The 230686-nt window shown below is 33.3% G+C and carries 190 protein-coding genes, 1 tRNA gene and 2 riboswitches (1 of these 193 cut by a window edge); of the genes, 100 read left to right on the top strand and 91 right to left on the bottom strand.

The window, feature by feature from the left end:
• The 6 genes from porU to B0A75_RS02055 form a co-directional block, all read left to right on the top strand.
• Window positions 1–2111: the 3' portion of a type IX secretion system sortase PorU gene (gene porU, locus B0A75_RS02080; RefSeq protein ID WP_089052632.1), read on the top strand. Its footprint begins 1726 nt before the window's first position; the window shows 2111 of its 3837 coding nt (coding positions 1727–3837); its start codon lies beyond the left edge, outside the window; its stop codon occupies window positions 2109–2111.
• Between the two features lie 41 nt (window positions 2112–2152).
• The gene (porV, locus tag B0A75_RS02075) at window positions 2153–3361 is read left to right on the top strand and encodes a type IX secretion system outer membrane channel protein PorV (RefSeq protein ID WP_089052631.1); all 1209 of its coding nucleotides are present in this window, start codon (window positions 2153–2155) and stop codon (window positions 3359–3361) included.
• Window positions 3362–3439: 78 nt separating this feature from the next.
• Entirely contained in the window at window positions 3440–3922 is a 483-nt protein-coding gene (gene cdd / locus B0A75_RS02070) for a cytidine deaminase (protein WP_089052630.1), read from the top strand.
• Window positions 3923–4080: 158 nt separating this feature from the next.
• On the top strand, window positions 4081–5079 hold the full coding sequence (gene pdhA / locus B0A75_RS02065; RefSeq protein WP_089052629.1) for a pyruvate dehydrogenase (acetyl-transferring) E1 component subunit alpha: 999 nt from the start codon (window positions 4081–4083) through the stop codon (window positions 5077–5079).
• Between the two features lie 4 nt (window positions 5080–5083).
• Entirely contained in the window at window positions 5084–6748 is a 1665-nt protein-coding gene (locus tag B0A75_RS02060; RefSeq protein WP_089052628.1) for a pyruvate dehydrogenase complex dihydrolipoamide acetyltransferase, read from the top strand.
• Window positions 6749–6863: 115 nt separating this feature from the next.
• The gene (locus tag B0A75_RS02055) at window positions 6864–8711 is read left to right on the top strand and encodes a hydrolase/aminopeptidase (RefSeq protein ID WP_089052627.1); all 1848 of its coding nucleotides are present in this window, start codon (window positions 6864–6866) and stop codon (window positions 8709–8711) included.
• A gap of 100 nt (window positions 8712–8811) precedes the next feature.
• On the opposite strand, the gene B0A75_RS02050 is transcribed toward B0A75_RS02055, so the two are convergent.
• On the bottom strand, window positions 8812–10056 hold the full coding sequence (locus B0A75_RS02050) for a glycosyltransferase (RefSeq protein ID WP_089052626.1): 1245 nt from the start codon (window positions 10054–10056) through the stop codon (window positions 8812–8814).
• Between the two features lie 114 nt (window positions 10057–10170).
• Between B0A75_RS02050 and miaE the strand changes: the two genes are divergently transcribed.
• On the top strand, window positions 10171–10752 hold the full coding sequence (gene miaE / locus B0A75_RS02045) for a tRNA-(ms[2]io[6]A)-hydroxylase (protein WP_089052625.1): 582 nt from the start codon (window positions 10171–10173) through the stop codon (window positions 10750–10752).
• 49 nt (window positions 10753–10801) lie between these two features.
• Window positions 10802–13564 (top strand): AsmA-like C-terminal region-containing protein, encoded by a 2763-nt coding sequence (locus tag B0A75_RS02040; protein ID WP_089052624.1) that lies wholly within the window; start codon window positions 10802–10804, stop codon window positions 13562–13564.
• 260 nt (window positions 13565–13824) lie between these two features.
• Here the strand turns inward: B0A75_RS02040 and rpmA are convergent, their stop codons facing one another.
• Together rpmA and rplU are read right to left on the bottom strand one after the other, a co-directional pair.
• Window positions 13825–14085 carry a 50S ribosomal protein L27 gene (gene rpmA / locus B0A75_RS02035; protein ID WP_017497241.1) on the bottom strand — a complete coding sequence of 87 codons (261 nt, stop codon included), beginning with the start codon at window positions 14083–14085 and terminating at the stop codon, window positions 13825–13827.
• A 24-nt stretch (window positions 14086–14109) separates the two neighbouring features.
• On the bottom strand, window positions 14110–14547 hold the full coding sequence (gene rplU, locus B0A75_RS02030; protein ID WP_068844917.1) for a 50S ribosomal protein L21: 438 nt from the start codon (window positions 14545–14547) through the stop codon (window positions 14110–14112).
• 272 nt (window positions 14548–14819) lie between these two features.
• On the opposite strand from rplU, the gene B0A75_RS02025 reads away from it, so the two are divergent.
• Together B0A75_RS02025 and B0A75_RS02020 are read left to right on the top strand one after the other, a co-directional pair.
• Window positions 14820–16142: a M16 family metallopeptidase gene (locus tag B0A75_RS02025; protein WP_089052623.1), complete on the top strand. Its 1323-nt coding sequence runs from the start codon at window positions 14820–14822 to the stop codon at window positions 16140–16142.
• A 12-nt stretch (window positions 16143–16154) separates the two neighbouring features.
• A complete protein-coding gene (locus B0A75_RS02020; protein WP_208861254.1) occupies window positions 16155–18203 on the top strand; it encodes a M16 family metallopeptidase in 2049 nt (682 codons plus the stop codon).
• Between the two features lie 184 nt (window positions 18204–18387).
• On the opposite strand, the gene B0A75_RS02015 is transcribed toward B0A75_RS02020, so the two are convergent.
• On the bottom strand, window positions 18388–19254 hold the full coding sequence (locus B0A75_RS02015) for a DMT family transporter (RefSeq protein ID WP_089052621.1): 867 nt from the start codon (window positions 19252–19254) through the stop codon (window positions 18388–18390).
• A gap of 101 nt (window positions 19255–19355) precedes the next feature.
• Between B0A75_RS02015 and B0A75_RS02010 the strand changes: the two genes are divergently transcribed.
• Window positions 19356–19739 carry a heavy-metal-associated domain-containing protein gene (locus B0A75_RS02010; RefSeq protein WP_089052620.1) on the top strand — a complete coding sequence of 128 codons (384 nt, stop codon included), beginning with the start codon at window positions 19356–19358 and terminating at the stop codon, window positions 19737–19739.
• 55 nt (window positions 19740–19794) lie between these two features.
• On the opposite strand, the gene gldD is transcribed toward B0A75_RS02010, so the two are convergent.
• Genes gldD through mutY form a run of 4 tightly spaced genes read right to left on the bottom strand, consistent with a single transcriptional unit; the run spans window position 19795 to window position 23197 of the window.
• Window positions 19795–20355 carry a gliding motility lipoprotein GldD gene (gene gldD, locus B0A75_RS02005; protein WP_089052619.1) on the bottom strand — a complete coding sequence of 187 codons (561 nt, stop codon included), beginning with the start codon at window positions 20353–20355 and terminating at the stop codon, window positions 19795–19797.
• Entirely contained in the window at window positions 20355–21650 is a 1296-nt protein-coding gene (locus B0A75_RS02000; protein ID WP_089052618.1) for a gliding motility-associated protein GldE, read from the bottom strand. Before B0A75_RS02000 ends, gldD begins: the two co-directional genes overlap by 1 nt.
• Before the next feature lie 23 nt (window positions 21651–21673).
• Window positions 21674–22114 (bottom strand): single-stranded DNA-binding protein, encoded by a 441-nt coding sequence (locus tag B0A75_RS01995; RefSeq protein WP_089052617.1) that lies wholly within the window; start codon window positions 22112–22114, stop codon window positions 21674–21676.
• A 36-nt stretch (window positions 22115–22150) separates the two neighbouring features.
• Window positions 22151–23197 (bottom strand): A/G-specific adenine glycosylase, encoded by a 1047-nt coding sequence (gene mutY / locus B0A75_RS01990; protein WP_089052616.1) that lies wholly within the window; start codon window positions 23195–23197, stop codon window positions 22151–22153.
• A 139-nt stretch (window positions 23198–23336) separates the two neighbouring features.
• Between mutY and B0A75_RS01985 the strand changes: the two genes are divergently transcribed.
• From B0A75_RS01985 to B0A75_RS01975, 3 genes are all read left to right on the top strand, one after another.
• Window positions 23337–23627: an HU family DNA-binding protein gene (locus tag B0A75_RS01985; protein WP_007805026.1), complete on the top strand. Its 291-nt coding sequence runs from the start codon at window positions 23337–23339 to the stop codon at window positions 23625–23627.
• A 378-nt stretch (window positions 23628–24005) separates the two neighbouring features.
• Window positions 24006–25550, top strand: coding sequence for an Rne/Rng family ribonuclease (locus tag B0A75_RS01980; RefSeq protein ID WP_089052725.1), 1545 nt, complete (start codon window positions 24006–24008; stop codon window positions 25548–25550).
• 341 nt (window positions 25551–25891) lie between these two features.
• Window positions 25892–26398 (top strand): hypothetical protein, encoded by a 507-nt coding sequence (locus tag B0A75_RS01975; RefSeq protein WP_089052615.1) that lies wholly within the window; start codon window positions 25892–25894, stop codon window positions 26396–26398.
• 2 nt (window positions 26399–26400) lie between these two features.
• Here B0A75_RS01975 and pbpC read toward each other — a convergent pair whose 3' ends face one another.
• The gene (gene pbpC, locus B0A75_RS01970) at window positions 26401–28776 is read right to left on the bottom strand and encodes a penicillin-binding protein 1C (RefSeq protein WP_089052614.1); all 2376 of its coding nucleotides are present in this window, start codon (window positions 28774–28776) and stop codon (window positions 26401–26403) included.
• 145 nt (window positions 28777–28921) lie between these two features.
• Window positions 28922–34609, bottom strand: a complete 5688-nt coding sequence (locus tag B0A75_RS01965; RefSeq protein WP_089052613.1) for an alpha-2-macroglobulin family protein — start codon at window positions 34607–34609, stop codon at window positions 28922–28924.
• Window positions 34610–34824: 215 nt separating this feature from the next.
• On the opposite strand from B0A75_RS01965, the gene B0A75_RS01960 reads away from it, so the two are divergent.
• Window positions 34825–35358, top strand: a complete 534-nt coding sequence (locus B0A75_RS01960) for a hypothetical protein (RefSeq protein WP_089052612.1) — start codon at window positions 34825–34827, stop codon at window positions 35356–35358.
• Here B0A75_RS01960 and B0A75_RS01955 read toward each other — a convergent pair whose 3' ends face one another.
• On the bottom strand, window positions 35359–35802 hold the full coding sequence (locus B0A75_RS01955) for a nucleoside deaminase (RefSeq protein WP_089052611.1): 444 nt from the start codon (window positions 35800–35802) through the stop codon (window positions 35359–35361).
• A 103-nt stretch (window positions 35803–35905) separates the two neighbouring features.
• Between B0A75_RS01955 and B0A75_RS01950 the strand changes: the two genes are divergently transcribed.
• Window positions 35906–37693, top strand: a complete 1788-nt coding sequence (locus B0A75_RS01950) for a 1-deoxy-D-xylulose-5-phosphate synthase (protein WP_089052610.1) — start codon at window positions 35906–35908, stop codon at window positions 37691–37693.
• Window positions 37694–37728: 35 nt separating this feature from the next.
• The gene (locus B0A75_RS01945) at window positions 37729–38730 is read left to right on the top strand and encodes a DUF3078 domain-containing protein (RefSeq protein ID WP_089052609.1); all 1002 of its coding nucleotides are present in this window, start codon (window positions 37729–37731) and stop codon (window positions 38728–38730) included.
• A 97-nt stretch (window positions 38731–38827) separates the two neighbouring features.
• On the opposite strand, the gene B0A75_RS01940 is transcribed toward B0A75_RS01945, so the two are convergent.
• The gene (locus B0A75_RS01940; RefSeq protein ID WP_089052608.1) at window positions 38828–40174 is read right to left on the bottom strand and encodes a deoxyguanosinetriphosphate triphosphohydrolase; all 1347 of its coding nucleotides are present in this window, start codon (window positions 40172–40174) and stop codon (window positions 38828–38830) included.
• Between the two features lie 227 nt (window positions 40175–40401).
• On the bottom strand, window positions 40402–40863 hold the full coding sequence (locus B0A75_RS01935) for an Lrp/AsnC family transcriptional regulator (RefSeq protein ID WP_029271860.1): 462 nt from the start codon (window positions 40861–40863) through the stop codon (window positions 40402–40404).
• Window positions 40864–41020: 157 nt separating this feature from the next.
• Here B0A75_RS01935 and metE point away from each other — a divergent pair, with 157 nt between their 5' ends.
• Window positions 41021–43342: a 5-methyltetrahydropteroyltriglutamate--homocysteine S-methyltransferase gene (gene metE / locus B0A75_RS01930; RefSeq protein ID WP_089052607.1), complete on the top strand. Its 2322-nt coding sequence runs from the start codon at window positions 41021–41023 to the stop codon at window positions 43340–43342.
• 158 nt (window positions 43343–43500) lie between these two features.
• Here metE and B0A75_RS01925 read toward each other — a convergent pair whose 3' ends face one another.
• Window positions 43501–44094, bottom strand: coding sequence for an outer membrane beta-barrel protein (locus B0A75_RS01925; protein WP_089052606.1), 594 nt, complete (start codon window positions 44092–44094; stop codon window positions 43501–43503).
• Window positions 44095–44240: 146 nt separating this feature from the next.
• Between B0A75_RS01925 and gldA the strand changes: the two genes are divergently transcribed.
• Window positions 44241–45137, top strand: coding sequence for a gliding motility-associated ABC transporter ATP-binding subunit GldA (gene gldA / locus B0A75_RS01920; protein ID WP_089052605.1), 897 nt, complete (start codon window positions 44241–44243; stop codon window positions 45135–45137).
• 426 nt (window positions 45138–45563) lie between these two features.
• Window positions 45564–47687 carry a TonB-dependent receptor domain-containing protein gene (locus B0A75_RS01915; RefSeq protein WP_089052604.1) on the top strand — a complete coding sequence of 708 codons (2124 nt, stop codon included), beginning with the start codon at window positions 45564–45566 and terminating at the stop codon, window positions 47685–47687.
• 338 nt (window positions 47688–48025) lie between these two features.
• Here the strand turns inward: B0A75_RS01915 and B0A75_RS01910 are convergent, their stop codons facing one another.
• From B0A75_RS01910 to B0A75_RS01825, 18 genes are all read right to left on the bottom strand, one after another.
• Window positions 48026–49186 (bottom strand): PepSY-associated TM helix domain-containing protein, encoded by a 1161-nt coding sequence (locus B0A75_RS01910; protein ID WP_089052603.1) that lies wholly within the window; start codon window positions 49184–49186, stop codon window positions 48026–48028.
• Between the two features lie 81 nt (window positions 49187–49267).
• Window positions 49268–50512, bottom strand: coding sequence for a DUF4374 domain-containing protein (locus B0A75_RS01905; RefSeq protein ID WP_089052602.1), 1245 nt, complete (start codon window positions 50510–50512; stop codon window positions 49268–49270).
• A 35-nt stretch (window positions 50513–50547) separates the two neighbouring features.
• Window positions 50548–52893 (bottom strand): TonB-dependent receptor, encoded by a 2346-nt coding sequence (locus B0A75_RS01900; RefSeq protein ID WP_089052601.1) that lies wholly within the window; start codon window positions 52891–52893, stop codon window positions 50548–50550.
• Window positions 52894–53185: 292 nt separating this feature from the next.
• Entirely contained in the window at window positions 53186–54595 is a 1410-nt protein-coding gene (locus B0A75_RS01895; protein ID WP_089052600.1) for a pyridoxal phosphate-dependent decarboxylase family protein, read from the bottom strand.
• A gap of 89 nt (window positions 54596–54684) precedes the next feature.
• The gene (locus B0A75_RS01890) at window positions 54685–55908 is read right to left on the bottom strand and encodes a dicarboxylate/amino acid:cation symporter (RefSeq protein ID WP_089052599.1); all 1224 of its coding nucleotides are present in this window, start codon (window positions 55906–55908) and stop codon (window positions 54685–54687) included.
• 147 nt (window positions 55909–56055) lie between these two features.
• Window positions 56056–56709, bottom strand: a complete 654-nt coding sequence (locus B0A75_RS01885; protein ID WP_089052724.1) for a class I SAM-dependent methyltransferase — start codon at window positions 56707–56709, stop codon at window positions 56056–56058.
• 167 nt (window positions 56710–56876) lie between these two features.
• Window positions 56877–57833 carry a methylenetetrahydrofolate reductase [NAD(P)H] gene (gene metF, locus B0A75_RS01880; RefSeq protein WP_089052598.1) on the bottom strand — a complete coding sequence of 319 codons (957 nt, stop codon included), beginning with the start codon at window positions 57831–57833 and terminating at the stop codon, window positions 56877–56879.
• 150 nt (window positions 57834–57983) lie between these two features.
• Window positions 57984–60659 carry a methionine synthase gene (gene metH, locus B0A75_RS01875; protein ID WP_089052597.1) on the bottom strand — a complete coding sequence of 892 codons (2676 nt, stop codon included), beginning with the start codon at window positions 60657–60659 and terminating at the stop codon, window positions 57984–57986.
• A gap of 265 nt (window positions 60660–60924) precedes the next feature.
• A complete protein-coding gene (locus B0A75_RS01870; protein ID WP_089052596.1) occupies window positions 60925–61245 on the bottom strand; it encodes an NTF2 fold immunity protein in 321 nt (106 codons plus the stop codon).
• A 25-nt stretch (window positions 61246–61270) separates the two neighbouring features.
• Window positions 61271–62275, bottom strand: coding sequence for a homocysteine S-methyltransferase family protein (locus tag B0A75_RS01865; protein ID WP_089052595.1), 1005 nt, complete (start codon window positions 62273–62275; stop codon window positions 61271–61273).
• A gap of 334 nt (window positions 62276–62609) precedes the next feature.
• A riboswitch (SAM riboswitch) is annotated at window positions 62610–62726 on the bottom strand.
• A gap of 348 nt (window positions 62727–63074) precedes the next feature.
• Window positions 63075–64127: an NAD(P)/FAD-dependent oxidoreductase gene (locus B0A75_RS01860; RefSeq protein ID WP_089052594.1), complete on the bottom strand. Its 1053-nt coding sequence runs from the start codon at window positions 64125–64127 to the stop codon at window positions 63075–63077.
• A gap of 96 nt (window positions 64128–64223) precedes the next feature.
• A complete protein-coding gene (locus B0A75_RS01855) occupies window positions 64224–64805 on the bottom strand; it encodes a precorrin-2 dehydrogenase/sirohydrochlorin ferrochelatase family protein (RefSeq protein WP_089052593.1) in 582 nt (193 codons plus the stop codon).
• A 101-nt stretch (window positions 64806–64906) separates the two neighbouring features.
• Window positions 64907–65680, bottom strand: a complete 774-nt coding sequence (gene cobA / locus B0A75_RS01850) for a uroporphyrinogen-III C-methyltransferase (RefSeq protein WP_089052592.1) — start codon at window positions 65678–65680, stop codon at window positions 64907–64909.
• On the bottom strand, window positions 65673–67763 hold the full coding sequence (locus B0A75_RS01845) for a HEPN domain-containing protein (RefSeq protein WP_089052723.1): 2091 nt from the start codon (window positions 67761–67763) through the stop codon (window positions 65673–65675). The genes cobA and B0A75_RS01845 overlap by 8 nt, the downstream gene beginning before the upstream one ends.
• A gap of 77 nt (window positions 67764–67840) precedes the next feature.
• Complete coding sequence (locus tag B0A75_RS01840) at window positions 67841–69085, bottom strand: sulfate adenylyltransferase subunit 1 (RefSeq protein ID WP_089052591.1); 1245 nt, start codon at window positions 69083–69085, stop codon at window positions 67841–67843.
• 146 nt (window positions 69086–69231) lie between these two features.
• Window positions 69232–70131, bottom strand: a complete 900-nt coding sequence (gene cysD, locus B0A75_RS01835; RefSeq protein ID WP_089052590.1) for a sulfate adenylyltransferase subunit CysD — start codon at window positions 70129–70131, stop codon at window positions 69232–69234.
• 129 nt (window positions 70132–70260) lie between these two features.
• Window positions 70261–70971 (bottom strand): phosphoadenylyl-sulfate reductase, encoded by a 711-nt coding sequence (locus B0A75_RS01830; RefSeq protein WP_089052589.1) that lies wholly within the window; start codon window positions 70969–70971, stop codon window positions 70261–70263.
• Window positions 70972–70998: 27 nt separating this feature from the next.
• Window positions 70999–71901 (bottom strand): sulfite exporter TauE/SafE family protein, encoded by a 903-nt coding sequence (locus B0A75_RS01825; RefSeq protein ID WP_089052588.1) that lies wholly within the window; start codon window positions 71899–71901, stop codon window positions 70999–71001.
• 303 nt (window positions 71902–72204) lie between these two features.
• On the opposite strand from B0A75_RS01825, the gene B0A75_RS01820 reads away from it, so the two are divergent.
• Window positions 72205–72987 carry a sulfite exporter TauE/SafE family protein gene (locus tag B0A75_RS01820; protein ID WP_089052587.1) on the top strand — a complete coding sequence of 261 codons (783 nt, stop codon included), beginning with the start codon at window positions 72205–72207 and terminating at the stop codon, window positions 72985–72987.
• A gap of 27 nt (window positions 72988–73014) precedes the next feature.
• Here B0A75_RS01820 and B0A75_RS01815 read toward each other — a convergent pair whose 3' ends face one another.
• The 13 genes from B0A75_RS01815 to B0A75_RS01755 all read right to left on the bottom strand — a co-directional run bounded on the left by B0A75_RS01815 (window position 73015) and on the right by B0A75_RS01755 (window position 87886).
• Window positions 73015–73425 carry an RrF2 family transcriptional regulator gene (locus B0A75_RS01815; RefSeq protein ID WP_089052586.1) on the bottom strand — a complete coding sequence of 137 codons (411 nt, stop codon included), beginning with the start codon at window positions 73423–73425 and terminating at the stop codon, window positions 73015–73017.
• A gap of 144 nt (window positions 73426–73569) precedes the next feature.
• A complete protein-coding gene (locus B0A75_RS01810) occupies window positions 73570–74076 on the bottom strand; it encodes an RDD family protein (protein ID WP_089052585.1) in 507 nt (168 codons plus the stop codon).
• Between the two features lie 140 nt (window positions 74077–74216).
• Complete coding sequence (locus B0A75_RS01805; protein WP_089052584.1) at window positions 74217–75389, bottom strand: trans-sulfuration enzyme family protein; 1173 nt, start codon at window positions 75387–75389, stop codon at window positions 74217–74219.
• A 145-nt stretch (window positions 75390–75534) separates the two neighbouring features.
• A complete protein-coding gene (locus tag B0A75_RS01800; protein ID WP_089052583.1) occupies window positions 75535–75960 on the bottom strand; it encodes an OsmC family protein in 426 nt (141 codons plus the stop codon).
• Between the two features lie 17 nt (window positions 75961–75977).
• Entirely contained in the window at window positions 75978–76553 is a 576-nt protein-coding gene (locus B0A75_RS01795) for a DUF3592 domain-containing protein (RefSeq protein ID WP_165765074.1), read from the bottom strand.
• A 114-nt stretch (window positions 76554–76667) separates the two neighbouring features.
• A complete protein-coding gene (locus B0A75_RS01790; protein ID WP_089052581.1) occupies window positions 76668–77225 on the bottom strand; it encodes a hypothetical protein in 558 nt (185 codons plus the stop codon).
• A 60-nt stretch (window positions 77226–77285) separates the two neighbouring features.
• Window positions 77286–79700, bottom strand: coding sequence for a bifunctional aspartate kinase/homoserine dehydrogenase I (gene thrA, locus B0A75_RS01785; protein ID WP_089052580.1), 2415 nt, complete (start codon window positions 79698–79700; stop codon window positions 77286–77288).
• Window position 79701: 1 nt separating this feature from the next.
• Window positions 79702–80685 (bottom strand): alpha/beta fold hydrolase, encoded by a 984-nt coding sequence (locus B0A75_RS01780; RefSeq protein WP_244284330.1) that lies wholly within the window; start codon window positions 80683–80685, stop codon window positions 79702–79704.
• A 76-nt stretch (window positions 80686–80761) separates the two neighbouring features.
• Window positions 80762–80870, bottom strand: a riboswitch (SAM riboswitch).
• Window positions 80871–81057: 187 nt separating this feature from the next.
• Window positions 81058–81252 (bottom strand): hypothetical protein, encoded by a 195-nt coding sequence (locus tag B0A75_RS01775; protein ID WP_089052578.1) that lies wholly within the window; start codon window positions 81250–81252, stop codon window positions 81058–81060.
• Between the two features lie 589 nt (window positions 81253–81841).
• Window positions 81842–82930 (bottom strand): homoserine dehydrogenase family protein, encoded by a 1089-nt coding sequence (locus tag B0A75_RS01770; protein WP_089052722.1) that lies wholly within the window; start codon window positions 82928–82930, stop codon window positions 81842–81844.
• Window positions 82931–83034: 104 nt separating this feature from the next.
• Window positions 83035–84339, bottom strand: a complete 1305-nt coding sequence (locus B0A75_RS01765; protein WP_089052577.1) for an O-acetylhomoserine aminocarboxypropyltransferase/cysteine synthase family protein — start codon at window positions 84337–84339, stop codon at window positions 83035–83037.
• Between the two features lie 66 nt (window positions 84340–84405).
• Window positions 84406–84588, bottom strand: coding sequence for a hypothetical protein (locus tag B0A75_RS01760; protein ID WP_089052576.1), 183 nt, complete (start codon window positions 84586–84588; stop codon window positions 84406–84408).
• A gap of 451 nt (window positions 84589–85039) precedes the next feature.
• Window positions 85040–87886, bottom strand: coding sequence for a TonB-dependent receptor plug domain-containing protein (locus tag B0A75_RS01755; RefSeq protein WP_089052575.1), 2847 nt, complete (start codon window positions 87884–87886; stop codon window positions 85040–85042).
• A gap of 531 nt (window positions 87887–88417) precedes the next feature.
• On the opposite strand from B0A75_RS01755, the gene metK reads away from it, so the two are divergent.
• Entirely contained in the window at window positions 88418–89668 is a 1251-nt protein-coding gene (gene metK, locus B0A75_RS01750) for a methionine adenosyltransferase (protein WP_089052574.1), read from the top strand.
• Between the two features lie 124 nt (window positions 89669–89792).
• Here the strand turns inward: metK and B0A75_RS01745 are convergent, their stop codons facing one another.
• From B0A75_RS01745 to B0A75_RS01730, 4 genes are all read right to left on the bottom strand, one after another.
• Entirely contained in the window at window positions 89793–91259 is a 1467-nt protein-coding gene (locus tag B0A75_RS01745) for a M28 family metallopeptidase (protein WP_089052573.1), read from the bottom strand.
• A 142-nt stretch (window positions 91260–91401) separates the two neighbouring features.
• Window positions 91402–93636: a hypothetical protein gene (locus B0A75_RS01740; RefSeq protein ID WP_089052572.1), complete on the bottom strand. Its 2235-nt coding sequence runs from the start codon at window positions 93634–93636 to the stop codon at window positions 91402–91404.
• Between the two features lie 92 nt (window positions 93637–93728).
• The gene (locus tag B0A75_RS01735) at window positions 93729–96416 is read right to left on the bottom strand and encodes a carboxypeptidase-like regulatory domain-containing protein (protein WP_089052571.1); all 2688 of its coding nucleotides are present in this window, start codon (window positions 96414–96416) and stop codon (window positions 93729–93731) included.
• Window positions 96417–96454: 38 nt separating this feature from the next.
• Window positions 96455–97357: a GLPGLI family protein gene (locus B0A75_RS01730; protein ID WP_089052570.1), complete on the bottom strand. Its 903-nt coding sequence runs from the start codon at window positions 97355–97357 to the stop codon at window positions 96455–96457.
• 232 nt (window positions 97358–97589) lie between these two features.
• On the opposite strand from B0A75_RS01730, the gene B0A75_RS01725 reads away from it, so the two are divergent.
• Both B0A75_RS01725 and B0A75_RS01720 read left to right on the top strand, forming a co-directional pair.
• Complete coding sequence (locus B0A75_RS01725) at window positions 97590–98405, top strand: hypothetical protein (protein ID WP_089052569.1); 816 nt, start codon at window positions 97590–97592, stop codon at window positions 98403–98405.
• A complete protein-coding gene (locus tag B0A75_RS01720) occupies window positions 98405–99019 on the top strand; it encodes a deoxynucleoside kinase (protein WP_089052568.1) in 615 nt (204 codons plus the stop codon). Before B0A75_RS01725 ends, B0A75_RS01720 begins: the two co-directional genes overlap by 1 nt.
• Window positions 99020–99120: 101 nt before the next feature.
• Here the strand turns inward: B0A75_RS01720 and B0A75_RS01715 are convergent, their stop codons facing one another.
• From B0A75_RS01715 to B0A75_RS01695, 5 genes are all read right to left on the bottom strand, one after another.
• Window positions 99121–101667 carry a sodium-translocating pyrophosphatase gene (locus B0A75_RS01715; RefSeq protein ID WP_089052567.1) on the bottom strand — a complete coding sequence of 849 codons (2547 nt, stop codon included), beginning with the start codon at window positions 101665–101667 and terminating at the stop codon, window positions 99121–99123.
• A gap of 114 nt (window positions 101668–101781) precedes the next feature.
• Window positions 101782–102312 (bottom strand): inorganic diphosphatase, encoded by a 531-nt coding sequence (locus B0A75_RS01710; RefSeq protein WP_089052566.1) that lies wholly within the window; start codon window positions 102310–102312, stop codon window positions 101782–101784.
• Between the two features lie 111 nt (window positions 102313–102423).
• Complete coding sequence (locus B0A75_RS01705; RefSeq protein WP_089052565.1) at window positions 102424–103023, bottom strand: DNA-3-methyladenine glycosylase family protein; 600 nt, start codon at window positions 103021–103023, stop codon at window positions 102424–102426.
• Between the two features lie 159 nt (window positions 103024–103182).
• On the bottom strand, window positions 103183–105684 hold the full coding sequence (locus tag B0A75_RS01700; protein WP_089052564.1) for a DUF5686 and carboxypeptidase-like regulatory domain-containing protein: 2502 nt from the start codon (window positions 105682–105684) through the stop codon (window positions 103183–103185).
• 84 nt (window positions 105685–105768) lie between these two features.
• Window positions 105769–106746 (bottom strand): pyruvate dehydrogenase complex E1 component subunit beta, encoded by a 978-nt coding sequence (locus tag B0A75_RS01695; RefSeq protein WP_089052563.1) that lies wholly within the window; start codon window positions 106744–106746, stop codon window positions 105769–105771.
• Window positions 106747–107111: 365 nt separating this feature from the next.
• Between B0A75_RS01695 and B0A75_RS01690 the strand changes: the two genes are divergently transcribed.
• From B0A75_RS01690 to B0A75_RS01670, 5 genes are all read left to right on the top strand, one after another.
• Window positions 107112–107789 carry a GLPGLI family protein gene (locus tag B0A75_RS01690; protein WP_089052562.1) on the top strand — a complete coding sequence of 226 codons (678 nt, stop codon included), beginning with the start codon at window positions 107112–107114 and terminating at the stop codon, window positions 107787–107789.
• 195 nt (window positions 107790–107984) lie between these two features.
• On the top strand, window positions 107985–108731 hold the full coding sequence (locus B0A75_RS01685; protein WP_089052561.1) for an electron transfer flavoprotein subunit beta/FixA family protein: 747 nt from the start codon (window positions 107985–107987) through the stop codon (window positions 108729–108731).
• 67 nt (window positions 108732–108798) lie between these two features.
• A complete protein-coding gene (locus B0A75_RS01680) occupies window positions 108799–109767 on the top strand; it encodes an electron transfer flavoprotein subunit alpha/FixB family protein (protein WP_089052560.1) in 969 nt (322 codons plus the stop codon).
• 165 nt (window positions 109768–109932) lie between these two features.
• The gene (locus tag B0A75_RS01675) at window positions 109933–110556 is read left to right on the top strand and encodes a bifunctional nuclease family protein (protein WP_059114911.1); all 624 of its coding nucleotides are present in this window, start codon (window positions 109933–109935) and stop codon (window positions 110554–110556) included.
• Between the two features lie 91 nt (window positions 110557–110647).
• A complete protein-coding gene (locus B0A75_RS01670; protein ID WP_089052559.1) occupies window positions 110648–111499 on the top strand; it encodes a thymidylate synthase in 852 nt (283 codons plus the stop codon).
• A gap of 40 nt (window positions 111500–111539) precedes the next feature.
• Here B0A75_RS01670 and B0A75_RS01665 read toward each other — a convergent pair whose 3' ends face one another.
• Complete coding sequence (locus B0A75_RS01665) at window positions 111540–111836, bottom strand: isoamylase early set domain-containing protein (protein WP_089052558.1); 297 nt, start codon at window positions 111834–111836, stop codon at window positions 111540–111542.
• Window positions 111837–112076: 240 nt separating this feature from the next.
• Here B0A75_RS01665 and B0A75_RS01660 point away from each other — a divergent pair, with 240 nt between their 5' ends.
• The 4 genes from B0A75_RS01660 to porT all read left to right on the top strand — a co-directional run bounded on the left by B0A75_RS01660 (window position 112077) and on the right by porT (window position 114930).
• Window positions 112077–112421, top strand: coding sequence for a 2TM domain-containing protein (locus tag B0A75_RS01660; protein WP_089052557.1), 345 nt, complete (start codon window positions 112077–112079; stop codon window positions 112419–112421).
• A gap of 12 nt (window positions 112422–112433) precedes the next feature.
• The gene (locus B0A75_RS01655; protein WP_089052556.1) at window positions 112434–112916 is read left to right on the top strand and encodes a dihydrofolate reductase; all 483 of its coding nucleotides are present in this window, start codon (window positions 112434–112436) and stop codon (window positions 112914–112916) included.
• Between the two features lie 573 nt (window positions 112917–113489).
• Window positions 113490–114221: a bifunctional demethylmenaquinone methyltransferase/2-methoxy-6-polyprenyl-1,4-benzoquinol methylase UbiE gene (gene ubiE / locus B0A75_RS01650; protein WP_089052555.1), complete on the top strand. Its 732-nt coding sequence runs from the start codon at window positions 113490–113492 to the stop codon at window positions 114219–114221.
• Between the two features lies 1 nt (window position 114222).
• Entirely contained in the window at window positions 114223–114930 is a 708-nt protein-coding gene (gene porT, locus B0A75_RS01645) for a type IX secretion/gliding motility protein PorT/SprT (protein WP_089052554.1), read from the top strand.
• Between the two features lie 9 nt (window positions 114931–114939).
• On the opposite strand, the gene B0A75_RS01640 is transcribed toward porT, so the two are convergent.
• Window positions 114940–115668, bottom strand: coding sequence for an RNA methyltransferase (locus B0A75_RS01640; protein WP_089052553.1), 729 nt, complete (start codon window positions 115666–115668; stop codon window positions 114940–114942).
• Window positions 115669–115705: 37 nt separating this feature from the next.
• On the opposite strand from B0A75_RS01640, the gene tamL reads away from it, so the two are divergent.
• The 3 genes from tamL to accD all read left to right on the top strand — a co-directional run bounded on the left by tamL (window position 115706) and on the right by accD (window position 120372).
• Window positions 115706–118279: a translocation and assembly module lipoprotein TamL gene (tamL, locus tag B0A75_RS01635; protein ID WP_089052552.1), complete on the top strand. Its 2574-nt coding sequence runs from the start codon at window positions 115706–115708 to the stop codon at window positions 118277–118279.
• Between the two features lie 60 nt (window positions 118280–118339).
• Complete coding sequence (gene fbaA / locus B0A75_RS01630; protein ID WP_089052551.1) at window positions 118340–119407, top strand: class II fructose-bisphosphate aldolase; 1068 nt, start codon at window positions 118340–118342, stop codon at window positions 119405–119407.
• A gap of 110 nt (window positions 119408–119517) precedes the next feature.
• Window positions 119518–120372, top strand: a complete 855-nt coding sequence (gene accD, locus B0A75_RS01625) for an acetyl-CoA carboxylase, carboxyltransferase subunit beta (RefSeq protein ID WP_089052550.1) — start codon at window positions 119518–119520, stop codon at window positions 120370–120372.
• 186 nt (window positions 120373–120558) lie between these two features.
• On the opposite strand, the gene B0A75_RS01620 is transcribed toward accD, so the two are convergent.
• Window positions 120559–121806 carry an ABC transporter permease gene (locus B0A75_RS01620; protein ID WP_089052549.1) on the bottom strand — a complete coding sequence of 416 codons (1248 nt, stop codon included), beginning with the start codon at window positions 121804–121806 and terminating at the stop codon, window positions 120559–120561.
• Between the two features lie 166 nt (window positions 121807–121972).
• Here B0A75_RS01620 and purH point away from each other — a divergent pair, with 166 nt between their 5' ends.
• From purH to rodA, 6 genes are all read left to right on the top strand, one after another.
• A complete protein-coding gene (purH, locus tag B0A75_RS01615) occupies window positions 121973–123499 on the top strand; it encodes a bifunctional phosphoribosylaminoimidazolecarboxamide formyltransferase/IMP cyclohydrolase (RefSeq protein WP_089052548.1) in 1527 nt (508 codons plus the stop codon).
• 56 nt (window positions 123500–123555) lie between these two features.
• Complete coding sequence (locus tag B0A75_RS01610; RefSeq protein WP_008466528.1) at window positions 123556–124584, top strand: rod shape-determining protein; 1029 nt, start codon at window positions 123556–123558, stop codon at window positions 124582–124584.
• A gap of 109 nt (window positions 124585–124693) precedes the next feature.
• Window positions 124694–125524: a rod shape-determining protein MreC gene (gene mreC / locus B0A75_RS01605; protein ID WP_089052547.1), complete on the top strand. Its 831-nt coding sequence runs from the start codon at window positions 124694–124696 to the stop codon at window positions 125522–125524.
• A complete protein-coding gene (locus B0A75_RS01600) occupies window positions 125517–126023 on the top strand; it encodes a rod shape-determining protein MreD (protein ID WP_089052546.1) in 507 nt (168 codons plus the stop codon). The genes mreC and B0A75_RS01600 overlap by 8 nt, the downstream gene beginning before the upstream one ends.
• Window positions 126020–127984: a penicillin-binding protein 2 gene (mrdA, locus tag B0A75_RS01595; RefSeq protein ID WP_089052545.1), complete on the top strand. Its 1965-nt coding sequence runs from the start codon at window positions 126020–126022 to the stop codon at window positions 127982–127984. The genes B0A75_RS01600 and mrdA overlap by 4 nt, the downstream gene beginning before the upstream one ends.
• Window positions 127985–127999: 15 nt before the next feature.
• Window positions 128000–129235: a rod shape-determining protein RodA gene (gene rodA / locus B0A75_RS01590; RefSeq protein ID WP_089052544.1), complete on the top strand. Its 1236-nt coding sequence runs from the start codon at window positions 128000–128002 to the stop codon at window positions 129233–129235.
• Window positions 129236–129509: 274 nt separating this feature from the next.
• Here rodA and B0A75_RS01585 read toward each other — a convergent pair whose 3' ends face one another.
• The 6 genes from B0A75_RS01585 to xrtF all read right to left on the bottom strand — a co-directional run bounded on the left by B0A75_RS01585 (window position 129510) and on the right by xrtF (window position 134221).
• A complete protein-coding gene (locus tag B0A75_RS01585) occupies window positions 129510–130190 on the bottom strand; it encodes a DedA family protein (RefSeq protein ID WP_089052543.1) in 681 nt (226 codons plus the stop codon).
• Between the two features lie 133 nt (window positions 130191–130323).
• Entirely contained in the window at window positions 130324–130665 is a 342-nt protein-coding gene (locus B0A75_RS01580) for a heavy-metal-associated domain-containing protein (RefSeq protein ID WP_089052542.1), read from the bottom strand.
• 26 nt (window positions 130666–130691) lie between these two features.
• Window positions 130692–132698, bottom strand: a complete 2007-nt coding sequence (locus tag B0A75_RS01575) for a TonB-dependent receptor plug domain-containing protein (protein ID WP_089052541.1) — start codon at window positions 132696–132698, stop codon at window positions 130692–130694.
• Window positions 132699–132802: 104 nt separating this feature from the next.
• On the bottom strand, window positions 132803–133201 hold the full coding sequence (locus B0A75_RS01570) for an HYC_CC_PP family protein (RefSeq protein ID WP_089052540.1): 399 nt from the start codon (window positions 133199–133201) through the stop codon (window positions 132803–132805).
• 56 nt (window positions 133202–133257) lie between these two features.
• Window positions 133258–133695 (bottom strand): exosortase F system-associated membrane protein, encoded by a 438-nt coding sequence (locus tag B0A75_RS01565; RefSeq protein WP_089052539.1) that lies wholly within the window; start codon window positions 133693–133695, stop codon window positions 133258–133260.
• Window positions 133685–134221 carry an exosortase family protein XrtF gene (gene xrtF, locus B0A75_RS01560; RefSeq protein WP_089052538.1) on the bottom strand — a complete coding sequence of 179 codons (537 nt, stop codon included), beginning with the start codon at window positions 134219–134221 and terminating at the stop codon, window positions 133685–133687. Before xrtF ends, B0A75_RS01565 begins: the two co-directional genes overlap by 11 nt.
• Before the next feature lie 71 nt (window positions 134222–134292).
• On the opposite strand from xrtF, the gene B0A75_RS01555 reads away from it, so the two are divergent.
• From B0A75_RS01555 to rpe, 14 genes are all read left to right on the top strand, one after another.
• Window positions 134293–134748 carry a GAF domain-containing protein gene (locus B0A75_RS01555; protein WP_089052537.1) on the top strand — a complete coding sequence of 152 codons (456 nt, stop codon included), beginning with the start codon at window positions 134293–134295 and terminating at the stop codon, window positions 134746–134748.
• A 38-nt stretch (window positions 134749–134786) separates the two neighbouring features.
• Window positions 134787–135734: an energy transducer TonB gene (locus B0A75_RS01550; RefSeq protein ID WP_089052536.1), complete on the top strand. Its 948-nt coding sequence runs from the start codon at window positions 134787–134789 to the stop codon at window positions 135732–135734.
• A gap of 98 nt (window positions 135735–135832) precedes the next feature.
• Window positions 135833–136099, top strand: a complete 267-nt coding sequence (rpsO, locus tag B0A75_RS01545; protein ID WP_007804772.1) for a 30S ribosomal protein S15 — start codon at window positions 135833–135835, stop codon at window positions 136097–136099.
• A 177-nt stretch (window positions 136100–136276) separates the two neighbouring features.
• Window positions 136277–138412, top strand: coding sequence for a polyribonucleotide nucleotidyltransferase (locus tag B0A75_RS01540; protein ID WP_089052535.1), 2136 nt, complete (start codon window positions 136277–136279; stop codon window positions 138410–138412).
• 254 nt (window positions 138413–138666) lie between these two features.
• Window positions 138667–139059, top strand: coding sequence for a hypothetical protein (locus tag B0A75_RS01535; RefSeq protein ID WP_089052534.1), 393 nt, complete (start codon window positions 138667–138669; stop codon window positions 139057–139059).
• Between the two features lie 383 nt (window positions 139060–139442).
• Window positions 139443–140870 (top strand): tetratricopeptide repeat-containing sensor histidine kinase, encoded by a 1428-nt coding sequence (locus tag B0A75_RS01530; RefSeq protein ID WP_244284329.1) that lies wholly within the window; start codon window positions 139443–139445, stop codon window positions 140868–140870.
• 1 nt (window position 140871) lies between these two features.
• A complete protein-coding gene (locus tag B0A75_RS01525) occupies window positions 140872–141618 on the top strand; it encodes a LytR/AlgR family response regulator transcription factor (RefSeq protein ID WP_089052532.1) in 747 nt (248 codons plus the stop codon).
• Window positions 141619–141815: 197 nt separating this feature from the next.
• Complete coding sequence (locus tag B0A75_RS20590) at window positions 141816–142067, top strand: hypothetical protein (RefSeq protein ID WP_089052531.1); 252 nt, start codon at window positions 141816–141818, stop codon at window positions 142065–142067.
• Window positions 142068–142302: 235 nt separating this feature from the next.
• Complete coding sequence (locus tag B0A75_RS01515) at window positions 142303–143049, top strand: hypothetical protein (RefSeq protein ID WP_123872299.1); 747 nt, start codon at window positions 142303–142305, stop codon at window positions 143047–143049.
• The gene (locus B0A75_RS01510; RefSeq protein WP_089052529.1) at window positions 143050–145833 is read left to right on the top strand and encodes a TonB-dependent receptor; all 2784 of its coding nucleotides are present in this window, start codon (window positions 143050–143052) and stop codon (window positions 145831–145833) included.
• A gap of 5 nt (window positions 145834–145838) precedes the next feature.
• Window positions 145839–147044 carry a DUF4249 domain-containing protein gene (locus B0A75_RS01505; protein WP_089052528.1) on the top strand — a complete coding sequence of 402 codons (1206 nt, stop codon included), beginning with the start codon at window positions 145839–145841 and terminating at the stop codon, window positions 147042–147044.
• A 16-nt stretch (window positions 147045–147060) separates the two neighbouring features.
• Window positions 147061–148848, top strand: coding sequence for a hypothetical protein (locus B0A75_RS01500; RefSeq protein ID WP_089052527.1), 1788 nt, complete (start codon window positions 147061–147063; stop codon window positions 148846–148848).
• Between the two features lie 147 nt (window positions 148849–148995).
• Window positions 148996–149859 (top strand): sigma-70 family RNA polymerase sigma factor, encoded by an 864-nt coding sequence (locus tag B0A75_RS01495; protein WP_007804760.1) that lies wholly within the window; start codon window positions 148996–148998, stop codon window positions 149857–149859.
• Between the two features lie 249 nt (window positions 149860–150108).
• Window positions 150109–150771, top strand: coding sequence for a ribulose-phosphate 3-epimerase (rpe, locus tag B0A75_RS01490; protein ID WP_089052526.1), 663 nt, complete (start codon window positions 150109–150111; stop codon window positions 150769–150771).
• A gap of 61 nt (window positions 150772–150832) precedes the next feature.
• Here the strand turns inward: rpe and glsA are convergent, their stop codons facing one another.
• The 3 genes from glsA to B0A75_RS01475 form a co-directional block, all read right to left on the bottom strand.
• A complete protein-coding gene (glsA, locus tag B0A75_RS01485; RefSeq protein WP_208861253.1) occupies window positions 150833–151843 on the bottom strand; it encodes a glutaminase A in 1011 nt (336 codons plus the stop codon).
• Between the two features lie 59 nt (window positions 151844–151902).
• Entirely contained in the window at window positions 151903–152682 is a 780-nt protein-coding gene (locus tag B0A75_RS01480) for a DNA/RNA non-specific endonuclease (RefSeq protein WP_089052524.1), read from the bottom strand.
• Between the two features lie 98 nt (window positions 152683–152780).
• Window positions 152781–154967: a carboxy terminal-processing peptidase gene (locus tag B0A75_RS01475; protein ID WP_089052523.1), complete on the bottom strand. Its 2187-nt coding sequence runs from the start codon at window positions 154965–154967 to the stop codon at window positions 152781–152783.
• A 212-nt stretch (window positions 154968–155179) separates the two neighbouring features.
• Between B0A75_RS01475 and surE the strand changes: the two genes are divergently transcribed.
• The 5 genes from surE to B0A75_RS01450 are packed head-to-tail and all read left to right on the top strand — an operon-like array spanning window position 155180 to window position 159962.
• Entirely contained in the window at window positions 155180–155959 is a 780-nt protein-coding gene (gene surE, locus B0A75_RS01470) for a 5'/3'-nucleotidase SurE (RefSeq protein ID WP_089052522.1), read from the top strand.
• Entirely contained in the window at window positions 155952–156224 is a 273-nt protein-coding gene (locus B0A75_RS01465; RefSeq protein ID WP_089052521.1) for a hypothetical protein, read from the top strand. Before surE ends, B0A75_RS01465 begins: the two co-directional genes overlap by 8 nt.
• Before the next feature lie 36 nt (window positions 156225–156260).
• Window positions 156261–157376: a lipid-A-disaccharide synthase gene (gene lpxB, locus B0A75_RS01460; RefSeq protein ID WP_089052520.1), complete on the top strand. Its 1116-nt coding sequence runs from the start codon at window positions 156261–156263 to the stop codon at window positions 157374–157376.
• A 10-nt stretch (window positions 157377–157386) separates the two neighbouring features.
• On the top strand, window positions 157387–157872 hold the full coding sequence (locus B0A75_RS01455) for a C40 family peptidase (RefSeq protein WP_089052519.1): 486 nt from the start codon (window positions 157387–157389) through the stop codon (window positions 157870–157872).
• A gap of 53 nt (window positions 157873–157925) precedes the next feature.
• The gene (locus B0A75_RS01450; protein WP_089052518.1) at window positions 157926–159962 is read left to right on the top strand and encodes a ComEC/Rec2 family competence protein; all 2037 of its coding nucleotides are present in this window, start codon (window positions 157926–157928) and stop codon (window positions 159960–159962) included.
• Window positions 159963–159981: 19 nt separating this feature from the next.
• Here B0A75_RS01450 and B0A75_RS01445 read toward each other — a convergent pair whose 3' ends face one another.
• The 6 genes from B0A75_RS01445 to B0A75_RS01420 form a co-directional block, all read right to left on the bottom strand.
• A complete protein-coding gene (locus tag B0A75_RS01445) occupies window positions 159982–160434 on the bottom strand; it encodes a thioredoxin domain-containing protein (RefSeq protein WP_089052517.1) in 453 nt (150 codons plus the stop codon).
• A gap of 218 nt (window positions 160435–160652) precedes the next feature.
• Window positions 160653–161120: a thioredoxin family protein gene (locus B0A75_RS01440; protein WP_089052516.1), complete on the bottom strand. Its 468-nt coding sequence runs from the start codon at window positions 161118–161120 to the stop codon at window positions 160653–160655.
• A gap of 48 nt (window positions 161121–161168) precedes the next feature.
• A complete protein-coding gene (locus tag B0A75_RS01435; protein WP_089052515.1) occupies window positions 161169–162653 on the bottom strand; it encodes a peptide MFS transporter in 1485 nt (494 codons plus the stop codon).
• Window positions 162654–162667: 14 nt separating this feature from the next.
• Window positions 162668–164326 carry a peptide MFS transporter gene (locus tag B0A75_RS01430; protein ID WP_089052514.1) on the bottom strand — a complete coding sequence of 553 codons (1659 nt, stop codon included), beginning with the start codon at window positions 164324–164326 and terminating at the stop codon, window positions 162668–162670.
• Between the two features lie 77 nt (window positions 164327–164403).
• The gene (locus tag B0A75_RS01425) at window positions 164404–166113 is read right to left on the bottom strand and encodes a peptide MFS transporter (protein WP_089052721.1); all 1710 of its coding nucleotides are present in this window, start codon (window positions 166111–166113) and stop codon (window positions 164404–164406) included.
• Between the two features lie 37 nt (window positions 166114–166150).
• Window positions 166151–168322, bottom strand: coding sequence for a S9 family peptidase (locus B0A75_RS01420; RefSeq protein ID WP_089052513.1), 2172 nt, complete (start codon window positions 168320–168322; stop codon window positions 166151–166153).
• 180 nt (window positions 168323–168502) lie between these two features.
• On the opposite strand from B0A75_RS01420, the gene B0A75_RS01415 reads away from it, so the two are divergent.
• Window positions 168503–169816 (top strand): hydroxymethylglutaryl-CoA reductase, degradative, encoded by a 1314-nt coding sequence (locus B0A75_RS01415; protein ID WP_089052512.1) that lies wholly within the window; start codon window positions 168503–168505, stop codon window positions 169814–169816.
• A 122-nt stretch (window positions 169817–169938) separates the two neighbouring features.
• Window positions 169939–170853, top strand: coding sequence for a GYDIA family GHMP kinase (locus B0A75_RS01410; RefSeq protein ID WP_089052511.1), 915 nt, complete (start codon window positions 169939–169941; stop codon window positions 170851–170853).
• Between the two features lie 27 nt (window positions 170854–170880).
• Here B0A75_RS01410 and B0A75_RS01405 read toward each other — a convergent pair whose 3' ends face one another.
• The 7 genes from B0A75_RS01405 to B0A75_RS01375 all read right to left on the bottom strand — a co-directional run bounded on the left by B0A75_RS01405 (window position 170881) and on the right by B0A75_RS01375 (window position 177954).
• Window positions 170881–171219, bottom strand: coding sequence for a hypothetical protein (locus B0A75_RS01405; RefSeq protein ID WP_244284328.1), 339 nt, complete (start codon window positions 171217–171219; stop codon window positions 170881–170883).
• A 502-nt stretch (window positions 171220–171721) separates the two neighbouring features.
• Window positions 171722–173821 carry a peptidylprolyl isomerase gene (locus tag B0A75_RS01400; RefSeq protein WP_089052509.1) on the bottom strand — a complete coding sequence of 700 codons (2100 nt, stop codon included), beginning with the start codon at window positions 173819–173821 and terminating at the stop codon, window positions 171722–171724.
• 109 nt (window positions 173822–173930) lie between these two features.
• Window positions 173931–175190, bottom strand: a complete 1260-nt coding sequence (locus B0A75_RS01395; RefSeq protein WP_089052508.1) for a hemolysin family protein — start codon at window positions 175188–175190, stop codon at window positions 173931–173933.
• Between the two features lie 2 nt (window positions 175191–175192).
• Complete coding sequence (locus tag B0A75_RS01390; protein ID WP_089052507.1) at window positions 175193–175387, bottom strand: hypothetical protein; 195 nt, start codon at window positions 175385–175387, stop codon at window positions 175193–175195.
• 8 nt (window positions 175388–175395) lie between these two features.
• On the bottom strand, window positions 175396–175947 hold the full coding sequence (lptC, locus tag B0A75_RS01385) for an LPS export ABC transporter periplasmic protein LptC (RefSeq protein ID WP_089052506.1): 552 nt from the start codon (window positions 175945–175947) through the stop codon (window positions 175396–175398).
• 50 nt (window positions 175948–175997) lie between these two features.
• Window positions 175998–177227, bottom strand: a complete 1230-nt coding sequence (locus B0A75_RS01380; RefSeq protein WP_089052505.1) for a hypothetical protein — start codon at window positions 177225–177227, stop codon at window positions 175998–176000.
• Window positions 177220–177954 carry a type III pantothenate kinase gene (locus tag B0A75_RS01375; RefSeq protein WP_089052504.1) on the bottom strand — a complete coding sequence of 245 codons (735 nt, stop codon included), beginning with the start codon at window positions 177952–177954 and terminating at the stop codon, window positions 177220–177222. The genes B0A75_RS01380 and B0A75_RS01375 overlap by 8 nt, the downstream gene beginning before the upstream one ends.
• Window positions 177955–178057: 103 nt before the next feature.
• On the opposite strand from B0A75_RS01375, the gene B0A75_RS01370 reads away from it, so the two are divergent.
• From B0A75_RS01370 to B0A75_RS01360, 3 genes are all read left to right on the top strand, one after another.
• Window positions 178058–178130 (top strand) — tRNA-Phe (locus tag B0A75_RS01370).
• A gap of 307 nt (window positions 178131–178437) precedes the next feature.
• Window positions 178438–179934: an MFS transporter gene (locus B0A75_RS01365; protein ID WP_089052503.1), complete on the top strand. Its 1497-nt coding sequence runs from the start codon at window positions 178438–178440 to the stop codon at window positions 179932–179934.
• 12 nt (window positions 179935–179946) lie between these two features.
• The gene (locus B0A75_RS01360) at window positions 179947–180174 is read left to right on the top strand and encodes a DUF6814 family protein (protein ID WP_089052502.1); all 228 of its coding nucleotides are present in this window, start codon (window positions 179947–179949) and stop codon (window positions 180172–180174) included.
• A 129-nt stretch (window positions 180175–180303) separates the two neighbouring features.
• Here the strand turns inward: B0A75_RS01360 and B0A75_RS01355 are convergent, their stop codons facing one another.
• The 4 genes from B0A75_RS01355 to B0A75_RS01340 all read right to left on the bottom strand — a co-directional run bounded on the left by B0A75_RS01355 (window position 180304) and on the right by B0A75_RS01340 (window position 188737).
• On the bottom strand, window positions 180304–183174 hold the full coding sequence (locus B0A75_RS01355) for an alpha-amylase family glycosyl hydrolase (protein WP_089052501.1): 2871 nt from the start codon (window positions 183172–183174) through the stop codon (window positions 180304–180306).
• A 75-nt stretch (window positions 183175–183249) separates the two neighbouring features.
• On the bottom strand, window positions 183250–184071 hold the full coding sequence (locus tag B0A75_RS01350) for a SusE domain-containing protein (protein ID WP_089052500.1): 822 nt from the start codon (window positions 184069–184071) through the stop codon (window positions 183250–183252).
• A gap of 24 nt (window positions 184072–184095) precedes the next feature.
• Window positions 184096–185718 (bottom strand): RagB/SusD family nutrient uptake outer membrane protein, encoded by a 1623-nt coding sequence (locus B0A75_RS01345; RefSeq protein ID WP_089052499.1) that lies wholly within the window; start codon window positions 185716–185718, stop codon window positions 184096–184098.
• Between the two features lie 37 nt (window positions 185719–185755).
• Entirely contained in the window at window positions 185756–188737 is a 2982-nt protein-coding gene (locus tag B0A75_RS01340; RefSeq protein WP_089052498.1) for a SusC/RagA family TonB-linked outer membrane protein, read from the bottom strand.
• 236 nt (window positions 188738–188973) lie between these two features.
• Between B0A75_RS01340 and B0A75_RS01335 the strand changes: the two genes are divergently transcribed.
• From B0A75_RS01335 to B0A75_RS01270, 14 genes are all read left to right on the top strand, one after another.
• Window positions 188974–190005 carry a LacI family DNA-binding transcriptional regulator gene (locus tag B0A75_RS01335; RefSeq protein WP_089052497.1) on the top strand — a complete coding sequence of 344 codons (1032 nt, stop codon included), beginning with the start codon at window positions 188974–188976 and terminating at the stop codon, window positions 190003–190005.
• A 180-nt stretch (window positions 190006–190185) separates the two neighbouring features.
• Entirely contained in the window at window positions 190186–191532 is a 1347-nt protein-coding gene (locus B0A75_RS01330) for an MFS transporter (RefSeq protein WP_089052496.1), read from the top strand.
• Between the two features lie 26 nt (window positions 191533–191558).
• Window positions 191559–192212, top strand: coding sequence for a beta-phosphoglucomutase (gene pgmB / locus B0A75_RS01325; RefSeq protein WP_089052495.1), 654 nt, complete (start codon window positions 191559–191561; stop codon window positions 192210–192212).
• Window positions 192213–192292: 80 nt separating this feature from the next.
• Window positions 192293–194596, top strand: a complete 2304-nt coding sequence (locus B0A75_RS01320; RefSeq protein WP_089052494.1) for a glycoside hydrolase family 65 protein — start codon at window positions 192293–192295, stop codon at window positions 194594–194596.
• 27 nt (window positions 194597–194623) lie between these two features.
• Entirely contained in the window at window positions 194624–196738 is a 2115-nt protein-coding gene (locus B0A75_RS01315) for a glycoside hydrolase family 97 protein (RefSeq protein WP_089052493.1), read from the top strand.
• A 142-nt stretch (window positions 196739–196880) separates the two neighbouring features.
• The gene (locus tag B0A75_RS01310; RefSeq protein ID WP_089052492.1) at window positions 196881–198743 is read left to right on the top strand and encodes a glycoside hydrolase family 13 protein; all 1863 of its coding nucleotides are present in this window, start codon (window positions 196881–196883) and stop codon (window positions 198741–198743) included.
• A gap of 197 nt (window positions 198744–198940) precedes the next feature.
• Window positions 198941–200602 carry an alpha-amylase family glycosyl hydrolase gene (locus B0A75_RS01305; protein WP_089052491.1) on the top strand — a complete coding sequence of 554 codons (1662 nt, stop codon included), beginning with the start codon at window positions 198941–198943 and terminating at the stop codon, window positions 200600–200602.
• 222 nt (window positions 200603–200824) lie between these two features.
• Complete coding sequence (locus B0A75_RS01300; RefSeq protein WP_089052490.1) at window positions 200825–201502, top strand: glycerophosphodiester phosphodiesterase; 678 nt, start codon at window positions 200825–200827, stop codon at window positions 201500–201502.
• Between the two features lie 194 nt (window positions 201503–201696).
• Window positions 201697–202905: a BaiN/RdsA family NAD(P)/FAD-dependent oxidoreductase gene (locus B0A75_RS01295; protein WP_089052720.1), complete on the top strand. Its 1209-nt coding sequence runs from the start codon at window positions 201697–201699 to the stop codon at window positions 202903–202905.
• Window positions 202906–202911: 6 nt separating this feature from the next.
• Window positions 202912–203559 carry an HAD family hydrolase gene (locus B0A75_RS01290; RefSeq protein WP_089052489.1) on the top strand — a complete coding sequence of 216 codons (648 nt, stop codon included), beginning with the start codon at window positions 202912–202914 and terminating at the stop codon, window positions 203557–203559.
• Between the two features lie 3 nt (window positions 203560–203562).
• Window positions 203563–204135 carry a Crp/Fnr family transcriptional regulator gene (locus B0A75_RS01285; RefSeq protein ID WP_089052488.1) on the top strand — a complete coding sequence of 191 codons (573 nt, stop codon included), beginning with the start codon at window positions 203563–203565 and terminating at the stop codon, window positions 204133–204135.
• A 60-nt stretch (window positions 204136–204195) separates the two neighbouring features.
• Window positions 204196–204873 carry an MBL fold metallo-hydrolase gene (locus B0A75_RS01280; RefSeq protein WP_089052487.1) on the top strand — a complete coding sequence of 226 codons (678 nt, stop codon included), beginning with the start codon at window positions 204196–204198 and terminating at the stop codon, window positions 204871–204873.
• A 73-nt stretch (window positions 204874–204946) separates the two neighbouring features.
• On the top strand, window positions 204947–205699 hold the full coding sequence (locus B0A75_RS01275) for a carboxypeptidase-like regulatory domain-containing protein (protein ID WP_089052486.1): 753 nt from the start codon (window positions 204947–204949) through the stop codon (window positions 205697–205699).
• Window positions 205700–205705: 6 nt separating this feature from the next.
• Complete coding sequence (locus B0A75_RS01270; RefSeq protein ID WP_089052485.1) at window positions 205706–206413, top strand: hypothetical protein; 708 nt, start codon at window positions 205706–205708, stop codon at window positions 206411–206413.
• A 56-nt stretch (window positions 206414–206469) separates the two neighbouring features.
• Here the strand turns inward: B0A75_RS01270 and B0A75_RS01265 are convergent, their stop codons facing one another.
• The gene (locus tag B0A75_RS01265) at window positions 206470–206946 is read right to left on the bottom strand and encodes a TspO/MBR family protein (RefSeq protein ID WP_089052484.1); all 477 of its coding nucleotides are present in this window, start codon (window positions 206944–206946) and stop codon (window positions 206470–206472) included.
• 152 nt (window positions 206947–207098) lie between these two features.
• Between B0A75_RS01265 and B0A75_RS01260 the strand changes: the two genes are divergently transcribed.
• The 7 genes from B0A75_RS01260 (at window position 207099) to B0A75_RS01230 (ending at window position 212494) form a co-directional block, all read left to right on the top strand.
• Window positions 207099–208199, top strand: a complete 1101-nt coding sequence (locus B0A75_RS01260; RefSeq protein ID WP_089052483.1) for a diphosphomevalonate/mevalonate 3,5-bisphosphate decarboxylase family protein — start codon at window positions 207099–207101, stop codon at window positions 208197–208199.
• A 30-nt stretch (window positions 208200–208229) separates the two neighbouring features.
• Window positions 208230–208448 (top strand): hypothetical protein, encoded by a 219-nt coding sequence (locus B0A75_RS01255; RefSeq protein WP_089052482.1) that lies wholly within the window; start codon window positions 208230–208232, stop codon window positions 208446–208448.
• Window positions 208448–208753: a type II toxin-antitoxin system RelE/ParE family toxin gene (locus B0A75_RS01250; protein WP_089052481.1), complete on the top strand. Its 306-nt coding sequence runs from the start codon at window positions 208448–208450 to the stop codon at window positions 208751–208753. Before B0A75_RS01255 ends, B0A75_RS01250 begins: the two co-directional genes overlap by 1 nt.
• Before the next feature lie 2 nt (window positions 208754–208755).
• Window positions 208756–209694: a mevalonate kinase family protein gene (locus tag B0A75_RS01245; protein WP_089052480.1), complete on the top strand. Its 939-nt coding sequence runs from the start codon at window positions 208756–208758 to the stop codon at window positions 209692–209694.
• A gap of 73 nt (window positions 209695–209767) precedes the next feature.
• Window positions 209768–210358: a DUF502 domain-containing protein gene (locus B0A75_RS01240; RefSeq protein WP_089052479.1), complete on the top strand. Its 591-nt coding sequence runs from the start codon at window positions 209768–209770 to the stop codon at window positions 210356–210358.
• A gap of 61 nt (window positions 210359–210419) precedes the next feature.
• Complete coding sequence (locus tag B0A75_RS01235) at window positions 210420–211376, top strand: geranylgeranylglycerol-phosphate geranylgeranyltransferase (RefSeq protein ID WP_089052478.1); 957 nt, start codon at window positions 210420–210422, stop codon at window positions 211374–211376.
• A 209-nt stretch (window positions 211377–211585) separates the two neighbouring features.
• Entirely contained in the window at window positions 211586–212494 is a 909-nt protein-coding gene (locus B0A75_RS01230) for a pseudouridine synthase (protein WP_089052477.1), read from the top strand.
• A gap of 67 nt (window positions 212495–212561) precedes the next feature.
• On the opposite strand, the gene B0A75_RS01225 is transcribed toward B0A75_RS01230, so the two are convergent.
• Together B0A75_RS01225 and B0A75_RS01220 are read right to left on the bottom strand one after the other, a co-directional pair.
• Window positions 212562–213164 (bottom strand): DUF937 domain-containing protein, encoded by a 603-nt coding sequence (locus B0A75_RS01225; RefSeq protein WP_089052476.1) that lies wholly within the window; start codon window positions 213162–213164, stop codon window positions 212562–212564.
• Window positions 213165–213438: 274 nt separating this feature from the next.
• Entirely contained in the window at window positions 213439–213939 is a 501-nt protein-coding gene (locus B0A75_RS01220) for a DUF456 domain-containing protein (RefSeq protein WP_089052475.1), read from the bottom strand.
• A 203-nt stretch (window positions 213940–214142) separates the two neighbouring features.
• Between B0A75_RS01220 and B0A75_RS20370 the strand changes: the two genes are divergently transcribed.
• Together B0A75_RS20370 and B0A75_RS01210 are read left to right on the top strand one after the other, a co-directional pair.
• A complete protein-coding gene (locus B0A75_RS20370) occupies window positions 214143–214373 on the top strand; it encodes a hypothetical protein (protein ID WP_123872297.1) in 231 nt (76 codons plus the stop codon).
• Between the two features lie 48 nt (window positions 214374–214421).
• Window positions 214422–214907: a hypothetical protein gene (locus B0A75_RS01210; RefSeq protein WP_089052473.1), complete on the top strand. Its 486-nt coding sequence runs from the start codon at window positions 214422–214424 to the stop codon at window positions 214905–214907.
• 17 nt (window positions 214908–214924) lie between these two features.
• On the opposite strand, the gene B0A75_RS01205 is transcribed toward B0A75_RS01210, so the two are convergent.
• Window positions 214925–216028, bottom strand: coding sequence for a glycosyltransferase family 2 protein (locus B0A75_RS01205; RefSeq protein ID WP_089052472.1), 1104 nt, complete (start codon window positions 216026–216028; stop codon window positions 214925–214927).
• Window positions 216025–216969, bottom strand: a complete 945-nt coding sequence (locus B0A75_RS01200; protein ID WP_089052471.1) for a lysylphosphatidylglycerol synthase transmembrane domain-containing protein — start codon at window positions 216967–216969, stop codon at window positions 216025–216027. The genes B0A75_RS01205 and B0A75_RS01200 overlap by 4 nt, the downstream gene beginning before the upstream one ends.
• A gap of 104 nt (window positions 216970–217073) precedes the next feature.
• Here B0A75_RS01200 and ruvC point away from each other — a divergent pair, with 104 nt between their 5' ends.
• The 9 genes from ruvC to B0A75_RS01155 all read left to right on the top strand — a co-directional run bounded on the left by ruvC (window position 217074) and on the right by B0A75_RS01155 (window position 222851).
• Window positions 217074–217628 (top strand): crossover junction endodeoxyribonuclease RuvC, encoded by a 555-nt coding sequence (gene ruvC, locus B0A75_RS01195; protein ID WP_089052719.1) that lies wholly within the window; start codon window positions 217074–217076, stop codon window positions 217626–217628.
• Between the two features lie 115 nt (window positions 217629–217743).
• A complete protein-coding gene (locus B0A75_RS01190; RefSeq protein ID WP_089052718.1) occupies window positions 217744–218115 on the top strand; it encodes a four helix bundle protein in 372 nt (123 codons plus the stop codon).
• Between the two features lie 146 nt (window positions 218116–218261).
• Entirely contained in the window at window positions 218262–219410 is a 1149-nt protein-coding gene (hemW, locus tag B0A75_RS01185; protein WP_089052470.1) for a radical SAM family heme chaperone HemW, read from the top strand.
• 116 nt (window positions 219411–219526) lie between these two features.
• Window positions 219527–219904 carry a GxxExxY protein gene (locus B0A75_RS01180; protein ID WP_089052469.1) on the top strand — a complete coding sequence of 126 codons (378 nt, stop codon included), beginning with the start codon at window positions 219527–219529 and terminating at the stop codon, window positions 219902–219904.
• Window positions 219905–219958: 54 nt separating this feature from the next.
• Window positions 219959–220741: a cyclase family protein gene (locus tag B0A75_RS01175; protein ID WP_089052468.1), complete on the top strand. Its 783-nt coding sequence runs from the start codon at window positions 219959–219961 to the stop codon at window positions 220739–220741.
• 158 nt (window positions 220742–220899) lie between these two features.
• Window positions 220900–221301, top strand: a complete 402-nt coding sequence (locus B0A75_RS01170) for a GNAT family N-acetyltransferase (protein WP_089052467.1) — start codon at window positions 220900–220902, stop codon at window positions 221299–221301.
• The gene (locus B0A75_RS01165; protein WP_089052466.1) at window positions 221298–221648 is read left to right on the top strand and encodes a DUF4260 domain-containing protein; all 351 of its coding nucleotides are present in this window, start codon (window positions 221298–221300) and stop codon (window positions 221646–221648) included. Before B0A75_RS01170 ends, B0A75_RS01165 begins: the two co-directional genes overlap by 4 nt.
• Before the next feature lie 6 nt (window positions 221649–221654).
• Window positions 221655–222023, top strand: a complete 369-nt coding sequence (locus tag B0A75_RS01160; protein WP_089052465.1) for an MmcQ/YjbR family DNA-binding protein — start codon at window positions 221655–221657, stop codon at window positions 222021–222023.
• A gap of 108 nt (window positions 222024–222131) precedes the next feature.
• On the top strand, window positions 222132–222851 hold the full coding sequence (locus tag B0A75_RS01155; RefSeq protein ID WP_089052464.1) for a PH domain-containing protein: 720 nt from the start codon (window positions 222132–222134) through the stop codon (window positions 222849–222851).
• Window positions 222852–222993: 142 nt separating this feature from the next.
• Here the strand turns inward: B0A75_RS01155 and B0A75_RS01150 are convergent, their stop codons facing one another.
• Window positions 222994–224094, bottom strand: coding sequence for a DUF4407 domain-containing protein (locus B0A75_RS01150; RefSeq protein ID WP_089052463.1), 1101 nt, complete (start codon window positions 224092–224094; stop codon window positions 222994–222996).
• Between the two features lie 233 nt (window positions 224095–224327).
• Here B0A75_RS01150 and B0A75_RS01145 point away from each other — a divergent pair, with 233 nt between their 5' ends.
• Window positions 224328–227138 (top strand): TonB-dependent receptor, encoded by a 2811-nt coding sequence (locus B0A75_RS01145; RefSeq protein ID WP_089052462.1) that lies wholly within the window; start codon window positions 224328–224330, stop codon window positions 227136–227138.
• Window positions 227139–227212: 74 nt separating this feature from the next.
• Window positions 227213–228271: a phytase gene (locus B0A75_RS01140; protein ID WP_089052461.1), complete on the top strand. Its 1059-nt coding sequence runs from the start codon at window positions 227213–227215 to the stop codon at window positions 228269–228271.
• Window positions 228272–228488: 217 nt separating this feature from the next.
• On the opposite strand, the gene pckA is transcribed toward B0A75_RS01140, so the two are convergent.
• Window positions 228489–230093, bottom strand: coding sequence for a phosphoenolpyruvate carboxykinase (ATP) (pckA, locus tag B0A75_RS01135; RefSeq protein WP_089052460.1), 1605 nt, complete (start codon window positions 230091–230093; stop codon window positions 228489–228491).
• Window positions 230094–230299: 206 nt separating this feature from the next.
• Window positions 230300–230686 (bottom strand): DUF423 domain-containing protein (locus B0A75_RS01130; RefSeq protein ID WP_089052459.1); only part of this gene is annotated, 387 nt, incomplete at its 5' end.

Genomic DNA, 230686 nt, shown 5'->3' with positions numbered 1-230686 from the left:
TTGAAAATATCTATCAGGAATTTTCATCAGGCAAACAAGACATTGCAGCGATTAGAAACTGCATTAAATACATCTACGACAACGCATCATCTCCAGAAAAAAGAATAAAATACGTAAACCTATTTGGCGATGCTTCTTATGATTACAAAAATAGAATTCCAAACAACACCAATATTGTACCTATTTATCAATCACCAATAAGCAACACAACTGGCGAAGCATCATTTGCTTCTGATGATTTTTATGGCTTAATGGATTCCAACGAAGGAATTGTCGGTTATCCTTTTGGAGGAATTGACATTGCCGTTGGCCGAATGTTAGTTTCCGACAATGTTCAAGCGCAAGAAATGGTCAACAAAGTACTTGAATATCACGACACAAAATCTTATGGAAACTGGAGAAACAACTTCGTTTTAATAAGCGATGATTCCGACCAAAGTTCTGACGCTTCTTTACAAAATCGCCAAAACAATTTAGCAGATGTAATTGCTGCAGAAAAACCTTTTTTCAATATCGACAAAATCATTTTAGACTCTTACACACAAGAAGCTTCTGCCGGCGGATCACGCTACCCAAAAGCTAGAACTGATTTTTTTAACGCTTTTGAAAAAGGAGCTTTAGTTTTTAATTATCTAGGACACGGAGGAGAAGACGGCTTAGCAAGTGAACGAATCTGGGAAAAGTCCGACGGACAAAACCTAAACAATCAATACAAATACCCGCTTTTTATCACAATAACCTGCGAATTTTCAAGATTTGACGACCCGACAAGACCAACTGCTGGCGAATATACTTTTTGGAACCCAAAAGGCGGAGCCATCTCAATGCTCACAACCACTAGAGCGATAGGTCAGTTTAATGCCGAAAATTTCAACGACAATTTAAGTAAAAACCTTCTTTCCTACAGCTCCAATCAATATAACAGCATTGCCGAATCACTGCGGATTTCAAAAAACGAAAACCCAAGTGCCTCCAGCAATATTATCGTATACATAGGCGATCCTGCATTAATGCTCGCTATCCCAAAACCTAAAATTAATTTAACCAAAGTAAATGATATTGCGATTTCGCAGCCAATTCCTGATTTTAAATCATTAGCAAAAATCAAAATCACCGGTGAAGTAACAGACGAAAACAATATTATTTTAAGTAATTACAATGGAGAACTTTCAACTGCCATTTTTGACAAAATGATTACAGCTTCAACATTAAACAATGACGGATACAGCCCTGCAATTTCATTCAAAACTCTTGGAGAAACAATATTTAGAGGAAATGCATCTGTAACTAACGGTCAATTTGAATTTAGTTTTGTTGTACCAAGAGACATTAGAATACCTGTTGACAATGGTCGAATTAGTTTTTATTCAAAGAAAAATCAAGCACTCGAAAACCAAACCGGCAGTACATCTATCATTAAAATTGGCGGTATAAACGAAAATGCACCGCAAGACAATATAAGTCCAAAAGTTAAGTTATATATGAACGATGAGACTTTTGTATCTGGCGGAATCACAAACGATTCTCCCTTTCTTTTAGCATTCTTAGAAGACGAAAACGGCATCAACACTGCCGGCGGAATTGGTCATGATATAATTGCCATTTTGGATGGAGATGTAAACAATCAATATATTTTGAACGATTACTACCAAACAAAATTAGACGACTATACAAACGGAAATCTACGTTTTCCTTTGCGAAATTTAGCTCCAGGTCTGCACACAATTAGTTTCACCGCGTGGGATGTTTACAACAATCCTGTAACAAGCGAAATACAATTTATAGTTGTTGGCGACGATGCATTAACACTAACACACGTTCTTAATTACCCCAATCCATTTTCAACTTATACTCAATTCTGGTTTTCTCACAACAGACCTTATGAGCCGTTGGATGTTCAGGTTCAGGTAATGACAATAACAGGAAAAGTAGTTTGGACAAAAAACCAAATTATTACCACAGAAGGCTTTTTATCCAGAGAAATAACATGGGATGGCAAAGATGATTTTGGCGATCGAATTGGAAAAGGAGTTTACATTTACAAACTTACCGTTCGATCTAATTTAACAAATAAAAAAGCAGAAAAATACGAAAAACTTGTAATTCTATAATAATATATATATTTGTAACATAAATACCTTTATCCCCACAAATGAAAAAAATATCGTTTTTAGTAATTTCTTTATTAATTATTTCATTCGCAAAAGCCCAAAATATTGAACGCCCCATTACAACAGGAGTACCCTTTTTATTAGTTGCTGCAGATGCGAGAGCTGCCGGTCTTGCCGATCAAGGTGTTGCTACTTCTGCCGATGTTTTTTCTCAACAATGGAATCCCGCCAAATATGCTTTTTCTGAAGACGCACAAGGTTTATCAATCAGCTACACACCTTATTTAACAGATCTAGCCAATGACATTTCACTTGGACAATTAACTTATTACAACAAAATAAACGAACGAAGTGCTTTTGCAGGAAGTCTTAGATATTTTGGTTTTGGAGGAATTGAACTAAGAGAAACTGGAGATCCAAGTGAACCTACCAGAGAAGTAAGCCCAAATGAACTTGCATTTGACGGTTCTTACTCATTAAAATTAAGCGAAAAATTCTCGATGGCAGTTGCCGCACGTTTTATCAGCTCAAACCTAAAAATTCCATCTGGAGAAGTCGATGCTTCTGCCGCTAGATCATTTGCTGTAGACGTAGCTGGTTTTTATCAATCAGAAGAAATTGCATACCGTGATTTTAACGGAAGATGGAGAGCAGGTTTCAATGTTCAAAATTTAGGCCAAAAAATAAGCTATGACAACGACGATTTAAGCTCAAACTTTTTGCCTGCAAATTTAAGAGTTGGTGGTGGATTTGATTTTATTTTTGATGATTACAACAAATTAGCAGTTTCTGTAGAGCTGACAAAACTTTTAGTCCCTACACCTCCTGGACCTGGAACACCTGTAGATACAAATAGCGATGGCGATTTTACAGATCCTGAAGACATCTCACAAGAAGAAGCAAATTCTATAAACTATAAAAACTACAAAGATACAGGCTGGGTATCAGGAATATTCAAATCATTTGGAGATGCACCGGGAGGCTTCAGTGAAGAGATAAAAGAAATAACCTACAGTGTTGCTGCAGAATATATGTATCAAGATGCCTTTGCTATGCGTTTAGGTTATTACCACGAAAGCCCAATGAAAGGAGCAAAACAGTTCTTTTCTTTAGGAGCAGGATTTAAATACAACATCATGAAAGTTGACGTGTCTTATTTATTCTCATCATCAAATGTTAAAAATCCTTTAGAAAACACACTTCGCTTTTCTTTAACCTTTAACTTTGGAGACAAATACGAAGTATATTAAAAAGATCAAATAAAAAACAATCACAAATCCAAATCTCTAAGTTTTTAGAAATTTGGATTTTTTTTCCCATAAAAAGAAATGAAAGAAATAAGCATTACATCATCATTTACAGTTTATGAATCGATAAAAGAAGTTTCAGAAGAAATTCAAGATTTAATGACACAGGCGGTAGAAATTCGTAAAAAAGCATATGCGCCCTATTCTCAATTTAGAGTTGGAGCCGCTTTACTTTTAGACAACGGAAAAATAGTTTTAGGCTCAAATCAAGAAAATGCTGCCTATCCATCAGGATTATGTGCTGAAAGGGTTGCTATTTTTCATGCAGGAAGTATTTATCCAGAAGCCAAAATTTTAAAAATAGCTATTACAGCAGCTTCAGACACCAATCAAACCAAAGCACCGATTCCGCCTTGTGGATCGTGTCGACAATCTATTGCAGAATACGAAATCAAACAAGACACCCCTATTGAAATCTATTTTATGGGCGAAATTGGCGAAGTTTATAAATCAGCATCCCTAAAAAATTTACTCCCTTTTATGTTTGATAAAAAGTTCTTGTAAAAAAAAGCCAAAAAGTGCCTTTTAAATTTTACTTCTTAATAGGAATGTCTTATTTTTGCATCCCGACCTTTCGGGCGCAAATTTGTGGGAGGAAACTATTTTGCGTTATAGGCAACAATTGATAACACAAACAAACTTTAGCAAAAGAAAGAATTCAGATGAAAGAAGTTACAAAAGAAGTATATTTAAAGTGGTACGAAGACATGCTGCTTTGGAGAAAGTTTGAAGACAAACTTGCAGCATTATACATTCAACAAAAAGTTAGAGGTTTTTTACACCTATATAATGGTCAAGAAGCTGTATTAGCAGGTGCATTGCACGCTATGGACTTGACTAAAGACAAAATGATTACTGCATACAGAAACCACGTTCAGCCAATTGGTATGGGAGTTGATCCTAGAAACGTAATGGCAGAACTTTTAGGAAAAGCAACAGGTACCTCTAAAGGCATGGGAGGTTCTATGCACATTTTCTCTAAAGAACACCGTTTTTACGGAGGGCACGGAATCGTAGGTGGACAAATTCCTGTGGGAGCTGGTTTAGCTTTTGCAGATAAATATTTCAATACCGGCGGTGTTACCATGACTTACTTTGGTGACGGAGCTGCTAGACAAGGTTCATTACACGAAGCTTTCAACATGGCTATGTTATGGAAATTACCAGTTGTATTTATCGTTGAAAACAACGGTTATGCAATGGGAACTTCTGTTGAAAGAACTGCAAATCATACCGACATCTGGAAACTTGGTTTAGGTTACGAAATGCCTTGCGGACCAGTTGACGGAATGAATCCTGTAAAAGTTGCCGAAGCAATGACCGAAGCAATTGACAGAGCTCGTCGTGGAGACGGACCAACTTTCCTTGAAATGAAAACGTACCGTTACAGAGGACACTCTATGTCTGATGCACAATTATACCGTTCTAAAGAAGAGGTTGAAGAGTACAAAAAAATCGACCCAATTACACAAGTTCTTGATGTAATCTTGGATCAAAAATACGCTACTGAAGAAGAAATTGAAGTAATTGACCAAAGAGTTAAAGACTTGGTTGAAGAGTGTCAGAAATTTGCTGAAGAATCTCCATATCCAGACTTACAACAATTATACGACGTAGTATACGCACAAGAAGACTATCCATTTACACCTCATAAACTATAACATCATGGCGATTAAAGTAACTATGCCTCGTTTGAGCGATACTATGACGGAAGGAACGGTAGCAACTTGGCTTAAAAAAGTAGGCGACAAAATCAGCGAAGGAGATATTCTTGCTGAAATTGAAACAGACAAAGCAACAATGGAGTTCGAATCTTTTAACGAAGGAACTCTTTTACATATTGGAATTCAAGCTGGAGAAACTGCTCCTGTTGATTCATTATTAGCAATCATTGGTAAAGAAGGAGAAGATATTTCTGCTCTTTTAGCTGGTGGTGACGCTCCTGCTGCCGAAGCTCCTAAAGCGGATGCTTCTGCTGCTGAAGCAAAAACAGAAACCGCTGCTCCTGCAAAAGCCGCAACTGAATTACCAAAAGGTGTTATCGTTGTAACTATGCCACGTTTGAGCGACACTATGACCGAAGGTACAGTAGCAACTTGGTTGAAAAAAGTTGGCGACACTGTAGCTGAAGGTGATATTTTAGCAGAAATTGAAACAGACAAAGCTACTATGGAGTTTGAGTCTTTCAATGCTGGAACATTATTATACATCGGAATTCAAGAAGGAAACACTGCACCAGTTGACAGCTTACTAGCAATCATTGGACCTGCAGGAACTGATATTTCTGGAATTGCCGACAATTATACCGCTGGAGGCGCTGCAACTGCAAGTGCTCCTGCTGCAGAAGAAACAAAAGCTGCTCCTGCTGCTGCTCAAGCAACTGAAACTGTTGCTGAAACTTCAAACGGAGGAAGAATTTTAGCTTCACCTTTAGCTAAGAAAATTGCTTCTGACAAAGGAATTCAATTAAGCCAAGTTAAAGGATCTGGAGAAAATGGACGTATCGTGAAAAGCGATATCGAAAACTTTACTCCATCTGCACAAGCACAACCTGCTGCTTCGACATCTGCTGCTAAACAAGAAGCATCTGCTGCTAAACAAGAAGCATCTGCTCCTGCTGCACCAAAAGTATTTGTTCCTGCTGGTGAAGTTTACACAGAAGAGATCAAAAACTCTCAAATGCGTAAAATTATTGCAAAACGTCTTGCAGAATCTTTATTTACAGCTCCTCACTACAACTTAGTGATCGAAGTAAGCATGGACGAAGCAATGGGCGCAAGAGCTACAATCAATACTGTTCCTGATACAAAAGTATCTTTCAACGATATGGTAATTAAAGCTTGTGCTTTAGCATTGAAAAAACACCCAAAAATCAACTCTCAGTGGAAAGAAGATGCAATCATCATCAACCACCACGTAAATATTGGTGTAGCTGTAGCTGTTGAAGACGGATTAGTAGTTCCTGTATTACGATTTACTGACGCCATGAGTTTATCTCAAATTGGTGCTTCAGTAAGAGATCTTGCAGGAAGAGCTAAAAACAAAAAATTGGGACCACAAGAAATGGAAGGAAGTACTTTTACAGTATCTAACCTTGGAATGTTTGGTATTACTGAATTCAATTCAATTATCAACCAGCCAAACTCTGCTATCCTTTCTGTAGGTGCAATTGTTGAGAAACCAGTAGTTAAAAACGGTCAAATCGTAGTTGGAAACACAATGATGTTATCATTAGCTTGTGACCACAGAACAATTGACGGTGCAACTGGCGCTCAGTTCTTACAAACATTAAAACAATACATCGAAAGCCCAGTTACAATGTTGGCATAATTTACATATGTCAGCCTGAGCGAAGTCTAAGGTTATATTTAATAAAATCCCGTTTTGTTTATTCAAAACGGGATTTTTTGTTTAATTTTCGCCCACAAATTCAATACTTGATAAAATGAAAAAACTAATCCTTGCAACTTTATTCCTAGCAGCAATCGCCTGTCAGAAAAAAGACCAAACAGAAAAACCAGCAGTCGTTACAGACGAACACAGCTATTCTAAACCAGAACTAGCTGTCGTTAAACATCTAGATCTTGACATAAAAGTTGATTTTGATACGCAGACTATTTCTGGAAAAGCATCTTGGCTAATTGACAACATCAGTAAAGGAAACGAGATTATTTTCGACGAAAACACTTTAAATATTACCAAAGTAACTTTAGGTGATGATGAAAAAGAAACTAAGTTTGAACTTGGAAAGGATACTGAATTTCACGGAAAACCACTTCATATCACAATAGAACCAAATACAACAAAAGTAAACATCTACTACAACACCACTAAAGACGCAGTAGCTTTACAATGGTTAAAACCAGAACAAACAGCAGACAAAAAGAAACCTTTTCTTTTCTCTCAAGGAGAAAGCGTTTGGTCACGTACTTGGATACCTTGTCAGGATTCACCAGGAATTCGTTTTACTTATAATGCAAAAGTTACAGTTCCTAAAGATTTACTAGCGATAATGAGCGCTGTAAATCCGCAGAAGAAAAATGACACTGGAGTTTACACATTTAAACAAGACAAAGCAATTCCATCTTATTTAATGGCAATTGCAGTTGGAGACATTGAATTTCAATCTATCGACAACAGAACCGGTGTTTACGCAGAACCATCAATGCTGAAAAAATCAGCTTGGGAATTTGCAGAGCTTGGAAAAATGGTTGTTGCTGCCGAAAAACTTTATGGCCCATATCGTTGGGGACGTTACGATGTTTTGGTTTTACCACCAAGTTTCCCTTATGGCGGAATGGAAAATCCTAACTTAACATTCTTAACTCCGGGGGTTATCGCAGGAGATCGTTCATTAACCAGCTTATTAGCTCATGAATTAGGTCACAGCTGGAGCGGAAATTTAGTTACAAATGCAACTTGGGATGATATTTGGTTAAACGAAGGTTTTACAACTTATGTTGAACATCGAATTGGCGAAGCAATCTTTGGTCAAAAAGAATTTGAAATGCAAAACGTTATCATTCGTAAAGAATTAGTTGATAATGTAGCTGAATATGGAGATACAAATCCTGATACGAGACTAAAAGTGAGCCTTACAGGAAGAAACCCTGATGATGGAATCAGCATGATTCCATATGTAAAAGGATACGCCTTTTTGAGAGTAATTGAAAACGCTGTAGGACGCGAAAAATTTGATGTTTTTATCAAAAACTATTTTGATGCTCACGCTTTCAAATCAATCACTACCGATGATTTTATCAAATATTTTAACGAGAACCTTATTAAAGGAGACAAAGCTCTTGCTGATAAAATAAAACTGGAAGATTGGATTTTCAAACCTGGAATTCCATCAAATATAACTCCTGTAAGCTCTCCCGATTTTGACGCTATTGATAAAATCCAAAAAAGCTGGCGAGAAACCGGCGTAAAAGGTTTAAGCGAAAAAATTAAAACAACTACAGAAAAACAACATTTTATAGATCATCTTCCAACAGATATTACACCAAAAGAAATGGAAGAACTTGATAAGGAATTCAACTTTACAAATGGCGGTAATTTTATCATCAAGCGCCAATGGTTTGTTCAGGCAATTCGCCATCAATACAAAGCTGCTAATCCTGCAATCGAACAATTTTTAATTGGAAGCAGCAGAACCGGATCTGTAATGATGCTTTATAAAGAAATGGTAAAAACACCTGAGGGAAAAGTTTGGGCAAACCAAATTTTCAACAAAGCAAAATCCGGCTATCATGCCACAACTATTCAAGATATAAAAGGCACTTTAAAATAGTTTTCAGTCTGCATTAAAACTCAAAACTCCCAATTACAATTGTAATTGGGAGTTTTTTTCTTTAAAACTAAACATTAGTTTTAAAGAAAAAAACTAATGTTTAGTTTTTATTCTTAGCCTCAATCCATTTCGACATGTACATTGTACTTCTGTATGCATGATGCTGCAATAAATTCCCCATAAAATTATGCAGACGATGCTCATCAGAATTCATCAATAGTGAATTTACCTTTATCATTAATTCATCGGCATAATTATCTTTCTGATAACATTCATTTATAATCACAATACCATTTTTTTGAGATTGTAACCAGAGATTTTCGTCTTGATAAAGTGCGATAGCTTTTTTTGCAAATTCCTGCGGATCGTTCTCTATAAATCCATTCCAATTTAATACTCCGCTCATTGCTTCTGCACCAATAGTTGTGGTTACACTCGGAGTTCCGCACTGCATAGCTTCCAACAACTTTCCTTTTAAACCAGCTCCAAAACGAATTGGCGCCAAAACTACTCTTGATTTTTTTACAACTTCATTAGCATTTACAGCCCTTCCCATAATAAAAAACCCATTCTTAGGCTGATGCAATTGCAATACTTTCTGTGACGGATAAGCACCGTAAACCTCTAAAACTGCCTCTGGAAAATCCTTTTTTAACAAAGGCCAAATAGATTCTTTTAAATATTGAACCGTATTCCAATTTGGTTCATGAAGAAAATTTCCAATAAAAACAAAATGCTTTCGATCTTCAAAAGAAGGTAATCTCAACAAACTTTCTTCAGTCATTTCATCAACTAAAAACGGCAGATAAAACAACAAACTTGGGCTGATTTTAAAAACATCTTTTAAAATATCCATTTCAAACTGAGAAATCATTAAAGAAAAATCACATCTTAAAATACTGGCGATCTCCCGTTTTGCGACTTCTTCAGACAACAAATCAGTAAGCTGAAAAACCCTATTTTCCTTAAATGCCTTTTGCCTTGCCGTCCTTAAACAATGTAAATCTTCTGTATCTAATAATCGAATTGTATTAGGGCAATTTTCCGTTACGCGCCAGCCAAACTGTTCCTCAATCATAAAACGATCAAACAAAACCACATCTGGATTTAATTCAATTATAAAATCATCAAAAGTTGAACTATTTAATTCGATACTCTTTTTTTCGACACCAAACTCAGACAAGTCAACCATATATTCGCTGTCTAAAGCCGGGCTTGCAAATGTAATTTGATATCCATTTGCGATAAAAACAGAAATCAACTGCATCATTCTCCCACCCGCAGCAGAAGAATTTGGCTCAGGCCAGACAAATCCAATTATTAAAAGTTTTTTTATCTGATTCATCATTTTTTTTTCAACTTACAAAATAATGCTTTTTTGAGCGTATTTGAACGATATTTGCTGACTTTTCGTCATAAAAAACACTAATTTTGCAAGAACTAAAAATGCAAGGAAATTATGTTGGGATTAAAATTAGCTACAGACCCGCGCTGGGTAAATATTGTGGAGTCGAATATTGAAGAAATTTTGACAGATCACGCCTGGTGCGAACAAAAAGCCGCTTCGAATGCAATAAGTATTGTTACTTATAATTCTGAATTAGAAGAATTGGTAACCGAAATGCTCATAATTGCACGCGAAGAGTTGGAACATTTACAAATGGTACATGATGTTATAAAAAAACGCGGACTTACTTTAGGACGTGAACGCAAAGACCACTATGTAAATGAGCTGTTTAAATTCATGAAAAAAGACGGAAGCAGACGTGATGCACTATGTGACCGTTTATTATTCTCAGCAATGATTGAAGCCCGAAGCTGTGAACGCTTTAAAGTTCTTTCGGAAAATATTAAAGATGAAGAATTAACCAAATTTTATCGTGATTTAATGATTTCTGAAGCGGGACATTATACTACTTTTTTAGGATTTGCAAGAAAATACCAAGACAATATTGACATCGATAAACGATGGAAAGAATGGATTGAATATGAAGGTTCTATTATTACCAATTATGGTAAAAAAGAAACTGTACACGGATAAATAAACTCTTTTTTTGACATTATTATTTTACTAAATACCACAAATTACTATGCAAAAAAGTAAATCCAAATCGATCGTATTTAAAATTGCCAAGTATTTAGGGATAACTTTCGCCGTTATTATAGGATTGTTATTTTTAACACCTATTGTTTTTGAAGATCAAATTAAAGATCAAATCAAAAAAATTGCCAACGAAAGACTAAGCGCCGAACTCAATTATTCTGATGTTTCGGTTTCTTTTTTTCGTCATTTCCCATCTCTTACATTAACCCTGGACAATTTAAGTCTTAACGGTTCAGCTCCATACACAAACGAAAAGTTTATTACTGCCAAAGAAGTTTCTTTTGGAATAAATGTTGCCAGTTTAATTTTTAGCAAATCTGTAAAAATTGATCAGATTTATCTATCGGATTCCTTTATAAATGTAAAAGTAAACCCAAGCGGAGAAGCAAATTACAATATTTACAAATCACAGGCCGCAGCCACAGAAGATAAAGACAGCACAGAAACTGCCTTGAAATTAGAACGAATTGAAATACTGAACAGTAAGATTATTTACGACGATCAATCAACAAAGATTCACTTCGACGCTTTTGGATTCAATTACTTAGGAAAAGGAGATTTAAATAAAGCTGTTTTTGATTTATACTCAAAAGCTAAAATTGAAAAACTAAATATCGTTTACGAAAATGAACCTTATTTAATGAATAAAAAAGTCAATGCTGATCTAATTACAAAAGTCAACATTAACTCCTTATCGTTTTTCTTTCAACAGAATAACTTAAAAATAAACCAGCTTTTAATTGATTTCAAAGGAAAATTTGATTTCTTAAAAGACGGCTACAATATGGATTTTGTAATAAAATCTGACAACAGCGATTTGCACGATGTTTTCACTGCTTTTCCTCCTAAATACATTACTTGGTTATCAAAAACCGAAATAAGAGGAAACACCAATTTACTTCTAACTTTAAAAGGAGATTATATTGCATCAAAAAATATAGCTCCTGACTTGAATCTTGACCTAAAAATAGACAGTGGATTTGTGAATTACAACAAAAGTCCTTTTCCTGTTTCAAATTTAAACTTAGATGTAAAAACTAAAGTTCCGTCTTTAAACCCTGATCTTTTAACGGTTGACGCAAAGAACTTATCGCTAAACATGAACAAAGATTATTTGAAATCTAAGTTTCATGTAAAAGGCATAAACACTCCTGAAATCAATGCTGATTTTAAATCTAAAATTGATCTTGAAAAGCTGACTAAAGCACTTGGAATTCCAAAAATCGAATTAAAAGGAGCTTTGACAAGTGATGTAAAAGCCAATGGAAAATTTGATTTAAAAAACAAACTTTTACCTGTTACTAACGGAACTATCGATTTAGAAAACGGATATTTAAAAACACCTTATTATCCAAATCCAATTACCAATATCACGATAAAATCTAAAATCGATAATCCAAAGGGAACTTTTGGCGACTTAAGTGTTAAACTAAAACCAGCTCAATTTACTTTTGAAGGAAAACCTGTTTTTGTTGAAGCAGATTTAAGCAATTTTGATGATTTAGCTTACGACATCAAAGCAAAGGGCGAACTTGATGTGAACAAAATATATAAGGTTTTCTCACAAAAAGGTCTTGACCTTGACGGTTTCGTAAAAGCTGACGTGGTGTTGAAAGGAAAACAAAGCGATGCCGAAAAAGGAAATTACAGCAAACTATACAACAAAGGAACGCTGGAACTTAGAAACATCGGAATTACATCTGAATACCTGCCTAAAAAATTCATTATTAAAGAAGGAATTTTCAAAATCAATCAGGACAAAATGTCTTTCAACAACTTTTTGGCAGCCTATGGCCAATCTGATTTTAAAATGAATGGATATTTACAGAATGTTTTTAACTATGTAACAACAAATACAGGTGTATTAAAAGGCAAATTCAAAGCCACTTCGCGATACATTAATGTTGATGAATTTATGTCGAACACAAGTGCAGAAACCTCTGTAACACAAAATTCATCGCCAAAAACAGAAACAAAACAAGCAGAAAATACACAAACAGGAGTTATTATAATTCCAACAAATTTGAATTTACAGTTTAACGCTGTCGCTCAAAAAGTAAGTTTTGACAAACTTAAACTTCAAAATGCAGTTGGTAATTTAAGCATGAACAAAGGAAAATTATCAATGCAGAATACCGGATTTAATTTAATTGGCTGTAATGTTTCTATGAATGCAAATTACCAAGCTGTGACGCCTCAAAAAGCCAATTTTGATTACGCGATAAAAGCAGCTGATTTTGACATTAAAAGAGCTTATAATGAAATTGAGGTTTTTAGAAAAATGGCAAGTGCTGCTGAGAAAGCTCAAGGTATTGTGTCTTTAGATTATCAACTAAAAGGGCGTTTAAATGGTAAAATGGAACCTGTTTATCCATCACTTTCTGGAGGTGGAATTCTTTCTGTTAAAGATGTAAAAGTAAGAGGTCTAAAAATGTTCACCGCCGTTAGCAAGGAAACAAGTACAGAAGCCATTAAAAATCCTGATCTTTCTAAAGTAGATATTAAGACTACGATTAAAAACAACATTATGACTGTTGAACGTTTTAAATTTAAATTTGCCGGTTTCCGACCAAGAATTGAAGGTACAACAAGTTTAGACGGAAAACTGAATTTAAAAATGCGTTTAGGCTTGCCTCCATTTGGAATATTTGGTATTCCACTTACAGTTACAGGAACTCAAGACAATCCAAAAATAAAAGTTGGAAGAAAATCTCAAGATTTAGAAGAAACTAAAGACACGGAAGAATAGAAGGATTAAATTCCAATCTCACCAATATTAGCCTTTGTCAAAATTTTAAACTTTGACAAAGGTTTTTTTATTTATCTAAAATCTAATCCAAATCTTGTCATTTCGACCGGAGGGNNCCCTCCGGTCGAAATGACAAAAAAATGAACCAAATAAAACAAAGTAAACGTAAATCCTCTTACACAACTTATATAGTAAAACTTATATAAAACAAAAAACCCGATCTTTTCAGAACGGGTTTTTTATAAATAGTAATCTAATGATTATGCTTCGAATGGAAGGATAGATACATAAGATTTATTATCTTTTTTCTTTTGGAACTTAACAACTCCTGCTACTCTTGCGTGTAGTGTGTGATCTTTACTGATGTAAACATTTTCACCTGGATTGTGTTTTGAACCTCTTTGTCTAACGATGATGTTCCCAGCAATAGCAGCTTGACCACCAAAAATCTTAACGCCTAAACGTTTTGATTCTGATTCTCTACCATTCTTCGAACTACCGACACCTTTCTTGTGAGCCATGACGTATGAGTTTAAATATTGTTATTATTCTTTAGTAGCTTCTTTTTTTGCTTTTGGAGCTGCTTTTTTAGCTTTAGGAGCTTCTACTTCTTCAGTAGCTGCATCTTCTGCTACAACTGCTTTTTTAGCCGCTGCTTTTTTAGTTCCTCCTGCTGCAGTAATACCTTCAATTACAATTTGTGTAAGATATTGTCTGTGACCATTTCTCTTTTTGTATCCTTTTCTTCTTTTCTTTTTGAAAACGATAACTTTATCACCTTTTAAGTGTTGTAACACTTTAGCTTCTACTGAAGCACCTTCTATAGCTGGGGCGCCTAAAGTTACATTTCCGTTATCATCTAATAAAAGAACTTTGTCAAAAGAAACTTTTGAACCTTCTTCATTAGCTAAACGGTGAACATAAACCTTTAAGTCTTTGCTTACTTTAAATTGTTGCCCTGCTATCTCTACGATTGCATACATACCAAATTGATTTATTGATTTTTAAGGTTGCAAATATACAACTATTAATTTACTGTGCAATTCCTAATTCTAAAAATATTTAATTTACCCTAAAGTCTCTTTTTCAAGCACTTCAACTGCTATTTAAAACCACAAACAGGTGTAAAATACTGTTAAATTAATCATGTATCGCTTAAAATTTAAAAAAAGTACGCAAAAAAAACTATTTTTGATGTAACTATAATTAATTCAGGACTACCTATTATTTAGGTAAATAAAAATTATTAATCTCTATGAAAAATTCAATAATGATGTTAAGTGCTGCACTAATGCTTGGCGGAGTTGCTCATGCTCAAAAAGTAGTTTTTGAAGAATACAATTTAGACAATGGCATGCATGTAATTTTACACAATGATCCCTCTGCTCCTGTTGTTATCACTTCTGTAATGTACCATGTTGGTTCAAAAGACGAACGCCCAGATCGTACTGGTTTTGCACATTTCTTTGAACATTTATTATTTGAAGGAACTCAAAATATCAAACGCGGAGAATGGATGAAAATCGTTACCGCAAATGGCGGTGTCAACAACGCCAACACTTCGGATGACAGAACTTATTATTACGAAGTATTCCCATCTAACAGTTTAGAACTAGGTTTATGGATGGAGTCAGAACGTTTAATGCATCCAATTATCAATAAAATTGGCGTTGAAACACAAAATGAAGTTGTTAAGGAAGAAAAAAGGATGCGTTATGACAACCAGCCGTACGGAAACATCTTACCTGAGGTTAAAAAGAACATGTTCAAAAACCATCCATACCGTTGGACTACAATTGGCTCTATGAAAGATTTAGATGCTGCAACTCTTGAAGAATTCCAAGCATTTAACAAAAAGTTCTATACTCCAAATAATGCTGTTTTAGTAGTAGCAGGAGATTTTGACAAAGCCAAAACTAAAGAATGGATTCAAAAATATTTTGCTCCAATTCCAAGAGGTGAAGAGGTAAAAAAACAAACTTTTATCGAAGAACCAATTACCAAAACAATAAAAGCAACTTACGAAGATCCAAACATTCAAATTCCAATGATTGTCGCTTCATACAGAACACCATCTATGAAAACGAGAGATGCTAGGGTTTTAGATCTAATTTCTTCGTATTTAAGCGACGGAAAAAGTTCTAAGCTATACAAAAAAATAGTTGACGACAAAAAAATGGCACTTCAAATTGGAGCAGTCGGCTTCAGCCAGGAAGATTACGGAACATATATTTTATATGGCCTACCAATGGCACCGCATACAACTGCAGATGTTTTAAAAGAAATGGACGAAGAGATTGTAAAAATTCAAACTGATCTGATTTCTGAGAAAGATTACGAAAAACTGCAAAACAAATTCGACAACAATTTTGTAAACGCAAATGCAACTGTTGAAGGAATTGCTGAAAATCTAGCTTCATATTACTTACTTTATGGCGATGTAAACCTGATTAATACTGAAATTGATCTTTACCACTCTATCACAAGAGAAGAAATTAGAGAAGTTGCCAAAAAGTATTTAAACCCAAATCAGCGTTTAATTTTAGATTACATCCCTTCAACTAAAGTTCAAAATTAAGAGCCTCGAATCATGAAAAAAATACATACAGTTTTAATCCTTTTATTCCTAACTGGAATTATGCAAGCACAAGATCGTCCACAACCAAAACCAGGAAATCCGCCTGTAGTCAACATCAAAAAACCGCAAACTTTTGTTTTGGCAAACGGAATGAAAGTTTTGATAGTTGAAAATCATAAATTACCTAGAGTAAGTTTCAATCTTACGCTGGACAACGCGCCTTTTGCCGAAGGAAATAAAAAAGGCGTTGATGAGCTAACCAGCAGTTTGATTGGCAACGGAACCAAAAAAACTACAAAAGAAAGTTTTAATGAAGAAATAGATTTTTATGGCGCCAACATTAATTTCTCTTCATCAGGAGCCTATGCCAGCTCACTTTCTAAATATTCAGGAAGAGTTCTTGAACTTTTAGCCGAAGGAGCTTTACAACCTAATTTTACTCAAGCTGAATTTGATAAGGAAAAAGCAAAGCTGCTAGAAGGTCTTAAAGCTGACGAGAAAAGTGTTCCCGCAATTGCTAATCGTGTAGTTGACGTTTTGGCTTTTGGAAAAAACCATCCTTCTGGAGAATATTTATCTGAACAAACGGTAAAAAATGTAACACTTGCTGATGTTCAAGCCAATTACAATACTTATTTTGTTCCTGAAAATGCTTATTTGGTAATTATTGGAGATATTAAATTTAAAGAAACAAAAGCTGCAGTCGAAAAACTTTTTAGTGGTTGGAAAAAACAAGCCGCTCCAAAAAACACTTATCCAAATCCAGAGAATGTTTCTAAACTTCAAATTGATTTTGTGGATGTGCCAAATGCCGTTCAATCTGAAATTTCATTGGTAAATACCGTAAATTTAAGAATGAGTGATCCTGATTTTTTCCCTGCCGCAATTGCAAATCAAATTCTGGGAGGTGATTTCAACAGTTATTTAAATATGAATTTACGTGAGAAGCACGCTTGGACCTATGGAGCGAGCTCAAGTATTGGAAGCGGAAAATATGTAACTAAATTCAAAGCTTCATCTGCAGTTAGAAACACCGTTACAGACAGCGCAGTTGTTCAATTTATAAAAGAAATAAAAAGAATCAGAACTGAAAAAGTTTCTGAAGATGTTCTTAAAAATGTAAAAGCTGGATACATTGGCCGTTTTGTAATGCAGGTCGAAAAACCGCAAGCCGTAGCGCGCTATGCTCTAAACATCGAAACAGAAAAGCTTCCTGCTGATTTCTACGAAAAATACATCCAAACGATTAACAATGTTACTGCAGATGATATTTACCGTGTAGCGAATAAATATTTCTTACTGGACAATATGAGAATTGTAATCGCTGGAAAAGGTTCTGATGTAATTACAGGCTTGGAAAAACTTCAAATTCCGATTTATTATTTTGACAAATACGGAAATCCGGTTGAGAAACCAGCAACAAAAAAAGAGGTTCCAACTGGGATCACTGCTAAAACTGTTTTCGAAAACTACATTAAAGCAATTGGTGGAGAAAAAGCAGTAACAGCTGTAAAAACCCTTTATATGAACGGAACTACAACAGTTCCGCAAGCTCCATCTCCACTTACTTTTACTTCAAAATTAGATTCAAAAGGAAAAATGATGGTGTCTCTTGCAATGGGACCAATGAATTTAATGAAACAAGTTGTAAACGACAAAGGTGCATATATCGAACAACAAGGAAAACGTAAAAACCTTGAAGGAAATGATCTTGCCGAAATGAAAGCCAATGCAGCTCCTTTTGAAGAATTACAGTTAGTTAAAAGAGCAGATTTGAAAGTTGAAGGTATTGAACCAATTAACGGAAGCGATGCTTATGCAATCAAAGATGGAAAAACAACTTACTTCTACGATGTAAAATCAGGATTAAAAACTGCAGAAGCTAAAACTCGTGAACAAGACGGAAAATCAAATACACAAATAACAAACTTTAACGACTACAAAGAGGTAAAAGGTGTAAAAGTTCCTTTTAACTTAATACAAAATGTAGGTTTTGAATTAGACATTAAAATGTCTGATATCAAGATCAATGAAGGTGTTTCGGATGCAGATTTTCTTTAGAAAGGTTCTGAGCCACTAAGTCGCTAAGGCTCTAAGATTTTTTCAAAGCTTTGTCAAAGTTTAAAACTTTGACAAAGCTTTTTTATTTCTCGTTTTGTCACCCTGAGCGAAGTCGAAGGGCGTAAAAGACTTCGACTTCGTTCAGCCTGACAATCGATATCATCTCACATCTACTACTAAAAGCCTACTTCTTAGCCGATAAATAAACACCAAGCAAAATAACAAATGCTCCAAAAAACTGAACTGGAGTCAACATTTCGTTATCTAACAATCCCCAGAAAAAAGCAACTATCGGAATTAGATATGTTACTGATGTTGCGAAGACAGGTGAAGAAATTTGAATCAGTTTAAAAAACAAAACATTAGCAATTCCAGTTCCTAATACCCCAAGAATCATTACAAAAAATATTGAATGCTGTGCGGTTTCAATATCTATTCTATGAGAAATATCGGTCGTGCTTAAAATGATTAATGCCGGTAAAAGCAAAACCATAAAATTTCCAGTTGTGATACTCACCGAATTTAGATCTGACAGATATTTTTTGATTAAATTGACATTTATCGCATAACAAATAGTTGCAATCACTACTAAAATAACATAATAGTAATTTTGTCCTGGATGCGATGAAGCTCCGCTTAAAACTAATAACAAACATCCGATTAATCCAACAAAAACACCTAGAACCTGACGTTTCTGGAATTGGATTCCGAAAATAACAATTCCCAAAACCAATGTATTTAAAGGCGTTAGAGAGTTTAAAATCGCTACTATAGAACTATCAACTTCAGTTTCGGCAATTGCAAAAAGATATGCTGGAGTAAAAGTTCCAAAAAAAGATGTTATTGCAACAAATTTCCACTGACGGCGTGAAATTTTCTTCAAGCTCTTAAACCCGATAATAAATAAAAATAAGGCTGCAAAAATTATTCGGAATGAACCAACCTGAACTGCCGTCAAACCAACTAAACCTCTTTTAATTAAGATAAAAGAACTTCCCCAGATCAACGAAAGCACCAGTAAATAACCCCACTTCAACTGTTTTGCATCCATAAATAGTATTTTACTGCAAATTTGTAATTATTTTACGAACTAACCTCTTGGTTTTTATTAATTTTGCAACAAACATATCAAATATCTTAAAATCATACATAATGAAATTCACAAAAACTATAGCTGTTATAGCAATTGCAAGTTTAGCATTTGTAAGCTGCAAAAAAGAAGAAGACAAAAGCTTAAGCTTAATTAAAGCTCAAGCCGAAAAAGAAGCTCCAAAAGAGCACAAAGCAATAGCGGCTGAGAATGTACAAACTGCAAGTTTTGAAATCGAAGGAATGACTTGCGCTATGGGATGTGCAAAAACAATCGAGAAAGAACTATCTAATTTAGAAGGAGTAGAAAAAGCTGCTGTTGATTTTGACAAAAAAACGGCAACTGTTACTTTTGACAAAACTGTTCAAAATCAAGAAAACTTAACAAAAGTTGTTCAAGAAACTGGTGACGGAAAAACATACAAAGTTTTAAATTTCAAATCTTAAGTTTAAAACTTACAAGTAAAAACGGCGTTCAATTGAACGCCGTTTTTATCTCTTCTTACTTCCATTTTAATGTTTCCATCAATCGCTGCATATCATTTTTGATATAGCTGGCAGCCGGCATAATCGAATCAAAGTTTGGTTTTGCATAAAAATAAACAGAACCTATTACAAAATGCTTTGTACTATCTGTTACATAAAATTGTGAGTTTGTAGCAGCATTTCCGTCAACCTGATAAAACATTCCATATACTTTTTTCTCAGGATTTAAATAGGGCTGTTCTAGAATATCATCAGCTTTTATAACATGCTCATAAGTAAGTTTCTGAGCATCTCTCAAAAGCTTGTCAATGTTTCCATTTACAGGCTTGTAGGTCAAATAAATTGTCGCTTTCATCTTTGGATACGTAATTGCAAATCCGCAGTCTTTTTCGCCTTTAATTACAGCGTCTTCATTCATTTGAAAAGCAAAAGGGCAATTGTTTTCAAAATTGACATATTTTGCCTCTGGGTAATCTAATCTAAGGAAACTTGCAGGTTTAGGCAAAACATCATCTTTACAGCTTACAACTGTTAATGCCAGCAAAATTGCAGTTACCAAAATTATTTTTTTAAACATTATTCTATTGTTACTTTTATTTGTTTAACACGTTTTTTATCAACTGTTTCAATTGTAAAAACACAGTTTTCGAAAATCACTTTTTGATCTTTCTTTGGGAAATTTCCTAAAATTTCTAAAATAAATCCCGCCAATGTTTCCGCCTCACCTTTGCGAGATTCAAAAACATCTTCGTCAACATCAACAATTCGATAGAAATCTTTTAGATTTATTTTTCCTTCAAAAAGAAAATTCTTTTCATCTATTTGAGAATAATTTAAGTTTTCATCATCAAATTCATCACTAATATCGCCTACAATTTCTTCTATAATATCTTCTAAAGAAACCAATCCAGAAGTCCCGCCGTACTCATCAACAACAATAGCCAAATGACTTTTTAAGCTCTGAAAATCTTTTAATAAATTATCTAGTTTCTTGTTCTCAGGAACAAAAAAAGCTTCTCTTATTAATGAAGTCCAATCAAAATCATCTTTATCAATATGCGGCAGCAAGTCTTTAACAAACAAAACACCTTCTATTTGATCTATATTGTCACGATATACAGGTATTCTAGAAAATCCTTTCTCGATAATCTTCGGACAGATAGCTTCAAATGACTCTGATATTTCCAAAGCAAAAATATCAATTCTCGGACTCATAACCTGCTTGGTATCTGTATTTCCAAAAGAAACAATTCCTTCTAAAATTTTCTGTTCTTCTGTTGAAGTTCCTTCCGAATCAGTTAATTCCAAAGCTTGAGAAAGCTGATTAATCGAAAAGTTATTTTTTTGTTTCCCTAATTTATTATGCAAATACAAAGTAAGACTGCGCATAGGAAGACTAATTGGTGTAAGCAATTTGTCTAAAACTGAAATGGGATAAACAAAACGATTAACAAACTTTATATTGTTTCTGCTTGCATACACTTTAGGCAAAACTTCTGCAAACAACAAGATTAAAAAAGTAACTAAAATGACTTCTAAAATAAACTTAAGAACTGGAGAACTAACACCATTAAATAAATTTCGGCCAACGAAAGAAAACAATATAACAACTCCAATATTCAAAAAATTATTGGCAACTAACAATGTTGCTAATAGTTTTTTGGGTTTATCTAAAAGATCAGAAATGATTTTTCCCTTTGAGAAATTTTCCTGCAGTGTTTGGTCGATATCTTTCTGAGACAAAGAGAAGAGTGCAACTTCGGCTCCTGAAACAATGGCCGATAGAAAAAGTAAAATAAATATTCCGACAAAACCAATAATTAAATTGATGTCTAAAGTTGAAGTAAAAAGTAAACTGGGCTCCGGGTCCAAATTAAAATAAATTAGTTAAACAATCAGAAGGGCAGATCATTTATTGGCAACCCTTCATTTGAAGCATCAAAGTTAGTATTTTTTGCGGATTCTGAATCTTGATTTGGTTTATGATTTGCAGTTTCTTTTTTTGTCGTAAGAAAAGTAAACTCAGTAACTTGAATTTCGGTCGTATATTTTGTAGTACCATCCTCAGCTTGCCATTGTCTGGATTTTATACGCCCTTCAACATATATCTTATCTCCTTTTGAAAGATATTTTTCACAAATTTCAGCTGCCTTATTACGTACAACTAGATTATGCCATTCTGTTGAAGTTATTTTTTCATTGGTTGTTTTATTAATATAAACTTCGTTTGTCGCCAATTGAAAACGCCCAATACAGTTTCCTCCATCAAAATAATGCATTTTTACATCATCGCCTAAGTGCCCAATAAGCATGACTTTGTTTAATGTTCCATTCATAATAATAGCGGTATTTCTACCAAAGATACATTTTATTTAGCAAATTAATTCCTGCTTTTCTAGAAAATTATAAATTACAATAGGAAAAGGAAATGCTTTTACATCTACCATATTAACACCCTTTTCTATTACCTCCTCAATCTTTATTTTCCAAAATTGAATATGCAAATGCTGATGCGAAAGCTTGTGCACCAAAGCCGCATTATGATATTCCTCTATACCTATAATAGTATAAGAACAAAAAAGATCATTTTTTACAGCTTCTGAAACAAAATCAAATCCTTCAATTTCCTTTGTTTCAAGAAGAGGAAACTCATACAAATTATGCCAGATTCCTTTTGCGGTTCTTTTTTGTATCTGCGTATTTCCTAAGGCATCTTCTAAAATTAAATAATTAAAGAAACGATTGGTAACTTTTACTTTTTTTGATTTTACAGGCAAATCCATAACCTTCTTTTTTTGAAGCGCTGCACAACTATCATTAAAATCACAAATCGTACAATTAGGACTTTTAGGCACACATTGCAAGGCGCCAAACTCCATTATCGCCTGATTAAAAATTGCCGGATTATCTTTTGGCATCAATTCGTATGCAAGTTCAGTAAACTCTTTTTTAGTAGCAGGAATCGCTATATCAGATTCAATATCAAAATAACGCGAAAGTACTCTAAACACATTTCCATCAACAACCGGAACCGCTTCATTATAGGAGAAAGAAGCTATAGCAGCCGCTGTATACTCGCCTACCCCTTTCAAACTTAAAAGCTCTTTATAAGCAGCAGGAAAACTTCCGCCTAAATCAAATGCCACATATTTTGCCGTTTTATGTAAATTTCGAGCACGTGAATAATAGCCAAGTCCCTGCCAAAGTTTCAAAACCTGCTCTTCAGAGGCATTTGCAAGATCAAAAACAGTAGGAAACTCCTTAGTAAAAGCAAAAAAGTAAGGCATTCCTTGCGCAACTCTTGTTTGCTGCAGCATAATTTCTGAGAGCCAAATTTGGTATGGATCGGTCGTATTTCGCCATGGAAGATCACGCTTGTTTTGTAAATACCATTTTATCAGTGTGTTATGAAAATCCATATTAAAATCCTTAAAAAGCAAAAGTAAATGTTTATGTAATTAAAATTTAACGAATTAGCTTGATTAATTATTTTTTTAATTCTTATATTTGCAACCTCAAAAAAATAGTACACCATTATAAAATAAAATAGGAAAGAAAATGACGAAAGCAGATATCGTAGCGAAAATTTCAGAAAAACTAGGTCTTGAAAAAGGAGATGTTCAAGCAACAGTAGAAACGTTCATGGAAGAAGTTAAGACTTCATTAGAAACTGGAGACAATGTTTACCTAAGAGGTTTTGGTAGTTTTATTGTAAAAACCAGAGCTGAAAAGACTGGTAGAAATATCTCTAAAAACACTACAATTAAAATTCCTGCACACAACATCCCTGCGTTTAAACCTGCAAAAGTTTTTGTAGAAGGAGTAAAAACGAACAACGAAGCAAAATAATATTAATTAACATAAATCTGACACAATATGCCAAGTGGTAAAAAAAGAAAGAGACATAAGGTAGCTACTCACAAACGTAAAAAAAGAGCGAGAGCTAACCGTCACAAAAAGAAAAAGTAGTTTTAAACTACTTTTTTCTTTTTAAACGTTCATTGAAATTGAAAATTAGTATCCAGTCATCAGTATTTAGTCTTCAGTCCACTGATTACTTAAAACTGCAAACTGCCAGCTAGTTTTCTCCGGGTTCAATACCTGTTAAAATATTGTTTAATCCATCCTTGTAGAAGTTGATGGTTCTTGGTTTTTGGTTTTTGGTTATTTTTACCAACAACTATCAACAAACAACCGACAACCAATTCACGGATAAAAATTTACAGTGTGAATAAAGAATTAATCATTAGATCGAGTTCTGAAGCCGTAGATTTTGCCTTATTAAAAGATGGAAAACTAATTGAATTACATAAAGAAGAAGAAAAAAGCAACTTTCAGGTTGGTGATATTTTTATTGCCAAAATTCGAAAACCAGTTGCTGGACTTAATGCTGCTTTTGTAAATGTAGGCTTCGAAAAAGATGCCTTTTTACATTATCACGATTTAGGTCCAAATTTAGCTTCTCAACTGAAATTCATAAAACTTGTAAGCGCAGGTAAATTAAAAGATTTCTCCCTAAAAACCTTTCAGTTTGAAAAAGAGATTGACAAAGATGGCATCATTACTGATATTTTAAGTGCCAATCAATCTGTTTTAGTTCAAGTAGTTAAAGAACCTATATCGACCAAAGGCCCAAGAATAAGTGCTGAGCTTTCTCTTGCCGGAAGATTTATCGTTCTAGTTCCTTTTTCTGATCGTGTTTCTATTTCTCAAAAAATAGAAGACAAAAAAGAAAAGGATCGTCTAAAAAAACTTGTTCTATCGATCAAACCTAAAGGATTTGGTGTTATTGTTCGCACAGTAGCCGAAGGCAAAAACGTAGCCGAATTAGAAAAAGATTTGCAGAACCTGCTTGGCAGATGGACTGCAATGTGTAAAAAATTACCAACTGCTCATCATCCATCAAAAGTATTAGGAGAGCTTAACAGAGCTTCTTCGATATTAAGAGATGTATTCAACGATACCTTCAGCGGTATTCAAATAGATGACGAAGAGTTGTACCATCAAACGAAGGAATATCTGCAAGAAATTGCACCTTCAAAACAATCGATTGTTAAGTTTTATCAATCAAATGACACTCCAATTTTTGAGAAATACAATATAGAGAGACAAATCAAAACTTCTTTTGGAAGAACAGTATCTATGAGCAAGGGCGCTTACCTTATCATCGAACATACCGAAGCTCTTCACGTTATTGACGTAAACAGCGGAAACCGTTCGAATAAAGCAACCAATCAAGAAGACACTGCTATGGAAGTAAACATGATTGCTGCAGCAGAAATCGCCAGACAACTTCGTCTGCGAGATATGGGCGGAATCATAGTAGTAGATTTTATCGATATGTCGAATCCTGAAAATAGGAAGGTTTTGTTCGACTTCTTGCGAGAAGAAATGAGCGACGATAAAGCAAAGCATAAAATATTACCGCCAAGTAAATTTGGTTTAGTCCAAATTACAAGACAGCGTGTAAGACCAGAAGTTAACATTAAGACCAGAGAAGAAGATCCTAACAAAGAAAATGGTGAAATTGAAGCACCTATTTTAATTATTGATAAGATCACCTCTGATTTAGAAAGACTTTTAAAAACCCACAATAAAGTTGTGCTTAACACACATCCGTTTGTGGCTGCATACCTCAGCAAAGGTTTTCCATCATTACGTTCAAAATGGTTTTTTGAACATAAGAAATGGGTGAAAATCATACCTCGTGACGCTTACACGTATTTAGAATATCATTTCTACGACAAAAAGGGAAATGTTATTACAGAATAAAATAAAAACCGCCCCGATGCATCGGGGCGGTTTTTTTTATGCCTTTTTTTTCGCCACGAATTACGCAAATGAGCACGAATTAATTTGTGATAATTTGTGTAATTCGTGGCGGATATTTTTAATCAAAAGCAATTTCCAGCTATCCGCTTGTATCTTTTCTTGGCTAAAGAAGCCAGAAAAAGGATGCCGCTTCTATCTGGGCTAGGTATTCGTTTTCATTAGAATATTTCTTTTCACTATTTCATATTAAAGCTCTTTATAACATAAAAAAAACTTAATAGAGCTACTGAATTATTTATATTTAAATATTTTTATGAAAATTTCAATTTTAATACTCTATTATGCCTTTTAGCAGTTTTCATAAATCATATTCAGGAAAATTAGGTATTTATTGTGTACTACTGGCCTTATTTTCTTTCAGTGTAAATGCTCAAAATACCAAATCTGATTTTACGTTTGAGCCTATTTTCTATATAAACTATTCAGTAGCAAACAAAAGCCTTCTCACTGGCGGACTAGAATTTTGTTTGGACTGCAAAAATGAAAACAAACTCTTTCTGGGCGCGGGATATGGTGTCACAAACAGTTACAACGGAAACTATTATGGACTTCCTGATGTACATTTATCCTACAGCAAGGAATTACTTTTTATAAAAACAGGAAGTTCTCATAAAAATGCCTATGCAATAGGCGGATTTACTTTTTTAAATAGATTTGATTTAGGTTTTGGATATTCCCTTCCCTATAATAATGAAAAAACATCTGTATATAAAGGCTTTACTACTTCGCTCACTTTACGTCTAACAAAAAATGAAAAAGCGTACCAAAAGTTTAATATTATACAATAAAATTATTCCCTCACAATTTCAATTTTTCGCCTAATTTCATTTCCTAAAGCATCTACAACTGTAATATAATGTATTCCTGTTGTCGGTGTAATTGGCAGTTCATGAAAGGTTTTTGTTGTGGCTTTGTAAACATCATCAACATACCAAAACAATTCTTTATCTCTTTCAGAATAAGCAACTTTTAAAATTACAGGTTGTACTTTGCTATTAAAATCTTTAGTCAAATATATTTTGCTGTTTGCCTTTGGATAAATAAAATCCATAACTGAGGTTTGAGTTCCCTCGCAGCCTTCTTTAAATGGTGGTAATGGTAAATATTCAATATGCTGGCTTTTATAGTACCAAGCCATAACTGGAGGCAGAACAAACCAATTTTTAGCAATAATATTTTCAACATTTTCACAGCTGCTGTTTACCTGAAACTGTTCTGTTTTATCTAAATGAATAGTTCTGTGATACGGACAAACTTTTGTTGATTTTCCTTTTTTAGAAACCCATTGTTTAATTTTCGGACAATTCTCTTTTGCCAAGTAACCACTTAAACGACAAACCTCAACTTCTGCTAAATCTTTATAAGGAGTATCAAACCATCTTTGCCTTGGTAGTAAATTAAAAACGTCGAATAAAATTGGAGCTGCACTCGTAACTCCTGTTAAGGTTGGCCTTCCTTCTCCAGTAGCATTTCCAACCCAAATTCCAACCACATATCTTGAATTAGTCCCAATGGCCCATGCATCTCTATTACCAAAACTTGTTCCTGTTTTCCATGCAATTTTCAAAGAACTGTCGTAGAACTTCCAAGCTTCGTCTCCTTCAGGTCTATTAACTTCTTCCATTGCATTATACGTTAACCAAATTGATCCTGCACCCAAAATATTCTTTTGATCTGTTTCAGATCCAAAATCGGGCTTAAAATCATTTTTATAATTTAATTCTGTAAACTCATTTGTTCTGTATTGATTTTTATTTTTAGTATAGAAATTCAATGTTGAAGACAGATTTGCATAAGTTCTGCATAAATCCCATAAATTGCTTTCGGCACCGCCTAAAATAAGCGACAAACCATAATGATCAGGAGTTTTATTAATGTTCTTCAGCTTAAATTTTTGAAGTTCTTCGTAAAATTTATTGACTGTAAATTCCTGAAGCATTAAAACTGCTGGAATGTTCAACGAACGCGACAGTGCACGATGCGCCGGAACAGCGCCATCAAATGTTAAATTGAAATTTTGGGGCGTATATCCTGAAATCTGCGTAGGAACATCGGCCACTAAAGTATTGGGTAACAATTCACCATCATCTAACATTGCACCGTACAAAAGTGGTTTTAAAATACTTCCTGTACTTCTAGGAGCATCAATAATATCAACATCTTTTTGATGATCTTTATCTGTTGGAGCATTTCCAACGTAACTCATTACATTTCTATTCTGAACGTCAATTACCAAAATAGCTAGATTGTGAACTTCATTTTGCTTGTACTGATTGTAATAATATCTCGCAATTTGATTTACACGATTTTGCAACGCATAATCAATTGTTGTTTTTACTCTTATTCCTTCTTCATTTTTTGCCACTCTCTGCAATAAATGTGGTGCAATTTGAGGGAGATCATATGGCTTTTGAGGTAAAGGTTCTTCTATAGAAAGTTCATAAGTTTGCTTGTCGATTATACCTTCCTGATGTAATTTTAGTAAAAGTCGGTTTCGTTTATTCAATAATTTTATCTGATTTTTTCCGGGATAAATTAAACTTGGTGCATTTGGTAAAACCGCTAAAACTGCATTTTCAGCCCACGATAATTGATTGGACTGTACTCCAAAATAACGCCAAGAGGCCATTTCTAACCCAACAACATTCCCTCCAAATGGTGCGTGAGCGGCATACATTTCGAGAATTTCATTTTTTGAATATCCTAATTCTAATCTTGTGGCGAGAATAATTTCAATTAATTTTTCAAAGTAAGTTCTGTTCTTCCCTTTTCGGGATAATCTTATAACTTGCTGTGTTAAGGTACTGCCGCCTCTAACGACTTTACCTGCTTTTCTATTTTGTTTAAAAGCATTTATCATCGCTCCAGGATTAAATCCTGGATGTTTGTAGAAATACTCGTCTTCAAAATAAACAATACACTTCTTGAATTTATCCGGAACGCTGTCTTGCGAAGGAAAACGCCATTGTCCGTCACGGGCAATTTTAGCTCCTAATAATTCGCCCTCTTTGCTTTCAATAACGGTTGAATAAGGTTCTTTGAATAAAGTTCGAGGTATCGAAAAATAGTAAATCAGCAAGAGCACAAATGCAATTGCTGATTTTATTTTGTTTCTTTTAATCCAGTTTATAATGCGTTGAAAAAACGCTGTAAGTTTATTTTTCAATACTTGTTTTTTAACTGCAAAGATGCTATCCCGACAGCAATCGGGACGCAAAGTTCGCTAAGTTTTTTTTTTAGCCACAGATTACACTAATTATCACAAATTTTTAAAAATCCTTTTAATCCATATAATCTGCGGCTAATAAATTTTATTTCACAACCTCAACCCAGAATCCTTTTGTTCTAGCTAAGAAAGTATTATCATACATGGCTTCGCATTGTAAACCAGGTAAATAATAATTACCTAAATAGGATGCATTTAATAGAATTCTAAAAACTTTAGTTTCTCTGGCTTTCATTCCAAAATAGAAATTCGTTCTATCGTCTCGTATATCAATATAATCAGCAATGTTGTTTACGGCGTCTCCGTAATCTGTAAAACGGGTGTTTACAATTTCAAATCCTGAAGGCAGAATTTGTGATAACGCTACATTTTGAATACTTTCTCCTCTTTGATTTTTAACCGTAACTTCGGCGATAAACTCAGTTCCTTGGTTGATTCTTGAAACATTGATTACACTTCCTTTTCTGTTTTTGAAAACAATACTTGCCGAAACATCGCTTTGAACAGCATTCTCTTGTCCGATTGGTAATATTCCTGTATTCAATACGCGAACATAAACTGTATTTGCTTTATTATTTTTCAACGTAATACTATTTGCTCCAGAAGTAGCAGAAATACTACGATCTGCAATTGATTTGCTTGTATTTATTGTCTCGCCTTTTCCGTTTTTACTAAACTGAATATTGATTCCTTTTGGACCATTGCTAATTGCAAATTTCGACATCGCGTACAAGCAATAAGCCGTTGTCTGCGTACTCATCCATTGATTGGCTGACATTTCTTTGGCTAATTTTGCCGCCATAGTAAATGCTTTTTGTGTTTGTCCTAGAAGTAACATTGTTTCTAGAGCCATTGCTCTGTTTCTTTCGCTTGAACCATAATAGTAATAACTATATCCATCTGAATCTCCGTCAATGCTTGTTTTCAGGAACAAACTTTGTCCCGCCGATTTTTGTCCTGCTAAAACATATGCTGCTGCTAGACGAAGTTTACTTTCGTTTGAAATGCCTTTAGTTTCTCTAAGTCTGTTCATTGCGGATAAATCAGCATTTCCTGCTAAAGCCAGCGTATACAATCTATAAGCCTGAGCCATATCGTTACCGTATTTCGGTTCAAAACGCCATTGCTTTGCTTCTTTTTGCTGATAAGACAGCCATTTTGATTTGAAATTAATTGGTAGAATATATCCTTTTTTCTCCGCTTCAATCAAGAAATGTCCTGCGTATGAAGTTCCCCAATCATCTGCAATTGTGCCTCCTTGCCAATAAGGTAATCCACCATTTGATAATTGGAAATTTCCTAATCTAGCAATTCCGGCTGCAATATTTTTTTGAATAATCTCTTTCCGTTTCGCGTCAATATCAGCCACATCGCTTAAATACAATTGAGGAAAAACCGAAGAAGTAGTCTGCTCTACACAACCATGTGGATACTGAATTAAAAATTGCATTCTTCCATTCAAATTCATTGATGGCATAGACGAGACTTCTAATCTTGCTTTATTACTTCCGGCAACACCAAATGTTTTCCATGAAATTGTTTTAGTACTATTTGGAGACAAAACAACATCTGTAAAAGTACTTGTAACAGGATTTGGATTCGTCATATCAATTTCAACATCGTAAACTGATTTCTCGCTTCCAGATGTTGCAATAACCTGAACTTTTGCAATTCCAGTTGCAGCACCTACAACTAAATTGAAATAAGCCATCTTTTCGTCTGGCTGAGCAAAACTCAGTTTTTGAACGGCACTTCCCATTACTTTCAATCCGTTGCTTGTTTTTACCTGAATCGAAACATTTTTGATTTTATTTTCAGTTGCAAAAACAGTTACTGGAAGTGTTACTTTTTCTGATGGCGAAATCTTTCTAGGCAGTGAAGCTAAAACCATCAACGGACTCTTAACTTGAGTTGCTTTTTCAACGCTTCCGTAAGCACTTGTATTTGCATCTCCTGCCACAACCATTGTTCTAACAGAACCAATATATTTTGGCAGCTTTAATTCGTGTGATTTTGTTTGTCCTTTTTCCAATTTAAACGGACCATAATACAATACTACTGGTTTAAAACGATTGGCTTTTTTAGCTTTTCCACCTCCTAAATCCTGATCTCCGCCTATACTGAAAATCTGATTTATTTTTCCTCCATATGCTCCAATTACATCATCGTAAATATCCCATGTTTTTACTCCAAGAGCTTCACGAACATAGAAACTATCCCATGCATTTGGTGTTTTAAAACGAGTTAAATCTAAAAGCCCTTCATCGACAACCGCAATGGTATACGTCATTTCTTTACCCGTTTTTTCACTCACTTTTACTGTAAATGGTTGTTCTGGTCTTAAAACATCTGGCATATTAATCGTTGGTGCCAAAATCGTGTTTTTATCCACAACTTCAACAGGAACAATTCCGTACATACGAATTGGCGAATCGTTCTTAGTTGTTGCGTGAGGCTGTAATAAAGTGATATTAAAATAAACATTTGGCGCCATTGCTCCCGTAATAGGAACATCAACTTTTGTTTCACCTTTTTGCGTTTTTGCCCAAATTGTCTGAATCACACGAGATCCGTTTTCAATAGAAATTAAAGCACGCCCGCCTTCACTTGAAGGGAAAGAAATTTGTGCTTTTTCTCCAACGGCATAATTCTTTTTATCAGTAGAAAAAACTAACATGTTGGCTGTTGAAGCATCTCTGTTTCTTGTTTTTCCGGACCATATTGGCCAATCAATATTTACTGTTAAGGCAGTTGCATGCCCGCCGTTTGTATCTTCAACACGAATCAAATAACGCCCCCATTCTTCATCGGTTAAAGCAAATTGAAAACTTCCTTTTCCGCTTGAATCCGTGTCAATTATAATAGATTTATAAGCTGTTGTTGAATTTGATGAATTATAATTCGACAAATTATCGCTTGATGAATCCCACCACCATCTCCAGTCAACTTTATAAATTCTTACTTCAAGATTTCTAACTGCTCTTGGTCTTCCGTTTTCATCAACTGTAACTACTTCAAAACGATTATTCGCTCTAGTTTCAAGCATATTATATCTGTTCAATTCAGGCGATTTTATTCCCACATAGGTTTTGTATGGCGAATAAGTTGTTGACATAACATCGGTACTAAAATCACCGCCTTCTTCATATACTTTTGTGATGAACGAAGCACGTAACATTCCAGGTGCTTGACCTTGTAATCTTGGTTCGATATTTACAGAAGCTTTTCCGCTTTCATTTAATTTTCCAGAGAAAACATTAATTTCTTCCGTACTAAATTGACGAACGATATCATCAAAACTAAATTTTTCATATCCTTTGAACGTGGTGGTTTGCTGCGAAAATTTAGCTTGCATTTCTACATTCAGATTTTTCGCAATTGCGCCGTGAAGCCAAGTCACTTCAAGATTATCTGTATTTGGATAAGATGCCGATAGCGTTTTTCTGCTAAAAGTATTCTTGATTTTTAAACGATTTGGCTTAATCGTTTCAATTTTAATGCTTTTATAAAATTTAGCACCTCCAACACTTACCATTGCTTCCCAATTTCCTGTTGGAGCATCTTGATTTGTCGGCACTATAAAGGCATAATGATTTAAATCGTTTATTTTTTGAACGGTCTGATAAACTGTTTTACCATTTGGATCATTTAATCTGAATTTTATTGGATGCGATTTCGGAAGTTTATTGGCTGCATCATTTAAAATAAAAGACAAATACAAATTATCTCCCGGACGCCACACGCCTCTTTCTCCATAAATAAATCCTTTTAAACCTTTTTGTAAAGTCTCGCCGGCAACATCAAAATTACTTACAGATAATGAAAGCCCGTCGTCAAGCTTTACATAAGTCGATTGATCGCCTAAAGTAACAATCGCAAAATATGCGAATTTATCTAATTGGAAAGATGCAATACCTTCACTGCTTGTTGCCTGTGTACCAATTTTTTGCTGTTGGAAATTATATAAATCAACTCTTGCATTTGAGACTGGCTCTGTTGTAACGATATTATTTACAGCAAATAAATACGACTTGTTTTCACCTCTTTTCGCAATAACTCCTAAATCTGAAGCTAAAATATTAGTCGCAATTCTTGCATTATAATAATACGATCCCGAACAAGGATCCTCACTTTCTCTCCAGTTATAATCATCATAGTAATAATAATCATCATACGAATTACCACTATAATTCACATCATTTTCATCTACTTCCTCCTCTTCTGCTTCATCATCATTTCCATTGGATGATTCGCACTTATAGAGAGAATATTTCTTTTTATATACAAACTCTACTCTATAAATTGCTCCTGGTTCCGGTTTTATTATTTTAGATAAATCTAAAGCATATGTATTCCATTTTGTCAAATTTACAAGTGTGCTTTCTCTTAAATTCAAAGTGGTTTTGGCAATTGGCTGTGCGACTTTTTTGAGGTTTTGCCCGCCGTTTAACTGGTTATATTGAAGAAACTGAAGTATATTGTTTTTGTAAATCTTATATACTTTTACATCAACAGCGCTTAAATTTACTGCTTCGAAATTCAATTTTAAATTATTTGAACTCGGCAAAATTGTTCCGTTTTTAACAAAACGAATACTTGGTTTTATCTGGTCGAAAGAGATTTTTTCAGAATAATTTGATTCTAATTTTTTACCATATTGACTCTCGATTCCTTCAAAAACTTCTAATAATAATTCACCAGTCACAACTTGTTCAGGTTCTTCGTCCGGCACATATTCAACCGCATTATCTGTAACTGCGACTGCTGAATCAACCGCAACAGCTGCTGAATCTACTACCACTGCAGCCGAATCTACTGCAATAACCGCTGATTCTTGTGCAACTACTGCAACCGGTTCTTCTTTTTTAGGTGCATTTTGATTCGTAAAATATACTTTTAATAAATTTCCTTGAGTAGAAAACTTAAGATTATTGGTATTTTGAATTGAAACCAATCCGGCAAAATCTTGACCTTTTTCCAAAGGCTCAGAAAAATTAATTAAAACCGATTGATTGTTCCCATCTGGAACTTCAACTTTTATAACTTTAAATTCATTTATGCTTGTAATAGGAAAATCAATTTGTCCTTTTTGGTCAATATCAAAATCATTTCCATCATATAAAATCTCAACATTAGAAACTTCAGAATGACGCTGAATACTGTCAATTATAAAACGAAATTCTTTCGCAGGACCTGCAGTTTTCTCAAACTTAATTTTAAGATTATTACCTTTTTGTTTCGCTTCAACCAATTTTTGAGCCGTTTCAAGATCAATATTATCTGCCGTTTTCAAAACGCAGTTTAAATACTGATATTCTTTGCTGTACGACTGAATGTCGCCAGTATTTATGGTAAAATCTTGTTTAACCGTTTTAACTGTAAAATTGAATTTGGATAGTTCCTTTTCCTTCTCTTTTGGAATGGCAGTAAGTTTATCTAAGTTTAAAGTAACCTGATATTCTGTTCCAGGTTTTAGTTTTTTCTCTGGAATAAAAGCTAATGTATTGGTCGAAAGTGCCACCACTTTTCCATGAACGTTTGGCGAAATATCAAACAAATCATCATCTAATTCCTGATTGGGTTTCCAATCATTCTTATCAAAAGCCAAAACCACACGAATATCAGAATCCGAAGAAACGATTCCTCCCGTAAAACTGGTTATATAATCTTTAAATAGTGAAAAATCTGAATTGAAATCTGCAGCTGATTTTCTACCGCAAGACTGAAAAATAAAAAACACAAAAAATACGAGACTTAATCCTTTTACTTTCACTTTTATTTAGAATTAATGGTTAGCAAATTAAAAACTAGTAGGATTTACTGTTATAAGCGATAACAGCAAATTACAAATTAAATTGCAATAAAAGTATAATATTTTTTGGTTTTATTAAGAAGAAAATTCTTTATTTTGTTTTTTTAACTTTTGCTGAAGTTTCACAAAAAGAAATCATTAAATTATTAAATTAACGTTTCTAAATTTAAAAAAGAATGCCCAAGAACTCAAACAGATATTCTTCTGAAAATGAATTTATTATTAAAAACAAAAACACAATTATACATCTGCTGCGTGTCATAACATTTTTTATTTTGATCGCTTTTGCAGATTATTATGTTTTACCCGCGTCAAAAGCTAATGATGTAATTACGCATTACACTATAAGAACTTCTGGAAAATCTAAACAAAAAGTTTCTTATCATTATTTTACGCAAAAAGGATTTACTTTCTCTACAGCAAAAGAATTTATTGATGAAAATAATATTACAATTGAAACTTCTTTATTATTTAAATCTGTAACAACCATTAAATCCAAAACAAAAAATTATACGAATCTACTTTCCAGCGGTCTAAGCAGCAATGGAATTCAATTTTATACTTGCCTAATCCTGCTTTTTTCAATCGGAATAAGTATAAAGATATTGCTTTCGAAAAAAGGTTTTTCTGAAAACACATTTTACAATATTGTCTGCTTTAATTCTTTTATGCTCTTTGTCTGTGTTTACACAGGAGGATATTTATTTTAACTACTTACGCCTTTCCAAGAAAAAACGTTTCATTAAATCAGCAGCTTCATTTGCCATTATACCTGAAACTACTGTAGTTTTTGGATGTAGTTTTGTTCCCATTGTTATAAAACCTCTTTGTTCGTCTCGTGCTCCAAAAACAATTTTCGAAATCTGACTCCAATATAAAGCTCCTGCACACATTTGGCAAGGTTCCAGCGTTACATAAAGTGTACAATCTTTTAGGTATTTACCGCCAAGAAAATTGGCAGCAGCGGTTATCGACTGCATTTCGGCATGAGCCGTAACATCATTTAATAATTCTGTTAAATTATGGCTTCTTGCTATTATTTTATCAGCCACAACAATTATTGCTCCAACAGGAATTTCGCCTTTTTCAAAAGCCATTTCAGCTTCCTGCAAAGCTTTTTTCATGAAATATTCGTCGGTAAAGGGATTTATCATAAATGCAAAAATAAGAAGATTCCATTAAAACTCCCCATTCTATATATAGATCTCAAAAAGTAAAATTTAAATTTAAAACCGTAAATTTGCTTTTTTCCATACAATGAAAAGCAATTTACTTTCGAACATATATAATCCTGCTGATTTACGCGCACTTTCTGAGGCACAACTTTTACAAGTTGCACAAGAATTACGTCAATTTATAATTGATGTCGTTTCTGTAAAAGAAGGTCATTTGGGAGCTAGTTTAGGTGTTGTCGAACTTACAATTGCACTTCATTATGTTTTTAATACGCCCGATGATTTGTTGGTTTGGGATGTTGGTCATCAGGCTTACGGACATAAAATCCTGACGGAAAGAAGGGAAATTTTCCATACTAACAGACAAATCGACGGAATATCAGGCTTTCCTAAACGAACAGAAAGTGTTTATGATACTTTTGGTGTTGGACATTCTTCGACTTCAATTTCTGCAGCATTGGGAATGGCGATTGCTTCAAAATTAAAAGGTGATTTCGATAAACAGCATATTGCAGTTATCGGCGATGCTTCTATTGCAAGCGGAATGGCTTTTGAAGGATTAAATCATGCAGGAGTTACTGATGCCAATTTGTTGGTTATTTTAAATGATAATGCAATAGGAATTGATCCAAGTGTTGGGGCTCTTAAAAATTATCTTACTGCTGTAAAAGAAGGAAAAAACCCGAAGAAGAATAACATGATCAAATCTCTAAATTTTGATTATTCAGGGCCAATCGACGGACATGATCTTCCGAATTTAATCAAAGAATTGAGTCGTTTAAAAAGCATAAAGGGGCCAAAATTTCTTCATATTGTAACCACAAAAGGAAAGGGTTTACAGCAAGCTGAAGAAAATCAGGTAAAATATCATGCACCCGGAAAATTTGATGCTTCGACAGGAGAAATCATTTTAAAATCTGAAGAAAATTTACCGCCTAAATTTCAGGACGTTTTTGGTTTAACGATTTTAGATTTAGCTAAAAAGAATGAAAAAATAATTGGAATCACACCTGCAATGCCTTCTGGTAGTTCATTAAAATTTATGATGGACGAATTACCAGAACGTGCTTTTGATGTGGGAATTGCCGAACAGCATGCTGTAACACTTGCAGCTGGGATGGCAACTCAAGGCATGATTGTATATTGCAATATTTATTCGACTTTTTTACAGCGTGCCTATGACCAAGTTATTCATGATGTGGCTTTACAAAATTTACCTGTTATTTTTTGTCTGGACAGAGCAGGTTTAGTTGGCGAAGATGGCGCAACGCATCATGGTGTTTTTGATATAGCGTATCTGCGTTCTATTCCAAACATGATTATTTACGCACCTATCAATGAGATTGCTTTGCAAAACATTTTATATACGGCTCAATTAGGTCTAGAACACCCAATAGCAATTCGATATCCAAGAGGTCGCGGCGTGCTGCCAAATTGGGAAGTAGAAAATTTCGGACATTATGAAAAAATTAAAATCGGGAAAGCAATTTGTTTAAAACAGGGAACAAAAACAGCTGTTTTATCAACTGGAACTATTGGAAATAATGTAATCGAAGCTCTACAACAAAGTACAAATTTAGAAACTATTGCGCATTACGATTTCCCTTTTATAAAACCCTTAGACAATGAGGCTTTACACTCGATATTATCTTCATTTGATAACATAATTACAATAGAAGACGGGGTAAAAAATAGTGGTTTTGGAAGCGCTATTTTAGAGTTTGCAGCCGCAAATAATTTTAAAAACAACATCAATATTTTAGGAATTCCTGATGAGTTTATTGAGCACGGAACAGTAAACCAGTTACAACAATTGTGTAAAATTGACGTTAAAAATTTAATAAATCTTTTTTCTAATGAGCCAAAATAATTATTTTGCGGCACCAAAATATTAAAATAAACCTAATGAAATTAATACGTTCCACTCTTTTTATTCTATTGTTTTTGTGTACAACTAAAAACTCTGCCCAACTAATACAAACAACAATAGATCCTAATAAAGCACCAAAACTGCCTTCAAATTGGGCCAAAAAAAATCAAGTAGGATTTGACATTTCAGAAATTGCATTTGTGAATTGGAGTGCGGGGGGAACAAGTTCTATCTCTGGTTTGTTTAAAGGAGAATTTGGAAGAATTTACCAAAAAGGAAATCATAAATGGGCGAATGAGCTTATTGTAAAATACGGATTAAACAAACAAGACGGAACTGAATTGCGTAAAACAGACGATGCTTTTCAACTAAACTCAACTTACGGATTTAGAAAAGATACTGTTTCAAATTGGTTTTACTCGGCAAAGTTTAATTTTAATACGCAGTTTACCGATGGTTATAACTATCCTAATCGTGATATTGCTATCTCGAAACCTTTTGCACCTGCTTATATATTTCTTGGAGCTGGAGCTGAAAACTCGAATAAGAAGAAAAACAGAACTTTTTACTTCTCTCCTATTACATTAAAAACTACTTTGGTATTAGATCAATATCTTGCAGATCAAGGTTCTTTTGGTGTTAAAAAAGCTGTTTATGCTACTGATCCTCTAGATCCAAATAATAAAATATTAATTGAAAACGGTCAGAAAGTAAAAGCCGAATTTGGTATTCTTATGACAGCCTATATGAAAAACGAAATCTATAAAAACGTTTTCTACGAAAACCGATTAAGTTTATATACCGATTATTTAAACCGATTTGGTAATGTCGATATTGATTATGATACTCGTTTAGACCTTGTTGTAAATGCTTATGTTAAAGCAAATATTGGTGTTCATTTAGTTTATGATGATGACATTAAAACCAAAAAAGATGTAATTGATCCTACTACAGGCGCAAAATCTCAGGTAAACGACGGACCTAGAATGCAATTACGCCAAGTTTTAGGAGTTGGCTTAGTTTATGCTTTTCAATAATAAAAAAACTTAATTCTCAATCATGAGAAAATGAAACACCCCATAAATGATCTTTATGGGGTGCTTTATTTTGAACAATAACATAAAATGCTTCTATTTAATTCTTCTTACGTCCTTGAATAGTTTCATATAATTCTAACGCATTTCCATCTGTTAGTAATGAAACGTAATGACAGATATGCAGTAAACGCTCATACAAATTACCTTTATCTAAATGATGTTTTTCTGGCAGCATTTTCAAGATCAATTTATCGTAGTTTGATGCTGTACCTTCAAATTTATTATTGAAAGCCGTTATAAATTTATCCAGCAAAGTTTGAATAATTTGATAACCCACGATTTCTTTCTCGATTACTTCGCGGCTCTGGTAAATTTTATCAACACTTAACTTGATAATATCATTCATCTGCGCTTTGTATTTACTTTTGTCTGTTAACGCAAAAGGAAAATTTCCTGCTAGAATAGCTTCTTCGTTTTCAACAAATACATCTACAGCATCATTAATCAAAGCTCCAATTGCTAAAGCTCTTAAATAACTAATTCTGTCTTCTTTTGTTTCCAGCAATTTATATTTAGAAACACCAATATTATCTTTTACCAATTTTATAAGATATTCTAAAGCATAATCTTCTGAAACTAAGCCAAGATTTATTCCGTCTTCAAAATCAATAATAGTGTAACAAATATCATCTGCAGCTTCAACTAAATACGCCAAAGGATGTCTTTCAAAACCAATATCACCCTCTTCTTTATTTGCGATCATTCCCATGTCATGGGCAACTTCTTCAAAGAATGACTTATCTGTTTGGAAGAAACCGTATTTTTTATCGGCAATATTACTAGTTGGCTTTTTCGGAAGACTTTCTTTAGGATATTTCATAAAAGCGCCCAAAGTAGCATACGAAATTCTAAGTCCGCCTTCAATTCCTGGACGACTTGCCGTTAATACTGAAAATCCGTTAGCATTTCCTTCAAAATCAATTAAATCCTGCCACTGTTTTGCTGTAAGTTTATCTTTGTACTTTAATCCCTTTCCGCTCGAGAAATACTCTCCAATTGCTTTTTCTCCCGAATGTCCAAAAGGCGGATTTCCAATATCATGAGCCAATGACGCTGCGGCAACAATTGCCCCAAAATCATTCATATGATAACCGTGAATTTCTTTTAAATAAGGATATTTTTCGATGATTTTTTTACCAACCAAACGTCCTAAAGAACGCCCAACAACAGAAACTTCTAAACTATGCGTAAGTCTTGTATGTACGAAATCTGTTTTAGAAAGCGGAATTACTTGTGTTTTATCTTGTAAACTTCTAAAAGCAGCCGAAAAGATAATTCGGTCATAATCGACCTCAAAACCCAATCGCGTGTCATCTTGTTCTACACGTAATCTTTTGCTTGTATCGCCTTGACGTTTTAATGATAAAAGTTGTTCCCAGTTCATTTTGATTTTAGATTGTAGATTAACGATTTTTGATTTTTGATCTAAATTGATGATTTAAGATTTCAAAAATACATTTTATTTTAGGATAATATTGAATAAAAATAGGCTGCCAATTATTTTGATTTAAAAGATTAAATCCTTTGTTTGCCACGAATTTCGCGAATTTCCACGAATTAATTTAAGCTCAATGATTTGTGTTAATTCGTGAAATTCGTGGCAGAAAAACTCTAAAACTCTAATGCAGTACTGTGTTTGATTTCTCCCATAACGAATATACTATTTGTGTTCCCGATGTTTTCAATGGTTGATAATTTATTCATTACAAAATCCTGATAACTAGCCATATCCTGAACTAGAATTTTAAGCATAAAATCATAATCGCCGGCAATGTTATAGCATTCTATAATTTCAGGAAGAGCAACAATATCTTTTACAAAATTGCTTCCCACGTTTTTTGCGTGTTCTTTTAGTCGAACATTACAAAAAACAGTCATGCCGCGATTCATTTTTTTTCTATCAAGCAATGCTACATATTTTGTTATAAATCCGTCTCTTTCCAGTCTTTTTATACGCTCATAAACTGGCGTAACAGTCAGAAATAATTTACTGGCAAGGTCTTTTGTGTTGATATTTGAGTTCTCCTGAAGGTGCTTTAAGATAAGCAAATCGGTTTTGTCTAGATTTTCCATAGTTTTTTTTACGGCTGAAAGTTCGTTTAAAAGATATTCACAGTAATAAAATCTTTAAAAATGTAATTTTAAAACACATTTTACTGAAATAATCATCAAATATAAGTTATAAAATCTAATACAATAAATTTGCTCAGTAAAAAATACTGAAATCAAAATGAAAACAAATAATTTAGGTTATCCAAGAATTGGGAGCAACAGAGAGCTCAAAAAAGCCAGCGAACTGTATTGGGCAGGAAAAATTTCGGCAGACGAACTTATTGATGCGGGAAAAGAAATTCGAATTCAAAACTGGCATTTACAAGCTGAATCCGGAGTTGATTTAATTCCGTCTAATGATTTTTCTTTTTACGATCAGGTTTTAGATTTAACCTTGACAGTTGGAGCAATTCCAGAACGTTACCATGAATTGGCCAAAACAAATTCTTCTTTAGATTTGTATTTTGCAATGGCAAGAGGCGCACAAAAAGACGGTCAGGATGTTGTTGCAATGGAAATGACAAAATGGTTTGACACAAACTATCATTATATTGTTCCTGAGTTTACAAAGAACCAAAAATTCGAATTGTTTTCAGAAAAAGTAATCAACGAATTTAAAGAAGCAAATGCTTTAGGAGTTGCTACAAAACCAGTTTTAATTGGACCTATTTCGTATTTACTTTTAGGAAAAGAAAAAGAAGAAGGTTTTCACCGAATTGATCTTATTGATAAATTACTTCCTGTTTATTTTGAAATTTTCGAAAAGCTTCAAGCAGAGAATGCGGCATATATTCAGCTTGACGAACCTTTCTTAGCTTTAAATTTAACTGATAAAGAAAGAAACACTTTCACAAAAGTGTATAACGAAATCAATACTCGTTTTCCAAAACTTAAAATCATTTTAGCGAATTATTTTGACTGTTTTGGCGAAAATTTAGAAACGGCTTTGGCTTTACCAGTTGATACTTTCCATTTAGATTTAGTTCGCTGTCCGCTGCAATTAGGGGATATTTTAGAATCTGGAAAATTAAATCCAAACGTAAATCTTTCCTTAGGAGTTGTTGACGGAAGAAATATTTGGAAAAACGACTTCAAAAAATCATTAGAATTAATCAAAAAAGCAACTGATGCCTTAGGCGAAAATAGAATTTTAGTAGCGCCGTCTTGTTCTTTAATTCACAGTCCGTGCGATTTAGATCTAGAAACAAACGATCAAACTCTTACGCCAGAAATTAAACAATGGCTGGCTTTTGCAAAACAAAAAATCAACGAAATTGTACTTTTAAAACAATTTGCTTCAAACGAAGTTGATACTAAAAATTCAATTGATTTTGGGCAAAATGTAATTGCAAACGAAAATCGTAAAACTTCAAAATTAATTCACAATACTGAAGTTAAAAACCGTGTTGCCGGAATTACAGCTTCAGATGATAAACGTAAAAGTATTTTTGCTGCAAGAAGAAAAAGTCAGATTGAAGCTTTAAATCTGCCATTATTTCCAACAACCACAATTGGATCTTTCCCTCAGACAGCTGAAGTAAGAAGCTGGAGAGCAAAATTCAAAAAAGGAGAATTAACGACTGAACAATACAACGATTTAATCGAAAAGGAAACTGAAGCTACAATTCGTTTTCAGGAAGAAACTGGAATTGATGTTCTGGTTCACGGAGAATTCGAGCGCAACGATATGGTGGAATATTTTGGAGAACAATTAGCTGGATTTACGTTTACCAAAAATGGCTGGGTTCAAAGTTACGGAAGCCGCTGCGTAAAACCGCCAGTTATTTATGGTGACGTTTCAAGACCAACTCCTATGACGGTAAAATGGTCGAAATATGCGCAGTCCTTAACTTCAAAATGGGTAAAAGGAATGCTTACAGGTCCTGTAACAATTTTACAATGGTCTTTTGTTCGTAACGATCAGCCTCGTTCTGAAACATGTACACAAATCGCATTAGCAATTCGTGATGAAGTTGTGGATTTAGAGAAAGCAGGAATCAAAATTATCCAAATCGATGAACCTGCAATTCGAGAAGGCTTGCCTTTAAGAAAAGAAGAATGGGCTAACTATTTAGATTGGGCTGTAAAAGCATTTAGAATTTCGGCAAGCGGTGTAAACGATGATACGCAAATTCACACACATATGTGTTACAGCGAATTCAACGACATTATTCAGAACATTGCTGATATGGATGCCGATGTTATTACAATTGAATGTTCTCGTTCGCAAATGGAACTTTTAGATGCTTTTGCCAACTTTAAATATCCAAACGAAATTGGACCTGGAGTTTACGATATTCATTCGCCTCGCGTTCCTTCAAGCACAGAAATGGTTCGTTTGTTAGAAAAAGCTTCAGCTGTAATTCCAGTAGATCAGCTTTGGGTAAATCCAGATTGCGGTTTAAAAACTCGTCATTGGGATGAAACTAAAAAAGCTTTGATCGAAATGGTTGCTGCTGCTCAGGAAATGAGAGCTGCTGTTGAAAATCCTGTTGTGTAATAGTTTTACCTAGAATATATTTTTGTTTTTTATGCCAGCAAGTGAGGCCGAATTTAGTTATGATTCGTTTCGGTTTCACTATTGCCGGCATTTATATTTAAACAAAAAAGCATCCGCCGCTGCGGATGCTTTTCTCGAAATTGAATATATATTTCAGATTAGAAATTCTTTGAAATTCCAACAGAAAATGCTTTTCCGAAAGTGAAATTGAAGTTTTTAACATTGTCTCCATTTCCATTATTTCCGTCATAATTTAAAGTATTGTACCCTAAACCTCCAATATTGAAGTTTAATCCAAATCCTTTATTAACATTAATGAAAATTGCCGGCGTAACTCCAACATAAAAACCGTCACCTTCATTTATTGTTGATAATGGTCCAACAGTGTTTGTTGTTTTTCTGCTTTGGTATCCAACTCCTAAATCAGCATAAGCAGAGAAAGTTTGGTTTAATGGTTTTGAGTAACGTAAAAAACCTCCTAAAGAGAAATTATTTAATTTGCTCTCTGTATTATTACTAAACTCTCTTTTAGCAGTACCAACGCCAGCTTCGATACCCGCTGTCCAGTTTTGGTGAAATTGATATCCTACTTTAGGCGAAAAAGTAAAAGAATTAGTTTTGTCTTCTGATCCAGAATTTGAAACGTTTTGAGAATTGTACTCAATACTTCCCATTACTAAAATGGATCCTTTTTTTTGTGCAGTTGCAAAAGTGCAGACAGCCAAAGCGGCTATCACTAAAAATTTTTTCATGATTTGGGTTTATTTTAATTTAGCATTGCTTTAACAACAACAATGCCGTGAATCTATTGGGTTTTATTTATTTTATGGTTTCTTTAAAAGACAAATTTTAGCAATCAAGATTATTTCTGTTTACTTTTGTAGCAAATAAAAAGTCTATGTCGATCGAAGTTAACAACATATCAAAAAGTTACGGAACTCAAAAAGCACTGAACGAAATTTCATTCTCTATTCAAAAAGGAGAAATCGTTGGTTTTCTTGGCCCAAATGGTGCAGGAAAATCTACTTTAATGAAAATTTTGACTACGTATTTACTTGCCGACGACGGCTCAGCCCTTGTAAACAGTCACGATGTCATGACGAATGCAAAAGCGGTTCAGCGTTCCATAGGATATTTACCAGAACACAATCCGTTGTATTTAGATTTGTATGTTCGTGAGTATTTGGCTTTTAATGCCGATGTTTATCAGGTTCCAAAATCAAGAATCGAAGAAGTAATTCAACTGACAGGACTGTCAACCGAAAGCCATAAAAAAATAGGACAATTATCAAAAGGATACCGCCAGCGTGTGGGACTTGCCAATGCTTTACTGCATAATCCTGATGTTTTAATTTTAGATGAACCAACTACTGGTCTAGATCCTAACCAGTTAATGGAAATACGAAATGTAATCAAAAATGTTGGTAAAGATAAAACTGTTTTTTTATCAACTCATATCATGCAGGAGGTTGAAGCTATTTGCGATCGTGTCATAATTATTGACAAAGGAAATATTGTTGCTGACAACAAATTAGATCATTTGGTTACTGCAAATAAAGAGCAAGTTATTGAGGTTGAGTTTGATTATCAGGTTGAAGAGCAGCTTTTAGCAAGACTTGAAAATATTGCTTCTTATAAAAATACGCATGACATGACGTGGGAACTTACTTTTGTTACTGAAAAAGATATGCGTCCTGCCATTTTTGATTTTGCCAATGAAAACGGCTTAAAAACACTGCAATTGAATCAAAAAAATAAAAATTTAGAAGCTGTATTTAGAGAAATTACCAAGTAGTTTTCAATCTCGGATTTCAGTTTCAGCTTATCCAACAAAACCAGTTTATTCTTTTACAGAATAAACTGGTTTTTTGTTTTATTAAATCTACAAAAAAACAATAAAGCTGCTCTAATTCCATTATTTACGTGTTCTGAAGTGCAAAAACAACATTGAAACCTAATTCATCTTCTCTCGTTATCAATGGTTTACAATTAAAAGCATCAAATTTGAATTATTTTTATTTAGACTTGATATAAATAGTGTTATATTTGCAGGATCAATCTCAATAATACTGCACAAATGCCACATTTATTTCACTTCATAATGTCTCTTTTTTATTCCTTTTATAATTATGTTGAACGCTTCACGAAGCTACTTTCAGATAAAATCGAACAAATCGTTTTACATTAAAAAAACAACTCATTTATAAAAGCACAAAACGACATGAAGAACATTTTAACCTCTATTATGCTCGCGTTTTCAGTATACTCCTATTCACAGACAGAAAAAGAAAAAGACAGTCTGGTTGAAACATCTATCAATGTTTTAGATGAAATTGTAATTACAAAAAAGAAAGTTTTATATACTCAAAAATCAGATCGTCTGGTTTTTAATGTTGAAAACAGCATTGTATCTGAAGGCGGTACAGCACTGGACGTTTTATCTCGCGCTCCTGGAGTAGTAGTTTCTCAGGACGGCGATTTATCTATTCGAGGACAACAGGGTGTTGCCGTTATGATTAATGGTAAACTAACACAGCTTTCTCAAAAAGAATTGGCTAATTATTTAAAATCAACCACTTCTTCAAATATTAAACAAATTGAAGTTATAACGAATCCTTCTTCTAAATATGATGCAGCCGGAAAAGCCGGAATTATAAATATTATTCTAAAAAAACCAAGTACTTCGGGGATAAAAGGAACTGCGTTTGCGAGCTATGGCCGTGGACGAAAAAACAGAACTAATTCTGGGGTTAACTTAAGTTATAATAAGAACAAATTTGGCGTTTATGGTAATTACAGTTACACTTTTAGAGGTGAAGAGGAACGCAAGGAATTTAATCAAACGCAATATACAGACATAACGCGTCAGCAAATTGATACTAAAAATCATCAAACCTCAACCACAGACGAACCGCTTACTTCAAATAACTTTAAAATTGGAACTACTTATGAAGTTTCTCCTAAAACGAATTTAGAGTTTTATGTTGATGCTAAATTGGGGCGTTATGAAAATATGGCCAACGGTCGAAACTCTTTGAGTAATGCCCAAAATCAACTGCTTTTTGATGCTTCAACATACAATGACAGTAAAGAAAAATGGAATGATTACACCTATGCGTTCTCTGGAGTTCATAAGTTTAATACGGAAGGAAAAAATATGTCTTTTGACTTTGAATATGAAACTTCAAAATTTAGATCAAATCAATTTCAGAGTGCACAAAATATAGATCCTTCAAACCCAGCCAATATTAACGATCGAAGAGGTTTTATTCCGTCACAATTAAAAGTTTTTACAGGAAAAGTAGATTTTACTAATCCATTAAAAGAGAAACAATCTATTGAATGGGGTTTTAAAGCGAGCTTAAAAAACAATGATAATCCATCGGTTTATGAATATAATGACAATAACCAATGGATAATTGATCTTAACTCAACCAATCATTTTGAGTACAAAGAACAAATTTATGCTGCGTACGCCAATTATAAACATCAAATTGGAGATTTAAATATTCAAGGCGGTTTACGTTCTGAATATACGGCAATCAATATTTTGCAAAGAACTTTAAACGAGGAGCACAAAGACGATTATTTAAAATGGTTTCCGAGTCTTTCTTTAAAATATGAACTTACAAGCAATCATTCTATTCATGCTTCTTATAGTAAAAGAATAAACAGGCCGAGCCAATTTGACTTGAATCCGTTTCGTTTTTATGATGATTCGTTCAACTATTCTCAAGGAAATCCAAATCTAGTTCCTGAAATTACACATGCCGCCGAAATTGGATATGCTTGGAAAAGCAATTTCATGTCTTCGTTGTATTTCAACAGCACTAAGGATGTTTTTACGGAAGTTTATACTTATGATCCGAGTACTAACACAACGGTTACTTCTCAGATAAATGTATCAAAATCTTACAATTATGGGGCAAACATTACTCATACAGCCGAACTTTACAAGTTTTGGTCTATAAACACTCTTTTTAATATTTTCGAAAATAGATTTATGGGCAACATTGTAAACTCTGATACGATTGATCCAATTGTTACGCTAAACTTAAGTGTACAGAATTCATTCAAAATAACTGAAAGTCTTAAAGCTGAAGCTAACGCTCAGTATCAATCAAAATCGAACCTTGGCGTTTATCAGCGTGATGGCTTTTTTGATTTCAGCATTGGGATTTCAAAGCAGGTTTTAGCAAACAAAGGCAGTATAAAACTAAATGTTACTGATATTTTTAATACTAACAATTTTTACATTAACTCAACAGTTGGACAAACTGCTATTAATAAACGATACGATCTAGATAACCGCATTGCGACATTATCTTTTACTTATAGAATTTAAGATCCCTTGAATTTGTTTTTGTTTTTTATTTTTTTTTGAATGAGAGGAGCCTGCTAAAAGCAGGCTCTTTTTGTTTTTAAGGATATTATGCAAAAGCAGTAAACAATCACACCTTTATAAAGCCGAACGAAGTCGAAGAGAGAGTTATGAGGCTGAGCGAAGTCGAAGCTCACGTATGCTAAATCACTTTGCGGGGCTTCTACTTCGCTCAGCCTCATAATATGATTGTTTATTTTCTTTATTTAAAAACAAAAAAAAGTCTCTTGCAGAATATTATTTCTTGCAAAAGACTTTCAACCAACTAACCAAACAAATAGAAACTTAAAAAGTATTCAATGTTATTTTTTTTGCTTTTTCTTTCTTCCCCACCAGATGTAAAAACCTGTAATAGGAAGACTTGCACATATTAAACTTGCTGTAAAATAAATAATCTTTGTAGTCAATCCGCCTATTGCGCCAATATGCAGACTGTAATTTGATCTCATTAACCAATCTGAGAAACGTTCGTCACTAATATATTTTTCAGATTTTGGAAGTAGTTCTAATGTTTTTGAATCAAAATATAAATCTCTCCAAATTCCTTTATACATATCTGTGCAAGCATAATAATCGTCTTTTGGTTCATCCGGAAAATGAATGATAACAGCTTCTTTATTTTCCTTAGCAATTTCCGTTCGTACCTTTTTCCAGATAAAATCGGCTCCAGCCAGTTTATCGATTTGCTGTTTAGAAATGGTATCATTTTTAACCGAAACAATTTGTTCTTTTTTGTCCTTTTCATCAGCCCAGCCGCCGCTTATCCAATAGGTGCTTTCGCGCAGCCAGTGAAAACTCATTAATAATCCTGTAAAAGAAATCAGTAAAGCTAAAATGATGACATAAAATCCCATAACGTTATGCAAATCATAATTTAGACGTTTGAGTTTGGCGCTCCATTTTATTTTAAAACTGTTGTTAACCGTTGTTTTATTCCATTTTTTTGGAAACCAAAGTATAAGTCCGCTTATCAATAAAAAGAAAAAAATGAAAGTTGCCCAAGCTGTTATCTGTGCTCCTATTTCACGCTCTAACCAAAGATTTCGATGCCCTTCGTCGATAATATGAAAAAAATCTTCGTGATCGACCATTCCGGTAATTTTACCGTTATACGGATTTACATAAATCAACGAATCTGATTCAATATCAACTTTAACTGATTTATCTAAACCATTATACCACACTCCATGAATTTCTTTATTTGGCAATACTTTTTGAACTGCGGCGTAAATTTTTGAAGGCGGCAGCAGTTTTTCCGGGCTTTGCGCTTCAACATTTAAGTATGGTGAAGTCAACTCTTTTATTTCGTGTTCAAAAACTAGAATGCAGCCTGTAATTGCCATTATGAACACAATTATTCCTGAAGCAAGACCCAGCCATAAATGCAGCCAGGCATTAATTTTACTAAAACGTGATTTTCCTTTATTGGGCGGTTTACCCGTTCGGCTTTTAATAGCAGTCATTGAAATTATAATTTAATAAAAAGAAAAAAATGGCTTGAGCATCTTTTAAGATACTTCAAGCCATCTATAATAGATTAGAATTTAGAAAGTAAGTTTACCAATTGTTGGTAAATAAAGACCTTCTTTAATAAGAGCTCCAGCTTTTGCATTACCTGTTGCAATATCAATTTGATAAACACGAGCTTCATTACCGGTTACGAAACTTTTGTAAGCTTTTCCGTTTTCAACAAATAAACTTCCAACTCCAAAAAATTCATCACCGCCATGATCAGGTAATCCTGTAACCGCTAAAACAGTTTTTGCTGATAAATCAAGAATTGCCGACTTGAATATGGTTTGTGTGCTTAAGAAACTGTAAACTGATTTTTCTGGATCAAGAGAAGCAGGAATATAAGAGATAAAAACTTTCTCTCCGCCTAATGGATATGCTGCTAAAACTTTTCCTTTAATAGTACTTGCTTCAAGATCAAAGAAATATCCTGGATCAAATTTAGCATCTCCTTTTTTAATACGTAAAACTCCTGAAGCTGCAGCTGTAACTGGATAACCTCCTGCACGAGCATTAGATGAAAAAGTATAAATATCTCCAGATTCCGTTTGTACAATTCCTGTATTAGTATAGTACATTCCAATTGCAGTTGTTCTAGTATCTTTTATTGTTGTAACATATTCTAAAGAAGGGTATTTGTAAACTCTCACAACTGCATCTGAAGATAATACTACATTTTTCTTCTCGCTTACATCTTTAGTATAAACAGGAACAAAAAGTTTGTCGCCAGAAACTGCAGCTCCAGTTGGCCAATATAAAATGTTTTTATTTCCAGGAGTTACACTAAAGTCATTAAACTTACGACCATCGATTGAAACCGTTGTCGGGTTGTAAATCATAAGTTCATAATCTGACGAACTTCCGTCCCAAGTAGCGCCAATATTGATCATTTTTTTATCATCAGTATAACCTACAGCGTAAGACGATTCGAAAGCTAATTTTCCGCCTGGAACTAGTTTTCCTGCGTTGTTAAGGTGAAATGAAACTGATCCTTCATCTCCTGTACTCAATGCAAAAAAAGTATTTTGTACTGGGAAACAACTTCCTTCTTGCTCAATTCCAACTCCTTTGGCGCTGATTTCGCCAGTCATTAATTGATCTGTAGAGTTAAAATCTAATATATATTGTGTGTAATCGTCTAACCAATATGATGCAACGTATTTTGCACCATTTACTGCTGACTCTTCTTTTGAAGATGAATCATCGCTGCTGCATGAAAAAATAGATAATGACAGAAAGCCCAATGCAAAGCATTTTGCGAATTTGTTTACTAACATGATTATAATTATTAAGGGTTATTATTAAAATTTAATTACTGAAGAAAATATCTGAACTTAACGGCAAAAGCACGTCCTGGCTTTTGAACTTTAAAGTAGTCGTAGACCTTAACATCAGTAATATTTCTACATTCGAATGCGAGATTGTATTTTCCTTTCAAAAATGAATAGGCAACCATTGCATTCTGGGTAAATTGTTCAGGAATAGCTTTTTTAGTTTCTAACTCACCTAAAACCGGCCAAGTCAGATAAAAAGCATCGATATAATTTGCGCTTACATTCAAAGAAAGTTTGTCTCCTTGATATTTGACATTTTTAAAATTAAAAGTCAAATCAGCATTTCCATAAAAAATGGGAACGTTTGGTAACTGTGCATCATACAACGCATCAGGACTTGTTGTTCCTGTTTTGTATTTGTTTTTGTTAAGGCTTTTTTGGTATGTTGCATTTACCTCGAACGTAAGTAAATCGGTGTAACCGTATCGAAGAACTCCATCAATACCTGACACTTGTACATTTTGCAAGTTTTCAAATACTGTTTTATCGCCATCTTGTCTTTCTCTAATAAAATCTTTTGCTTCTCTGTATATTAAACTGGTTTCAGCATTAAAGTGATTTTTTCCTTTTTGAAGAATAAAAGCAAGTCCTAAATTTGCATTGTCACTGCTCTCTGGTTTTAAGCCAATATTGCTGTTTACAGTTAAACCATCTCCAAGCATTTCGATTGCAGCCGGCAAACGATATGCATGCTCATAAGATCCTTTTATTTGTAATTTATCCGATAAATGATAAGCTGTAGTAGCGCCATAACCATAATTAGTCGATGTCGTTGATTGCGTTATTCCGCCAGAAAGCATTTTGGTTTCTAAATCAAACATTTTTCCAAAAGCAGAAATAGCCAATCGATTATCTATACCACTGAAGTTATACCCCAATCCTAAAATGTTTTTATTAATTGTAGGCTCGCCAAGCTCAATTACCGTTAAATATTCATCTGTTTCTTTACGTTTATAACCTAAATAAGAATAATTTACAGCCAGCGAATGCTGCTCACTCACTTGGTATTTTAAATTAGTTGTAAGCTGCGCATTTTCTTCATCATAAACATAAATACTCTTGTTTCCCAGTTCTCCTTTATCGCTGTTTCCTGCAAATTGTCTGTATACGTAATTCCCTGTCCAGTCATACACTCTTGACGATGTATCTACAGATCTGTTGTTTACCAAAGCGTACGTACTATTTACATTTAGTGATAATCCTTTAGTAAACAGATTATCTTTTTTATATTTTAAAGAAGTAATAAAACTTTCACTGTCTGTAAATGCCTGTCCAACCACTTTTTGCATTGATCTTCCCTGCTGAATTTCCTTTTTATTGCCAGACATTGCAAAACCAACAAGCAAATAATCCGCAAAACTTTTGTTCTTAAATCCTGCCTCAGCCATTATAGTTCCTGACTTGTAACCGTCGTGAAAGTGTTTGTATTTTTGTTCTGGTAAAAACTTCGAGGTGTTTTTATCAACTACACTTACATCTACTTTATAATCGTTATCTGAGTAATTTGCAAAAGCATTAATATTAGCAATAAACCCATCTTTACCAGAAAATCTAGTGTTTACAGCCGCTCTATGAGTATTAAAAGAACCATAACTGTAAGAAGCATCGATGTAGCGGTTTACGTTTTTATTTGTGATAATATTTACTGCGCCTCCCAAAGCGTCTGCGCCCAATTCTACAGGAACAACACCTTTGTAAACATCAATTCTTTCAGCCATATTTACGGGAATATTATTTAAGGTAAGCGACGAACCATAACTATCCATAGGCACTCCGTCAAGAAAAAACTTAACCTGATTTCCTGAAAAGCCATTTAATGAAAAGTTAAACGCAGATCCCAATCCTCCATATTCACGAATACGCACTCCCGTAGTTTTATTTAAAACCTGATTTAAATCGGCAGTTGTATTGTATGTTTTTTTAAGATCGACAGAAGTAATGTTGTATGCCTGCTCTCGGGCGCGCTGTACTTTCGACTTTCCTTTTACAGCAACTTCGTTTAAAGCTGCCATATCTTCCTCCATTGTTATATTCTGAGTTGGTTTGCCGCCTTGTTTAAGCGAAACTGCCGCTTCTGTAGTTTTAAAACCAACATGAGTAATCAATAAAATATAGTCTCCGCTTTCGGCATTAATTTTATATTCTCCTTTAGTATTAGTTAATGTTGCGTAAGTCGTTCCTTTTAGTGCTACTGAAACGCCTTCAGCTGGCTTGCCTTGATTTGTTAAAATAACTCCGGTTAAGTTTACTTTGTTTTTTTGTGAGTACCCTTGAAGTGAGGTGAAAATAATCGTGATCAAGAGTAATAATCTACTTATTTGCATCAGATAAATATGGTTTGAAAATTAAATTGACAACAAACTTAGCCTCTTTCAACAGCTTTTCCAAACTATTTTTAATTATTCTAAATAAGAATAATAATTAACTTTTAAACTTAAGAATCAATAAAAAAAACAGCATTCCTTAATCAATAATTAACTTTAGCTTAAGATTTGATTAAGATTTTCAATCATAAAAGTTAAATTACAGAACACTTTTTTAAGAAAAAACAGAATTTAGCGCATAAAAAAAGCCCGCTTAATACATAAACGGGCTTTAAAAATTCTATTTTAAGACTTATAAATCCAAATCTGAAATTATATTTTTCATTTCTTCTATTACAATTTTAATATCTTCTTCGGCGGTTCTCCAATTTACAAATGAAGCTCTAATGCCTTTTTTATTTTGATAAACAGTTGGTGTCATAAATACTTTTCCCGTATCATTTAGCCGCATTAAGAATTGAGCAACTTTATCTTGATTTTCATCTCCTTTTAAAGTAAAACAAACATTATTTAAACGAATTGGAGCAAGAAGTTCAAAGCGGCTGTCTTCAATAAGCTCATTTCCAAAATGCAGCGCAAGTAAAGCACTTTTTTCAATAATGTCGCAAAATCCTTCTTTTCCGTAAGCCACTAAAGAAAACCAAACTGGCAAAGCTCTTAAACGACGTGAGTTTTCTGGAAGAACATTTAAATAATTAAAATTTTCAAGCGGGTTTCCTAAATAAGGTGCATTCGAATTTTGAAACGTTTCAATTTGTAGATTAATATGCTCTTTTTTTACCAAATAAAATGCACTTTCATAAGGAACATTCAACCATTTATGGCAATCAACAGCAATACTGTCTGCACCCTGCCAGCCTTCTACATAATGCTTATATTTCTCTGAAACTGCAGCGAAACCGCCAAAAGCTGCATCAATATGCCACCAAAAATTGTATTTCGATTTAAGAGCTGAAATCTCCTTAAAATCATCAAAATCAGCTGTATTTACGGTTCCTGCACTAGAAATTAAGATAAAAGGTTTCCCATTTAATTCTTTTATTTTTGTTTCTAAATCATCAATATCAATTGCTTCACGGTTACCTTCACTTGTTTTTACAACTGTATAATTCTGACTTCCAATTCCTAACATTGATAATGTTTTTAAAGAAGACGAATGCGGCATTGCTGTCAATATATTGATCGTCTCCGAAATTCCATTCTTAGCAAAATCTTTACCCAATTGTTTTCCAAACCATTGTCTCGCTACTCCTAAACAAGTAAAATTTGACATGGTTGCTCCAGTAACAAAGCCGCCCATGAATGTATCAGGAAGTTCTAGTAATTGAAGTAATAAATGAATGGTTTCAAATTCTATTAAAGCTGAATTTCCGCCTTGTGCCGCGACTGCCTGTGTATTCTGATCGTAAATCGACGACAGCCAATCGCCTACAATTGAAGCAGGAGTTGATCCTCCAGTTACAAAACCCCAATAACGCGGGCCTGGCGAAGAGACTAATAAAGGAACCAATCTTTCATTAAATTCTATTAAAGCTTCTTCAGAGCCCAAACCTACTTCATTTAAAACACGGTTTGTATCTACTTTATTTTTGCTTGAAGTTGGAATATTTTCAAGATTATTCAAGAAATCAATTCCTTGTTGTTTTGCTTTTTCTAAGATAACTTCGAAATTTTTTAGATCATGCTGCAGTATTGAATTCATATTATATAGTATTGATTTTCATACTGATTTTTCAGTAGAAAACAGGTTAATTAATATTTAATGTGAAAATGTAAAACGTACTTAAAAAGCTACCATTTGGTCTTTTCTGAAAATCTGGAAACCATCATAGAACAAATTACGTCGCCGTTTGCATTTAGTAAAGTAGCAATTGGATCAACCAGAGTTCCCAGAATCATGGCAACTGGCAACGCCTGTTCCATTGGAAAACCATAAACGGTGATGGCTAAAACTTCTCCTATATAACCTCCGTTTGGAATTCCGCCTTCGACAATCGAAACAATAATTGTAATTCCAAGTGCCAAAAGTATGGTTGAAGGTTCTGTAAAATCTTTCCCAAACATGGCAAACAAAAAGGTTATTTTTAAAATAGATGACATACTCGAACCATCTTTATGTAAAGGTGCTCCAAGCGGAATCACCAAATTACGTACATGCGCAGGAATTCCCATTTTTTGCGCAGCATCGAGATTTGCTGGAATCGTTGCAATACTGCTGCAAGTTCCAACTGCCGTTAATGAAGCGGTTACATTATTGCTCCAAAAAACTTTGAAAGCTCTTTTTCCGCCGGCAACAATTGCATACAAACTAAAAAACACAAAGAAATAAAAGATGCATGCAGCATAATAAACAGCCATAGGTTTTGCATAAACTCCGAACAACTGCGGTCCAAAAATACCAACTTGATAAGCAAAATAAGCTCCTAAACCAATTGGAGCAAATTTCATTATAATATTCAAAAGCTGTTTCATTACCTCGTTTCCTGAATCAAGAAAACTTTTGAAAGTATTTCCTTTTTCACCAGATTGTAATGTGGCAAAGCCGATTAAAAAGGAGAATATAATAAGTGCCAGCATGCTTTTTCGTGACAATAACTCGAAGAAATCATTTGCTGTAAGCAGCTTTGCAATTTGATCTCCAGCTGATCCGGATTGAATGTTTTCAAACGGAACTTTGGTAATAGCAATATCCTGATGAATTGGAAAAAGATAAACGGCACAGATCATTACAATGCCAGAAATAAGAATTGTCGCGAGAAAAACCAATATCATTATAACAAACAGCTTTCCAAGTTTCTCTGTTCTTTCCAAATTGGCAATTGAAGAACCAATCGTAAAAAAGATAAGCGGGATAATTGCCGTAAAAAGTAAATTCAGAAATATATCGCCAATCGGTTTTATTATCAGAACTTTTTCTCCAAACACCAATCCTAAAATACTTCCTATAATAATACCGCCAAGAAGCAAAAGTATGCTGCTGTAACTCTGTAAAAAATTGATTTTCTTAACTTCCATAAATTTTAAGGATTATAATTCAAAAAGATTAAATAATAACGTAATGAAAGTACTCAAAAAACAGCGAAGATTTTTTTTTGCCACAGATTAAAGGATTAACACAGATTAAAAAATCCTTTCTAATCTTTTTAATCTGTGGCAAAAAATCTATTTCTCCAGAACAATCGTAGTAAAAGCTCTGTCGACTAATTCTCCTGTTTTGCTTTTTATTTTTTCGGTTTGGGTTTCTGTATAAACGATTTTAAAAGGCGTTTTCTTAATCAATTTCTGCGCTTTTTCTGTGCTGTAAAGCTCAAACTCAAATTGTGTAAATGGAAGCTGCTTCATAAAATCTTCCTCAGCAAAAGTCAAACAGAAATTTCCATTTGGCTTTAAAACTCTATAAATTTCTAAAAGTAATTCTTCAGGTTTCAGCCAAAAATAAATTGTATTTACTGTAAAAATTTTATCGAATAATTCAGCTTCAAACGGAATCGTATTTCCGTCATAAAGCGAAAAGAAAGCCTGTTTTTGAGAAACAAAATTTCGGTTAATCTGTCGTGCTTCCTGAAACATCAATTCCGACATTTCGAGTCCGTAATATTTTAAATTTTTGGCTTGTTCAAACAGAAATTCAACGTGTCCTGCATTTCCATGACCCAATTCCAGAATTCTGTTTTCGTTTAATATATTCAGATTTTGAATCGAATGTTTGGTCATATTGATGTTTGTTTCGTTCATCATATTTCCCATTTCGATTCCTTTTTCTCCTGTTGGAAGTTTTAACTGAGAGGCTATGGCTTGTAATTCTTCGTTTTTCATAATTTTTAAATTAAATTCCAATAAAAAAAATAACAAATTCCAAGCTTTTTGCCATTTCGACGAAGGAGAAATCACACTAGAAACTCCGCAAAGTATGGCATCCAACCTTTGTAGACATACTAGCGTGATTTCTCCTTCGTCGAAATAACAAGTTTGAGTAGAATTCCTTAAAAAACCTGACTTGCGATCTGACGAATATTCTCTGATTTACCCATTGAATAATAATGTAAAACAGGAACTCCGGCAGCTTTTAATTCAAGTGACTGCTGAATCGCCCATTCGATTCCGACTTGCTTGATTTCTGCGTTATTTTTGCATTTATAAACTGCATCGATTAAATCTTCAGGTAAATCAATTCTGAAAATTTGAGGTAGAATTTGCAAATGTCTTTGTACCGCAATTGGTTTAATTCCTGGAATAATTGGGATTGTAATACCGATTTCTCTTGCTTTTTCTACAAAAGCAAAATATTTCGAATTATCAAAAAACATTTGTGTTACCACATAATCTGCTCCTGCATCTACTTTTTCTTTTAATCTTTTTAAGTCAGATTGTAATGATGGTGATTCTAAATGTTTTTCAGGATAACCTGCAACACCAATACAGAAATCGGCCTTGTTATCAATATCCATCACTTCATGAAGATATTTTCCACAATTCAAATCATTAATTTGTTTAACCAAATCAATCGCAAAATGATTTCCGCCGGCTTTTGGCACAAAAGATTGTTCATCTTTCATAGCGTCGCCACGAAGCGCCATCACATTATTAATTCCTAAATACTGACAATCAACCAGCATATATTCTGTTTCCTCCTGTGTAAATCCGCCACAAAGTAAGTGCGGAACAGTATCAACATTGTATTTATGTTTTATAGAAGCGCAAATTCCAAGCGTTCCCGGACGCATACGAGTCAGTTTTTTATCTAAAAGTCCGTTGCCCTTGTCTATGTAAATATATTCTTCACGCGAAGTTGTTACGTCAATAAACGGCGGTTTAAACTCCATCAACGGATCAATATTATCGTATAATTCCTGAATACTTTTTCCTTTTTGAGGCGGAATAAGTTCAAATGAGAATAATGTATTTCCTTTGGCGTTTTCTATATGCTCTGTTACTTTCATTTCTTAAGTTATGAGTTATGATTATGTTTTTGAATCGTTTGTGTAAAAAATCTGAAATCAAAAACTTAAATCAATCTTTTTGTTTGTTTCAAGTTTCAGGTTTCAAGTTGCTGTAGAGAACCTGAAACCTGAAACAAAAATAACTTTTCGTTAATCTGCTATATTAGGGTTTAACCATTTCATGGCATAATCCGTTGGAACATTGCGTCGTTTGGCGTAATCTACTACCTGATCCTCTTTTATTTTTCCGAGTCCGAAATACCTGCTTTTTGGGTTTCCAAAATAGTATCCTGAAACAGATGAAGCCGGCCACATCGCCATGCTTTCTGTCAAAGTAACTCCAATTTCTTCGGCTACATTTAAAAGTTTCCAAATCGTTGGTTTTTCCAAGTGATCTGGACAAGCTGGATAACCTGGAGCAGGACGAATTCCTTTATAATTTTCTTTAATCAATTCTTCGTTGGTTAAAGATTCGTCACTATCATAACCCCAGAAATCTTTACGCACTTTTTCGTGAAGATATTCAGCGAAAGCCTCAGCAAAACGATCAGCTAATGCCTTAACCATAATCGAATTATAATCGTCTAAGTTCTTCTCATATTCTGCTGCCCATTCATCTACACCAAAACCAGTTGTTACGCAGAAAGCTCCCATATAATCTTCGATTCCGCTTTCTTTTGGCAGAATAAAATCGGCTAAAGCGATATTTGGAGCGCCTTTTGTTTTTTGTGACTGCTGACGAAGCGTTAAGAATTTCTCCAGAACTTTTCCGTTTTCATCACGCAATTCGATATCGTCGTCGTCAACCTGATTCGCAGGAAAAATTCCGTAAATGCCTTTTGCTTTTAGTTTTTTCTCTTCCAGAATTACTTTCAGCATTGCTTGAGCATCGTTAAAAACAGATGTCGCTTGTTCGCCCACAACCTCATCCGTTAAAATCGCTGGATATTTTCCATACAATTCCCACGTTTGAAAAAATGGTGTCCAGTCAATATAAGGAACCAAAACATCCAATTCTATTTCGATTGTTTGTGCGCCAATAACTTTTGGTTTTGTTGGTGTATATTCCGACCAATCCAATGGTAATTTATTTTTACGCGCATCTTCTATCGTAAGGAAGTTTTTATCTCTTGAACGATTTAAAAATGTTTCTCTAAAAGAATCATATTCTGCACGAATATCGCTTGCATATATTTTACGGTTATGATCTAATAGATTTCCTGCTACGGTAACGGCTCTCGAAGCATCATTTACGTGAATTACAGTTTCTCTATATTGTGGCGCAATTTTCACGGCTGTATGCGCACGCGAAGTCGTTGCCCCGCCAATCATAATCGGGATTTTAATATCTTGTTTGTCTAATTCTTTGGCTAAATAAACCATTTCGTCAAGCGAAGGCGTGATCAGTCCACTTAACCCAATAATGTCTACTTCATGTTCAATCGCGGCCGCGATAATTTTTTCAGGAGGCACCATAACACCAAGATCTACAATCTCGTAATTGTTACAAGCCAAAACTACCGAAACGATGTTTTTACCAATATCGTGAACATCTCCTTTTACAGTTGCCATAAGGATTTTTCCGTTTCCTTGTTTGTCTCCGGCTTGTTTGCTCGCTTCGATAAAAGGTAATAAATAAGCCACCGCTTTTTTCATTACACGTGCCGATTTTACAACCTGAGGCAAGAACATTTTTCCGCTTCCGAATAAATCTCCAACAACATTCATTCCCGTCATCAAATTGATTTCGATAACTTCAATTGGTTTTGTCGCAGCCAAACGAGCTTCTTCAACATCTTCTTCAATAAAAGCATCGATTCCTTTTACCAATGAATGTGTAATACGCTCCTGAACCGTTCCAAAACGCCATTCCTGAACTACTTTTTCATCGCTTTTTGCTTCGCCTTTTACATTTTCTGCAAAATCCAAAAGTCGTTCTGTGGCGTCGTCGCGTCTATCTAAAATTACGTCTTCAACGTGTTCTAATAAATCTTTCGGAATATCATCATAAATCGTCAGCATCTCCGGATTTACGATTCCCATCGTCATTCCGTTTTTAATCGCGTGGTATAAAAACACCGAGTGCATCGCTTCACGAACCGTATCATTTCCTCTGAAAGAGAATGAAACGTTACTCACTCCACCACTAATATGCGCGTGCGGAAGGTTTTCGCGAACCCATTTTGTTCCTCTAAAAAAGTCCAAAGCGTTCAAGCGATGCTCTTCCATTCCCGTTGCAACTGGGAAAATATTCAAATCGAAAATAATATCCTGCGGAGGAAACCCTACTTTGTTTACCAAAATATCATACGAACGCTGACAAATCTCCACTCTACGATCGTAATTATCCGCCTGACCAACTTCGTCAAAAGCCATAATAATTGCCGCTGCTCCGTAACGTTTGATTAATCTTGCGTGATGAATAAAGGCTTCTTCGCCTTCTTTTAACGAAATCGAGTTTACAACGCTTTTTCCTTGTACTACTTTAAGACCTGCTTCAATGATTTCCCATTTCGAGCTGTCGATCATAATCGGCACTCTCGAAATGTCTGGTTCTGCAGCGATTAAATTCAAAAATTTAGTCATTGCAGTAACGCCATCAAGCATTCCTTCATCCATATTAATATCGATGATTTGTGCTCCTCCTTCTACCTGTTGTCTTGCAATATCAAGTGCCTCGTCATATTTCTCTTCCTTGATTAATCTTAGGAATTTTCTTGAACCTGTTACATTCGTACGCTCGCCAACATTCACGAAAACACTTTCCGGCGTAATAATCAACGGTTCTAATCCTGATAATACAAGGTCTCTTCTTTTTTCTGTCATTTCTTTTTAAAGTTACTGAGATTCTAAGATGCTTAGATTCTGAGTTTTTTTATTCTATATTCTTTCCTGCGAGGTTTTTAAAACCTTGTAGGTATATTCGTTTTCAATATTTTAATTTGGGCGTGTCCTTCGGCCGGGCTGTCCGTTACAAGTCCTCGTCCAATTCCGTTTCACTGCATTGGTCTGCGGGCTTTTCACTTCTATCCCTCACGCAAACTCGGTTTCATAATAACCTTTATATTTCTTTTGCTTTTCAATTATCTTTCTACTTTCCATGCATCATATAAAGAACCTTCCCGTTTTTTGCTGAGATTTTAATATCAAAAACACCTCCAAAACCAATACTATTAAAAGTCCCTTCAATATGCCAAATAGAATCATTTTCTATTTTTACTGTATAAGGTCTTTGATCTTCTATTTGATCTTTACCATATGATTCAAATAAAATAGGTTCCGCTATTCCAACAGCCGTCTCTTCTTTTGTAACTAAACAATCTTCACATTTAATGCTTTTCTGAAAAACTGTATTTGTTGTATAATTACAGCTTACAAGTGTCAAACTAATTAGAAACAAAACTCTCTTCATATTTATTGAAAAATCATCAAAGAAGTTAAGCAATAACCGGCGCCACTCTAGGCTTATAATCCTTCGCAACCTCAGCCATTAATCGAATATGATCTGGCGTTGTTCCACAACAGCCACCAATTATATTGATTAAATTATCCTCTAAATATTCTTTAATGAAGGCTTGAGTTTGTTCTGGTGTTTCATCATATTGTCCAAATGCATTTGGTAATCCTGCATTTGGATGTGCCGAAACATTAAAGCTTGTATTGTGAGCTAATGTTTTTAAATATGGCTTCAACAAATCGGCTCCAAGGGCGCAATTGAATCCTACGCTTAATAACGGAATATGCGAAACGGAAATCAAAAACGCTTCGACTGTCTGTCCTGAAAGCGTTCTTCCTGAAGCATCTGTAATTGTCCCTGACACCATGATTGGAATATCAATATTGCGTTCTTCTTTTACTTCTTCGATTGCAAAAAGTGCTGCTTTTGCATTTAGCGTATCGAAAATCGTTTCTACTAAAAGCAAATCACAGCCACCGTCCATTAAAGCTTCTGCTTGTTGTTTGTACGCAATTCGTAAATCGTCAAACGTTACGGCTCTGTAACCTGGATCGTTTACGTCTGGAGACATACTTGCGGTTCTGTTTGTCGGCCCGATTGAACCGGCTACGAAACGTGGTTTGTCTGGATTTTTTGCAGTAAACTCGTCGGCTACTTGTCTTGCAATTTTAGCCGATTCGTAGTTTAATTCGTAAACCAAATCTTCCATGTGATAATCGGCCATACCGATTGTCGTTCCTGAGAAGGTATTGGTTTCTACAATGTCTGCGCCTGCTTCGTAATACGCAGCGTGTACATCGCGAATCGCTTGTGGTTGTGTTAGGGATAGTAAATCGTTGTTTCCTTTTAGTGGATGTGGGAAATCTTTGAAACGCTCTCCTCTGAAATCTTCTTCTGAGAAATTATAGCGTTGCAACATTGTTCCCATTGCTCCGTCAAGGATTAGGATATTTTTTTTTATTGCTTCTTGTATCGTAATTGCCATATTTTTTTGTTTTAGCTACTAAGACGCTAAGGTGCTAAGATGCTAAGTTTTTTTTATTATGATTGTGAAGTTTAACCTAACAGGTTTTAAAAACCTGTTAGGTTTGCTTCGGATATTTTTTTCACATTAATTCCAAAAGTGCACTATTGCCGGCTCATTAGCCCCGATGGAAGCAAATATCTTTTTATTCTGGGGTTCAGAATAAAAGATATTTGTGTACAGCGGGAACTTTTGAAAGCAAAAATGCGCCAATGATTCGCTCCTGATACAGAATCTGTTTCAGTAAATATTATATGTTATCGAGAAAAGTTTTGAGAAATACGAGTATGTATTTGTGTTATCTATCTTTAATACTGGAAAATGTCGTATAAAGTAGAATTTAGCACCTTCTTTATGATAAAGGGTTGCTAAGGTTTCATCGGGTCTATCCCTCCGCCTTTCGTGATAACTGACAATAATTTTAAGAACAGTGCAAAGGTATGAAATAGGGTTTCGATTTGCAAATGTTTTTTTTCTAAGGTTCTGAGGTTCTAAGGGACTAAGATGCTAAGGTTTTATCTTTTACGCGATTTAGCTCCAGAGGAGCATAATATTTATAGAAAAACAATCATCACAACATAAAAGCTCCAGCGGAGCGACATATTATTTCGCTCCACTGGAGCTCTTTTGCAAACGGATATTTTTTTTCTATAAATATTTCATCCCTCTGGGATTAATTAAAAAAGCCCAAACTAAAAGTTTGAGCTTTGTATATAAAAAACCTTAGCATCTTAGTCCCTTAGAACCTCAGCATCTCAGATTAAACAATCGCTTTAACAACTGCTTTTGGAGCTTCTTTACGAGTTCCGTCGAAACCGTCTACTCCAGAAACTGTTGTATATTTCAATACGTATTTTTTACCTGGATTGATGATTCCGTATGCGGCCTGGCACATTAAAGTTGCTTCGTGGAAACCACAAAGAATTAACTTTAATTTTCCTGGATATGTGTTAACGTCTCCAATAGCAAAGATTCCCGGAATGTTAGTTTGGTAATCTAATGCATTATTTACTTTGATGGCATTTTTCTCGATTTCTAATCCCCAGTCTCCAATTGGACCTAATTTTGGTGTTAATCCGAAAAGTGGGATGAAATAGTCACATTCGATTTTACGGTGTGCTCCGTTTTCTTCTATATCTAATGATTCAACATGCTCAGCACCGTTGATTCCGATAACTTCTGCTGGCGTAATTAATTTAATTTTTCCAGCTGTTTTTAATTCCTGTACTTTTTCTACAGAATCTAAAGCTCCTCTGAATTCGTTTCTTCTGTGAATTAAAGTTACTTCTGAAGCTACGTTTGCCAAGAAGATACTCCAGTCTAAAGCTGAATCTCCTCCTCCTGCAATAACAACTCTTTTGTCTCTGAATTTCTCTGGATTTTTGATGAAGTATTTTACTCCTTTATTTTCATAAAACTCAATATCTTCAATAAGTGGTTTACGCGGCTCAAAACTTCCTAAACCTCCAGCAATTGCGATAACTGGCGCATGAAATTTAGTTCCTTTATTTGAAGTTACGATAAAAGAACCGTCTTCTTGCTTTTCGATTGTTTCCGCACGTTCTCCTAAAGTAAAGCCTGGCTCAAATTGTTTGATTTGCTCTTGCAAACCATCAATTAAATCTCCAGCTAATACTTCTGGGAATCCCGGAATATCGTAAATTGGTTTCTTTGGATATAACTCTGACAGCTGTCCTCCTGCTTGTGGAAGTGCATCTAAAATGTGGCATTTTAATTTTAACAATCCTGCCTCGAACACGGCAAATAAACCTGTTGGTCCTGCTCCAATTATAAGTATATCTGTTTTAATCATTATGGTTGTTGTTTATAATCATTCTTAATAATACAAAGAAACGAATAATTTATTCTACTAACAATGATTTTTATCATTATTCATTTCTCTTATATGTTACTCTTTATTTTTTAATGAAGATGTGATCTCGTTCATTCTTTTAACCTTTTCTTCAAAATTACCTTTTAAGGTTTTTCTGTATTCATTTAGGTTTTCAACCATTTGGTTAATATCCTCAGGAATTACTTCTTCGAAAAACTCCCGAAGCCTTTTGGCTGTTGTTGGCGATTTTCCATTTGTTGAAATCGCGATTTTCACATTTCCTTTTGTCACGATTCCGCCTAGATAATAATCGCATAAATCTGGTGTATCGGCTATATTGCAAATCAAATAACGTTTTCTGGCTAAATCGTAAACCCTTTTATTCACTTTTAAATTGTCAGTACAGGCAATTACCATGTGACGTTTTTTGAGCATTTTCTTTTTGAACTTCGCTTCTGTCAATTTGATTGAAGGATGATTTTCGGCTAAAACTTTAATTTCTAAATGAAAATCCGGTGCTACAACCTCAACATTTGCATTTGGACTTGACTTTAGCAAGAAAGAAAGCTTTTCCAAACCTACATTTCCTCCGCCCACAATTAAAACATTCAGATTGTGAAGTTTTAAGAATATGGGATATAATTCGTTCTGTTCCATTTTAATTTATTTTCATCTAATCAAAATTAGATGATTTTTTGATGCGTATTGAATTAAATATCCATTCGTTCTCAAGGTTGAAACCGCGAGCTATGTTTTAATTATCTTGCGATTTCTTTCGTCAAAAATTCTTCGTAGAATCCTTTTAATTTATTGCTTTCTCTCACAACTTCTCCAAGAACAATAATCGCAGGAGAACCTAATTCTTTTTCTTTTACAATATTTAGAATCGAATCGACTGTTCCAACACCAACTTTTTCGTCTGCTGTTGTTCCGTTTTGGATGATTGCAACGGGTAAATTTCCTTTATCTTCTTTTTGAAACAAATCGATGATTTGAGGCAATTTGTGCATTCCCATCAAGATCACAACTGTTGCAGAAGATTTGGCTGATAACGCAATATCCGAAGATAATTTTCTATCAGAAGTTGTTCCGGTAATGGCCCAAAAGCTTTCCGAAACTCCTCTTTTTGTTATTGAAATTCCCTGACTTGCAGGAACCGCAACTACAGATGAAATTCCTGGAACTACGATGGTTTCAATTCCGAAACTTTCTGCAAATTCCACTTCTTCGCTTCCTCTTCCAAAAATAAACGGATCTCCGCCTTTTAACCGAACTACGTTTCCGTACGTTAAAGCATTATCGACAATCAATTGATTGATTTGATCCTGAGTATAAGCATGATTTCCGATTCTTTTTCCAACAAAAATTCTAATAGCAGTTTTGGGTGCGTAATCCAGAATTTCTTCATTGGCTAAAGCGTCGTATAAAACCACATTAGCTTCAGCCAATGCCTTTACAGCTTTCAGCGTCAGTAAATCGGGATCGCCCGGACCTGCACCGACTAAAGTTATTTTGGGTTTTATATTAAGCATTTTCTAATTCCTGAGCTCTGAAAGTTTCGATTTTATCAAAGAAAACAGTTGCTTGTGCAATGTAACCTTTAGCGAAAGCTTCAGATGGTTCATTTTTATTGATTTGGTAAACCAAGTCTTTAAAAGTTGAGTTTAATTCTATTTTATTTGTGTCGATGAAAACAGTATCAAACAAATCTACAATTCCTGCGTGGTGATTTGTTTTTTGGTTTTCTGACAATAACAATGCTTTTGCTCCATTTACAAATCCAGCGTAAGCGTGGTAAATAGCATCTGACCATTTTTTCTCGTCGAAAGATTCCTGAGCCAAGATCAATTTCTCTTTAGCTTCAAACAATAATGTTGCTACTAAATCGATTACCACTCCGGCACATTCTCCAACTCCAACTGCTTTTACGTAATTGTCTGCGTTACCCCAATCCACAAAATCAGCTTCTGTTAAATTGGTTACATCTGCAAAAGGTTTTAAGATTTCGTAGAAATATTTTTCTCCTTTTGTATCATAATAATCAAGGAATTTTTGTCCGCTTCCGTTATTATCAAAATCATTTAAAATGGTACGCAATGCATCGGGACCTCTACGACTCGGTACTTTGATTACTTTATCAGCAAAACGTCCTGCCCCGTTTCCTAATCTTCCTCCACCTAACAAAACTTGCAAAGCTGGAGCAACCAATTTTCCTGAGTTAATAGACATTCCTTGGAATCCAATTGCAGACATATTGTGCTGTCCGCAGGCATTCATACAGCCTGAAATTTTAATTTCGATTTCACGGTTGTTTAAATATTGAGGATATTCAGCAGTTAAAACTCTTTCTAATTCTTCTGCAATACCGGTACTACTTGCAATCCCCAAGTTGCAAGTATCTGTACCCGGACATGCCGTAATATCTCCAACTGAATTATATCCCAGCTGAACAAAATCCAACTTCGCTAATTCTTGATAAAAGAATGGTAAATTCTCTTCTTTTATGTTTCGTATTACAATATTTTGACGCAATGAAAAACGTAATTCATTTGCTCCGTAATTCTTAATTAAATCGGCTAATAATCTTGCTTTATCCGTATAAAAATCTCCTAATAAAACTTTGATTCCGATAGCATAATAACCGTCTTGTTTCTGTTTGATTACATTCGAATTTTTCCACGCTTCATACGCTTTTTTATCTTCGATTGTAACTTGCGGAACTTCTAATAACGGTTCCGTAATTGGACCATCAAAAGCGGTTGTATCAATTTCGTAAGTTTCAAAAGCGATGGCTTTTTTCTCTTGTTCAACCAAATCAAGGAAAACATCTCTTCCCATTTCTTTGATTAAGAATTTCATACGGGCTTTCATTCTTTTAGCACGTTCTCCGTATCTGTCGAAAATACGAATGATTCCTTCTGCAGTTGGAATGATTTCGTTTACCGGAACAAACTCCGAAAGTAATTCGGCATGCGCTGGCTGAGATCCTAAACCTCCTCCGAACATGATTTTGAAACCTTTTTGACCGTCTTTAATTTTCGGAATAAATCCTAAATCGTGTAAATAACTCAAAGCGGTATCTTCATCTGAAGATGAGAACGAAATTTTGAATTTACGTCCCATTTCCTGACAGATTGGGTTTCTTAACAAATATTGAAAAAGTCCGTGCGCATAAGGCGAAACATCAAATGGTTCGTTTACGTCAACTCCAGCTAATTCGCTTCCTGTAATATTTCTAACCGTATTTCCACAAGCTTCACGAAGCGTGATATCGTCTTTAGCCAAATCTGCCCAAAGTTCAGGAGTTCTGTCTAAACTCACATAGTGAATCTGAATGTCCTGACGTGTTGTAATGTGCAAACGTCCTGTAGAATATTCATCAGAAACTTGTGTGATACGCACCAATTGCTCGCTGGTCACTTTACCGTAAGGCAATTTGATACGAATCATCTGAACGCCTTCCTGACGCTGACCGTAGATTCCGCGCGCTAAACGAAGACTACGAAAACGCTCATCATCAATTTTTCCTCCACGGAATAAATGAATCTTTCTTTCTAATTCGATAATCTCCTTCTGAACTACCGGATTTTCTATTTCTGTTCTAAAACTTTCCATTTCTCTTAGTTTGTAGTTAGTTGTTGATTGTTTATAATTAGTTGTTGACAGCAGAACTATCAACTAAAAACTACAAACTATCTAATGAAACCTACTCCTGCTGTTGTGTTTGTTGCTGTATCAATTAAGATGAAAGCTCCGTTTGATTTGTTTTCGTTGTATGAATCAAAATATAACGGTTTGCTTAATTTGATCGTTACTTCTCCAATTTCGTTGATTGCTAATTGTGAAGCTTCTGTCGTTCCTGAGTAATCTGTAGCAATTGTATTTTTGATACTTTCTACTTTTGCTAAAACTCTGTTTGTATTATGTTGTACCAAATATTTAGTTCCCGGAACCAGTTTTTTACTGTCCATCCAGCAAACTGTTGTGGTAATATCTTTTTCAATTTTTGGAAGTTCATCTGATTTTACAATCATATCACCTCTAGTTACATTGATGTCATTTTCTAATTCGATTGTAATTGAAGATCCTGCAACAGCTTCATCAAATGTTTTATCGAAAAAGTGAATTTTAGATACTTTAGATTCTGTTAAAGAAGGAAGAACTGTTACAGCATCTCCAACTTTAATTGAGTTTCCGTATAACTTTCCTGCGTAACCTCTAAAATCGTGGTATTCTTCTGTTTTTGGACGAATTACGGTTTGAACCGGAAAACGTGCTTTTCCTGCTTCAAAAACATCATGAGCATGTAATCCTTCTAAATGTTCTAAAACAGTTTGTCCATCATACCAAGGCATATCTTTTGATTGATCAACCACATTTCCGCCGTTGATTGCACTTAACGGAATATAACTTACGTTTTGTTCCTTGAAAGTACTTTTTGCATTTAATGCCTGAAAATCAGCTTTGATTTTATTGAAAACTTCTTCAGAATAATCAACTAAATCCATTTTGTTAATCGCAACGATTACTTCTTTTACTCGCAATAAATTATTGATGAAAAAGTGACGGTAAGTTTGTTCAATAACGCCTTTTCTTGCATCAATCAAAATGATAGAAACCTGAGAAGTCGAAGCTCCTGTAACCATGTTTCTAGTATATTCTACGTGTCCCGGAGTATCGGCGATAATGTAACTTTTCTTTGCAGTCGAAAAATAAATGTGCGCAACATCAATCGTGATTCCTTGTTCTCTTTCTGCTACCAAACCATCTGTAGCCAAAGAAAAATCAAGATAATCGTATCCTTTTTGTTTACTGCTTTTTTCGATTGCTTCTATTTTGTCAGTCGTCAATGATTTTGTATCGTACAATAATCTTCCGATCAAAGTACTTTTTCCGTCATCTACACTTCCTGCTGTTGCTATTTTTAAAACGTCCATTCTATTTTATGTTGTTTCAGGTTTAAAGTTTCAGGTTTCATGTTCTCTCGAAACTTATAAATCTGTATGTTTTTGTTTTCTTGATTTCTGTTGTTGATATCTTCCAATCAACTTCTAACATCTAACTTTTAACTTCTTACCAAAAATTAAAAATAACCTTGTTGTTTTCTTTTTTCCATTGCAGCTTCAGAACGTTTATCATCAATTCTGGCTCCTCTTTCAGAAATTGTTGATTCTCTGATTTCACCTACAACTTCTTCGATTGTTGCTGCGTAAGATTCAACAGCTGCTGTACAACTCATATCTCCAACGGTTCTGAAGCGAACAATTCTTTCTTCGATTTGTTCGTCTTCTTCTTGGTACACAAAAGGAGAATGCGACCAGATTAAACCGTCTCTCAAAAAAACTTTTCTTTTATGTGAAAAATAGATTGACGGAATCTCGATATTTTCTTTTTCGATATAACTCCAAACATCTAATTCTGTCCAGTTTGAAATTGGGAAAACACGCACGTTTTGACCATTTTCAATTTTTCCATTCAAAATATCAAACAATTCTGGTCTCTGATTTTTCTCGTCCCATTGTCCGAAATCATCACGTACAGAGAAAATACGTTCTTTAGCTCTTGCTTTTTCTTCATCACGACGTGCACCGCCGATACAAGCATCAAACTTAAATTCTTCAATTGCATCTAAAAGTGTTGTAGTCTGTAAACTGTTTCTACTAGAATATTTCCCAGTTTCTTCAACCACTTTTCCTTCATCAATAGCATCCTGAACATTTCGAACGATCAACTCTAAACCTAATTCTTCTACTAATTTATCTCTGAAAGCGATTGTCTCAGGGAAATTGTGTCCCGTATCAACATGCAATAGAGGAAACGGAATCTTAGCAGGGAAAAATGCTTTTTGCGCCAAACGCACTAATGTGATAGAATCTTTTCCTCCTGAGAAAAGTAAAACCGGTTTGTCAAACTGTGAAATTACTTCTCTGAAAATGTATATCGCTTCACTCTCTAAAGCGTTTGTTTTTAATACTGAACTCATTGTTTTTTTGTTTGATATTTTTTAGTTTCAAGTCTTAGGTTTTAAGTTGTGAGTTACTCTAAAACTTTACACTATTTATTCTATTTTCTATTCTCTTGCCTCTAACTTCTTGCTTCTAGAAATCTCGACTTACTCTTTCTTAGCACTATGCAAACCACACTCTTTATGGCTCGATTCCCAATACCATCTTCCTGCTCTAATATCTTCTCCTGGAAAAATTGCTCTGGTACAAGGAGCGCATCCAATACTTACGAAACCTTGTTTGTGCAATGCATTTTGCGGAACATTGTTTTCAGACAAATACGTTTCAACTTCTTCTAACGTCCATTTTAGCAACGGATTGAATTTGATTATTTCGAAGTTTCCATCGTATTCAAACAAATGCAAATCCTGTCTATTTTCTGATTGTTCGGCTCTTAATCCCGTAATCCAAACTGAGTTTCCTGCCAAAGCTTTTCTTAACGGAACAACTTTTCGAATAAAACAGCATTCTTTTCTGTTTTCAACTGAATCGTAAAAGCTGTTTGGTCCTTTTTCTTTTAGTAAATTTTCCACCGCTGTTGCTTCTGGAAAATAAACCTCAATAGGTCTTTTATACTTTTTTAATGTTTTGTGAAAAACGTCGTAAGTTTCCTGAAACAGTCTTCCTGTGTCTAAAGTAAAAACAGTGATATCAGTATTGCTTTTTGCAATGAAGTCTGTAATCACTTGATCTTCCTGACCAAAAGAGGTCGAAAAAATTACTTTCCCCGGAAACTCTTTTGCTAAAAAAACTAAGGTTTCATCAAGCGAAAAATCTTTAGTTTTCTCTAATAATTCTTGTACAATAATCGCACTCATAATCTCTCTTCCTTTCTAAAATTATTTTTACAATAATTTAGATAATGTTTTTAAACTCAATACTATAATTAGAACTCCAACCGCAACCATCATTGGTTTTCTTTTGATTTTATTTACCAAATATGCGGCTAATGGCGCTGAAATAACTCCTCCTAAAATCAATCCGATTATAACCTGCCAGCCGTGGATTCCTCCAAAAAGCATAAACGTAATACCACTTGCAAATGAAATCGCAAACTCAGCTGCATTTACTGAACCAATTGTATATCTTGGATTTCTTCCTCTTCCTAATAAGGTTGAAGTTACAATTGGTCCCCAGCCTCCGCCGCCAACTGAATCCATAAAACCTCCAAAAACAGCTAAATAACCCAGTTTTTTAGTTTTCTTTTTTACAATACTTTTCTTCAAGGCTTTTTTAATAATAATGACAGCCAAAACAATCATGTATACTGCAATAAATGGTTTAATAATATCTCCATTAATAACATCTGCCAATAAATAAGCTCCCGTTATTGAACCTAAAACCCCTGGAATCAATAAATGTTTAACTAGCTTTTTATTGATATTTCCAAATCTGTGATGCGAAAGAGCAGAAGCTCCCGTTGTAAACATTTCAGATACGTGAACCGCAGTACTGCTCACAACCGGCGGAACTCCATAGGCTAATAAAAACGACGTTGAAGTCGCTCCATATCCCATTCCTAAAGTACCGTCAACCAATTGAGCAAAAACACCAATCGCAAAAAACACTAAAAATTCCTGATTGAATCCTGCTATAAAAGCATCTACAGAAAAATCAGCATAATGATTATAAATCAATGTTGATAATAAACCTACTAATAAAACTACTGGAATTACAATCCAAAGCTTTTCTTTTAATGAAGCTTCAGACTTCACATCAATACTATTTATTTTCAGTTCTTTCTCCATATTAATACTATTTGATTTATTATCAAACCTATTACCCTATCGGGTTAATAGATTACTTTGCAAAAGTACTACTTATTTCTAAAAATCAAAGCAATATTTTATTTTTTTTAAAGCTCTAATTATCTACAAATTACTGCTATAACCTTTCAATAAATTAATTTAACAAATGAAATCAAAACGCATCGTATTTAAACAACATCTCACTTGAAATGATTTGTTTTTTAAATACATTTTTTAATCTCTACAATATCTATAGGATAATTATAAAATTGTTGTTACTTTAGCGCCAAATTTTTTTTAGTTATGGATTTTCAAATAGGCCTTGTAATTGCAGGTTTAGTCGTTGGTTTTATTGTAGGACTAACCGGCGTTGGGGGCGGCTCTTTAATGACTCCAATTTTATTATACTTTGGCATTCCGCCAACTAAGGCCGTTGGAACCGATTTGCTTTACGCTGCTTTTACAAAAGCCGGCGGTATATTTGTTCACAACAAAAAAGGCAATATCAACTGGAAAATTACGGGCTGGCTTACTTTAGGAAGTGTACCCGCTGCTTTAGTGACTTTATGGATATTAAACAGTATTAAAACAGATATAGAAACTATCAATCGTGTAATTAAGTATAGTTTAGGCTGGGCATTATTGTTTACTTCAATAGCTATTATATTCAAAAAGAAACTTTTAAATTTCTCTCAAAAACATGCGGGAGATAAATTTCACAGCGAAAGTACTACTCAAAACATGCTTACGATTGGCATCGGAATATTATTAGGCGCGACCGTAACTTTAACTTCTATTGGAGCTGGTGCGTTAGGAACTGTAACTTTGTTTTTCCTTTATCCGCTCTTACCAACACCTCGTTTGGTAGGAACCGAAATTGCGCATGCTGTACCTTTAACACTTGTTGCGGGTCTTGGTCATGCTTCGATGGGAAATTTAGATTTAGCTTTATTAGGTCAATTATTATTAGGATCGCTTCCAGGTATATATTTAGGAAGCAGTCTAAGCGGAAAAGTTCCTGATGCATTTCTTAGGAATTCGATTGCTGTAATGCTTTTCCTTGCTGGATATAAACTTATTTTTTAGAGATCATAGTATTACAATAAAAAATCATTAAAATGCAATATCGGCTAAAGAATTACTTTCTAATATTTTGAGTGTATTATCTCTAACCTCGGTCATTAAACGTCGTGCAGCACAAGAATCTTCATCGTCACAATCGTCACATTTTTCATAAAAATTATGGCTCGCACATGGCAGCAACGCAATTGGACCTTCAAGAATACGGTATACTTTTGCCATGCTGATATCTTTCGGGTCTTTGATTAAATAATAGCCCCCGCCTTTTCCTTTTTTTGCGCCCAAGAAACCTGAATTTCTAAGAAGCAATAAAATACTTTCTAGAAATTTAATCGAAATATGTTCGCTTTTCGCAATTTCAGCGATTTGTACAGGTTCGTTGTTCTCGCGTCTGGCCAAATAAGTTAAAGCTTTAATTCCGTATTTTGTTTTCTTTGAAAGCATTTTTATATTTTAGATTGTAGACTGCTGTTTTTTAGATTCTCACTAAAACAAACAATCTTCATAGTTTTTCTGCAACAAAAATAGACTTTTTGAACGAGATTACTAACAGAATAAAAAACTATATTCTACCAAAACAGTATAGTTTTATTGATTTACTTCTTGAACTCCTATTAAATTGAATTCATGGAATGATTTCACTTCTTCATCTAGTGCTTTTTTACTTACAACATAGGTTCCTGATATTGAATCATGCCATCCTCTAGAGCCTCCTAAAAAAGTAAGCGCATCAAAAGGTATTAAACGGCAAAAACTTCTTTTTACAATAGTTCCAAAATCAGGTTTCTGACCATTTTCATCCACAACAATACTTCCTGTAATAAATTTTCCTATTGTTCTGCCTAATAAACCTTCCATAGCGATATAGTAAATTAAAGAGACAATAATGGCAATAAGATTCCATCCTAAATCACCTAAACCATTCATCCAATCTGACAATGCAGTAACATCAAGTAAGGCCGAAAGAACACCTATTACCGCTCCAATAAGGATTAAAATGATAAAAAAAGCTAAAAGGTCAATTATATAATGTAAAAAACGTGCTCCAGCTGACACCAATAATTTATCATCTAAAACGTAAGTAGAATTGCTCATGTGTAATGTGGTTTAGTAGTTGATTATTAATAACTTTTGATTTTGTAATTAACAAAAATATACTTTTTACCGACATCACAAAAAAAAAGAAAGACCATTTTNNAAAATGGTCTTTCTTTTTTTATTCTAAAATCTAGATTTTAGTCAAGCGCTTGCTTTAAATCGGCAATTACATCTTCTACGGTTTCTAAACCTACAGAAACACGTACTAAACCTTGCGTAATTCCAACTGCTAATTGATCTGCTTCAGATAATTTGCTGTGCGTTGTTGATGCTGGATGTGTTACAATTGATCTAGTATCTCCAATATTAGCTGATAATGAACAAAGTTTTATTGAATTCAGGAATTTTCTTCCTGCCTCAATTCCGCCTTTAATTTCAAATGCAATAATATTCCCGCCAGCTTTCATTTGCTTTTTGGCAATTTCGTACTGCGGATGCGATTTCAAGAAGGGATATTTTACACTATTTACATTCGGATGACTTTGTAAAAACTCTGCTACTTTTAATGCATTTTCGCAGTGCCTGTCTACACGAACTGCCAATGTTTCTAAACTTTTTGAAAGAACCCATGCATTAAACGGTGATAAAGCCGGCCCTGTATTTCTTGAAAACAAATAAATCTGTCTGATTAAATCTTCATTTCCAACCGTAATTCCGCCTAAAACACGTCCTTGTCCGTCAATTAATTTTGTAGCAGAATGTATAACCAAATGTGCTCCAAATTTAATTGGCTGCTGTAAATATGGTGTTGCAAAACAGTTGTCAATAATTAAAATCAGATTGTGTTTTTTGGCAATATCACCCAACAATTGTAAATCGATTACATCAACTCCAGGATTTGTTGGCGACTCTGCGTATAATATTTTTGTATTTGGTTTGATGAAACTTTCTATTGTTTCCGGCTTGTTGATTTCAAAATATGAAGTTTCGATATTCCATTTTGGAAAATAAGTCATAAACAAAGCGTGAGTAGATCCAAAAACGCTGCTTGCAGAAACGATATGATCGCCTGAATTTAACAATGCTGCGAATGTAGAATATACTGCTGCCATTCCAGTTGCGAATGCATAGCCAGATTCAGCACCTTCCATTTTGCAAATTTTCTCTACAAACTCTGTAGTATTCGGGTTGCTGAAACGGCTGTAAATATTTCTTTCTTTTTCTTCTGTAAAAGAAGCTCTCATATCTTCGGCATCTTCAAATACAAAGCTTGACGATAAGTATAATGGCACCGAATGCTCTAGATACTGAGATCTTTCTAATTGTGTTCTTATGGCTTGTGTTTCAAAACCAAATTCTTCTGTATTCATTGTGTGTTGTTTTTTGTTTTTTTCGTTTCAAGTTTCAGGTTTCAGGTTTTAAGTTTTAAAAACTAAAATCTAAACTAAAAACAAGTCAACTATTTATGCGCAATCTGAGCATTTTCTAATTATCTAATTGACTAATTATCTAATTTTATAAAGCCTCGTTGTTTAAAACGACTTTGTATTTGATTGTTGCTGTTGGCTCAACTGTTTTAGCAACCGAACAGTATTTCTCGAAAGAAAGCTGTGCCGCTTTTTTAGCTTTTTCAGGATTGATATCGCCTTCTAAATAAAAAACCACATCAATTTCTTTAAAAGGCTTTGCTTCGCCAATTTGCACACGCTCACCTTCAACCTCAGCATTAAAAGATGTAATTTCCTGACGCTGCTTCTTTAAAATCGAAATCATATCAATCGCACTGCATCCGGCAACGCCCATTAAAACTAATTCCATTGGACTAGCTCCTAAATCGCTTCCGCCAAATTCGGCTCTGCTGTCAACATCAACTACATGACCTCTTTCATTTTTTAATTTAAAATGAAACGCGTCGTTTACTCTGTTTAACGTTACTTTCATGGTATTTTTCTTTTTTTTTATTCTATATCAAAATCAATATTTCTTGATTCTAAAACATTGATTTTACTTTCTATATCTATATGAAAACAATTGCTAAATAAAATCGCAAAACCTACTATCCATATTATAAAAATAATCCAAGTAGCTTCTTTCGCCGTAAATCTAGGTTCATTATTTTCATCAACACCTTTTATTACAAAAGGAAGTATGCCTAAAACTACAATAAATGAATTCCATAATATCGTAAAAATTAATAAACCAGTAATCGAATCATTCATTCCTGGAACGATCACGCTTTCTTCGTTATTTGAAGGATTCACGTAAACCAAGACTTTTTTACTGTTTTCTAATTTAGAATACAATCCGTCATGATCGTCAATATTGTTCATACCATAACCAAATGCAATTCTATTTCCTGAATACTTTTTCCCTTCAATAACATAAAAGTACCTAACAATAACTTCATGCGATACTGTACCTTTATTCGAATGAGAAGTAATATCTGTTTTTTCAATATTGGCAGAAACTGGAATCCATCCTTTAGCTTGTACAGCTTTAAAAATATTATACGAACTAAACAATAAAGTTCCCAATCCTATCAATAGAAAAGGAATAATGAATATTAATCCACAACCCCAATTTTTTAAAAACTTTTTAATATTTATTAAATTTAATATTTACGCCTAAAAACAAATAGAGATCTTAAATCACTTGTCTCTTTTATCTAATTTACTCCAATATTCTAATACCTGTTTTTTAGAATCTGCATCTAATGATTTAAAATTATCCGAGAATTTATCCGTCTTAAAATCATCCGAAATATTGGATTCAATGGTATAGAATTGATCTTTTTGCGAAAAAATCAAATGAACCGACTGTTGTTTAAAAGCGGCATCATACAATCCGTAAATAAAAAGAGCATCAACACTTTTATCTTTATTATAATCACCAAAGGCTTTTCGGCTTCCCCAAGCTGAAATGATTCCGCTGTGATTAACTTCAAGAATAGCTTTTACAATCCATTTATCATTGACTTTTGTAAATCTTTGAAAATACATTTTGTCAGGATTGGCATTTTTTTCAATTTTTGAAAAAATAAAGACATTGTCTTCCTTTCCCACAGCACTAACTTCATCTATTTGAATTGCCCGAACTCCTTTGTAAGGAAAAATTTCTTGTGTATAACTGTCTTTATTTCTGATAACATTAGAAATCTGAGCGGTCAAAATATTTGAAAAAAGCAGTAAAATCAGTAATTTTTTCATTCAATAAATGTACATTAATTGGCTTTTAATAAATCTAAAATCTGCAACTCTAAAATCAAATTATCCTTTATCTGACAATCTCAAAATATCTCCAAAAACTCCTCTTGCTGTTACTGCAGAACCTGCACCGGCTCCTTGAATAACAATTGGACGATCTCCGTATGATTCTGTATAAATTTCGAAGAAAGAATCTGAACCTTTCAATCCGCCTAAAGCTGTATCTGAAGGTACTGAAACTAATTTTACTTCTAGATTTCCTTTGTCATTTTGCAAATCTCCAGACAATTCACCAATGTATCTTAATACATGATTTGGCTTCTGATCGGCTTTTATTTTGTCGTAAATTGGGTCGAATTCTTTTAGTTTCGTTAAGAAATCAGCAACATTTCCTTCGCGTAAATGTTCTGGTATTAAATTTTGAATTGCGATTTCTTCGAACTCATTTTGTAAATCTAACTCTCTTGCCAAGATCAATAATTTTCTTCCTACGTCATTTCCGCATAAATCTTCACGCGGATCTGGTTCTGTATATCCGTTATCAATTGCTTCTTTCAGAATTTCGCTGAACGGAACATCTTTAGCAGAGAAATTATTAAATAAATAGCTCAATGTTCCTGAAAAAACTCCTTTTATTTTTGTGATATTTTCTCCAGAAAGGTGCAATAATTTGATCGTGTCAATTAATGGTAATCCTGCACCAACATTGGTTTCATACAAATAATTCTTTTGATTTTCAGTTAGCGCTTTTCTTAGTTCTTTATAAAAACCATAGCTCAATGTATTAGCCACTTTATTAGACGAAATTAAATCGAAACTGTTTTCTACAAGCGGAATATAATTTTCGACAAAACTTGCACTTGCAGTATTATCAATTGCAATTAGATTCTCTAAATGATGCTCATTTGCATAAGTGATAATGTCGTTTATGGTGTAGTTTTCTCCTTTTGTCTGAATTTCATTTTTCCAGTCTGAATTTACGCCATTTTTATTTAAAAGTACTTTTTTAGAATTTGCAATTGCAAAAACGTTCAATTTAACATCTTTGCGTTTTTCGATTGCTGATGCCGATTCTAAAATCTGATTGATTAAAGTTCCGCCAACTAAACCGTGACCGATAATTGCAATATTGATTTTTTTAGAAACTCCAAAAATCTCACCATGAATTACGTTCAACGCTTTATTAAGTTCTGATTTTTTGACAACCAAACTTACGTTTTTACCTGTAACGGTATTGTTGAACAATATTGGAACTATTTTGTTTTTTATTAAAGCTGTGTACGGTTTGTGAAAAGTACTTAAGTCCTGCCCAATAATCGAAATTACCGAAACATTATCTGTTACTGTAATCTGATTTACATCTTTTGAATAAAAGTCGTTTTCGAATTCTTTTTCTAATTCAACTACAGCAGTTGTAGCTTTATCAGTAGCAACAACAAGTCCAATTCCTCTTTCTGAAGATCCTTGCGAAATAATGCTGACGCTGATATTATGATCGCCCATTACTTTAAAAATTCTGGCATCAACTCCAGATTTCCCAAGCAATCCGCGTCCTTCAAGATTTACTAACGAAACGTTTTCTAAAACTGAAAGTGTTTTAATTCCTTCTTTGGCAGAATCTGAAGTAATTAATGTTCCGCGATTTTCATGATTGAAGGTATTTAAAATACGAAGCGGAATATTTTTTTCTAATAATGGAATAATCGTTTTGGCATGCAGAATAGTGGCTCCAAAATTTGCCAGCTCATTTGCTTCGTTAAACGATAAATATTCTATTTTCTTAGCATCGGCAACTAAATCTGGATTTGCTGTGTAAATACCGTCTACGTGCGTGAAATTTTGAAGTTCTTCGGCATTTAGGTAGTTTGCAATTAATGAAGCCGTGTAATTGCTACCGTTTCTTCCTAAAGTTGTTGTGTCGTTATTGTTGTTTGAACCTATGAATCCTGTTACAATATTAACAGTTGAACCATTGTGTTCTTTAAAATAATTAATTACGTTTTTCTTTGAAAGCTGTTCTAAAGGCTGCGCATCTCCAAATTTTGAATCGGTTTTAAGCAAATCTCTTGTATCAACGAAGTTGGCAGGAATTCCTTTTTCAAGCAAAATAGCCGTCAATAATTTAGCCGAAAGCAATTCTCCTTTGGACAAAATTTGATCTTTAATTTTTTTGCTGTAATCTCCAATTAAGCTTACGCCTTCAAAAAGCTTATCTAAAACATTAAACTCTTCAGATAAATCTACTTGCGGATAATCTGAGATTTGATATTTTTTAAAATTCTCTAATAATTCTTTATAGCTTCCATTTTTAGCAGCGATGCTTAAAATAAATTCCAACTCGTCTGTTGCGTTTCCACGAGCCGATACCACTACAGCAATATTTTCGCCTTGACTTACTTTATCCGAAATGATTGAAACAACTTTATTAAGTCCTTCTCCGTTTGATAATGATTTACCTCCAAATTTTAATACTTTCATTTTATTTTGCTATTGTTTCTGCCTTAAAAATATCGGCAAGTAAATGATCTAATTGTTTGTACTCTATTAAAAAAGCGTCATGTCCGTGAACAGAATCTATTTCGCTGTAGGTGACATTTTCTTTAAACTTTTTTAATTCATTATAAGTTTCCAGATTTTCTTTTGGTGTAAAAAACAAATCTGAATTGATGGCTACGATATGAATCGCTGCTTTAGTTTTAGACATTAAAGTTTCGAAATCTTCGCTGTCTCTTGTAATATCGATGGTTTTAAGCAGCTGATTCATCAATTTATAAGATGCCAATTGAAAACGCTGCTGTAGTTTTTTACCATGATGTGCCAGCCAGCTTTCTATATTAAAAATCAAGAGATCTTGATTGATGGTGCGTTGAAACTTTTCTTTGAATGATTCTGGAGAGCGGTAACACAACATTGCATGAATTCTGGCATCTTCTATTGGTTTTGAAGAATTGTTCAGGATTTGCTCTTGCAGATAGCAATTGGCGATCATCCAGTCTGTCGATTTCCAATCAGTTGCTATCGGAATTAAATGTTCTGTGATATTTGGTTCTAAAGCCAAAATTTCCCAAGCAATTCCTCCTCCAACAGAGCCGCCTATTATTGTAAATACCTGTTCAATATTTAGAGCTTCAAGTCCTTTTATAAAAATGCGGGCAATATCTCTAGTAGTAAAGTCTTGATAATTTTCGATTATAAACGAATCATTTCCGTTTCCTGGAACATTAAAGGCCAGAACGGTGTACTTGTTGGTGTCGATTGTTTTTTCTTCACCCACTAAATCATTCCACCATCCATTTTTTCCTGTAACCTGTGCATTTCCTGTTAAGGCATGATTTACCAAAACTATAGGAGCAGTATGCAAAGGTCTTCCAGAAAGCGTAAAGCTTAATGGTAAGGATGAATAAAGTGCACCACTTTCTGTGATGAAATCTTGAATTATAATGGGATTGGGTCTATTTTCCAATTTCAAATCTTTTTATTTTGATTTGTATGTGGAAATATTAGAAAGAAAGTCTAGAGTGAAACTAGAAAAATTCTTGTTGTTATCTTTCCACGTTTGGGCGTGGTAGAATGCAGCACCTTCTTCGATTTAACGAAGGGTTGCTAAGGATTCATCGGGTCTAATCCCTCGTCCTTTCTTTATAACATTTTCAATACGTTTTTGAACTTAAAGGTGCAAATTAACTACTAATTTCTTAAACAAGCAAATTTTATCGAAATTGATTCTGCAATTTCTTAAACATAATTCAACAAAACTATTGTACGCAAAAAATTACCGAACAAACTGCCCAGTAAGTTTATGCAGGTTTTACCCTATTTTATAACACTTTTTGATTTAGATAAAAAGCGTTTCATTTTCTTTTGAATACATCAAAAACAATAATGAGTTCGGATCTTTTTTCTCCGTTTTTTTATCTGTCTCGTTTATACCGAATCTTGGATGTACCAATTCATTTGTCGGCGGCGGCAAATTGTTTCTTTTTGTTCTTATGCTTTTCAACGTTCTTGTTAAGTAGTTTAATGTGCTCATGATATTTAAGTTTAAGTTAGTTTGCGTTTTATAATCTTTACTTTTTCTTTAATTCTTTGTTATGGTAACCAAATGGAATAAAAAAACCCTTTTGGGTTTTTAATACCAAAAGGGTTTAAGTTTTATTAGAACTTATATATACTTTTAGTATCAACAGACGCATACACAAATACGTGCGACATTAAACATCTTGTTCATCTGTAGTGACTTATTCATTTGCGATTTGACTGTTATTTTAAAAAATTCTTGCATTTGTTTGTTTTTATAAGCTTCTCGAAACTGCTGAAAATACTTCTATTGATTTTAAAATTTATTCAGCGGTTTTAACCGATGTGCATAACTATTAATTAGATTGCTAACTTATTGTATTTGATAGTATTTAGGGTCTTACAAATGTGCGAATATTTTTTCAATATCACAAGCATTTCAAAAGAAAAAAGTCTTAAAAAACGTTAAAAAACAACCTTTTATCGTTAAAAAACACCCTACAAAATTGCGTTTCCATTATTTACAGGTTTAATCTTACAAAAATTTAACTAACTTTTCTGTTTCAATCTATCAAAGAACTATTTTCTAACATTAACTTCACTTACAGCCAAACGGCTTCTTTATTTTTAATTTTCTCAGATACTTTCAAAATATCTGTAATTATACCTCTGGAAATTGCCTGTCTGCATGGCGCTGCACTTTGTATTACAATTGGGGTATTTGAATAGGATTCTGTATAAATTTCGAAAATAGTATCAGATCCTTTTAACTGTCCTATTGCAGATGTTATTGGTTCTGAAATTAATTTTACTTCTAATATATTTTTCTCAACATCATATTCGCCAACATATCGTAAAACATGATTTTCTGCCTGCGCAATTTTTTCTATTCTAAAGGATTTGTCGATTGCTTCTCTATTAAGAACTCCATTTTTCTCTAAATGTTCTTCTTTTATAAGTGGGTCAATCTTTATATCTGAGAGTTCAAATTCTTTTCCTATTTCTCTAGTTAAAATCAGCAGTTTTCCTGCCGTATCATTTCCTGATAGATTTTCTTTAAAAGTAGAACGCATTAATCCTAATAAACCTGCATCTTTTAAAATAGAAGAGAATGAATTGTCTTCTGTCGAAAATCTATTAAATACGTAACTGAGGTTATCTGAAAATACGCCTCGAATTTTGGTGATTTTTTCTCCTGAATAATAAAGATCTCTTAAGGTCTGCAAAACTGGAAAACCAGTATCAACAGAGGTTTCGTATAAAAATTCTTTATCGTATTTTTTAAGATTTTCTCTAATTTGTTTGTAAAGGTCTATCGAGAGTGTATTTGCTTTTTTATTTACCGCAACAATATTAAATCCGTTTTCGATCAATGTATTGTAATGACCAATAAGTTCATCGCTTGCTGTTGCATCTACTGCAATTAAATTCTCAAATTCATTTTCCTTGGCAAATTCGACAATATCCTCAACTCTAAAAGGAACTGCCAATTCTCTAAAATTGGTTTCCCAAGCATATCCAACGCCTTCTTTCTCGAAAAAGGCAACTGTAGAATTGGTAATAATTGGAAAATGAAAATCAATATTTTTACTCTGAAGGAAAAACTCCTGACTTTCGATAATCTGATTGATTAAAGTGCTTCCTATATTTCCTATTCCAAATAGAATAATATTTATTTTAAGCTTTGACATAATTTTTAGTGTTTTAAAACTATAAAGAGATTTCATTATAAAAAATCACCTCTAGCAGAACTCACGCTGCTAAAGGCAATTTTTCAAACAAAAAACAAAAAAACCTAATTTTTACTGATATTGTACTGCGTTTTAGCTACGTTTTCAAAAACCGATTTTAAATCGGCAATCAAATCCTCAATATCTTCTATTCCAACAGAAAGTCGGATTAAATCTTTTGAAACTCCAGTCGATAATTGATCTTCTTCAGACAATTGCTGGTGTGTTGTGCTTGCAGGATGAATAATCAATGATTTTGTGTCACCAATATTTGCCAAAAGCGAGAACAGTTTCGTTTCGTCAACTACTTTTTTGGCCGCTTCAAAACCTCCTTTTAATCCAAAAGTAACAACACCGCTTTGTCCTTGCGGCAAATACTGCTGTGATAAATCATAATATTTACTTGATTTTAAACCTGGATAATTTACCCACACAACCTCATCTTGTTTTTCTAACCATTCGGCTAGAGCCAAAGCATTTTCGCTGTGTTTTTTAATTCGAATTGGCAGCGTTTCTAATCCTTGAATAATTTGAAAGGCATTGAACGGACTCAAAGCTGCTCCAAAATCACGCAATCCTTCGATTCTTGCTTTTGCTATAAAAGCTGCATTTCCTAAGGCTTCGTGATATACAAGTCCGTGGTATCCTGCAGAAGGCTCTGTAAATTCAGGAAATTTTCCGTTAGACCAATCAAAAGTTCCAGCATCAATAATAGCACCGCCTAATGAAGTTCCGTTTCCGGCAATATATTTTGTCAGGGAATGAATCACAATGTTTGCTCCATGCGCAATTGGATTCAATAAATAAGGTGTAGCAACTGTATTGTCTACGATAAATGGAACTTTGAAGTTTTTGGCTTCGACCGAAATTCCTTTTAAATCTAAAACATCTAATTTTGGATTTCCAAGAGATTCTACAAAAAATGCTCTTGTATTTTCTTTAGCTGCTTTTGTAAAGTTTTCTGGTTTTGAAGGATCTACAAAAGTTGTTGTAATTCCTAAACGCGGTAATGTTACACTTAATAAATTATAAGTTCCGCCATACAAACTATTTGAAGCTACAATATGATCGCCGGCTTTTAGCAATGTTAACAAGGCTGTAGAAATTGCTGATGCTCCCGAAGCTGTTACTACAGCTCCAATTCCGCCTTCAAGTGTTGCTAAACGCTGCTCTAAAACATCGTTTGTTGGGTTGTTTAATCTTGTATAGATAAATCCTGCTTCGGCAAGACCAAATAAATTGGCCGCATGATCTGAATTATTAAATACATATGATGATGTTTGATAAATAGGCACTGCTCTTGTTCCTGCGTTTTTAGTAACATCGTGTCCTGCGTGTAATGCGTTTGTTGCAAATTTTTGTGTACTCATGATTTCTTAGTTTTTTAGGTATTGTTAATACTATTATATATTGTTATTTGATTTTGAAATTGTAATTTAAATAAAAAGATCTTCATCTTCTAGATCATACATTTGAAACAGCAGCGATTTTTGATTTTTTATATTCTGCTCTGTATTTATTCTTACAACTTCTTTTGTTAGCTCTTCTGATATACTATTGTTATTTTGAGAATCGTTTCTCAGTAAATATTCTATTGCGATTGAATTTAGTGTTTTCATAATTTTAATTTTAAATGCGTGAATTAAAAAAAAGCCCTTTCGGATGGCGACCAAAAGGGCTTATAGTTCTAACTATAACAAAGATTTTATCTTTCACTTTTGGCAACAGCAAGTTGGGATGCACATTTGCATCATTCTACAACACATCATATTTTTTCTTGCTATTGTTTTCATTTTAATTAAAATTTAAGTCTTATTTTAAATTCTACTAATTCGATAGGGTAAATGTAATAAGTATTTATTTAACTACCAAATTAAAAATTGATATTTTATATTTTTTTTCTTTTTGCGCTGAAAATCAAATAATCAGTATTAAAAATCAAGATTAAAAAGTTTAGCCGCTCGCGATAGCTATCGGGATAACAGATTACAAAGATTCAAAAAAATCAATGCTAATTCGGTTAATCCGTATATCCCGATAGCTATCGAGAGCAGCCGACTCTTTCAACTTTTAAAATTTAAAGCTCAAACGAGCAAAACCAAACCTGCCGTTTAATCCAAATTGAGATACTGCTCTTGAGTATGCGAATTGATTTGCGTTGCTCAAATCTGTGCTTGGCGCAGGCGACAATGTTGGAGTTGTATTTGTAAATGCAGGAGTTGCAGGATTATTTCTATCTGGATAAACATCTCCTATATTATTAAAGCCAATTGTTGCTCTAAAATGTTCATTGATTTGATATCCTAAAGATAAGTCTGTAACAAGTTTTGCACTATATTCTGGATGTTCGTATACTGATGAAAATCCGTCTAAGTTTACATCTGTCGCGCCTGGATCTGTAACTTTTCCAAAATAGCTGTTTCTTAAATAAATATCTAATTTCTTAATACTGAATGTTGTCATTAAATTTGCTTTCAACTTCGGAATTGCTTCTTCTAAATAAATTCGGCTTGACTCAGGAAAAAATGAATAAATATAAGGATCTCCACCTGCATCAATTATAGATTTTGGAATATGTAAATCGCCTACTCTCTTGGTTTCATTATAACTTAATGCTAAATCGTTTCGAATGATGAAATCCTGAATTACATCGTATTTTTGAGAAATTACTAAATCAATTCCTTTCGTTTCAGAATCAATTCCGTTTGTCCAAAACGAAGCTCTTTCTACACCTTTAAGGTCAAACGCTTGTTGAAACAATGTCAAGGCGTCTTTTTGACTTTGTGAAGTTGCCGCATTTATCTGTGCATCTGTTGGTCTTGCATATTGTCCTGACAATACAACTCGGTCATTAATTCTGGTAAAGTAAGCATCTGTTGCAATTGTAATATTGGCTGCAGGAATTTTAAATGTAAATCCTGTACTGATACTTTTTGATTTTTCTGGTTTCAAATTTTCTACTCCAATGCTTTTTGCAGCCTGCGAATCATTTGTAAAATAACCTACTTGATAAGGTGAGCCATTAATAAATTGTGTTGAACTTGATTCAAAATATTTTTGTTGTAATGAAGGCGCTCTAAAACCAGTTTGTCCAGAAATTCTCCAATTTATGTTTTCATTTAATTTTAAAAGAGAAGCTAATTTAAAAGTAACTGTACTTCCAAAATCTGAATAGTTCTCATAACGTGCTGCTCCGTTTACAAGCCATTTTTCTGTAGCATTCAATTCTAAATCTATGTAAGCTGCTCCACTTTTTCTATCTCTTTCTTTAGCATCTGAAGGTTGAAATCCAGAAAATCCTTGTGCTCCAGCACCGCGTTTGTTGCCAAAAAAGTCAGTAACGATTAAAGGTGAATTACTTGGAAGAATTCCAGAAACTACATTTCCGTTTACATCATACAATCCGTATGAAGCTTCTTCTCCTTGTTTAATTTGGTAATTTTCATATCTAAATTCTCCGCCAAAAGCTACATTCAAACCTGCTAGAACATCATACTTTCTACTAAAATCTAAATTTGTTGTACTTTGTAAAAATGAAACTTTACCAGCATCAAAACTAAATGGTGAATTGGTTCCTAAAGTTGCATTAATAGTATTGTTTACATCATACTTAAAAGAGTTTGTTCCAAGGTTTGAACTCAAATCTGTATCAAAACCAAATAATTCTGTAGTAACACCTACTGCAGCCGAAGCATCTAGAATGTCTGATTCGATCTCAGGCAAGAATCCATTTTGGTATACTTGTGTAAATGTTCCTGAACCATTTGGAAGTCTGTTAAAAGCATACGATTTACCATTTCTATATGAGATACCACCAAATGAATATAAAGATGTGATTTCACTTAAAGGATATTTTGCATTATAATATGCTTGTCCTGACGCTAATTCTGACTGACCAACACTCATATTATAGTCACTTCTTTGCTGACCTCTGTATGCCAATTCATTATTAGTTACATCAAAATTAAGCGCCGTCTGCATTTGCGTAAGCGTTGATGCTGAAGCAATAGCGCTTTGCTGTGCCGGCGTAAAGTAACTTACTTGCGGCGCATATTGTTTTAATGATGTTAAGATTTGCGCTGAATTTGGAGTTGTATTTATATTACTAAACAGCGAGTTAATTTCAACACCGTTTTGTGCAGCTCTGTTCTCGACAGCATTATAAGCATTAAAAATAGCGTTACTTCTAATTCCTGCTCGGCTTGTTGCTTGTCTAGTCACAGCTGTTCCAGTAATATTTAAGAAACTGCCAGGTTTTCCTAAAGAAGTTCCATAATTTAGATCAATCTGTGCAGTTTGTCCGTCAGCACCTCCTTTAAAGTTGTTAGATCCTGAAGATAAATTTGCACCGTACTGAATACCTCCTGATAGATAATTGGCATTCTTTTTAAGTACTATATTAATTACTCCGGCAATAGCATCTGAACCGTATTGAGCTGCCGCACCATCTCTTAAAACTTCGATTCTTTCGATTGCAAAAGACGGAATTGCATTTAAATCGGTTCCTACTGAACCTCTTCCTGGTGATCCGTTTATATTTACTAAAGCACTTGTATGTCTTCGTTTTCCGTTTACCAAGATTAAAACCTGATCTGGTCCTAAACCTCTTAATTGAGCAGGATCAACGTGATCTGTTGCATCTGCTGTAGATGTTGCATTACTAGTAAACGATGGTGCAACATAATTTAATATTTGAGTTACGCTGGTTTGCGGCGCACCTTTTGTTATTTCTGATATGTTAAAAACATCAACCGGAACCGGCACATCTGTTTTAACTCTATTTTTACTTCTTGAACCTATTATAGTAACTTCTGACAATTCATTGTTTTTCAAGCTATCCTGCTCTTTTTTATTTTCCTGAGCATGAATGCCTGAAAAAGTCAGCAGACCTAAAGCGATTAATACATTTTTTTTCATTGTTTTTCTGATTAATTAGTGTTTTGTTTGGTTTTAAAAAAGAATTACAGTCGTTCTTGTGCAAAAAAAAACCTCTGCAATCTGCAGAGGTTCTATGTATATATTTTTGAAAAAAAACTACAATAGTATCTCTGCGGATAACTCCGGCATCTTACAAGAAATCATATTGCAAACTGTTGTTTTCATTTTTTTGTTATTTTGATGGGGCAAATGTGCGAACTATTTTTTAATCAGCCAAACAAAAACTAAAATATTTTCCATTACCCTATCAAATTAGTATATTAGTGTTAAATTTATGCTATAAAAAATAAAAAAAGTTGAACTTTAATTTGCAAATCAAAATGGTTTTATACCTTTGCACCCGAATACAGAGGAAAAATTTGAACTGATTGCAACCTCTTCATAATGAAACGGTTCGTTATGGATGCTGAAACAAATATTTCAGTAGTAAAAAATGCTAAAGCAGAAACTCTTCTTTAGCCCTTTTTAGCAATTATTTTTCTCGCTTAATTTTAAATTTAATACATTATTATGGCTTATTTATTTACGTCAGAATCTGTTAGTGAAGGGCATCCAGACAAAGTTGCAGATCAAATTTCGGATGCATTAATTGATAACTTTTTGGCATTTGATGCTGACTCAAAAGTAGCTTGTGAAACTCTTGTTACTACAGGTCAGGTAATTTTAGCTGGTGAAGTAAAATCGAATACTTATCTTGATGTACAGCAAATTGCACGCGACGTAATCCGTAAAATTGGATATACTAAAAGCGAGTACATGTTTGAAGCAAATTCTTGTGGAATTCTTTCTGCAATTCATGAGCAGTCTGCAGACATTAATCAAGGTGTTGACAGAGCTAAGCCTGAAGAGCAAGGTGCTGGTGACCAAGGAATGATGTTTGGTTACGCTACAAACGAAACTGAAAACTTCATGCCATTAGCGCTTGATTTATCGCATAAATTATTACAAGAATTAGCGATCTTAAGACGCGAAAATAACGAAATCACTTATTTACGTCCAGATGCTAAATCTCAGGTAACTTTAGAATACAGCGACGATAACAAACCAACTCGTATTGATGCGATTGTTATCTCGACTCAACATGATGATTTTGATGAAGAAGCTGCAATGCTTGCTAAAATCAAAAAAGATATTGTTGAAATTTTAATTCCAAGAATCATTGCTAAAAATCCAGCTCACGCACATTTATTCAATGATAAAATCAACTACCATATTAACCCAACAGGAAAATTCGTTATTGGAGGTCCTCACGGAGATACTGGTTTAACTGGAAGAAAAATTATCGTTGATACTTACGGTGGAAAAGGTGCTCACGGTGGTGGTGCATTCTCTGGAAAAGATCCAAGTAAAGTAGATAGAAGTGCTGCTTACGCAACTCGTCATATCGCTAAAAACTTAGTTGCTGCTGGTGTTGCTGACGAAATCTTAGTACAAGTTTCTTACGCAATTGGAGTTGCTGAACCAATGGGTATTTTCATTGAAACTTACGGAACTTCTAAAGTAAACTTAACTAACGGTGAAATTGCTAAAAAAGTAGAAGCTATCTTTGATATGCGTCCTTACTTTATCGAGCAAAGATTAAAATTAAGAAATCCTATTTACAGTGAAACTGCTGCTTACGGACACATGGGACGTAAACCAGAAACGGTTACTAAAACTTTCTCTGCCCCTGGAGGAAACACAAAAACAGTTACTGTTGATTTGTTTACATGGGAAAAACTTGATTTTGTTGACCAAGTAAAAGCTGCATTTGGATTGTAATTTTAAACTACTTAGACTAACTTAGATTGTTAGAGTTTTAGACAACTACTTTATTCTTAAACATAAAAAATCCCGATTTCTAAAATTAGAAATCGGGATTTTTATTTTAATACAATCTCAACTTTTATCTTTCTAATTGCACATTTGGTAACGTTTTAGGACGATTGGCATCATTTGATAAAATCCAACCTGTACGATACATCCATTCTGTCATTTTGCGCAGTTTTACGTAATCAATGTTTTCTGACTCATCCATTGGAGTATGATATTGACTGTGCAGCACACTTGTAAAGAAAACTGCAGGAATTCCTCTTTTAGCATAAGGCAAATGATCTGAACGGAAATAAAAATACTCTGGATGTTCTGGTCTGTCCCAAAGTTTATCCAAATCAAATTTTGGTCCTTCGTCATTTGCTTTTTTTGCAATTGCCACCAAATCAGATGAATTTTCATGAGGAGAACTAGAACCAAGTAATGCCGCTTGATTTACATTGTTTCTTCCAATCATATCACCGTTTAAAACTGCTACAATGTCCTTTTCGGGAACTGTAGGATGTGCTGCATACCATCTCGATCCTAGCAATCCGCGCTCTTCAGAACCATGAAATACAAACAAAGCTGTTCTTTTTCCCGGCTGTTTTTTATACGCTCTTGCAATTGCCAGCATTGCTACACAAGTACTTGCATTATCATCTGCTCCATTATAAATAGAATCTTGACCGTATTTTTGACGTACTCCGTCATGATCTTGATGGCCGCTGAAAAGTACATATTCATTTTTCAATTTAGGATCTGTTCCAGCAATTGTACCCACAACATTTACTGAAGGATATTTATAGGTTTCAGAAACTACTTCAGTAGACAAAATATCTTTTGTCGTTTTTAAATATTCTAATTGATCTCCGTGTACCCAAAAAACTGGCATTGTTGCACCTATTTTGTCACGGAAACCTTCAATTCCGTAAATTCCTCTTGTCATTTGTGGTTCAACTTGAGACCAGCTTTGTTCTGCTAATTCGTCAGCAACCATAATAAGCGCTACGGCACCTTTTTTCACAACAAGATCATAATATTTATTTCGTACTAAACCTGGATACCTTCTGTCGAAAAGCGAAATATCATCAGCAATTCCTTCTTTTGAAGCCAGTAAAACAACTGCTTTTCCTTTAATGTCGGCTTTTTCGATTTCTTCTTTTGTTGCTGCACCTAAATATAGTAAAGAACCTTCAACTTTTACATTAGTTGTTTCTGCAACTAGAACGTCTTGCCATAATTTATATTCTTTCTTGCCAATTTTAAATTTTGTATTTGGCGTAACCTGATGTCTGTACAAATCAAAAAACTGAAAATAAGTTCCATCGTCTCCAGCTGGAGCCATTCCGGCTTCTTTGGCTTTATTAGCAAGCCACATCGATACTTTTAACTCATCAAGTGTTCCGGCTTCACGACCATTAAAATGATCTCCAGCCATTTGATACATATCGGTTCTAAGATCTTTATCTGTTATTGCCGAAACTAACGGTTTTTTAATTGCCTGTGCAAAAGTCAGTGCGCCAGAGGCAAGTAAAACAAGGAGCATTTTGTTTTTCATACATTTTAATTTAGTATCCCAAACTTAAGCATTTCGAGGCAATTTTTTGATTTTTTACAGCAAAAACAGCAAATAGCAACGATTAATAAACAAAAATGGCTGTCTATATTGACAGCCATTTTTGTTTTCTCAACTATTGATTTTAATACGTTCCGTTTTGCATTTTAGTTAATGTCTCTTTAATTTCTGCAGCAGTTTCTGCTTCAACCTGAGCATTCAAATATTTCACAGCCAATTTTTGCGTTTCAATTGCTTTTTGTTTCTGACCATCTTTATAATATAGTTGCGCCAAAGTGTCTAAATAGTAGGGATTGTTTTTGGTTACAATCAAACTATATTCTGACCAATTGATTGCTGATTTAATATAGTCCGCATTCTCAGGCTTTAAAACAACTGCCCATGCTGCCGAATTGCAAAGGTTTGAATTATATTCTTTGAATGAATTCCATCCGTTATACGAATAATCAGAATTATAATCGATTGTTGCAAATAAATCGTCTAATCGCTGAATTGCATTTCCTTTATCTGTCGACAAATAAGTGTCAAAATAAGCGCTGAATTCTTTTAAAAGAGCAGCATCATTACCATTCTTTTCAGCCTCTTGACTTAGATAGTTTAAATAATTTTTATAGCAGTCAAAACCACCTTTTCCTGCTGCAATCAACTTTTTATATACGGCAATAGCTTTATCTTGACTTGTCTTCCCTTCGGTTTCATCTTGTGCCGCATAAGTATCTTGCTGTAAAGCAAATGAAATTTCGGCGCTTAGGTTTCCTATTTTCACTCCGTCAGCCGATTCGACTGTACTGTTGTCAACCTCTTTGTTTATTTTTTCAATAGCATCATAGTGTTTTATCAAATAATCTATTGCTAAGAAATCGGTGTCGTTAAGGATCTTTTCTTCCTTAAAAAGCTGTTTAGTAAATCCTTGATCTTTGATTTCTTTTAAAATCGCTTCTACCAAAAGCATATTTGGTTTGGCATCTTTTTGATGTGTTTCAATAAGCTTTTTCCAAATCTTTTCAATTCCTTTTTTATCTTGGACTGCTTTCGTTACTACAAAATCTGTTGAATTAGGATCTGTTACATCATTAGTATCATAATCGTATGAAATTTCTAAAGCTGAAACTTTATTAAAAGCATTTATCAAATCTGCATCTGTTGCTTTTTTATTTTTTATTGCTTTATCAAAAACTAAAAAAGCATCTGCACGTTTTAACTGACGGTAAAAATCACTGTAATACCCAAATTGATATTCCTTGCCTGCTAAATCTGATTTTGCTTGTGCTAATACTTCTCCATCACCATTCAAAACTATTACAGCAGGATCGTTTCCAATTTTATTGTTTTTCAGCCATTTTTTATCTTCGGCTCCTGCCAAATAAAAATTGTACACATCATATTGAGGATTGTATTCGGTATACATATTATATCCAATCTGTGTTTCCTGACCTTTTATAAAGAAATCAAAATCAGTTTTTGCAGAATCTTTGCCATTCACTACAACTACTAAAAATTTATCTTTGACTTGTTTGGTTGCAGCAAGTGCATTTTTTAGATTATTTTCTATCTTTAACTTAAAATCTACTTGGCTTACCGCTGCAATACTATCAAGGGAAAAAGGTGCTGCAACGCTGTCTACTGCAGCTGATGCTGCTAAAGCTTCTTCTTTTCCTGGATAAGTCCAGTTTGAAACAGTTTTACTTTCGAGTGGAATAACTTTTTGAGATTTCTCTGGCTGAGCATTTTTTTCATTAAAAAATGTCAATGGATTTTTTCCTCCTTTTTCAGAAATTTTTAATCCGTTTGTGCTTTTATCAAAAAAACCAGACAGCCTTAAATCACCTAAAACTGGTAATTCATACTTGATTGTTATTTCTGAAACTTCTTTTGGTAAAGCATATTTATAAACACTAGAATTTCCTTCATATCCTTCATACACTAAATACAAAAAATCGGCTTTATCAATTTCAAACTCTAAATCGGCTTTGATCCAATTAGGATCCATTTTAGTTTTAATATCTATCAAACTTTGATATTCAACTAAATCTGATCCCTTTTGAGTTCCGATATAAAAAGGATAATAGGCAGGATCTATAAATTTTACTTTGATCTTTTTTGCTTTATTATTGTTTACAAAAGAAAGATCAAAAATGTTTTTGTCTTTTCCATTTTGTATAAAAAGTAATGAATCTCCCTTGATTTCATAATCGCCAGAATATAAAATCAACTCATATTTATTATTATCTAATAAGTTAAGTTTGATTTTTTGACCTTTATCTGTAGACAGATACGATCCTTTTTCAATTGTTTTTGTCTGGGAGAATGCAGACATTCCGATAAACAAGAGCATTAAACTCCAAATAAGATTGCGCATGACTAAAATTTTGTGGTTAATTTTGTTGCGCAAAGGTATCTCTTTCTTGTCTGAATCGGAACACTTAAATCTAAAATAATGTAACTAAAATACTATAAATTGTATTTCATTGAGAATATGATATATCGCGGCTGAACGGCATATTGAGAAACCCTTGTAGAGAACTGCGAGAAGCTGTCGTCGTTAAGATATTTTGTATTTAATAAGTTTGTTGCAGAAACTTTGTACTCCCATTTACTATTCCTTTTTTGATAAATTAAACTCGCGCTTAAAAAGTCATATTCGTTATCTACCGTTTTATTTCCGTTATAATAATGATAGAATTCATATTCTGAAACAAACGAAAAACTTTTTAAAAAGTAGTAATCTAATCGAGCAAAAGGTTTGTCTGTATAATAAGTAGAACCGCTGTATTTATTGATTAAGGCATTATAACCAAATTCAATATTGGGAAAGTTTTTATAATTTGTTGATGCTTTTACGGTATAGCTCTGAACAAAACTTTCGGTCGCTGCCAATTTATCATTTTGAATATTGTTGAATTTCGACCAATTTAAACTTGCACTTGCCGATGCTTTATAATTTTTCAAAAATGAACGTCCGTAAGTTCCCATTCCGCTAAAAGTTTCATCGGCTAAATTTGAATTGTATGGCGACGATGATTGATTAATTCCTTCAAAATTGGCTTTGGTTTTTATGGCATCTACTTTTTTTGTGTAGGATGCATTGGCAAAAATATTCTCAAAATTAAACATGTTGTATTTAAAGTAGCGAAGCGAATGCACTTGAGAAGTCGCATTTTCCAGAAATCTATTACCGCGGAATAAACTGCTGTAATCAGACAAAACATAACCCGCCGCTAACTGATTAATATCTGTAAAATCATTGGTTAAAGAGAAATTATAGGTCAGTGTTTCTGATTTTTTGATTTGATATAAAGCGAAGAAATCAGGCAGTACTTTTACAAAATTTTGCGAGTAGTTTGTACCTAACTGCGTATTTGTCATTTGGTATGAATGTACGCTTACTCCGGGAGTCAAAGTAAATTTTCCTGTTAGAATTTTATAATGGAAACCTAGAAAGACATCATTAAAATTATAATTTACATCATTATTATTGGCCGCATCATTCAAATCATTTTTATCTCCGTTATCCAACATCTGAAAAATATGAGAATTAAAATCTTGATACGAATAGGTATTTCCTAAAGTAATATTGATGTTGCTTTTTGGCGTTACCATATAATAATAATCCAATTTAGCATCCAGTTTATTAGTCTTTACAAATCGGTTTTGATTGAGATCATTCCTTTTTTGACCCGAAATATAGCCTGACAAATCAAATGGCTGCGTGCGCAAATTGGCGTTGTAAAATGGGTTTTCATCTTGATATAAATGCTGCATTTCAAAAGCAAATATATTCTTGGCGCTTTGTGTATAATACAAACTCAAATTTTGGTTTATTGAGGTCGGATCTTGTTTTTTGCCAGTCAAAATAGTTTCAACTGTTGAGGCATTATTTACAATTGATTCGCGCAGCAAATCAGTATCTTCATTTTGTTTTGACAATTTGGTTAAAATATCATAATCAAACTGAAATTTATCATTTGGTTTATAGGTTGAACTTAATTTAAAAAGTCCCAAATTATTCTTTTGATGCGTTAATTCATCACGTTTTTGCTGATCTCCAGAATCAAGAATTGTAGTCTGTGATTTGGTTTCAAGATCTGTTTTTGAAGTCGAAAGTATTCCAAAACCGCTAATATTCCATGCTTTTGAAACGGAATAAGCGAAGTTTGTTGCTCCAAATTTGGTTTCAATTTCTTTGGCGCGATTATTTCTTAAAATAGAAATTCCTAAATCATTTGAAGAAACATTAAAAGAACTCCCTCCCTTTTTCATCATATTTTTAAAACCGCCGGTAAACTTAAAATAATCTTGTGCGGTAAGCGGCAGCTCTCCAATATTATTAAAATTGGTGATTAAATTAATGCTGTATTTTGGACTGTAATAAAACAATTTTGGGTTAATAATATATCGGCTGTCTAGTTCTGCAACTCCAATTCCTGCGGTAACATCTCCAAACCAAAAGTTTTTCTTTCCTTCTTTTAGTTTGATATTCATTGCAACATTATCTTGATCGTTTTCTAAGCCTTTTAAAGCACTTACTTCGTTATAATTTCTAAGAACCTGCACTTTATCAATGGCATCTGCGGGAATATTTTTAACGCCTAATTTCGTATCACCATCAAAAAAGTCTTTGCCTTCAACCATCAATTTGCTTACTTTTTTTCCCTCAACTTCAATTTCTCCATCGGCATTTACTTCAACTCCCGGCAGTTTTTTCAAAACGTCTTCGAGTTTTTTTTCTGTACCCGATTTAAACGAATCGGCATTATAAACAATGGTATCACCTTTTATAGAAACGGGCATTTCACGCACAATTTCTACTCCTTCCAATTCAATTCCTGCGCCGTCTAGAACAATATTCTGACTGATGTTTTCAGTTTTGGTCAAAACAGCAATTTCCTTAGATTTCATTCCAAGATAACTTACTTTGATTGTATAAGAGGTATTCGATTTTAGAGTAAGCTGAAACTTCCCTTTATCATTCGTAATCCCATAAGAATCCATTGCTTTTGTGCCACTGTTAACCGCCATAATATTGGCCATTTCCAACGGATTTTTTTGTTCATCCTGAATAACCCCATCAAAACGAATACTCTGCGAAAAGGATATAGAAGTAAAAAATAAGGCGAATAAAAAAAGCGTCTTGTTCATCAAGAAAATAATTAGGATAAATATTTAGAGTTAGCGTTTTATCGCCTGATCATTATTGTATTTCCTCCACCTGGACCACCTTCGCGTCCGCGATTCATTTCTCTAAATTCTTCCATTTTTTTAATCACTGTTGCGTCGTACTCTTTTTGGGAAATAACTTTTCCTTTTTTTGAGGGTTTTATCTCCACTTTATCTTTGGAATTCAAAACTATTTTGGAACATAAAATGGTAGTTTTGCCATCATTTACTTCTAGAATTAAACCCGGAAGTCCCCAATAATTTTCTGGTCCTTGATTAACTGGAATTTCTGGTGTATACCAAGCGGTAACAACGATTTGTTTAGGAATTTCAAAATTGTCTTCAAAATTTGTTTTAGTTTCTCCTGACGTCTTTTTCACCTCTTCCTTTTTATCATCATTGTTTTTAGCTCTGAAGTTTCTAAAATCAGTTTTACTGGCTTCTTTAACCGCTGTTGCTTTAAAACAGTTGTAACCTCCAATTTGTTTGGTTTCTTGTTCTAGTTTCCATTCTAATTTTGGCAGGGAATCTACAACTAGAAATTCTTTTCCCATAAATTCCTTATCAACCGTGTACGATTTTGTTTTAACATCTTTATAAAAAGTGCCACCGCCGCCCATAAACGAATTCATCATAACTCGCATTCCGCCGCCTTGCTGTCCGGGAGTTTCGAGTTTTTCTTCTTCTTTATAAATGGATGCCGCTTTGTCAAAATTTAAAATAAATGTTTTCTCGAGCATTTTTTTCAGACGCTCTTCCATACTTTTTTGCATCTCTGGCGTAATATCGCGATTTCCGGTTCTCACACCTTCAAATTTAGGCGCTTGAGTTTTAGATTCATAAACCGCTAATCCTTGAAAATCTTTTTGTGCTTGTACTTGACTAAAAACAAGAATCAAAAGCAAGTAAAATCCTTTTTTCATTTCTTTCTTTTTGTAATTCAGTAAACTCTTTAAAACTTACACTCAAATGTATTATTAATTTTAAAATACTGAAAATTAAATATATTAATCTTAAAATGTCATCGACAAAATTAAGTTTTTGTAAGACTATTGGAATTTAGAAAGGTTTAAACTCTAAAATAACTAAAACTCTACTTTTAAGAGATTCTTTTACACAGTTTTTGTACTTTGGCATTTCGAAACCAAATCTTTTATGAGCAAAATTCATCGTCATATTTTTTTACTGCTGTTTATTTCGTGCTCGTTTTCGACTTTTTTTGGACAAAACCAAAAAATAAAACCTGATCTTGTTTCTAAATTTGAGGCTGATGTTGATGACTTTATTGGCTTTGATTCTTTTGGGTATGGTTATGATATAAAGAACAATGTTTTTAGAAAAGTAAAAGGCAGTGAAATCTTTGAATATAAAAATGTGTCTTTGGGAAACATCACCAAAGTTGACATTCAAAATCCGCTTAAAATTGTATTATACTATGAAGACTTTAATAGCGTTGTTTTATTAGACAATCAATTAAATAAAATGACCGAAATTAATTTTTCTCAAAATTCAATTCCAATAATAGCTGGTGCAATGGGAATGTCTACCCAAAATCAGCTTTGGATTTTCAATACTTTAAATCAGCAGATAGGTCTTTTTGATTATTTGAAAAATGAATACAAAACAGTTTCAATTCCGCTGACTGAAAGCATAAAGTATTACCAAACTGATTTTAATACTTTTTACTGGATTGATAAAAAAAACAATTGGTTTTCGTGTGATATTTTCGGAAAAATTTCAAGTTTAGGAAATGTGCCAGACTTTGATAAAATTGAAATAATAAGCTCTAAAAAATACATTTACAGCAAAGCTAATTTGTTGTTTTTTAAAGACATTAGCAAAGTAAATACAGGTCAAGATTTTGAAATTGAAATTTTAGAAAAAACGTTTAACAAATTCTATTACAAAGACCAAATTTTATCTATTTTTACAGCTAAAGAAATTGCAAATTATAAAATCGTAACACCGTAATGCACATAGCAATAGCAGGAAATATAGGCGCAGGAAAAACTACTTTGACTAAATTATTAGCAAAGCACTTTAAATGGGAACCCCATTATGAAGATGTTGTTGATAATCCGTATTTAGATGATTTTTACCATCAAATGGAACGTTGGTCGTTTAATTTACAAATATATTTCTTGAACAGTCGTTTCCGTCAGGTACAGCAAATTAGAGAAAGCGGAAAAAAAATCATTCAAGACAGAACGATTTATGAGGATGCTTACATTTTTGCTCCCAATTTATATTCGATGGGATTAATGACAAGTCGTGATTTTGAAAACTACACGTCTTTGTTTGAATTAATGGAATCTTTGGTAAAAGCACCAGATTTATTAATTTATTTAAGAAGTTCTATTCCTAATTTAGTTGGACAGATTCACAAACGCGGACGCGAATACGAAAACTCAATTTCTATTGATTATTTAAGCCGTTTGAACGAAAGATATGAAGCGTGGATTCAGACTTATACTAAAGGAAAATTATTAATTATTGATGTTGATAATATCAATTTCGTTGATAATCCAGAAGATTTAGGAAACATTATCAATAGAATTGACGCTGAATTGAACGGATTGTTTTAGAACAAGAATTACACAGATTTACATGAAATAAAAAAAATGCCTCTAATATTATTAGAGGCATTTTTGTTTTTAAGAAACTTTGTCAAAGTTGTTAATATACTTTATTTTGCAGCATCAATTTTTGCCTGAACTTCTTCTTCGGTTCCTTCATAAACTTCTGTGGTTGTTTTACCATTTTCGGTTTTTGTTACAGTTCCTTTCGTTTTTCCGTTTACGTTTGTAATTTCAACTCGAACAGATTTTTTCTCATATTTACTAGTATCAAAACAATCTGTTTTTTGATACTTTCCTTTTTGATCAAAATGAGCCAAACATTTTGCAGTTTCTTCTTCAGAACATCCTTTTTCTTTGCACATTGCAATGCATTCTTCTTTTGTCATTCCAGACATATCGCCGCATTTAGAATTTGCTCCTGCATGCATTTCTGTTTTAGCGCAGCAAGAGCCTTTTCCTGCTATTCCAGCATCAGTATGTCCTGCTCCTAAAATTGGCGCAATTACCAAACCAATTAAACAAGTTAACTTAATCAGGATGTTCATTGACGGTCCAGATGTATCTTTAAACGGATCTCCAACTGTATCTCCAGTTACAGCTGCTTTGTGAGCATCAGAACCTTTATAAGTCATTTCGCCGTTAATCATAACTCCAGCTTCAAAAGATTTTTTAGCATTATCCCAAGCTCCTCCGGCATTGTTTTGAAAAACAGCCCAAAGAACTCCAGACACGGTAACTCCTGCCATATATCCTCCTAACATTTCAGCTATTAACTGATTATTGTCTGCATAAACTAATTTTCCTAAAAGTACAATTGCGATTGGAAAACCTATTGTCAAAATTCCTGGCAGCATCATTTCACGTAAAGCTGCTTTTGTAGAAATCTCAACGCATTTTCCGTATTCAGGTTTTCCAGTTCCTTCCATAATTCCCGGAATTTCTTTAAACTGACGACGCACTTCGTATACCATATCCATCGCTGCTTTTCCAACAGAATTCATCGCTAATGCTGAGAAAACTACTGGAATCATTCCGCCTACAAATAACATCGCTAAAACTGGTGCTTTAAAAATATTAATTCCGTCAATTCCTGTAAAAGTAACATAGGCTGCAAATAAAGCTAATGAAGTTAATGCTGCGGAAGCAATTGCAAAACCTTTTCCTGTTGCTGCAGTTGTATTACCTACAGAATCTAGAATATCTGTTCTTGTACGCACTTCTTTAGGCAATTCGCTCATTTCTGCAATTCCTCCAGCGTTGTCTGAAATTGGTCCAAAAGCATCAATTGCCAATTGCATTGCTGTTGTTGCCATCATTGCCGAAGCCGCTAAAGCAACACCATAAAATCCTGCTAAAGCATATGAAATCCAAATTGCTCCACCAAATAAAAGTACTGTTGGAAAAGTAGAAATCATTCCAGTTGCCAAACCAGCAATTACATTTGTTCCTGCTCCTGTTGAAGATTTTTGAACAATTGCCAAAACTGGTTTTGTTCCTAATCCTGTATAATATTCAGTTACGGATGAAATAGCTCCTCCCACAACTAATCCCACTAAAGTAGCATAGAAAACACGCATTGAAGATATCTGCTGCGCTCCTTCTCCGAAAAATTCCATTGTCATTACTTCTGGAAGCATATGTTGTACTAAAAAGAAACAAGCAACAGCTGTTAAAGCAATAGAAATCCAGTTTCCTATATTCAATGCTTTTTGCACTTGAGCTTCTTTAGCATTATCATCCGAAATTTTTACAAGCATTGTTCCAATAATCGAAAATAAGATTCCGAAACCAGCAATTGCCATTGGAAGTAAAATTGGTCCAATTCCGCCAAAAGCATCATTGATACTTCCACCCATATCTTTTATTACATAATTACCAAGAACCATTGCTGCTAAAACGGTTGCTACATAAGATCCAAATAAATCAGCTCCCATACCCGCAACGTCTCCAACATTATCTCCAACATTATCTGCAATTGTAGCAGGATTACGAGGATCATCTTCTGGAATTCCGGCTTCAACTTTACCTACTAAATCAGCTCCAACATCGGCAGCTTTAGTGTAAATTCCACCTCCAACTCTCGCAAATAAAGCAATCGATTCAGCACCAAGTGAAAATCCAGCTAAAGTTTCTAAAACAACAGTCATCGTTTCAGTATCTTTCCAAACTCCATCAGAAAAAAGATTAAAGAATAATATAAAAAAAGTCGTTAAACCTAAAACCGCTAAACCTGCAACTCCTAATCCCATTACAGTTCCACCTCCAAAAGAAACTTTTAATGCTTGCGGCAAACTTGTACGAGCAGCCTGCGTGGTTCTAACGTTTGTTTTAGTCGCTATTTTCATTCCAATATTTCCAGCATAAGCAGAAAATAAAGCTCCAAAAATAAATGCAATTACGATTAATAAATGAGTTTGTACTCCTGGAATAAAAGTAATTCCTGCCAAAGCAATACTGGCAATAATTACAAAAATGGTTAATAATTTATATTCGGCTTTTAAAAAGGCTAATGCTCCTTCATAAATGTAATCTGAAATCTCTTTCATCTTACCGTCGCCCGCATCTTGTTTTAAAACCCAAGCCCTTTTTATTCCCATGAAAAGTAATCCTAAAATTGCCATAACAATTGGCAGGTAAATCATAAATGAATTCATAATATAGTAATGGTTTTTGGTTAATAGTCAACAATCTAACTAAAACGAATTTAAACAAAAAAGCAATACTCCTGACGGTAGTATTGCTTTTTTTATATTAGAAAAGGGTTAAAATTATTTAATGCTAAATAATCCCTCTGGTTTATTTTCAATATCATCGAAACGTTTTGTACACTCAGCAATAATTGCATAAGCTTCGTTTACGTCTCCCCAACCTTCAACATCTACTTTTTTGTTTTCAAGATCTTTGTACACTTGGAAGAAATGCTCGATTTCTTTTACTAAGTGAGGATTAATATCTGAAAGATCTGTCAAAGAATTCCAAATTGGATCTGAAACTGGTACACAGATAATTTTTTCGTCTGGTCCTTTATCGTCTGCCATGTGGAAAACACCAATTGGTTTTACTTCCATAACACATCCAGGAAAAGTTGGTTCGTTTACCAAAACCAATACATCAAGAGGGTCACCGTCAAGAGCTAAAGTTTCAGGAATAAATCCGTAATCAGCAGGGTACATCATTGAAGAGAATAACATTCTGTCGAAACGCATTCTTTTGATTTCAAAATCGTACTCATATTTATTTCTGCTTCCTCTTGGTATTTCGATTAATACATCGAAAGTTGTTAGTTTGTCTGCGGTCATTTTCGTTTTTTATTGTTTCTATAAATTCGGTTGCAAAAGTAACTAAAGAATCCTTTTTTCACAATAAAAAACTGCATTAATCTGCCTAGTTTTGTTTTAAAAAACAGGCAGTTAATAGGTAATCTTACGATTTCGTTTATTTAAGTAATAATGCCACAGTAAATATGTTGCATATGACCTGTACGGACTCCATTGCTGCGCGTGAATTTCCATTTCTTGTTTGTCATGAATATCAAGTAATTCTTTAATAGTATTAACTACTGCAATATCACCAAGCGGTATTAAATCGGGCTCTTGCAAACAAAACATTAAATAAATATCAATAGTCCAATTTCCAATTCCTTTTAGTTTAATAAGTTCTTCTCTAACTTGAACTGCAGTTTTTAGAGCTAAACTTTCAATATCTAATTCTTTGTTTAAAACGGCTTCTGCTAAAATTTTAATGTATTTGGTTTTCTGACGGCTCACACCAAGATTCCGAAATTCTTCATCTGATAAAACCGACATCATTTCTGGATTACACGTTGTATAGGCTTTAATTTTTAAGAATGTGGCTTTCGCCGAATCTATCGAAACCTGCTGCTCGAGAATCAACAAAACTAAGGTCTCAAAACCTTGCGGACGTTTTGGAATTGGAGGCAATCCGTATTTTTCAATAATTTGAAGAAATACTGGATTTTTAGCAGATAGAAAATCAATGGCTTCTTGCATAAAATGGTTTTAAGTCCATTTCAAAATTAAACAAAAAGAATCTCGCAAAGACGCAGAGACGCAAAGTTTAAGTTCACGCAGATTTAAGCAAAAAAAAAGCCGCAAAGAATTTAAACCTTTGAGACTTTGTAACTTTGATGCTTTGCACCTTAATATTATTTAGAAATAGAATCCGAAAGATCCTTTTACAGCAAATTTATTAGCATCTGGAGTGTTTAAGTAACTTCCTCTCCAAGAGAAATCAATTCTAAATACTTTAAAAATATTACCAATTCCTGCATTATATTCCCAATACACATTTTCTGGCGCATTATAAGGCTGTCCCGAAGCGTTTATGGCGCGATTCGCATCTGAAATGGTTCCGTGAACTGCTTTTATACCAACAAATTCTCTCCAATTCAATTTTCTCATAAAAGGAACTCTGGCAAACAACCTTCCTCCAAAATCATGATTCCATTGTAAAGTCGTGTATTGGTCGGTAATGAATTCATAGAAATTCAAGTTACTAAACGTATTTTCAATAGTGAAATAAGTCTGATTTCCAGGAATTACACTCATTAATCCTAACGGAATCGTTCCCCATGTTTTTCCAGTTTCAAGAATAATATTTGATCTGCCTAATGGTCCGATAATAATAGGCTGTTTATAAAATAATTGAATTTTTTCGTAAGCAAAATCACTGTCAAAAACGCCTTTAATACCATAACTAAAGTTAACAAAGAAATGACTAAAAGGGCTGTCAACTAAGCTGCGTTCAACTCCGTATCCAATTGTTTTACGATTTGGCATATATTCAAACTGAATATTTGCTTCTGACTGTTTTACCATACTTTCGACCACACCAGCAGGATTTGCTGTACTTGGTAATGTCGTATAATAATCTAAACTAAAAGTCTTTGAAGCTGATTCTAATGTTCGATACGAAAACCCTGCTTGAACAATAAAATTCTTTTTAGGTTCCATTTCAAAGGAAACATTACTCAGATTAATATTGGTTAATTTTCCGTTGCTTCCTGTTGTAAATAATGCTGATGATGCAAAACTTCGTCCTAAAATATCATTTGTTGTGGTTAAACTCGCTCCAATTTGTTCAATATCACGCCTGTTTCCTCCAGAAATAATGATCCTGTTTTTTTTGTCGATCATCCATTTTCCTGAAACACCATATTTGAATTTATTATCGTCAAAACCGTAAGCTGTATATGCCTGCAGACGCCAAGGGTCATTTGGTCCAAAATAAGTTCTTCCTCCCGCTCTTATTCGTATACCTTCGACTTCATTATAGCCAAACGTAGAAAAAATAGGTCCAAAATCGAAATTTTTAAATTCAACATAACCACTTCCTAAAATCGAGACGAGACTATACAACTGCTTAAATCGCTTAACGGTTTGCAGTGTATCAAGCATTTTATAAATACCTGCTTCATCTTTATTTAGTTTCTCAAATCGATTTTCTTCCCAGAACTCAGGTGGTCGTTCATAAACAGCATTGTCTATAAAGTTAACTTCTTCTTTGTAAAATTTCTCCGGTTTCTGAATATTGAATTTATGGTTTCGATATAAAGTGGTTCGTTTTCCGTAAACTCCTTTTGATTTTTCTTTTTTGTTTAAAGCAAAATCAGACATCATATAATCACGAGTTAAAAGAAAAACCGAATCGTTTTCTACTTCAAACTCCTGCTCAATATAAATATCTTTTACCCAGTTAATATTGGCGCTTTTAGTAACACCCATATTAATTTTCTTTATTGCAAAAGTAGAATCGTTTACCCAAAAATCTCCTTTAAAAGTTAATTCGTTTTTACGTCTTGGGTAAAAGACAATATTATAACACCACTTTTTGTCGATATAAGCACTGTCTTTTAGGACATAATTATATACATCAATTCCAGTTCTTGAAAGCGGACTCGTAAAACTTTTATCAAAAAACTTAAGGTGATTATCGTAAATATTATAATCTGAATAAAGATCTTTTACAAATGATAAAATCTGCTGATTACCATTAAAACCAGACATTTTATTTCCGGTAAGATTTTCTTTTACTTTCTTTATTTTATTATCGCCGTAAACATCATAAACTGATTCGTTGATAAAAATTGGCAGATAAGTTTTTCCTGTAACATCTGATGTATCAATATGATTAAAAACAAACTCCATTCCTTTAAAGAGTTTATTTTTCATAAAAGCACTATCGATTGTGTTCATGTCGAACTCAACTTTCTCGTACTTCTGCATCTGATATTGATTGAACTGGTAAAGTCCGTTTTTACGCTTTCTTTCCCATATTTTTCGAAGAATATCTAAGGCCGGATTATTCTTTTTAGATGTTTTTCCGGTATAAATTACAACTTCGTTAAGCACTTCGGCTTCACTCAAAACTATTTTAAAATCGTAATTTACCGCTTTTTCCAAAGGCACTTCACGATCTGAAAATCCTGCAGAAGAAACCAATAAAGCCGTATAAGTATTGGGAGATTCTAGATAAAAACGGCCGTCTTCATTAGAAACTATTCCTGTATTTGACCCTTTAAAAACAACATTTGCAAACGGAACCGGCTGATTAGATTTATCTAAAACAATTCCACTCACTTTTGTCTGTGCAGCAGCAATATTTACAAAAGCAAATACAAAAAACAGGCTGAGTAAAATTATTCTTTTCATAATCTGGTAAAAAAAGCTTCATCAATAAAAAAGCTTCATCAATAAATATGACTGATGAAGCTTTATGTGTATTTTATATGTGTATTATTTGTACAATACTTTTTTAACTGCTTTTACTACATCACCTGCATTTGGCAACCAATCTTTTAATAAAACTGGAGAGTAAGGTGCTGGAGTATCTGCTGTCGTAATACGCTGAATTGGCGCATCAAGGAAGTCGAAAGCCTGCTCTTGAACGATATAAGTAATCTCTGAAGAGATACTAGCAAAAGGCCAAGCTTCTTCAAGAACTACTAAACGGTTTGTTTTTTTAACTGATTTAAGAATTGCATCTTTATCCATAGGACGAACTGTTCTTAAGTCGATAATCTCACAAGAGATTCCTTCTTTAGCTAATTCATCAGCAGCGATAAAAGCTTCTTTGATGATTTTACCAAAAGAAACGATAGTTACATCTGTTCCTTCACGTTTAATATCAGCAACTCCTAATGGAATAGTGTATTCTCCGTCTGGCACTTCACCTTTGTCACCATACATTTGCTCAGATTCCATGAAAATTACTGGATCATTATCGCGAATTGCAGATTTTAAAAGTCCTTTTGCATCATAAGGAGTTGACGGTACAACAACTTTAAGACCTGGAGTATTTGCAAACCAGTTTTCTAAAGCTTGAGAGTGTGTTGCTCCTAATTGACCTGCAGAAGCTGTTGGTCCGCGGAAAACGATAGGCACATTAAATTGTCCACCTGTCATTTGACGCATCTTAGCAGCGTTGTTTATAATTTGATCAATACCTACTAAACAGAAGTTGAAAGTCATATACTCTACAATCGGACGACAGCCGTTCATTGCTGAACCTACTGCAATTCCTGTAAAACCAAGCTCAGCAATTGGAGTATCGATTACTCTTTTTTCGCCAAACTCAGCAAGCATTCCTTTTGAAGCTTTGTATGCTCCATTGTATTCTGCAACTTCTTCGCCCATTAAATATATGGATTCATCGTGACGCATCTCTTCGCTCATCGCTTCGCAAATGGCCTCTCTAAATTGTATTGTTCTCATATTTATATTGTATGTTGAATTTTCTGAAGAGCAAAAATAAATATTTTAAATCACTTAAAAGCATAAATTAAGTTTAAAATCGCATGAACTTCTTTCTCTCTATAGGTTTTAACTTTTTTAGCTTTATTGTGATATTTACGAAATCGATATAATACACGTAAAACTCACACTTAATCTTTGTAAAACTTTTTTAGACAAACTTTAAGTTTTTTGTTAATTTCTCCTAATCAAATTCTTTCATCAAAACGGTTTAAATCTAAAATTATTTCAATAAGTAATAACCTTTTATTAAAATTGAGTTTTTTCACTTGGGTTATTCTTTAAATATACTTTACTTCGTAAGTATAATCTTAAGACTAAAAATCATGAAAATAAACCTATTAGTATTTTTTATTCTATTTTTTTCAATCGAAGCAAAATCTCAGAGCCTGGTTGGCACCTACACTAGACAACAGCTAAAAACAAAGGACGGGAGACTTCTAGAAAAAGCTAAAACTCCTGAAGTATTCAGCTATACTTATTCTAAAAACAAGTCGATACAAAGACTAACTACTATTCAAAAAACAACAACAGATAACACTGTCATTGAAAATACAGGAGGCAAAATTTTTGCAAGCCGGACTATTCGTCGATCATCAGAAGTAATTAATTACAAAGATTTTGACTCCAAAACATACAAAGTTCTTATGACAAATGACGGGATTGATTCAAATGTAAAAACAAAACTTCCAACATATACATGGGAGCTTTTACCAGAAACCAAAATTATAAATGGCTTTTCTTGTAAAAAAGCGACAACAAAAAATACTGCATTTATTGCGAAACAAGATATTACAGCTTGGTATACCGAAGAAATTCCTATAAAAGATGGACCAATGTTCTACAGTGGATTGCCAGGTTTTATTATTCAACTGGAAATTGACGACAATTCTATTTTAGTATTTCAAGAACTAGCTTTTAAGAATGAGAATACCGAAATTGAAATACCAAATAACAGCGCAAAGGAATTAAGCTTTGAAGAATACCAAGCAAGTTTAAAATAAATTAACGAATTCTAATTTTTCAAAAAAACAATTGAAGCAACTCATTTTCTCTATTAAAAACAAGAAATCATTAATAGATTTTGACAATCTTCGAAATCGTAATAGTTTTTAAAAATATTATGCATGCATAGTATAATTATTCCAAATTAAATTCTAAATTTGTAAAAGCATATTATAAATTCAAAATATATACTTATGAAAATACTAGTTTGCATCAGCCATGTGCCTGATACTACTTCAAAAATTAACTTCTCCAATGGTGACTCTGAATTTGATACCAATGGTGTACAATATGTAATTAACCCTAATGACGAATTTGGATTGACTCGTGCAATCTGGTTTCAAGAGCAGCAAGGTGCAAATGTAACAGTGGTAAATGTTGGAGGTCCTGACACTGAACCAACTTTACGTAAAGCTCTAGCAATTGGTGCAAACGAAGCAATTCGTGTAAACGCAAACCCAACTGATGGCTTTTTTGTTGCAAAACAATTGGCTGAAGTAATTAAAAATGGTGGTTACGATCTTGTAATTGCAGGAAAAGAATCTTTAGATTATAATGGCGGAATGGTTCCAGGAATGATCGCTGGTATTTTGGGTTACAACTTCTTAAACTCTTGTACTGCAGTAACTGTTGACGGAAATAATGTAAAAGCGGTTCGCGAAATCGACGGTGGAAAAGAAACTGTAGGCACTACTCTTCCTTTAATCATTGGTGGTCAAAAAGGACTTGTTGAAGAAAAAGATTTACGTATTCCTAACATGAGAGGAATTATGACAGCAAGAACTAAAGCTTTAACTATTCTTGAACCAGTTGACGCTCCTGTAAATACAAAAGCAGTAAAATTTGAAAAACCAGCTCCAAAATCAGCAGTAAAATTAGTTTCTGCAGATAATTTAGATGAGTTAATCAATTTATTACACAACGAGGCGAAAGTAATCTAGTATTCAGTAATCAGTTTTAAGTATTCAGTTTCAATCTGAATTCTAAAATCTAAAATCTAAAATTATTATGTCAATATTAATATACGCAGAATCTGCAGAAGGAAAATTTAAAAAAGTAGCTTTCGAATTAGCTTCTTATGCAAAAAAAGTAGCCGAAAGTCTAGGAACAACCGTTACAGCTTTAACTGTAAACATCAGTGATGTAAGCGAATTAGCAAAATACGGAGTTGATAAAGTTTTAAAAGTAAACAACGATAAATTAGCTGGTTTTACTGCTAAGGCTTACGCCGATGTAATCAAACAAGCTGCTGAAAAAGAAGGGACAAAAGTAGTTTTACTTTCTTCTACAACAGACAGTATTTATCTTTCATCATTAGTTGCAGTAGCGTTAAATGCTGGTTTCGCTTCAAATGTTGTGGGATTACCAGTAAGTACCTCGCCTTTTCAAGTAAAAAGAAATGCTTTTTCAAACAAAGCTTTCAATATTACACAAATCGATACAGATGTAAAAGTTCTTGGTTTAGCTAAAAACTCTTACGGAATTTTTGAAAGCGCAGGAGCTGCAGCTGCCGAAGATTTTAATCCATCAATTGGAGACAACGATTTTGGTGTAAAAGTAGAATCTGTAGAAAAAGTAAGTGGAAAAGTTTCTATCGCTGATGCTGATATTGTAGTTTCTGGCGGACGCGGATTGAAAGGTCCAGAAAACTGGGGATTAGTTGAAAATCTAGCTGAAGTTTTAGGCGCCGCAACAGCATGTTCTAAACCAGTTTCTGACTTAGGATGGAGACCTCACAGCGAGCACGTTGGACAAACAGGAAAGCCAGTTGCAACAAATTTATATATTGCAATAGGAATTTCTGGAGCAATTCAGCACATTGCAGGTATCAACTCATCAAAAGTAAAAGTAGTTATCAATAACGATCCAGAAGCTCCTTTCTTTAAAGTTGCTGATTATGGTATTGTTGGCGACGCATTTGAAATCGTACCTCAATTAACAGAGAAATTAAAAGCTTTCAAAGCGCAACATTCTTAATTCAAGAATTCTCTTTAAAAATATAGCTGCCTAAAAACAAGATAATCGTATCTTTGTTTTAAGGCAGCTTTTTTGTTCCATATTTTTTGATTAAAATTGCACCTTTATTTTTCAATCAAAAAAAGTATTAAAATGCGGTGCTAAGTGCCCGTTTTACAAACATATATGAGTCTAGTAAAATTATCCATAAAAGGAATTTCATACAGTCAAACTCAAAATGGCGCGTATGCCTTGATTTTGAATGAAGTTGACGGCGAACGAAAATTACCTATTGTTATTGGCGCTTTTGAAGCCCAGTCAATTGCTATTGCCTTAGAAAAAGAGATAAAACCTCCTCGCCCATTAACTCACGATTTATTCAAAAACTTTGCTGAAAGATTTGACATTGTTGTAAAACAAGTCATTATTCACAAATTAGTAGACGGCGTTTTTTACTCAAGCTTAATCTGCGAAAGAGACAAAATTGAGGAAATCATCGATGCTAGAACATCAGATGCTATTGCTTTAGCATTACGTTTTAATGCTCCAATTTTTACTTATAAAAACATTCTGGACAAAGCTGGAATTTATTTAAAATCAAATACAGCCGAAACAGATCAAGGCTCTCAGGAAATTGACGACGTACTTTCTAACCCAGAAACTTTTGGACATGAAGAAGAAACTAATCAATCTGGAGATGTTTATGCAAAACACAGCCTGCAAGAACTAAATGAACTTTTAGATCAGGCCGTTTCTCAGGAAGATTATGAAAAAGCTGCAAAAATTAGAGACGAAATCTCGAAAAGATAGAAATATTGTTTAATCGTTGATTTGTTTATTCGTTAAATCGATCAAACAAATTCACAATTAAACAAATCCACGATTAAACGATTAAACAACAATGAAACAATACTTAGATTTAGTAAAACACGTTTTAGAAAACGGATGCCAAAAAGGAGACCGAACTGGAACTGGAACCAAAAGCGTTTTTGGATACCAAATGCGTTTTGATTTAAGTGAAGGTTTCCCAATGGTTACAACAAAAAAATTACACTTAAAATCGATCATCTATGAACTGCTTTGGTTTTTAAAAGGCGATACGAATATTAAGTATTTACAAGAAAACGGAGTAAAAATATGGGATGCTTGGGCAGACTCTAACGGAGATTTAGGACCTGTTTACGGACATCAATGGCGTAATTGGAACAGCGAAGAAATTGATCAGATTTCGGAATTAATTACGGAATTAAAGACTAATCCAAACAGCCGTAGAATGTTGGTATCAGCATGGAATCCATCTGTTTTGCCAGACACAAAAAAATCTTTTGAAGAAAATGTAGCCAACAATAAGGCAGCATTACCGCCTTGCCATGCTTTTTTTCAATTTTATGTAGCAACACCAGATTTAGAAAAAGGAGAGACAAAAGGAAAACTATCTTGTCAATTGTATCAACGAAGCGCTGATATATTTTTAGGCGTTCCTTTCAACATTGCATCCTATGCACTATTAACTATGATGATTGCACAGGTTTGCGATTTAGAACCAGGTGATTTTATTCATACTTTTGGTGATGCACACATTTACAACAATCATTTTGAACAACTGGAATTGCAATTAACTCGTGAGCCAAAACCGCTTCCAAAAATGATTCTAAACCCAGCTGTTAAAAACATTTTTGATTTTGATTATAATGACTTCACACTTGTGGACTATGAACCGCATGCGGGCATAAAAGGAAGTGTTGCTGTATAAAAACAAAAAAAAATCCGCTTAAAATTTTAAGCGGATTTTTTTATACTACTAAAACACTGTTTTCACTGCCAGCGAAATCATTCCATTTATACGAATCTGCTTCAGGATCATTAATGTAAATACCGTCGATTACATATTTAAATTCATAAATGGCATCTTTTACTAAGTCATACGTAGCTTTAAATGTTCCATTCTTTAGTTTACTCAAAGTTCCTTCTTCAGGATTCCAGTTATTAAAATCTCCAACAACCGCTGCCGAATCAGCATCTTTGGCATCTATAGAAAAAGTAACTTTTACAACTGGTTTTGTTTTGATAAATTGTTTCTTTAAAGACATAACTGTTTAGTTTTTAGATTTATAGAAACTAAAATTACATAAATTCAACTAAACTTTTCACTATCCAATTCCGATTTGTGATAATAGCAAAAACAGTCCGTTTTTTTAATTGCATCAACAATTTAAAGAGTATATTTTTTTTGTATATTTATTTACAACTCATTTTCAAACAAATATTCTGCAGTCAAAATACGGTGTTTTAAAAATAAATTCTAACTTTATAATCTCATTTATATCGGTATGGAAAAAGAAGTGCACGAACAATACGAGTATGCAAGAAGACGTATAAGACAAAAAAAAATCCTTTATTTTCATTTTGTACTTTTTCTACTAGGAAGTTTATTTATTTTCATTGCAAATAGATTTTTTGGTTTTGGAGCTTCAACAGAGCAAAACTGGTGCTTATGGGGCATTACCTTATGGTTCTTCATTTTTATACTGCACTTTATAAAAGTTTACATTACAGATCGATTCATGAACAAAAAATGGGAAAGGGAACAAATTGACAGATTAGTTGCTTTACAGCAAAAAAGAATCAGTCAATTAGAATCTAGGATCAATGAGGATACCGAAAATAAAATTTAGTTTTAGCACATTATGATTATAATGATCGCGGCTGTTGCCGAAAACAATGCTCTTGGAAAAAATAATGATTTAGTATGGCACCTGCCAAATGATTTTAAAAGATTCAAAACACTAACAACAAATCATCATATTATAATGGGAAGAAAAACATTTGAAAGTTTTCCCAAACCATTACCTAACAGAGTACATATTGTTATTACCAGACAAAAAGATTATGCCCCTGAAGGCTGCATAGTTGTAGACAGCATAGAAAAAGCTATCGCATTATGCCCCGAAAATGAAGATTCATATATTATTGGAGGCGGCGAAATTTACAATTTAGCTTTACCTTATACTGATATAATCGAAATAACTAAAGTGCATCACACATTTGATGCTGATACATTTTTTCCTAAAATCAATAAAAGTGAATGGTTATTAGTAGAATCTGAAGAAAATTTTAAAGATGAAAAACATCTTTACGATTATACCTATGAAACTTACATTAGAAAATAAATAAAAAAACATCCTCTTTTGAAGGATGTTTTTTAAAAATGACTGATTGTTAGCCTTGACTAATTCAAGAAATAGTTTTTGTAAAAATCACAAATGCAAAGGGCATCTGAAATAACTGAATAACATTTACTGTTAATTGAGAACGAATCTCAATATAAGCCTTTAATAACAAATACCACTAAGATATTAAAGGCAGAAAATTAAAATTTCCAAAAACAAATTTAATCCTAAGAACGTATTTCGCACTTTAAAAATAGTATCCCCCCAAGAACAATACTTTTAAAACTACTTACTTGAACAAATTAACTGCCGTGCAAAAAACAGTGTTTGATTAAGTCAATATGATAAATCAATCATTAAATTTTTATCATTTTTACTTTAACAAAGTTGTACATAAAATACACATCATACAATACCCACTTTTAGTGATTTTTTAAAAATACCCACTTTTGGTGATGGTAAAAACTTTTACTAAAAGTGATTTTTATCCTCCATTTCAAAACATTTAATTTACACTTTAAAAAACTCAACTACAGTTAAAGCAGATTGTTTATATTTGCGTAAATAAAAATAATGTCTGAAAAAATAACCCCATATAAAGATTCTTCTTTAGGTAAAAAAGAACAAGTAGCCCAAATGTTTGACAACATTTCTGGGAACTACGACAATTTAAATCGTGTAATTTCATTTGGCATAGATGTCAAATGGCGAAAAAAAGTATTAAAAATAGTTTCAGATACTAAACCAAAAGTCATTCTTGACATTGCTACAGGAACTGGCGACTTAGCCATTTTAATGGCTCAAACTAAAGCAGAGAAAATTATTGGTCTGGATATTTCTGCAGGAATGCTTGAAGTTGGAAAGAAAAAAGTAGAAGAAAAAAACCTATCTTCTGTTATAGATTTAGTATTAGGAGATTCTGAAAACATCCCTTTTGAAGATAATTATTTTGATGCCATAACAGTAGGTTTTGGAGTTCGAAACTTTGAAAACTTAGAAAAAGGTTTTGCTGAAATCTTAAGAGTTTTAAAACCAGACGGTCTTTTTGTGATCTTAGAAACTTCCAATCCAGATAAATTCCCTTACAAACAAGGTTATAATTTTTATAATAAAAATATATTACCGCTTATTGGAAAATTATTTTCTAAAGATAATCACGCTTATGGTTATTTATCTGAATCTGCTGCCGTTTTCCCATATGGAGAAGCATTAAACAATATTTTAAGAAAAACTGGGTTTATAGATGTTGTAGCAATGCCTCAGACTTTTGGTGTCGCAACCATTTATTCAGCATCTAAAAAGTAGTATGAAAAAAATTGTAATCTTATTTTTATTAGTCTTATCGACAAAAGGATATTCTCAATTTGCTAAAAGCATGTTTAGCAAAGATCCTATTATAAACCTTGAAAACTGGCAAAAACAGCGTGTTTACTTTGGCTATTACTTAGGTTTCAACAGCTTTGACTTTAAGTTTGATTACAAAAACGTCGTAAATCAGGATATTCAAGTTAAAAAAACAACTGGTTTTAATGTAGGTGTAGTCGCTGATTTAAGATTACAAGAGTATATTAATTTGCGTTTTGAACCAGGTTTATATTACACAAAACGAGATTTATACTATCCTAATTTTACTTCTAAAACTGATTATTTGAGAGAAGTAAACAGCACCTATATCCATTTTCCATTGTTATTGAAGTTTTCATCATTACGTACCGGAAATGTTCGTCCTTATTTAGTTGGCGGAATGTCTACAACATTAAACCTATCGAGCAACTCTAAATCTACGGATGACAATGCTGAAGGAAAATTCAGAGTAAAACCATGGACTGCTGCTTATGAGCTTGGCTTTGGAATAGATTTCTTTACGGAGTATTTTATTTTCTCTCCTTCTATCAGAGGTATGTTTGGTATTACAAACGAATTAGTACAAGACAAAGATCCATTAAGCCCTTGGACAAGCAACATCGATTCTATGAAATCAAGGGCTCTTTTAATAAATTTCACCTTTCACTAAAACAAAATCTTAACTATTTCGTTTAAACTCACTAAGAATAATCGCGGTTGCTGTTGCTACATTTAAACTTTCTGTTTTTTGCAGCTCTCCAAACCTAGGAATTGTTAATCGTGTGGTAACCGTTTTTTCAATTTCTGCCGAAATACCATTGGCTTCATTACCCATAATAATGATTCCGTTTTCAGGCAGATTTTTTTTATAAATAGTTTCGCCATCCATAAAAGTTCCAAAAACAGGAAGTTTTGTTTGACTTAAATACGTTTTGAGATCAACATAATTTACATTTACTCTGGTAATAGACCCCATTGTGGCCTGGACAACTTTTGGATTGTAAATATCGACTGTTTCTTTAGAACAAACAATTTGTTTAATTCCAAACCAGTCGCAAAGACGCAGAATAGTTCCTAAATTTCCTGGATCACGAATATCATCTAAAGCGAGGATTAAACCGTTATTATTAATTTCGTTTTCGACAGGCATTTTAAAAACTGCTAAACAAGAATTTGGAGTTGTCAGCGCGCTTATTTTTTTTAGTTCTTGATCATTAATAAGAGTTCGCTTTGAAGTTTGAACTTCTTGAAAATCATTTAATGTGGTGTATAAATGCTCTAATTCAAAATTGGATTGCAGTAATTCTTGAATTACCTTTACCCCCTCGGCAAAAAACAATTGATTTACAAAACGCTGCTTTTTTTGATGCAAACCTGAGATAAGCTTTATTTGGTTTTTAGTAACCATAAAATAATGTACTTTTGAATTAAATTTTTAAAAACACTTGAAAAAGAATTCTACAAAAATAACAGCATTTATTCTAATAGCAATACTTATTTGCGCTTGTAATGCTGTAAAAAGAGTTCCTGACGGAAAAAACCTTCTTGTAAAAAATAATATTCTTGTAAACGGGAAATCTACAAATGATGAAACGGCTTTAAATCAAATGTATCAAAAACCTAATGGTAAACTGTTAGGATACAAACTTCGTCTGAATTTATACAACTTAGCAAACTTAAATCCAGACTCAACTTATAAGGCTCAATTTATAAAACACCCACACAGATATGAACGCTGGTCTAAAGTATTATCTGCAAAGCAAGTTGATCGACTTGGACAATCTTTTTTAAACAAAGGACTTAATGAGTTTTTAAAAAATACTGGTGAAGCACCAGTAATAATTGATACCGCAAAAGCAAAAAAGTCATTGTTACGCTTAAAATATTACTATTTCAACAATGGTTATTTTAATGTTTCTACAGATTATTCTATTGACAGTATTGCTCGAAAAAAGGCTCAGATAAATTATAAAATAACTACCGGCCCTGGTTATACCATAGACACTATTCGAACTAAAATAATGACCCCTGCCCTTGATTCATTATACAAAAACAATCCAGAGGCTTCGGTTTTAAAATCTGGAAATCAGTATAAAACTTCTGATTTCGAAGAAGAAAAAAATCGTATCACAACTTATTTTAGAAATCACGGTGCTTATTTTTTTCAGCCTACTTACATCACTTTTGACATTGATACAATTGGCAAAAAAAACAAAGCTAATGTAACTCTTATTATCAACAACAATAATATACAGGAAAAAGACTCCAGCAGAACAGAACCTTTTAAACTATATACAATCAGCGATGTAAATATTTTTACCGATTACTCTGCTGCAAATGCTAAAAGTAAAATCAGTGACAGTACTACTTATAACAACTTCAATTTATACAGTTATAAAAAACTAAAATATAAGCCTCGCGCCATTACCGATGCCGTTTTTATAAATAAAGGAAGTACTTTTTCTGACACTAGAACAACTCTTTCATCACGATATTTAAATAATCTTAAAATTTTTAATTACCCATCAATACAATATGAGGTAGATAAACGCGACTCAACCGCACAGTCTTTAATTGCAAAAGTTTATTTAACTCCTAGAAAAAAATATAGTTTTGGTACAACTTTAGACGTAACGCACTCCAATATTCAAGACTTTGGTATTGGGGCCAGTATATCCGAAACTATACGAAATGTATTCAACAGAGCTGAAACTTTAGAAATATCGACCCGTTTAAACATTGGATCTTCTAAAGACATGGCTAATCCAAACGATAACTTTTTTAACGTTTCTGAATATGGGGTTGATTTAAAACTTAACTTCCCAAGAATTCTAATGCCTTTTGGTACTGAAAAAATTATTCCAAAAAGAATGATTCCATCTACCAGTATTTCGGCAGGTTTTTCAAAACAGCGCAATATTGGTTTAGACAAAGAAAACTTTACAGGAGGAATATCTTACAACTGGTCACCAAAGCGACATAATTCTGTAAAATTTGATCTGCTTAATGCCCAATTCGTTAGAAACTTAAATCCTAACAATTATTTCAACGTTTATACTTCATCTTATGACGAATTGAACGGAATTGGTAAAGATTATAATATAAATCCAAACTTCTGGGGAGAAACACCAGAAGAACAAATTAGAAAAGATCTGACTATTCCAAATGGAACGACAGGTTTTACCAGTGATGTATTGAACAACAAAACGGCATTACTTCCTGGCGACCCACAATATAAAGATGTAGAAAGTATAGAAGAAAGAAGGGTTCGTTTAACTGAAAACGATTTCATTTTAGCAACCAGCTACACTTTTACTAAAACAACTAAAAAGGATTTAGCAGACAATACTTTTTATCAATTTAAAACTAAAATAGAATCAGCTGGAACTTTATTATCAGCCATTTCAAGTATAGGAAACCTGCCAAAAAATGGAAATGGTAATTACGAAATTTTCAACTTAGAATACTCCGAGTATATAAAAACTGAGTTTGACTATATCAAACACTGGGATTTTGGAAAAGAGAAAGTATTAGCTGTTCGAAGCTTTTTTGGAATAGCAGTTCCTTTTGGAAATTCAAATTACATTCCTTTCTCACGAAGTTATTACGCAGGGGGATCAAATGACAATCGTGCTTGGCAGCCTTACTCTCTTGGACCTGGAAGCACGAATGCTGTAAATGATTTCAATGAGGCAAATATGAAAATTGCTTTTAGTGCAGAATACAGATTTAAAGTCTTTGGAGATGTTAAAGGAGCCATCTTTGCAGATGCCGGAAATATCTGGAATGTGCTCGATAATGTCATCGATGAGAAGGCAAAATTTTCTGGCGTAAACGATTTAGCTGAAATTGCTTTGGGTTCAGGATTTGGTTTACGATACGATTTAAGCTTTTTTGTTATTCGTTTAGATTTAGGCTTTAAGACCTATAATCCGGCACATGAGAAGGGTGACCGTTGGTTTAAAGAGTACAATTTTGGGCACTCGGTTTTAAATTTTGGAATAAATTATCCGTTCTAATGCTAATTAATTCTTATTTTTGCAACCTAAAAACTAAAAACAACTATAAAAAAAATTACAATGGCACACAATATTAAACCCGGAGTAGCTACAGGAGATCAAGTACAGGAGATTTTTAATTATGCGAAAGAAAAAGGATTTGCTTTACCTGCTGTAAATGTTACAGGATCTAGTACTATCAATGGAGTTCTAGAAACTGCAGCAAAATTAAATGCACCGGTTATCATTCAATTTTCTAACGGAGGAGCACAATTTAACGCTGGAAAAGGTTTATCTAACGCAGGCGAAAAAGCAGCAATCGCTGGTGGAATCGCTGGAGCGAAACACATTCACACTTTAGCTGAGGCTTATGGTGCAACTGTAATTTTACATACTGACCACTGTGCAAAAAAATTATTGCCATGGATCGATGGTTTATTAGATGCTTCTGAAAAACATTTTGCAGAAACAGGAAAACCATTATTCAGTTCTCATATGATCGATTTGTCTGAGGAGCCAATCGAAGAGAACATCGAAATCTGCAAAGAATATTTAGCTAGAATGAGCAAAATGGGAATGACATTAGAAATCGAACTTGGTATTACAGGTGGAGAAGAAGATGGCGTTGACAACTCAGACGTAGACAGCTCAAAATTATATACACAGCCAGAAGAGGTAGCTTATGCTTACGAAGAATTATCTAAAGTAAGTCCTAAATTTACAATTGCTGCTGCTTTTGGAAACGTTCACGGTGTATACAAACCAGGAAACGTAAAATTAACTCCAAAAATCTTAAAAAACTCTCAAGATTTCGTTCAAGACAAATTCAAAACTGGTCACAATCCAGTAGATTTCGTTTTCCACGGAGGTTCAGGTTCTACACTTGAAGAAATTAGAGAAGCTATTGGATACGGAGTTATCAAAATGAACATCGATACTGATTTACAGTTTGCTTATACTGAAGGAATCCGTGATTATATGGTAAACAATATTGAATATTTAAAAACTCAAATTGGTAACCCAGAGGGAGCTGATGTTCCTAACAAAAAATACTATGACCCAAGAAAATGGGTTCGTGAGAGCGAAGTAACATTCAACGCAAGACTTGAACAAGCTTTTGCTGACTTGAATAACGTAAATACACTTTAATTTTTAGATTTCTGATTTTAGATTTCAGACTTCTAAAAAAGCCTGAAATCTAAATTTTGAATCAGATTGAAAAATCTAAACTTTAAAATCTACATTCTAAAATTAAAAAAATGGCTTGGTTTAAAAGACAAGAAAAAGGAATTACGACCGCGACAGAAGATAAAATGGACGTTCCGAAAGGATTGTGGTACAAATCTCCTACTGGAAAAATTATTGATGCTGACGAATTAGCAAGAAACTTATTCGTAAGCCCTGAAGATGATTTTCATGTTCGAATTGGAAGCGCAATCTATTTTGAAATTTTATTCGACAACAATGAATTTGTTGAGTTAGACAAAAACATGACATCAAAAGATCCTTTGCATTTTGTGGACACAAAAAAATATGCAGAAAGATTAAAAGATGTAATGGAAAAAACTCACCTTAAAGACGCTGTACGTACGGGAGTAGGAAAATCTAAAGGAAAAGAACTTGTAATTTGCTGTATGGATTTCGCTTTTATTGGTGGATCTATGGGAGCTGTTGTAGGTGAAAAAATCGCAAGAGGTATTGATCACGCAATCAAAAACAAACTGCCTTTTGTAATGATTTCTAAATCTGGCGGGGCTCGTATGATGGAAGCCGCTTATTCTTTAATGCAATTAGCAAAAACTTCTGTAAAACTAGCTCAATTAGCAGAAGCAAAATTACCTTATATCTCACTTTGTACAGACCCAACAACGGGAGGAACAACTGCATCTTATGCAATGTTAGGAGACATTAACATCTCTGAGCCAGGCGCTTTGATTGGTTTTGCTGGACCGCGTGTTGTACGTGACACTACTGGAAAAGATTTACCAGAAGGTTTCCAAACTGCTGAGTTCTTATTAGAGCATGGTTTCTTAGATTTTATCACGCCTAGAAAAGAATTGAAGGATAAGATTAACTTATATATCGATTTGATTCAAAACAATACTATTAGATAGTTTTTAACTCTCTAAAACAAAAATCCCAAGAATTACTTCTTGGGATTTTTTTATATCCAAAAGTGAATATGTATTATTGTTATGGAATTTAAAAAAGAAAAAACTTGTAAAATTCCAGAATTATATAAAGATCTAAAATTAAAACTTAGTCCCTTTACCTCTCTGAACCTTTGACCCTCAAAAAAACTACATTCCAGTTCGGATTGCTTCAACTGGATCTAAATTTGCTGCAGAAATTGCTGGAAGAATTCCTGAAATTAATCCAATAAGCGCCGCTAAAGTTGTTCCTAATACAATATTCCCAAAACTTAAAACAAATTCAAAATCGAGTGCTTTTGTCAAAATAAGAGCAATTCCCCAAACCATCAACAAACCAATAATTCCACCAATTACTGAAAGAATTATTGCTTCAAATAAAAATTGAAATAATATAAACCTGTTTTTAGCTCCCAATGATTTTTGAATCCCAATTAAGTTCGTTCTTTCTTTTACCGAAACAAACATAATATTTGCAATTCCGAAGCCTCCCACCAAAAGAGAAAATCCGCTGATAATCCAGCCTACAACATTCATCTGCCCAAGAATTCCGTCGATAAAATCCGTAAAACCGGAAAGAACATTTACAAAAAAATTATCAATCTCTCCTGCTTTCATTCCTCTAGTCGCTCGAAGTTTTTGTGCAACTTCAGCTTTATAAGCATCCATATCAATGCCTTTCTCTGGTTTCAAAACAATTACCGGGGTCATCGCATCGCTGTCACCATACATTTTACGTAAAAAATTAGCTGGCAAATACACCGACGTATCGTTGCTATCTCCAAAAAAACCTGCTCCTTGTTTTTCAATTACACCAATTACAGTAAAACGCTGACCATAAAGCCGTATGTTTTTGCCAATAGGATCGCTACTGCCAAAAAGCCCTTCGGCAATATCATATCCTAGAACTATTACTGCAGTTCCTGAATTCGATTCAGATTCATTATAAAATCTTCCTTTGTCAAAACTCAATCCGTCAATATCGACCATTTCGCTTGACGACGGCACAATATTCACATCACTGACGGTTTTTGAATCGTATTTTAAACTTTCATGATTAACAAAAAGCTGATACGCAACCTGATCTGTATTATTAAGAGAATTTTTTAAAGCGATATATTCATCATACTTCACATTTGGAAACTGTTCCCTCTTCCATTGCGGAATTTCGGAGGGTCCAAAACAGTATTTCATTAAATAAATCGTATTTTTATCTAAACTGCTCAAATCTTTTGAAATTTTTCTATCTAAAGAATCAACGGCAGCTAAAACAGCAATAATTGAAAAAATACCAATAGTAACACCTAAAAGCGACAATAAAGTTCGCAGTTTATTATTTCGCAAGGCGCTTATAGCAAAGCTTAAACTTTCTTTTAATAATCTTAGATAAAGAAGCATATAGTAGTATTTTTCAACAAAGTAAAATTCAATAATTTAAAAACAAAAACCTAATAAAAGTTAACTTACTCATCAGTAGATTTTTTTAGCATAATGTTACATTAATTTTCTTTAAAATAATATATAAAAAAACTACTTTTGCAGTCTCAAAAATCATAACTACACAATGAGCACAACTAAAAAAATACAATCGGCATTAATTTCTGTTTTTTCTAAAGATGGATTAGAACCAATCGTTAGAAAATTACACGAACAAAATGTTACACTTTACTCTACTGGAGGAACTGAAGATTTCATTAAAAACCTTGGTATTCCTGTAGTTCCTGTTGAAGACATTACCTCTTTCCCTGAAATTCTTGGAGGAAGAGTAAAAACTTTACACCCAAAAATTTTTGGAGGAATCTTGAATCGTCAAGATAACGAAAGTGATGTTCAACAAATGAAGGAATTTGATATTCCGCAGATTGATTTAGTAATTGTTGATTTGTATCCTTTTGAAAAAACAGTTGCTTCTGGTGCAAGCGAGCAAGATATTATCGAGAAAATTGACATTGGCGGAATTTCATTGATTCGCGCTGGAGCAAAAAACTTCAAGGACACAGTCATTGTTGCTTCTGTTAATGAATACAGTTTGCTTTTAGATATGATTACAGAACAAAATGGTTCTACAACTCTTGAAAACAGAAGATTGTTAGCTACTAAAGCTTTCCACGTATCTTCTCATTACGATGGAGCTATTTTTAATTATTTTAATACAGACGAAACGATCTACAAAGAAAGCATTGACAATGGTCAGGTTTTAAGATATGGCGAAAACCCGCATCAAAAAGGCTTCTTCTTTGGAGATTTTGATGCGATGTTCAATAAAGTTCACGGAAAAGAATTATCATACAACAACTTGCTTGATGTTGATGCTGCAGTAAATTTAATTGCTGAATTCAAAACTGACGGACCAACATTTGCGATTCTAAAACATAATAATGCTTGTGGTTTAGCTTCAAGAAAAACAATCAGCGAAGCTTATTTAGCGGCTTTAGCTTGTGATCCTACTTCTGCTTTTGGAGGAGTTTTGATTTCAAACACTAAGATTGATTTGGAAACTGCACAAGAAATCAACAAATTATTCTGCGAAGTAGTTATTGCTCCAGCTTATGATGATGAAGCAATTACAGTTTTACAAGAAAAGAAAAACAGAATCATATTAGTTCAAAATGAAGTTGAATTACCTTCAAGACAAGTAAGAACATGTCTTAATGGTTTGTTAATTCAGGACAGAAATAATATTACAGATAATAAAGAGCATTTAAAAACCGTTACAATTACAGAACCTACTGCTCAAGAGATAGAAGATTTGATTTTTGCATCAAAAATTTGCAAGAACACAAAATCAAATACAATTGTCTTTGCAAAAAACGGAACTTTAATTTCATCTGGTACAGGTCAGACTTCAAGAGTTGATGCTTTAATGCAAGCTGTTGACAAAGCAAAAGCTTTTGGATTTGATTTAACCGGCGCTTCTATGGCAAGCGATGCATTTTTTCCATTTCCGGATTGTGTAGAATTAGCCAAAAAAGCAGGAATAACTGCTGTAATTCAGCCAGGAGGCTCAATAAAAGACGAATTAAGTATAAATTATTGCAATGAAAATAATGTTGCAATGGTATTTACAGGAACTCGTCATTTTAAACATTAATTTGTTTAACTTTGTTCGATAAATAATTTATAACATTTTAAACCCCTAAAAAACTTATGGGATTTTTTGATTTCATGACCGAGGATATCGCGATAGACCTTGGTACCGCAAACACTTTAATCATACATAATGATAAAGTTGTTATTGATAGTCCATCTATAGTTGCACGTGATAGAGTATCAGGCAAAATCATTGCTGTTGGTAAAGAAGCCAACATGATGCAAGGTAAAACGCATGAAAACATCAAGACCATAAGGCCTTTAAAAGATGGTGTAATTGCTGATTTTGATGCTTCGGAAAAGATGATCAATATGTTCATTAAAAGCATTCCTGCATTGAAAAAAAGAATGTTTACTCCAGCTTTACGTATGGTGGTTTGTATTCCTTCTGGTATTACTGAGGTTGAAATGAGAGCGGTAAAAGAATCTTGTGAAAGAGTAAACGGAAAAGAAGTTTACTTAATTCACGAGCCTATGGCTGCTGCAATTGGTATCGGCATTGATATTATGCAGCCAAAAGGAAACATGATTGTCGATATTGGAGGTGGTACAACAGAAATTGCTGTTATCGCTTTAGGCGGAATTGTTTGCGATAAATCTGTAAAAATTGCAGGTGATGTATTTACAAATGACATCGTTTATTATATGCGTACTCAACACAATTTATTTGTTGGAGAAAGCACTGCTGAAAAAATAAAAATTCAAATTGGAGCGGCTATCGAAGATTTAGACGGTCCGCCAGAAGATATGTCTGTTCAAGGTAGAGATTTGCTTACAGGGAAACCAAAACAAGTAGATGTTTCTTACCGCGAAATCGCAAAAGCATTAGACAAGTCGATTCAACGTATTGAAGATGCTGTAATGGAAACATTATCTCAAACACCTCCTGAATTAGCTGCCGATATTTACAATACAGGTATTTATTTAGCTGGCGGGGGATCTATGTTAAGAGGTCTTGACAAACGTATTTCTCAAAAAACAGATTTACCTGTTTATATTGCCGAAGATCCTTTAAGAGCTGTTGTTCGTGGAACTGGAATGGCACTTAAAAACATTGCAAAATTTAAAAGTATCTTAATCAAATAAGATTCAAAATAGTAATCAATTTACTTTTATTAGAGTCAAATTTCACTATTTGACTCTAATAAAATTTGAAACCAAAAGCATATCCTGAAACAAAATAACCAAACAAGAAATGCAGCAAATTTTTAATTTCCTTATAAGAAACAGTAATCGATTGCTGTTTTTGCTGCTTTTAGGTATTTCGTTGACGCTCACGATTCAGTCACACTCCTATCACAAAAGCAGAGTAATCAGTTCCGCTAATTTTTTAAGCGGCGGAGTTTACGAAAGAATTAATCACATCAACGAATATTTGAATTTAAGATCTGAAAATGACGAACTTGTACTTGAAAACGCAAGATTAAAAAGTCTTTTATTCAACAAAGAGGATACTACCAAAATACCTTTGGCCGATAGTATAAAAGGAGTAAAACCTGCAGATATTATTGTATCTAAAGTAATTCACAACTCTTATAATACTCACGAAAACTATATCACTTTAAACTCTGGAGCAAACGACGGAGTTAAACAAGATATGGGAGTAATTAACAGTTTAGGGATTATTGGAGTTGTAGATAATACATCACCAAGATATTCGACTGTTGTGAGTATTTTGAACATGAAATCTCAGATTAATGCCAAAATCAAAAAATCAAATCATTTTGGTTCTTTAACATGGAATGGAAAAAGCACAGGATTTGCGCAACTGGAAGATGTACCTAGACTTGCCACTATTAGAAAAGGAGACACAATTGTTACCGGAGGACAATCTGTAATTTTCCCAGAAGGAATAAACATTGGTACAGTTGAGAAAATATACATTAAAAAAGGCACCAGTTATTATGTTATAGATGTTAAACTTTTTAACGATATGACAAATCTAGGGCATGTTTATATTATCAAAAGTAAAGACAGAGAAGAACTTATTAATTTAGAAAACAAAAACAAGGAAAAAGATGAATAGCGCTTTATTAGTCAATATTCTTCGTTTTATTATGTTACTAGCAATTCAGGTTGTTATTTTCAATAATATGAATTTTTTAGGGTATATAAGTCCCTTCCCATATATCTTGTATATTATATTATATCCTGTAAACAGCAATAGAGCAGGATTAATTATCTCTAGTTTTTTGCTAGGATTGATAATGGATATGTTTTGTAACTCTGGCGGAATTCATGCAACTGCTTGTGTAATTCTTGCCTATTACAGACCTTACATCTTTAAATTTTCATTTGGTTTAAGTTATGAATATCAGACCATTAAACTAAATGAATCTTTAACACCTGAAAGGTTTTCATTTATTCTAGTATCTGTTTTATTGCATCACATTATACTATTTACATTAGAAGCTTTTCAATTTAAATTTATACTAGACATTTTACTGCGAACCTTGTTCAGCACCATTTTTACAATAATCACTTCAATTATAATAATTTATCTTATTAAGCCCAATAAACGATGAGAAAAGTTCTGCTGCCCTCTTTAATTATTATTGCAGCATCTTTGCTAGTAATGCGGATATTTTATCTGCAGATCATTGATGATTCGTTTAAATTGAAATCAGAAAATAATGCCATTAAAAAAGTCTACGATTATCCAGAACGAGGATATATCTATGACAGAAATGGCAAATTACTGGTTGCCAATCAGGCTTCTTACGATATCATGGTAATTCCTAGAGATATTAAAGAAAATCTTAATATCCCAGAGTTTTGCGCATTACTAAATATTACTCCCGAAGATTACGAGAAAAGAGTTGCTAAAGCAAAAGTTTACAGTCCACGATTACCATCTGTATTTTTATCTCAGTTAAATAAAAATGAATTTGCTGCTTTTCAGGAAAAAATCAGAAAATTTGAAGGTTTTTATTTTCAGAAACGTTCACTTCGTGACTACGAAGTAGATTATGGCGCTAATATTTTTGGTTTCATTACACAGGTAAATGAGCGCCAAATTGCAAAAAATCCATATTACAACAGCGGTGATTTAATTGGAAAACAAGGAGTTGAAGAAAGTTACGAAGAGATTTTACGTGGTATAAAAGGAGTAAAATACATTCAGAAAGACAAATACAATCGTGAAATTGGCTCTTATAAAGAAGGTAAATATGACACGATCGCTGTTGCTGGTGAAGATATCAATTTAACAATCGACGCTGAACTTCAAAAGTATGGCGAAGAGTTAATGATTAATAAAAGAGGTGGAATTGTTGCTATAGAACCAAAATCTGGTGAAATTTTAGCATTAGTAACCGCTCCATCATATGACCCGGGAATTCTAGTTGGAAGACAACGTTCTAAAAACTATACTCTTTTGTATCATGATTCGATTGCAAAACCACTGTATGACAGAGGTCTCTTGGCTGAGTATCCTCCTGGTTCTCCTTTTAAAATCTTAACAGGTTTAGTGGCTCTGCAAGAAGGCGTTATCAACGAGCAAACTACTTTTATGTGTCATCATGGATTTAGTTATGGACGCGGTCGCTTTATGAAATGTCACGGATTTGGACCTCATCAATTACACAATGGTATTTACAACTCTTGCAACACTTACTTTGCACAAGCATATATGTTAACAATCAACAAATATGCAAATCCAGGTAAAGCAGTAGATGTTTGGAGTGATCATATGAGAAGTTTTGGTTTAGGTCAATTTATGGGGTATGATTTACCAACAGGAAAAAGAGGTAATATTCCAAATTCTAAAACCTATAAAAGAATTTATCCTAACGGAGGCTGGAGAAGCACAACAATTGTATCGAATGCAATTGGTCAGGGAGAGGTTTTAATGACACCTATTCAGCTTGCTAATATGATGGCAACTGTTGCAAATCAAGGATACTATTACACGCCTCATATCATTAAAAAAATTGAGGGTGAAAAAATTGATTCAAAATTTACAACTAAACACACCACCTCAATTGATCAGAAATATTTCCCGCCAGTTATAAGCGGTTTATTCGATGTATACAATAAAGGAACTGCACACGCTTTAAGAGTTGAAGGAATTGACATTTGTGGAAAAACGGGTACAGCTGAAAACTTTGCAAAAATTAACGGCAAGAGAACACAACTAAAGGATCACTCCATTTTTGTGGCATTTGCACCGAAAGACAATCCAAAAATTGCGATTGCGATTATGATTGAAAATGGAGGTTTTGGAGCTACCGTGGCAGGTCCAATTGCGAGTTTAATGATAGAAAAATATTTAAGAAAAAAAATAACGAGAACTGATTTAGAGATTCGTGTTTTAAATAAAAGTTTAGCGAGCGAATATGCTAAACTTGGAGGAATGAACGAAGCCAGCGCAATCGAATCTACACCAAAAGATTCCCTTTTAAAAGCTAAAATCATTGCCCCAAAAACAACAGCTCCAAAAACAGAGGCTAAAAAAACAACAATAGACACTACTAAAAAGAACTAAGAAAGATTATTTCAAATGAAAAATCAAAGTGTAAAAAATAACATTGACTGGATAAGTGTCTTTATCTATATTGCATTGGTAATACTAGGGTGGCTGAATATTTATTCTTCATCACTATTATCAACTGATGGAACATATCAAAAACAATTAATCTTTATTGGATGTACCATTCCTTTAATTTTTGTTGTGCTTTTTGTTGATGGAAAATTTTACGAAAAATACGCCAGCATAATATTTGGCGTATCCTTATTATCATTAGCCGGATTGTTTCTGTTTGGAAAAACCATTGCAGGACAAAGATGCTGGTATGCAATCGGAAGCTTTACTTTACAGCCATCTGAGTTCGCAAAAGCAGCTACATCATTAGCATTAGCTAAATATTTAAGTGACACCCAAATTAACCTTAAAGAAACCAATAGACAGCTGCAGGCACTAGCAATAGTTTTTTTACCTGTAATGTTAATCCTGCCTCAACCCGATCCAGGAAGTGCCTTAATATACAGTGTTTTTATCCTTGTTTTGTTTAGAGAAGGATTGCCTTCTTGGTACGTTTGGACAGGTTTTATTACTATCCTTTTATTTGTATTAACGCTCGTTTTAGAACCTTATGCTGTTATTTTAATAGCTTTAGGAGTGCTAATTATTATACATTTTAAAGGACGGGCGGTAGATCGAAATATTATTTTGAGTGCTATTTTATTAGTTGTTATTTCGGGCTTTGTACTCTCTGTTGATTATGTTTTTGACAACGTATTTAAACAACACCATAGGGACCGTTTCAATATTCTTTTAGGAAAAACTGTAGACATGAAAGGTATTGGCTATAACACTAACCAATCCGAAATTGCAATTGGATCTGGAGGATGGATTGGAAAAGGCTTTTTAGAAGGAACTCAAACTAAAGGAGGATTCGTTCCTGAACAGCATACCGATTATATTTTTACAACTGTAGGTGAAGAATGGGGATTTGCAGGTTCTTTAGTCGTTATTTTGCTTTTTGTGGGCTTATTTTTAAGAGTAATATATCTGGCTGAAAGGCAAAAAACCAAATTCAGCCGCGTTTACGGTTATTGTGTTGCAGGAATTTTGTTTACCCATTTCTTTGTAAACATTGCTATGGTTATTGGTATATTTCCAACCATAGGAGTCCCATTACCCTTCTTCTCTTATGGAGGTTCTGGTTTATGGGGATTCACTATCTTATTATTTATTTTCTTAAAGATGGATGCTAATAAGGTAAATGAATGGTAGATTAAAAATACCAAAAGCCAAATAAAAATACCAAATTCCAATCGTAGAAATACCTACAGCATAACAATAAAGATTTAATCTAAAGCTACAACTCTTGTTTTTCAAAACTGAGTTACAGCTTTTTTTATCTCTCTTATCATTTCAGTACATAATCATTTCCAGCGGTTTCACTCGTTGTAATCTATTAAATAATAGTTTTCATGCCTTAATAACAGACATAAAAAAAGCCCGAAGTTTAATGCTTCGGGCTTTTTTTGGTGTTTATAGATTTTCTTTAGATTTTCTCAGCTGGCCTTTTCTTTAAAAGCTTAACCAAAACTGGGAAAGTAGAAATGATAACGATAATAATGATAATGTATTCAATATGGTGTTTTAAGTCAATTCCTTGCTTCAAGAAGATACCGTATAAATAATGTCCTGCAAAAATCAAGATAAACGACCACAAGAAAGAACTTAAAATATTGTAAAACATAAATTTCTTTTTATCCATAGAAACTATCCCCGCAACAATTGGCGCGAAAGTTCTAAAAATTGGCAGGAAACGAGCATAAATAATTGCTTTACCACCATATTTTTCAAAGAAATCTTTTGACTGTAACAAGTATTTCTTTTTAAACCAAAATGAATCTTCTTTTTTAAATAAATAATAACCGCTTTTGGCACCAAACCAATAACCTGTCATATTACCCAAAACTCCCATTACAGCAACCCCCAATGCAAGCAAAAATACATTTAAGAAATCACCTGGAATATATGCCACATTTTGAATTAAATCACGGCTGTAAATACCTGCTAAAAAAAGTAAACTATCTCCCGGCAGAAAAAAGCCTGCAAAAAGTCCTGTTTCAGCATAAACTATAAACAGAACTATAAATAACCCAATCTCAAAACCACCAATATTTAACGTTATATAAAATTCAGGGTTTATTAACTGCGTCCAATCAAAATTATTCATAAAAAGAATTTGGTTATACTTATAAGTTCGTGAAATTAACAATAAATTGTTTTAACCACAATTAAATGCCATATTTTAAAGATAAATTAACTATTAAAAGTCCAAGATTCACTTGGGCTCTTAAAAGATTCTGCTATTCTCTTACATACTTGCAGCAAGAATGTAAAGCCTCATAATCTGCATCAGTTGCTTTAACCTCTTTCGTGTCATGCCCAACCTTTGCAATAGCTGCATTTAAATCTGCTGTTGATGATTTCTCTTCGTTTAAAATCACTGCAAGCTCATGCGAACCAATATCCCATGTAGCCATTTTTACACCTGGAACATTATAAGCCGCTTTTTCAATACGTTTTTTACAAAGTTCACAACTGCCGTTTACCTCCGTTTTGTATTTTAAATTTTTATTCTTTTTAGATTGCGCTTGAGCTGAAAAACCTAAAAAAACCATCATTACAATTAATACGATATTTCTCATTTTTATTTATTATTTATATTGAAATTTTATTTTATTCTAAAACGTAAACCTGCGTAATACATTTGTCCAAAAATTGGCGCATATGCAATAGAAGCATCAAAATTTGGTCCAAAAGGATCATTGGCTCCAAGAATAGCTTTTTCCTGTTTGTAATTACCAATGTTTTCTCCACCTACATACACTTCAAATACAGGAGAAAAAACTCTTGTTACCTGAACATTCATTACTGCATAAGAAGGCGAGTAATTAGGAAACTGGTCCGCAGTTGGATTTGATGCGGTATAAGGTAATTGCTGTTTACCCGACCAATTGAAAGTGTAATCAAATTTCCATTGCTTATTATTATTTAAATTAGTTTCGTATTCAAGATTTCCTAAGAAACGATGTTTGGCTTGAAGCGGACGCTGAAATGTACCTCTCAAATAATCTGTTTGGATATCATAATATTTATATGCCGTTCTTAAATTCAAATTATGAATCAACTCATAATTAAACTCAACCTGAAGACTGTTTGCAAATGAACTTCCTTTTAAATCATAAAATAAAACTTCTTGCGGGCTCTGCATTAAGTCAACAACTGCCTGATTCTTAAAATCGGTACGATAGATATCAAATCCTGCCTCTGCATTTTTATTGAAAAGACGGAATTTTTGTGAGAAACTAACACCGTAATTCCAAGCAATTTCAGGATTTAAACCGTAAATTTTCCCACCGTTGTCTAAAATCGAAAATGTTCTTGAACTTGCAAAAAGCTGCTGATTTTCGGCAAAAATATTAGCCGAACGTTTTCCTCTACCAGCAGAAAAACGAACTACTCCATTTTTCCAAGGATTATACCTCATATGTAATCTTGGCGTTACGAAAAAACCAAGTCGGTTATGATTATCAACTCTTCCTCCTAAAACCAAACTAAAATTATCTGTATTATCATAAGTATATTCAAAGAACGCTCCAACAGAATTATCGATACGACTGTAATCATTTACATTTACAAACTCCTGATATTGATCGTATGTAAAGTTTAAACCCGTTGCAAATTTATGCATCGTATTACTGATAATCGAGTTGAAAATTAAATTAGAATAAAAACTATTCTGCTTAATATTGTATTGATTTAAGCCAAAGTAAGAGTTTTGATTATGAGTATTAAAGGCATTTTGAAAACCAATACTTTGATAAGGCATATCTTTAAAAACATATCCAACCTTTGTAGAAACATCAAAACGTTCAGTATTGATTTCTGATCCCCAATGATTTTTTGTGCCACGATCTGTGTCTTTATCAAAATCCAATTCGCCGGTCTGTTTTTTATCATTCATATATCTGAAATTGATAAAACTAACAAAGCCGCTTTCTGGATTAAAATACTGGTAACGATTCAAAACATTGATTTGTTTTCCTAACGGATTATCTAAAAATCCATCGTTATTCATATCATTTTTAGCTACACGGGCATTTCCATGAACAAATAAACTTGTTGCCCATTTATCAGATATTTTTTTATTAAAATGAGTATTTAATTCAAAACGCGCATCTGTAGAACCATAAAAATTTAAAAAGAAAGGATCGTCATTTAAAGGTTTTAAAAGCTCTGTATTTATTTGCCCTGAAATACTTTCAAAACCATTTACAACGCTTCCTGCTCCTTTTGTAATTTGAACACTTTCAATCCATGTTCCTGGGGTAAAAGACAATCCGTAAGCTTGAGAAGCACCTCGAACTGACGGAACATTTTCCTCAGTAATCAACAAGTAAGGACTTGTTAAGCCCAACATTTTTATCTGTTTAGTTCCAGTTAAAGCATCAGAGAAATTAACATCAATTGATGGGTTAGTTTCAAAACTTTCAGCCAGATTACAACAAGCGGCTTTTAAAAGTTCTTTACTTGTTATTAATGATGTATTTGCGGTAAGAGTATAAGACTTTTTAAGTCCTTTTTGCTTTTTTGTAATTTTCACTTCCTCAAGGTTTTCCTGCGCAAATGCAGAAATCGAAAGCAACAACATCACAAAAAGCGTGATATTTTTTTGCATAAAAAAAGATTTTAATATTATTTAGAAATTTCTGTTTTAGTTTCAATGAGAAACAACAAAACAGCACATAACAAGCCACATGAGCTTGATTCTAAATATTAAAATCAGGAATAAAAAATATATTGATTGTATAATTTAAATAAAGGGGGCGCATTCGCATCAGAATAATAAGTAGTTATCTGATTGCTTTTGAAATTTGGAATAGACAAAAATACGACTGGATCATACTCTTGAATTACAGCTGGAGCTATAAGTTGAAAAAAGAAGACTTTGAAAGTTGCGTTGTCAGATTTTTTCTCAAAATGAACAACTTTATCTTTACAACAAGATGATTTTTCTTCTTTCGTTTCACAACATTTCTTTTGCGGTGCTGCAGAAGCAGTAGTATTTAAAGATACTGAAGCTACCTCTCCTCCACAATAATGCACATCAAAAGCAAAACCTGCGTTGGAAACCAACAACAAGAACGCTAAAAATAATACTGTGCACTTTTTTAAATTCATACTGCAAAAGTATCCAAAAAGTCTCGGATTAAAAACTTAATAAAATGTTATTTTTTTTAATCTTGAAGCTGATAGTAAAATGCAGGAATAAATAACAACACTAACAATGGCTGAATAATAAATCTTCGCACATAAAATAAAACCCAACTGCTGTCTTGAAAATACTGGATAGCTATAAAGAACATCGAGAAAAGAATCAAGAAAAAAAACAAATACAAATAAGTCGTAAATTTTAGAATTTCTAAATCTTTAAACAGTACATAAATAAGCACTAGAGATAAAACTGTATTTAAAGCAAAACGAAACAAAAGATTGTAAAAAAGCTTAAAAACATCAACATTAGGTAATTGAGCATTACTAAAATCAGACTCGAAATATTGCAAAAAAGGATCATAAAACAACGATGTTTCAAAAGCTCTTATCAGCACAAAGCACAGCACTATAACAATAGAAACCAATATTTTAGATCGATGTTCTTTAAATCTATTTAGCATACTTAGAAAATTTGTTGACCCAAATAAACCATAAGATAAAAACAGAACTATATATAATCAATGGAAAGAGAACTCCGTGTAAAAAATGAGCGTATTGAGAAAAATAAAACAGCAAAACCGTCAATACTGCAATTCGCAAAACATTCAAAATGTAAATTAATGCAACTCCAAACAAGGTATAAAGTACTGTAAACTTGAATTTTCCAGAAAATGCAATTATAAAGGAAACAAAAAGAATCATAATACTTACGGCATTACAACCTTCAATAATACGAACTACATCTTCATTATTTAAAAAAACTTCTAACCAAGAACCTGAAGAGTTTTTCAAAACTTTGGCATCATAATTAAACGCTCGTAATACTTGTTCAACATTGCTACCAACAAAACTGGTAATCCCGTCAACTTCATAAGTTTTAAACTCATTCAAATATACTTTGTACAATAATGTCAATAGAATATAAACCGAGAAAAAAGTGCTCAAAAAAACTAAAAAAGGCTTGAACTGAATTAAATATTTTTTCAACAGATTTTTTTTTCAAATTTATATCTTTTTTGAGTTCAGCTTTAAATACTTTTGTATAAAATTTTCAAATTATGACTTTTCAAGAATTACAACCAAAAATAAGCGCTATAGTATCTGACAACAAACTTGTTAGAGATGAAAAATTACTAGCAATCTGTCAATTATTAAATGAAAATGTAGAATACTATAACTGGGTAGGTTTTTATTTTGCAAACCACGAAAACAAAACGCTGCATTTAGGTCCATATGTTGGAGCTGAAACTGACCACACTGTAATTCCTTTTGGAAAAGGAATCTGTGGACAAGTAGCCGAAAGTAATGCCAATTTTGTTGTACCTGATGTAAAAGCACAAGATAATTATATTGCTTGTAGTTTTACAGTAAAATCTGAAATTGTTGTTCCGTTGTTTGTAAATGGAATTAATATAGGACAAATAGATATTGACAGTCACGTGATTGATCCATTTACTGAGGCTGATGAAAGATTTTTAGAATTTGTAAATAAAGAAGTCGCTTATTTATTCTAAGAAAAACATTTTAAATCAAACATTTGCCTTAAACTTTTATGAAACGATTTCTACATTTCTTACTGTTTCTTTTTACTGCAGCAAATATGTTTGCTCAAAACTCGATTTCGGCTAACAAGTTAATTTATCTCGACTCTTTATGGACGCCAAGTACTTCTGAAAATTACAAATACACTCGTCTTGTTGTAGATTATTATTCTGAGAAAAAAACTTATGTCTACAAAGACCATTATAAATCTGGTGCGATAAAATACATTGCAAATACTACAGATAAAGATGTTATGATAAACGAAGGACAATCTGTTTCTTATTATGAAAATGGAAATAAAAAAACCACTGTATCCTATGTCAATGCTAAAAAATCTGGAAAAGAATTTAATTGGTATGAAAATGGAGATCTAAAATCTGAAATTGAATACACTGAAGGAAAAAAGGGAAAAGTAGAACGTAAAATCAATAACTTTTGGAATCCGCAAAAAGAACGAATTGTTATAGACGGAAATGGAGACTATGCAGATAAAACCGAAAACTACGAAGAAGAGGGCAAAATGAAAAATGGTCAGCCTGATGCTGTTTGGAAAGGAAAAGACTTCAATAAAAAATTAAGTTTTGTCGAGAAATATGAAAATGGAAATCTGATTTCGGGAGTAACAACCGATTCTTTAAACGTAGAACATTTTTACACCACAAAACAACAGCAGCCCGCCCCTAAAAAGGGAATCAATTCTTTTTATAGCTACGTTGCAAAATCAATGCATATCCCTGCATTAGCAAGAAATAAAATTTCTGGAAAAATATATATGACTTTTATTGTAGATGAAGAAGGAAATTTAGTAGATCCAAAAATAATAAAAGGTGTTGGTTACGGATTAGATGAAAATGCAATTAAACTCATTAACGAAGCGCAAAAATGGAATCCAGGTGTATATCGAGGCATTCCCGTAAGAGTACTTTATAAGCTGCCAATAACAATAATTACAAAATAAGATTCAATACTATTTATTTTTCAAAAAAAAGTTGTATTTTTGCACCCGTCTTACAAAAGTTGTATTGACATACATAAAAATCATTAAATAATATTGGAATGTATTTAACTAAAGAAAAGAAAGAAGAGATTTTCGCACAACACGGTGGTGCAACAAACACTGGAAGCGCAGAAGGTCAAATTGCATTGTTCACTTACAGAATTTCACACTTAACTGAACACTTGAAAAAAAATCGTCACGATTACAACACTGAGCGTTCTCTTGTACTATTAGTAGGTAAAAGAAGAGCGTTACTTGATTACTTGAAAAAGAAAGAGATCAACAGATATCGTGAGATTATCAAAGTATTGAATATCAGAAAATAATCAATATAGAAAAGAGGTGCGAGAGTGCCTCTTTTTGTTTTTTACAGAATTGTATTTAATTACAAGCATTTATAAGAAAAAAAGTTTGGTTTTTCATTGGGTTTTAGAAACAACAACTACACACAACAACAACTACAACACAACTAAAACCCATTGTATAACCAATAAGGAAAAATTATGATTCCACAATTATTTGTAGAAAAGATCGATTTAGGTGATGGCAGAAGCATCACAATCGAGACGGGTCGTTTAGCAAAACAAGCTGACGGTTCGGTAGTAGTAAGAATGGGCGACACTATGATTCTTGCAACAGCAGTTTCAGCTCGCACATCAAACCCTGGCGTTGATTTTTTACCATTAACGGTAGATTACCGCGAAAAATTTGCAGCAGCAGGTCGTTTCCCAGGAGGTTTCTTTAAAAGAGAAGCACGTCCAAGCGACAGCGAAGTATTGACAATGAGATTAGTTGACCGTGTTTTACGTCCGCTTTTCCCAGACGATTACCATGCTGAAACACAAGTTATGATTCAGTTAATGTCTCATGACGAAACTGTTATGCCTGATGCTTTAGCTGGTTTAGCTGCATCTGCAGCATTAGCTGTTTCTGACATTCCTTTTTATAACTTAATTTCTGAAGTACGTGTTGCACGTATCGACGGAAAATTAGTAATCAACCCAAGCAGAGAAGAGTTAGAAAAATCTGACATCGACATGATGATTGGTGCTTCTATGGATTCTGTTGCAATGGTTGAAGGTGAGATGAAAGAAATTTCAGAAGCTGAAATGATCGAAGCGATTAAATTTGCTCACGAAGCTATCAAAGTTCAAATTCAAGCTCAATACCGTTTACAAGCTGCTTTTGGTAAAAAAGAAATTCGTACTTACGAAGGTGAGAAAGAAAACGAAGAAATTTACAAAAAAGTAAAAGCTGCAGCATACGATAAAATCTATGCTATTGCAAAAGTTGGATCAGCTAAACACGAAAGAGGCGCTGCATTTGCTGAAGTAAAAGAAGAAGTAAAAGCTTTATTTACTGAAGAAGAATTAGCTGCTGACGGTGATTTAGTTTCTAAATATTTCTACAAAACAAACAAAGAAGCTGTTCGTAATGTAGTATTAGAATTAGGTGTTCGTTTAGATGGTAGAAAAACTACAGATATCAGACCAATCTGGTGTGAGACTGATTATTTACCAAGAGTTCATGGTTCTTCTTTATTTACACGTGGAGAAACTCAAGCTTTGGCTACAGTAACTTTAGGAACATCTAGAGAAGCAAACCAAATCGATTCTCCATCTGAACAAGGTGAAGAGAAATTCTACTTACACTATAACTTCCCTCCTTTCTCTACTGGTGAAGCAAAACCATTAAGAGGAACTTCAAGAAGAGAAGTTGGTCACGGTAACTTAGCTCAAAGAGCGTTGAAAAATATGATTCCTGCTGATTGTCCTTATACAATTCGTGTTGTTTCTGAGGTTTTAGAATCTAACGGTTCTTCTTCTATGGCAACAGTTTGTGCTGGAACAATGGCTTTGATGGATGCTGGAGTTCAAATGGTAAAACCAGTTTCTGGAATTGCTATGGGATTAATTACTGACGGAGAGAAATTTGCTGTATTGTCAGATATTTTAGGCGATGAAGATCACTTAGGAGATATGGACTTTAAAGTAACTGGAACTGCTGACGGTATTACAGCTTGTCAAATGGACATCAAAATTGATGGTTTACGTTATGACATTATGGAGCAAGCTTTAGCTCAAGCTCGTGATGGACGTTTGCACATTTTAGGAAAATTAACTGAGACAATCGCTGCTCCAAGAGCTGACGTTAAAGCTCATGCACCAAAAATCATCACCAGAACTATTCCTGGAAACTTTATTGGAGCTTTAATTGGACCTGGTGGAAAAGTAATTCAAGAATTACAAAAAGCTACAGGAACAACTATTGTAATCAACGAAGTTGACGAACAAGGTGTTATCGAAATTTTAGGTACAGATCCAGCTGGAATTGAAGCGGTATTGGCAAAAATTCAATCTATCACTTTCAAACCTCAAATGGGAGAAGCTTACGAAGTTAAAGTAATCAAAATGCTTGATTTTGGAGCTGTAGTAGAATATACTGCTGCGCCTGGAAATGAAGTATTACTTCACGTATCTGAACTAGCTTGGGAACGTACTGAAAACGTTGCTGACGTAGTTAAAATGGGAGATGTTTTCCAAGTGAAATACTTAGGAGTTGACCCTAAAACTAAAAAAGAAAAAGTGTCTAAAAAAGCACTTGTTCCAAGACCTCCACGTGAGGAGAAAAAAGAGTAATCAGATCTTAGTTTACTAAAGGTTTATTCATAGAAAACCCCGATTCATTTAGTTGAATTGGGGTTTTTCGTTTTTTATCTCAAAACCAATCAAACTTCATTATTGTCTTTTCAATAAAAAAGTCATGCTCATAACTATTTTAATGAGCAAAAAACAAAAACAAACTAAAAAACACCTCTTTTTCCTCACTTTATTAAAAGAAAAAAAATATCTTTAACTACCAATAACAAATAATTAATCCTAAAACCATAATTATGGCCTATAATGTAATACAAAACACCAGAATTAATTCTCAAGATTTTATTTTTTTAGATCCAAAAAATGTTACTTATCCGGTTCCTCCTTTAGTTTCAGTAAAATTATATGAACCAAATGGAGTACCAACCTTAAAAATTAGAGCTACATTATACATCAATTCTCTAGACCCAAACAATCCAACTGTAGAAGAACCAACTGAAATTGAAGATGCTCTACAAGTTTATTTTGATTATGATTTCTCTGAAGAAACACCAGAAAGCTGCGACGTTTGGTACGTTGAATTAGATTATACCTCAGATACTGTAACCAATATTACAGAGGTAGTTTCATACTTAAAAGACATTGATCCTGAAACTTCGCGAGGAACAAAAACAGGTGTTGGCAGTTAAAACCATAAATAAAACAATATGGCGCAGCAATTTATTTGCTCGCCATATTTTAATAATATCAACTAAAATATTGTAAAATGCACAAACTTAAAACTATTACCCTTTCAGTTCTGTGTTTATTTTTCATCTCATACTTTGCCAAAGCACAAACCAATATCTCCTCGTTTAACGAAACGCTTAAAAAACACACTATTCATTTTAAAGAAGATATAAACTTCTATAAAGCGCAACATTTTTTTTCTAGCAAAAAATGGGATTCTACTTTAGTCTATTCCATGAAACAACTCAGCTCTGGAAAAAATCGAGAACTCGCTGATTACTGTCATTTTTTAAGAGGGTGTTCCTTTAGAGAATTAAAACTGTTTAAGGAATCAAAAACAGAAATGAGTTTAGTTTCAAAAAAATTCTCATTTTATCCGTTAGTAAATAAAACTTTAGGTGAAGTCGCATTAGAACTCAAAGAATTTAAAAAAGCAATTGGCTATTTTACAGAAGTCGAAAAAAACTCAACCAACAACAACAATCAAGATTACAAAATAAGTGTTGTTTATGAAAATATTGGAGTTTGCTATTTGCATCTTAATGAATTCACAAAAAGCGAAAATTATTTACTAAAAAGTAAAGAAATAAAAGAGAAAGAAAACGACACAATCTCACTCATACTATTGTATCAAAATATTGCTAATTTATATTATTCCCAATACAAAGACAAAGAGGCTATTCCGTATTTTGAAAAAGCATATTTACTTTCTAAAAAAACAAAAGACTTTGACAAAAAGGAAAACGCCGCATTCAATATGGCAACTGTAGAAGAAAACAGAGGCAATTTTAAAAAAGCTTTAGAGTACAGAAAAGAATCTGAACGATGGAAAGATTCCCTAAACAATCAGAGTAAAATTTGGGCAATAGCTGATTTTGAAAAAAAATTCGCCGTTGCTGAAAAACAAAAACAAATAAAAGTACTCGAGATAGAAAACAAACTAAAAAACTCACAACGTAATGGTTTGTTTTTCTCTGCAATTGGACTACTGTTAATTATAACCGGAGGAGTTTATCTCTATGCCCAAAAAGTAAAAAACAGTAAAATCATTCTACAGCAAAAAAACAAACTTGATGAATTAAATGCAGCTAAGGATCAACTATTTTCAATCGTGAGTCACGACTTGCGTTCATCTGTAAATGCATTAAAAACAAGCAATTCTAAATTATCTGCCACATTAGAGACTAAAAATTACGACGAGTTAAATCAATTAATTATCCAGAACAGTAACATCGCAAACGGCACTTACAGCTTATTAGATAATTTATTGCACTGGGCCTTGTTACAAACAAAACAATTGTACTTTCATAAAGAATCTGTTCATTTATACTCTATAATTCAACAAATCGAATACAACTACAAACCTTTACTTTTAGACAAAGCAATAACATTTGAAAATTTGGTCTCGAAAAGCATTTTTTTGTTTGTAGATCTTGATTCATTAAAAATTGTATTCAGAAATTTATTAGACAATGCCATTAAGTTTAGCCATCAAAATGGTCAAATTAAATTTTACACTAAAGAAATAGATTCCGAATTTTGCGAGATTATAATTGAGGACACTGGAATTGGAATGAGTCAAAACAGCATTGATGAATTACTTCAAGATACCGACTTATTATCTAAAAAAGAGAACTCCGAAATTATTGGAACTGGATTAGGTTTACAATTATGTAAACAAATGATCAAAAAAAATGACGGTACATTTTTTATTGAAAGCGAAGTCAACAAAGGAACTAAAATGATAATGAGATTACCTAAAACAAAATAGTATGGATAATATTAATGTTTTAATTATAGAAGATACTCCAGAACAAAGTGATGCTTTAATAAAAGTACTGCTTGAAAACAATTATACAATTGCGGGAGTGGCAAGAAATTTTACAGATGCTTTACAGCTCTTTTACGAGAAAGCGGTCGACATTATTGTAATTGATGTTTTTCTAGATGGAAAACCAGACGGAATTACTTTTGCAGAATCAATTAATATAATTCCAAATGCATCGAAGCCATTTGTGTTTTTAACAAGTTCTCAAGACCGACAGATTTTTGAAAGAGCAAAACTCACAAAACCTTTTAGTTTTTTAATGAAACCTTTTAACGAGCTGGAAATTCTATATGCTATAGAAATGGCAGTTGAAAAGTTTTACGAACAAACGAATGTTTTTTTGAGCGAAGAACAAGATACTGTAATCAGTAACGACTTTTTGTTTATCAAAAAAAAGAACACTCTGAAAAAAGTTGCTCTAACTGATATTCTCTATATAGAAGTTGAAGAACGTTACTGCAATATTATAACTGAAAAGGAGAAATTTGTAATCTTGATTTCGCTTACCAAAATCAGTGATTTATTAGATAAAAACAAATTCATAAAAACGCATCGCAACACAATTGTAAATTCAGAAAAAATAGAAGAAATCATTCTTGCCGATAATTTGATTATTTTAAAAGGAAACCATAAAATAACCTTGAGTGACACCTATAAAGATTTCATAAAAAAGATGAATGTTTTATCATAATTAAAACTTTTAAAATAAAATATACCTCTCCAAAATCCTCTTTATTTCAAGAGGATTTTTTCGTTTTTACTGCCTATTATTCCTTCGAAAGCACATACTGCACTTTTCATGACAAGAAAAACGGCTTTCATGACATTTTTAAGATAAGAGCTTAGAATCGAAAGTACTTTTACATCAAGAAACTAATAAAAAAGTAGATGAGAATCACATTAAATCAGAAAACCGAAATGAAACTTTTACCAACCATAAAAAAGATAATAAATAATCCTTGGATTGGGGTCGCAGTTTCTTTAGTCATTATTATTCCATGCTTATATCGAATACTAGACGACATAACTGTTTTAAGAATAGAATATGTATTACTAGCACTTTCATTCCCTCTTTATTTAAAATCATTAAAAAAGATATTTGATGAAATCCTAGACAGTACGGATGATTCTTACGAATAAATTCCTTTAAACGATAATATTTGCCCTCAATTCATTAATGCCAAAAACCCTATTCATTAGCTTGATTAGGGTTTTTATTTATATTGTATGTCTTAAAAAAATTGTTATAATATTCTGCAAAATCACAAAAAGTAAATAAATTATCACAATTTAACAGAAATTCTAAAAGGTTAACATATTTTTTTTGATATATTTGGCTCCAATCAAAAACAAATCATCAAAACCACAAAATCCTTTGAAAAATCATCAAAAAAAGGCTTTTTATCTACTGATATTAAGCACATTACTCACGACCTCTTATTCCTATTGTCAGTCCAATGACCAATCATCATTGTATGATTATTTTGACAATGCCGTTGGAAAAGACAACTTAAACATTAATAATGGAGTTTTGCACAGCGAGCCGCTTCGTCCAATTGCAAACAAGCACAGATATTATCTGGACGAATTCACCATTGGCGATATAAGCTTTGAAAAAGAAATTTATTCCAACTCTTATCTTAAATACGATATCCTTAAAGACGAGGTAATTTTCAAGCATAAAGAACAAACAGATAACTTAGCTATGAATATTGTTAAGGACAAAGTTGATTTTTTTTACATCAATAATAAAAAATTTGTCAATCTAAGATCTGAAAGCATTGAATTTCCAAATATTGTAAAAGGTATTTACGAAGAAAAATATGTTGGCAATGATGTTTCACTCTTCATTAAATATCATAAAGAAAAAATAGAAGTTTTTCAGACAGATGGAGTCTATTACAATTTTATTGAGAAAATAAATTATCTCCTAAAATACAATGGATTTTTCTACAAAGCTGACTCACAAAAAGATGTAAAAAGAATCTTTCCTTCTATTAAAAAAGAAATTAATAATTACTACAACGCAAATAGAAAGTTAGCACGATTAGATAAAACTCAATACATGGAAAATCTAACGAAACAAATCAATAATTTTTTTTTAAAAAAAAGTTCTAACTAAATGAAAAAAATTACTCTACTATTCTTTTTATTAGCCTTTCAATACAATATACAATCACAAGTCATTAGTGATAAAGTTTCTGTTGAACTTAAAAACGCTAACATTAAAACTGCAATTCAAAATATTGAACAAACCTCATATTTTAAATTTTACTACGACGAAAAATGGTTAGAATCTGACAGTACTTCTATTACAAAACAGTATAAAGAAGTTCGCATAGCTGAAATACTCGAAGATGTTTTTCAAAACACTAACATTAACTTTTTTGTTTCCGAAAATAAAGTCATATTAACCAATAACAGCATCATATATAATGAGCTGGCAGACGATTACTTTGGAATTCCGCTAGAAAGAGATGAAAATGGATTAGCTCTTGCTCCTGTTTTTTATCAGCAATTTGACTCGGTAAAAAAAACAAATTCTCGTAATCCTAACAAGAATATTAAGGATATTATACTTATTGGTAAAGAAGTAAAAAACCAAAAAAAGAAAAGTTATATTCTTTCAGGATACGTTAGAGGCGGTAAAAATAAAGGCGGAATTGCAAACATTGTAGTAAAAATTCCAAATACCGAATTTTCAACTATTACGGATAACGAGGGACATTATAAACTGCAAGTTCCGCCAGGAATCAGCACCGTTGAAACAGAAACTTTTGCTTACGATAAAGTGTCTAAAAAAATAATGGTTTACAATGACGGTACCCTTAATTTTATGGTTGTTGACAACGTAAATCAGCTCGACGAAGTTTTAATTAATACTAATAAAAGTAAGAATGCAAAAGCTGCAATTACAGGAGTTACAACTATTGATGCTGAAGGAATTAAAAATGTTCCATTAGTTCTTGGCGAACGTGACATTCTAAAAGTAGCATTGACACTTCCGGGAATCAAAACATCTGGAGAGGGTTCTTCTGGATATAATGTAAGGGGAGGAAAAGAAGATCAAAATCTATTTTTGTTAGACAATGCCGTTTTATATAATCCATCGCACTTTTTTGGCTTCTTTACAGCATTAAATCCTTACACAACAAAAAAAGTAGATATTTATAAAGGAAGTATTCCTGCTGAATTTGGAGGCAGATTATCATCTGTTTTTGACATAACTTCAAAAACTGGAAATTTCAATAAATTTGAAGGTGAAGCTGGAATTGGTCCTGCAACAAGCAATGTAATGATTTCAACACCAATTGTAAAAGGCAAATCAAGCCTTGTTGCTGGAGGAAGAGCCAGTTATTCTAATTGGATTCTAAAAAGTCTAGATGATGAGAAATTAAAAAATAGTCAGGCATCATTCTATGACTTCATTTTGAAATATAATCATAAAATAAACGCTAATAATGACATAGAGGCTACAGCTTATTACAGCCACGATAAATTTAGCGTTTCATCTGACTCTCTGTACAAATACAGCAATCGACTAGCAACTTTAAAATGGAATCACACATTTAATGAGAAAAATAAAGGTTCACTTCTCTTTACCAATAGTGAGTATCGCTTTAATATAGATTATCAGCCTGACGGTGTAAATGCTTTTGATTTTGGTTATAAAATCAATGATACGCAGGCCGCTTTAAAAATGATTTACTTATACAGCGAAAAGCATAAAATTAGCTACGGAATTTCAACTAAATTATACGGCATTAATCCTGGATATTTAAACCCTAAAAATCCTGAATCTATTCTAGTTCCTATTGAAATAGATAAAGAAAGAGGCTTAGAATCTGCAATTTATGTTGGAGATAATTTTAAAGTTACGGATAAATTCTTAGTCGATTTTGGTTTAAGATACTCGTCATTTGCAGCATTAGGAAAATCTACTCAAAGGGTTTATGAAGAAAATCTTCCTATAAGTGATGCTACTGTAGTAGAAACTAAAACATTTGGCAATAACGAAGTAATTAAAAGATATGGCGGATTTGAACCTAGAGTAGCTGCACGCTATTTTATAACAGACGATTTTTCTGTTAGAGCCAGTTATGACAAAACGTATCAATACATCCATCTTTTATCAAACAATACTACTCAATCTCCAACAGATATTTGGAAGCTTTCAGATTTAAATGTAAAACCCGAAAGTGCTCAGCAATTTTCGCTAGGTCTTTATAAGAATCTAAAAAATGATGAGTTAGAATTAAGTGTAGAAGGTTACTTTAAGAAATCAAGAAACATCTTAGACTACAAAGTAGGTGCTGATTTGTTATTAAATCATAATATAGAAACCGAACTTCTTCAAGGAGATGGTAAAGCTTATGGAATCGAAGTATTATTAAAAAAACAAGTAGGAAGACTTAACGGATGGCTTGGATATACGTATTCTAGATCATTAATTAGACTAAACTCTCAATTTAATGAAGAGAAAGTAAATGGCGGTAAGTTCTTCGCGTCTAATTTTGACAAACCTCATGATTTTAGTGCGGTTTTAAACTATAGAATCACAAAACGTTATAGCTTTTCTAGTAACTTCATCTATCAAACCGGAAGACCAATAACGTATCCTGTTGGAAAGTATGATTACGGAAATGCACAATATACCGTTTACAGTGATCGTAATAAATTTAGAATTCCTGATTACTATAGATTAGATGTAGGTTTAAACATTGAAGGAAATCATAAAATAAAAAAATTAACTCATAGCTTCTGGAACATCTCAGTTTATAATGTTTTAGGCAGAAACAACCCTTATTCCGTGTTTTTCGTAACAGATAAAGGACAAATTAAAGCCTATAAAACTTCAATATTCTCTGTTCCAATTCCTAGTATTACTTATAATTTCAAGTTTTAATAATTATGAAATATTTTAAAATAAAAATCTCCGTTTTTCTTCTTCTATCGCTTGCCATAACAAGCTGTACAGAACAATATGCTTTTAAAACTACTGATTTTGAAAGCGCTCTAGTTGTTGAAGGAACAATCACAAACGAACTTAAAAATCAAACTATAAAAGTTTCTCAAGTTTATCAATTAGAAGAAACCGGTCCTCGATTTGAAAAAGGAGCTAATGTTTTTATCACAGATGATAAAGGCAATGAGTATCAGTTCAAAGAAAACGATAGTCTTTATGTTTCGCTTACACCGTTTAAAGCAATGCCTGGAACAAAGTACAAACTAAACATTAAAACAAAGGAAGGGAAAAATTATACTTCTGACGAACAGCTTCTAACTACAGAAACTAAAATTGACAATATGACTGCAACTGTCGAAACTGTTGATGGACAGCGTGGAGTTCAAATAAATGTAAATAGTTACGATCCTGCCAATACTTCAAAATACTATAGATATGAATATACTGAAACGTACAAAATCATAGCGCCTATGTGGTATTATCAAGAAGCAAATATAAATGTAATACCAGGAACTCCTACTACTCCAGAAAGAGAAGTCATTGTAGTAACTAATAGAGTCAAAGAAGTTAAAACATGTTATTCTTCTAAAACTTCTGATGCTATTCTTCTTAATAACACCAGCACCTCAAGCGAAGATCGTGTACACTATCCTGTTCGTTTCATCAGCGATCAAAATTATATCATCTCACATCGTTATACTATTATGGTAAAACAGTATGTTCAAAATTTAGCTGCTTATACTTTTTATAAAACATTGAGAGAATTATCTACATCTGAAAGTATTCTTTCGCCAAAACAGCCAGGATTCTTTTATGGTAATATGAAATCTGTAGAAAATCCTAATGAGAAAGTAATTGGCTTTTTTGAAGTTTCGGCCGTTTCTTCGGATCGAATTTACTTCAACTATAAAGATTTATTTCCGAATGATAACTTACCTCCTTACTATATAGAAGATTGTGATCTAAAAGAATACATCGATTGTCCAGGAGACCTTCCTTGTACAGGCCAAATATTACGTTCCTCCCTTCGAAGCAAAGGCAGAACTCTGTTTTCATGGGATCATGAAAGTAAATACTTTTTGGTAAAAGCACCTTGTGGTGACTGCACTACTTTTTCATCTAACTTGGTTCCAACTTTTTGGATAGAATAATTCTTTTTTATCATCTATGAAACAACTATTAATCTATAACCAGACATACATTTTGGAAAGAATTAAACAATTATTGGTTTTAACACTTTTGATTGCAAACAGCTTATTTGTCTCTGCGCAGCAAAATAAAAATAGCACATTAACCAAATCATCACAAGAAACTATTTTTCTTCATTCGAACACAACAACTTTTTTAACCGGAGAAACTTTGTTCTACAAATTATATTGTTTGAACCCTATCAATAACAAACCAAGTTTAATAAGCAAAATAGCTTATATTGAACTTGTTGATAATGAGAAACAATCATTTCAAAAAAACAAAGTTTATCTTGACAAAGGAATTGGAACAGGGGATTATTTTATACCAACAACATTAAAAACAGGAAATTACAAGTTAATTGCCTATACAAAATGGATGTTAAACAATCCGAAATCTCAAACATATGAAATAGATTTATTCATCATAAATCCATTTCAAACTCAAGAGCCTAATGCTAATGTGACTTTTGATAATACATTAAAGAACAGTGTATCATCAACTAATATTTCAACAGATTCAAATCTCGATAATGAAAAAAGAATCGATTTTGAATTAGATAAAAACAGTTATTACACAAGAGATAAAGCGAGCATTAAAGTAAAATCACTTACAGAAATAACCCAAAAAGGTAATTATTCTATTTCTGTTCGAAAGAAAGATCAAATTCCTGCTTTAAAACAAACAACTCCACAAGAGTTTGCAAAAAAAACAGCTCGAAATTACAGCGATTATTCTCCTAGTTCGTTTTTATTTATTCCAGAACTTCGAGCAGAATTAATTACTGGTTCAATTGTATCAAAAACCAATCAAGATTTAAATAATAAATCGCTGTCAATTTCTTTACCCGGAAAAGAGTATGTTTTAAAAATAGTTAAAACAAACTCTCAGGGGAAATTCACGTTTTTATTAGATCAATTTCCAAATTTCTCAAATGCGATTATTCAGGTTCTCGATGAAAACCCGTCAGATTTCACTGTTATTTTAGATCCATTACCAAAACTTGATACTTCAGGACTGCAATTTTCATCAAAACTCAATCTAACAGAAGATCTTAAAAAAGATATTGAAGAGCGCTCTACTGCAAGTCAGATTCAAAATGCTTATTATCAAACGAAAAAAGACAGCTTGATACAAGAAGCAGTTATCAGTCCGTTTTTCAACAGCATCGAAAAAACATATGTTCTTGACGACTATACGCGCTTCCCAACCCTAAAGGAGAATGTTGTAGAAATCATATTAGAACTTTATTATAGACGTGTTAACGATAAGAATCAATTGTTTGTACGAAATGGTCATAAAGATCTAACTGCTTACGGACCGCCTTTAATAATTGTCGACGGTCTTCTTATACAAGATTCAAGTGATTTATTTGATTATAATATGGGAAATGTAGACAAAGTAAGCCTTATTAATGAACCTTATGCTTATGGTCCAAAATTATACGGAGGCTTAATAAGTTTTGAAACCAAAAACAGTGACTTTGCTATAAATTTTGTCAAAAAATACATGAAGCCAACTGAAGTTCAAAGACCAAATCCTGCAAAAATTTATTACAATCCTGATTATAGTGCAGGAAATAATTTAAAACGAATTCCAGATTATAGGTACCAATTGCTTTGGGAGCCAACTTTATCTTTAGACAAAAAAGAAGAAACTCTATCTTTCTACACTTCAGATCTTAAAGGCGACTTTGAAGTTGTTTTAGAAGGTTTTACAGACGAGGGAAAGCCCGTATATATTACAAAAAACATTACAGTAAAATAAATATCAAAATCGGTTCAATTCTTGAACCGATTTTTTTTTTGACCTAATTTCTAAAAAAAATAAAATTATTTTTCATTTAATTGTAACCTTTTTGCATCTTCAAACGTATAACCATTTGTACACTTAAAAATTGAGGACACAAATAACATGAGACAACTTAAAATCACCAAGCAGGTAACCAATCGTGAAACTGCATCGTTAGATAAATATCTACAAGAAATCGGAAAAGTTGACCTAATTACCGCTGATGAAGAGGTAGAATTAGCACAAAGAATTAAAGCAGGTGATCAAAGAGCATTAGAAAAATTAACAAAAGCCAACCTGCGTTTCGTTGTATCGGTTGCTAAACAATATCAAAATCAAGGATTAACTCTTCCTGATTTAATTAATGAAGGAAACTTAGGTCTTATTAAAGCGGCTCAACGTTTTGATGAAACTCGTGGTTTTAAATTTATATCTTACGCTGTATGGTGGATTCGTCAATCGATTCTTCAAGCATTGGCAGAACAATCTCGTATCGTTCGTTTACCATTAAACAAAATTGGTTCTATCAATAAAATCAACAAAATGTATGCGTTATTAGAGCAATCTAACGAACGTCCGCCTTCTGCTGAAGAAATTGCAAAAGAACTTGACATGACAGTAAATGACGTAAAAGAGTCTATGAAAAACTCTGGTCGTCACTTATCAATGGATGCACCTCTTGTTGAAGGAGAAGATTCTAACCTTTACGACGTTTTACGTTCTGGAGAATCTCCAAACCCTGACAGAGAATTAATTCACGAATCATTACGTACTGAAATTGAACGTTCATTAGAAACATTAACTCCAAGAGAAGCTGATGTTGTTCGTTTGTATTTTGGTCTTGGCGATCAACATCCAATGACTTTAGAAGAAATTGGAGAAACTTTCGACCTAACTCGTGAGCGTGTTCGTCAGATTAAAGAAAAAGCAATCCGTAGATTAAAACATACTTCAAGAAGTAAAATTCTTAAAACTTATCTTGGGTAATCACCCAAAACTCCAATATATAAATAATTCCAAATTCCAAAAAATTATTGGAGTTTGGAATTTGTTTCAAAATTTCGTATATTGGTATTAAAGCAAACAACAGTTTGATTGACTGTTCGTTTTTTGATTGATGATTGAAACTCCGGCTGATTACCGGAGTTTTTTATTTTATTTTGCGAACTTAGCGTAATTCTTTGCGCACTTTGCGGTTAAAATCTACCTTTGTATAAAACAACACACATCTACAAAATGAAAAATACACTTATTGCCCCTTCTGTTCTTGCAGCGGATTTTGCTAATCTACAATGTGATATCGAAATGATCAACAACAGCCAGGCAGACTGGTTTCACATCGATATAATGGATGGCGTTTTTGTTCCAAATATTTCTTTTGGAATGCCTGTTTTAGAAGCCATTTCAAAACACGCAAAAAAAACAATCGATGTGCATTTAATGATTATTGATCCAGATCGTTACATTAAAACTTTTGCTGATTTAGGAGCTAATATTCTAAGCGTGCATTATGAAGCCTGCACACATTTACACAGAACACTTCAAGCAATTAAAGCAGAAGGAATGAAAGCAGGAGTTGCCATCAATCCGCATACTAATATTGATTTACTAGAAGATGTAATCAATGACATTGATTTAGTTTGCATCATGAGTGTAAATCCTGGTTTTGGAGGTCAAACGTTTATCGAAAACACGTATGATAAAGTTAGAAAGCTTAAAGCTTTAATTACACGCAAAAATGCTTCGACAATTATCGAAATTGACGGCGGTGTAACGAATAAAAATGCAAAACAACTAGTAGAAGCTGGAGCAGATGTTTTAGTGGCGGGAAGCTTTGTTTTTAAGGCCGAAAATCCAACTCAGACAATTGCCGATTTAAAAACCCTTACTGCTTTTTAAATATCAAAAACAAAAAAAGTCCAAAAAAATTATTTTGGACTTTTCTTTTTTTACTCAAAAGCTACTTAGGATCAATCCAATAAGGATTCGCTTTAAGTTTCTCTATAACATATTGAATAACTTTCTGAGCTTTCAAACTATTTCCAGCGTTATCTAATGGCGGCGAAATAACAGCAATTCCAAATTTACCAGGACACACTGCTAGTATCCCTCCTCCAACACCACTCTTTGCAGGAAGCCCAGAATTAAAGAGCCAAATTCCAGAATTATCATACAGACCCGCAGTTGCCATTACAGGTAAGGTATACATCACAGTCGTTTGACTAACCACCTTATTCTTTGTAATAGGATTAACACCTCCATTTGCCAATGTGGCCGCCATTGTAGCAAGATCCTTTACATTTACATTCAAAGCGCATTGTTTTGTATAAATATCTGTTGCTTCTACCGGATCAAAATACATCCTATTATAAGCCAATAACAAATGTGCAATGGCTTGATTACGCAAATTATCGCCAGCCTCACTTATATAAACAGCACGATTTATAGAGAGTTGCCTTCCCGCAAAATCACTCTGAATTTTCTGGATTTCTTTCCATTTTGCAATAGAATCATTACCTCTTATAAGACTTGTGGCCGCAATAGCTCCAGGATTTACAAGAGGATTAATTTTATCCCCTTTATTCATTTCTACCGCAACAATAGAATTAAATGGCAGCCCAGTCGCATTCACACCTATTTTGTCTTCCAAAAACTGAGGCCCTTCTTGTTCAATTACTTTTGCCATAGTAAACACTTTCGATATACTTTGAATTGAAACCATTGAGTTTATATCACCTCTTGTATATACCGCTCCGTCTGTAGTAACAAGTGCAATGCCAAAAATATTGGGATCTACATTGGCCAGCTCTTTAATATAGTCTGCATTTTTTCCTTCTTTTAAATCTTTAAATTTATTAAAGGCCTCATTAAGCGTATTTTCTATATTTTTTTTATTCAGTAATGTTTGACTATAGCCTTGGTTTATGATAAAAACGATCATTAAACCAACAAAAATCATTTGCTTCTTCATTCTAAAAAATTGCATTCTTATTTGTATTCTATATTAATTTATAACAGGACATTATTTAATTAAAAATCCTTACTGCTTTTTAAGTTTTTCAAATTCGGAAAGAAGTCAATTCCGGTCATTTTCTCTAAAGTTTCAATAGAAACTTCAAAATCATAAATTGACTTGTCGCTGTCTTCGTTAGGAACCAGAAAAGCAATTGCTTTGTGTCCTTTCCCTGATTTAGCTAAGACAATTTTATAAAAATATTTAGGAACAGAAACTTTCTCTGTTCCTATTTTTTTATCCGAATCTTTCAAAATTCCGCCAGTGACAACATAAATATCATTGTACTTCCCTGCCCAATAACGTGTTTTTTGCTCTAATCTATTCCAAATTCCACTATTGAAATCATGTTTTTGAGGAGAGATATTCGATGTATAAAAAGTATCATTATAAGCTTCTTCACTAAATTCCATGTCTCCTGCTGGGCAAAGATGACCTTTATCGTAACCCGATTTTTTATAATTTCTCCAATCTGCAGAACCAGTAGTAACTTTGGGATCTTCTATAAAATAAGGGCGTTTATAGTCGCCATTTTTCAAATAATCTTTCTTTAATTCATACGCGACCCATTCAGCCTGTTCAAACTTTTCATTGTAAGATAATGTATAATATTTGTGTTTTACAATTTGATTGGTTGTCGATGTTGGCAAATAAACTGCCGAATACAAAGAATCTGTCACATTTTGAACTGGAGCAAAAGAAGTTTGTTTCAGAACCACTTCCTTTTCATCGATATTTTCTTTTTTACAAGCAAATAATGTAATCCCCAATAAACCTAAAATAATATAATTCTTCATGCAGTACAGTCGTTATTTTTAAAATAAACTTACAAAAAACGCTCCATAAATTTTAAACCTATGGAGCGTTTTTAATAACAAATTAATTCTATCGCGAACTAAGATTTCACCAATTTATCCTTTTTCATTTTTGGAGAAACTGTATTTTTCACATAACCTTTTGGTGATTGTAAATCATCTAAAACATTCAAAGCTTCTTCAACATAAACATCTTTAGACAAAGCTTGATGCCAAACATCTCTTTTCTCTTTCAAAGCTGCATCGCTGCTCATTTCAGCTTCTTCATAAGGCAGTGATTTAAAAACTAAATTGTTTTTATAATCAGAAATTGGTTTGTATTTTTTTCCTTCATTTTCAACTTGCTCTTGAGTTTCTTTAAAACTCTTAATATTCAAGCTGTATGTGTTTTCTTTGTTTTTAACATCAATCCATTTCGCATTATCTTCAATTAATTTAAATTGAGGACTTTGCGCAATTCTGTTTTTACTATTTTGAATTGCTTTAGTAAAGTTCTCGTTAGAAGTCCAAGTGCTGTAATCTGCTGGATCAATTTTATCCCACGGCATAGCATTGTCAATATCACGTTCTCCCATTTTCAGGTAAGCATAACGATCTGGCATAACAACATCACTGTGAACACCTTCTAACTGTGTAGAACCTCCGTTAATTCTGTAGAATTTTTGCCCCGTGATTTTCAATGCTCCTAAGTCTCCGTAATTTGCGTTACGAACAAACTGATTCAAATCAAGTACATTTTGAACTGTTCCTTTACCATAAGTTTGTTTGCTGCCAATGATAACTCCACGTTTGTAATCTTGAATTGCCGCAGCCAAAATTTCAGAAGCCGATGCAGAGAAGCTGTTTACCATAATTACTAATGGTCCATCCCACTCTATTTTTTTATCTTTATCGTATAAAACTTCTTTCTTTTTACCTGCAGATTTTACCTGAACAATTGGTCCTTCTTCAATAAATAAACCAGCAATATCAACAACTGTCGAAAGGGATCCACCGCCATCATCACGAACGTCAAGAACGATTCCGTTTATGTTCTCTTTTTTCAATCTTTCTACTTCAAGAGCGATATCTTTTCCTGCATCACGGCCGTCTTTGTTTTCAAAATCGATATAAAATTTAGGCAGGTAAATAACCCCGTATTTTAGTCCGTCTTTTTCAACAATACTTGATTTTGCATAAGTTTCTTCGATTTCAACAACATCTCTGATAATCGAAATAACCTTAATACTTCCGTCTACTTTTTTAACCGTTAGTTTTACTTCGGTTCCTTTGTGTCCTTTAATTTTTTTCACAACATCATCAAGACGCATTCCAACTACATCTACAGGCTCTTCATTTCCTTGAGCGACTTTCAAGATCAAATCTCCTGCTTCAAGTTGTTTTCCTTTCCAAGCAGGTCCGCCAGAAATTAATTCATCGATTTGCGTGAAATCATTTTTCTTAGTTAATCTTGCTCCAATTCCCTCTAATTTTCCACTAATATTTACATCAAAACGATCTTTTTCTTCTGGTGCAAAATAACTTGTATGCGGATCAAAACGAGCCATAATTGAATTCAAATACACTGAAAACCAATAATCTTTATTCAAATCTTTAATAACACTAAAATTATCATCTAAAGATTTTAATGAGCTGTCACGAGTTTCTTTCTCTAAAGCTTCAAAAGTTTTTTCTTTGTAAGCTGGATCTTTTTTCTTTTTCTCTTCTTCAATTTTCTGCTTTGTAACCAGCGATGAAAGCGTAGATAACTTAATTTGTTTTCTCCATCTTTCATTAATCTCTGTTAAGTTTTTCGCATAAGGAAGATGCTCATAATCTGAATTAAAAGTCTCATCCGTGTTATAATTAAATGGCTGTGCTAAAATCGTTTTGTAACGTTTTTTGCTCTCTTCCATTCTTTTCATCAACCTCGTGTACGTCAAATTAAAAAACGTCAAATCTTTATTCAAAAACTGATCGTCAAGCATTAATTCATATTGCTTAAACTCATCAATATCTGATTGAAGAAAAAACCTTTTAGAAGGATCTAAAGCTTCGATATAATCTTTGAAAATACCTTTGGAGAATTCGTCATTAATTTCAGCCGGGCTGTAATGTCCTTTTTCAATAACAAACGCTAGTAATTCCAGAAGTGTTTTATCTCTATTTGGATCCGGATCGCCAGATTTGTCTGCATTTATTTTAAAAGCAAACAAGGTAAGAGACAAGCATAATACGGCTATAAGGATTTTATAATTTCTTTTCATAAACTTAATAATAGCATTCATCAAATTTTTTAATCTAAGTTACGGTAAAAACTATGCCAACATGCCAAGTTCACTATAATTTTTTGTTAAAGATATAAAAATGTTTGATGCGCAAAAGTCTTCCCGAATTTAGTTTACAATTTTTATTTATTTGTTAGTATTCTACCAAAATCTGTTACTACATTTGTTTTAAGAAGCTTTAATTTTGATAAATTAAAAATACAAATCACAGCATGAGTACTCAAAAACCTTTAATATTAGTAACAAACGACGACGGAATTCTTGCTCCAGGAATAAGGGCTTTGATAAGTGTAATGGAAACAATTGGCGATGTTGTTGTTGTTGCTCCAGACAAACCACAGAGCGCCATGGGACACGCGATTACCATAAATAACACTTTGTTTTTAGACAAAATCTCTAAAGATGAAGATACAATTACAGAATACAGCTGCTCTGGAACGCCTGTTGACTGTGTAAAACTGGCAGTAAATGAAATTTTAAAAAGAAAGCCAGATTTATGCGTTTCAGGAATCAATCACGGATCTAATTCGTCTATTAATGTGATTTATTCTGGAACTATGAGCGCTGCTGTTGAAGCAGGAATTGAAGGGATTCAAGCAATTGGTTTTTCTCTTTTGGATTTTGACTGGAATGCCGATTTCGAGCCTATTAAAGCTTTTGTGAAGAAAATAACTTTAGAAACTCTGGCTAACAAACTGCCAGAAGGTGTGGTTTTAAATGTAAATTTTCCAAAACTAAGTCAAAAAGAGATTAAAGGAATAAAAATCTGCCGTCAGGCAAAAGCTTTTTATTCTCAAAAATTTGACAAAAGACAAACTCCATTTGGAAAGGATTATTACTGGCTTACGGGTAAATTTGTAAATGAAGATAAGGGGGAAGATACAGATGAATGGGCTTTAGAGAACGGATACATTTCAGTTGTTCCGGTACAATTTGACTTAACCGCTCATCATTCGATGCAGCAACTTAATACTTGGAATTTAAATGAATAAAAAAGATTTTATAATTGGATTTATTATCGGGATCTTGACTTCTATTCTTGGCAGTCTTTTATTCATTAAAACCTTTACATCACTTGATCTTTCAACAGGAATTCAAACTATAAAAAAGCAAGGTTATTTAGGAAAGGTAATTACGATCGGTACCACTTTAGATCTCGCAGTTTTTCTAATTCTTTTAAACAGAAACAAAGAAATGATGGCAAGAGGCGTAATTTTGGCGGTGATTGTTTTAGCAATTTCAACTCTAATTATTTAAAAACCTATCTTTGCGCAGCAATAAAAATTGGTCAACATGAAATACTACATAATAGCTGGTGAAGCTTCTGGAGATTTACACGGTTCAAATTTAATGAAAGCATTGTATGAGGAAGATCCTCAAGCCGACATTAGATTTTGGGGCGGTGACTTAATGCAAAAAGCCGGCGGAACATTAGTAAAACATTACCGCGAATTAGCTTTTATGGGATTTGTTGAAGTTATTTTTAACCTAAAAACCATATTAAATAATATTAAAATCTGTAAAAAAGACATTACTGAATTTCAGCCTGATGTTTTAATTTTTATTGATTATCCGGGTTTTAATATGCGTATTGCAAAATGGGCCAAAGCACTTAATTACAAAACACATTATTATATTTCGCCGCAAATTTGGGCTTGGAAAGAAAACCGAATCAATGCCATAAAACATGATATTGATAAGATGTTTGTGATTTTACCTTTTGAAAAAAGTTTTTACGAGGACAAACATCATTTTCCTGTTGATTTTGTCGGACATCCTTTGATTGATGCCATTCAGAATCAACCTTCTTTTAATGAAATTGCGTTTAGAACAGAAAATAATTTGGGCGAAAAACCAATTATTGCCGTTTTACCAGGAAGCCGTAAACAGGAGATAACAAAAATGCTGAGTGTAATGCTGAGCGTTGTTGACGATTTTCAAGATTATGAATTTGTTATTGCTGGTGCACCGAGTCAAGATTTTGAGTTTTACCAACAGTTTATAAAAAATAAAAACATAGCATTTGTTTCGAACAAAACATATGATTTACTCCGTTCCTCTACAGCTGCTTTAGTAACTTCGGGAACTGCAACTTTGGAAACGGCTCTTTTTAAAGTTCCTGAAGTTGTTTGTTACAAAGGAAGTTCTATCTCTTACCAAATTGCAAAACGTATCATTACTTTAAAATACATTTCGCTGGTTAATTTAATTATGGATCAGGAAGTTGTAACTGAATTAATTCAAAGCGAATGCAATACAAAACGCATAAAAGAAGAATTAAACAAATTACTTGAACCTTCTTATCGTACCAAACTGCTTAAAAACTATGATATTTTAGAAGAAAAACTTGGCGGAGTTGGTGCCAGTAAAAAAACAGCTAAACTTATTGTTGCCGATTTAAAAGCTTAAATTTTTTATTTTGAAAAAACTACTCATTTTCCTTCTTTTAACCGTGCTGTTTGCTTCTTGTAAATCTGCCTCTACTGCTGTGAGCAAAAAAGAATCGAAACGAGAAAATAGATATGTTGTAAGTAATTTGATTGAAACAGCAACCGACAATATTGGTGTTAAATACAAGGCTGGCGGAACAACAAAAAGCGGTTTTGACTGTTCTGGACTAGTTTTTACTACATTCGAATCTGAACATATAAAGCTTCCAAGAAGTTCTTTTGAGCAGGCTAAAATTGGAACAATAATAAAATTTAATGATGCTCAAAAAGGGGATTTAATATTTTTTAAAACCAACAGAAGCAGGCAAATTAATCATGTAGGACTAATTGTTGAAGTCAGCTCAAATGAAATAAAATTTGTACATTCTTCTACTTCAAAAGGTGTCATAATTTCCTCTACCAAAGAATCTTATTATCAAAATTCCTTTGCCCAAATCAATCGAGTAATAGAATAACATTTTAATTTATTTATATTCTTTTTCTTACATAAATTTAATACTTTTAAACCATGAAAGTATTAGATTTTCCTTTAATTAAAATTACGTTATGCTTCATTTCGGGTATAATAATCTCGTATTACTGTCAGCCTTCTATCTCAACTGCTTGTACATTTCTTCTTTCTAACGCGATTTTATTTTGTCTACTTTATTTTGCATCAAAAAACAACAAAAAAGCAAGCATTTATTTTGGATTAGGTACTTATCTGATTTCATTATCTACAGGAATATGCGTGTTGATTTTTCACACTGATTCTTTTGACAAGTCTAATTATACGCACTCAAAAACGGCTTTCGAAAAACCACACTTTATAACTTTTATACTTCGCGAAAAACTCAAAAGCAACAATTACAGCGATCGTTACATTGGCCTCATCAAAGAAATTGACAGCAAAGTTTATTCTGGTAAAATAATAGTAAACATTCAAAAAGACAGTTTGCACAATCCTTTGATTATAGGAAATACAATTAGAGTAAAAACTACTTTACGTCGAACTCCATCTAACAAAAATCCGAATCAATTCGATTATTCTAAATACTTATCAGACAAACAAATATACGCGCAATTGTATTGCGAAAAATCAGAAATTACAACAAGTAAAACCATCCAAAAAGACATTTGGTATTATTGTGGACGCTTACATTCGACTATTCTAAAAAATCTTGAAAGTGCTCATTTTAATAAAGACGAAATGAATGTTGCGCTTGCATTAATACTAGGTCAGCAGCAAGAAATTTCATCAGACATAATTAAAGATTATCAATATTCTGGAGCGACACATGTTCTTTCGGTTTCTGGCTTACACGTTGGGTTTATAATGCTGTTTATTGCTTTTATTTTAAAACCTATTCCTAATACTCGCAAAGGTTCAGCCATTAAATTAATTTCAATTTTAATATCATTAGCCGGTTTTGCAATAATTTCTGGTTTATCGCCTTCGGTACTGCGCTCGGTTGTCATGTTTTCTTTTGTCGCAATAGGCAATCATTTGCGTCGAAGCGGAAATATTTATCATACTCTCCTAGTTTCAATTTTACTTATATTACTATTTGAACCTTATTTTTTATTTGATGTTGGTTTTCAATTGAGCTATTTAGCGTTGGTATTTATTGTTTGGCTTCAACCGGAACTAAAAAAAATATGGACTCCTAAAAACAAAATATCAATTTATATTTGGGATGCATTAACCGTTTCTTTTGCTGCTCAAATTGGTACTCTGCCTTTATGTCTTTATTATTTTCATCAATTTCCGGGTTTATTTTTTGTAACCAATATTGTTATTCTTCCTATTTTGTCTTTTATAATGATTGCTGGAATAATCGTTATGATAATTGCCATTTTTATAAGTCCGCCAATGTTTCTTGTTGAAATTTTTGAAAAAAGCATTTATCTTTTAAACCAAACAATTCATTATGTTGCATCGTTTGAATCATTTATTTTTCAAAATATAAGCTTTAACTCGTATTATCTATTTTCTCTTTATTTTCTAATTATCAGCGGTATTATTTGGTCAAAAAACAGAACTTTTACTCATTTTACCGCGTTTGCACTATCCATAATTTTACTGCAGTTGTCTTTAATTTATACTAAAAAAGAAATCGCAGGTCAACATGAATTAATTGTTTACAACGTAAAGAAAAGTACGTTGATAACCACGAGGGCAGGAAAAAATATTACATTTTATGCTGCAGATACTATTTTAAAACCTAATACAAGCAACTTTATACTTAATTCTTATTTAGTGGGAAATTTTGGAATATTGAGCAAACCAAAAAAAATCAAAAACACTTTGTTTTTTAATAGCAAAAAAATTCTCATTATAGACAGCACAGGAGTTTACGTTGATAAATTACAACCCGATATACTAATTCTAACACAATCTCCAAAAATAAATCTTGATCGAGTTTTAGTACATCTTCATCCCAAAGTCATTGTGGCTGACGCTTCTAATTCATACAAAATTCAAAAAATTTGGGAGGCAAGCTGCGCTAAAAAAAATATCCCTTTTCATGCTACTGCCGAAAAGGGATTCTACAAATTAAACTAAGAAAACTTAATTAAATTCACTATTCACTTGGGTGCAAAATATTATTAGATTCAGCGATCCATGCTTTTGCACCGCCGGGCTTGTAAGCAATCTTGCCTAAAGCACTAAAAGTTGTTTTATTTTTTCTTATTGAGGCTATTGCATAGCAAACTTCAGGAAGATCTTCAACGCCAAAAGCATTTTTCAGTTTAATATTTTGCTCTTTATCAGTAGCTGAAGCTGAAGAATCTGATAGGTCTAGTTTTACCAAAACGACATTATCTCGAGACCAAACAGCAAAATCTGGGGTTTTAAAAATTTCATTTTGTAAATTTTCTGGTACACCTGCACCAGTGAATAAAATTAACATTGGTTTTTTTTGTTCATTGCTGATTGCAATGGCATCTGTCATGTTTGTCCGCCAAGCGAGATTTTGCGCCTGCATAAAAAATGAACCTAAAAAAAATAGTAGGATAAGTAATTTTTTAGTCATAGTAGATTGGTTTTTGGTTAGTATAGCGTGACGAAATTAACATAATATTTTAATTATCCAAATTTAATAAACACAAAAAATACATTATATGTTTTTTAATCGATGTTTAAACATCAAACCACTAATTACTCCTAAAATGAAGATCTTTTTCTTACGTATAAAAAAACTCCTTACAGTACTGTAAGGAGTTTATATTTATAGAAATCGATTTTCTCTTTTTATGACTTTTTAGGATGAACAATCTCTTCCGCCACAGTTAACCAAGCCGAAGGCCCGCCTGCCACATAACCTGTTTTTCCAAGACCTTTAAAATTAACTTTCCCGTCTTTAGATTCTGCGCTGGTAAAAAATACGGTAGGAAATCCTTGAATTCCAAAAGCCTGCTGTAATTCATTGTTCTGATTTTTTAACTCAGGTGTTTGAGGAACGCTTCTTGGGTAATCAAGTTCCACCAAAACAACGTTATCAACTGCCCATTTTTTAAACTCTGCAGTTTTCAACACTTCGTTTTGTAAACGAATACACCATCCGCACCAATCACTGCCGGTAAAGAACATCAACATTGGTTTCTTTTCTTTATTACTTATAGTAATTGCCTCTTTAACATCTGTATACCATTTTAGCTCTTGGGCTTGAGTTGTAAATGCACCAATTAAAAACAATGTTATTAAGAATATCTTTTTCATGTTCTTTTATTTTTTGACAAATTTAATCAAAAAGTCAATAATAATTAACTATTTAACTTCTTGCATTAATTTTCTAATTATTGGAGAAATAGCAATCAAAATAACACCTGCAATTAGCGAATAAATTGCCAATTGATAGTAACCCTCAGTGTAAGACTGTAATTTAGAAACTAAAGTATCTCCTGTATTTGATCTTGAAATCTCGGCTCCTAATTTTCCTGCCGCCAGCTGTCCAAAAGCACTAGCCAAAAACCACAATCCCATCATCATCCCAAACAATCTTTTTGGAGACAATTTTGTAATAATCGACATTCCAATAGGCCCTAAACAAAGCTCTCCGATTGTTGTCACTAAATAAGCTAACGTAAACACGTTTAGTGACGCTATACCTTTTGAATCAGCAAAAAATCTAGTAAGATAGAAGATATAGAAAGAGGCTGCCAGAAACAAAAATCCGATTCCAAATTTAATTAATGTATTTGGCTCTATTTTTCGTTTTCCCAACCAAATCCACAACAATCCAATAATAGGACTTAGAACAACTACAAAAAAGGTATTCGAACTATTATTGACAACATTTGGGTCAATATTAAAAAACAACAATTTATTATTCAAGTTATCTTTCGCAAAAAGAGATAATGAACCACCGCTTTGTTCATAAATTGAGTTAAACAAGAAATAGAAAAACACAAATAAGAAAGCTGCGAAGAGTTTCTTTTGCATTTTCACATCTCCAAGTTTAAACAATTCATATACAAAATACAAAACCGCAACGATACCAATTGTATACATGAAATAATCTGTATAGTCAGTATTTTTTACCATTATAAAAATAAATGGTAAACTTAAAATTGATAAAGCATATACTGCTATTTCGCGAATTCGTCTTTTACCAGGCTCTAAATTCAACAATGGAGAATCTCCAATCGGCCCTAAATATTTCTTAGTAAACAAAAATGTAATTAAACCTAAAAACATTACTATTGCGGCTGACAAAAAGCATAACTGCCAAGAATAATATTTACCTAAATAAACACATAAAGCACCTCCAAAAAGGCCTCCTACATTGATTCCGGCATAAAACATTCCGTAACCAGCATCTCTACGTCCGTCACTTTCGTGATACAATTCTCCAACCATTGATGAAACATTTGGTTTAAAAAAACCTGTTCCAATAATAGAAAATGCAATACCATAGTAAAAGAAATCGTGAGGCGAAACAGCAATCAAAAGATTTCCAAGAATCATAACAATTCCTCCAAAAAATAATGATTTTTTAAATCCTAAAACTTTATCAGCGAAGATACCTCCAATAAAAGTAAATGCATATACAAAAGCTTGAATTGCACCGTATTGTAAACTAGCGTGATCTTCTTTCAAAAAAAGCTGATCTACCATAAAAATAACAAGAACCCCCCGCATTCCGTAAAAGCAAAAACGCTCCCACATTTCGACAAAAAACAAGTACCACAATTGCTTTGGATAATTGCCTTTAAAATTTTGAATTTCCTCTAAAGTAATCTTCTGTTCCATTTATTTATTTATAATTAATTGATTCCTCTTTCTTTCATCACCTTGTTAAGCTGTTTTACTAAAGCAAACATCAGCACAGTCGCAAACATCAGCAACGCAAAATTAACCCAAAAAAAGTTTACTTTATTATCATAGGTATCCCACATACTTGCCAAAACACCGCTCAACTTATTTCCTATTGAAGTTGATAAAAACCAACCTCCCATCATTAATGAAGTAATATTAACTGGACTTAATTTAGAAACTACAGATAATCCCATAGGGCTTAAAAACAGTTCACCAATTGTGATGATACCGTAATTTGCCACTAACCACCAAACGCTGACTTTCTCTGTTCCGTTGCCGCCAATTTTTACAGCAGCTATCATAACCAAAACAGACAAGGCCGAAATTAACAATCCAAAAGCAATTTTTGTAGGTGTTGAAGGTTCTTTTTTTCTCGCTCTTAAAAAAGAAAAGAATGCAACAACCAAAGGTGTCAATATAATTACCCAGCCCGGATTGATAGACTGGCTTAAGTTTGTAGCCCAAAGATGCACTTTACTACCTTCGGCAGGTAATTTTTCTGGAGCGACATTTCTAAAATACAAAGGATAATTCTCTTCTTTTTGAACAACTCCATTTACCTTTTGTAAACGAAACTGGTCATCATAAAGCTCTGTTGATTCTTTTTTATACTCTACTTCTTTTGCTAATTTGATTTTACCAACAACCTGACCAGCTGTTCCAGTTACTTCTCGATCTGTATAACGATCTGCCCAAGTAGTAAGTGCTGAACCATTAAGTTTAAAAACACCCCAAAATAAAATCACTACTCCAAAAATAGCCAATAAAGCTCCTATTGAACGTTTGTCTTCTGCTTTGGCTCTAACATAAAGCGATCCATAAAACAAAACGATTGGAATACAAGCAAAAATAAAGGCATCTGTACTGTCCGAACCAAAGATTGCACTATCTAAATTAGTCTCTGATGCAACTCCTTTTATCAACCAACCGATTGCACCAAAAACAAATGACGGCAATAAAATAAAAAGTATAATTTTATAAAATGGCATGTCACCTTCCTGCACGCCTTTTTTCTGATCGTGTCCTACGTAATGTTTGGTTCCTAATAAAAACACAATTACACCTATAAACATACCAACACCTGCAGCCATAAAAGCCCAATGCCAGCCTAAAAGAATCTGCAAAGCGGCACCAAAGAAATTACAAATAAAAGCCCCAACATTAATTCCCATATAGAAAATATTGTAGCCTTCGTCCTTTTTATCCTTATATTCTTCATTGGTATAAAAACTTCCTAACAACGTAGAAATATTGGGTTTGAAAAAACCATTCCCAATAATTACCAAAGTCATCGCTATATAAAGTACCGTAATATCATGCACTCCCATTAAGAAGTAACCAATACCCATTAAAATTCCGCCAAAAACAATAGACTTTTTATATCCTAAATATCGATCAGCAACTAAGCCGCCAATAAAAGGAGTAAGAAAAACTAATGCAATAAAGGTTCCGTACAAATCAGAAGCCTCTTTTTCGGTCATAGCAAAACCACTCTCTACATCTTTAAGATATAAAGTAAAAATTCCAATCATTAAATAATAACCGAAACGTTCCCACATTTCAGATAAAAACAAATAAGGCAATGCTTTTGGGTGCTTATTCCACATACTTAAAAACTCTTTAAAATTAAAAATACCTACAAGCCTAAACCTGTAGGTAATTTTTTATATATTATTTTGATTAATTATCTAACACCGTGCATCATTTTCTTCAAAAATGGAGTCAATGCAAATAATATGATTGCTGCAATTCCAGTAAGAACAACAAACACCATAAAAAACTCATATAAATTATGGATTTCGAATCCTGCAAAAACAGGATTATGATTCATAATTTGATTTTTGTCCAATAATTGTAATTGTTCTGCTGTAGGCACAACTGTTTTATCTAAAACAGCCTGTAAATCTATCCCCAATTCTTTTGCTTTATTGAACTTATCTCCAGTTGCAGGAATCAATGCCCCCAATGTACCCGCTAACGCATAACCTGCCGCATTTGAAATAAAGAAAACCCCATATAATAATGACGCAAATCGTCTAGGAGCAAGTTTACCAACCAACGAAAGTCCGATAGGCGATAGACATAACTCTGCACATGATTGAATAAAATACAACAAAATCAACCACTTAATAGCTAGTAATCCCGTGTTTCCAATATCTTTTACGTTATGCGCAATAATAAAATAACTTAATGAAATAATTGCTAAACCTAAAGCTTGCTTCATAGGTGAAATAGGCTCTCTATTAGAAGCTCTCAATTTATCCCATAGAATACTAAATGGCACTGCTAATAAAACAATACAAATACCATTAAATATTTGAACCATAGAAGCTGGCATTTCCCAACCAAACATTATGTTTCTATCAGTTTGATTTGAAGCAATAAATGTTAACGAAGAACCAGCTTGTTCAAATGCTGCCCAAAAGAAAATAATAAAAAATGAAATAATATAAATCACTAAAATTCTTTGCGTTTCAACTTTAGTAAGAGTCGAGTCTAACAAAATTAAAACAGCCAATGAAATTCCTGCACCATATATAATTGGATATATTATTCCTTTTACAAGAGTCCCAATCTCAAAATTGGTAAATCCAAATTCACCAACTAATAGGTATCTAAAAATAAAAAACAAAACAAAAAATAAAGCAGTAACAAATGCAATAGATTTACCTGCGAATTTAGCTTGATCTAACACCTCTCCTGTAGTGTTATTTCTATTTGGCTTTGTACCTATTGGACTTCCGTCTGGAGAAATTACATGTTTATCTTTAAGAAAAATAAAAATTATAGTTCCTAAAACCATTGCTATACCAGCCATCAAATAACCCCATTTAAAAACGTTAGGATCTTGAACTCCATTTACTTTAACATCTGCAATCAATGGAACAAAATATTGACTTAATAATGCCCCAATATTAATTCCCATGTAAAAAATAGTAAATGCTGAATCTAATTTTGTTTTTTCTTGTGGTGGATACAAACTTCCAACCATAGAAGATATATTAGGTTTAAAAAAACCATTCCCAAATATAATAACAAACAAGCCCAACCAAAAAATCGTTTTTGAAAAACCTAAAGTAGTATCATAAATTGTAGCACTATAAAACAAACAAAACTGCCCTACAGCCATTAATGTACCTCCTAATATAATACATGCTCGGTTTCCTAAATATTTATCAGCAATAAATCCACCTAAAAGCGGAGTTAAATAACATAGTGCTAAAAAGCCGCCATAAATAATTGAGGCATTTGACTCCCCTAGCATTAAAGCGTTTACCATGAATAACGTTAAAATAGCTCGCATTCCATAAAAATTGAATCGCTCCCACATCTCTGTTCCAAATAATACCCAAAGACCTTTTGGATGCGCAGTTTTTACTTGAGTTTCTCCCATATTATTCATTATTATTTTAGGTTAATATATTTTTAGATTATAAATTTTCTTTGATAAAGTTAGTCATTTTATTATAAAGCTGAATTCTGGTTTTCCCGCCATAAATACCATGGTTTTTGTCAGGATAAATCTGAGAATCAAACTGTTTGTTTGCTTGAATCAACGCTTCCATCATTTGCATAGAGTTTTGAACATGAACGTTGTCATCAGCAGATCCGTGAATCAATAAAAACTTACCTTTTAATTTATCAACATGGTTTATTGGAGAGTTTTGATCGTATCCACTCGCATTTTCCTGTGGAGTCTGCATGTATCTTTCTGTATAAACGCTGTCATAAAATCTCCAGTTTGTAACCGGCGCAACAGCGATTGCCATTTTAAACACATCATTTCCTTGAAAAATACAGTTCGAAGCCATAAATCCACCATAGCTCCACCCAAAGATTCCAATTCTTGAAGCATCAACATAAGGATAAGCTCCAATTACTTTTGCAGCATCAATTTGATCTTCAACTTCGTATTTTCCTAATTCCTTTTGAGTCACTTTTTTGAAATCGGCACCTTTAAAACCAGTTCCTCTACCATCAACACAAGCTACAATGTATCCTTGTTGTGTTAAAGAAGCAAACCAATAATCATCAGAATTGTTCCAATCATTATTTACTTGCTGCGATCCTGGACCAGAATATTGGTACATGAAAACTGGATATTTTTTTGAAGCATCAAAATCTTTCGGCTTCATAATCCATGCGTTCAATTCATTTCCTTTAGCTGTTTTTAAAACAAAAAATTCTTTTGCAGGAAGATTATATGCTTTCAATTTATCTGCAAGTGCTTGATTGTTTTCTATTACTTGAATTTCTTTTCCAGCTTTAGCCTCATTTAAAGTATAAGTTGTTGGTTGAGAAGCGCTAGAATAAGTATTAATAAAAAATTGGAAGTTAGGACTAAATGTCGCTGCACTTGTTCCAACTTTAGAAGTTAAACGAGTTTTGCTTTTTCCGTCTAAACCAATTCTGTAAACATCTCTATTGATAGAACCATTTTCTGTAGATTGGTAGAAAATAGTTTTTGTTTTTTCGTCGAAACCGTAGTATGAAACCACTTCCCAGTTTCCTTTTGTAACCTGATTTTTAAGTTTCCCTGTTTTATCATAAAGATAAATATGATTGAAACCATCTTTTTCGCTTGTCCAGATAAAACTATTATCTTTTAAGAATGTTAAGTTATCTGTAACATCAACGTAAGCTTTGTCTTTTTCATTTAAAACCACTTTTGCAGCAGCAGTTGTTCCGTCAACAAATAACAAATCAAGATTACTTTGGTGACGGTTTAAAACCTGAGCTGATAATGTATTATTATCATTTGTCCATTGTAATCTTGCAATATAAAAGTCATTGTAATTTCCTAAATCAACTTTTTTAGAAGTATTTCCTGCAGCATCATAAATATGTAATGAAACTACTGAATTTTTTTCTCCAGCTTTAGGGTATTTAAACGTTTCAACCGTTGGATACAAATCTTTTTGAAAAATAGACATCGAAAACTCAGGAACCTGACTTTCGTCAAAACGAATATAAGCTATTTTTTTACTGTCTTTACTCCAGTCAAATGCGCGTACAAAAGAGAACTCCTCTTCATAAACCCAGTCAGTGATACCGTTTATAATTGCATTTTTCTTTCCATCAGTAGTTATCGCTGTAGATTTTTTTGATGCTAAGTCGTAAACGTATAAATTGTTTTCTTTCGCATAAGCAATCTTAGTTCCATCAGGAGAAAAAGTTGGCTCTTGAATTTGAAAATCGACAAGTTTTGTCAGTGATTTAGAAGCAATATCATATAAAAAATAATCTGCTGTAAAAGAGTGACGGAAGATTTTTTTAGAATTGCAGGCAATTAAAATCTTTTTTTCTGAAGCATCGAAGGTATAGCTGTCAATCCCGTCTGAAAGTGCTGCGTAGCTTTTAGTATCTATTAAGTTTGATACTTTTTTTAGAGTTGCAAAGTCATATAAATCGATCTGCATACTCCTGCTGGCTTGGTCAACATTTAAAACCGTATATTGGTTTGTGTTTTTTAAAGATTGCAATGCATCCATTCCTTTTGCCCGAAATGCCCCGCCGTAGATGTTTTCAACCGTTATCTTTTGCTGCCCAAAAACTGTCGCAACTATTAACAAAAGCACAACAGTAATTTTACTTGTATTCATCAGAATTATTTTAAATATAAAAAGAGCCCAATTTTAGTAAAAAAAATAAACATAATACACATTTTAAGTGTTAAATGTTAAAAAAAATAACGATTGCGTATTTTCATGTTTGAAATACATTGCAAACAAAACTCTTAAAATAGTATCTTTGCCGCAACAATATTATTTAATATACTGAGAATGAACAACGCTGTTGCCGGATTTTCTAAATTATCCAAAAAGGAAAAAATAAACTGGATTGCCAAAGAGTATTTTTCAACGCCAGAAGAGGCACTAAATATTATAAGAAATTACTGGAATTCAGACGAAAAGCTCCAACAATTGCATGACGAATTTATCGAAAACACGATTTCAAATTTATATATTCCACTTGGAGTTGCTCCGAATTTTTTGATAAACGGAAAATACAAAACCATCCCAATGGCAATTGAAGAAAGTTCAGTTGTTGCCGCGGCATCAAAAGCTGCGAAATTCTGGTCGACGCGCGGAGGTTTTAAAACAACAATTATTGATACTGAAAAAATAGGTCAAGTTCATTTTACTTACAGCGGAGATGTTGAAAAACTTCAATCTTTCTTTCAAGAAATAAAACCAAAATTTTTCTTTGATACACAAAGCATTACAAAAAACATGCAGCAGCGTGGCGGAGGAATATTAGATATTCAGTTAAAGGATAAAAGAAGCTTACTTAACAATTATTTTCAACTTCACGCCACTTTCGAAACAAAAGACAGTATGGGCGCAAATTTCATAAACTCTTGTTTAGAACAATTTGCATCAACTTTAAAAGAAGAATTTCAAGATTCTGCTTTATTTTCTGATGAAGAAAGCTTGAAAGTAATAATGAGCATTTTATCTAATTATGTCCCAAATTGTGTTGTAAGAGCCGAGGTTTCTTGCCCAATTGAAGATTTAACCGAGAAACACATCCAGAATCCACAAGAATTTGCAGAACGTTTTGTACAAGCTGTTCAAATTGCAGAAGTCGAACCTTTTAGAGCTGTCACGCATAACAAAGGAATCATGAACGGTGTAGACGCTGTAGTTCTGGCAACTGGAAACGATTTTAGAGCTATTGAGGCCGGCGTTCATGCTTATGCATCAAAAAACGGGCAATATTCAAGTTTATCGCATGCTAAAATTGAAGACGGAATTTTTACTTTCTGGTTAGAAATACCTTTGGCTTTAGGAACAGTAGGAGGCCTAACTTCGCTGCATCCTTTGGTAAAATTGTGTTTAGAAATTCTTCAAAAACCTTCGGCAAGAGAATTAATGGAAATTACTGCTGTTGCAGGTTTAGCGCAAAATTTTGCTGCATTGCGTTCTTTAACTACAACTGGAATCCAGGAAGGACACATGAAAATGCACCTGAACAATATCATCAATCAATTTGAAGCTACAAGCGAAGAACGTCATTTAATCAAATCACATTTCAAGAAAACTGCAGTTTCTCATAGTGCTGTAGTTGAATTTATTGAAAACTTAAGAAAATAAAAATTCCAAAAAATTATAGTCTCTACATAAAATTCCAAATTCCAACGATAATTGGAATTTGGACTAGAGCGATAGCAAAGAGGAGAAACAACTAAAATATTGGATTTTTTATAAACTGAAGCATGAAAACAACTTTCTACAGTAACGGAAAACTACTCATTTCTGGAGAATACTTAGTTCTAGATGGTGCCGATGCATTTGCACTGCCAACAAAATTTGGTCAAAATTTAGTTATCGAAAATAGTGATGACAAAATTATTGAATGGAAAAGCTATGACTACGATCAAAAACTTTGGTTTGAAGACACTTTTACATTTGCAGAAATAATAACCAATGCCGATTCAGAAATTGAAACTGTAAGAACAACTTTAATTGATATTCTTCACGAAGCCTACCTGTTAAATCCAGATTTCATTGAACAGTCTAACGGTTATCGAATTACCACGCATCTAACTTTTCCAAAAAATTGGGGATTAGGAACATCATCAACACTAATCAACAACATTGCTCAATGGACAAAAGTTAATGCTTTTACATTGCTTAAAAACAGTTTTGGGGGAAGTGGTTATGATATTGCTTGTGCTCAAAATAATACGCCGATTCTCTACAAAATAGAAAATAACAATGTTGAACCAATTTCATTTAGACCTGATTTTACAAAAAACATTTTCTTTGTTTATCTAAATAAAAAGCAGAACAGCAAAGCAGCAATACATGCTTATAACAGGCATAAAGACCAAAATTTAACCAAAAGCGTTGCTGAAAACAATAAAATTACTAAGGCAATTTTGAACGCTAAGACTCTAAAAGAATTTGAATATGCAGTCGAAAAACATGAAATTCATTTAAGTAATATTCTTGAAATTGAAACTATTAAAGAAGTTGCTTTTCCTGACTTTAATGGCACAATTAAAAGTCTTGGTGCTTGGGGTGGAGATTTTGTAATGGTAATTTCTAAAGAAAACCCTAGAGAATATTTCCTTAAAAGAGGATATAAAACTTTTTTGACTTATACCGAAATAATTTTACAAAAGTAATCAATCATAATAATTTTCAATTTATCTTTAATTACTACTAGCCTTTTTGGTTTCTAGGCGTTTGACTTTTTCACTCTCAAGCTCATTAGATTCTATAAGTGCATTATGAAGACGTTCTGCCATTTTTTCGATACTGTTTGTAATTGAAATATATACCAATTCCATTCTGCGATGTTTTTCTTCTTTTACAGCTTTCAAAATATCTTCTACAAAAACTTTCTCATATTTCTCAGCAACAGAATCTCTTGTGTTTGTAAGTCTGATGACATAGTCACTGCTTAAAATCGTAACGTTAAAGTGCTGCTCTTCGTTACTTAAATAGTATTTGCCTCCTAATTCATCAACATTGATATCAGTACTGCTCACTTTTAAAAGCTCCGTAATTATCCCAAAGATATGATTCTCAATTTTAGAATATACCTTTGTTTTTTTTCGTAAGAAACTAAACATGTTTGACATTAATTGCTCGATTATTATTATTTTTTCTTTTCCTTACTCAACTACGAAAGAAAACACCTACATAGTATAAAGTCGAAATTCTTACAAATTAACTGCAATTAATTGGAAATCACAAATTTTTTCAAATTAAATAAATATTATTCCTACAATAAAATATTTAATTTTAAGAAATTTACAGTAATTAAAGACACATATACCTTTTGACAAGTGATGTCCAAAAGCATAGAGGCCTATTTAGCGAGAAATTGAAAGTCTTTTTCTAAACTTTTAATCGACATTAAAAGATCTTTTTGTTTACCAAAACTGTGTATTAAATTGCAGGAATTAAGCACGAATTAGTAACCAACAAAAGAAAACCCGAAACATCAAAAATGACATTTCGGGTTTTTATGATAGTGACTACTTTTTATTAGTAATTGAACTGTAATCTATTATCTTCAATTTTAGCATTGTTTTTTAATGCTGGTAAAATTCTTCCTGCATCTGATGCACTTTGAGCTTTTACTTTAGCAACATACTCTGCGTGATTTGCAAGAGTTGGAGCTTTAACAGTACTTATGTTTTTCACCACATAAACTCCAGTATTTCCTTCGATTGGAGCAGAAATTTTGTTAGTAGCTAAAGCAAATGCATTACCTACAACTTTAGGCTCTTGTCCAACTCCTCCAGGTAAAACTGGATTCTCTAAAGTAACATTAGCAGCTTGCTGTACAGCTACACCAGCACTCTTAGCAATAGCTTCGATGCTTGAACCTGTCATTTTAGCTTTTAACATTTCAGCTTTTTTCTTGTTTTTCAAGATTGGCTCAACGTAAGGTCTTGCCATAGTAACAGAAACTAAACCAGATTTATTTTCGCTTTTGTATTGTGCAATTACGTGACCAATATTAGCGATTTCAAAACGTTTTACATCTCCTGTACTTGTTTCTTTGTCAAATGCCCATCTAATGATGTTTCTTTGATTTCCTAACGGACCAAATGCTTCATCCATTGCTTTTGCAGTAACCGGCGCAGCAACTTTTAAACCTAATTCTTTTGCTGTAGCAGCAAAATCTTTATTAGCAGCATCCATTTCAAATTTAGTTGCTAATGTAAATACTTTATCAGAAGTAACTTCAGATGGCTCAATTTTTTGTGCAATTGTAGCTAAACGAATACCGTCTTGTTTATCTGTAATTTTGATAATGTGGAAACCAAATTGAGTTTCTACTAAACCAACTTTTCCAATTCCGTTATTGAATACAAAATCATTGAATGGTTTTACCATTTGACCTTGACCAAAATATCCTAAATCACCACCTTGTTGTGCAGATGAATCATCAGAGCTTGTAAAAGCAAGCATCATAAAACTATCTGGATTAGCTTGAACTTGAGCTAAAATTTCTTCAGCTTTAGCTTTTGCTTCTTCTTTTGTTCTTTTTTCTTTTGGACTTGGAGTTTGAGATCCTTCGTAACCAATTAAAATATGACTAGCTTTTGCATTAACACCAGCTTTAAATCCTAATGATTTAGAAATAGCATAGTATCTTCCGTAAACATAAGGACCATAAATAGAACCAGCTGGTAAGCTGAATAATTTATCAGCATCTACTGCTGGAAGATTGTTTTTAGCAACATAAGTAGAATCGTAAGGAACATCAGAATTTGAGTTTACAAATTCAGCAATATTTGTTGCATTTTTAAAACCTGGCAATGTATCGTTTTTACCTGTTTTTGCATTATACTCTACTCTTCCGTTTAATAAAGCTGTTAATTTAGCTTTAATTTCAGCTTCGTCTTCTTTTGAAGCTTTATCCTCAACTAAAACGTATTGAATTTCACGAGTTGCATCAGCTTTGAATTTTTTCTCGTTTTTCTTCATGTAAGCTACGATTTCATCATCAGAAATTTTCACTTCACTATCTTTTATAGACGAATATAAAGCAGCAGCATAAGCAAAGTTTACTTTGTTTGCTTCCATTTCGTATTTCAACTTTCCTTCACTAGCAGTTGTGTAAAGTCCAGCTTTTACTAAAGTATTGTAAATTTGAAATTTTGCATTTAACTCAGCATCTTTTTCTTTTTCAGAAATAAATTGAGCCGCTTCAGGATTTGCTTTAAAGTAGTCTTTAAACTTTACTACATCAAACATTCCTGCTGCATTCAAAAACATTGGGTTTTTACCAATATTTGGATCAGATTTTAAAACTTCAAGTAAGTGTTTTTCACCAACTCTCAATCCTAATTTATCAAACTGAGTTGATAATAATGCGATTGAAACCTCTTGGTCCCAAACTCTATTTGCAGCTTCAGTGGAAGTAATTCCTTGACCACTTTTTTCAACATTACTAACTTTAACTCTAAAGTCTTCAAATGAAATATCTTTTCCATCGATGCTTCCTACATCTTTTGAACTTTGACCAAATGTTCCTCTAGTAAATAGATCTTGTATTATAAATGCAAATAATGCAAGTGCAATAACTCCTATCAATAAAGCGGAACGCTGTCTAATTTTTGCTAAAACTGCCATTTTTAATTATCGTTAATTTTATATTCAGTTTGCGAAAATACAATTATCTAGTTAATAACAATACAACTAGGGTTTTATTTTACACAATTTTTTTCAATTACTAAAAAAATCACTCTTTTATTGTCATTTTGACCAACTCGATTTTCTTGTTTGAAGCTTGTTCTATCACAAAATGATACTTGTCGATTACAATTTCATCTCCTTTTTGAGGAATTTCTTTAGTATAATTTACAATAAAACCGCCTAACGTTCCGTACGAATCTTCTTCGGGAATCATCAGTTTGTAGGTTTCGTTTAAATACTCAACATCTAATCTTGTCGAAAACAAATATTTCCCTTCACCCAATTCCTGCTCAATCAATTCTTCGTCTAAGTCGTGCTCATCTTCTATTTCTCCAAAAAGCTCCTCGACAATATCTTCAATAGTAATAATGCCAGAAGTCCCGCCATATTCATCAAGAACAACTGCAACATTTTTTCGCTTTTTTATCAAAATATTTAAGGCGTCCTTTATCAATATTGTTTCCGGAACGTACTCCACAGTCATCAAAACTGATTTTATTGTTTTTGGCTTTTTAAACAAGTCAAATGAATGAACATAGCCCACAATATCATCAAGAGAATTTTGACTTACAACAATTTTCGAATATCCTGTTTCTATAAACAGCTCTTTAAGATCTTTTATACTGTCAAACAAATCTATATCGACTATTTCTGTTCTCGGGGTCATAATATCACGTGCTTTTACACCTGAAAATTCTAACGCATTCTGAAAAATCTGAATCTCAGAATCTACTTCTTCATCATCTTCTACTGAACTCATTTGTTCTGTGATATAATTCCCTAATTCAACTTTACTAAAATACAATTGAACTTGATCTCCTTCTGTTTTAAAAAACTTCCTCAAAACAAAGTCAGAAATCCAAATAAAAAAGGTAGACAAATAGTAAAACAATCGATAAAAAAGATATGCTGGTACAGCAAAAACCTTAATCAGCGTATTGGCATAAATTTGAAAAAAAACTTTTGGAAGAAACTCAGCAGTAATTAGAACTATAAAAGTCGAAATTAAAGTTTGAAGCAAAACTGTTGAGAGAGCCGAAAATTGAAAACCAAAACCGGCAATACAGCCAATAATTAAATCTCCCATATAAAAGCCATAAATTACTAATGCTATATTGTTGCCAATAAGCATAGAAGCAATAAACTTTGATGGATTTTCTGTAAGTTTAGTTAAAATTTGCGACAAGAAATTATCTTGTTTCTTCTCAATACCAAGATAAATTTTGTTTGAGGAAATAAAAGCTATTTCCATTCCAGAGAAAAAGGCTGATAGTATTAAACATAATATTATAATACTAATTTCCATTTTTATTGTTTTTTATTACGATCGTCAAATTTCTTGACAAATCTTCTTCTAAAGAAAAACATAAACACCGCCATTCCGGCAATAATCAAACTCATTGGATAACTTTCGTTTCCTTCGTTTAATTTTGTCACACCGTCATAAATAAAAAAAACAGCAAAAAGGATGTAAACGTATTGTGTATATTTTAAATAACCCATAATTATATTTATTCATTTGATTCAATTTCGCCACTTATTCGCTGCGAATTAATCACTTTAAAATCTTTACTAAAATCAATTCCCTGCCCGTAAGAAACTCCCTTGGCATCTGTAAGTTTGAATTTTCTTTCTGTATAAAACCATTCATTTTTCTGATCAAAATACAGCTGCTCGGTTTCTAAAACCTGACCTTCCTCAGATGTTATTCGCACTTTTCCCTGTAAATCAATTATACTTGTAAATTTATAGGAAACAGCATAATTTGACTTTATAAAAGTACGCTTTTGTTTCTTATCATATAAAGTAACATCTATTCCTTTTGGAAATTCTGTAAACGGGAAATCAAGGTTAGAATAATCTAACATTTTTGAACTTATCAAAACTCCTGTTATGCGTCCTGAGTCTGTATACTTAATATTTACCGTATCAGCATCGCTTGCCGGAACAAACTCTGAGAAGTTAATTTTTTGAACTTCTTTAAAATTGCTTTCGCAGCCAAAAAAAAGAGTTACGACAGCAGATACAACAACAGGAACAATATATTTCTTTGGTAAAATCATTTGCCAAATGTAGTAAATTGTAATGAGCTTAAAAAAACATTAGGTTATGCTTAATTAAATTTACTCTTCACAAACCATTTATCATTAAATGAGAAACTCGCACTAAAGTTTACATAGTTTTCTTGAATCAATCCCGCTGACGTCGTTCCTCTTTTACCAAATTCAACTCCGATATTTACATTTGAAAAATACCCCGGAATTGGAATTCCAGCACCTAAAGTCATCCCAATATCATTTATTGACTGATTATTAACTATTAAACCTAATTTTTCATATTTTAATCCGGCACGGTAAGTAATTCTGCTCAAGTAACTCGTGAATGAAGTATAGTTTGGAATAAAATACCCCCCAACAGCATATTTAGCATATTTTTCGTAACGAACTTTTGGGTTTGCATTGTAATAATTTGCAAATTCTCCATTTCCTTGAAAAGCCATTGTAGTACCTACTAACCATTTTCTAGCTTCTCCAATACCAGCTCCAATAGTTAACTTGTTTGGCAGTTTTAAATCTTCTGCATCTGGATTATAAACATAAGGATCTGGATCACCGCTTACCGTAATTTCTCTAGTATTATTAGATCTTAATGTACTTGCAAAAGTGTAATTCAAACTCGTAAACAACGAAACTTTTTTGTAAATCTTTGTCTGATACATAGTACCAATATTAAAATTCACACCAGATAATTCAGAAGTATTTAACTCTGTAGTCGAATTTTGAACACCTGATATAGCTTCTACACTTGTTGTTTTAATGGTTCCGAAATTGTACTGCATGTCAGCACCAATATTCCAATTTCGTCTAATTTTATACCCTAAACCAAAATAAGCTTTATTTACACCACCTTTACCGCTAAGCTGAGTACTTGTTGCTCCAGGAGTGGCTGTATTATCATTTAAAATTTTATATCCAACTGATGATAACGGAACTAAACCAAATGAAGCTCCAAATTTTCCCATTGGAATTCCAACCGCCAAATAATCAAAAGTGGCTCTTTGTGCTTTTGCCGATTCTGTATCTGTTTTTAGAGTAGAAGTTCCAAACGATCCCCCAACTGTAAATGTTGTTTGCAGCAAACTCGCATAACTCGCAGGATTTTCAATATTCAAGTGAATACTATCCTGTTCAACTGCAACTCCTGCCATAGACCTAAATTCCTGAGTTCCTTTAAATCTAGTATCACCAATTCCATAAAAAGAATATGGAGAAGCAGTACCTTGTTGAGCGAATGAAACGAACGATATAAGCAAACAAGCGCTTATTATAATTTTTTTAATCATTGTTGATTTTATATTGAAATGTTTGGTTCAAACTCTCCAAAAGGAAATTTGAATTGGCAAATATGGTATTTTTTAATCGTTTAGCCAAAAATTCTGCATCTCCTCCCGTTAAAATTATTATAAAATTTGAAAAGTTTCGGCGATATTCATCGATAAAACCATCAATCTCATAGACGAAGCCGTTTACAACTCCTGAATGAATCGCCTGCATTGTGGTATTTCCTATATATTGATCTGGTTCTTCAAAACTCAGCAAAGGCAGTCTGGCTGTATAATTATGCAAAGATTCGTAACGCAGACGAAGTCCCGGAGAAATCGCACCGCCCAAATAATTATCATTTTCGTCGATGAAATCGTAGGTTATGCAAGTGCCGGCATCAACCACTAATCTGTTTTGTTTAGGAAACTGCAAAGTTGCTCCTGCTGCCAAAATCATCCTATCTATTCCTAAAGTTTTGGGTGTTGCGTATTTATTATGAAAAGGAAATTTATCTTCGTGAGTAAAAAAATGAACCTTTAACTGCTTTTCAAAAATCAAAAAAGATTGTTTTTCGACATTACCTACTGAGGCAACTATTAAATCTGAGCATTTTTGATAGTTGTCTAAAATTTTTTTAATTTTTTTTTCGAGCTCATTTTTCTCAAAAACAAAACTCTCCAAAACAGCAGTTCCTTCAAAAACAGCTGCTTTAATTCGAGTATTTCCAACATCAACAGTTAAAATCATATTTCCTTTTTGTTTCTGCGAAGATACGAATTGATTTTTTTTTTAAAATGTTTTGGATAAACGAAAAATGATTCTATCTTTGCACCCGCAATGTGCACAGCACGGTACCTTAGCTCAGATGGTAGAGCAATGGACTGAAAATCCATGTGTCCCTGGTTCGATCCCTGGAGGTACCACGAAACCCACTCAATGAGTGGGTTTTTTGTTTTCTATACTTTTCTGTTTTGCCTAACCGCAAAGAGCGCAAGTTTTTTTCGCAAAGGTTCGCAAAGTTATTTTTCAACTTTGCGAACCTTTGCGTTTTTTTCTCTGCACTCTTTGCGGTTAAAAACCTCTTTAAATCTTCTTTACTTTTAAAAAATAGAATCTCAACAATTAAGCTTATTTTGTTAAAAAAGTAACGACTGAATAAGAAAATATCTCATATATTCGTAAAATCGTATTTTAACTTTTTATTTATTATCAAAAACACAGAGCGTTTTTATGAGTAAATCTTCTACTAAGGGCATTTGGAAAGTTATTTCTGCCTCTTCTATGGGAACAATGATTGAATGGTATGACTTTTATATTTTTGGAAGTTTAGCCGTCGTAATCTCAACCAAATTTTTCCCAAGTGATAATCCAACTGCAGCATTTTTATCGACTTTAGCCACTTTTGCAGCCGGATTTGTTGTTCGCCCTTTTGGGGCTTTGTTTTTTGGCAGACTTGGCGACATTATTGGTCGAAAATACACCTTCATGGCTACTTTATTATTAATGGGAGGTTCTACCTTTTTAATAGGCTGTATTCCGAGTTATGAAACAATTGGCTTTTTAGCTCCTTTATTAGTTTTAATTTTGCGTTTACTGCAAGGATTAGCACTTGGCGGTGAGTATGGCGGCGCAGCTACTTATGTTGCGGAACATGCTCCGGCAAATCAAAAAGGATATTGGACTTCATGGATTCAGACCACTGCGACGGTCGGTCTATTCATTTCATTAATGGTAATTCTAGCCACTAAAAATGTACTTTCGAGCGAAGCTTTTGATTCGTGGGGATGGCGTGTTCCTTTTTGGGTTTCTATAGCAATGGTTGGTGTATCTTATTTAATTAGAAAAAACATGGACGAATCTCCTGTTTTTGCTAAAGCTAAAAAAGAGGGAACAACAAGCACGAATCCGCTAAAAGAAAGCTTTGGAAATCGATACAATTTAAAATTTGTTTTACTGGCTTTATTTGGAGCCACAATGGGACAAGGTGTTGTTTGGTATACCGGGCAGTTCTACGCTATGAGTTTCATGAAAACGGTTATGAACATAGATTCATCGCAAGTCGATGGATTACTAGGAATCGCTTTATTAATAGGAACGCCATTTTTTATTGTATTTGGATGGCTGAGTGACAAAGTTGGGAGAAAATATATTATGATGACTGGAATGCTTTTGGCGATTTTATTCTACAGACCAATTTACAAAATGATGTACAGTACTACTGATGTAAGTTATAAAACCGAAATCACAGAAAAGACAACACAAAACACTGAAACAACAGCCGAGAACAATACCATAACAACAATTTCTAAAACGTACACTGACGGAACATCTTACGTAGAGAAAAAAACTGATTTTGCCGATAAAAAAGAATCTCAAAGCAGTATTTCGATCAATATCAATTCAAGCGACGAATGGACTTTGATTTTGCTGGTTTTCATTCAGGTCTTATTTGTCACTATGGTTTACGGTCCGATTGCAGCCTTTTTAGTTGAAATGTTCCCTACAAAAATTAGATACACCTCAATGTCTCTTCCTTACCATGTAGGAAACGGAATTTTTGGAGGTTTGCTTCCTGCAATTTCAACTTATTTTGTAACTCATTCAAAAGCAGCAGGAAAAAGTGATTTTTATCTTGACGGGCTTTGGTATCCAATTATTATTGCTTCTATATGCTTCGTAATTGGAATGATTTATATTGATAACAAAAACAAAACTAACCACCTTTAATAAACCACTATTATGAATGCGATTAAACAAATTTTAGGTGTTTTATGGATTGTACTTTCCATTGCTGCCGCCTATTTCTGTGTGTTTGAATTTGGCTTGCCCAAATTGCTCTCGGACAAACAAGACGATCTGGTCTTTGGTATTATTATTCTTTTTATTCTTACGCCGCTAATTGTTTTAGGTCTTGGTACATTTGGCTACTTTGCTTTAATTGGCGAATATAATGACCGAAAGAAATAAAATAACAGTATATCTTCAATAAAAAAAGGGCCTTCTATTGCTAGAAAAGCCCTTTTCACTACTAACCAAACCAAAACTTACCGCTGTTTTTAATTGAGTTCAAACGCACTAAAAGAAATCAACTAAACATTATTTTTTTATAAATTTCATTACCTGAGTTTTCTTATTCTCATCTATTGCTTTTACAATATACAATCCCGCCTCTAAATCACTTACTTCATACTGAAAATCTGTTTTCCCGCTTGCATTAAAGCTTTTTACTAATTGTCCTGATATATTATAAACCTGCACTTTTGCTGTCGATATGTTTAATGTAAAATAATCTGAAACTGGATTTGGATATAAATTGACTGTTGCTCCTTTTTCGAAATCGGCTATAGCTAAATTCGCAACTTTGTTTCCATAAATTCTAAATTCTCCCGCGGGAATATTTATTAAAGCATTAACATCAGAAACATTTATTGTGGTGTTATCCATTAAATTATACCATGTTCCAGTATATTGAAAACCTGTTGGTACATTTTGCGCTGTTACATCAAAATTCGCCAAAATCAATACGTCTTTTAACTGAGTAGCTGCCAAAGCGCTGTTTGTAATTTTTATGTTGACTGAAAGTGAATTAGCACTGGCAACTGTTGCAGTTCCTAAAAATACAGGCTCCGTTATTTTAAGATTAATTATTTTTGCCCAGTCGTAATAAATTTTATTTCGATTGGCATTTCCTAACCAATTATTTGTCCATTGAGGCTGTGGTTTTGTATCTAATTTACAATCGCCAGAAGCAGCATCTGTATCTGTATTTACTGTATTATTATTACAAGTAAAAATTGAGCTGTCCCAGCCTAACTCTCCAAAATGCCAAATCATTTTTGGCCCTGGAATCAATAAGGAAACGGCTCCAATTGCTGACATTCTTGACAAGGCTGTATTTAACGTTTTTACATCATAAGTTCCGCCTGATGCTCCATATTGCAAATTTCTATACATTAAACGTTCTTCGTCATGGCTTTCTGCATATCCCATTAATCTGTTTGCTGTAAAACCACGGCTTGAATTTGTCATTCTTGAAATATTACTATTTGATGCATATCCCATTGCCAATTGACTGTATTGATCTGTCATTTTTCCCCACATCATCACACCTTTGCTAACTGGATCATTTACTCTATAATTTGCCCATTCTTTTTCCTCTGTATCAGATCCTAAATGTTCGAAAATAGTATAATGAGTAGGATCTAAACTCCACGAATAATCCGCATATTTCTTTAATACATCAACTCTATCCTGCTGATAATTATTAGTACAACTTTCGTCTGATGCTGTACAGGCTTGAGTAAATCCTTTGGTTAAATCCCAACGAAAACCATCAATTTTATATTCTTCGATCCATTGCTTAATTACACGCTCTACATAATATTGTGTTTTTGCAGATTGATGATTAAAATCTTCTCCTACACTAAAAGTATGTTTTGCAACGGTATTAAAATACGGATTTTCAGCAGTTGGTGAACCAAAACCATCTCCATCAGGATCGTTCATCCACATTCTTACCATCGGATTGCGTCCAAAGGCATGATTTAAAGCTACATCAAGAATTACGGCAATTCCGTTTTGATGACATAAATCGATTAGTTCTTTTAATTTATCTGAAGTACCATAGAATTTATCCAAAGCCATATGAAACGAAGTATTGTACCCCCAACTTTCATTACCTTCAAATTCCATTATCGGCATCAATTCTATTGCATTTATTTTAAGCGTTTTAAAATAATCAATCTTATCAATCAAACTTTGATAGCTTCGAGCAGCGTCAAAATCACGAACTAATACTTCATAAACAACTAGCTTGTCTTTTTCTGGTTTTGTAAAATTAGTAACCTGCCAATTATATGGTGTCTGCCCTGTTTTAAGCACAGTAACTTCAAAACTCTGTCCTGTTGGATAAACCGGCATATTTGGATAAGAAACTGCAGGAATTGAAGAATCATCATACGGAGACAATACTAAAGTTGAGTAAGGATCCGCCGTTTTTACCATTGAAGGTGAATTGGCTAAAGGAGTCTTATCAACAACCCAATATTGATACGTATTATTTTGTCCAGAAACCAATCCTGTCAATTCTAACCAAAATTTACCTGAAACAGGATCTTTTTTCATGGCATACGCCGATGTGGGCTGCCAATTATTAAAACTTCCTGCAACGTAAACAAAATCTTTTAAAGGAGCATCTAATACCAAAATTGCTTTTGTAACATCAGCATTATAGTTAATTCCGTCTGCCAAACCTGCAGGCATAGTTTCAGAAATGGTATTGGGATCAACAATCGCAGTAAATTTTTTAACTACCGTTGTTGATGCCTGAGTAACACTCAATTCATAACTTTGATTACTTGTAATGTTTGTATGGTTAAACGAATAACTAGATGTACTAGAATTAGAATCTATTACTACTCCATTTGATTTTAAGGTGTAACTCGCTGTTCCATTTGTATTTGTTACTGCAATATTTAAACTTCCTCCATTTGCAACAACAGTATTACTGTTCTCTACAGGAGAAGACAATGTTACCTGAAAAGAACCAACCTCAACTAAAATATCTTGTGACTGTTTAGATCCAGTACCATCCTTAGCTTTTACAAGGAAACCAAATTTTCCGATTCCGTTTCTATTAAAATAGGCAGACGGCGTAAATGTTTTCGTATAAGTATCTGTTCCTGCATTATAAGTAAATTTACCAGCTTCGGCCGAAGCGGTCCAAGATCCATTAGAAGGTGAATCTTGTTGACTGGTATCATTTACATCATAAGACCATGACCAAAGATACAATGCATTTCCTGTTACTGACCAAGCTGATTCGTTTATACTATTTCCATTTATTGTAATTGTAATAGAGGTCGTATCTTCAAAAGTCGGCGGATTTATAGAATAGGTTATAGTTTGCACCTGTGCAAAAATTGCCGTAGATAACAATAGAAAAATTAATAGTAAAGTTTTTTTCATATTTGCGGTTAATGGTTAGTTAGATTAAAAAAGGGCTACCTTATACAGATAGCCCTTTAATTATTCATGCTAGAACTAATCTACTGTTATAGTTTTTGCACCATTGTCAATTGTCAAAGTTCTTAGTCCAGTTGGTCCAGTGTATTTAAAGTTACTATCACCATCGGCAGCATTTACTAATTCTGAATCTATAGTATAACCTAATCCTGAATAATAAGTGTAGTTATGGCTATTACTAGCACCCCAGTTACCACCACTTGTAAAGTCATTTGATAAAAACTCTCTAAATGCTTCTCCGCTTTTAAGAACAACTTTTACTTGGTAAACATTTGTTTTTCCAACTACTAATGGGAATTCTGTTTCAGCATCACCATCCCATGACCATCCACCTGGAGTAGCTGCTCCAACTAACCAATGAGAAGTTGCCAATGGCACGTGATATGGAGTCGCTTTAATAGTATAGAAATTAGAGTATTGCGCTTCTGCACCTGTACCAACAGTAGATTTAATACGAATGTCAACACTGTTTTCCTCTTTCTCAACAAAACCTCCGTTAACTAAAGCTGAGTTCAATTCGGCCACTGTTAAAGCTTTAAAACGAGCTGTAGTTGTAGTTACTGCTATAGGAGCTGCAAATTTAGTTCCTGCTTTTGCAATTTCAATTGTATAATTTACAACTGTTGCTGTACCATCGTACTTAGCATCGTTCCATATTACAGTTGTTGCAACCTCTTTTTCTTTTTCCTTTGTAAGAACAATATTAAAATCGTTCTGAGGGCTTAATAAAACTGGAGCTGTAACTGGCTCAATTACTGGTCTCTCTTCTACATCATCAGCATTACATGACACTGCTAAAACACCAATGAATGCGATTAAAATTTTATATATGTTTTTCATTTTATTATTTTTTTATATGGTTAGTTAGTATCCTGGATTTTGTTTTAAAGTTGGGTTTGCCTGAATAGTTTTTGAAGGGATAGGCATTAAATTTCTGAACTCTTCCGTTCCGCTTCCATTTTTAACGCCGCCTTTCCATTGCCATATTTTAGCTCCTCCTGTAAATTTTCCAAAACGAATTAAATCTGTTCTTCTGTGACATTCCCAAAACAATTCTCTTCCTCTTTCATCTAGAAGAAAGTCCAGAGTTAAGTCAGAAGCTGTAATAACACCCGCTTTAGCTCTAAGTCTAATTTTATTTACATATCCTAAAGCTTTTGTAATATCACCTGATGACGCTCCTCTAAGTGTTGCCTCAGCATACATCAAGTAAACATCTGACAATCTGTACATTGGGAAATCTGTATCTGGCATATCATTTCTTTGCGCAGCAGTACCATCAGAATTAACATTGACAAATTTTGTAACTGCATACCCATTAGTAAATACTCCATAATCAGCAATATCTAGAGTTTGCCCGTTAGTGTAAAAAGTACCTCTTTGATCAGCAGTTGCTGTTGCATCAGGAAACAATTTAACAAATTCTGGTCTTGCTCTTGTTCCAGACCAGCCTCCATCCATACCTTGATTAGCTGATACCATACTTCCTCCAATAGACGCATGAATAATAAAACTCATACCACCACCTATTGCTCTAATTGCATTACCATCTCCAACAATTGGAAAAATAAATTCACTTTGTGCTCCATTTCTATTATTATCAGCAGAGAATAAATAACGATAAGGCACATCTGCAAAAGTGTATGCAGAACCTGTTATAATATCATTACACACTGTAGCAGCATCATTATATCTTTCAGTTCCTGTGTAAACTTTAGAATTTAAATAAATTTGTGCTAATAAAAATTTAGCTGCTGTTTTATCAACCCTTCCATATTCATTAGCTTTAGAAGGCGCTAAAGTATTGTCGATATCTTTTAGTTCTGACTCTACAAAAGCAAAAACTTCTGCTCTTGTTTTTTGTTCTGGATAAAAGAAACCAACTGGATCTTTTTCTGTAGTAATTGGCACATTACCAAACAAATCCATTAAATTAACGTATGAAAACGCTCTTAAGAAACGAACTTCTGCTCTAAATTTCACAATTTCGGCTTTTGTAGCAGTATCAATACCACGTTCCGTTAGTTTTTCATCTGTTGTTTGTCTCAAAAACTCATTAGCAACACTAATTTCATAAAATGCTCTTGAGAAAACTCCGTACAAGAACTGGTTGCTCGGACTCCATTTTTGTCCATTTATCGCAGGCAAACCATCATCTGACCAAGCTATAATAGCTTCATCTGTTGGAAACTCCTGTGTAACAAATAACAATCGCAAGTAACTGCTAAAGTCACCACCAATACCTGCAATATCCCCAGATGGGCTGTTAGGATCTGTATCACCATCATTTCCACCTACATACAAACCAGCATATAGTTTTGCCAATACTTGTTTGTAAGATCCCGGATCTTTAAAAAAGTCATCAGAAAGAAACTCATCATCATCTGTCGGCTTCACATCTAAATCGCTCGTACACGAAGTAAGTGTCATATTTAATCCTAAAATGAATAGGAGAAAATAAGATATATATTTAAATGATATTTTCATTTTATTTATTTTTTAAATTTTAATTTTCAATGTACTATTAGAAATTCGCATTTACTCCAAACAAGAATGTTCTAGCTCTTGGATAAACGTTATTGTCAATTCCGTTAAATTTCTCAGGATCTAAACCATTGTATTTCGTAAGAACAAAAACATTTTGAACTCCAGCAGTAAATCTCAACGTTGCCGCTTTTAATACCTTCTTATTAATAGTGTACCCAAATACGATGTTATCCAACTTAATAAAAGAAGCATCTTTTACGAAGTAATTTGAATAGTTACGCTGCGTTCCATTAGAGTTACTTTCAGTAGTAAATCCAGTATTAAAATAATCTGTAGTAATGTTAGCCAAATCAGAGTCTCTTCTTAAACCTGCTTGTAAATATCCTTTGTCAGAACTTACGTTATCAAAAATGTAATTTCCTAAACTAGCTCTCCAGTTCATTGTGAAATCGAAGTTTTTGTAATTCAAAGTAGAAAACAATCCAAAAGTATAATCTGCAGTTGGCTTATGATAGATATAACGATCCGCATCAGTAATAGCACCGTCGCCATTTCTGTCAGCATACGCACCTTGAATAGGACGTTTGTTTGCATCGTATAATTGTTCAAATACAAAGAATGAATTTGGTGCAAACCCTTCAGAATGAATCAACACTTGGTTTCCTGTTCCCCCAGCAATATTATCTCCTGTTAAGTATCCTTGAAATCCTGGAACAGTAGTTCCTAAATCAGAAATTTTTTGATCAATATAAGTGGCATTAACAGCAACATTCCAAGTTAGTTTGTCATTTTTAATAATGTCAGACTGAAGGCTGAACTCCACCCCTTTTGTTCTTACACTACCAATATTGCTGTAACCTTGATTTCTGATGTTTGCACCATCCGGCACAGGAATATTTGCTAATAAATCACTCGATTTTTTATCAAAATAATTAACAGACCCTGTTATTCTTTCATTAAGAAATCCAAAATCTATTCCAAGATTCATCTCGGCTAAATCTTCCCATTTTATATCTTCATTATATCCTTCTGGTCTTGCCGCTTTAGAAATAACACCGTTAAAAACATATTGAGTATTAAGCGTTCCTAAAGTTACACGACGTAAATAATCGTATGCAGGCGGAATATCTTGCTGTCCTGTAGTTCCGTATCCAACTCTTAATTTTAAACTTGACAAAGTCCCGTTGTCCTTTAAGAAATCTTCTTCCGCTACATTCCATGCAAACGCACCTCCGGCAAAATTACCCCATCTGTTTTCCTTAGAGAAACGTGAAGTTCCATCTCTTCTATAATTTACTGTCAACAAGTATCTGCTGTCGTATCCTAAATTCAAACGTCCGAAATACGATTGTAAGTTAACATCTGGATCTGTAGTAACATCTGAAGGCGGATTTGGTCTCATGACATCGCCAGAGTTATACCCCTCACGTTGAAACAATTGGTAGTTATATCCAGCTGTAGCATCAATTTTAAATTTACCTAAATCTTTAGTATAGTTAAAATAAGTATTTAAGTTTTTATTTTGACGGCTGTCTGTATAACCTGTATATCCTCCTAAATTAGTCCAGTTTCCTTTGTCGAATGTTGTCGGTTGATATCCTGTAATACTTTCAGTACTCACTCTTGTATAACCATTACTATCAAATTTATCGATACCTGCTTCAGCAACAATTCTTAAATCTTCGAAGAAATGAAATTTATAATCTAATCTAATGTTACCCCATTTTCTAGTAGAAGTTGCTCTACGCTCATCTTGATTCAATCTTGCAACAGGGTTTCTTGCTGGTAATAATGGTACATTTCCATTTGCTTCCAACCATTCAAAATAACCTCCGTAACGAGAACCTGCTTGGTAAACTGACTGAGTTGGATCAAATATAATAGCACTGCTGATTACTGGTCCTTCATCTTGAAATTGATTTTTTCCAAAAGCTAAATTTCCTGTAATGTCAATTTTTAAATGATTATCAAATAAAACTGGATTTAACGATAACGATGTCGTTGTTCTTTCAAAAGAAGTGTTTCTTAAGATTCCAGGAGTATCTACATTTCCAACAGATAAACGTACTGGCAATTTATTAAACAATGAACCGCTCACAGAGATATTATTGTTTGTTGTTAACGCAGTACGGAAAATTTCATCTTGCCAATCAGTATTTGCTGTACCCAATAAAGCCTTTTGCGCAGCAGTTCCTTTTTCATTTACTAAAGCACGATATTGATCTCCGCTTAAAACATCTACTGTATTAGCAACAGTATTAATACCTACTTGCGAATTAAAGTTAACTTTTACACCGCCTTTTGTTCCTTTTTTAGTAGTAATTACAATTACACCATTTGCAGCTCTAGAACCATAAATTGCAGCTGCAGAAGCATCTTTCAATATTGTAAAAGATTCGATATCATTTGGGTCAATTGTAGACAAAATACTAGTTGATCCACTAGGAACCGCATTACTCATAGGAAGTCCATCAACTACAATTAATGGTTCATTTGATGCACTTAATGAAGATCCTCCACGAATTCTAATATCTGCTTTAGCTCCTGGCGCACCTCCAGTAATAACATTTACACCAGCAATACGACCACTGATCAAACTCTCTGGAGTAACGTTAATTCCTTTATTGAATTCTTTAGCAGAAATTTGAGAAACAGATCCTGTTGCGTCTTTTTTCTTAACAGTACCATAACCTACTTGTACTACAACTTCTTTAAGCTGATTAGTATCTTCTTCTAAAGAAACATTTAATGTTTTTTGTCCATTATAATCAAGAATTTGAGTTTTGTATCCAATGAAAGAAACAGAAATTTTACTTCCGCTTTTAACATTAGGTAATTGGTAATTACCATCAAATCCTGTCGATGCACCAGTTGGAGCACCTTGTACATTTACGTTTACTCCTGGTATTGGCTGACCTGTTGCTTTATCGACAACAGTCCCACTTAAAGTGCTTTGAGCTAGCACCGTAAATGGCAACAATAGGAATAAAAATAACAACTTTTTGTAAATTGTTTTCATACTTTTTGTTTAAATTAGTTTGAGTTTTTGATTGTTAGTTAAGTTTTTAATTTTACTTCGAATTTCAAAATTAGGAATTAATTAACACGCTCAACAAGAGGCATTTTTAATTGGTTTACGAAAACGTGGTAGTGTTGAAAACTTTCTATTTTTTGTAATCTTTTAAGTCAAAAATTGTCAATCCCAAAAATATTATTCACCTTTATTGTCAATTAGATTTTTTTCAAATAAGTACTATGAAACGTAAAATAACACTAAAACAAATTGCAAAGGAACTCGACGTATCCATTTCAACTGTCTCTAAGTCACTAAGAAACAGTCTTGAAATAGGCGAAGAAACACGCTTAAAAGTGCAGGCATTTGCAAAGTTTTACAACTATAAACCCAACAATATTGCCCTTAGTTTAAAAAATCGAAAAACCAAAAGTATTGGTATTATCATTCCGGAAATTGTACATCATTTTTTCTCTACCGTAATTAACGGAATCGAACAAGTGGCTAACGAACATGGTTACAGTGTTGTGATCTGTTTATCTGATGATTCTTTCGATAAAGAAGTTTTAAATATGGAAATGTTAGCCAACGGAAGTATCGACGGTTTTATCATGTCGCTTTCTAAAGAAACACAGTTCAAAGGCGACTTTCATCACATCACCGAAGTCATCAATCAAGGAATGCCCGTGGTAATGTTTGACCGTGTTACTAACGATATTTTATGCGATAAAGTTATTATTGATGATAAAGCTGCTGCGTATGAAGCAGTTCAAAGTTTAATTGATAACGGAAGAAAAAAGATTGCATTAGTTACCACAGTCGATTATGTAAGTGTTGGAAAACTAAGAACCGACGGTTACGAAAAAGCGCTTCGAGATAACGGAATTCCTTTCAATGAAGATTTAATTATTAAAATTGAAGATGTAGATACTTGCGAAATTACCATCAGCCAGCTTTTACACGACAGAGCTTTTGATGCTGTTTTTGCGGTAAACGAACTTTTTGCCGTAACCATTATTAAAACCGCTTCTAAAATGGGATTAAAAATCCCTGAAGATTTAGCGGTAATCGCTTTTACTGACGGAATCATTTCAAAATACTCCACTCCAAGTATTACAACAGTAAGTCAAAGCGGCGAAAAAATGGGAAATAAAGCAGCTAAAATGCTGATCGAAAGACTCGAAGCCGAACACGATGATGATGACGAAGAAAATGAAAATTACACTACCGAAGTTATCGAAACACATTTAATAGAACGAGAATCTACTGACTAAAATTCTTAAAATCAACCCTTTCTAAAGCCATAAAAAAAATTTATGGCTTTTTTGTTAGCATATTTAAAAAAATAATTAATACTTTTACGCCTGCTCAAAGCTTTTACTTTTACTTCGAAAAAAACAGTAAGTTTTGATAAGCAAAGCGCTTATCGTCTAATTAATTCTTTAATTACGATAATGGAAAAGCGTAAATTAAGTTTCTGGGAAATTTGGAACATGAGTTTCGGTTTCTTAGGAATACAAATGGGATTTGCACTTCAAAATGCAAATGCCAGCAGAATTCTTCAAATTTTTGGTGCCGATGTACATGAATTATCATGGTTTTGGATTATTGCTCCTTTAATGGGATTAATAGTACAGCCTGTTATTGGTCACTACAGCGACAAAACTTGGGGAAAATTCGGCAGACGAAAACCTTTCTTTTTAGTAGGTGCGATTTTAGCTTCGGTAGGATTAATTTTAATGCCGCAGGCCAATATTTTCATTTCAGTATTACCCGCTTTATGGGTTGGAGCCGGAATGTTAATGATAATGGACGCTTCTTTCAACATTGCCATGGAGCCGTTTCGTGCACTTGTTGGTGATAATTTAAGAACAGATCAGCGAACAGCAGGATTTAGTATTCAAACTTCATTGATCGGTTTTGGAGCCGTAATTGGTTCTGCACTTCCTTATGTTTTAACAAAATGGTTTCATATACCAAACAGTACAGTTCCAGGAAGCGTTCCCTTAAATCTGACTTTGTCATTTATTATTGGCGCTGCGGTTCTGATTGGTTCTATTTTAGTTACACTGTTTACAACCAAAGAATATTCGCCAGAAGAATTAGCCAAATTTGAAGATCCTCAAAATGATGTAACTTCTGATTCTGAAGAAAAATCAAAACTTACAGATATTTTTACTGACTTCGCAAAAATGCCAACCACAATGCGTCAGCTGAGCTGGGTGCAGTTTTTTTCTTGGTTCGGATTATTCGGAATGTGGGTTTTTACAACTCCGGCAATCGCGCATCACATTTACGGATTACCATTAGACGATACGTCTAGTCAACAATATCAAGACGCTGGTGACTGGGTCGGAATTCTATTTGGCGTTTACAACTTCGTTTCTGCTATTGTCGCTTTGTTTTTCTTACCGTACATCGCAAAAAAAATCGGACGAAAATCAACTCACGCTGTATCATTAATCATTGGAGGAATTGGTTTAATCTCTATTTATTTTATGCCAAATGAAGACTGGGTTGTGTTGCCAATGATTTTAATTGGAGTTGCCTGGGCAAGTATTCTGGCAATGCCGTATGCAATTCTTGCAGGATCTATTGCTCCAAAAAAGATGGGAGTTTACATGGGAATCTTCAACTTTTTTGTTGTTATCCCACAAATTGTAAACGCATTAATTGGTGGTCCAATTGTAAAATATCTTTACAATGGCGATGCCATTTATGCCTTAATTACCAGCGGAGTAAGTTTTTTAATTGCCGCTCTTTTAGTCTACAAAGTAAAAGATGTAGACGACACTATTTAAAATCATAAAGAAGAATTTCCTTTAAAATGAACAAAAAAGCCTTCATATTCGATCTTGACGGAGTAATCGTTGATACCGCTAAATACCACTTTTTGGCATGGCAGAAAATTGCCAAAGCATTAAATATAAATTTTACACATGAAGACAACGAACTTTTAAAAGGCGTAAGCCGAGTTCGCTCTCTTGACATTATACTTGGATTAGGAAATGTTCAGGCTTCGCAAGAAGACAAAGACAAATGGCTGATTCAAAAAAACGAAGATTATCTATCTTATTTAGTACACATGGATGAAAGTGAGATTCTTCCAGGAGTTTTAAAAATTCTAAAACTATTAAAAGATAAAAACCAAGGAATTGCATTGGGCTCTGCCAGTAAAAATGCAAGACCAATTTTAGAAAAAACAGGAATCCTGTCTTACTTCGATGTTATTGTTGACGGAAATGACGTTACCAATGCAAAACCAGATCCTGAAGTATTCTTAAAAGCGGCTCAATTATTAAACATTAATCCAAAAGACTCAATCGTATTTGAAGATTCTGTTGCTGGAATTCAGGCAGCAAACATAGGCGAAATGGTAAGCGTGGGAATTGGTGAGGAAACAATTTTGCATGAAGCTGATTTCATTTTTAAAGATTTCACCCAAATCGAAACAAGCTTTATAGAAAAATTAATCAATTAGAAAATGTGTCAATTAGATAATTTCCGAAATCGCGTAATTATCTCATTTTCTAATTAACTGAATTATCAAATTAAAAACAAATGAACCAAGATTATATAAAACCAGATAATTGGTCAATTATAGAAGAAGGATTTGATGCTGAAAGGGTCAAATCGTCTGAAAGTCTCTTTAGTATCGGAAATGGTGCTATGGGACAACGCGCCAATTTTGAAGAAACATATTCAGCAGAAACTTTTCAAGGAAGTTACATTGCCGGGATTTATTATCCAGACAAAACAAAAGTGGGCTGGTGGAAAAATGGTTATCCGAAATATTTTGCCAAAGTATTAAACGCTCCAAACTGGATTGGAATTGACATTGAAATCAACGAAGAAAATCTTGATTTAAATACGTGTACCGAAGTTAGAAACTTCCACAGAGAATTGAATATGAAAGAAGGCTGGTACAATCGTTCTTTTGAAGCAATTCTAAAAAACGGAACCGAAATCGCAGTAAACGTTCGTCGTTTCCTTTCCTTAGATTTAGACGAAGCAGGAGTTATCAAATATGATATTACACCTTTAAATAAAGATGCAAAAATCGTTTATAAACCTTACGTTGATGCTGGTGTAAGTAATGAAGATGCGAACTGGGAAGAAAAATTCTGGGAACCGCTTGAAGTAAAAAAAGGTACAAACGAAGCTTTTGTTACGGCTCAAACGTTTAAAACGCATTTTAAAGTTACGACTTTCATGCACAATACGATTTTGGCAAACGGAGAAAACATCAATGTTTCGCCATCTACAATCGATTCAACGGCAGATAAAGTTCAGTACACTTACGGAACAATTATTGCAAAAGGACAAACCTCATCTATTCAAAAAATCGGTGGATATACGGTTTCTTTAAACCACGAAAATACTTTGGCAGCAGCCGAAAAAGTAATTAAATCTGCTGTAAATTCAGGTTATGAAACTTTGCTTCAAAATCAAATTGAGGCTTGGGCAAAAATTTGGGAAATGTCAGATATTACTATTGAAGGCGATGTAAAAGCACAACAAGGAATTCGTTTCAACATTTTCCAATTAAACCAAACCTATTTAGGAAAAGATTCTCGTTTAAATATTGGTCCAAAAGGCTTCACTGGAGAAAAATACGGAGGATCTACTTATTGGGACACTGAGGCTTATTGTATTCCGTTTTACATGGCGACAAAAGATCAGCAAGTTGCGAGAAACTTATTGACTTACCGTTTCAATCAATTGGATAAAGCGATTGAAAACGCTAAAGACAATTTAGGCTTCAAAGACGGCGCTGCATTGTACCCGATGGTTACCATGAATGGTGAAGAATGTCACAACGAATGGGAAATCACACACGAAGAAATTCACCGAAATGGAGCGATTGCTTTTGCGATTTACAACTATTACCGTTACACCGGCGATTACTCTTATATTCCAGAAAAAGGATTAGAAGTTTTAATCGGAATTGCACGTTTTTGGCACCAAAGAGCATCATTCTCAAAAGATAAAAATCAATATGTAATATTAGGAGTTACAGGTCCAAACGAATACGAAAACAACATCAACAATAATTTCTACACCAATTATATTGCAAAATGGTGTATTGATTTTGCTGCAGAACAAATTGAAAAAGTAGCTTCAGAATATCCTGCAGATCATAAACGCGTTCTTCAAAAAGTGAATCTTTCTTCAGAAGAAATTAAAAAATGGAAAAAAGTTGCCGATGATATGTATTTTCCAATTTCTGAAGAACTTGGCGTTTATTTACAGCAAGACGGTTTCTTAGATAAAGATTTAGTTCCAGTAAAAGATTTAGATAAATCGCAGCGTCCAATTAATCAAAAATGGTCTTGGGATCGCGTTTTACGTTCGCCATACATTAAACAAGCCGACGTTTTACAATGTTTCTATTTCTTCGAAGATCATTTTTCGCGAGAAGAATTAGAAAGAAATTTTGATTTCTATGAATCATTTACCGTTCACGAAAGTTCTCTTTCGCCTTGTGTACATTCAATTCAAGCTGCTGTTTTAGACAAAATGGATATGGCATATACATTTTATTTAAGAACATCTCGTTTAGATCTTGATGATTACAACAAAGAAGTTGAGGAAGGTTGTCACATCACGTCAATGGCAGGAACTTGGATGAGTATTGTGGAAGGTTTTGGCGGAATGAGAGTGAAAAATAATCAATTGCATTTCTCTCCAAAAATTCCAAAAGAATGGAAAGGCTACTCTTTTAAAATTAACTTTAGAAATCAAGTTCTAAAAGTAGCTGTAAATCACGATAAAACCACTTTTACTGTAGATGGCGATCAAGATTTAACAATTGTAGTTAACGGAAATCCTATAACTGCAAATAAATTTGTACAAATTAATTAAATTACAATACTCTAAAATCTAAAAAACATGAAAAACTTATTTTTCGCAAGTTTAATCTTGTTTGCTTTTAGCTCAATTGCAGAAGCACAACAATTAAAATCACCCGAAGGCAAGTTCGTAATGGAATTTTCTCTTCAAAACGACGGAACTCCAACGTACAATTTAAAATACAAAAACAAAGAAGTTGTAAAAACCAGTAAATTAGGTCTTGAACTTAAAGATGATAAAAAATCTTTATTGAATGACTTTACAGTTATTGATACTAAAACTTCAACTTTTGATGAAACTTGGAAACCAGTTTGGGGAGAAGTAGATCACATCAGAAATCATTATAATGAACTGGCTGTTACTTTAAACCAAAAAGGAACAGACAGACAAATCGTAATTCGTTTCCGTTTATTTGAAGACGGTTTAGGATTCAGATATGAATTCCCAGCACAAAAGAATCTTACTTATTTCGTAATTAAGGAAGAAAGATCTCAATTTGCAATGACTGGAGATCATACTGCATTCTGGATTCCGGGAGATTATGATACTCAGGAATACGATTACACAAAATCGAAATTATCTGAAATTAGAGGTTTATCTCAAAAAGCTTATACAGCAAATGTTTCGCAAAAGAACTTTTCTCCAACAGGAGTTCAAACTTCTTTGATGTTAAAAACAAACGACGGAATCTACATCAACTTGCACGAAGCGGCTTTGATCAACTATTCTTGTATGCACTTGAATTTAGATGATAAAAACTTCGTTTTCAACTCTTGGTTAACGCCAGACGCAAAAGGTGACAAAGGTTATATGCAGGCGCCAAGTCACTCGCCTTGGAGAACTATTATGGTGAGCGACGATGCTAGAGAAATCTTAGCTTCAAAAATGACTTATAACTTAAACGATCCATCAAAAATTGAGAATACTTCTTGGATTAAACCCGTAAAATATATTGGTGTTTGGTGGGAAATGATTACAGGAAAAAGCTCTTGGTCATATACTAACGATTTCCCTACAGTTCAATTGGGAGTTTCTGATTTCTCAAAAGCAAAACCAAACGGAACGCACGGAGCAACCAATGCTAACGTAAAAAAATACATTGATTTTGCTGCTGCAAATGGTTTCGACGCCGTTTTAGTTGAAGGTTGGAACGAAGGCTGGGAAGACTGGTTTGGACATTCAAAAGATTATGTTTTTGATTTCGTAACACCTTATCCAGATTTTGATGTAAAAGGGCTGCATGCTTACGCAAAGTCTAAAGGAGTAAAAATCATTATGCACCATGAAACATCAGGTTCAGTTCGTAACTACGAGCGCCACATGGATGCAGCTTACAAATTCATGAACGATAACGGATATGATGCTGTAAAAAGCGGTTACGTAGGTGATATTTTACCTAGAGGTGAAAACCACTACAACCAATGGATTGTAAACCATTATCAATACGCTATCGAAAAAGCAGCCGATTATAAAATTATGGTGAACGCTCACGAAGCAGTTCGTCCAACTGGAATTGCAAGAACGTATCCAAACTTAATTGGAAACGAAGCAGCAAGAGGAACAGAATACCAAGCTTTTGGAGGTTCTAAACCAAATCACGTTACCGTTTTACCATTTACACGTTTAATTGGAGGTCCAATGGATTATACTCCGGGAATCTTCGAAATGGATATCAGCAAAATGAATCCGGATAACAAATCTCATGTAAACAGTACAATCGCAAACCAATTGGCATTATACGTCACTATGTATAGTCCGTTACAAATGGCCGCTGATACTCCAGAAAACTACAACCGTTTTCCAGATGCATTCCAATTCATTAAAGATGTGGCGGTAGACTGGTCAGAAAGTAAATATATTGAAGCTGAGCCAGGAGATTTCATCACAGTTGCCCGTAAAGCAAAAGGAACAAACAACTGGTTCGTTGGAAATGTAAATGGAGAAACTCCACGCACGTCAAACATCGATTTTAGTTTCCTTGAAAAAGGTAAAAAATATACTGCAACAATTTATGCTGATTCAAAAGATGCGCATTACAAAACAAATCCGCAAGCTTATACAATCAAGAAAATTGCTGTAACAAGCAAATCAAAATTATCGCAGCTTTCTGCTCCAGGCGGAGGTTATGCAATAAGCATTATAGAAACCAAATAATTCTTTAAAAGGCAAGTAACTCTCCCCCAAGATTACTTGTCTTTTTTTTAATCAACAACTTTTTGTCAAATCGAGCGAAGTCGAGATGCCACATAGGTTCTCGACTTCGCTTGGACTGACAATTAGAATAATTATTATGACTATGAAAAACCAAAAAACATCACTCATCTATAAATTAATCCTAATGGTTTTGTTGTTTTCCGCTTCCGCGAAAGCGCAAATCCAAAAAGTAGAACCGCCTTTCTGGTATGCAGGAATGAAAAATCCAGAATTACAGATTATGTTCTACGGAAAAAACATTTCACAATATGAAGCTTCGGTTTCAAATAATGTGCAGATTAAAAATATAGAAAAAACAGAAAATCCAAACTACCTTTTCGTAACAATCGATACAAAAGATGTAAAAGCTTCTGAATTGGTTTTCTCTTTCAAAAACAAAAACAAAGTCGCTTTTACGCAGAAATATTCGCTTAAAGAAAGAAGATCAAATTCGGCAGACAGAAAAAGTTACGATGCATCGGATTTAATTTATTTAATCATGCCGGATCGTTTTGCAAACGGAAATCCAAAAAACGACAGCGACGCTTCTTTAACTGAAAAAGCAAATCGTCAAGATCCAAGTGGACGTCACGGCGGCGATATCGAAGGAATTATCAAAAACTTAGATTATATTTCGTCTCTTGGTGCCACTACAATTTGGAGCACGCCTCTATGCGAAGACAACGACAAACAACATTCGTACCATACTTACGGACAATCGGATGTTTACAAAATAGATCCGCGTTACGGAACGAATGACGATTACGCTCGTCTTTCTGCAGAAATGCACAAAAAAAACATGAAACTTGTTATGGATTATGTTACGAATCACTGGGGAATTACGCACTGGATGATGAAAGATATTCCAACTAAAACTTGGTTCAACCAATTCGAAACTTTCACGCAAACACATCACCGTCGCGAAGTAATTACAGACATTCATGCTTCTAAAACAGATCAGGAAGTTTGTGTTGACGGCTGGTTTGTACCTTCAATGCCCGATTTGAATTTAAGAAATCCTTTGGTTGCAAAATACTTAACGCAAAATGCGATTTGGTGGATTGAATTTGCGAATCTTGACGGATTTAGAGTAGACACTTATAATTATTCGGATAAAACTGCCATGGCAGAATGGGCAAAATCAATTACAAATGAATACCCGAATTTTAATATTGTGGGCGAAATCTGGATGCACAATCAAGCGAATTTAGCTTTTTGGCAGAAAGACAGTAAAATTGGTGCTATTGAAAACTACAATTCAAACCTTCCAAGTGTAATGGACTTTACGCTTCAAAGTCAGATTGCTTCTGCTTTCAATGAAGACACACCAAACTGGGACAGCGGATTGATTAAATTCTACAACAATTTTGCAATGGACTTTTTATATCCAAACACCAATAATCTTTTAGTTTTTGCCGAAAATCATGACACAGACCGTTTAAATCATAACTTTAAATATGATTTACCAAAATACAAACTGGCGATAACTTTATTGGCAACAGTTCGCGGAATTCCGCAAATCTATTACGGTTCAGAAATCGGAATGGGCGGTGATAAAGGTAAAGGCGGAGATGCCGATATTCGTCAGGATTTCCCAGGCGGATGGGTAGGTGATAAAAACAATGCTTTCACAGCATCAGGAAGAACAACTCAACAAGCGCAATATTTTGATTTTAGTTCAAAATTATTCAACTGGAGAAAATCGAATGAAGCAGTACATTTCGGAAAAATGACGCATTATATTCCTGAAAATAATACGTACGTTTATTTCAGATACACTGATGCGAAAACCGTAATGGTGGTTTTCAATAACAATGCAAAAGAGCAGGTTGTAAAAACCAACCGTTTCAAAGAAAACATCAAAAACTTTAAATCAGGTAAAGATGTTATCACTGGAAAAACATTCGATTTAGCTACTGAAATTACTTTAGAACCAAAATCAGCCTTGGTTTTAGAATTGGAATAACAAAATTTTCACTCTCGCAGATTTAGGAGATTAAGCAGATCATTTAAAAAAAAATCAGCCAAATCTGCGAGATCTGCGAGAAACTTTTTTTTCCGCCACGAATTCACGAATTATTTTTTGACAATCTTTGAGAATAAAAATTCGTGAATTCGTGGCTATTTTTTTCAACACAATCCATCCTAAAATATTCTAAAATAATGAAAAAATACACTTTCCTTTTTTTATCTTTAGTATACTTAACAATGAGTTGTTCTGGCTCAAAATCAGTTGCAATGAATAATACTTCGAAAACACCTTTCGTTTGGGAAGGAGCAAATGTTTATTTTTTACTTACAGATCGTTTTTACAACGGAGACACTTCCAACGATGTCAACTTTAACCGAACCAAAACTCCGGGAAAACTACGCGGATTTGAAGGCGGCGACATCATAGGAATTACCAAAAAAATCGAATCAGGTTATTTTGAAAAACTAGGAATAAATGCCATTTGGCTTACGCCAATTGTCGAACAAATTCACGACGGAGTTGACGAGGGAACCGGATTGAGTTACGGTTATCATGGCTATTGGGCAAAAGATTGGACTGCTCTCGATCCAAACTTTGGAACAAAAGAAAACTTGGCAAAACTAGTCAAAAAAGCACATGAAAAAGGTATTCGAATAATTCTAGACGGCGTAATAAATCACACCGGACCAGTAACTCCAGAAGATCCTGTTTGGCCTTCAGACTGGGTTAGAACTGGTGTTATCTGTGATTACAAATCGTTCGAAAATACAACAATGTGTACTTTGGTTGATAATCTTCCAGACGTCAGAACAGAAAGTGTTCAAGAAGTGGAATTACCTCCTTTTTTAATTGAAAAATGGAGAAAAGAAGGCCGTTACGAAAAAGAAATTACTTCACTTGACGAATTCTTCAAAAGAACAAATTATCCAAGAACGCCAAAATATTACATTATAAAATGGCTTACAGATTATATTCTAGAATTTGGAGTTGACGGCTATCGTGGAGATACCGTAAAACATACCGATGAAAACGTTTGGGCCGATTTTAAAAAAGAATGCGATTACGCTTTTGAAACATGGAAGAAAAACCATCCAAAAGAAGTTTTAGATCAAAATCAGTTTTATACCATTGCAGAAGTTTACGGTTACGGAATAAGCGGCGGGCAGGATTATGATTTTGGAGATCGAAAAGTAAATTATTTCCAAAATGGTTTCAACAGCATGATCAATTTTGAATTTAAATGGAACGCTGCACAAAACGATTATGAAGGTTTATTTTCTAAATATTCGAATCATTTAAATAATGACTTAAAAGGATATTCGGTTTTAAACTATATGTCTTCGCACGACGACGGACAACCTTTTGATGCGAACCGAACAAAAAGTATCGAAGCCGGAACTAAATTATTACTCTCACCAGGCATGTCACAAATATATTATGGAGACGAATCGGCAAGATCTTTAGTTATTGAAGGAACGCAAGGCGATGCCACTTTACGCTCGAATATGAATTGGGATGCTATACAGAATAATCCCGAAACACAAAAAACACTTTTGCATTGGCAGAAATTAGGTCAGTTTAGAAAAAATCATCCAGCAGTTGGTGCGGGTGTTCACAAACTGATTAATCCGTATCCTTACACTTTTTCTAGAACCTTTACCAAAGGCACTTTTACAGATAAAGTAATTATGGGAGTTGATCTGCCAAAAGGCAGAAAAGAACTTCCTGTTGGCGATATCTTCCCAAACGGAACAAAACTAAAAGACGCTTATTCAAATCAAAATGTTGAAGTTATTGATGGAAAAGTAATTATAGACAATGATTTTGATATTGCTTTATTAGAAGAGATTTAAAATAAATATTTTTTTCTCTCGCAGATTTAGGAGATTGAGCAGATAATTTTAATAAAATCTGCCGAATCTGCTAAATCTGCGAGAGACATAATTTATCACAGATTTCAAAATCAGTTTAATCCCTATAATCTGTGGCTAACTTTTTTTATAATATTTGCTCCCGATAGCTATCGGGATTGCGTAAAACTTTGCGACCTTTGCGGTTAGAAAAAACACTGCAAAATGCTAAAAATTGCACATCGAGGCGCCAAGGCCTACGAACCTGAAAATACTTTACAAGCTTTCCAAAAAGCCTTAGACCTAAATTCAGATGGAATTGAGTTAGATGTTCATTTATCTTCTGACGAACAAATTATTGTAATTCATGACGAAACCATTGACAGAACAACAAACGGAAAAGGTTTAGTAAATTCGTTTTCTTTAGCTGAGTTAAAATCATTTTTGATTGATGGGAAATACCAAATCCCAACTTTAAATGAGGTTTTTGATCTGGTTGATAAAAAATGTCTCATCAATATTGAATTAAAAGGTTTGGCAACTCCCAATAAAGTTGTTGCATTAATTGAAGAATATATTTCAGATAAAAACTGGAATTACAATCATTTTATAGTTTCAAGTTTTGATTGGAATATGTTAGAGGAAACATCAACTTTAAATTCAAATATCCCGATTGGTGTTTTAACAGAGGAAGATATAAATACCGCTTTGGCTTTCGCCGAAAAAATAAAAGCAAAAGCCATTCATCCTGATTTTAATTTATTGAATACAGAAAATGTTCATCATATACAGGAAAAAGGTTTTCTCGTTTTACCTTGGACAGTAAACAGCAAAGAAGACATTCAAAAAGTAAAAAGTTATAACGTAAACGGAATTATCTCTGATAATCCAGACAAAATATAAAAGTAAAAAATAGCCCCAGATTGAAGGATTAGCACAGATTTGTTTACCACGAATAACACAAATTTCAACATGATAAAATAATTCGTGGAAATTTGTGTAATTCGTGGCGAAAAGAAAAAATCCTTTAAATCAATGTAATCTGTGGCAAAAAAAATTAGTGCCAATTCGTGTAATCCGTGGCAACCAAAAAAAATATGATCAAAAATTTCGACATACTAATCGTCGGCGGAGGCGCCGCAGGCTTTTTTACCGCAATTAATATTGCAGAGAAAAATCCGAAACTAAAAATTGCCATTTTAGAAAGAGGAAAAGAAGTTCTTTCTAAAGTCCGCGTTTCCGGTGGTGGACGCTGCAACGTTACTCACGCTTGTTTTGAGCCAAACGAATTGGTTAAATTTTATCCTCGTGGAGAAAAAGAACTTCGCGGGCCTTTTCATCAATTTTGTTCTGGAGATACAATCGAATGGTTCGAAAAACATGGTGTAGAATTAAAAATAGAAGAAGACGGGAGAATGTTTCCTGTTTCTAATTCATCACAAACCATAATTGACTGTTTCCTAAAAGCAACCGAAAAACTAGGGATAAAAGTATTGACTGGACAAAGCGTGCAATCTATTTTCAAAAAAGAAAATCACTGGAAAATTGATACACAAAGCGACAATTTCGCTGCCGAAAAATTAGTCATGGCAACAGGAAGTAATCCAAAAATATGGGAAATGCTACAACAACACGGACATGCTGTTGTAAGCCCAGTTCCTTCCCTATTTACATTCAATATCAAAGATTCCAGAATTAAAGAATTGCCAGGCGTTGCTGCACAAGTTACCGTAAACGTAAAAGATACTAAACTGGAATCAACAGGACCTTTGTTAATCACACATTGGGGAATGAGCGGTCCCGCGATTCTAAAACTTTCGGCTTGGGGCGCACGTATTTTACACGATAAAAATTATCAGTTTACCATTTTTGTCAATTGGTTAAATGATGTTGATTACGAAGATGCTGAAAAAATCCTAAAAGACTTAAAACAGGAACACGCTAAAAAAGCAGTTTCAAAAAAATCTCCTTTTGACTTTCCAAATCGTTTGTGGGAAAGTTTAGTTTTAGCTTCGGGTATTGAAGTTGAAACCAAATGGGCGGATTTATCTAAAATTCAATTACAGAATTTAACCACACAGCTTACAAAAGCCGAATTTAAAGTAAACGGAAAAAGCACTTTTAAAGAAGAATTTGTAACCGCCGGTGGAATCGATTTAAAAGAAATCAATTTCAAAACAATGGAAAGCAAAATCCATGAAAACCTTTATTTTGCGGGTGAAATTGTAAATATCGACGCTATTACAGGCGGATTTAATTTTCAGAATGCCTGGACAAGCGGGTTTATTCTGGCTCAAAATATTTAATACAAAATGAAATTTAAAGGAATTATTTTTGATTTAGACGGAACACTAGTCGATTCACTGCACGATATTTCAGATGCAATGAATACAGTCCTTGAAAGTCTAAATTATCCAACGCACACTTACGATACCTATCAATATTTTATCGGAAGCGGATTGCGAAATCTTGTTAGTAAAGCACTTCCTTCAACAAACAATTCTGACGAGCAGATCGAAATTTGTTTTGAAAGCATGATTAATGAGTACCGTGAAATCTGTACTTTGAAAACCAAACCATACGAAGGCATTGTCGAACTATTAGAAAATCTGACTTCGCAAAACATCAAAATGGCAGTTTTCTCCAACAAAGCGGATGAATTGACAAAGAAAATAGCATCAGAAATATTTCCAAATTATTTTGATACCGCAGTTGGTTTAAGCATCGAAGAACTTAAAAAACCGAATCCGTTTGAGGCTGTAGAAATCAGCAAAAACTGGAATTTAAAACCTGAAGAAATTCTGTTTGTAGGCGACTCAGATATTGATATGCAAACGGCAGTAAATGCTAAAATGTTCCCTGTTGGTGTTTCCTGGGGTTACAGAACCGAAGAAGAATTGAAAACCAGCGGTGCAAAATTGGTTATCAACAATGCTTCGGAATTAATCGCGATATTATAAATCATGAACTCTTCATTACAAAAACAAATACTATCAATCGCTTCGTTTTCTGAAAATGAAATCGAAAAGATCGATTCTTGTTTTGAATATGAAAATTTTAATGCCAAAGAATATCTTTCGTCAATGGGAAAAATCAGCAGTAAGATTTTCTTTATTGTTGAAGGCTTAGCACGAGTTTATTATCTGAAAGATGGAAAAGAAATTACAACGTATTTAAGCTCTGATGAAGGTTTTATCGCTTCGTATTCCAGTTTTATAAATCAATCTCCTTCTTTTGAAAATATTCAGTGTATAGAAGATTGCGAAGTACTTTCGATCACCTTCGAAAAAATGCAGTTTCTGTATCACGAAATTCCAAATTGGGAACGCGTTGGAAGAATTTTAGCCGAACAAAATTATCTATGCATGGCAGATCGCGTTTTAAAATTGCAAATGATTCCGGCAAAAGAAAAATATCTTACTTTTCTCGAATCGGCTCCTGCCAAAATAATTCAGCGCACTCCATTAATTTATATCGCTTCCTTTCTCGGAATTACACCGGAATCTCTGAGTAGAATTCGCCAAAGTATTTCTTAACATTTATCAAGTAGAATAAAAAACCAAATTCAAATCTTTGTCAATATAAAATTCAAGAAAATGAAAAATATTGCCAAAGACGTTTACCAAATTCCATTGTTTCCAAGAAATGCTATTAATTGTTATGTAATTGAAGATGTTTTAATTGATGCCGGAATTCGAAGTTCAAGCGGAATAATTTTAAAAGCCTTAAAAGACAAATCAATAACAAAACATGTTTTAACTCATGCTCACGCCGACCATCAGGGAAGCAGTAAAATAATCTGTGAAACTTTGAACATTCCGCTTTTATGCAGTTCACCCGAAAAAATAGCTGCCGAAAATGGCAATGTAATTTTCGAATATCCGAATCCGAATCATATTATTTCAAAGTTTCAAAAAAACTTCTGGGCGGGAAAGGGTCATCAAGTTTCTGAAACTTTAAAAGAAGGCGATAAAATTGGCGGATTCACAGTTATTGAAACTCCAGGGCATTCCAGCGGACATTTGTCCTATTTTAGAGAAAGTGATGGCGTTTTAATTGTTGGTGATGTGATGACCAATATGAATCTTTTGACAACAAAAGTCGGCTTACACGAACCGCCTCAGTTATTTACCTCTGATAAAGAAACGAATAGAAAATCCATTTTAAAACTAGCGGCTTTAAAACCTAAAATACTTTGTTTTGGACATGGCCCTGTTTTAAAAAATAATGGAGAGTTAGAGAACTTCGTTCAAAAACTCAAACGATATTATTAACAAGAATTTACAGATTTCACAAGTTTTCGTTAAGACTATTCTAATAATTTTACTCTCAACTAATTAATCCTATATGAGAGTAAAATTACTTACCACAATTTCTTTTTTCACATATCAGCTTAGTATTTCCCAAACCGAAAAACTACTTCACGGGAAAGTTATTTCTAATAATTCTCCTCTCAATAAAGTTGAAGTAATAAATAAAACAGCTCAAACTAGTACAAGAACAAATGAACGAGGAGAATTCTCGATTCTAGTAAAAGCAAAAGACAGCTTGCTATTCTTCTCTAAAGATTATCTATTCGCACGGTTGAAAATTACCGCAAAGGAAATCGAAACCAATAATCTTATCATAGATATGATTCCGAAAGCGGAAGAATTGAATGAAGTAGTTATTTTAGACAAGAGAACTACCTCAATTAAACTGAGTAAGGAAGAAATATTGCAAATTAAACTAAATTCGCACAAACCGAAGCCAGGATTAAAGATCGAAGGTTATCACGATTTTGGGCCCAACCCCTATGCTCCCGATTTCGTCTATCTCGGCAAGCAAATTTACTACCTATTAAAAAAAGAAGATGAAAAACCTAAACCAAAAATCAAAAAAATAGAATTTGTTCAACTAATTAGAAACACTATAAATCCCGATTTTTTTGACAAAGATTTAAAACTAAAGCCAGAAGAAAAAGAATTGTTTCTACAGTTTTGTGATGCTGATTCTCAATCTAAAATAATTTCAGAAAATCCTAATATCCTTTCTATAACAGATTTTTTGAATGCAAAAAATGAAGAATTTAAAAAGCTGAAAACCGAAATTAAAAACTAAAGTTTGATGAAACTAAAATTACTTACCACAATTTCTTTTTTCACTTATCAATTTAGTATTGCTCAGACCGAAAAAGTGCTTCACGGAAAAGTGCTTTCTCAAAATCTAGCTCTGAAAGATGTTGAAGTCATTAATAAAACAGCACAAACTAGTACAAGAACAAATGAATTAGGAGAATTCTCGATTTTGGTAAAAATGCAGGACAGTTTAATTTTCTATACGAAAGATTATTTATTTACTAGATTAAAAATCACCACCAAAGATATTGAGAACAACAATCTCCTCGTTAAGATGATTCTGAAACCTGAAGAATTGAATGAAGTTATAATAAATAAGGTCGAATTTGATAAAATTAAGATTAGTGCTGATGATGTTGCAGATGTATTAATTAGTAAAAATAACAAAGATTTATTCTGGAATACAGGAGTTAGTGATAATTCAATTAGAGAAGCACTTCGAGTTTCATTCCCTTTAAAAGGTAAACAGAAGAAAACAATTGAAGTTGCCGACGACCGTTTTAAGAAACTGGTTATTGCTGCTTGTCCTTCAGATTTTTTTCTAAAAAATCTAAAAATAAAACCTGAAGAAAAAGAGCTTTTTATTGATTTTTGCGACTCAGATCCGAAATCCAAAACGCTTCTCGAAAATCCAAATGTTTTAGCTGTTATGGATTTTTTGTATGCTAAAAATGAAGAATTTAAGAAACTTGAGTAAGTTGAATCATTATATAAACTTGAAACAAAGAAAAACGTGAAACCTCAAACAAAATTCTACTTATTCAACCACCAGATACTAGCATTTAAAACCGTTGCAAACGCAACCCAAGCTAAATATGGAATTAATAAATAACCTGAAATTTTATTGATTTTGGAGAATTTCAAATACGTTTCGTAAATCATAAGCCATAAAAGAACAATCTCGATTAAAGCCAAAAGCGGATTTTTTAATCCGAAGAATAAATACGACCAAATCGCATTAAGCGTTAATTGAATCAAAAAGAAAAGAAGCGCTGTTTTTACCTTTTCGGTTTGTTCCTTTATTTTATCCCAAACTAATCCCGCTGCAACTGCCATAAAAATGTAAAGCAAAGTCCAAACAGGCATAAAAATCCAATTTGGCGGATTAAAAACTGGTTTTACAATCGTTGGATACCAACTTTCAACACTCGGTCTGGTTACTGTACTGGCAGAATATCCTACTGCTAAACAAACCAATAAAGCTATTGCAATTTTTACGTATTTATTCATTTCATTAAATTTTGTATTCAAAAATAGTCAAAAGAAAAGTTTAAACCATATAAGTACTATAAGTTCATTTTAGTAAAGCCGATTTATATTTTCTCATATTACTTATATGGCGAAAAAATTTAAAAACTATCTTTGCCAAAATTTTATAATTCATGTTTACAGCAGCTGATTTTATTCCAAATCCATATACTTCAACAATCGAAAACGGAAACTTTGAGTGGAGCGCTCCCAGCAATATTGCATTAGTAAAATATTGGGGAAAAAAAGACAATCAAATTCCGGCAAATCCATCGGTAAGTTTTACTTTAAACAATTGTAAAACAATTACGAAATTAGGATTTTCTAAGAAAAGCGCTTCGACTCCGCTCAGCGAGACAAATGGATTTTCTTTTGATTTACTTTTTGAAGGAAAACCAAAGGAAGATTTCAAACCAAAAATTCAGAAATTTCTAGAAAGAGTTGAAGTTTATCTGCCATTTTTGAAAGATTATCATTTTACGATTGATACACAAAATACATTTCCGCACAGTTCCGGAATTGCTTCATCGGCATCAGGAATGGCAGCTCTGGCAATGAACTTTATGAGTTTGGAAAAATTGCTAAATCCTGAAATGACTGATCAATATTTTTATCAAAAAGCTTCATTTTTGGCTCGTTTAGGTTCAGGAAGTGCCTGCCGAAGTGTAAAAGGAGAGGTAGTTGTTTGGGGAAACCAAGCTAATATTGAAGGAAGCTCTGATTTATTTGGAGTTGAATTTCCGTACACAATTCATGAGAATTTCAAGAATTATCAAGACACAATTTTATTGGTTGATAAAGGCGAGAAACAAGTCTCAAGTACAGTGGGTCACGATTTAATGCACAATCATCCTTATGCTGAAAGACGTTTTGCTCAAGCTCATGAAAACTTAGATCAGTTAATTTCGATTTTTGCAAGCGGCAATTTAGACGAATTCATTAAAGTTGTTGAAAGTGAAGCTTTGACTTTACATGCGATGATGATGACATCGATGCCTTATTTTATTTTGATGAAGCCAAATACGCTGCAAATCATAAATGCAATTTGGAAATTCAGAAACGAAACCCAGATTCCAGTTTGTTTTACACTTGATGCCGGCGCAAATGTACATGTACTTTATCCCGAAAACGTTACCGAAAAAGTACTTCAATTTATTCAGGACGAATTAGTTGTATTTTGTCAGAATCGTCAGTACATTTGCGACAAAATTGGAGACGGAGCAATTGCATTGTAATTTTCCGTATCTTTAATTAAAATTTTGATTATGGACATTCAATTAGAAAAACTTGAGCTGATAAAAAAATTAGTGGAAACTGAAGATCCAACTATTATCGATTCTATCAAGAAAATTTTTTCTAAAAAGAAAAAAGATTGGTGGGATGATTTAACTGATCAACAAAAAGAAGATATAACTCAAAGCGAATTAGAATTTGAAAGAGGCGAATTTAAAAGCTATGAGGATGTTATGAAAAAATACAGATAGTGAATCTTAAAGTAAGTTTTTCAAAAACAGCGGAGAAAAATTTAGATGCAGTTTTAAATTTTATTGAAGCTAAATGGTCAAGAAAATCCAAAGAAATGTTTCTTATGAAATTTGAGAAAGCAATTTCAATAATCAGCATGAATCCTGAAATTTTCCCTAAATCATCTGTAAATAAAAAATATCGAAAATGCGTTGTTACAAAGCAATCAAGTCTCTTGTATAGTTTTGGCTCAAATGAAATTAGGATTCATACCGTTTTTGACACCAGACAAGACCCAAATAAAATAAAAAAAGACATTAAATAAACATGAAAGGACCATTATTTTACTCAAAAATATTACTCTTTGGAGAATATGGAATTATCCGCGACTCTAAAGGACTTTCTATTCCTTATAATTTTTACAACGGTGCATTAAAAAAGTCTGAAGAACCTTCGGCTGAAGCTATTGCATCAAACAGAAGTTTAAAAAGCTTTGCTTCTTATCTTGAAGTTTTACATGTACAACAGCCTGAATTGGTTACTTTTGATTTAGACACTTTAAAAAATGATGTCGAAACTGGAATGTACTTCGATTCTAGTATTCCGCAAGGTTACGGTGTTGGAAGCAGCGGTGCACTTGTAGCAGCAATTTATGATAAATATGCTACAAACAAAATCACGGTTTTAGAGAATTTAACTCGCGAAAAACTATTGCAGTTAAAAAACATATTTTCTCAAATGGAGAGTTTTTTCCATGGAAAAAGTTCTGGTTTAGATCCATTAAACAGTTATTTGAGCATTCCAATTTTAATTAATTCTAAAGATAATATTGAAGCAACGGGAATTCCAACTCAAAGTTTTGACGGAAAAGGCGCTGTATTTTTATTAGACTCTGGAATTGTTGGCGAAACTGCGCCGATGGTTAACATTTTCATGGAAAACCTAAAAGACAAAGGTTTCCGTACAATGCTTAAAAACCAATTTGTAAAATATACCGATGCTTGTGTAGAAAACTTTTTACATGGAGACATGAAATCTTTGTTTACCAATACAAAGAAACTTTCTAAAGTGGTTTTAAACAACTTTAAACCAATGATTCCTGAACAGTTTCACGGAATCTGGCAAAACGGAATTGACACAAACGATTACTATTTGAAACTTTGCGGTTCTGGCGGCGGCGGCTATATTCTTGGTTTTACTGAGGATTTAGAACGTGCAAAAGCCTCTTTAAAAGATTACAAACTAGAAGTAGTTTACCAATTTTAAGTTTAATTTTCTTAAAAAGCATAATTATTTGAATACACTTTCCTAATATTTAATCCTAAAAAAGTTACTGAATATGAAAAGTATTTTAAAAATTATCAAAGCAACTTTTTTAGGAGGAATTCTATTTTTAGTACCTTTAGTTGTATTACTGATTGTATTAGAAAAAGGATATGTCATCGTTCAAAAAACCACACTCCCTCTTGTAAACAGCTTCCCTAAAGTAAATGTTTTAGGAATTGCCATTCAAGAGCTTATTGGAATACTGATTATAATTCTTATTTGTTTTGTTGCTGGAGTATTGGCAAAAACGGCAAATGCTAAAAAGCTGGTCCAGAAACTAGAAGATGGCATTTTGAGTTTCGTTCCAGGTTATTCATTTATGAAAAGCATGAACGAAAATATTTTAGGATTTGAATCTAATGAAGACTTAAAAGTAATTTTAGTTCCTACTGATGCTGGTTTGCAATTTGCTTTTTTAATAGAGCAGGTAAATGAAAATCAATTTACGGTTTTTATTCCAGATGCACCAAATCCGTGGAGCGGATCAGTCGTTTTTGTTGAAAAAAAGGATATTACTGACATTCAAATTACACAAAAACAAGCTCTAGCCTGTATTCGAAAATTAGGTTATGGCTCTAAAGAATTGTTAAAAAACAAACTCTAAATTTCAGAATCAAAAAATAACTTTTAACTTCCCCTAAATCTAATCAATCCCCTTATAACTCATGTTAAGCAGACAACACAAACTTTTATTAATGAAAATTGTAAGTTTGTTCTCTGTGGTTCGCGGTTACAACATTCCGATTATTATTCTGGCGCAGTATTTATCAGCAATTTTTATTTTAGCACCAGAAAAAAGAGCACTCGACATTCTCCTTGATTTTAATTTATTCCTAATAGTCTTTGCATCTGCCGTAACAATTGCTTCAGGTTATATTATTAATAATTTTTATGACAGTCAAAAAGACTTAATAAACAGGCCCAACAAATCAATGCTGGATCGATTGGTTAGTCAAAAAACCAAATTATCAGTCTATTTTAGTCTAAATTTTTTAGCCGCTTTAATGGCTTTTATTGTTTCTTGGCGGGCTTTTTTATTCTTTTCTGCTTATATTTTTATAATCTGGTTTTACTCTCATAAAATAAAAAGATACCCCATTATAGGCAATTTAACTGCTGCATTTATGGCTGTTATTCCTTTTTTTGCCATTTTATTGTATTTCTACAATTCGATTTCATTTGAAGAAATTGAGAATCACAGAAGCCATTTCGCCGTAATTTCGGCACACGCAATGTTCTTGTTTTTACTGCTTTTGATTAGAGAAATGATAAAAGACTTAGAAAATCTAAAAGGAGATTTAGCTAATAATTACCATACAATTCCAATTATTTATAACGAAAAAGTATCTAAACAGATCATCACCATTTTGACGTTTTTAACGGTAATTCCGGTCTATATTCTAGTCAATATTTATGATGTTGGTTATATGGATATTTACTTTTACACCTGTTTTATTGTTTTGCTTTTTTTCCTGCTTTATCTGTGGAAATCAAATTCTAAAGAACAATTTTTATTGTTACATAATGTTTTAAAATTCTTGATCGTATCGGGAGTTTTTTGCATTGTTTTGATCAATCCAAGTGTTTTGTGGCACGGACGTGAATTGATCTCTAATTACTAAAAGTTAATTCAAACAGATTTAAATTCGAAATCTATTTATTTTCCAATTCAAAAAATAAAATATGCGGAACGAAAAACAGGAAATTTCAACTAAAAAAAGCTGCGTATTATGCTTTAAATCAACTAAAATTTTATTGCTATTAATCTAAGAACATAGAACTTAAGATTAATTGGGCAGAAAAAACTATCTTTGCACAAATTACAGAATTTATGAACAATAAGGAAGGCAATAATAAAAGAGGCGGATCTAGACCAAACAGTTCAAGATCAAACTCTAGCAAGCCAAAACCTCCTATGGCGAAACGTGCTCAAGGGCCGAAAAAAGTGAAGCCTGAAGTTAAAGCGGCACAAGAAGCTGCGGAGCAAAAAATTAAGAAACAAAATCAGGCACCAAAAAGACAAAAAGCTTCTGATGAGATTCGTTTGAATAAATATATCTCAAACTCAGGGGTTTGCTCTCGTCGTGATGCTGATATATATATTCAGTCTGGAAACGTTAAAGTAAACGGCGTTCCAGTTACAGAAATGGGTTATTTAGTAAAATTAAATGATGTTGTAAACTTTGATGGTGTTACTTTAACTCCTGAAAAGAAAGAATACATTTTATTGAATAAACCTAAAAACTTTACAACTGCGCTTGATGAAGGGCAGGAATATCGTAACGTTCTAGAACTTGTTCGTGGTTCTACGACCGCAAAAATTGCACCTGTAGGAAGAATGGACAAAAATACAACAGGATTATTGTTGTTTACAAACGATACTGATATGATTCGTAAATTTACTTTACCAAGTCAGAAATCTTCAAAAATCTATCAAGTTTCCTTAGATAAAAATCTAAAATTTGAAGATTTAGAAAAAATCAGCAAAGGTTTAGTTCTTGACGGGCACCGTGTTTTTGTTGAAGAAATAAGCTACATCGAAAAAGAAGCAAAAAGTGAAGTAGGTCTTAAACTACGCTCATCAAATGTAAAAGTGGTTCGTGCCATTTTTGAACATTTTGATTATGATGTGCTTCGTATAGACCGTGTATCTTTTGCAGGCTTAACTAAAAAGAATTTGCCAAGAGGTAACTGGCGTTTCTTAACTGACCAAGAAGTTATCAATTTGAAAAATGCTTAATACATCATCTTTCAAAAAGGTTTAAAAATATTAAATCCTGTTTTACTTTGTAAGACGGGATTTTTTTTTAGAATGCAAAAAAGTTATGTCCAAAAAGTGTAAAAATAGATCTTCCTATATTTTGATTTTTATCTTCAACATTTTCATAACATGAAAATCCTAAAATTATCTTGATTCCAGGTTGAATACTGTTTAAGATATCTCTTTTTTGCTCTTCTAATAGTAATTTTAAACTATCCAGTAATTGCAGATTATTTTTAAGATACGAGATAACTAAAAGAGCTGAAAAATTAAGAATTTCTCGGGCTGTTTCGCTTTTAATACCAACTTCATTCGAAATCATTTCAGAAATCCTTCCCTTTTTATTGGTAAAAATTTCTTTCAGCAAAGCATTTCCTTCTATACGGTAACAGTCATCTACTGATAATATTCGCCCTGAATTGAAATCTACTTCCTGATAAAAAGTCGAATCATCTTCAATAAGCGATACAATATCTTTATAAAAACCAGATTCTTCAGCTTTATTGTACAGCCCCATTAAAACTGTACCTATTGAAACATCGATTCCTTTTATTAAAAGTGCATCATTTTCAAAATAAAATTTGTTAAGCTTTGAAACAACATTAGAAGAAATAAAACGTCTAAGTTCAATTTGTAGGTTTGGGGTCATACTATTAACTTATTTAAAAAATAATTATTTAAAGTCATTCAAAATAATCGACAAAGTGAGGTTTTTTATCGTTTATCGTGATAAAAATATAAAATATTCTAACATATCCAAAAAATTAGTTAAAATTTTACCGATGACATTTATACGCATTTATAAAAAACAGCGCAAGTCTCAATAAACATAAAGCCTTGAGAAGCAAGCTAAAAAATAAAATTTTAAGAAAATAATCGAGAAAAATTAAAAAATAAGAAAAAGCTTAAATAAATTTTAACATTTAAAACAATAGTGAACGATTCTGCCAAACTATCGTTATGAAAATACCTAGATAAATCATACAAAACATAAAGTTTATAAAACTAGAAGCTAAAAAACCAAGAAGCGAACCCGTCGCCGCTTTAAAAGCACGTTGATGATTTTTAGAATCATAAAGCATTTCCCCTACCAAAGCACCAACAAAAGGACCAACAATTACACCAAACGGAATAGGTGCAAGAATCCCAACTACCAAGCCAATATTAGTTCCCCAAACACCGTAAGAACTGCCTCCAAATTTTTTCGTTCCCTTAGCAGGAATTATATAATCTAAAACTGTAATAATTACGGTCAGCAGCAATGTAATCCCTAATACCCAATAATTATTCTCAACAGCTTTCGTTAAATACAATAAAAGCAGACCAACCCAACAACTTGACAAACCAGGCAAAACAGGTAAAAAACTTCCAAAAATGCCAATGATTATGCATATAAAACCAAGCGTCAACAATAATAAATCCATATATATTTTTTTGTAATTTTGTGCTTACAAACTTGCAGCGAAATTAGTAAATGAATCGTCTCTCACAATTTATTGTTTTTTTAGTTCTGTTTTTTTCAATCAGCATAAGTTTATGCGCACAAACAAAAAAACTTTCACCTCAAGATCAATTTCTTCAGGACAGCATTTATAAAAGTAATAAGAAAAAAGTTCAAAATTTCTCTATGAAAGAATTTGATACGCTTTTCTTTGAATTTTTTAATCGAAAAAACGATCCTAATATTGTTCTAAGTAAAACAGAATTTTATAATTACACCGTTAGAATTGCCGCTTTTTCTGATCGTCTTGCACACTTATACCCTGACCAAAAGCAAGTTGCAGAACAAAACAAAGAGCAATGGCTTTCAGAGCGCTATGAAGATTATCTTGAATACAAAGCTTCTCAAAAAAAATAATCGTATTTTTACACCCTATTTTTCATTGTTCAATACAACGTCATAATCTTGAAACATTTTTTCCTTCTTTTAATTATTCTTTTTTTTAATTCTTGTCAATATTTTGAGAAGCAGGTTCCGTCTGAAAAAGAATTACTTCAAAAAGAATTAAAATCTATAAACTGGAAAGAAGTTGACGAATATCCAACAGTAGCAGACTGTGAAAAAATCACCGATAAAAAACAACGCCAAAAGTGTTTTTTTGATGTTATGTCGACCCTGATTCAAGAAAAACTAAACGTTGACAGCTTATCTATTATGTATCCTGAACTTGATACTATTGAGGTAAAAGTAACCATTTTTCCAAATGCTGTTATGAAATTTGAACCTCAGTTTCCTAAAGATTCTGTCGCTTACGATACGATAAAAATTGACAGCATTCTTCATGCACGTTTAGTTAATTTCCCAAAAATAAATCCTGCTATAAAACGCGGTATTCCAGTAAAAACGCAATTTATTTTACCTGTTATTCTTAAAGCAAAAGACGAGAAATAGTTTTCTCTAAATAAGTTTTAGCTTCTAAATCGTCTATCTTTCCATTCATACGATCCAAATAAGCTGTACAAAACTACTGTTGAACTAAAAAAAGGATAAAACAAACTACTAAGTAAAACACTTTTTATTCTCTTTTTTGATAAAAATTTATTGGTTGTATAAAGCAAAACAAAATCTACCGAAAACTTAAAAAAAGCAAGTAAAACAAATACGTAATAAGACCAAAATCCTAAAAGGAAGTAGAAAAAACCAATTACAAAACTCAGATTTCCAAAGAAAACAATTAAACCTAAAAATTTTCCAAAACTACTTTTATATGAACTAGTTTTGGCTGCCCAGCGTACTCTTTGATAAAACAAAGATTTCCAAGATTCAGTTGGTTTTGTGCTTACAATTGCTTCTTTAGCTTTTAGATAATGAACTTCGTCGGGGAATTTTTCAATCGCTTTTTGAAGCAAAAAGACATCATCTCCGCTGGCAATTTTATCATTTCCTTCAAATCCGTTCAGCTTTTCAAATATTGATTTTGTGTAGGCAAAATTAGCTCCATTACACATAAAACCTTTACTCAAACCAAAACTTCCAATCGTTGCACCTTGTAAACTGGTTAAATCTAATTGCTGAAAATCATGTAAAAATGAATTCTCGCATTCATACGTAACTGCTCCTGCAAGCATTGAAACTTTATTTTCCTGAATATAATTATCAAAAGTTAAAAGCCAGTTTTCAGGCACCATGCAATCAGCATCTGTTGTAATAACCCAATCTGTTTTTACATGCTGCATTGCGGTTGTAATCGCATCTTTTTTTGGAGAATTTGATATTCTGATATTCTCAATTACTGAAACTTGAAATCTGAAACTTGAGACCTGAAACTTTTCTACTGAACTATCATCGACTAAAACTACTTCAAATAAATCAATTGGATAATTTAGCTTTGAAAAACGCTGTAGAAGATGTGGAAGATTTTCTTTCTCATTTCGAAACGGAACTATAATCGTAAAGCTTGTTCTTGGACTTAAATCTGTTTTTTGATATTGCTTTACTTTAAAAAAACCATAAACAAGTAAATAAATGCTAAAAGTGTAAATTGCTGCTATCGAGAATAACGCAAAAATCATTCTGCTGTTTTGGTCTTAAAATTCAACACGAAATAACTTCCCAAAACAACTGGCAAGACAACATTTAAAAACCACATTAACGTGCTGATAAAAATTACAATCCATTCGTTAACACCAAGAATTCCGAAAAAATAAATAGCAACGCTTCCTTTTACAGCAAAATCTAAAAACTGAAATGTTGGTAATGAAGAAGCCAAAAAGTAAACCGATGTGATCGCCGCCATTAAAGTTAAATAAGGCAGATCGACATCAAAACCTAAAAACAAAAAGTAATATTGATGCGAAAAAACCAAATAACGGCAAATGCCCAAAAAGATATTTCTTTGATGAATTGATTTTGGAATTTCATTGATTTTATGAATCAGTTTTTCGATCGAATATCCTTTTACTTTTATCTTTTTAATTGAAAACAATAGAATCAAAAGCAGTACAAATCCGCCAAATAGGATTAGAACGGTTTTGGTGGTGATAACATTAAACTGAGCATTGAAATACAGTAATCCGAAAATCCCAAAAATGATCGTTAAAATCATTTGGATTCCGTTGCAGATTAAGTTCAAGAAAACTACTTTTTTTGCATCAGATTTTGGATAATACAATGCTTTCCCCGCGTACTCTCCCACTCCGTTTGGCGTGAAAATTCCAGCCGTTAAAGCGGCCAAAACCTGTTTTGTAGATTCGTAAACCGAGATTTCATGAATTACTTTAGCCAGATTCTGCCATTTTAAAATTTCAAAATAACGATTCAAAACGCTCAAAAGCAAAATAAACGAAACCCCTAAAACCGACTGATTTTTTTTGAACAAAACGATAAACTTGTTCCAGTCTAATTTGTCATTGTTAGCCAGCTGATTGTAAATAAAATAAAATGCGCCGCCTACAATCAAAAGTTTGACCAGAAGAACAAGGAATTGCTTAGCTTTGTGAGGAATTGAAATCATGCCGCAAAAGTAATCAATTTGGAAATGTGGCAATTTGAAAATGAGAAAATGAATCGTTTTGATTTTCAAAAAACTTGAATCTTGAAACTTCAAACAAAAAACAATTGACAAAAGAACGCATCATATTAGGTATTGACCCTGGAACCACAATTATGGGTTTTGGATTGATAAAAGTTATCAATAAAAAAATGGAGTTTTTGCAATTAAACGAATTGCAATTGTCCAAATACGACAATCATTACCAAAAATTAAAAATCATTTTTGAACGTACCATAGAATTAATCGAAACGCATCATCCAGACGAAATTGCTATTGAAGCACCTTTCTTTGGCAAAAACGTACAATCGATGTTAAAATTAGGACGTGCACAAGGCGTTGCAATGGCAGCAGGACTTTCGAGAGATATTCCGATTACAGAATACGAACCAAAAAAGATAAAAATGGCAATTACTGGAAACGGAAATGCCAGTAAAGAACAAGTTGCCAAAATGCTGCAACAGCTTCTAGGTTTAAAAGAATTACCAAAAAATCTAGATTCAACAGACGGTTTGGCGGCTGCAGTTTGTCATTTCTTTAATTCAGGAAAAGTCGTTGCTGGGAAAAGTTATTCGGGCTGGGATGCTTTTGTGAAACAAAATGAGGAACGAGTGAAAAAATAGTGATCAGTGGTCAGATTTTTAGTGATCAGTTCTTAGTATTCAATTATTAGGTCGAAAACAATTATTGTTTTATTTGTAATTTTCCTACAGAAAAATCGTTATGAATAAAAAAATGATGAGATTTCAAGATTTATTAGCTTACAAAAAGTCTTTTTCTTTAGCAATGAAGATATTCAATATTACAAAACAGTTTCCAAAAGAAGAAACTTATTCATTAACCGATCAGATAAGACGCTCATCTAGAAGTGTTCCAGTTACTATTGCCGAAGCTTACAGAAAACGCATTTATCCAAAACATTTTTACAGTAAATTAACCGATTCTGATGGCGAAAATTCTGAGACACAAGTTTGGCTTGAATTTGCTTTTGCTTGTAAATATATTTCAAACGAATACTATAATGAACTTTTATCTGAAAGTATTGAAATAGGTAAATTATTAAACTATATGCTTTTAAACCCAGAGAAGTTTGGAGTGAGAAAAGAGTAATCAGTGGTCAGATTTTAGTACTAAGTGCATAAAAAACTGAAAATCATCAAACTAACACGGAAAATTAGAAAACTGAATACTAATAACCTGAATACTGAACACTAATAATCTGAATACTAAAAAAACTGAACACTGAACACTACAAAATGAGCGGTATCTACATACATATTCCTTTCTGCAAGCAGGCTTGTCATTACTGCGACTTTCATTTTTCGACTTCGATGAAAAAGAAAGACGAAATGGTTTTGGCTTTGGCTAAAGAAATTGCCATGCGCAAAAATGAGCTTCTAGACTCCGCTCGAAGTGACAATGAGATTGTAGAAACTATATATTTCGGTGGCGGAACTCCTTCAGTGTTATCAAATGACGAAATAAACTTTTTAATTTCTGAAGTTTATAAAAACTATAAAGTTTCAGAAAACCCTGAAGTTACTTTGGAAGCAAATCCTGATGATTTATCTTCTGAAAGAATTCTGGAATTATCTAAAAGCCCTATAAATAGATTAAGCATTGGGATTCAGTCTTTTTATGAAGAAGATTTGAAGATGATGAATCGCGCTCATAATTCGGCGGAAGCCAAAAAATGTTTAGAAGAAGCAACGAAGTATTTTGATAATATTTCGCTTGATTTAATTTATGGCATTCCAGGAATGAGTGACGAAATGTGGAAACAAAATATTGAAACAGCTTTAAGTTTTGGTGTTCCGCATATTTCGAGTTATGCTTTAACTGTTGAACCCAAAACGGCCTTAAGCAAATTAATTCAAACTGGTAAAATTGCTGAACCCCAAGACGAAGCGGCTTCGAATCATTTTATGATTTTGGTGGATACGCTTCAGAAAAATGGTTTTATTCATTACGAATTATCCAATTTTGGAAAAAAGAATTACTTCTCCAAAAACAATTCGGCTTATTGGCTTGGTAAAAAATATATCGGAATCGGACCTTCGGCTCACAGTTATGACGGCGAAAAAAGAGGCTGGAATATTGCCAATAATTCATTGTATTTAAAAGCTATTCAAAACAGTGAACTTCCAATAGAAACGGAAATTTTGACCATTTCAGATCGTTATAACGAATATATAATGACGGGATTACGAACCATTTGGGGCGTTTCTTTAGATCGTATTGAAAAGGAATTTGGTTTGGAATATTTGAATTATCTCAAAAAACAATCTCAGAAATTTTTAGATGATGATTTACTTTCTATTAAAAACAACATTTTAAAACCAACTCCAAAAGGAAAATTCTTAACGGATGGAATTGCTTCAGATTTATTTTATGTTGAAAGTTAAATTTAACCGCAAGGTTCGCTAAGGTTTACGCAAAGAACGCTATTTGTATTTTGTAGGAATAAATCTATATTTACAAAGAGACAAGTGTTATATTTGAAACTTTAAATATTGGTTATATGTCAGAAAATGATTTATCTCGAATTGTGTTTCATTCCGCGTTGAAGGTACACCAAACTTTAGGGCCTGGACTTTTAGAAAGTGCTTATGAAGAATGTTTATTTTACGAGCTAAAGAAATTAGGTCTTCTAATTGAAAAACAAAAATCTTTACCTTTAATTTACGAAGAAGTAAAATTAGATGTTGGTTATAGATTAGACATTTTAGTTGAAAATAAACTAATTTTGGAGATAAAAGCTGTCGATTGTTTAAATGAAATTCATTTTGCTCAGCTATTAACTTATTTAAAATTAACAAATTGCAAACTAGGCTTATTAATGAACTTTAATGTTTCTTTAATAAAGAACGGAATAAAAAGAGTAGTCAACAATCTCTAATAAAATCCTAGCGCCCTTTGTGTAAACCTTAGCGAACCTTGCGGTTAGATCAACATGATAGCAAAAATAAACAATTTCGAAATCGACTTATCAAAACCTATTGATATATCTATTCCATTGACCAATACAGACGAAAACCCGATTGCTTGGTACATAGAAAAACCTGCAATCGAACCTGTAGTTTTTGGAGACTGGATTGGAAAAGTTTCGGAAGGAAAATCATCTACGAATTTTAATAACATTTTCTTCAATCCGCATGGACATGGAACTCATACGGAATGTCTGGGACATATTACAAATGATTTTTACAGTATCAATCAATCTTTAAAACAGTTTTTCTTTTTTGCTAAATTGATTACGATTGAACCTGTTAAAATTGGAGATGATTATGTAATTACTAAAGAACACATTTCGACTTCGCTCAATGTGACAACTGAAGGCGCTTCGACTGCGCTCAGCTTGACGAACGAAGCGTTAGTAATTCGAACACTTCCAAATCAAAAAGACAAAAAGTCAAGAAAATACTCGAATACAAATCCGCCATATTTATCTGAAGAAGCCGCAGTATTTATCCGCGAAAGCGAAATTCAGCATTTATTGATCGATTTACCAAGCGTTGACAAAGAACATGACGAAGGAAAATTATTAGCCCACAAAGCGTTTTGGAATGTAAAAGACACGCATAATCTTAATTCTGATGCAAGATTAAATGCCACAATCACGGAAATGATTTATGTTCCAGATGAAATTGAAGATGGAAATTATATACTAAATCTTCAAATCGCTTCGTTTGAAAATGATGCAAGTCCATCAAAACCAATTTTATATAAGATTTAATGAGGTTGCCACTAATTAAACAAATTTACACTAATTAAACTTTTTTGCCACAGATTAGAAGATTTACACAGATTGAATCATTTTAATCCTTTAATCTGTGGCAGAATAAAAAGAAATTCGGGCAAATTTGTGTAATTAGTGGCAAAAAACAATATACTATGATTAGTGTTTCTACAGATAAAACAAAACTCGACGTTTCGTTTATACAAAACTTTTTGGCAGCTATTTATTGGGCTGCGCCGAGAACTATTGAAGAAGTTCAGACTGCAATTGATGCTTCATTTTGTTTTGGAATCTATTTAAATGATGAACAAATTGGTTTTGCACGCGTGATTACCGATTATATCGTTTTTGCTTATGTAATGGACGTTTTTATTACAGAAGAACACCGCGGAAAAGGATATTCTTCGATTTTAATCGAAACAATGATAAACGAACCGCAGCTTCAAAATGTCAAGCTTTGGCGATTAGCAACTACCGACGCTCATTTTTTATACGAGAAATTCGGGTTTACAAAACTGAATCATCCTGAAAAGATGATGGAAAAAATAGTCAAATGAAAACAGTCTTAAAACTCGAAGAAGCAGCTTTATTTATTTTCGGAATTTTTCTTTTCAACCGTTTAAGTTATGAATGGTGGTGGTTTTTGGCTTTAATTCTAGCTCCAGATCTATCTATGATTGGATATGCTTTGGGGAATAAAACTGGTGCATTTCTTTACAATCTTTTTCATCATAAAGGAATTGCTCTTTTAATTTATGGTTTAGGATGTTATTTCAGTATTGAAAGTATTCAATTAGCTGGAATTATTTTATTTTCACATTCGGCAATGGATCGGATATTTGGTTACGGATTGAAATATGAAAAAGGGTTTAAATACACGCATTTAGGTGAAATTGGTAAATAAGAAATTATGAATTTAGAAACGTTTTATGAATATTGTCTTTCAAAAAAAGGCGTCAGCGAGCATTTTCCTTTTGATGAAGATACTTTAGTTTTTAAAGTGGGCGGAAAAATGTTTGCTTTATCTTCTCTATCACAATGGGAGAAAAACGAACAATCGGTAAATTTAAAATGTGACCCCGAACGCGCACAAGAACTCAGAGTCGAATATGATGAAATACAACCAGGATACCATATGAGTAAAGTGCATTGGAACACGATTGCTTTAAATGGAAATTTACCCATTAAATTCGTAAAAGAATTAATTGATCATTCGTACGAATTAGTTTTCAAAAGTTTGACAAAGAAAATTCAGAACGAAATTATCGACTTGAGGTAATTTTTTTAGCGAACTGGCGGAGCAATTAAAAAATTAGGCATTACATTTGCACGGTAAGAAAAAAACTTAGCAACTCAGTTACTGTGTAACTTAGCAACTTATAAAAATATGAAAGAACAATTTAAAAAATTTCTGAACGAAGAACAAGATCCAAAAGCGATTGAAAAAATCACTTCAAAACTTACAGATTTATTGATGAAAGGTGAAGAAGTTGGATATATAGCCGTTCAAAAAAAACCTGCAATTACTGTTTTTCCAGACAGCATAGTATTAACAAACAAACGTATTATTATTTGTAAGCCTAAAAACTTAGGTCTGTCGATGGATTTTACAGATTATACTTGGGATGAAATTGTTGGTACTTTTGTAAAAGAAAATATTTTAGGTTCGGAATTTTCTTTTTCTACTAAAACAGACATTCAAGCTTCTATAGATTATATTCCGAAAATTCAAGCTAGAAAGATTTTTACTTACGCTAAAGAGCAATTAGATATCTTGAAAAATCCCGTTGTAACGGCAACACCAATTGAAGAAGTTGTTGAGCCAGAATACGAAGAGGAAATTGATGAAGTTGAAGAGGTTGAAGAAGTTGAAACGGAAGAAGTAACAAGTTTTGCTGAAATTTTACCAGCGGCACCAACTTATACTGAAACTTTCGAACCACTTCCAACTCAACCAAGTCAGCCAGCCGGTGAACGCAAATTAGCTGATTTATCTAAAGAAGAACTTTTTGACAAATTACAGAATTACAAAAAACTTCTTGATAATGGTTTAATCATGCAAGGCGAATATGACACTTTTAAAAAAGAGATTTTAAGTTATATGTAAGTCTTAAAGTCAAAAGTCGAAAGTCGTAAAGTCTTTTGACTTTGTCTAAAATAAAAAGCCAGAAATAGAATCTATCTATTTCTGGCTTTTACTTTTTAAGTATGTAATACGACTTTCAGACTTTCGACTTTTGACTTTCGGCTTATAAAGTCGCTTTCTGTTTTTCTACAAATTTATGCGACTGCAGTTCCAGTAGTTCTTTTGCGTTCTTTCGCTGTAAATCAAACAGTCCTTTATCTTCGGCAATATCAGCATAAACTTTATCATGCATTTCGGCACTCGTTTTAACTAATAAATCACGTTGGTATTTATTTTGAGCCAAAGTCGCTTTCATAGCCGTTTCGGCTTCTTCTTGTTTAAAATCAAACTCTCCTTTTGGAGCCAGTAGTTTGGCAATAATTGGAGATGTTTCAATTGCCAAAAACAACAACATTATAAAAAACGAAGGCAGCCAAGGTAATTTATTCAACGCATTTATGCGCGCCATTAATCCGTCAAAACCTTCAATAATAGGCTGAGTCTGAGAAACTTTTTTATCTAGATCGGTTTGCAATTGTTTACCAGCCTTTTCTTTCTCTGCAATTTTCGCTTCGTTTGCTGCTTTTAGAGTTTCATATTCCTTTAAAGCAGCATCGTGTTTTTCGCGTTTTTCTTTATAAACTGGTCCTTTTCCTAGTTTTTTAGTTCCGGCAGTTCCTTCCGCTTCTGTAATATAAGTTGAATATAAAGCATTAACTTCTTTCTCTTTTTTTACAATATCAGCTTTTAGCGCAGCAATCTCTCCTTTGTTTTTATCTAAATCTGATTTGAAATAAGTGCCAATTTGTTTTTTATTGGCCAGTTCCATTTCGTTTTTTTCCTTCAATAAAACGGTATTGATTTCTTTTTCGAAAATTTTAATCTCTAATGGTTTCGAAATTACGATCGCAATAATAATTGCCAGCATAATTCTAGGTGTTGCCTGTAGAAATTCGTCAAAAAAACGATCTCTCTTCTTGATTGTAGAGACAATAAAACGATCTAAATTGAAGATTAACAAACTCCATACAAATCCAAAAATCAGAGCTGGATAAATAGAGTCAAAAACAGTGAAAAGTGCATATGCACTGGCTAAAAACGCCATTACAGCAGTAAAAAAAACGGTGGCGCCAATACCAACATATTTGGTTTGTTCGCCTTCAGAGCAGCCTTCGAGTAAATCTCTGTCGGCTCCAGAACATAAGATGAAAAATTGTTTTAACATGATTGATGATTTTTGATTGTGATTGATAAGGCAAATTTAACGCCAAAAATTCAAATCTGAGATAAATACTTGATTTCTTTTTACTTGGAACAAATACCCTGTGTAATAAATGTTATTTTAACATTAATAATTTTCAGCCATATTTGATTAATTATAACCTTTTGTTAATTTTTTTAAAGGCTTTTAGTAATACTTAGGTTCTAGTTTCGCAACCAAAATCAAACTAAAAAACAATGAAAAAATTCTACTTATTACTAACGTTTTTATTTTTGACCTTTTCTGGGTTTGCTCAAAAAGCAATAATATCAGGAAAAGTATTAGATATAGACGACAAACTTCCGCTGCCGGGAGCAATGATTCAAATAACAGGTGAAAACAAATACACAGTTTCAGATTACAATGGTCGTTTTGAACTATTAAACATCAATGCTGGTACTTATAAAGTTGAAGTGAAATATATTGGTTATACGGCAATAACAAAAGAAATCACTGTTGAACAAGGCAAAAACAATGTACTTGATTTTGCTCTTAAAACTTCGGGAACTGAACTTAATGAAGTTGTAGTCGGCGATATTTTAAAAGGTCAAGCTAAAGCTTTGAATCAACAAAAAAACAATAAAAACATCGGAAACGTAATTTCATCTGATCAAGTGGGACGTTTTCCTGATGCCAATGTTGGTGATGCTTTAAAACGTGTTCCAGGTATTACAATGCAAAATGATCAAGGTGAGGCTCGTAACATTATCATTAGAGGACTTGCTCCATCTTTAAACTCAGTTACTTTAAATGGTGACCGAATTCCGTCTGCAGAAGGAGACAATAGAAATGTACAAATGGACTTGATTCCGTCTGATATGATTTCGACTATTGAGGTTAACAAAACTTTGACTTCGGATATGGATGCTGATGCGATTGGAGGTTCTGTAAATTTAATAACAAGAGCAACTCCAAATGGAGAAAGAATCTCGGCAACTTTGGCTGGAGGTTATTTACCAATTCGTGAACACGCTTCTTATACAGCTGGTTTTGTTTATGGAAATCGCTTTTTAGACAACAAACTTGGTGCTGTTTTCAGCGGATCATACAACAATGTTGATTATGGTTCTGATAATATCGAAAACGAATGGGTAAAGGATGATTTCGGAAATGAATATCTTCAGGCTTCAGAAATTAGAAAATACGATGTACAGCGTATTCGCCGAAGCGGATCAGTTGCTTTAGATTATAAATTTGACGAAAATAACACCATTTTTGCGAATGCTATTTACAACTGGAGAGACGATAGAGAAAATCGTTTCAGAACTACTTATGATGATATTGAACCAATTTATAATGGTGAAAAAATTACTGGTTTTGAAGGTCGTGTAAAACGTCAGACGAAAGGTGGTGTTGACAATAACCGAAATAAAAACAGAAGATTAGAAGACCAGCGTGTACAAAATTATTCTATTAGAGGTGAACATTTGATTAACTCAAAATTAGATTTAGATTGGTCGGCAAACTATGCAAAAGCAAGAGAATATCGTCCGCAAGAACGTTATATCGAATACCGTCAAAAAGGTCTAGAAATGATGGAAGATTTATCTGATCCAAGATTTCCTTTATTGACAACTGTTGGAGAATCTACAGATAAATTCAAATTTGATTCGGTTACAGAAAATACAGATGAAACTAGCGAAAGTGAATTTGGAGCTAAAGTAAATATCCGTTTTCCTTTCTCAGTAATTGAAGGAGAAAAAGGAAGGTTAAGAACTGGACTTAGACTACGTTTAAAGGAAAAAGAAAGAAACAATAATTTCTATTCTTACGAACCAATCAATGACGGAATGGGATTATTATCTGAAGTTCCAACTAGTTATTTTGATGGAAAAAACTTTAATCCGGGAAGTAAATATGTACCAGGAACTTTTGCTTCTAAAGATTTCTTAGGAAGTTTAGATTTAAACAATGCATCATTATTTGACAAAGAAACTGATCCAGCTGAATATTTAGCTGTAAACTATAATGCTAAAGAAAGAATTACTGCTGCATACGTGAGATGGGATCAAGACTTTAACGATAAACTTTCTATGGTTTTAGGTTTCCGTGTTGAAAACACTCACATTGATTATACAGGAAACAGAGTTTTAGACGAAGAGGAATTAGAAAGCCAAATCAACACTACAAACTCTTATACTAATTTATTACCAAGTATTTCATTCCAATATAATGCTACTAAAGATTTAGTTTTAAGAGCGGCTGCAACAACGGCGCTGGCAAGACCAAACTATTATGCACTAGCACCATATGTAAACAATATTGCTGCTGATAAAGAAATCACGGCAGGAAATCCTGACCTTGACGCTACTTACTCTTACAATTATGATTTCATGGCCGAGAATTATTTCAAATCAGTTGGTTTGATTTCTGGAGGTGTTTTTTACAAAAGATTAAATGATTTTATCTATAACTACAGCGACAATCAATACGACAGTGTAAAATTTGCTGCTGATTTTCCAAATCAGATAAACCCAATTCCTGCTGGCGAAAACTGGTCATTTTTACAATCTAGAAATGGTGATAAAGTTGATGTTTACGGATTTGAAGTTGCTTTTCAACGTCAGTTAGATTTTCTTCCAGGTAAATTCTTAAAAGGTTTTGGTATCTATTTAAACTATACGTACACTAAATCTAAAGCAAAAGGAATTTCTGATGAAGATGGAAACGAAAGAAACAACATCAGTCTTCCAGGAACAACTCCTCATATGTTTAACGGATCTTTGTCTTGGGAAAACAAGCGTTTTTCTGCTAGAATTTCGACCAACTTTACTTCTGATTATTTAGATGAATTGGGTTCAGAATCTTACAAAGACAGTTACTATGACAAACAGTTTTTCTTGGATGCAAATGCTTCTTTCAAAATTACAAAACAGCTTCGTGTTTTTGCTGAAGCAAACAATTTAACAAATCAGCCTTTACGTTACTATCAAGGAGTTTCTGCTCACACTAAACAAGCTGAATATTACCAAGCTCGTTACAATTTTGGATTGAAACTAGACTTGTAAAAACAATTATAAAAACTACTAAATTAGACAGGACTCAGCGGTTCTGTCTAATTCATTTAAAATAAAACACCAAAATGAAAAATAAATCGATACTTGCTTTCTTACTTATAAGCCTTGCCTTTACTGCTTGTAAAGACGACAAATTAGCTCCAATTCAACCAAATGCAGTAAAACCAACAACTGTTACCGAAGCTTTGCCTCATGATACTGATGATCCTTCGATCTGGATTCACCCAACTGATGCTTCGAAAAGTATTATTGTTGGAACAGATAAAGATACCGACGGAGCTTTATATGCTTTTGATTTGAATGGAAAAATCCTTAAAAAATCAATTACTCTAAAACGTCCTAACAATGTTGATATCGCTTACGGATTAATCATCGACGGAAAAAAAGTTGATATTGCAGTTACAACAGAACGTGAAAGCAACAAAATTAGAATCTTCAGTCTGCCGGATTTAGAACCTATTGATAATGGCGGAATTGAAGTTTTTGAAGGTGAATCTTTGCGTGATCCTATGGGAGTTTCGTTATACACACGCCCAAGCGATCAAAAGATTTTTGCCATTGTAGGAAGAAAAACAGGCCCTTCCGGAAGTTATTTATGGCAATATGAACTTTCTGGAAACGGAAAATTTGCTGCGGCAAAAGTGGTTCGTAAATTTGGAACGTACAGCGGAAAGAAAGAAATTGAAGCTATTGCTGTTGATAACGAATTAGGTTTTGTTTACTATTGCGACGAACAAGTTGGAATTAGAAAATACAAAGCTGATCCTGCTTTAAATGACAATAAAGAACTAGCTTTTTTTGGTCAAAAAGATTTCAAAGCAGATCATGAAGGAATTGCAATCTACAAAAAAACAGATTCTACAGGTTACATTTTAGTATCTAATCAACAAGCAAATTCTTTTATGGTTTATCCGAGAGAAGGTGCAAACGGAAATCCAAACAATCATCCTTTATTGGCAGAAGTTCCAACCTCAACAATTGAATGTGATGGAGCCGATGTTACAAGTATAAACTTAGGGCCAAAATACAAAAATGGACTTTTTGTAGCGATGAGCAACGGAATGACATTTCATTACTACACTTGGGATTCAATCCAAAAACGAATTGACGAAGGGAAAAAATAAGTGGTCAGTATTCCGTTTTTTAGTCTTCAGCTTTTTAATTCCTATCTGTTTTGTCAGGCTGAGCGAAGTCGAAACCATACAATGCAAGAGCCTTCGACTTCGCTCAGGATAACACTTTAAATTGCGACTGAACATCAAAAAGCTGATCATTGAAACAAAAAAAAGCTGTTCATAATGAACAGCTTTTTTAATTTGAATTAAAAAATCCCCCTTATTCTTATTCTATAATCGGTGCGCCTGCTAAGATTTCAGCATTGGCAAATTCTTCAAATTTCGCGAAATTAGCTTTAAATTTTTGAGCTAATTCTAACGCTTTTTTATCGTATAAATCTTTGTCTTCCCAAGTATTTCTAGGATTTAAAATTTCAACTGGAACATTAGGACAAGATTGTGGTTTTGCAATTCCAAAAACTGCGTGATTTTTGTATTCTACATTATCCAATTCTCCGTTTAATGCAGCTGTAATCATAGCACGAGTGTACTTAAGTTTCATACGGCTTCCTGTTCCGTAAGGTCCACCAGTCCAACCAGTGTTTATTAACCAAACTTTTACATCAGCATCTTTCATTTTTTTGCTTAACATCTCAGCGTATTTTGTTGGATGTAAAGGCATGAAAGGCGCTCCAAAACAAGCAGAGAAATTTGGCTGTGGTTCTGTAACTCCAGCTTCAGTTCCTGCTACTTTTGCAGTATATCCAGAGATAAAATGGTAAGCCGCTTGTCCCGGAGTTAATCTAGAAATTGGAGGCAAAATTCCAAAAGAATCTGCTGTAAGGAAAAATATATTTTTAGGATTATGTCCAATAGATCCTGGCTGAATATTATCAATATGTGTTATTGGGTAACTTACACGAGTATTTTGAGTAATTGAAACATCGTCAAAATCTACCTCGTTTGTTCCCGCTTTGAAAACCACATTTTCTAAAAGCGCTCCTTTTTTGATTGCTCTAAAAATGTCTGGTTCATTTTCTTCAGATAAGTTGATTACTTTAGCATAACAACCGCCTTCAAAATTGAAAACTGTATTTTCAGCAGTCCATCCGTGTTCATCGTCTCCAATTAACTTACGTTCTGGATCTGCAGATAAAGTTGTTTTTCCTGTTCCAGATAAACCAAAGAAAATTGCTGTATCACCATCTTTACCAACATTGGCGCTGCAATGCATTGGAAGTGTATTTTTGAAAACTGGAAGAATGAAATTTAAAGCTGAAAAAATTCCTTTTTTCATTTCTCCTGTATAACCTGTTCCTCCAATAAGCGCTACTTTTTTAGTAAAATCTAAAATAGCAAAATTAGACTGACGTGTTCCGTCTACAGCAGGATCTGCCATAAAACTTGGTGCACAAACTACCGTCCATTCTGGAGTAAAACTCGCTAATTCAGACTCTTCAAGTCTTAAAAACATGTTATAGCAAAACAAGTTTGACCAAGCAGTTTCTGTAACGACTCTAACATTTAGTCTGTAATTTTTATCAGAACAAACGTAAGAATCGCGAACAAATACTTCTTTGTTTGATAAAAACTTTGTTACCTTATTATACAACTTATCAAAAGCTTCTGGCGAAAAAGGGATATTTACATTTCCCCACCAAACTTTATCCTCAGTTATACTGTCTTTTACAATAAAACGATCTTGTGGAGAACGTCCTGTAAACTCACCTGTGTTGATTGCCAAAGCACCTGTAGAGGCTTCAACACCTTGTCCTGACTGCACAGTTATAGCATGCAGTTCATCTGCACTTAACTGGTACCGAACCGTTGCATTTTCTATCCCTAAATCTTTTAACGAAATCGATTGCGCAAAAAGTGTGTTATTGTCCATAAAATTTAATGTTGTGTGTGTTATTTTTTTTGGTGCACAAATATAATTTTACTTGATACTTAAGATGTTAATCTCGAGTTTGCAAATTGTTATATTTTTTATCACTGTTGACAAAAAGCAATAAAAATTCACATAAGTAACGTTATATGTTATTTATGAGACAAAATTAAAGATTTAATTTTAGATAGAATTTTTTATTCGAGATTTTATGATTTTTTCCTCAAAATAGCAAGAAATAACACCAACCAACCAAGAATTAATAAGAAACCACCCAAAGGCGTTGCGAATACGATAATTTTAAAGTCAAAAACAGTCAGGCTTTTTGTAGCTAGTAAATAGATCGATCCACTAAATAGAATTACCCCTGCAACTACCAGATTATAGATTGTTTTAACAGTTTTTTCGGCAATTTCTTTTCTTGTTGAAAGAAAAAGTAAAAAAAGCGCATGATACATTTGATAACGAACACCAACTTCAAAAGTATTTAACTCTTCAATAGATAAATATTTCTTTAATAAATGGGCTCCAAAAGCTCCAAAAATAATAGCTATCATTCCAATAAAAGCGCCTGTTAAAACTATTTTTCTTTTCAT

It is taken from the genome of Flavobacterium oncorhynchi, assembly GCF_002217355.1.
Taxonomy (GTDB): Bacteria; Bacteroidota; Bacteroidia; order Flavobacteriales; family Flavobacteriaceae; genus Flavobacterium; species Flavobacterium oncorhynchi.
This window is presented reverse-complemented; position numbering and strand designations above follow the sequence as displayed.

Bases quoted from the DNA above. Each gene is read 5' to 3' on its own strand.
- porV (WP_089052631.1), top strand. From the start codon at position 2,153: ATGAAAAAAATATCGTTTTTAGTAATTTCTTTATTAATTATTTCATTC.
- cdd (WP_089052630.1), top strand. From the start codon at position 3,440: ATGAAAGAAATAAGCATTACATCATCATTTACAGTTTATGAATCGATA.
- pdhA (WP_089052629.1), top strand. From the start codon at position 4,081: ATGAAAGAAGTTACAAAAGAAGTATATTTAAAGTGGTACGAAGACATG.
- B0A75_RS02060 (WP_089052628.1), top strand. From the start codon at position 5,084: ATGGCGATTAAAGTAACTATGCCTCGTTTGAGCGATACTATGACGGAA.
- B0A75_RS02055 (WP_089052627.1), top strand. From the start codon at position 6,864: ATGAAAAAACTAATCCTTGCAACTTTATTCCTAGCAGCAATCGCCTGT.
- B0A75_RS02050 (WP_089052626.1), bottom strand. From the start codon at position 10,056: ATGAATCAGATAAAAAAACTTTTAATAATTGGATTTGTCTGGCCTGAG.
- miaE (WP_089052625.1), top strand. From the start codon at position 10,171: ATGTTGGGATTAAAATTAGCTACAGACCCGCGCTGGGTAAATATTGTG.
- B0A75_RS02040 (WP_089052624.1), top strand. From the start codon at position 10,802: ATGCAAAAAAGTAAATCCAAATCGATCGTATTTAAAATTGCCAAGTAT.
- rpmA (WP_017497241.1), bottom strand. From the start codon at position 14,085: ATGGCTCACAAGAAAGGTGTCGGTAGTTCGAAGAATGGTAGAGAATCA.
- rplU (WP_068844917.1), bottom strand. From the start codon at position 14,547: ATGTATGCAATCGTAGAGATAGCAGGGCAACAATTTAAAGTAAGCAAA.
- B0A75_RS02025 (WP_089052623.1), top strand. From the start codon at position 14,820: ATGAAAAATTCAATAATGATGTTAAGTGCTGCACTAATGCTTGGCGGA.
- B0A75_RS02020 (WP_208861254.1), top strand. From the start codon at position 16,155: ATGAAAAAAATACATACAGTTTTAATCCTTTTATTCCTAACTGGAATT.
- B0A75_RS02015 (WP_089052621.1), bottom strand. From the start codon at position 19,254: ATGGATGCAAAACAGTTGAAGTGGGGTTATTTACTGGTGCTTTCGTTG.
- B0A75_RS02010 (WP_089052620.1), top strand. From the start codon at position 19,356: ATGAAATTCACAAAAACTATAGCTGTTATAGCAATTGCAAGTTTAGCA.
- gldD (WP_089052619.1), bottom strand. From the start codon at position 20,355: ATGTTTAAAAAAATAATTTTGGTAACTGCAATTTTGCTGGCATTAACA.
- B0A75_RS01995 (WP_089052617.1), bottom strand. From the start codon at position 22,114: ATGAATGGAACATTAAACAAAGTCATGCTTATTGGGCACTTAGGCGAT.
- mutY (WP_089052616.1), bottom strand. From the start codon at position 23,197: ATGGATTTTCATAACACACTGATAAAATGGTATTTACAAAACAAGCGT.
- B0A75_RS01985 (WP_007805026.1), top strand. From the start codon at position 23,337: ATGACGAAAGCAGATATCGTAGCGAAAATTTCAGAAAAACTAGGTCTT.
- B0A75_RS01975 (WP_089052615.1), top strand. From the start codon at position 25,892: ATGCCTTTTAGCAGTTTTCATAAATCATATTCAGGAAAATTAGGTATT.
- B0A75_RS01960 (WP_089052612.1), top strand. From the start codon at position 34,825: ATGCCCAAGAACTCAAACAGATATTCTTCTGAAAATGAATTTATTATT.
- B0A75_RS01955 (WP_089052611.1), bottom strand. From the start codon at position 35,802: ATGATAAATCCCTTTACCGACGAATATTTCATGAAAAAAGCTTTGCAG.
- B0A75_RS01950 (WP_089052610.1), top strand. From the start codon at position 35,906: ATGAAAAGCAATTTACTTTCGAACATATATAATCCTGCTGATTTACGC.
- B0A75_RS01945 (WP_089052609.1), top strand. From the start codon at position 37,729: ATGAAATTAATACGTTCCACTCTTTTTATTCTATTGTTTTTGTGTACA.
- B0A75_RS01940 (WP_089052608.1), bottom strand. From the start codon at position 40,174: ATGAACTGGGAACAACTTTTATCATTAAAACGTCAAGGCGATACAAGC.
- B0A75_RS01935 (WP_029271860.1), bottom strand. From the start codon at position 40,863: ATGGAAAATCTAGACAAAACCGATTTGCTTATCTTAAAGCACCTTCAG.
- metE (WP_089052607.1), top strand. From the start codon at position 41,021: ATGAAAACAAATAATTTAGGTTATCCAAGAATTGGGAGCAACAGAGAG.
- B0A75_RS01925 (WP_089052606.1), bottom strand. From the start codon at position 44,094: ATGAAAAAATTTTTAGTGATAGCCGCTTTGGCTGTCTGCACTTTTGCA.
- gldA (WP_089052605.1), top strand. From the start codon at position 44,241: ATGTCGATCGAAGTTAACAACATATCAAAAAGTTACGGAACTCAAAAA.
- B0A75_RS01915 (WP_089052604.1), top strand. From the start codon at position 45,564: ATGAAGAACATTTTAACCTCTATTATGCTCGCGTTTTCAGTATACTCC.
- B0A75_RS01910 (WP_089052603.1), bottom strand. From the start codon at position 49,186: ATGACTGCTATTAAAAGCCGAACGGGTAAACCGCCCAATAAAGGAAAA.
- B0A75_RS01905 (WP_089052602.1), bottom strand. From the start codon at position 50,512: ATGTTAGTAAACAAATTCGCAAAATGCTTTGCATTGGGCTTTCTGTCA.
- B0A75_RS01900 (WP_089052601.1), bottom strand. From the start codon at position 52,893: ATGCAAATAAGTAGATTATTACTCTTGATCACGATTATTTTCACCTCA.
- B0A75_RS01895 (WP_089052600.1), bottom strand. From the start codon at position 54,595: ATGAATTCAATACTGCAGCATGATCTAAAAAATTTCGAAGTTATCTTA.
- B0A75_RS01890 (WP_089052599.1), bottom strand. From the start codon at position 55,908: ATGGAAGTTAAGAAAATCAATTTTTTACAGAGTTACAGCAGCATACTT.
- B0A75_RS01885 (WP_089052724.1), bottom strand. From the start codon at position 56,709: ATGAAAAACGAAGAATTACAAGCCATAGCCTCTCAGTTAAAACTTCCA.
- metF (WP_089052598.1), bottom strand. From the start codon at position 57,833: ATGAAAGTAACAGAGCATATAGAAAACGCCAAAGGAAATACATTATTC.
- metH (WP_089052597.1), bottom strand. From the start codon at position 60,659: ATGACAGAAAAAAGAAGAGACCTTGTATTATCAGGATTAGAACCGTTG.
- B0A75_RS01870 (WP_089052596.1), bottom strand. From the start codon at position 61,245: ATGAAGAGAGTTTTGTTTCTAATTAGTTTGACACTTGTAAGCTGTAAT.
- B0A75_RS01865 (WP_089052595.1), bottom strand. From the start codon at position 62,275: ATGGCAATTACGATACAAGAAGCAATAAAAAAAAATATCCTAATCCTT.
- B0A75_RS01860 (WP_089052594.1), bottom strand. From the start codon at position 64,127: ATGATTAAAACAGATATACTTATAATTGGAGCAGGACCAACAGGTTTA.
- B0A75_RS01855 (WP_089052593.1), bottom strand. From the start codon at position 64,805: ATGGAACAGAACGAATTATATCCCATATTCTTAAAACTTCACAATCTG.
- cobA (WP_089052592.1), bottom strand. From the start codon at position 65,680: ATGCTTAATATAAAACCCAAAATAACTTTAGTCGGTGCAGGTCCGGGC.
- B0A75_RS01845 (WP_089052723.1), bottom strand. From the start codon at position 67,763: ATGGAAAGTTTTAGAACAGAAATAGAAAATCCGGTAGTTCAGAAGGAG.
- B0A75_RS01840 (WP_089052591.1), bottom strand. From the start codon at position 69,085: ATGGACGTTTTAAAAATAGCAACAGCAGGAAGTGTAGATGACGGAAAA.
- cysD (WP_089052590.1), bottom strand. From the start codon at position 70,131: ATGAGTTCAGTATTAAAAACAAACGCTTTAGAGAGTGAAGCGATATAC.
- B0A75_RS01830 (WP_089052589.1), bottom strand. From the start codon at position 70,971: ATGAGTGCGATTATTGTACAAGAATTATTAGAGAAAACTAAAGATTTT.
- B0A75_RS01825 (WP_089052588.1), bottom strand. From the start codon at position 71,901: ATGGAGAAAGAACTGAAAATAAATAGTATTGATGTGAAGTCTGAAGCT.
- B0A75_RS01820 (WP_089052587.1), top strand. From the start codon at position 72,205: ATGGATTTTCAAATAGGCCTTGTAATTGCAGGTTTAGTCGTTGGTTTT.
- B0A75_RS01815 (WP_089052586.1), bottom strand. From the start codon at position 73,425: ATGCTTTCAAAGAAAACAAAATACGGAATTAAAGCTTTAACTTATTTG.
- B0A75_RS01810 (WP_089052585.1), bottom strand. From the start codon at position 74,076: ATGAGCAATTCTACTTACGTTTTAGATGATAAATTATTGGTGTCAGCT.
- B0A75_RS01805 (WP_089052584.1), bottom strand. From the start codon at position 75,389: ATGAATACAGAAGAATTTGGTTTTGAAACACAAGCCATAAGAACACAA.
- B0A75_RS01800 (WP_089052583.1), bottom strand. From the start codon at position 75,960: ATGAAAGTAACGTTAAACAGAGTAAACGACGCGTTTCATTTTAAATTA.
- B0A75_RS01790 (WP_089052581.1), bottom strand. From the start codon at position 77,225: ATGAAAAAATTACTGATTTTACTGCTTTTTTCAAATATTTTGACCGCT.
- thrA (WP_089052580.1), bottom strand. From the start codon at position 79,700: ATGAAAGTATTAAAATTTGGAGGTAAATCATTATCAAACGGAGAAGGA.
- B0A75_RS01775 (WP_089052578.1), bottom strand. From the start codon at position 81,252: ATGAGCACATTAAACTACTTAACAAGAACGTTGAAAAGCATAAGAACA.
- B0A75_RS01770 (WP_089052722.1), bottom strand. From the start codon at position 82,930: ATGTCAAAGCTTAAAATAAATATTATTCTATTTGGAATAGGAAATATA.
- B0A75_RS01765 (WP_089052577.1), bottom strand. From the start codon at position 84,339: ATGAGTACACAAAAATTTGCAACAAACGCATTACACGCAGGACACGAT.
- B0A75_RS01760 (WP_089052576.1), bottom strand. From the start codon at position 84,588: ATGAAAACACTAAATTCAATCGCAATAGAATATTTACTGAGAAACGAT.
- B0A75_RS01755 (WP_089052575.1), bottom strand. From the start codon at position 87,886: ATGAAAAAAAATGTATTAATCGCTTTAGGTCTGCTGACTTTTTCAGGC.
- metK (WP_089052574.1), top strand. From the start codon at position 88,418: ATGGCTTATTTATTTACGTCAGAATCTGTTAGTGAAGGGCATCCAGAC.
- B0A75_RS01745 (WP_089052573.1), bottom strand. From the start codon at position 91,259: ATGAAAAACAAAATGCTCCTTGTTTTACTTGCCTCTGGCGCACTGACT.
- B0A75_RS01740 (WP_089052572.1), bottom strand. From the start codon at position 93,636: ATGCGCAATCTTATTTGGAGTTTAATGCTCTTGTTTATCGGAATGTCT.
- B0A75_RS01735 (WP_089052571.1), bottom strand. From the start codon at position 96,416: ATGAACAAGACGCTTTTTTTATTCGCCTTATTTTTTACTTCTATATCC.
- B0A75_RS01730 (WP_089052570.1), bottom strand. From the start codon at position 97,357: ATGAAAAAAGGATTTTACTTGCTTTTGATTCTTGTTTTTAGTCAAGTA.
- B0A75_RS01725 (WP_089052569.1), top strand. From the start codon at position 97,590: ATGAGCAAAATTCATCGTCATATTTTTTTACTGCTGTTTATTTCGTGC.
- B0A75_RS01720 (WP_089052568.1), top strand. From the start codon at position 98,405: ATGCACATAGCAATAGCAGGAAATATAGGCGCAGGAAAAACTACTTTG.
- B0A75_RS01715 (WP_089052567.1), bottom strand. From the start codon at position 101,667: ATGAATTCATTTATGATTTACCTGCCAATTGTTATGGCAATTTTAGGA.
- B0A75_RS01710 (WP_089052566.1), bottom strand. From the start codon at position 102,312: ATGACCGCAGACAAACTAACAACTTTCGATGTATTAATCGAAATACCA.
- B0A75_RS01705 (WP_089052565.1), bottom strand. From the start codon at position 103,023: ATGCAAGAAGCCATTGATTTTCTATCTGCTAAAAATCCAGTATTTCTT.
- B0A75_RS01700 (WP_089052564.1), bottom strand. From the start codon at position 105,684: ATGAAAAGAATAATTTTACTCAGCCTGTTTTTTGTATTTGCTTTTGTA.
- B0A75_RS01695 (WP_089052563.1), bottom strand. From the start codon at position 106,746: ATGAGAACAATACAATTTAGAGAGGCCATTTGCGAAGCGATGAGCGAA.
- B0A75_RS01690 (WP_089052562.1), top strand. From the start codon at position 107,112: ATGAAAATAAACCTATTAGTATTTTTTATTCTATTTTTTTCAATCGAA.
- B0A75_RS01685 (WP_089052561.1), top strand. From the start codon at position 107,985: ATGAAAATACTAGTTTGCATCAGCCATGTGCCTGATACTACTTCAAAA.
- B0A75_RS01680 (WP_089052560.1), top strand. From the start codon at position 108,799: ATGTCAATATTAATATACGCAGAATCTGCAGAAGGAAAATTTAAAAAA.
- B0A75_RS01675 (WP_059114911.1), top strand. From the start codon at position 109,933: ATGAGTCTAGTAAAATTATCCATAAAAGGAATTTCATACAGTCAAACT.
- B0A75_RS01670 (WP_089052559.1), top strand. From the start codon at position 110,648: ATGAAACAATACTTAGATTTAGTAAAACACGTTTTAGAAAACGGATGC.
- B0A75_RS01665 (WP_089052558.1), bottom strand. From the start codon at position 111,836: ATGTCTTTAAAGAAACAATTTATCAAAACAAAACCAGTTGTAAAAGTT.
- B0A75_RS01660 (WP_089052557.1), top strand. From the start codon at position 112,077: ATGGAAAAAGAAGTGCACGAACAATACGAGTATGCAAGAAGACGTATA.
- B0A75_RS01655 (WP_089052556.1), top strand. From the start codon at position 112,434: ATGATTATAATGATCGCGGCTGTTGCCGAAAACAATGCTCTTGGAAAA.
- ubiE (WP_089052555.1), top strand. From the start codon at position 113,490: ATGTCTGAAAAAATAACCCCATATAAAGATTCTTCTTTAGGTAAAAAA.
- porT (WP_089052554.1), top strand. From the start codon at position 114,223: ATGAAAAAAATTGTAATCTTATTTTTATTAGTCTTATCGACAAAAGGA.
- B0A75_RS01640 (WP_089052553.1), bottom strand. From the start codon at position 115,668: ATGGTTACTAAAAACCAAATAAAGCTTATCTCAGGTTTGCATCAAAAA.
- fbaA (WP_089052551.1), top strand. From the start codon at position 118,340: ATGGCACACAATATTAAACCCGGAGTAGCTACAGGAGATCAAGTACAG.
- accD (WP_089052550.1), top strand. From the start codon at position 119,518: ATGGCTTGGTTTAAAAGACAAGAAAAAGGAATTACGACCGCGACAGAA.
- B0A75_RS01620 (WP_089052549.1), bottom strand. From the start codon at position 121,806: ATGCTTCTTTATCTAAGATTATTAAAAGAAAGTTTAAGCTTTGCTATA.
- purH (WP_089052548.1), top strand. From the start codon at position 121,973: ATGAGCACAACTAAAAAAATACAATCGGCATTAATTTCTGTTTTTTCT.
- B0A75_RS01610 (WP_008466528.1), top strand. From the start codon at position 123,556: ATGGGATTTTTTGATTTCATGACCGAGGATATCGCGATAGACCTTGGT.
- mreC (WP_089052547.1), top strand. From the start codon at position 124,694: ATGCAGCAAATTTTTAATTTCCTTATAAGAAACAGTAATCGATTGCTG.
- B0A75_RS01600 (WP_089052546.1), top strand. From the start codon at position 125,517: ATGAATAGCGCTTTATTAGTCAATATTCTTCGTTTTATTATGTTACTA.
- mrdA (WP_089052545.1), top strand. From the start codon at position 126,020: ATGAGAAAAGTTCTGCTGCCCTCTTTAATTATTATTGCAGCATCTTTG.
- rodA (WP_089052544.1), top strand. From the start codon at position 128,000: ATGAAAAATCAAAGTGTAAAAAATAACATTGACTGGATAAGTGTCTTT.
- B0A75_RS01585 (WP_089052543.1), bottom strand. From the start codon at position 130,190: ATGAATAATTTTGATTGGACGCAGTTAATAAACCCTGAATTTTATATA.
- B0A75_RS01580 (WP_089052542.1), bottom strand. From the start codon at position 130,665: ATGAGAAATATCGTATTAATTGTAATGATGGTTTTTTTAGGTTTTTCA.
- B0A75_RS01575 (WP_089052541.1), bottom strand. From the start codon at position 132,698: ATGCAAAAAAATATCACGCTTTTTGTGATGTTGTTGCTTTCGATTTCT.
- B0A75_RS01570 (WP_089052540.1), bottom strand. From the start codon at position 133,201: ATGAATTTAAAAAAGTGCACAGTATTATTTTTAGCGTTCTTGTTGTTG.
- B0A75_RS01565 (WP_089052539.1), bottom strand. From the start codon at position 133,695: ATGCTAAATAGATTTAAAGAACATCGATCTAAAATATTGGTTTCTATT.
- B0A75_RS01555 (WP_089052537.1), top strand. From the start codon at position 134,293: ATGACTTTTCAAGAATTACAACCAAAAATAAGCGCTATAGTATCTGAC.
- B0A75_RS01550 (WP_089052536.1), top strand. From the start codon at position 134,787: ATGAAACGATTTCTACATTTCTTACTGTTTCTTTTTACTGCAGCAAAT.
- rpsO (WP_007804772.1), top strand. From the start codon at position 135,833: ATGTATTTAACTAAAGAAAAGAAAGAAGAGATTTTCGCACAACACGGT.
- B0A75_RS01540 (WP_089052535.1), top strand. From the start codon at position 136,277: ATGATTCCACAATTATTTGTAGAAAAGATCGATTTAGGTGATGGCAGA.
- B0A75_RS01535 (WP_089052534.1), top strand. From the start codon at position 138,667: ATGGCCTATAATGTAATACAAAACACCAGAATTAATTCTCAAGATTTT.
- B0A75_RS01530 (WP_244284329.1), top strand. From the start codon at position 139,443: ATGAGTTTAGTTTCAAAAAAATTCTCATTTTATCCGTTAGTAAATAAA.
- B0A75_RS01525 (WP_089052532.1), top strand. From the start codon at position 140,872: ATGGATAATATTAATGTTTTAATTATAGAAGATACTCCAGAACAAAGT.
- B0A75_RS20590 (WP_089052531.1), top strand. From the start codon at position 141,816: ATGAGAATCACATTAAATCAGAAAACCGAAATGAAACTTTTACCAACC.
- B0A75_RS01510 (WP_089052529.1), top strand. From the start codon at position 143,050: ATGAAAAAAATTACTCTACTATTCTTTTTATTAGCCTTTCAATACAAT.
- B0A75_RS01505 (WP_089052528.1), top strand. From the start codon at position 145,839: ATGAAATATTTTAAAATAAAAATCTCCGTTTTTCTTCTTCTATCGCTT.
- B0A75_RS01500 (WP_089052527.1), top strand. From the start codon at position 147,061: ATGAAACAACTATTAATCTATAACCAGACATACATTTTGGAAAGAATT.
- B0A75_RS01495 (WP_007804760.1), top strand. From the start codon at position 148,996: ATGAGACAACTTAAAATCACCAAGCAGGTAACCAATCGTGAAACTGCA.
- rpe (WP_089052526.1), top strand. From the start codon at position 150,109: ATGAAAAATACACTTATTGCCCCTTCTGTTCTTGCAGCGGATTTTGCT.
- glsA (WP_208861253.1), bottom strand. From the start codon at position 151,843: ATGAAGAAGCAAATGATTTTTGTTGGTTTAATGATCGTTTTTATCATA.
- B0A75_RS01480 (WP_089052524.1), bottom strand. From the start codon at position 152,682: ATGAAGAATTATATTATTTTAGGTTTATTGGGGATTACATTATTTGCT.
- B0A75_RS01475 (WP_089052523.1), bottom strand. From the start codon at position 154,967: ATGAATGCTATTATTAAGTTTATGAAAAGAAATTATAAAATCCTTATA.
- surE (WP_089052522.1), top strand. From the start codon at position 155,180: ATGAGTACTCAAAAACCTTTAATATTAGTAACAAACGACGACGGAATT.
- B0A75_RS01465 (WP_089052521.1), top strand. From the start codon at position 155,952: ATGAATAAAAAAGATTTTATAATTGGATTTATTATCGGGATCTTGACT.
- lpxB (WP_089052520.1), top strand. From the start codon at position 156,261: ATGAAATACTACATAATAGCTGGTGAAGCTTCTGGAGATTTACACGGT.
- B0A75_RS01450 (WP_089052518.1), top strand. From the start codon at position 157,926: ATGAAAGTATTAGATTTTCCTTTAATTAAAATTACGTTATGCTTCATT.
- B0A75_RS01445 (WP_089052517.1), bottom strand. From the start codon at position 160,434: ATGACTAAAAAATTACTTATCCTACTATTTTTTTTAGGTTCATTTTTT.
- B0A75_RS01440 (WP_089052516.1), bottom strand. From the start codon at position 161,120: ATGAAAAAGATATTCTTAATAACATTGTTTTTAATTGGTGCATTTACA.
- B0A75_RS01435 (WP_089052515.1), bottom strand. From the start codon at position 162,653: ATGGAACAGAAGATTACTTTAGAGGAAATTCAAAATTTTAAAGGCAAT.
- B0A75_RS01430 (WP_089052514.1), bottom strand. From the start codon at position 164,326: ATGTGGAATAAGCACCCAAAAGCATTGCCTTATTTGTTTTTATCTGAA.
- B0A75_RS01425 (WP_089052721.1), bottom strand. From the start codon at position 166,113: ATGGGAGAAACTCAAGTAAAAACTGCGCATCCAAAAGGTCTTTGGGTA.
- B0A75_RS01420 (WP_089052513.1), bottom strand. From the start codon at position 168,322: ATGAATACAAGTAAAATTACTGTTGTGCTTTTGTTAATAGTTGCGACA.
- B0A75_RS01415 (WP_089052512.1), top strand. From the start codon at position 168,503: ATGAACAACGCTGTTGCCGGATTTTCTAAATTATCCAAAAAGGAAAAA.
- B0A75_RS01410 (WP_089052511.1), top strand. From the start codon at position 169,939: ATGAAAACAACTTTCTACAGTAACGGAAAACTACTCATTTCTGGAGAA.
- B0A75_RS01400 (WP_089052509.1), bottom strand. From the start codon at position 173,821: ATGGCAGTTTTAGCAAAAATTAGACAGCGTTCCGCTTTATTGATAGGA.
- B0A75_RS01395 (WP_089052508.1), bottom strand. From the start codon at position 175,190: ATGGAAATTAGTATTATAATATTATGTTTAATACTATCAGCCTTTTTC.
- B0A75_RS01390 (WP_089052507.1), bottom strand. From the start codon at position 175,387: ATGGGTTATTTAAAATATACACAATACGTTTACATCCTTTTTGCTGTT.
- lptC (WP_089052506.1), bottom strand. From the start codon at position 175,947: ATGATTTTACCAAAGAAATATATTGTTCCTGTTGTTGTATCTGCTGTC.
- B0A75_RS01380 (WP_089052505.1), bottom strand. From the start codon at position 177,227: ATGATTAAAAAAATTATAATAAGCGCTTGTTTGCTTATATCGTTCGTT.
- B0A75_RS01375 (WP_089052504.1), bottom strand. From the start codon at position 177,954: ATGATTTTAACTGTTGATGTTGGAAATACTCGAATTAAAGCAGCTGTT.
- B0A75_RS01365 (WP_089052503.1), top strand. From the start codon at position 178,438: ATGAGTAAATCTTCTACTAAGGGCATTTGGAAAGTTATTTCTGCCTCT.
- B0A75_RS01360 (WP_089052502.1), top strand. From the start codon at position 179,947: ATGAATGCGATTAAACAAATTTTAGGTGTTTTATGGATTGTACTTTCC.
- B0A75_RS01355 (WP_089052501.1), bottom strand. From the start codon at position 183,174: ATGAAAAAAACTTTACTATTAATTTTTCTATTGTTATCTACGGCAATT.
- B0A75_RS01350 (WP_089052500.1), bottom strand. From the start codon at position 184,071: ATGAAAAACATATATAAAATTTTAATCGCATTCATTGGTGTTTTAGCA.
- B0A75_RS01345 (WP_089052499.1), bottom strand. From the start codon at position 185,718: ATGAAAATATCATTTAAATATATATCTTATTTTCTCCTATTCATTTTA.
- B0A75_RS01340 (WP_089052498.1), bottom strand. From the start codon at position 188,737: ATGAAAACAATTTACAAAAAGTTGTTATTTTTATTCCTATTGTTGCCA.
- B0A75_RS01335 (WP_089052497.1), top strand. From the start codon at position 188,974: ATGAAACGTAAAATAACACTAAAACAAATTGCAAAGGAACTCGACGTA.
- B0A75_RS01330 (WP_089052496.1), top strand. From the start codon at position 190,186: ATGGAAAAGCGTAAATTAAGTTTCTGGGAAATTTGGAACATGAGTTTC.
- pgmB (WP_089052495.1), top strand. From the start codon at position 191,559: ATGAACAAAAAAGCCTTCATATTCGATCTTGACGGAGTAATCGTTGAT.
- B0A75_RS01320 (WP_089052494.1), top strand. From the start codon at position 192,293: ATGAACCAAGATTATATAAAACCAGATAATTGGTCAATTATAGAAGAA.
- B0A75_RS01315 (WP_089052493.1), top strand. From the start codon at position 194,624: ATGAAAAACTTATTTTTCGCAAGTTTAATCTTGTTTGCTTTTAGCTCA.
- B0A75_RS01310 (WP_089052492.1), top strand. From the start codon at position 196,881: ATGAAAAACCAAAAAACATCACTCATCTATAAATTAATCCTAATGGTT.
- B0A75_RS01305 (WP_089052491.1), top strand. From the start codon at position 198,941: ATGAAAAAATACACTTTCCTTTTTTTATCTTTAGTATACTTAACAATG.
- B0A75_RS01300 (WP_089052490.1), top strand. From the start codon at position 200,825: ATGCTAAAAATTGCACATCGAGGCGCCAAGGCCTACGAACCTGAAAAT.
- B0A75_RS01295 (WP_089052720.1), top strand. From the start codon at position 201,697: ATGATCAAAAATTTCGACATACTAATCGTCGGCGGAGGCGCCGCAGGC.
- B0A75_RS01290 (WP_089052489.1), top strand. From the start codon at position 202,912: ATGAAATTTAAAGGAATTATTTTTGATTTAGACGGAACACTAGTCGAT.
- B0A75_RS01285 (WP_089052488.1), top strand. From the start codon at position 203,563: ATGAACTCTTCATTACAAAAACAAATACTATCAATCGCTTCGTTTTCT.
- B0A75_RS01280 (WP_089052487.1), top strand. From the start codon at position 204,196: ATGAAAAATATTGCCAAAGACGTTTACCAAATTCCATTGTTTCCAAGA.
- B0A75_RS01275 (WP_089052486.1), top strand. From the start codon at position 204,947: ATGAGAGTAAAATTACTTACCACAATTTCTTTTTTCACATATCAGCTT.
- B0A75_RS01270 (WP_089052485.1), top strand. From the start codon at position 205,706: ATGAAACTAAAATTACTTACCACAATTTCTTTTTTCACTTATCAATTT.
- B0A75_RS01265 (WP_089052484.1), bottom strand. From the start codon at position 206,946: ATGAATAAATACGTAAAAATTGCAATAGCTTTATTGGTTTGTTTAGCA.
- B0A75_RS01260 (WP_089052483.1), top strand. From the start codon at position 207,099: ATGTTTACAGCAGCTGATTTTATTCCAAATCCATATACTTCAACAATC.
- B0A75_RS01255 (WP_089052482.1), top strand. From the start codon at position 208,230: ATGGACATTCAATTAGAAAAACTTGAGCTGATAAAAAAATTAGTGGAA.
- B0A75_RS01245 (WP_089052480.1), top strand. From the start codon at position 208,756: ATGAAAGGACCATTATTTTACTCAAAAATATTACTCTTTGGAGAATAT.
- B0A75_RS01240 (WP_089052479.1), top strand. From the start codon at position 209,768: ATGAAAAGTATTTTAAAAATTATCAAAGCAACTTTTTTAGGAGGAATT.
- B0A75_RS01235 (WP_089052478.1), top strand. From the start codon at position 210,420: ATGTTAAGCAGACAACACAAACTTTTATTAATGAAAATTGTAAGTTTG.
- B0A75_RS01230 (WP_089052477.1), top strand. From the start codon at position 211,586: ATGAACAATAAGGAAGGCAATAATAAAAGAGGCGGATCTAGACCAAAC.
- B0A75_RS01225 (WP_089052476.1), bottom strand. From the start codon at position 213,164: ATGACCCCAAACCTACAAATTGAACTTAGACGTTTTATTTCTTCTAAT.
- B0A75_RS01220 (WP_089052475.1), bottom strand. From the start codon at position 213,939: ATGGATTTATTATTGTTGACGCTTGGTTTTATATGCATAATCATTGGC.
- B0A75_RS20370 (WP_123872297.1), top strand. From the start codon at position 214,143: ATGAAAGAATTTGATACGCTTTTCTTTGAATTTTTTAATCGAAAAAAC.
- B0A75_RS01205 (WP_089052472.1), bottom strand. From the start codon at position 216,028: ATGATTTTTGCGTTATTCTCGATAGCAGCAATTTACACTTTTAGCATT.
- B0A75_RS01200 (WP_089052471.1), bottom strand. From the start codon at position 216,969: ATGATTTCAATTCCTCACAAAGCTAAGCAATTCCTTGTTCTTCTGGTC.
- B0A75_RS01190 (WP_089052718.1), top strand. From the start codon at position 217,744: ATGAGATTTCAAGATTTATTAGCTTACAAAAAGTCTTTTTCTTTAGCA.
- hemW (WP_089052470.1), top strand. From the start codon at position 218,262: ATGAGCGGTATCTACATACATATTCCTTTCTGCAAGCAGGCTTGTCAT.
- B0A75_RS01180 (WP_089052469.1), top strand. From the start codon at position 219,527: ATGTCAGAAAATGATTTATCTCGAATTGTGTTTCATTCCGCGTTGAAG.
- B0A75_RS01175 (WP_089052468.1), top strand. From the start codon at position 219,959: ATGATAGCAAAAATAAACAATTTCGAAATCGACTTATCAAAACCTATT.
- B0A75_RS01170 (WP_089052467.1), top strand. From the start codon at position 220,900: ATGATTAGTGTTTCTACAGATAAAACAAAACTCGACGTTTCGTTTATA.
- B0A75_RS01165 (WP_089052466.1), top strand. From the start codon at position 221,298: ATGAAAACAGTCTTAAAACTCGAAGAAGCAGCTTTATTTATTTTCGGA.
- B0A75_RS01160 (WP_089052465.1), top strand. From the start codon at position 221,655: ATGAATTTAGAAACGTTTTATGAATATTGTCTTTCAAAAAAAGGCGTC.
- B0A75_RS01155 (WP_089052464.1), top strand. From the start codon at position 222,132: ATGAAAGAACAATTTAAAAAATTTCTGAACGAAGAACAAGATCCAAAA.
- B0A75_RS01150 (WP_089052463.1), bottom strand. From the start codon at position 224,094: ATGTTAAAACAATTTTTCATCTTATGTTCTGGAGCCGACAGAGATTTA.
- B0A75_RS01145 (WP_089052462.1), top strand. From the start codon at position 224,328: ATGAAAAAATTCTACTTATTACTAACGTTTTTATTTTTGACCTTTTCT.
- B0A75_RS01140 (WP_089052461.1), top strand. From the start codon at position 227,213: ATGAAAAATAAATCGATACTTGCTTTCTTACTTATAAGCCTTGCCTTT.
- pckA (WP_089052460.1), bottom strand. From the start codon at position 230,093: ATGGACAATAACACACTTTTTGCGCAATCGATTTCGTTAAAAGATTTA.